This is a genomic window from Nocardia sp. NPDC004340, from assembly GCF_053602575.1.
In genome coordinates this window covers 110,160-337,675 of the sequence record NZ_JBSGDW010000003.1, presented here as the reverse complement: position 1 = coordinate 337,675, position 227,516 = coordinate 110,160, and the positions used below count along the sequence as shown (strand labels likewise).

Genomic DNA, 227,516 nt, shown 5'->3' with positions numbered 1-227,516 from the left:
CCGAGGCCACCCGCGTGCTCGGCCGCTATCTGCGCGACGCCCTGGTCGAGAACCCCCGCAATCTGCTGTTCTTCTCCCCGGACGAACACACCTCCAACCGTCTGGACGCCATCCTCGAGGTCACCGGCCGTCGCTGGCGCGAGCGACGCATCGTGGGCGACGATCGGCTGTCTCCGGACGGCCGCGTCTTCGAGGTGCTCTCGGAACATCTGTGCCAGGGCTGGCTCGAGGGTTACCTGCTCACCGGACGCCACGGCGTGTTCTCCACCTACGAGGCGTTCGCGCACGTCATCGACTCGATGGTGGTGCAGCACGCGAAATGGCTGCACATGGCGGCCGACTTCGACTGGCGTGAGCCCATTCCCAGCCTCAACTACCTGATCACCTCGCATGTGTGGCGGCAGGATCACAACGGTGCCTCCCATCAGGATCCCGGCTTCATCGACCACGTGCTGAGCAAGCGGCCCGAGGTGAGCCGGGTGTATCTGCCGCCGGACGCCAACTGCCTGCTGCACGTCTTCGACCACTGCCTGCGCAGCCGGGGCCGGGTCAATGTCGTCGTCGCGGGCAAGCAGCCCGCGCTGCAATACCTCGACGACGACGCGGCGCGCGTGCACTGTGAACGCGGGCTCGGTGTCTGGCAGTGGGCGAGCAGCGATTCCGGTCGTCCCGCCGAGGTCGTGCTGGCCTGTGCGGGCGATGTCCCCACCCAGGAGACCCTGGCCGCGGCCGCGCTGCTGCGGGACATGGTGCCGGACTTGGCGGTTCGTGTGGTCAATGTCGTGGACCTGGCGCGGCTGTTCCCGCCGGATCGTCACCCGCACGGCATCGCCGACGAGGACTATCGCGCCGTCTTCACCGACGCCCCGGTGATCTTCGCCTTCCACGGCTATCCGTGGCTCGTCCACCGCATCGCCTACCGTCGTCCGGGCCACGATCGCATGCACGTCCACGGCTTCACCGACAACGGCACCACCACCACGCCGTTCAGCATGTGCGCGATGAACGGCATCGACCGCTTCACCCTCGCGGCCGCCGCCCTCGCCGAGGTGCCCCGCCTCGCCGACCGGCTCGCGCCCCTGACCGAGCGGTTGACCACACAGCGTGAAGCCGCCGACGCCTATGCCCGCCACCACGGCATCGACCCGCCCGAGATCGCCGACTGGCGGTGGCCCGCCGGGAAGTGACCCGGGAGGACCTTGGACCCTGTTCCGGGCCGATCGCCGGATGATGGCATGGGCGTTGTCATTCGGCGGAATCGGCAAGAAACGAGGGGCATTCTTCGATGAATACGAAGCGAGTGGCGACGATGACGCCCGGGGTCGCGGTGCAGTCGTCCGGTCCGATCACCGCTGCCGAGAAGAGCCGGGCCGACCGCGTGATCCGGCGGGTGCTGCGCCGCCACCACCTCGAGTCGCCCGCGACTGTCCGGCTCACCCGGAACGGGAGTTTCGGAAACACGACCGTGGCGGAGGTGAATGCGCGGTTCGCCGGCAACGCGATTCGGGTGCAGGCCGACGGACCGGGTGGCTTCGCGCTCACCTTCGCCGCCGAGCGCCTCGACCGCCAACTCGACCGGCTCACCGGCAAGGCCGAACCGCGGTGGTCTCCCGATCCCGGCCGCGCGCCGCTGGCGGCCGTGAGCGACGCGCGTCCCATCGTCCGGCGCAAGCAGTGCTGTCTTCAGGTCCTCGATCCGGTCGCCGCGGCCGCGGCCATGGATGCCATGGACTATGACGTCCATCTGTTCACCGACGTCGAGACCGGCGAGGACGCGATCGTGTACTGGGCGGGGCCACTGGGCGTCCGGATGGCCCGGCAACGGCGAACGCGTCCGCCGGCCTCTGCCACCTGGCGGCCGGTCACCATGAACCCCCGTCCGACAAGGGAATTCACCGAAGCCGAGGCGGCGGCCCGGCTGTGCGCCTACGGCCTGCCGTTCCTGTTCTTCACCGACCCGTCCGACCACCGCGGCCGCCTGCTGTACCGCCGCTACGACGGTGATCTGGGACTCGTCGCGGGACCGGATGTCTCGAGAGGGAGATAGCCATGACCACCGCCCGTGCCTTCCTCACCGCCGCCGATTTCCTGTGGCTCGGCATGGTGCTGGCCATCTCGTTCATCGAGGCGCCGCTGAAGTTCCGCGCCCCGAACGTCACCTTGGCCATCGGGCTGGGCATCGGCCGCCTGGTCTTCCGTGCCCTCAACGGCGTCGAATCCCTGTTCGCCATACTGATTCTCGCGGCGGTCTGGGCGGATCCGCCCGGACTCGCCACAACGATCACCCTCGCGGTGGCGATCGGCGCGTTGGCGATCCAGCTGCTGTTCGTCCGTCCCCGGCTGACCCGGCGCAGTGACGCGGTACTCGCCGGCGCGGAGGGCCCGCGGTCGCGCGGCCACTATGCCTACGTCGCGCTGGAAGTGGTGAAAGCGGTCGCCCTGCTCACCGCGGGCGTGCTGGTCCTGACCGGTGTGATGCCGTGAGCGCGCTCGTCTCGAACCCCGTGGTGGGGTGATCGCGCGCGGTACCGTGCAGTGATGGGCGAGGCCGCGGAACGGTGGCTGCCCGGAACACGACAGTTCCGGGGCTATCGGCGGGCCTGGTTACGGTCGGACGCGGTGGCTGGAGTCACCGTGGCGGCCTATCTGATTCCCCAGGTCATGGCCTACGCGACCGTGGCGGGTCTGGCTCCGATCGCGGGCTTGTGGGCGACGCTCGGGCCGCTGGCGGTGTACGTCCTGCTGGGGACGTCCAGGCAGCTGTCGGTCGGGCCCGAGTCGACGACCGCGCTCATGACGGCGGTGGCGCTGGCCCCGCTGGCCGCGGGGGATTCCGGCCGGTACGCCGCGCTCGCGGCCATGCTGGCCCTGGTGGTCGGAGTCTGCTGCGTGGCCGGTGCGGCGGCCCGGCTCGGGGTGCTCGCCGATCTGTTGTCGAAACCGGTGCTCGTGGGTTACCTGGCAGGGACCGCGGGCATCATGATCGTGGGCCAGCTCGGGCGGGTCAGCCGGGTGCGTGTGGAGGGGGAGTCCCTGTCGGCCCAATTGCGGTCCTTCGCCTCGAACCTCGATGAATTGCATTGGCCGACAGTCGCTCTGTCCGCCTCCACGCTCGTGGTGCTACTGCTGACGTCGACGTGGGCCGCGCGGGTTCCCGGCCCGCTGATCGCCGTACTGGGAGCGACGGCGGTGGTGGCTGTCTTCTCGTTGCGGGAGCACGGAATTCGGGTGGTCGGCGCGATCCCGTCGGGGCTACCGGCGCCGAGCCTGCCGGACATCGCCGCCGGCGACGTGGGCAGGCTGCTGCTGCCCGCCGTCGGCATCGCCCTGGTCGGGTTCTCCGACATGGTGTTGGTCGCGCGGGCGTTCGCGGCCCGCCACGGCGTGCCGTCGACGCGAACCGGGAACTGTTCGCGATGGGCGCGGTCAAACTGACCGCCCGTGTCTCGCAGGGATTTCCGGTCAGCTGTAGTGGCAGTCGCACACGACATCGACGACTATCCGGAGGCGACGACCGTTCCCGGGCTGGTGATCTACCGGTACGACGCACCCCTGTGCTTCGCCAACGCCGAGGACTTCCGCCGCCGTGCGCTGGCGGCCGTGGACGACGCGGCGGACCCGATCCGCTGGTTCGTCCTCAATGCCGAGGCCAATGTCGAGGTCGACCTGACCGCTCTCGACGCCGTCGAGCAGCTCAGAACCGAATTGCATACCCGGGGCATCGTTTTCGCGATGGCGCGGGTCAAGAAGGATCTGCGCGCGGCCCTCGATGCCGCCGGACTCACCGACCGCATCGGCGCCGAGCGATTGTTCCCGACACTGCCGACCGCCCTGGCCGCCTATCGGCGCGAGACCGACGACCTCGGACCGGCGGATCGGTGACTTTAGGCCCGTCTCCGGTGGGCTCGGTCACGCGATGCTGGATGGACGGATCGGTTCTCCGGAGGCGAGGTGAAAGACCATGTCGCGCAATTGCTCACTGGCGTGGCGGGTGTGGCGGCTGCGACCGTGGAACTCGAACCCGCTCATGCGCGCCTCGGATCGCTGGGAGGCGCTGGGCCACCTACTGGCCGTGGCCCTGTTCCTGCTGGCGATCCCGGTGGCGGCCGCTGTCGGGACCGCGGCTTACAGCGGGTCCGCCGAGCGGATCAGCGCCGAGAACGCCGCGAAGACCGAGGTGCTCGCGACGGTGCTGACCGAGCCGAAGCAGACCGTGGCGGCCGCCGGGCCCGCGCAGGCGGCGCACTACGAGGTCCAGATCCAGTGGAAACACGACGGGAGCCTCGGGAAGGGAACCGTCGAGGCGCGCCGTGACACCAAGGTCGGCTCCACCGTGCAGACCTGGCTCGGAGCCGACGGCCTGCCCGGCGCCTCGCCCCGGCAACCCGGATCGGCGGTGCTCGACGGCATCGGCACCGGCCTCGCGTTGCTGGTCGGCGTGGGCTTCGCGCTGCTGGCGATGCTCTGGTGTCTGACCCGGTTGCTGGAACGCCTGCACGGCCTGCACTGGGAAGCCGAGCTACGCGGGCTCGACCGTCCCATCGGCAGGTAAGCCCCCCGGATCAATCGAAAGGACACCCACCATGACCGCTGCTCTCGAACCCCGGGCCGCACGGATCATCGCCGCCGTCGACGGGTCGGCCACCTCCTATCAGGCCGCCGTGTGGGCCGCGGTGGAAGCCGGACTGCACGGCTGCGAGCTGCACATCGTCAATTCGATCTCACTGCCTGTCGGCGAGGTCCCGGTCGACGTGCTCGGGCCCGACGATCGGGAGTTCCTGGCCAGGGACGGGCAGCGAATCGTGGACGAGGCCAGCCGCGTCGCGCGCGCCGGAGCGCCGGAGGCGGCGGTCACCATCACGACCGAAGTGATCTGGGAACCCATCGTGGGACACCTGATCGAGCAGTCCCGGACCGCGCGAACGGTGGTCGTGGGCAGCCGCGGTCTCGGCGCGATCCGCGCCGGGCTGCTCGGTTCGGTGGCCGATGCGGTCGTCCGGCACGCGGAATGCCCGGTGGCGGTGATCCACGCGACCGCGGCGACCGATCCGCTCTCCGCCGAGAAGCCGGTGCTGGTCGGCGTCGACGGCACACCGCACAGCGTGCCCGCGCTCGAACTCGCCTTCGCCGAGGCCGCCGCGCGCAAGGTCGGGGTGACCGCACTGCACGCCTGGACCGACATTCTCGGCTCGTACGTGCCGCTGATCGGCTGGGAGCCGCTGCGCGCGCAGGAGAACGAACTGCTGTCCGAGCGGCTCGCCGGATTCGGTGAACGCTATCCTGGCGTTGCGGTCCGTCGCCTGTTGGTGATGGAACGCCCGCACCAGGCGCTGCTGCGGGAGTCGGAGTACGCGCAATTGGTCGTGGTCGGCAGCCGCGGCCGGGGTGGCTTCACGGGCATGCTGCTCGGATCCACCAGTTCCACCGTTCTGCACAACGTCGAAACCCCGACGATCGTCGTCCGCGCATAACCGGGATCAGGTGTCGGTCATGACCGAATTACAGCCGCTGGACGCGGGATTCATCGAACTCGAGGATGCCGACCGCCGCGTCAGCCTCGGCATCGCGGCGGTGGCGATCCTGGCCGGGCAGCCACCCGCACGAGCCGAGTTCGCGGCGATGCTGGCCGAGCGTGTCGCGGCGAACCAGCGCCTGCGACAGCGAATCCGGCGCGCGCCGCTGGATCTGACCGCCCCGGTCCGGGAGGAGGACCCGAACTTCGATCTGGCCCACCACATTCGATGGGCCGCCCTGCCCGAACCCGCCGACGAGACGGTATTGCGCGAGTTCGTCGCCGGCGAGCTCGTCGAACGCCTGGATCGCGATCATCCGATGTGGGAATGCGTCGTCGTCGAGCGCTTGGCGGATGCGCGCTGGGCGCTGATCGTGAAAGCGCACCACAGCCTCGTCGACGGCGTCTCCGGCGTGAGTCTGTTCGAAAGGCTGTGTGATGCACAGGAATCCGATCCGCGGCTGCGGGCGGCGCCCCCGGCCGACACGGCCGCGGGACCGGACTGGTTCGACCGCGTCGTCGCCGGGCTGCGACTGCCGCTGGACGTGCCGCGCTACGCGGTCGGGATGATGCGCAGCCTGATCCCGGTGGTGGCCGCGTTCGTCTCGGTACCCGAGGCCTCCTCGCTCAACGGCCCGATCGGGCGCCAGCGGCGCTACACGATCGCCCGCGCCTCCCTCACGGAGATCCGCGAGATCGGCCGCGGTCTCGACGCGACGGTCAACGATGTCGTCCTCGCCGCGGTGACCTCGGCGTATCGGGGCGTCCTGCTGGGCCGCGGGGAGCAACCCACGGGAAAGACGGTGCGCATTCTGGTGCCGGTGTCGATGCGGGCCGCCGATGCGAAATCCCTGCTGGACAATCGTGTTTCCGCGGTCCTGTCCCTGCTGCCGTTGCATCTGGACGACCCGGTGGAACGCCTGATCACCATCCATCAGCGTATGGCCCGGCACAAGTCGAGCGGCGCCGCGCAGGCCGAGAAGTCACTGCTCGACCTGGCCGGGCGGCTACCGTTCGCGCCGGTCGCCTGGGGCATGCGGTTGTGGTCGCGCCTGCCGCAGCGCGGGGTGACCGCGGTCGCGACGAACATCCCCGGCCCCCGCCGTACCCTGTCGGTGCTGGGACGCGAAGTGCTGGAACTGATTCCGGCCATCCCCATCGCCATGCGCCTGCGCACCGGCATCGCCATCCTCAGCTACGGCGACCAACTGACCTTCGGCATCACCGGCGACTACGACTCGACCCCGGATCTGGAGAAGATCGCCGACGGAATCCACACCGCCATCGCCGACCTGCTCGCCGCGGCGCGGGCCAGGCCACAACACGGTCGGCTGAGCGGTTCCCACCGGGCCGAAGCCACCGCCGAAGGAGAACTGCCGTGACAATCAAATTCCCGCGCACACAAGAACACTGGGCCCTCATCGCCTTCGCGACAGCGCTCGTGGTGGTGTTGGCCGGCGCGATCCTGCTCGCGATCCTCGCCACCTGACCGGATCCGGGAGTGCGGGCGATCATCGCGGCGGCGGCCAATCGGCTGTCGGCCAGGCCGATCGCGACGATATCGCCGGGGCTGTAGAGCTGCGCGGTGAGGATCGTGACCGGGTCAGTGCTGGTCGATGGTCAGGGTGTCGGCGAGGGGTCGACGCGGTGTCGGCGGGTGCTCGGGTTCGTCGGCGGGGGTGGCGCCGATGCGCACGACCAGCTGCGGGTGGCCGGGCCGGGGCAGGAATCCGGTGAGAATGTTTCGGCCCGTGGGCAATTCGGTGATGTGGGTGAGGGCGCAGGTGGCCAGACCGGCCACGGTGCATTCGAGCAGAATCGCCGAGAGCGCCTCGCCGGTGGCCAGCCAGTCGGAGGCCGAATCGGCGGGGGTGCTGAGGACGACGAGGCGCGACCGGTCCTCGATGTCGGGACGGCGCGCGGAGTGCGGCGCGGAGGGGAACGTCCGTCCCACCCGGACCCGGGCGCGCTCGGCGTCGGAGATCAGCGCGTCGGTGGGGACCCCCTCGGGGAAACCGGAATGACCGGCCCACCAGCCGATTTCGGCCTGGTACATCTGGTCGTGCCGGCGCAGCGCGGCCGCCTGCTCGGACACCGCCGCCAGCCTGGGCCGCACGGATTCGTCGAGGACTTCCATGTCCACGTAATGCGGGGACACCAGCATGCGCAGCCGGCGGGCCACGTCATCCCAGTGCTCGGGCGGGTCCAGCGGCAGGCGGTCGGTGCGGCGATGGTCGATCGCCCGCGCCCGCGCCACCAGCCCGGCCGGGGGGTCGGGCCAGGGCCGGAAGCCGATCTCGGCGAGGCGGCCCGGATCGGACGGGTCGGGCAAGCGTGTGGTGTCGGTGTGCCAGCCGTGCGCGCCGAACGCGGTGCGCACGTGGTGCAGCATGGCCCCGCAGCTGATCACCTGCTGCCGGCCCTGCGGGTCGGCGGTGACGAGCACCCGGTCGGGGTCGGTGTGCAGGTGCAGGTGCGCGCCGTCGAAGCGCCAGTGCCAGGGCTGAGTGTTGTGCACCGAGGGCGCGCGCGACGCCAGGCGCATCGCGGACATCAGGGTGCGATGGTCGGGGACGAGCGGGGTGGCGTTCATGGTGGTCATCCTCCGAGTGTTCTCGCCGGCCAGTGCGGAACATACGGGCTTTCCGCCTGCTGGTCAGGGACGTTGGTCACCGCGGTGAGTGGCGCGACGGTGCGTTCGGCGCGCTCCTTGATCCCGCGCAGCATCTTCGCCTCCATGACCAGGCTGCCGGGCTCCATGATCAGCATGTAGAACAGGCGTCGCGGCAGACCGGCGTCCGGGAGCGCGATGCGATTGCGGCTGATCAGCCGGGTGCCATCGGCGGTCGGATACAGCCCGAACGCCCACACCCAGTGATGGTCGGTCGAGGCGAGGACGAAGGCGTGCGGGCCGTCCAGCACGGCCACCCGCATGCCGGGACCGGACGCGCCCATCGGCAGCACGTCGTCGACCGCGAGCCGCTGGTACTCCGGCAGGATTTCGTCGGCGCTGTGCATGTCCAGGCCGAGCAGGTTCTCGATCCTGTCATAGGTGTACGCCCCGCCGCGGCCGGGACCCATCTGCACCAGCCAGGGCCAGATCTGTTCGGGCGTGGCCGCGACCGTGATCGCGCGGGTGGTGACGGTGCCCGCATCGGGGAGCAGCTCGTCACCGGGCATGACGCGAGCGACCTCCTCGGCGGTCGAGCCCCAGGTCACGCACGTCTTCCGGGCGAAGAGCCGATAGCCGATCGCCAGTCCGGCCAGGGCCGAGGCCATGCCGATGCCGGTCGCGGTCGCTGTTCTCATGGGGTGGATTCCTCTCGATGGGCGTCGATGTCGATCCTGGGCCGCCCGATGCGATTACCGCAGGGACCGAAGGCCCGGCAATCGCCCTCACAACCGGTGACTTTCGGCCGTCTCGGGCCGGTGGGCGAACGCGGGATGCTGTGACCGAACAACGGATTTCGCACGGATCGGAGGACCAGCCATGACCGAGTTCGCGGACCGGAGCGCCATCGTCACGGGCGGGGCGCGGGGAATCGGGGCGGCGGTGGTCGCGGAACTGGTGAAGGCGGGCTTCGGCGTGGTCATCGCCGACCTGCTGACCGAGGAGGGATTGAAACTCGCGGAGACCTTCGCGCCGCAGGTGCGGTTCCATCACCTCGACGTCACCGACGAGGCCCGCTGGCAGCGAGTGATCGAGGAGACCGAACGCGAGTTCGGCCCACTCGCCGCGCTGGTGAACAACGCCGGAATCGTCGACTTCGGGACCGTGGAAACGGAATCGCCCGACCTGTTCCGGCATGTCCTGGAGGTCAACGTCGTCGGGTCCTGGCTGGGGATGCGGCTGGCCGCGCCCCGCCTGCGCGCCGCCGGCGGCGGGACCATCGTCAATGTGTCCTCGACCGCCGGGCTCATGGGCTACGCGGGGATCAGCGGGTACGTCGCGAGCAAGTGGGCGCTGCGCGGGTTGACCAAAGCCGCTGCGCTGGAACTGGGTTCGTCCGGCATCCGGGTGTGCTCGGTGCACCCCGGCCCGATCCACACCGCGATGACCACCGGGATGGACGAGTCCGTCGCCGCCACCCAGCCGCTGCCGCGGTTCGGCGAGCCGGCGGAGGTCGCCGCGATGGTGCGATTCCTGGTCACCGAGGCGACCTTCTCCACCGGTTCGGAATTCGTGGTCGACGGCGGCGCGACCACCGGCCAGGCCGGGGTCCTCGAAGCATCCGGTGCCGACCACCGGTGATGGCGGAACGACAGAAGGAGGCGTCGCCATGATGTATTGGAACGACCACGATTTGAGTGGTTGGGGTTACGCCGGGATGGGCGTCGGAATGCTGATCTTCTGGGCTCTCGTCATCGGCGGGATCGTCCTGGCGATCCGGTTCGCGGTCCCCGACCGGGACGGCGCGCCGCGCTACGAATCCCCGTCGCCGCAAGAACTTCTCGCGCAGCGCTTCGCGCGCGGCGAGATCGACGAGGCCGAGTACACGTCGCGGCTCACCGCGCTGCGGGCATCGGGCGCGCGGCAATGAGCAGCGGACCGACCCGGCGAGCGCTGCCGCCGATTCCCCAGGCGGACAGCTGAATCCGTCGGTCATCGTCGCGACCGACGGATCAGTGGTCTCTTACCTGGCCGTCGCTTGGGCGGCCGTCGACGCGGGCCTGCACGAACGCTGCACCAGCAGGGCATCCTGCCCCCGATGACGATGTGATTCCACCCGGCCCGGCCGCGGCCTCACCCGACGGTGAGGATGTCCGTGACCGGGCGACGGGGGGTCAGCGGGGGCGTGGGGGTCTCATCGAGTGGGGCGGAGCCGATCCGGATGACCGCTTGCGGAATGCCGGGACCGCCGATCATGCGCGCGAGAAGATCTCGGCCGGGCGGTAATTCGGTGATGTTGGTCAGGGTGCAGGTGGCGAGGCCGGCGGCGGTGCACTCGAGCAGTACCGCGGAGAGGGCCTCGCCGATGCGCAACCATTGCGGGACCGAGTCCGGCAACGCGCTGAGGACCACGAGCCGGGCGTGGTCGGTGCGCGGACCGCGGCGGGTGGAACGCAAACCCGCCGGGAAGACCCGGCCGACGCCGACCCGGGCGAACTCCGAGTCAGAGGCCAGGGCCGTCGCGGGAACGCCGTCGCGCGTGTCGGAATTCCCTGCCCACGCATGGAGTTCGAGGTCGTAGAACTGGTCGTGACCGCGCAGGGTCGCGTACTCGCGGGACAGGGCGGCGAGCCGTGGGCGAGCGGATTCGGCGAGCACGTCGAGCCGGACGTCCTGTGCCGCGGCCAATTGGCGCAGCCGGGGAACGAGGTCCTCCCAGCCGGTGGGCTCCAGCAGCGCCAGCCGATCGGTCCGGCGCCGGGCGATCGCGTGCGCGTGCGCGCGGATCTCGGGCGGCGGATCCACCCACGGCCGGAATCCGATGGCCGCCAGGTGGTCCGGGCGCTTCGCCTGCGGCACCCGGACGATGTCGGTGTGCCAGCCGCGCTCGGCGAAGGCCGCCCGGACATGATGCAGCATCGCGCCGCAGCTGATCACCAGCTGGCGTCCGAGCGGGTCCGCGGCCGAGAGCAGGCGCTCGGCGTCCGCGAACAGATTCAGGTGGATGCCGTCGAACCGCCACCGCCAGGGCTGGGAGTTGTGCACCGACGGCGCCCGCGCCGCCAGCTCGATCACCGCGGAGACTGTGCCCGGATCGGGCGCCGGGCGGCCGCCTACATCATCGTTGACGCTCATATCATCAGTGTCGGGGTGGTCCGAATCCGGCGGATACGGTCGTTCTTCCTGTGTGGCAGGGTATTTCGGCACCCGGCTGCCCGGCGGTGGTCGACGACCGGAACAGGTGACACCGCCCGGAGGCCGCCGACCCAACGGCCGCGACCACCGCGCGTCCCTCACGGATGGGTGCTCGCGGTGTGAATCACCGCTGGTCGCTGTCGGGCTTGTCCGACAGTTCCAGCCCGGCGTCGACCAGCGTCGTGCGCGGCGGCATTCCGTGCCGTAGGGCCGATGGTCCCCATCCGGTCGTCGCTCCGGCCCTCCCCGAGCCGGGGCCGCGGTGGCCGAAGGCTCGCTGTCGGGGTGACCTTCGCCCCTGCCGATCACCCGGTCGGCCCGTCACAGTGAAGACAGTGAAATCGCCCGGCGAGTACAGGATTCGCGCATTCCGGGATGGTAGGGACAATGACCGCACACGACTCGCACATGACCCAGTCGGACCTGTTCGCATGGAGCATGGAACAGGACCCGAATCTGCGTTCGACGATCGTGACGGTGATGCTCCTCGACACCGAACCGGACTGGGATCGGTTGCTGCGCATGCTCGATCGAGGGACACGAGTGGTGCCGCGATTCCGACACCGGTTGGTCGCGGCGCCGTGGGGGCTCACACCGCCGCGGTGGACCCCCGATCCCGATTTCGACCTGCGCTGGCATGTTCGCCACTTCGCCCTTCCGGAGCCCGCGGACCTGGCGTCGGTGATCGAGTTCGCCCGCACCGAGGTCATGTCCGCGTTCGATCCGGCCCGGCCGCTGTGGCGGCTCACCGTGCTCGGCGGTCTGGACGGGGGGAGGGGCGCGCTCGTGCTGAAGGTGCACCACAGCCTCACCGACGGTGTCGGCGGCATCCAGATAGCCGGTGAGATCCTGGACTTCAGCCGTGCGGGCACCGCGCACGCATCGGTCCCCGCCCCGGCGCGATCGGAAGGCGGGGTGCTCGGCGACATCGTCGCGTGGAACTGGTCGGCGGGCGCGGACCTGGTGCGCGCGGGCGTGGCGGCGTTACCGCCGATCGCCCGGCGGGCCGTCACCAACCCTGTCGGTGCGGTCCGCGACGGTGTCGCGATGGCCGAATCGCTGCTCTGGTTCGCCCGGCCGATCACCAGAACGCTGTCACCCCAGATGACCGGGCGGAGTCTGGGGCGGCGGCTGACGGTGCTGGAGGTGCCGCTGGAGCCGTTGCACGGCGCGGCGCGCCGGGCGGGCTGCACGGTCAACGACGCCTTTCTGGCTTCGATTCTGATCGGCTTGCGCGTCTACCACAGCCGGCACGGGCATCAGGTCGAGCAGCTACGGGTGGCGATGCCGATCAGCCTGCGGCGCACCGGCGATCCGGTCGGCGGCAACCGCATCACCATCGCCCGGTTCGTTGTCCCCGTCGCTGTGGACGGTGTGGTCGATCTCATGCGCGCCCTCGGCAGCACGGTCGAGCGGTGGCGACGCGAACCCGCGATCCCGCTGTCGAACGCCGTCGCGGCCGCCTTCAACAGGTTGCCGGTCGGCCTGCTCACGAGCATGTTCAAACACGTCGATTTCATCGCCTCCAACGTCCCGGGGTCCCCGGTCGCGCTCTATGTCGCCGGCGCGAAGGTCGAGCGCGTCTTCGCTTTCGGGCCCACCACCGGCACCGCGTTCAACATCACTCTGATCTCGCACACCGGAACCTGCTGTATCGGAATCAATTCCGACACCGCTGCGGTGCCCGATCCGGCGGTGCTGGCCGAGTGTCTGGCCGACGGATTCCGTGTGGTCGCCGAGCTCGACGGCGGTGGACACGAAAGCCCGGCGCCGGTGGATCAATCCTGAGCCGCCAGGAACAGCGTCGCGGCGCCGGTGCTGTTCGGCACGAGTGGTTGGAGCGCGGTGGTCCGATCGATGTGGATGACGGCGTCGAATCGATCAGCAATGAGGGTGTGTGAGGACGAATACCCGCGCCAGAAGGACATTCGCCCCTGCTGGCTGAGAGACCCCGGTCTCACGGATGGAGAAGTGGTCAGTGAGGCACTCACTTTCACGTCCAGCAACGGTGCCGCCTGACCTCCGCGCCGGGACCTCCGGCCCTTCCCCCGAATCGGGAGCCGGACGAGGATGACATCGAGTGCCGAGGAGACAGGAAGGTTCGAATCATGTTTGCTACACAGGGCGACTGGCTGATCGCCGAGCATCGCACCACCGGCGGCACGCCTCGCCGCGGTCTCATCGAGGAAGTCCACGGCAAGGACGGGGAACCGCCCTACCTGGTGCACTGGACCGATACCGGGCACCGAACCCTGATCTATCCGGGGCCCGACTCCTACGTGCTGAGCGCCGAGGACCTGCGAACCCGGGAAGATCTCGAGTCCGCGCGCCTGTCCTCGATGCAGCACCGCCCGAATCCGCACCTCCGCCCGGCGTGAGCTGACTGGCACGGCATCGCGGAGTCCAACCACTCGCGAGCTTGGGTGGTGGTCAGGAGGAGGTCTGCGTGGGGTGGGCGGGCAGGCCGAGGGCCGAGCGGTCGCAGGCGAGGGCGAGGTCGGTGGCGGTGACCACGCCCGCGAGCCGGCCAGAGGGGTGCACCACGGCGATGGCGTCCAGATCGGGGCGCAGGACTATTCGGGCGATCACATCTCTGAGGGGAGCGTCGAGCCCGGCTATCGCGGCGGGCTGGAGGGGGCGGGCCAATTCGGACACGCGCAGGCCGGGGTGGACGGCGGTGCGGGGGCGCAGCAGATCGGCCCAGGCCAGGACGGCGCGGGGTCGGCCGTCGGCGTCGACGACGGGGAAGACGCGGTGATGGGTGTAGACGACGTCCGAGCCGAGCAGTTGTTCGACGGTGCGATCGGCGGGGATCGAGATCGGATGGGGTGTCATGATCTCGCCGATCGTGGTGTCGCCCAGGCGGTGTCGCAGACCCGCGAGCATCAGTTCGCTGTTGGCGGCGGTGTAGAGGAACCAGCCCAGCAGCATCAGCCACAGGCCGCCGAAGTCGCCGACGGCGAGGATCTCGGCGACGCCGAGACCGGCCAGGATCATGCCGACGAATCGGCCGATGCGGGCGGCGGTGGTCTCGGCGCGCAGACGGTCACCGCTGCGGCGCCACAACAGCGCGCGCACCACCCGGCCGCCGTCGAGGGGCGCTCCGGGCAGCATATTGAACACGGCGAGAACGACATTGACCGTGGCCAGCCAGAGCAGGGTGGCGGTCACCGGCCCGCCGGGAGAGAAGACGGCGGCGAGCGCCGCCGCGCCGTATGCCACGATGCCCAGCAGCAGGCTGGTGGCCGGCCCGGCCAGCGCGACCCGGAGATCGGTGCGGGCGTCGCGGGGTTCGTCGGCGAGCTCGGACGCCCCACCCAGCAGCCACAGCACGATGCGTTCGACCCGGACTCCGTGCCGTGTGGCCACGATCGAATGCGCCAGCTCGTGGGCGAGCAGGCACGCGATCAGCGTCAGCGCCCCGAGAACCGCTGCCGCCCAGATGATTCCGGTGCTGGCGGTGCCGTGCAGGTAGGAGGCCAGCACCCAGGTGAACAGTCCCACGGTCACCCCGGCCGACCAGTGCGCGCCGAGGCGGATGCCGGCGACGTGGCCGAGCGGGAGGGTGGATCGGATCGGCATGATGTCCTCGTCCGGGTCAGTGGCCGGGGCCGGCGAGGCCCTCGGCGAGCAGAATCCGGTGGGCGCGTTGCGCCGCCGACAACCCCGCGCCGGTGTCGAATTCGCCCTCGGCGGGGAACTCGAGTCCGTGCACCAGCGCCGTCACCGCCTCGGTGAGCGCGTTCACGCGGCGTTCGAGCGCCTCGATCTGTGGCACATCCGGTTCCGGGAAGGCCGCCCCACCCGCGTAGAGGGCCGACAGATCGGTCCCGAGCAGGATGAAGCGCAGCTTCACGGGCAACTGAGCCAGCACGTGATCGAGCTGGCCGGGAGAGAACAGGTCGGCGAGGGCGTCGGTGACGATGCCCGCGAGCGGGACCGCTTCCTCGGTGCCGACACCCGCGGTACGGGCGAACTGGGTCAGGAAGGACGGCACGTCGTGCGGGACCGGCACCTGGCTGGGCATCCAGCCCTCGTAGAAGATTCCGCGCAGCAGTTCCGGCAGCTGGGCGCTCAGGTGCGCGGCGGCGTTGACGTTCAAGCGGTCGCGCACGGTGTGCAGCCACGCCCGCAGGGCACGGTGGGCGACGAAGCGGTCCTCGGCATCGATGCCCTCGGCGACGGCCGCCAGCCATTCGTGGGCGGTGTGCACGCTGGGTGCGAACGGATCGGTGTGATGGCTCATCGGACACGGCCTTTCGAACGGTGATCGGGCAGTCGAGTACTGGCTCGAGCCTGCGCCGCGCACCGACGCACCGGGCAGAGGACTCGTGCCACAGCACCGGCGACGGAGGTCCTCGCGGCGATGGTCTTTACGCCCTGCCACCCGCCGGGGTCGCGGTCGTTGACTGGTTACGGGAGGCACCGATGAAGACCGCGAACCACCAGGGCAGGCCGGTGCGAGAGACGATGCGCTGGGAACCGATCGACAAGACCGCGCGCGAGCGAGCCGAAGCCGATCTCATGGCGTACGAGATGGCGTGCCGGGAATTCACCTGGGAGTCCGCGCGCCGCTGTCTGGACGGGGTATTTCTGGTTCGTCGGCCGGGCGGACGATGGGATCGATCTGCGCGGCACCCGATCGGCCCGTTCGAGGTCGAGAGGCCGCAACCGAATTCGAGTCCCAGGGATCCGCCAGCGCTTCATCGTGGTGACGTGATACGTCCTAGGGGGCATGGCGGCTGTAGCCTCTGCGATGCAACCACTCCCGCCAACCGTGGATACGCGGGAAGGGAATCCGACGTGCCGGTGGGTCTAACACAGATCACTGTCACGCGGTTCTCTGTCGTATACCGCGAGCGGCTCCACGTCCACCACGGGTAGCCCGAGTTGCCGGTGGCGCATCGCTTCGAGTTCGGCGCGCTCGGCGGCGACTTCCAGCGCCCACTCCTCGGCATCCTCGATTGGAACCGGTGTGCCGTTGTCGTCGATGGCGAGCCATTCGCCGTCGGAAGTTTGGATGAATCCGAAGAACGTCGAGTCCTGATCGCGGCCCAAAGCGGTCATACGACACCGAACCTTTCAGGGCTCCGGAAGAGCCACGACAACCGTTCGACAACGGTATCGGTCAGCTCGAGGTCAGCTACGCGGTTCGGGGAATTTCGCGCACGGTGCCGGTCACGTTCCACACGAGCAACGCCCGTGCGATGGTGGCGTCGATCGGTGCGGTGGTGTCCAGCGGTGTGGCCGTCGGCCAGGGTGCGGCGCCGGCGGCCATGGCGTTCGCGATGTGCGGGGTGGCGTCCGAATCGCCGCGGGGGCGGCTTTCGATGCGGGCGGCGGCGATCGGCGGCGGGCATGCGCAGCGCAGTTCGATCGGATCGGCATGGGTCCGCGTGGCGAGGGCCAGGGCGCGGGCGCGTTCCTTCCCGTCGATCCACGCGGCGTCGAGGATGACCGAGACACCGTGGGTGAGTCGGTGGTGCGCGAGTTCGAGCATGCGTGAGTAGACGAGCGCCTTCGCCTCGGGGACGTATGCCCCTTCGTCCAGGACGCCGGCGGTTCCGGTGATCGCTCCCCGAGCGCGAAGGTCCGCGCGCACGGTATCGCTGGAGATGACCTCCGCGCCGGTCTCGTGCGCCAAAGCCGCTGCGATGGTGGACTTTCCGGTGCCCGGCAGTCCGCCGACGAGCGCCAGCCGCACCGCGCCCGCTGCCAGATGCCGCAGCGCCAGATCCACGTGCCGGCGGGCGTGGGCCGCGTATTCCGGTTCGCCCTGTGCGGACCGGATGCGATCGGTCTTCGCGCGCACGGTGGCCCGGTAGGCGAGGTAGTGGTGGCGCAGCGAGGCGGGCGGGGTATCGCCCGCGGCACGCAGGTACTCGTCGAGGAAGGCCTCCGACAGCGCTGTCCGCCCGCGGAATTCGAGATCCATGGCCAGGAACGCGGCGTCGTCGAGACCGTCGACGTAGCGCAGGGAGTCGTCGAAGTCGAGACAGTCCAGGATCCGGAATCCGTCGCTCAGCGCGAAGATGTCCTCGGTCAGCAGATCGCCGTGACCGTCGAGGATCCGGCCCGCGGCGATGCGTCCCGCCAGCAGCGGCGCGCGGCCGTCGAGGAATCGCAGTGCCAGCCGCTCGATCCGGGTGACGACTGCGGTCTCGAGCTCGTCCGGCGGCTGGGATCGCAAGCCGTCCAGCAGAATTTCCCATCGCCGGCGCAGCGCGTCGGGTGTTCCGGCGCGATCGATCGCGGGGCCGCGGGCCGCGGTGCGGTGGAATCGGGCCAGCATCACGGCTAGTTCGGCGAGGTGATCGCGTCCGATCTCCCCGGTGGCCACCAGTGTGCTCAGGCGACGTGATTCGGGCATGCGCCGCATGATCAGCACCGGTTCGGCCGGTCCGCCCAGCGGATCGGTGAGATGGGCCAGTCCCAGGTAGACGTCCGCGGCCCAGCGCCGGTTCAGTTCGAGTTCCCGCCGCAGCGCGCGGTCGCGGGCCACGACGGTGGAGAAATCCAGGAAGTCGGTGGAGACCGGCTTCTTCACCTTGTACGCGCGGTCGCCGAACAGCACCACGAGCCCGGTGTGGGTTTCTCGCATCTCCGGCGAGAGCTGGGTCCGGTCGGCCTTGTCGAGTGGCGGCTCGGTCGTGGCGGTCATCGCTGGACCGCTTCGGAGTTCACGTCCGGGGCGGGTCCGTCGGGGAGCACCAGCACCGGGCAGGACGCATGGCAGACCAGATCCTGGGTCGTCCGGCCGAGCCGCGTGGGCGCGATGGCCTCGCCATCGTGGGTGACCACCACGAGCTGGGCGGTGGCGCTGAACCGCTCGACCGCGCTCGGCACATCACCGACCACGGTCACCGGCCGGAATCCGACGTCGGGAAAGTCGCGCTGGCAGTCGGTATCCATGCCTTCAGCGTCGCGCTCGGGTCGCCGGGGAAACAGAGGACTTCGGTCCCTCCCGAGACGACGACGGTCCCGGCCGGGGACTACCCCGTGCCCTACCGTTCGACCCCGACCGGGCGTGAAATCGGCTGCGTCAGAACATTTCCCGCCGGAACCCGAGTAGGTGGCCGATGTCGGTCCTGACATCCGCCGGCCACCACCCGCGACTACCTCGCCGATCAGCAGCCGCCGCGGCGCCTCTGGACGGCCGGGCTGCCCCCGGAATCGGAGCCCGAGGACCCGGACGGGCCGTGACCTTGGTCTCTGGGACCCGATCCGCGCCGGCGAGATGCTCGATACATCCATCGTGACCAGGAGGAATCATGCCGGACACCGCGGCCCCCCGATCGGATTCGAACCCGTGGCCCATCGTCGTCGGGGTGGACGGCTCCCAGACCTCCTACCGGCGCGAATTCCCGAAGGACCATCCCCACGGTTCGGCGCCGAGTGGCGTGCCGCTACCGCCCACCGCGCGGCGGCCCGGGCAGACTCCGGTGATGATCGTGATGCGGGACCTGACCAAGTCCTACGGCCGCTCGCCCGCGCTGGCGGAGGTGAGCCTCGAGGTTCCCGCCGGTGTGGTTTTCGGCTACCTGGGACCCAACGGCGCGGGCAAGACGACGACGATTCGCATGCTGGTCGGTCTGATGCGCCCCACGCGCGGCTCGATCACCGTGGCCGGGGCCGACGTCGTGCGCGAGCGGTCGAGAGCGCAGCGCCATATCGGTTATCTCCCAGGCCAGTTCGTCGCCTATCCGGACCTGACCGCCTGGCAGTACCTGAGCTACCTCGCCCGGTTGCGCGGCGGCGTCGAAGCCGCGGTGCTCGAGCGCCTCGTCGAGCGCTTGGATCTCGACACCTCGGTGCGGATCGGCGCCATGTCGCACGGCAATCGGCAGAAGGTCGGCATCGTGCAGGCCTTCATGACCGAGCCGGACCTGCTGGTGCTCGACGAGCCGACGCAGGGCCTGGACCCGCTCGTCCAGCGGGAATTCCTGACGATGCTGCGCGAAGTCCGGGATTCCGGGCGCACGGTGTTCTTGTCCTCGCACGTGCTCTCGGAGGTGCAGGCGGTCGCGGACACGGTCGCGATCCTGCGTCACGGCCGGTTGGTGGAGGTGCGGTCGGTCGCCGAGCTGACCGCGCAGTCGCTGCGCCGGATCGACCTGACTTTCGATGCGGCGCTACCGGATCCGACGCTGCTGCGGGCGGTGGACGGGGTGCGATCGGTGGAGCGCGGCGCCGGCCAAGTCCTGCACCTCGAGGTCGACGGATCGACGACGGAGCTGCTGAAGGTCGTCGCCCCGTACGGCGTGTCCGACATCGTCAGCCACGAACCCGACCTCGAGGACGTCTTCCTCACCTACTACGGACAGGATCGCTGATGTTCGCCACGGTGTATCTGAAGTGTCTGCGTGATCAACGTCGCGGGCTGATCGGCTGGGGCATCGGCATCGTCGCGCTGGTGCTGCTGGAATCGGCGCTGTGGCCGTCGATCTCACGCATCCCGGGCCTGAAGGAGATGCTGGACAGCTATCCGGAATCCCTGCGCAAGCTCTTCGCGATCGACGAATTCACCAGCGGCACCGGATTTCTCAATACCGAGCTGTACAGCGTGATGCTGCCCATCCTGTTCCTGGTGTTCGCGATCTCGCGCGGCGCTCGCGCCATCGCGGGCGAGGAGGAGTCGGGCACGCTGGAGGTGCTGCTGATCACCCGGGTGACGCCGACGCGCCTGCTGCTGGAGCAGAGCGCGGTGCTGCTGACCGGGCTCACCGTGCTCGGAGCCGTCCTGTTCGCCGCCGTGATCGGCTGTTCCGCGGTGTTCGGGATGCAGGTCGGCATCGGCGCGGCCGCGACCGGCTCGGTCGCGATGATCGCACTGGCCGCGCCGTTCGGAGGATTGGCCCTGGCGATCGGCGCGGCCACCGGCCGACGGCGGGTGGCCCTCACAGGCGCGAGTGTCGCCGCCGTCGGCGCCTACGTACTGTTCGCGGCCTCGAGGATCGTGGAGGCGGTGCGGCCGTGGGGACCGTGGTCGCCGTTTCACCAGGCGCTCGCCGACGGCCCGATGGGCGGTGGCGTGCGCCTGGGTCATCTCGCCCTGATCGCGGCCGCCGTCGTGTTCCTGGCGGCGGCTGTGCCGGTGTTCACCCGCCGGGACATCTCGGGGGTGTGAGGGAGCCTGGACGGCCGGTTCGGTCGGGAGGTCACCTCGCCCCGTCGGTGGCCCGGGTGCTGTCACGGATCGAATCGAGTTGCGGCTGGGTACCGAGCGCGATGAGAACGGTTCCGAGCCGAAGCCGGCTGTCGCCGACGGGGTTCGCGACGAATCGGCCGTCGTCGGCGCGGAGGGCGAGGACGAGCGCGCCGCCACCGTGCCGGGGCACGGCATCGGCGACGGTGCGGTCCAGCAGCGGTGAGTCGGGGCCGATCTCGATCTCCTCGATGCGGAATTCGAGATTCTCGTCGTGCATGACCACATCGAGGAATTCGGCGACATTCGGTTGCAGGGCGAAGGCGGCCATGCGGCGGCCGCCGATGAGCTGCGGATTGACCGCGCGATTGGCGCCCGCGCGCAGCAGTTTGGATTTGGAGCTCTCGGTGCGGGCGCGGGCGATGATGATGAGATCGCCGCGCAGCGCCCGGCTCGACAGGGTGACGTAGACATTGTCGGCATCGCTGTCCAGGGCGGCGATGAGGGCCTGGGCGTGCCGGATGCCCGCGGCCTCCAGAACGGCGTCATCAGTGACATCGCCCAGGATGTACGGGAATTCGAGGTTCTCCAGGCGTTGCGGGTCACGATCCACCACCACGATCTCCTTGCCGAGACCGCTGAGGTATTGCGCTGTCGAATGCCCGACGCGGCCCCAGCCGCACACGATGACGTGTCCGCGCAGTCGTTCGATCCGGTTGTTCATGCGCCGCCGTTCCAGGTGTTGGTGTACATGACCTTCGATGAGTGCCTCGAGCAGGACACCGAACATATAGAACACGGTGCCCGCGCCGAACAGGATGAGCGCCATGGTGAATACCTGGCCGAGGGGACCGAGCGGATGGACCTCGCGGAAACCGACCGTCGTGATCGTGGTGACGGTTTGGTACAGCGCGTCGAGGTATCCGAAACCCAGCAACCGGTAGCCGACCGTACCGACGGCGGTCACCAGCAGGAAGGCCGACAGAACGCGAATGACGCGGCGCAACAGGGTCACCCGTGCAGTGTGGCAGTACCGGCGCCGGTTCAGGGAACCAGGACGGCCGCGCCCGCGAATCGCCCGTGCGCCAGATCCCGCAGTGCGCGATCGGCTTCCGCCAGCGGGTACGGGTGCGCGATGACCTCCAGGTGATGCGCGCCGGCGAAGGCCAGGAACTCGCGCGAATCGGCGCGGGTGTTCGCGGTCACCGAGCGGATCTCGCATTCCTGGAACAGATGTCGCTGATAGTTCAGCGACGGGATGTCGGAGAGGTGGATACCCGCGATGGAGAGGACGCCGCCGCGATCGAGGGCCTCGAGCGCGGGCAACACCAGCTCGCCGACCGGTGCGAAGAGTATCGCCGAATCCAGTTGTTCCGGAGGCGGTTCCACCGCTCCCTGCGCGGAGGTCGCACCGAGCTCCAGCGCGAGCCGCTGGGCCGCGAAGTCGCGGGTCATGACATGCACCTGCGCGCCTTGGGCCAGGGCCACCTGCGCCGCGAGGTGCGCGCTGCCGCCGAACCCGTAGATCCCCAGCCGCCCGCCTTGCGGGAGCGCGGCGCGCCGCAGCGCCCGATAGCCGATGATCCCGGCGCACAGCAGGGGAGCGAGTTCGATATCGGCGTAGCCCGTCGGCAGTGGCAACGCGAAGTCGGCGGGAACCACCGCGTACTCGGCGTAGCCGCCGTCGGCATCCCAGCCGGTGTATCGCGAACGCGGGCACAGGTTCTCGTCACCACGGCGGCAGAACCGGCACCGCCCGCAGGTGTGCCGCAGCCAGGCGATGCCCACCCGGTCACCGACGTGGAACTCGGTCCCGGGGTCGGGCCCGAGCGCGGTCACCACACCGACCACCTCGTGGCCCGGCACCACATCGGGTCGGTGCACGGCCAGGTCGCCTTCGGTCACGTGCAGATCGGTCCGGCACACCCCGCACGCGAGCACCCGCGCCTGCAATTCGCCCGGACCGGGCTCCGGCACCGGGATGGGCTCCGCCTTCAACGGCTCGCCGTCGATCCGGCCCGGTTTCCGCACCCGCCACGCTCGCATCGAGTTCATCGGATACCCCCTTCGGCGTCGACGGAGTCGCGGGTCATAGCGGGGCGCCGAAATCTTGTGTCCACAAGGGTCCGTCGGCGCCGAAGTGGACTCCGATGCCGATATCGGTGTACGCGCAGTTGAGGATATTGCCGCGGTGGCCGGGGCGCGACAGCCACTCGGCCATCACCTCGGCGGCGTCGGCCTGGCCGTGGGCGATGTTCTCGCCGATGGTGCGCCACAGATAGCCGGCGGCCACGACTCGCTGGTGCGGCATCCACCCGTCAGGGTCGCGATGATCGAAGTAGCTGCGAGCGGCCATATCATCGGAATGGCGTTGTGCCGCGTTCTGCAGGCGCGCGTCGGGCCGTAGTGCGCCGCATCCGTGCTGCGCGCGTTCGCCGTTCACGAGTTCGAGCACACCGGCTCGCGCCGCGTCGGTCTGTGGATCGGACGGAGCGGGCGGCTGCGCCGAACCGACGTCGGGTCCCTGGGACGAGCCGGTTCCGATCCACACGGGCGGGTCCGACAGGGCAGTGGCATGGGAAAGCACTGCCCCGGCCATCACGCAGGTGATGACGGTGGCGGATCGCTTGAAATACACCACTGATGCTCCCATTGTCGTGTTGCTCCCGGATGTTTCGATAGCGGTCGGCGGTACCGACACGGCTATGTGTCGATGTCTAGGCGATGGTTGGTGGCGGCCAGCTGTCGGAGGGTGCTGTCGGTCAGGTTCGCGGTTTGGGTGCTGTCCAGCAGCGCCGTCAGACGATCCCAGTGGAGGGCAACGTGATCGCCGGGTCGTGGGTCCGTCGTCAGGCGGCCGTCGGCGGTGAGGGTCGCGGTGCGGGTGCCGGGTGGGCCCAGGTCGAGGTGGTGGCCGTCCCAGGTCAGGTGGCTGGCTTCCAGTCGGACGTGGGAGCCGTCGCGGGCCGCGACGCGCGCCGGGGTGATGCGGCATTTGTCGAGGACCTCCAGGGCGGTGGGGGTTGCCGCCGTGCCGAGCAGGCGGCTCCACGGGTAGACGCCGAAGACGTGGAAGCAGTGGTTGGGGGCGGCTTCGGGGGCGAGCCGGGGGGTCAGGTGGGTCCAGTACAGGCCTGCGGCCGGGCCCAGGATGGCGAGCAGTTCGGCGCAGAAGGCTGCCGGATCGAGGGTCGATCCGATTCCGCCGCCGTGCCAATAGGATTCGACCAGGCGCAGGTCGAGGGGGTCGGCGATGCCGGTCATGGCGGACATGACCTGGAGGTAGGGCCAGGCGCCGGTGAAGCGGCGGGCGGCGGCGCGGATCAGCGCGGGCGATCCGTCGGACAGAGCCGTCGTGTCGGGTGGTCCGCAGTAGCCCAGCGCGTTCGGCGGGTAGGCGTAACGCGCGAACATCGTCTCCCCGGCCCCCGGGGCGGGTGGCTGGGACCGGGTGGAATCGGGGTGGGGGACGGTGATGGCGGGCCTCCATGAGTAGGGGGTCAGCAGATGCGGGGAAGCTGTTCTCCTGCGGGTAGATCGACGACGCGGGTGCCGCCGAGCGCGGTGTGCGCGGTCACCATGCCGGGATGCTCGGCCACACAGCGGCCGATGATCGCGGCGTGCACCCCGAGCGGGTGCGCGCGCAGGGCGGCGAGCACTCGATCCGCGTCCGCGGCGGGCACGAAGGCCACCAGCTTGCCCTCGTTGGCCACGTACAGCGGATCCAGTCCGAGCAGCCCGCACGCGTCGCGGACCCCGGGCGGGATCGGAATCGTGTTCTCGTCCAGCGCGATTCCCACGCCCGCGGCGCGCGCGATCTCGTTCAGGCTGGCGGCCAGTCCACCGCGTGTCGGGTCGCGCATGGTGTGCACGGTCGCGCCGGTCGCCAGCATCGCCGCGACCAGACCGTGCAGTGGAGCGGTGTCGCTGCACACGGTGGTCCCGAACTCGAGTCCCTCGCGGCAGGACAGTACCGCGACACCGTGCAATCCGATCTCCCCGCTGACCATCACCACGTCCCCCGGCGCGGCGAGTTCGGGCCGGATGTCGACGCCGGGATCGAGCACGCCGATGCCCGCGGTATTGACGTAGATGCCGTCCCCGTGCCCGGCGTCGACGACCTTGGTGTCGCCGGTGACGAGCGCGACGCCGGCGCCCAGCGCCGCGGTGCCCATGGCGGACGCCACTTCCGCGATCCGCACCAGCGGCGTGCCTTCCTCGAGGATGAACGCCGTCGACAGGACCAGCGGCCGCGCGCCCGACATCGCCAGATCGTTGACCGTGCCGTTGACGGCCAGATCGCCGATGGATCCGCCGGGAAACGTCAACGGCTTCACCACGAACGAGTCGGTGCTGAACGCCAGCCGGGTCTCGCCGACCGTCACGACCGCCGAGTCGCCGAGCCCGGCCTGCGCCGCCGCCCCGAACGCGGGCAGGAACAGATGCTCGATCAGCTCGCCGGACATCGCGCCGCCACCACCGTGCCCCATCACGATGGTGGGTGAGTCCCGTAACGGCATCGGGCACACCCAGTTCTCGAAATCGACGGCGCCATTGCCGGTTCCGACCACGTCAGGCATGAGCCACCTCCGCGGGCAGGTCCAGCCGCCGGTACAGGTAGTAGGCCGCGCAGGCGCCCTCGGAGGACACCATGGTGGCGCCGAGCGGATTACGCGGTGTGCACTCCTTGCCGAAGGCCGCGCACTCGTGCGGTTTGATCAGGCCCTGCAGCACCTCGCCCGACCGGCAGATCGGCGATTCCTCGGTGTGCAGATCGCTGACCGCGAACCGGTGTTCGGCGTCGAACTCGCGGTAGCGCGGCGAGAGCCGCCAGCCGCTCTGCGGGATCACCCCGATGCCGCGCCAGCCGCGATCGGTGATCTCGAAGACGTCCTCGAGCATGGCCTTGGCGGCCGGATTGCCCTCGGCGGTGACCGCGCGGCGGTAGGCGTTCTCCACCTCGTGGCGGCCGTGTTCGAGCTGGTCCACGGTGCGCCGGATGCCCTCGAGAATGTCGAGCGGCTCGAATCCGGTGACCACCACCGGAACCCGGTACTTCTCGGCCAGCGGCGGATATTCGGCGGTGCCCATCACCGTGCACACGTGCCCGGCGGCCAGGAAGGCCTGGACCCGGCAGCTCGGCGATTCCATGATGGCGGCGATCGCCGGGGGCACCAGCACGTGCGAGACGAGCAGCGAGAAGTTGTGCACGCCGAGCTTCTGCGCCTGGTAGACGGTCATGGCGTTGGCCGGCGCGGTGGTCTCGAACCCGATGCCGAAGAACACGACCTGACGGTCGGGGTTGGCGCGGGCGAGTTCGAGCGCGTCGAGCGGTGAGTAGACGACGCGGACGTCGCCGCCCTCGCTCTTGATCCGGAACAGATCCTTGGAACTGCCCGGCACGCGCAGCATGTCGCCGAACGAGCAGAAGATGACATTCGGCTGGGCGGCGATGGCCAGCGCCTTGTCGATCAACTCCAGCGGGGTCACGCAGACCGGGCAGCCGGGGCCGTGGATCATCTCGATCTGCTCCGGCAGCAGTTGGTCGATGCCGTGGCGGATGATCGAATGCGTCTGCCCGCCACAGACTTCCATGATCGACCAGCGCCGCGTGGTGGTGGAGCGGATCCGATCCAGCAGCAGCTTCGCCAGTTCCGGATTACTGAATTCGTCGAGGTATTTCATGGTGTCACCTCCGGATCGGCGGTCGGGGTGGTGTCCGGGTTGGCCACTCCGGCCTGGGCTGCGGCGATCGCGAATCCGTCGCCGAATTCCTCCTTCAGCACGCCGAGGTGTTCGAACTCGGCGAGCGTCTGCATGGCCGACTCCTCGTCGAGCCGCTGGATGGCGAAGCCGACGTGCACGATCACGTAGTCGCCGACGGCGATGTCCGGGATGTACTGCAGGCAGACATCCTTCTGGACGCCGCCGAAGTCGACCACCGACATCCGCGTGCCGTCCCGCTCGTGGACGCTGAGAACTTTGCCGGGAACTGCCAGGCACATCGCTGTTCTCCTTCCGCTCAGCTCGCCGCGACGGCGAGTAACTGACCGAACGCGATCCCACCGTCGTTGGGTGGCACGCGATGGTGGGTGAGGACGTGGAAACCGTGCTCGCGCAGCAGCCGCAGCACGGTCGTGAGTAGCAGCGCGTTCTGGAACACGCCGCCGGACAACGCGACCGGTTGCTCCGGATCGCCGTAGCGTAACGCCAGATCCAGGACCAGATGCGCGACGCCCGCGTGGAACCGCGCGCCGACGACATCGGCGGGCACCCCGCCGCGCACATCGGCGATCACCGCGGCGAGCACGGGCGCCGGATCGATGGCGGCCGTCTCGTCGTCGGGGTTGCCAGGCAGGGCGAACCGGTAGGCGACCTCGCCCGGGTCGGCGTCACGGGACAGGCCCTCCCATTCGATGGCGGCCTGCGCCTCGTAGTCGACCTCGTGCCGCACCCCGCACAGCGAGGCGACGGCGTCGAACAATCGGCCCATGCTGGAGGTGGGCACACAGCCCAGCCCGGTGTCGAGCTGATGCGCCAGCACCTGCCGCTCGCGCGGCGGGCAGGCTTGGACGCACGGCAGATCCGGCGACCAGTCCAGGTTCGCGGACCGCAAGTGCGCCAGCGCCATTCGATACGGCCGCTGCACGCTCAGGTCGCCGCCCGCCAGCGGCACGTAGCGCAGGTGCGCCAGGCGGCGGAAACCCTTGTAGCTCGCGGCGAGCACCTCCCCGCCCCAGATGGCGCGGTCGGGCCCGTAACCGGTGCCATCGAAGGCGAATCCGAGGACGGTCGCGCTCGCGTCGAGGCCGTGCTCGCCCATGACGGCCGCCACGTGCGCGTGATGGTGCTGCACCAGCCGGATCGGCCGGGTGCCCGCGTGTTCGGCGGCCCAGGCGGTGGACCGGTAGCGGGGGTGGGCGTCGGCGGCGAGCTGCTGCGGGGCGACGCCGGTGAGTTTCTCCAGATGCCTTTCGGCGGCGGTGAACGCGCGCAGGGTCGCGACGTCGTCCATGTCGCCGATGTGCTGGCTCAGCCAGGCGTAGCGGCCGTCGGCGACAGCGCAGGTGTTCTTCAGGTCCGCGCCCACGGCGAGGGTCGGCGCGGCGGGCATCGGCAGGGCGAGCGGCAGCGGCGCGTAGCCGCGCGAGCGCCGGAACGGCACCTCGACGCCGTCGACCACCTTGACCACCGAGTCGTCGCACGGCACCAGGATCGGGCGGTTGTGGGACAGGACGGCGTCGGCGAGCCCGGACAGTCGTTCCCGGGCGTCGGAGTCGGTGTGGCAGATCGGTTCTCCGCCGAGGTTGCCCGACGTCATCACCAGTACGCGCGGGCCGGGGGCGTCGCCGGGCAGACCGAACAGCAGCAGATGCAGCGGCGTGTAGGCGATCATCACCCCGAGATCGCGGTTGTGCGGCGCGACCGCGTCCACGGGCAGCGGCGGCGCGTCGGGGTCCTCGGACGCGGAGGTCCGGCGCGGCAGCAGCACGATGGGCCGGGCCGGGCCCGTGAGCAGGGCGGCGGCCGTCGCATCCACCTCGGCGATGGCCGCGGCGGTCGCCAGATCGGGCACCATGACCGCGAAAGGCTTGTCGCCGCGACGTTTCCGGCGGCGCAGCTCCGTCACCGCGGCGCTGTCGGCGGCATCGCAGGCCAGGTGATAGCCGCCGATGCCCTTCACAGCCAGAATTCCGCCGTCGCGCAGCATGTTCCGTGCCGCACGCAACGGCTCCCCGGCCTCGGGGTCGGAGAAGGTCAGGGTCGGCCCACACTCGTTGCAGGCGATCGGCTGCGCGTGGAAGCGGCGGTCGCCGGGATCGGCGTACTCGCGCGCGCAGGTCTCGCACATGGCGAATCCGGCCATCGAGGTCTGCGGGCGGTCATAGGGCAGCGCGGCGATGATGGTGAACCGCGGGCCGCAGTTGGTGCAGGTGATGAACGGATGCCGGTAGCGCCGGTTGGCCGGATCCTGGAGTTCGGCGGCGCATTCCGCGCAGATCGCGACATCGGGCGACGCGAGGGTGCGCCCCTCGCCCCGGGTGGTGCCGGCGATGTGGAATCCGGTCCCGCCGCGGACCGGGATCGCGGTCTGCTCGACGGTCTCGACGACCGCCAGCGGCGGCGGGCGGTCCCGCAGGCGCGCGACGAAGGCGTCCACGCCGTCCGCCGCGCCCTCGATCTCGATGACCACCCCGGAACTGTCGTTGCACACCGATCCGGTCAGCGCCAGCTCGGCCGCCGTGGTGTACACGAAGGGCCGGAACCCGACGCCCTGCACCACGCCGCCGACGATGATCCGCCGCCGGACCCGGGCCCCGGTCACGGCTCCTCACCCGACCCCATCAGCCGCAGCCCCGCCAGCGCGGCGGCGGCCCCGGCCGCGTCGGTCTTCTCGACCGCGAACCCCATGTGGATGATCACCCAGTCGCCGGGACCGGCCGGATCGTCCTCCAGCAGGCCGACATTCACGGTCCGCTGCTCGCCGGAGACGTCGACCAGCGCGATCTGACCGTGATAGCCCTCGACCGGTCCGACGACGCGGCCGGGGATGCCCAGGCACATCGCTCACACCTCCTGCGGGTGCCGCAGCGCGGTCACCACGGATTCGACGGCGGCCATCGCGGGGTCCACCGCGGCGGCCACGGGTTCGGTCAGGCCGATGCGGTCGGCGACCGAGCTGATCTGGCAGCCCACGATCACCGTCGGCGGGATGGTTCCGCCCATCGCCCGCACTACGGCGAAGACCGCGTCCGGGTGCATGGCGTGCGCGTCGAGACCGACGGCGCCGCCGCCCGGATCGGCGTGGAACACGTCCACCTGACCGGGCGCGCCGCGGTCGGGCAGCGCGTCGACGAGCACCAGCGCGTCCCAGCCGTCGAGCAGGTCGTAGGCCAGGTGCAGGCCGCGGATGCCGTAATCGGTCACGCGCACCTCGGGTTCGCTGCTCGCGGGCATGCGCCGCACCACCTCGGAGCCGAACCCGTCGTCTCCGAGGAAGATGTTGCCGATGCCGGCGACCAGCACTCTCGTCGTGGGAATCACCCCGCTACATGTGCCGGATTCGCAAGTATCGGCGCACATCCGGTATCGACCGGATGCCGACCGCTGCCACCAACAGCGCTGCCAGGGCCACGAGCACGACGGCGATCACACCTACGATTTCCATGGCGGGATTCCTTTCTCGATCGGTTCGACTTCGTCGGGCGCGAAATACAGGTAGCGGCCGTACCATTCGTGCATCTCGGCGGCGGGATCGTCCTCGACGACCACCGCCAGGTGGAGCTGCCCGTCGACGTCCTCGTGCACCGAGGCGACGCGCGCGGTGCGGCCCGCGTAGAACAGGTCCTGCGCGTCGGCGCGGCGGGAGGGATGCAACCGCACCCGGCTGCCCCGGGCGACGGGCGTGCCGCCGATCACGACCGTGTCGGAGTCGGGGTCGACGGCGTTGTCGGACAACGGATCCCACCACGGGGTGTCCGGGTCGAGGGCGGGCAGGACGCGTGGCGATCCCGGTACGGCGTCCACGAGCTGGTTGTCGTCGCGCAGCAGGCTGTCGTCGCGGAGCAGTCCGTGCAGCCCCTGCATGCCTTCGGGTGTCATGGCCTCGCAGCGGTCGATCAGCTCGCCGGCGCGCGGATCGGTGGCCCGGGCCTGATCCTTCTCCTCGTCGGTGAGGGTGAGCACGCGCAAGGTCAGGATCTCGTCGATCTCGGTGGAATCGAACAGCGGACCGGCGCTCTGCTCGGCGATGCGGGGATGGTCGTAGAGAATGATCGGTGAGATCAGCAGCAGGTCCTCGGTGCCCTCGGGACCCGCGAGCACGGGGAAGCAGCGGCGCTGGGTGCAGGCCTCGGCCGCGTCGACGGCGTCCTCCGGCGGGTCGATGAGCGACAGGAAGACCCCGCCGCGCAGCTCGCAGAGCACGTGCGCGCCGAGGAAGGATCGGGTGACGGCGTCGTCCTTGTCGATCGCGGGGACACCGAGATTGCGGACGGTGACGCTGATCCGCTGATAGCGGCCGACCGGCTCGACGACGGTCTCGGCCAGGCCGGTCAGGGTGCGGCGGGTGCGCACGAGGCTGCCGAAGGGGGTGCCGTCGTCGTCGGCGAAGTCCTCGATGTCCACCCCGCCGTCCACGTCGATGCGGAACGTGTTGTCCGACAACGGTCTCGGCCCCGAGTCGATCTCCTGCTCGACGGCCTCGTCCCAGCCGGTCCAGACTCGTGCGCCCGCGCGTAGTTCCGGCACCGTTTGCCCGGTGACGTCCTCGACGGTGCGGCGTTGCAGTTGCAGGAACCGGACGGTCAGGCGCAGGGTCGCGGCGGGGCCCGCGTCGACCAGGAACTGCGCGGCGAGCGCGGACTCCTCACCGAAGCCCGCCGCGTCCGCGCCCTCGGGACCCAGGACCCCGAATTGCCAGCGGGACTGGTTCTTTCGCGCGTTCGCGTGATACGGGTACAGCAGGTAGCCCTCGTACAGCACGGCATCAGCGACCGCCCGCGCCTGGTCGCGGACGCTGCCGGGCTCGTGCCCGCTCACGACGGCTCCCGCGACGGGGCCGACAGCAGTTCGGTGACCGCCTGGTCGTAGTCGAGGAATCCGTGCCCGGACTTGTAGGCGGTGAGGGCGTCGACGGTCTCGCGCCGCATCCGCACCCAGCCGGTGTCGGGGTAGTGGGTGTCCATCAGTTGCCGCCACACCGACACGGGCATGTTGAAGCGGTCGTCGCGATCCCACGGGATCTGCTGCACCGAGAAACCCGACGCGCCTTTGAAGAACACGGTCCCGCTGAACAGGAACAGCAGCGGCACCGTCCCGTCCCGCAGAGCGTGCAGGTACTTCGATCCGGTCACCTCGAGGTCGTAGGTGCACGGCAGCGGCAGATCGACCTCGGCGCCGCCGGTGAAGCCGGGCACCGTCGTCGTGGTGTGCATCCACAGGAACGTTCGCTGGGTGTCGTGCCAGCGGTCGCGGGTGCCGAACAGGTCGAGCAGCCCGCTGCCCTCGGCCTCGGTGTAGGCGCGCCGATTGGGTTCGATGCGAACCTGGGCCCGTAAGGCGATGGCGTGCACCGGTTCCTCGCCGAGCGCCGCGATCCCGACGCGCGCCGACAGCGTCGGCCCGATGGCGTAGGGCTCGGGTTTGATGTCGAGCACCGCGAAGGTGATCGAGTAGGCGGGGCTCACGGCCGCCCACCGCCCCGGGCGAGAGCGCGGGCGTTCATGGTGGCGAAGAACTCGTCGATGTAGTGCCGGGCCTCGGAGCCGCCGTCGAATCCCTTCCACAGCAACCGCATTCGACCGACGAACTCGTAGCAGGTGTCGATGGGCAGCAGCAGGCAATCGCCGGGGCTCTCGCGGCCGGCGCTGCCGGGCATCCGGATCAGCAACGCTTCGACATCGTCGGCCAGCACGTCGAGCTCGGGATGGTTGCGCAACAGGTCCCGCCAGTGCTCGGGCGGCAATTCCGACTCGGTCGCGCCCGCCGGGCCCGGATAGAACGCGACCGTCCGGCCCTGCGCGGAATTCGCGAACAGGAACGCCAGACCCACCGGAATCTCGAGCGCGTCCCACTCGGCGGCCGTGATCGCGGTCTGCCCGAACGCCAGATACCGGTCCGGGACCGCGCGGTAGCGCAGCGCCGCCGCCGGCTCGGTGAACAGCAGATAGCAACCGGTGCAGACGCATTGCAGGTGGCGGCTCTCCACATCGACCACATGCCGATGCGGCGCGCCGATGAGCTCGGCGCACATCTCGCAGCGCTCACCGGCCGGTCCGGGATCGGGCCGGTTCGCGAGTCGGCGCAGCACCGAGAACGAGGCGCTCATGCGGTGGGCTCCAGCGCGGGCACCGCCACCGTGGGCACGCCGTCGCGCAGCAGCACCGGCAGGGGCCGCAGGTGGCCCTCGCCGTCCAGCCGGTCCCCGGCGTGCACGGCGTCGTAGTGCGCCCGGCAGGACGGGCAGCGCAGCACGGCGTCGCCGACCGGGTACCCGGGCCGCCGATGCAGCTGGGCGCCGGTGAGCGAGCCGCCGCACGCCGGGCAGGTGTCGCGGTACACCAGCAGGTTGTCGCCGACGCGGCAGGCCAGCAGGGCCTGCCCGGCGACCTCGTATCCGGCGACCTCGCCCGGACGCAGTTCCGCCAGCTCGGGCACCGCGACCCAGTCGGCAGCGGGCGCGGCGTGCACCCGGGTGAACAGGGACTCGGCCGGAATCACGGCCGCGGTCGAATCGGTCTGCGCGGCAACGACTTCGATGCGCTCGATCTCCGGCGCCGCGGCACGGACGGCTTCCTCGACCGCCAGTTCCAGGGTCACCGAGGACGACGGGCAGCCGCGGCAACTGCCCGAGAGCTCCAGCCACACCACACCGTCCTCGACCCGGACCAGGCTGACATCGCCGCCGTGGGAGCCGAGATAGGGGCGGACGCTGTCGAGCGCGGCGCGCACCCGGGTGGGGACGTCGTCGGGATGCAGCCCGTGCACGATCAGCAGACTGGCCACCAGTTCATCCGCGGCCAGCCGCTGCACCGCGTCGTCGGCGAGCAATTCGACGATCCGGTGCAGCCCGGCGCCGTACAACTCGACGAGTTCACCGACGAGTTGTTCGGCGCGCTCGCGGGCGATCGGCCCGCCCGCGGAGCTCGCGTCGAGGAGGTCTTCGATCCGGTCGCCGGCGTGCCGCCAATGGTCGTCGCGCGCCGCCGGACGATCGTCTCCCATCGATGTCCCTCCTCACGGTCGGTGTCCTCGTCACTGGGTGACGGGCGTCTGGGTGGGGGAGTGCAGCAGGTCCAGCGACTTGCCACCGCCCAGGTACATGTGCACGCCACACGGCAGACACGGATCGAAACTGCGCACGGTGCGCATGATGTCGATCCCCTTGAAGTGCTCCCGGTCGTTCTCCTCGAAGATCGGCTGACCCTGCACCGCGTCCTCGTAGGGACCCGGCGTGCCGAAGCTGTCGCGCGGGCTCGCGTTCCAGGGCGTCGGCGGGTACGGGTGATAGTTGGCGATCTTGCCGTCGCGGATCACCATGTGATGCGACAGCACCCCGCGGACCGCTTCGGTGAATCCGCATCCGATGCCCTCGTCGGGGACCTCGAACGCCTCCCAGGTCTTGGTCCGGCCCGCCCGGATCTCGACGAGCGCCTGCTCCGCGAAATGCAGGGCGCAGGCAGCAGCGTAGGCCTGGAAATAAGTGCGAGCCCGGTTCCGCTCGATGGTGTTCGAGCCGAAAGCCGGTATCTTCCACTCGAATTCGACCGGCCCGCGCAGGGCGGTCTTGGGCAGGTTGATCTGCACGCTGTGGCCGGTGGACTTCACATAGCCGATGTCGACCAGCCCGGCCAGCGCGGTGGCCCACAGCCGGGCCAGCGGTCCGCCGCCGGTATCGAGGGCCAGATGGTCGGTGCCGTCGAACCAGCGCGGCGACATCACCCAGCTGTACTTGTCCTCCAGATCGCGTTTCTGCGGTTGAGGGTTGGTGTGCTGGTTCCACGGGTGCCGCCGGTCCACCGGATTGCCCAGCGGATCCTGGGTCACGAACATCTCCTGATCGGTCCAGTCCTCGTAATACGAACTGCCCAGCAGGATTCGGAGGCCGAGGTTGATGTCGACCAGCGAGGTGGTGAGGAGCTTGCCGTCCACGACCACGCCCGGTGAGACGAACATGTGCCGACCCCAGTCCTCCATGTCACGGTAGGAGAAGTTGCAGAACTCGGGGTCCTGGAAGGAGCCCCAGCAGCCGAGCAGCGTGCGCCGCAGACCGACCTTGTCGTAGCCGGGCAGGGCCTCGTAGAAGAAGTCGAACAGGTCGTCGTGCATGGGCACGACCTTCTTCATGAACTCCACGTACCGCATCAGCCGCGTCATGTAGTCGGTCATCAGCTGGATCGTCGCCACGGTTCCCACACCGCCGGGATACAGCGTCGACGGGTGGACATGACGTCCCTCCATGAGACAGAACATTTCTCGCGTGTACCGGCTGACCTGCAGCGCCTCCCGATAGAACTCGCCGGTGAAGGGATTGAGCGCGCGCATGATGTCGGCGACGGTGCGATAGCCATGCGCGTCGGAGTGCGGCGCGGCGGTCTTCTCCGCCAGCGCGAGCACGCCGGGATTGGTCTCGGAGACCATCTTCTCGCAGAAGTCCACGCCGACCAGATTCTCCTGGAAGATATTGTGGTCGAACATGTATTCGGCGGCCTCGCCCAGATTCACGATCCATTCGCCGAGGTTCGGTGGCTTCACGCCGTAGGCCATGTTCTGGCAGTAGCACGAGCAGGTGGCGTGATTGTCCCCGCAGATGCCGCAGATGCGGCTGGTGATGAAGTGCGCGTCACGCGGATCCTTGCCGCGCATGAAGATGGAGTAGCCGCGGAAGATCGACGACGTGCTGTGGCATTCGACCACTTCGCGATTCGCGAAATCGATTTTGGTGTAAATGCCCAGACTGCCGACGATGCGGGTGATCGGATCCCACGCCATTTCCACGAGCGAATCGGGCTCGATGAGGCGATGTGAGGGTTCCGGAATGATCTGAGTCATCGGAATTCTCCTACCAGGTGCGTCGCGCACCCGTCTCGAGCTCGGTGCCCCGATGCCGCCAATGCGGCTCCTTGTCCACGGTGCGCGCCGTGATGTGGCGCAGACTGCGGATCACCGACCCGTACAGTCCGGAAGCGGCGGAGGACAGTTTTCCGCCCGGTGGTTCGTCCATGAACGGCATGAACTTGTCCGGGAATCCGGGCATGGTGCAGCCGATGCAGATACCGCCGACATTCGGGCACCCGCCCACGCCGTTGAGCCAACCGCGCTTGGGAACATTGCATTTCACGACCGGACCCCAGCAGCCGAGTTTGACGATGCACTTCGGCGAACCGTATTCGTGCGCGAAATCGCCCTGCTCGTAATAGCCGGCCCGGTCGCAACCCTCGTGCACGGTCGCGCCGAAGAGCCATTTCGGGCGCAGCGCTTCGTCGAGCGGAATCATCGGCGCCTGGCCCGTCGCCATGTACAGCAGGTAGGTCAGGGTCTCGGAGAGATTGTCCGGCTGGATCGGGCAGCCCGGCACGCACACGATCGGGATCCCGGCCTTGCTCTTCCAGTCCCAGCCCAGATAGTCCGGGACGCCCATGGCTCCGGTCGGATTGCCCGCCATGGCGTGGATGCCGCCGTAGGTGGCGCAGGTGCCCACCGCCACGACCGCGGTTGCCTTGGGCGCCAAGCGATCCAGCCATTCGCTGGTGGTCATCGGCTGACCGGTCTCGGGATTGTTGCCGAACCCGCACCAGTAGCCCTCGGTGTGCAGCTGCTCGTTGGGAATGGAGCCCTCCACGACCAGCACGAACGGCTCGATTTCACCGCGGTCGGCCTTGAAGAACCATTCCAGGAAGTCATCGGCGCCCCCAGCGGGGCCACATTCGAAATCGATCAACGGCCAGTGGACGGCGACCTTCGGCAGTCCCGGAAGGGATCCGAGAGCGATCTCCTCGACACTGGGTTGGGTGGCGGCAGTCAACGCCACCGAGTCACCGTCACAACTGAGGCCTGCGTTGATCCACAGGACGTGGATCAGCGTCTCTTCGGCTTTGACTGCTTCGCCAGTTGGCATGAATGCCGCCCTTCAGAAGCTGGTGGCCACCTGCGTGGTTCCCATACAGCCCGGAATCGCGTCGAAATGTGACCCTGATCACGCCAGTCTATTCTCGGCGCAGACCTTCCTCAAGATCGCTGAGCAGCGCGGATGTCTGTTCGAACAGCCATTCGTACCACCTGTCCAGGCCCATTCCGGTCGTCGCGGACACCGTCAGCACATCGATGCCGGGATGGATGGAATTCGCGTACTCGCGGCACCGCTCCACATCGAAATCCACGTAGGGCAGCAGGTCCATTTTGTTGACCAGCACCAGCGAGGCGGCCGCGAACATGTGCGGATATTTCAACGGTTTGTCGGTGCCCTCGGTCACCGAGATGACGACGACTTTCGCGTGCTCGCCCAGGTCGAAAAGGGCGGGGCAGACCAGATTCCCGACGTTCTCGATGAACAGCAGCGTGCCGGGGGCCGGGGCGAGCGCCGTGAGGGCGGTGTCCATCATGGCGGCGTCCAGATGGCATCCGGCGCCGGTATTGACCTGGACCACCGGCCGCCCGGTCGCGCGGATGCGTTCGCCGTCGAGCATGGTCTCCTGATCGCCCTCGATCACCGCGATCGAGGTGTCGGCGAGGTCGCGCAGCGTGCGCTCGAGCAGGGTCGTCTTGCCCGAGCCGGGGGAGCTGGTCAGATTGATCGCCAGGATGGCCTGCTCGGCCAGCCGGCGCCGGACCGCTTGGGCCAGTGCGTCGTTCTTCGCCAGCACCTTCTGTTCGAGGGTGATCGTCTCGGTCGGCGCGAGGTGCACGTGCTCTCCGGGGCCGTGCCCGTGCACGTGGTCGCCCGCGTCGCCGTCGTGCCGGTGCGGATGACCGTGCTCGTGATCGTGCTCGTGTGAATGATGGTGGGGGACAACGGTGATCACGGCTGATCCGTCATCACCGCAGCCGCAGGTGGCGCACATTCCCGGCTCACCTCCAGGGACCGGATACGCAGCTCGCGCCCCGCGATGACTTCCACGTCGGCGCTGCCGCAGGGACACAACAGGATCGGATCGGCGACCTCGAAACGGTTGCCACAGGATCGACACGACGCACTGCCCGCGATCACCGCGATCTCGAGCCGCGCGCCCTCGGCCACGGTTCCCTCCGTGGCGATCTCGAAACAGAACTCCATCGCGGCGGGGATCACCGCGCACAGCACCCCGACCTCGACGGTCACACTGTGCACCCGCCGACCGGCCGCGTGTTCACACACCGCCTCGACCAGGCTGCTGGTTATCGCCATCTCGTGCACACGGGCCTCGATTCGACGATCGGAGAAGACCCACGCTACTCCCCGGCCTCGGGTGTGCGGGCGGTTCTCTCCACCCGGGCCGCACCGGCCCACCGCTGCTCGATGCGGCCGAAGCGCCACCCGGCCAGCGCGATCACCCAGACGCCGACGAAAACCCCGACGACCAGGCAGCCGAGCAGCGTCGAATCGATCCCGCCGGGGTTGGACCGCGCGCCGCGCAGGCTCAGCAGCTCGACCGTGCCCACGATCAGGGCGACCGCCACCGACAGCGCCGTCACGGTGAGGTTGTAGTAGACCTTGCGCAGCGGCTGCGCGAACGCCCAGCCGTAGGCGAAGTTCATGAAGGTGCCGTCGATGGTGTCGAGCAGGCTCATGCCCGCCGCGAACAGCACCGGCAGGCACAGGATGGCGTACCAGGGCAGCCCGGCCGCCGCGCTGGTCCCGGCCAGCACCAGCAGCGCGACCTCGGTGGCGGTGTCGAAGCCCAGGCCGAACAGCAGGCCGATCGGGAACAGCTGCCACGGCCGGGAGATCGACTTCATCACCGGGCCCAGCAGCCGGGTCACGAACCCGCGCCCGGCGAGCCGGTCCTCCAGTTCGGCCTCGTCGAACCGGCCCGACCGCAACCCGCGCACCGACCGCAGAATCCCGGTCAGCACAACGAGATTGATGATCGCGATGAGGTAGAGGAAGCCGCCCACCACCGCGGCGCCGATCACGCCGGAGTAGTGGTGCAGCGCGGAGGAATCGTCGGCCACCGGACCGGCCACCGCTTTCACGCCCACCGACAGCAGCAGCGCCAGCCCGAACACCACGGCGGAATGCCCGAGCGAGAAGTACAGCCCGACCGACAACGGCCGCTGCCCGTCGTGCATGAGTTTTCGGGTGGTGTTGTCGATGGCGGCGATATGGTCGGCATCGAAGGCGTGCCGCAGGCCCAGCACATAGGCGGTGAGCCCGACCCCGAACCCGAGCGTCCGGTCACCGACGCTGAAATGTTGTGGGGCCACGAGTCCGATCAGCGTGCCCCAGCCGATCACATGCAACCCGACGACTACCGCGATGATCCCGGCCAGGCGGAGCCATTCCTGCCTGGTGATGGTGAACCGATCGGTCAGGAAGCCGATCGGGCCACGTCGCTGCACTGTCGACGCCACGGCTGACTCCCTGCGGCCCGGGTTCCTCGACCGTAGACTCCGCCGACCCCGCGCGGCAAGGCCACTGGACGTGGTCGGCACGGCGGAGTGAACTGTTTATGCATCGATAGCCTCGATGGTTTCACCGGGCGGGTAGGCCCGCCGCGGCAGCGCAGTACTGCCACACCTGCTCCCGGGCGGCGGCCGACGTGCGGGTCCGCGCCCGGTAGTGCTCCGGCCGGGCCCGGCGATCGTGCCAGAAACGCCCGGACGGCACGTCCATGGCCGCCAGCCAGACCGCGGTGTCCGCGCCTTGCTCGGGCGTGCGCAGCAGCGGTCCGGCCAGCCGTCGGAAGCGGGGCAGTGCCGACGAGATGCCGGGGGTGTCCACCCAGCCCGGGTGCATGCAATGCACGGAAATGCCTTGCGGTGCATACCGATCGGCGAGTATCGGGGTGAGGTCCACCTGGATGCGCTTCGAGCGCGCGTAGGCCGTCGCGCCGCGATAGGGGGTTGCCCGGTACTCGATGTCGCCGGGGTGCAGGGCCTGGGTGTACATGCCGCCGGAGGACACCAGGATCACCCGCGCCGCCGCCGAGCGGGCCAGCAGTGGTGCGAGCGCCTCGGTCATCAGCAGGGGGCCGAGCACGTGGGTCGCCAGGCAGAGCTCGTGGCCCTGGGGGTTCTCGGTGCGTTGCGGCGGCAGCACTCCGGCGTTGTGGACCAGCACATCGACGCGATCGAGCTGCCGGGTCGGGTCGGCGGCGAAATCGCGGACGGCGGCCAGGTCGGAGACATCGCAGTGCGCGACCGTGACCGTCGCGCCGGGCGCGGCCGCGGCGATCTCGGCCGCCGCGGCGGCGCCGCGCGCGCGGTCGCGCACGACCAGGGTGACCGTCGCGCCGATCTCCGCCAGCCCGGTCGCGATGGCCTTGCCGATCCCGGAGTTCGCGCCGGTGACCAGGGCGGTGCGGCCGCGGAGCGCATCAGCAGGGATGGGCGGCCACGACGCGCGCCGGAGCCGGTGACCGAGGCGGCCGTAACCGAGTAGGACCGAGCGGTCCAGGAGGTCGTCGAGAACGTGCTGCGCGCTCATGCCGTCAACTCGCCTTTCGCTCGTCTCGCTCGATGTCGGGCGTCGATTCGAATAGATGCATCGTTTTTGCATCGATTGAATGCTAGCATCGACAGCCTGGAGCCGGGAACAACCGACCGGCCCACGCCCAACCGGCGGAGGAACCATGCACACCAATCCATTGCGCGGCCGCCGATGGTTGCGCGCCGCGGCCGCGGCCGCGGTCCTGCCCGCCTGCTGGCCGTTCGCCGCCCGAGCCGCCGCCGCGCCGCCGGCGCCGGTGCCGACGCTCGAGGTGACCCGGTACACCGGAACCTGGCTGCAGCTCGCGGCGATCCCGCAGCCGTTCAATCTGGCCTGCGCGCGCGACACCCAGGCCGACTACACCCCCACACCGGACGGGCTGACCGTGCGGAACTCCTGCACCACCTGGCTCGGCACCCGCGACGAGATCACCGGAACCGCGCGCATCACCGATCCGGCCACCAATGCGCAACTGGGGGTGAGCTTCCGCGGCGAATCCGATCCGGCGACCAACTACATCGTCACCGCGCTGGATCCCGATTACCGCTGGTCGGTCGTCGTGAACCCCAGCCGCACAGCCGGTTTCGTACTCTCCCGCACGCCGGTGCCCGACGCCGGGCAGTGGAGCGCCATCCGGACGGGCATCGACGCGGCCGGCATGGATCCCTGCCTGTTCCTGACCTCGCCGGTGACCGGAGGCTTCGACGGAATCGAGCCGCTGTGCGCGCGCTGACCGGGGCGGCCCGCCGCCGCGTCGCGGTGATCGGCAGCGGAGTGTCCGGCCTCACCGCCGCCTGGGTGCTGGCCCGCGACTGCGAAGTGGTGCTGTACGAGGCGGATTCGCGGCTCGGCGGCCATGCCCACACCCATCGGGTGCCCGTGCGCGCGGACGGCTCCGGCGATCATCTCGGCGTGGACTCCGGGTTCATCGTGCACAACGACCGCACCTACCCGACGCTGCTGCGGTTGTTCGGCGAACTGGGCGTGCGCACACAGGAATCCGACATGTCGATGTCGGTGCGCTGCGACGGCTGCGGCCTGGAATACGCCGGCGCGAAGGGGCCGCGCGGACTGATTCCGGAACCCGCCGCCCTGCTGCGGCGGCCCTATCTGCGCATGCTCGGCGAGATCACGCGTTTCCACCGGCTGGCGCGGGCCGAATTGGCCACCGGCGCGGGCGAACCACGCACCCTGGGCGAGTTCCTCGCGGACTGTGCTTTCACGCCCTACTTCACTGCCCATTTCATGGTGCCGCTGGTGGCGGCGGTCTGGTCCTGTCCGCCACGGCTGGCCTTGCGCTATCCGGCGCGCTATCTGTTCACGTTCCTCGACCATCACGGCATGCTCACCGTGTTCGGATCGCCCACCTGGCGCACCGTCGCCGGCGGCTCGGCGAGCTATGTGCGGGCCGTGGCCGCTCGGCTGCACGAGGTGCGCGCCGGGGTTCCGGTCCGCTCGGTGCACCGTGGCGCGCACACGGTCGGGGTGCGCGACGACGCCGACGAGGTGGAGTTCTTCGACGCCGCGGTCATCGCCACGCACCCGGAACAGGCGCTGCGCCTACTGGATTCGCCGACGATCGCCGAGTCGCACATCCTCGGCGGGCTGCCCTATACGGCCAATCGGGTGCTGCTGCACACCGATGATTCGGTGCTGCCCCGGCGGTCCGGAGCGCGCGCCTCGTGGAACTATCGCCTGCCCCACTGCGCCGCGACCCCGGAGCGAGTCCAGGTCAGCTACGACCTGACTCGGCTCCAACGCCTGCCCGACGGTCCGGGCGATCGGCGGTTCCTGGCCACCCTCGGCGACGACGGCCGGGTGGCACCCGAGACCGTGCTCGCGACCATGGACTACGAACATCCCCAGTACACACCCGAATCCATGACCGCGCGCCGTCGACTCGCCGAAATCGGGGACCACACAGTGGCTTTCGCCGGGGCATACCACGGCTGGGGATTCCACGAGGACGGCGCGCTCTCAGGGCTGCGCGCCGCCGAACGTATCGGCGGCCGGTGGCACGTGAGCCCATCGACTCCAGCCGCCGCCATTCGGGAACCGTCATGACCCGGGCGAGGCTGGCGCGCACCGTCATTCACCACACGCGACTGGAACCGGTGCGGCACGCCTTCACCTATCGCAGTTACAGCTGGCTGGTCGACCTGGACGAACTGCCCGAACTAGCGTGGCCGTGGCGCTGGTTCGCGAGCTTCCGTGCTCGCGACCACCTCGGCGCCCCCGATGCCACCCTGCGCGCGAACGTGATCGACTACCTGGCCGCCGCGGGGATCGAACTGGGCGACGGACGCATTCTCATGCTCGCCAACGCACGAATCCTCGGATACGTCTTCAATCCCCTCACCGTCTACTGGTGCCACGACGCGAACGGCACACTGCGCTGGGTGATCGCCGAGGTCCACAACACCTACGGCCAGCGGCACCGCTACCTGGTGCCCGCGCAGCCGGAAGCGATGGTGCCCAAGGAGTTCTACGTCTCCCCGTTCACTCCGGCCGCCGGTCGATACCGGCTGCGGGCTCCGGAACCCACGGATCGGGTCCGGGTGGCGATCACCCTGGAAGGAGCCGACGGCCGCGCCGTATTCGCCGGGACCGTCAGCGGGCGGGTGGTTCCCGCGAACGGGCGCACCCTGGCCCGGGTGCTGGCAGCGCACCCGCTCGAAACGCTGCGGGTGAGCGCCCTCATCCGCTGGCAAGGCCTGCGGCTGTGGCGCCGGGGCCTGCCCATCACTCCCCGCCCGTCCGCTGTCTCCCGGGAGGTCCTGACATGAGACGATCCTCGTTCGCGCCGCCGCCCATCCTCCCCGGCGCGCACCGAATCGCACCGCCGCCGGTGCCGATCGGGGTGCGGTCCACGCTCGGCCGCCCAATCGTCCTGGCCCTGTTCGAGCGTGCGGCGCAACGCCTTCCGCTGCGGATCGAGCTGCCCGGCGGCGAATGGTGGGGCGGCGCGCTCGACGATCCCGCCGCGGCGCGGCTGACGCTCCACGATCCCGACGCCTTCGCCCGGCGGATCGCGGTCTCCGGTCTCATCGGGTTCGGCGAGGCGTACATGGCCGGTGAGTGGAGCGCCCCGGATCTGCCCGCGGTGCTGACCGTGCTGGCCGCCGACATCCGCGCCCTGGTGCCCCGGCCGCTGCACGTGTTCCGGCCACTGCTGCTCCCGCGACACCCGCGGGCCACCAGGGCGACCGCTGAGGGTGCCCGCAGCAATGCGGCCCACCATTACGACCTGTCCAACGACTTCTTCGCGGCCTTCCTGGACGAGACCCTGACCTATTCGGCGGCGCTGTTCGAACGCCTCGACCCGGCGCCGACCTGGGACGATCTCGCCTCGGCGCAGCATCGCAAGATCGATCGGCTGCTGGACGACGCCGGGGTCGGGCGGGGCAGCACCGTGCTCGAAATCGGCACTGGCTGGGGCGAATTGGCGCTGCGGGCGGCACGCAGGGGCGCGACGGTCCGGTCGCTCACCCTGTCCTCGGAGCAACAGCGTCACGCCCGGCAGCGGATCGCGGCTGCCGGGCTGACCGACCGGGTATCGATCGAGCTGCTCGACTACCGTCGCGTCGACGGCCGCTACGACGCCGTGGTGTCGGTGGAGATGATCGAGGCGGTCGGATACGACTACCTGCCCGGCTACCTGGCCACCCTCGAACGGGTGCTCGCACCCGGCGGGCGCATCGCCCTACAGGTCATCACCATGCCCCACGACCGCCTGCGGGCCGCGCGGCGAACGCACACCTGGATCCAGGAGTACATCTTCCCGGGCGGATTCCTGCCCTCGGAAACCCTCCTGGACCAGCTCCTTTCGGCACACACCGGCCTGCGGATCACGCATCGCCGCAGTCTGGGCCACCACTACGAGCACACGCTGCGACTGTGGCTGGATCGATTCACCGCCGCCGCCGACCACGTCGCCTCGCTGGGATTCGACGAGGTCTTCCAGCGGATGTGGCGGTTGTACCTGGCCTACTCCGAGGCCGGATTCCGTTCGGACTACCTCGATGTCGTACACCTCGTGCTATGCGAGCGGGACGGCGGCGCACGATGAATCCGACCACGCCCACCCGGATCCTCGGCGCGGCGACGGCCGCCTACGGACTCGCCGTCGCGCTGCGGCCCGAGATCCTGTTGCGGCCCACGGGTTTGGGCACCGGTCTCGAATCGGAGCCGAGAGCCGCGGCACGGCTGATCGCCCTGCGCGACCTGGCCTCGGGCGTGTCGATGGTGGTGACCTCCGATCCGCGGGCGCGGCGCACCGCGATGGCCGTGCGTGTCGCTTCGGACGCTGCCGACACCCTGGTGTTCGCCTACGCCCTGCGCGGACGGCCCGAACGGGTGAAAACACTGGCGGTGACCGGCGGTTGGGGAGTGCTGTGCGCGGCCGGCGCGCTCCACGAGTGGCGTCGAGGCCGTGGGCAGCGTCACCGGATCGCGGCGCATGGTGCGGTGCGGACGTGACGTCCGGGCCGGGCGGGGCGCAGCCGGGCGCGGTGGCCGAGTTCACCGTGGGCGCGGTCGCGCGGCGGGTGGGCGTTCCCGTCGCGACCCTGCGCAGCTGGAATCGGCGTTACGGCATCGGCCCGCAGCGGCATCGGCCCGGAGAGCACCGGTCCTACACCTCGACGGACCTGGCGATGGTCACCCGCATGGTCGAGTTGGTCCGGGCCGGCGCGAGTCCCGGCAGTGCCGCGCGGGCCGCTCGGGCCGTCGCCGAACCCGCCCCACGCCGCGGCGATGTCGGGCCGGTGCTGGCCGCGGCGGAGAGCATGGATGTGGCCCGGTTGCTGACGCTGCTGTCGGCCCACGTGGCCCATCACGGGGTGGGCGACACCTGGAATCTGTTGTGCCGCCCCGCCTTCGCGGAGATCGTCGATCGCCAGCGCCGCGGCGAGGGCTATATCGAGGTCGAGCACCTGCTGTCCTGGGCGTCCACGACGAGCCTGCATCGTGCGGTTCCGGCGGTGGCGGACGCGGCGGGGGAGCCGCGAATCGTGTTGGCCTGCACCGCCGGAGAACAGCATGTGCTGCCGCTCGAAGTCCTGCGCGCGGCCTTGGCCGAGGGTGGAACCGCGGCGTTGCTGCTCGGTGCGTCGGTTCCGCCGGAGGCCCTCGAGCGCGCTCTGTCCCGGCGGGACCGCCCGGCCGCTGTGGTGCTGTGGTCGCAATCGCCGGGCACCGCGTCGCCCGCGTCGCTCCGGGTGGCGGCCGCCGGGTCCGGGTCGGTGTTCGTCGCCGGGCCGGGCTGGGAACACATCGGCAGCGAGACCGGAGTGTCGCGATTACGCTCGTTGGAGGAGGCGCTCGATGCGCTTACCGCGCCGCGGACGCGCTGAGCAGTTCGACCGCTTCGGTGAGGTCGGCGAGCCGCCGGGCGGATTCGGGCAGGATGAGGGTGTCCCAGCCGGGACCGCCCACATAGACCATCGCCTGGGCGTCGGCACAGGCGCGGATCGCGGAGGTGAGGGCCGTCGCCTCTTGTTGCGACCACAGCACCACCGTGGCGGGCTCCGAGACGCGGGCCAGCGTGTCGGCCAGGGCCGCGGTCGGGACATCCGGCCCGAGCATGCGCGCCCCCACCTCTCGTTCCGCGAGCGCCGCGCGCAGCACTTCCAATGGCAGGGAATGGGTTTCACCGCCGGTGCAGGCGAGGATCAGCGGCGCGGACAGCCGGGCGGTGGCCGGCGGCACGGTCCGGTGCAGGGCCGCGACGATGCCCCACGACAGCAGATGTTCCACATCCACGCAGCCCTCGCCCGCGAGCTGGCGGCCGACGATGTTCGCGAAAGCCGGACGGCACAATCCATCCCAGGTGTCGATCACCCCGTACATGCGCAGGTGCTTCTCGACCAGATCGCAGACCACATCGGTGTCGAGATCGAAGGCCGCCGACACCAGCGCGGCCGCATCACCGTGGGACAGGGCCGAACCGCGGGCTGCCGCCGCCGCGCCGGCGGGCGTGGATCCGGCGCGGATCAGCTCTACCATCCGCGTCAGCAGTGCGATATCGCCTTCGGTATAGAGCCGGTGGCGGCCTGGGCGATCCTGTGCGGGGCCGATGCCGTAGCGGCGGTTCCAGCTGCGCAGGGTCGCGGTCGGGATGCCGAGCCGTTCGGCCGCCGCGCGGACCGAGAAACCGGTCTGTTCGGGGGCGGATATCGGGCGGTGCGACATGCCTTGATTGTGCCTGTTCATGATCGGAAGGGGTGATCACGGTGCGGTGTGTGGTGTTCGGAGCCACCGGATATATCGGTGGCCGCCTGGTGCCGGAACTGCTGGCGGCCGGGCACAGTGTGCGCGTCCTCGCCCGCGACGTAGGAAAACTCGACGACGTGCCCTGGCGCGATCGAGTGGACGTGGTGTGCGGCGACGTGACCCGCCCCGACGACGTACGCGGCGCCCTGGCCGGGCAGGACGTCCTCTACTACCTGGTGCATTCCTTGGCGCGCACCGATTTCGAGCATGTCGATCGCGAAGCGGCCCGCACGGTCGCCGCGGCGGCGGACCACGCGGGACTGCGCCGGATCGTCTACCTGGGCGGCATCACGCCCGTCGATCAGGAGCTGTCACGCCATCTCGCGTCGCGCGCCGAGGTCGGCGAGATCCTGGCGCGGGCGGCGACGCCCACGGTGGTGCTGCGGGCCGCCGTCATCATCGGTTCCGGCTCCGCGAGTTTCGAGATGCTGCGCTACCTCACCGAACGCCTGCCGGTCATGGTGACCCCGCGCTGGGTGCGCAATCACATCCAGCCCATCGCGGTGCGCGACGTGCTCTACTACCTGGTCGCCGCCGCGGGTCTACCGGACGACGTGAACGACGCGTTCGACATCGGCGGCCCCGACGTGCTCACCTATCTCGGCATGATGCGCGGCTACGCCGCTGTCGCCGAGCTGCCCCGCCGGTTGATCGTGCCGGTCCCGGTCCTCACGCCCTGGCTGTCGGCCCAGTGGGTGAACCTGGTGACCCCGGTGCCGCGCCCGATCGCCATACCGCTGATGGAATCACTGGTCAACGACGTGATCTGCGCCGACCACCAGATCGCCACGGTCATCGCCGACCCACCGGGCGGGTCGACACCGTACCGCCGCGCGGTGGCCCTCGCCTTGCAGCGGGTCCGAACCCTGGACGTGCCCACCCGCTGGTCGGACGCGAATCCGCCCCACGCCCCGGCCAATCCACTGCCCACCGACCCCGAATGGTCCGGCGGCTCGATGTATTGCGATGTGCGAGAACAGGATACGTCCGCCACCCCGGAAGCGGTGTGGTCGGTGCTGGAGGCGATCGGCGGCGCCAACGGCTGGTATTCCTTCCCGCCCGCCTGGGCGCTGCGCGGCTGGATCGACCGCCTGATGGGCGGCGCCGGGCTGCGCCGAGGCCGCCGCCACCCCCACCGGCTCCGCGAAGGCGACGCCCTGGATTGGTGGCGCGTCGAACGCCTCGAACGCGGCCACCGAATCCTGCTCCGCGCGGAAATGCGAGTCCCCGGCCGCGCCTGGCTCGAACTATCCGTCTCCCCGGCCCCCGAAGGCGGCGCGCACTACCACCAGCGCGCCCTCTTCGAACCCCACGGCCTCGCCGGCCACCTCTACTGGCACGCCATCGCCCCGTTCCACGCCCTGATCTTCGGCGGCATGGTCCGCAATATCACCGGCGCGGCACAGTGATGGTCGACGGTTTCCCTGCACGAGCGGCTCACGAGGTGCGGTGATCGAGCCGCCATGCTGACAACGCGCTGGTATCCGCAAATAGGTATGCCTTGGGCCGTTCTACCGTCGCAGTTTTGCGGTACGAGGGTGAGTCTGGATTCGGCCGGATAAAACACAGCGCCCCGAGGTAGTAGTCATGAGCGATCTCCAACAGTTCGTCAGTCGAAATGCCGCAGGCGCTGAGAGCCTGATGCTGCGCCGTTGTGTGGGGTGCCGGGCATTGCACTCACCGTTCATCGCAACCTGTTCGTCCTGCCGGTCGGAGGAGTTCGAGTGGGCCGACTCGTCCGGGTTCGGTTCCATCGTCTCGTGGCGATCGGTGCATCGGGCACCGGAGCAGGGATCCAGCGATGTCGTTCCGGCCCTGATCGCCATCGTTGAATTGGACGAAGGTCCGTGGATTCACACGACGATCGAAGGCGATGTTCCGCCGACCTCGGACGACCCTGTTCGCGTGCGATTCGAGCCACGCCCTCGTACGGATTGCTTTCCGGCGTACACGGTGTGCGCCGAGCCGCTACACGACCGTCTTCGAGGACAGGTCGCAACTACAGCAAACGCCCAGGTTCGGCGTTAGGTGATGCGAACCATAACTGGAGAAGCGCCCCTGTCATTAGGGGGACCTAAGTTGAATTGGGTGGTACGACGGTGAACCTGTACTCGCTGGATATGAACACTTGTCCGAGCATCGGGCTCGACGCTGCCGAGGATTGAGATGGCACGGTGTGGTGGACGGTGACTGCGACCGATGACCCGGATCGGCGTGATGTCGTCCGCCAGATTCTCAGGTCCATCGCCGATGCCATCGTCGACGTGGTGTATCCAGTAGCAGACCTTGCGACTGGCGGAGCCTGCCAGGCTTCAGTTCCTCCATTGTGTGTAATCCGGCCGCATTTTCCCAGACCGCGGTCATGGCCAGTGAAAACCGTTGTCCACCAGTCGCTCACCGATGGACGGGAGGGCGCGTTGACCAAACTTCGGATGTCGCTGCGCACGCTTGCCTTCCCGGCGACGCCGCATATCGAGAGCAAGCGCGCCCCGCCTGCGATGACCGCCGACTCGATCGCCTTTACCGCATCTCAGGGGCGGCCGAGTACCGGGAAGTTGGCACGAATGACGTTGTGCGGGTCACGGGTTCGCTTGATCTGCTGCAGCCGCGTCAGGGTGTCGGGATCGAAGGCCGCGGCGGCGGACTCACCCGGAGCGAGGAAAGTGTAGGGCTTGGTACCGGTGATGCTCGCGCCGAGCGCGTCGATGATCTCCTCGAATCGGTCACCGATGGCGCCGAGCAGGTGTGGCAACCCGAGCCCGAGCAGGTACAACGCGTACGGTTCGGTGACCGGGACGCGTGCGCCGCCGTTGGGCCGCTGCCGTGCGAGTGCGCCGCCCAGGCCACGGATCTGCACGTTGAGCAGTGGTGCGACGGGTGCGTCGATGAGGGTCTTCACCACCGCGTCGCCTAGGTCGGTGAGCAGTTCGCCGCGCGAGAGCGAGGGGCTGGGGTCGGTGGGTTCGGCGGTGATCTTGCCGATCTCGGCCGGGCTGAGCTCGCCGCGGGTATCGGCGATGTGGCCCCCGATCGTGTCGAGCCGGCGGGTCAGTTGTCGTCCCTCTGCGGGATCACCGAGGTAGGCGAAGTCGATGGCGACCGTCGGCGCGGCGCCGGGAATCTGGTAGCGCTGCAACCACACCGACAGTTCGGCGGGTGCGTCGGTGGTGAGTTCGGTGAACAGCTCGAAGACCGCTCGGGCGCATCGGCCGCCTCGACCACGGCCGCCACGGACTGCGCGACAGCGGAATTCCACGGCTGCGCCGCCTGCTCGAAATCGGCATCGCCCGGCAGGATCACACCACCGCGCACGACGGTGCGCAGGTTCTCGATGGACATTCTCAATCCTCGTTCTTCTTGTCGTGCCTGGGGTGTCTAGTCGATCGACGATGCAGCGGTCGCAGGTGTGACATGTGCTGTGATCGCGGGGCGGACGTGGTTCAGCAAGAGGTCGAGGAACCGATCGGGCCGGCGGAAGGCCGCGAAGTGGCTGGCGTCCTCGATGAGAGCGAATGTCTTCATCGGGGCGGTGACGTCGTCGAAGAACCGCTCGGCCGTTTGGGCCGGGGTGATGACGTCGTGTTCACCTTGGAAGAGGAAGAACGGGATCGCGAAGTCGGTGCCCTCGGCCCATTCGTCGATCGTGACCGATTGCGGGGCAAGGCATTCGGAGAAACTCATGGCCTGCGTGTAGGTACGGACCTCGCCGAGGGAGTGCAGTGGCGAGGTCAGTAGCGACCCCATCACGACCTTCTTGACGGTGTCGAAGGTGAGCGGATCGGAACCGACGGTGTGCTTGTTGAACTGCGACCAGTCCGACGTGGTCCATGCCGACCTGTCCGCGGTCATGGCGGTGACAGCTGCGAGATCCTTGTGCTTGCCCGACTTTTCGAGCCGCTCGAGCAGTCCGGTGTAGGCGGTGCGGTCACGGCCGCCGGCGTTGATGTTCTGGTCGGTGCCGACGTAGGCGGAGAACAATTCGGGGTGGCGGCGGGCCAGACGCAGCGCGATGAAGGAGCCGAAGGAGCAGCCCATCAGAACGACCTTGTCGACACCGAGCCGAGCCCGCACCTGCTCGACAACTTCCACACCATCGCGCTCGAGCTGGGCCAGGCTCATCTCTCCCTGACCGGTCGGGCCGGTGTGGCCGAAGGTCTTGCCGGCGCCGCGAATATCCCAGCGCACCACGGTGAAGTGGCGTTCCCATTCCCGGGTGCGGGCGGCGTAGATGAGGTTGGAAGCGCCGGGGCCGCCGTGGATTTCGAGCAGGACCGGGTTGTCGCGATGCTCGCCGCGGATCGAGATCCATTGAGCGATCCCGCCGATCTCGACGAAGCCGGCTTCGTCGATGCCGTCCGGGGTGGTGATGCGCAGCCGCTGCGCGTGCTTCGTGCCCGGGATCCGCATGATGACTCCTCAACTGTTTATGTCATAAACAACGAGGTTTAAGGTATAAACAGTTGACGAGTCTGTCAACTACGACCCCGCAGGAGAACCGGTCATGGCCCGCAGCGCCGAGGACAAACTCCGTGATCTGCGCACCGCTGCCGCGCTGCTCTGGGGTGAGTCCGTCCGCGGACCCAAACCTGGCCTGACCGTGGACGGCATCACCGCGGCGGCGGTCTCGCGCGCCGACCTCGACGGCCTGGAGGCCGTGTCGATGAACAGGGTGGCCGCCGCATTCGGTGTTTCGGGGATGGCCCTCTACCGCCACATCCCCGGCAAGTCGGCACTCGTCGAATTGATGGTCGAGGCCGTGCTGGCCGTCGAACCCGAGCTACCCGAGGCCGGCACGGGCTGGCGCACCCGACTCCTCGCGTGGGCCCGTCAGTTGCTGGAGATCTATCGAGCGCATCCGTGGCTGCTCACCGCGATCGCCATGCGCCGACAACTCCTCGGCCCGCACCAACTCCGCTGGATGGACGCGGCATTGGCGGTGTTGGAATCCACCGGCCTCCAGGCGGCCGAACGTCATCAAACATTCCTGCTCATCGCCGGACACGTCCGCAATATCGCCCAGCAGCACGTCGACTTCGACGCCGACCATGCCCGCGAATGGCAGCAGCTCACCAGCGAACTAATCGACCGCCACGCCGAACGCTTCCCCGCCCTGGCGAGGACACTCGCCGAGACCACCGCGAAAATCGATCCCCTCGCATTCGGCCTGGATCGCATTTTCGACGGAGTCCAAACCCTCGTCGACCACACCGCCGCAGCGAAGCGCTACTCGAAGTAGACGATTACGCCGTCGATCGGGCGTCGGTTTGCTCGGTAAGGCCGAGCCGGCTGGTTCGATCAGTGCAGGGCGCGAGGCCAAGGGGGGCGCAGCCTTTGATGGACGTTTCAGACCAGCTGCGGTGATGCGAGATGGGCGTCGATGCAGTCGAGCAAGTCACGGCTTCTCAGCGGTTTGGGCAGGTAGTCGCACGCGCCGGCCGCGTAGGCCTCATCGATGGCGTCGGGATTGCCATCCAGGGAGATGGCGATGACCGGTATTGATGAAGAATTCCGCAGCTGTCGGCAAAGATGCGCGCCCGGCAGATCGGGCAAGTCCAGCTCGAGCAGCACCAAGTCTGGATGCCATCGCCGAACGGCGGTCAAAGCGCGCTGCGCATTGCGGGCGGAAACCACCTCATGGCCGGCACTTGCCAGCACAAGTCCCTCGATCTCTGCCATCGCTGGGTTGCTCTCGACGACGAGGACCTTGCTGGGCTTGGTCGCAAGGGTCGACGGCAGTGTGAATTCTTTTGCAGAGCACGGGAATCGGCTCAAAATGGATCCTTCGCAGACAGGTCCTCGATCGTCGAATCCGCAGCGTTGTGAAGCTGAATCGAGGCAATCCTGTTATCGCAATGGTGGCACCGCGATCGACGTGCTTCGACCTTATGACAATCAGCAATCCGGCAGCAATAATTCTGCGAGCTGTTTTCGCGGTGTTTACAAGGCGGGCTCAATCCCCTGGAATCCCACTACTGGTGGCGCTGTCCGCTGGGCCTAGCCAATTTGCGCGGGTCGTCCCATAAAGCGCATTCGCGCAGTGCCTCTCTTGTCAGGGCGAGCTTGCGGTATCCCGCGACGAGTCCCGCCCCGATGCCCTGGGCATACAAATCGACCGGCGGAGGCACCCAGGAATCCGCAGTCAGCCCCACGAGGGCGGGGGCGTCCAGGCGGCGTCGGGCGGTAGCCACGGCTGTGCCAACCGAGGTGAAGGTACGCGCCACTGCCGATCGCTCGCGATCTTCTCGGCGATGTCGAGGAACTCGGCGACGGGCGAAGCGGGCGGTTCGTCACGCCAGGCGATCGACCACGGGTAATACGGCTGGAATTCCAGCGGTTGGTGGATCGGGGCGCCGAACTCCGCGTAACGCCGCGCATAGCTCTCGAACTCGAGGATCCGGGCGGGCTGCGACCTTCGATGCCAGGCGGCCAGACAGTGTCCGAAAGCGCCCGGGTTGCCCAGCCAGCGCAATCCGAGATCGGCGTGGCGTTCGAGCGTCGTCATGTAGTCGCCGTGTGCGTTGTACAGCCCCGAGTCCGGACCGTCGGCGAAGACCTCCACCGGACGGTCATACAGCGAGACTTCCGTCTGCGGCGGATCGCTGGACCGCCCGACCAGCAGCATGGGTTCCAGGCGCAGGCGGCGGAAATGCCAACCCGTCGGGTGTTGGGCGGTCATGGCGTCGGTGACCCGCAGGATGGCGATGTCGAGGCGGTGGTCGAGCAGTGCGTCCAGCTGCCGAACGCTGTCCAGTGACCGCTCGACGATCCGGACGGCGGGGTGGGCGGCGGCGAACTCGTCGGCCACGGTCCGGCTGGTCTGCAATTCGAAAATGTGTGCGATCCGCACCTCGTCGGAATCGGTGGGGCCGTGGCCGATACGCGCTGCCAGCGTGATGATCTCCCGCGCGTCCACCAAGACGCGGCGCCCCCGGGCAGTGAGCGCGACATGGCGGCTGTCGCGCTCGAACAGCGGACTGCCGAGGTGGTCCTCGAGTCGGCGGATCTGCTTCGACAGCGCGGGCTGGGTAATGAACAGCCTCGCGGCCGCCCGGCCGAAATGGAGCTCCTCGGCAAGCACAGCGAAGTAACGCAACTGCCGCAGATCGAGATCCATGGTCGCCCCTGTTCCCGCCAACGGCGGTCCGAAAGCACGTCACCAGCAAGTATGCGGGCTGGGTTATCGATCGGGGCGCGATACGACTTGGACGCTCCGCGGATCGCGGTGGTGAAGTGGATCAGGGTCCGAAAGGGGAGCGACATGCCGCAGACACCGACACCGGTGGTTTTCATTCACGGGCTGTGGTTGCACGCCACCAGTTGGGCGCCGTGGCTCGACCATTTCCGCGCCGCGGGTTATGCCCCGATCGCGCCCGGCTGGCCCCACGAGCCCGACACCGTCGCCGAGGCTCGCGCGCATCCCGAGGCGGTGGCGAACATCGGAATCGACGACGCCGCAGCGCATTACGCCGACATCATCGACACGTTGCCCGCTGCCCCGATCATCATCGGCCACTCCTTCGGCGGGCTGCTCACCGAGAAACTGATGGGCCGCGGCCTCGGAATCGCGGGCGTGGCGATCGATCCGGCTCAGATCAAAGGGGTGCTGCCGCTGCCGCTCGCGCAGTTGCGCGCCGGACTCCCCGCGCTGGGCAATCCCGCCAACCTGCACAAATCCGTGTCACTGACCGAGAAGGAATTCCGGTTCGGCTTCGGCAACGCGGTCAGCGAGCGGGAGTCCGACGAGCTGTTCGAGAAGTGGACGGTGCCCTCACCCGCGCGCCCGCTCTTCCAGGCCGCCGCCGCGAACTTCGTCCTGCACTCGCAGGCCGCGGTCGACACCGGCAACGCCGATCGTGGCCCGTTGCTGCTCATTTCGGGTCTGGAGGACCACACCGTCCCCGACGTGGTGACCCGCTCGACGCTGAAGCAGTACCGCGATTCCACCGCCGTGACCGAACTGCGGCAGTTCGAGGGTCGCGGCCATTCGCTCACCGTCGACAGCGGCTGGAAGGACGTGGCCGACGCGGTCCTGGCCTGGCTGGCGGACAAGGGATTCTGACACCGAGGAGGGCGCGGCCATGGACTTGGGACTCACCGACACGCTCGCGGTCGTGACCGGCGCGAGCCGGGGTATCGGGCTGGCCATCACCCGTTCGCTCGTCGAGGAGGGCGCGGTCGTGGTGGCCGCGGCTCGCCGCAGCGGCGACGACCTCCTGGCGCTCGCCGACACCGGCCGCGTTCACCCGGTGGAGGTGGATCTGTCCACCGAGCAGGGGGCGACCGAATTGGGCGCGGTCGCAGCCAAGTTCGGGACGACAGCCCTGCTGTTCAACAATGTCGGCGGCGTGACACCGCGGTTGAACGGCTTCCTCGACATCGGGGACGACGACTGGCTGGCCACCCTCACCCTCGATCTGTTCTCCGCGATCCGCGTCACCCGTGCGGTACTGCCGGCCATGCTCGACGCGGGACGAGGCAGCATCGTCACCATCAGTTCGGTCAACGCGAAGCTGCCGGACCCGACGGTCATCGACTACAGCGCCGCCAAGGCCGCCCTCACCAACTTCAGCAAGTCGCTATCGAAACAGGTTGGCGCGCAGGGTGTCCGGGTCAACACCATCAGTCCCGGCCCGGTCGCCACGGACCTGTGGCTCGGTGCGCACGGCGTAGCCCGCACGATCGCCGACAACGCGGGCGGTGACCCGGACGCTGTCGCGCGCACCGCGGTGGCGCAGACCGCCACCGGACGGTTCACCCGACCCGAGGAGATCGCCGATCTCGCTGTCTTCCTTGCCAGCACACGGGCGGCCAATATCACCGGATCGGACTTCGTCGTCGACGGCGGAATGATCACCACGATCTGAGTGCGCGAAGCTGCGGGAATCGGCGGCAGAGGTTATCGATCTGCTGCCCTACCTGCCGTAATTCGGTTTCGATGGTCTGGCCGGGGGAGTCCGCCGGCCACTGACCTCGTCGACGCGCCAACTGTTGCGCGTAGAGGTCGAGTTCGCCCAGGAATACCCGTGCCTGGGCGAGTTCGTGATCCTCGGTAGTCACCCGAGCCTCGAATCAGTCCGAGGTGGAAGCCGGTCTGCGCGCGGCCATCCGCTCGACGAGCAGCGGGATGGTGTCCCGGACGGGACGTTCCGTGATCTGTTGATCCTCATCATTCGCTGCCATACGTCATGGTCGCGTGCTGTCACCCGCACCGTCAACCGCCCCTCGATACGATTCGCGAAGTATGCCACGATTCGCCAAAAGGCATGCGGTTTAAAGGAATTCTTGATTCGGGCTGCTACCCGGCCGGTGCCGGCGCTGGATCCTGAAGTGCGGGAAAGCGCCGATACAACAGGTTGATCTGGTCGTGCACGGCGGCCAGTTCGGCCTCGACCGTGCGGGAATGCGGGACCGCCGCGGCCGCGGGCACCGACTGCAGCCGACGCGTCAGCGTCCGCGCGTGCCGGCGCAAGTCGTCCAGAAAGTTTCGCGCCTGGACGAGCTCAGGGTCATCAAGCATGGCTTCTCGCATCGACAAAGGTGTCCGGCCACGGCACCGGACACTCGGGTGCGGGAAGTATGTCATGGATCGTCCATCCGGGATTTCCCTGCCGTTCAGCAAGGCCCTCAGCTCTCGACCCGCGGCGTGGGCTGCAGGCGAATTCGCCGAGATCTCGACCGAGTAGCCCGAACGTCATTCGCCGGGAACAGACTCACCTTCCGTCGGATGGGTCGTCGTTCGCGCCCGTGATCACCCCTGGCCGTTGCCCGGTCGCACGGCCAGGGCAGCTCCCGGCACGTGTGTCCTCGCGGCCGACGCGGTCCAGCCGCACGCCCTGGAGCGGTCGCGAGTTCGCGGCCCGAACCAACGCCGTACCGGTCCGACTTCCGCGATCAGGTGGACCGCTCGATGTCGCGAGCCGGTAGGGCGTCACGCAATTCGCGTCGAGAGCTGATCCCCAGCTTGCCGAAGACCTTGCGCAGGTGCCATTCGACTGTGCGGGCGCTGATGTAGAGCTCGTTGCCGATTTCCTGGTTGGTTCGGCCGTCGCGCGCCATCTGGGCTATCTGTTGTTCCTGCGGGGTCAAGTCGTTGAGTGTGTCGGCGGTCCGTTTGCGGACCTTCTCGCCGGTGGCGAGCAATTCGTGCCGAGTGCGTTCGGCGAATCCATCGGCTCCCATGGCGACGAACTCTTCGAACGCCGCTTTCAGCTGGTGGCGGGCATCGCCGCGTCGGTGTTCGCGCCGCAGCCACTCGCCGAACAGCAGTCGTGACCGAGCCAGCTCGAACCGCAGGCGCGTGTGACCGAGCCGCTCGACCGCCTCGGTATAACACCGCTCGGCCGTCTCGCCGACGCTGACCAGGGCTTGCGAGCGCGCCAACAGACCTGCCGCCCAATCCGATTCGGGAACCGCCGCATAGGCGATCAGCCTGTCCACGGTCGCCGTCGCCGTGTCGATATCGCCGCTGCGCACGGCGGCCTCGACCAGGTCCGGCAGTGCCTGGGCGGTGAAGGGGCCGAGGTCACCCGTGGCCGCGTGGACCGCGGCCTCGAATGCCAGGTCGTAGTGGCCGAGGCCGAGGTGGAGCAACGCGGTGGCCCGCTGGGTGATCTGCACTCCCAGCCCTTCACCGCGAGCCGTGGACTCGGCGCGCACAGCGGCGATGAGCGGTGCGGCTTCGGCGGCGTGTCCCTGGTAGGCCAGGAGGAAGAGATCGCCGTATGAGGCTCTGAGCGTTCCGGTGACCTCCTTGACCCTTTGCTCCTCGAGGCCGAGGTCGCGCGCGTCGTCCACGTCGCCGCGCCACAACGCGACAACTCGATGTGCGTTGAGCGCGTTGGCAAGCGGCGCGAGTGCGCCGGCCTCGCGCGCCAACGCCACGTGCCGGCTGGTCGCCGAATCCCACGCCTCGAAATCCCAGAGCGAGAGAGCCGCGTTCGCGACCAACACTCCGCGGCGCAAGAAGACCTCGGTCGGAGTGGTGTCATCGAGGAAACTCGTCACGGCCTCCCTCAGCACGGGTGCCGCGGTGGCCGTTCCGGCAGTGATCAGCGTCGCCAGCCCGAGGGCCAGCGCGTCGCCCGCGCCGGGGATTGTCGGCGTCGGCGCGGAGCGAGCGGATTGCGAGACCGATGCCAGGTCGCCGCTCGAATACGCCAGGCTCCCCGCGACCAAAGCCGCGCCCCACGCATCCAGATAGGTGTCGCAGGCCAGCCTGGGATCGAGGGACTCGAGCCGCCGAGCCGCGTGCACGAGCGCCACCGGAGCATCGGCGCCGGACCTTGCGGCGCGTCCGGTCAGACCTCGCATCAGATCCGCGCGGGCGCGCTGCAGATCGTCGACCGCATCCGCCTCGGCTTCGGCGACCAGACCCAGCGCCGCGTCGTAACGGCCGGCGTCGAGATTGGCCTGCGCAGCCTCGAGGGTTCGCTCGGTGCGTTGTCGCGCGTCAGCGGTGAGCGCCGCGGCCCGCTCCAGGAACGATGCGGCCGCGGCGACTCCTCCTCGTGCCCGGGCCCGCGCGGCCGCCTCGTACAGCGCGGTCGCGACCTGTTCATCGGGACCGATGGTGGCGGCGCCGAGGTGCCACACCCGGCGTTCGGGCTCGGTCTCGGCATCGAGCGAAGCCGCCAGCGCCGCGTTCACCGCGCGACGCTCGTCAGGCGTCCCAGCGGCGTAGGCGGCACCGCGCACCAGCGGGTGGCTGAACCGCACCTGTCCTCCGACCTCGAACAGCCGTTCCTCGATGGCGGGCTCCGCGGAGGTGCGCTCGAGGCCCATCGACTGTGCAGCCCGCCAGAGTAGGGCGGCGTCTCCGGTGGGTTCCGCGGCGGCGAGCAGCAGTAGCAGGCGGGTCGGGTCGGGCAGCGCCCGGATGCGACGCACGTAGTGGTCGTGGAGACTGCCGGCTGTCATCGCGGGAAACGCGAATCCGCCCATCAGCTCGGCCTTTCCGCGCTGGGCCAATTCCAGCAGTGCCAGGGGGTTCCCGTCGGTCTCGGTGACGATCCGGTCGCGGACCCGGCGGTCGAGCTTGCCCGGCAGGGTCGCGCTCAGGAGCGCGACCGCGTCATCGTGGCCGAGGCCGGAGACGGCCAGTGCCGGGATGCCCGCGAGCAGGTGCTCACCGGCGGGCTCGCGGACCGCGAAGACCATCACCACCGACTCGGCTGCCAATCGCCGTGCGACGAAACCGAGAACCTGGATCGATGCTTCATCGAGCCACTGTGCGTCGTCGATCGAGCACACGACCGGTCGGTCGGCCGCCGCTTCCGCCAGCAGGCCGAGGACCGCCAGTCCGACGACGAACTTGTCGGGCCTATCGCCGGCGACGTGCCCGAAGGCCACCTGGAGAGCCCGCTGCTGTGGTTCGGGGAGGCCGGGAATCAGGTCGAACATAGGTGAGCACAGCTGATGGAGCGCCGCGAACGGCAGCTCCAGCTCGGACTCCACTCCGGTCACCGCCGCGATTCGACACCCCGTCGCCCGATCGGCGAGGTACTCCAGCAGCGTCGTCTTGCCGATTCCGGCTTCCCCCCGCAGGACGAGCGCACCGCTCTCCCCGTGTCGAACGCGGTGCAGCAGGTTGTCGAGGCGTTCGCGTTCCTCGGTGCGTCCGCGAAGGGCGGTGGTCTGCGCGGCCATTACCCCACACTAGGCCACCGTCGTCGCGTTACACGGCTGCTATTCGACTGGGCCGGTGAGGAACTCGTCGAGCGTCGCGAACGGGCTCGGGTTGGTCATCTCCGTACCTCGGTTCGGGCCTCGATCGCGGACACGGAGTTCTTGAACGCCTTGGTCAGCACGCTCCTGCCGACGGTGGCGAGCACGGCTCCGAGGAACCAGCCGCGGGAGTTCTTGCCCTCGCGCACCACGACGTAGTCGATGTCGGTGGTGCCGTCGGGAAGCGGGGTCAGGTTGTAGGTGTGTCCGGAGTGGTGGCCCCACACGTTGGAGTCGGTGGTGGTCAGCACGATGTGGTTCGGGTCGGTCCAGTCGTACTGGAGCCTCTCCCAGACTCCGCCGGATCCTTCGGTGACGTCCGCGTGCTGGTCGTCTCGAGCGAGCACCTGCAGGTACGCGCCTTCGCTGTTGCCGAACAGTTCCGAGCGGTTCGGGCCGAAGTCGGTGAGGGCCGCGACGAACTGCTCGGGCGTCACCTGGGCGTTCGCGTGCATATGGATGGTGGTCATCGGTTTCTTCTCTCTGGTGGATGGTGTGAATGACGTTGCGGAAGTGCGCTACTCGGGCAACTGATCGCCGTGGGCTTCGGCGGCCATGTAGGCCGCGTACCACTTCGGCCACTCGGCGTCGTACTGGCCGCCGTGGCGGGCCTCGTGCTCGCCGTGAGCGGCCGCCGCGCGCACGAGCGCGTCGACCAGGTCGCTGGTGGTGGCGTAGGACGTCTCGGTGGCCTCGACACGGCCCGGGATCCTGGTGGCTACCTCTTGCAGCAGGAAGGTGTTGCCGTCCGGGTCGCGGAAGGTCGCGAACGATCCGTAGCTCGCGTGCTCGTCGGCGGCGCCCGCCACGCGTTCGTCGCCGGACAGGGCCTGGAACTGCGCACCGGGTGCGCCGGGGTGGAAGATCTCGCTGATGTCGGCGCCCTGGGCCGCGAGCGCGTCGCGTGCCTGCTGGATATCGGAGACGACCAGGTAGATGCCTTCCGTCGTGCCCGGCTTCGCGGTGGTGATGCTGGTGCCGAACTGGATCGAGGTCGGCGAGCCCGGGGGCGTGAACTGCACGACCCGGAAGCCGTTGTCGAATTCGAAGTCGGCGTCGAGGCGCCAGCCCAGACCGTCGTAGAACTTCTTCGACCGGTCCACGTCGGCGACCGGGATGACGACCGCCTCGAGCTTCAGCGCGGGAATCCCTGTGGATGTCATGGCCTGCTCCTCGTTTCCTCTAGCAGCGGTTTTGCTTTCCTATCCGAGAGTGCGCTTCGTAAGACGTCGTCGAACCAGTGCTGAACCCTGGTCGACACCCAGGGCGAGTCCCTGGTTCCGCACCGAGTCGGCGCGCCAGGAGGCATCTCTCCCCGACCAGCTCCGTCTACCTCGCGGTATCGAAATGGAATCCCCGGGCTTCGAAGCGACCAGGGTGTTTCACGGGCGCGAACACTCCGGGTGCGGAGGGATGGTGGTGATGGAGGCGGCCAAGCCCCGCGGACACCAACCGACAGGCGTGCCGCGGGAGATAAGCAGCCGACTGCCTGGTCACCGAACCACACCATCGACTCGAAGGAATGGAATCGCTGATGGACACTTATCGCGCTTTCGAGGTGACATCCTCACGGAATTTCGCACTGGTCGAACGGGAGGTCCGCGATCCGCTGCCCGGTCAGGTACGGATCCGGGTCGAAGCCTGCGGGGTCTGCCATTCGGATGTGGTCGCCGTCGAGGGCATGCGCGCCGACCCACTCGTTCCGGTTGTGCCGGGCCATGAGATCGTCGGCGTGATCGACGCCGTGGGCGTCGGGGTGACGGCCTGGACGCCGGGAACCCGGGTCGGCGTCGGCTTCCTCAACGGGCACTGCGGTGAGTGTGAACAGTGCCGCCGCGGTGATTTCGTCAACTGCGCGAACCAACCGGCCACCGGCACCACCGTCGACGGCGGCTACGCCGAGGTCGCGTATGCGCGGGCCAGCGGTCTGGTTCGGATTCCCGAGGCCGCGGACCCGCTCGAGGTGGCCCCGCTGCTGTGCGCGGGGATCACGATGTACAGCGCGCTGCTGTCCAGCGGTGCCCGCCCCGGGAGCCTGGTGGCGGTGCAGGGCATCGGCGGTCTCGGCCATCTCGGCGTGCAGTACGCGAAGGCGCTGGGCTACCGAGTGGCCGCCATCGCGCGAGGCCCCGAAAAGGCCGCGCTGGCAGCCGAACTCGGCGCGGACGAGTACATCGACAGCACCGCCGGCGATCCCGCCGCCGCCCTGCAGCGGGTCGGCGGCGCGACCGCGATCCTGGCCACCGCGCCCAGCGGCGCATCGATGTCCCCGCTCATCGGCGGGCTGGCTCCCCGCGGGGAGCTGCTTGTCGTCGGTGCGGCCGCCGATCCGCTCGAAATCGGTACCAGCAGCCTGATTTTCGGTACCCGCGCCGTCCGTGGCACCCTCACCGGCAGTGCCATCGACAACGAGGACAGCCTGCGGTTCGCCCACCAGCGTGGGATCCGTAGCTACAACGAGATCGTGCCGTTGTCCGAAGCGCCCAAGGCGTATGAGCGCATGCTCTCGGGCCGGGCCCGCTTCCGCATCGTTCTCGACACCCGGAACTGACCTGCCTGTTCACTGACACGCCCGCACCACCTCGTGGACGGTGCACGCACATGGCGGAGGGGCGGGCCATCCGTTCGGCCGGGATGGGCATGACCTGCATAGGCTCGCGCTACACGTACAACGTGTCCTGACGAGCGTGGCCACTATTTGATCTGGGTCCCGGCCCATTCGGCCCAATCTCGGCGCATCGCGGTCAATCTGCGGTCATACTCGAGAACCATCGATCGGTAGTCTGGGCAGACTTCCTCGTAATCTTCGCTGGGTTCTTCTGGTTCCCGCTGACCTTCATTGGACATCTGGATCACGTCGGCAAAATAGGCCCGTGCCTGGTCGGAGTCCACGACGTCCAGAAAGAACGCCCGCAACAGAATGTTGTTGCGAACCTCATCTCGTGGACAAGCGTGAGCGTCGGGAGCGCGCGAACTTCGAGCCAGAAGGAGGAAGGCTTCCCATGACGGAAATGAAACCGATCATCTCCACCGTGTCCGACACCGCACGGTGGGTCGCGGTATATCGAGCGATCGAGTCGGAGCGCCCGGACGCACTGTTCCACGATCCACTGGCAGGCATGCTCGCAGGTAGGGTCGGGCCCGTGATCGCGGCGGAGACGACCCGCGTGATGGGCGATCACGGCTGGCCGATCGTCGCCCGTACCAAGTTGATCGACGACATGATCGGATCGGCGATCGACGGCGGTTGCGACCGGGTGATCAACCTGGCGGCAGGCTTGGACACCAGACCCTACCGACTCGATCTGCCGGCAGACCTGACCTGGATCGAGGCTGATCTGCCTGCGCTGTTGGAGGAGAAGAAGCGGGCGCTCGACTGGTACCGGCCGAGATGTCGACTCATCAGGCGCGCCGTCGACCTCTCTGATTCGGTATCGCGGCGGGCGTTCTTGAACGACGCCCTGGCCGGGGCCTCGCGCACATTCGTGATCACCGAAGGGTTGGTCATGTATCTGCAGCCCGACGAGGTCCGGCAGCTGGCAGTCGACCTCCGGCGCGAGGAGATCGCCTGGTGGGTGGTCGACATCGTGTCAGTCGTGATTGCCGAGCGGTTGGAGCGTAGTGGGAACGGCCTGTTGAAGAACGCGCCCTTCACCTTCACGCCGGCGAACGGCGTCGCGTTCTTCGAGGACGAAGGATGGGAAGTGCTCGAAATAGAGTCGATACTGCAGGCGGCGAGCCGATTTCGGCGGGTGTCTCCGATGTATCGATTCTTTTCCCGTCTGCCGCAACCGAATCCACGCAAGCCGGGCACCGTTATCCCGTGGAGCGGCGTACTCCGTTTGACCCACTGAGCCCGCCCGCTACTGCGGTCCCCTCCACTGTGCGATCTCGCACTGGTTCGGGGATCATGCCGTCCTTCTGAGCCGGTCCCGCAATCACCCTGCTGCGCGTGCGGCGCGCCGAGACAGAGCGGCGAAGGCGTCACGCAGTGAGTCCGGGCCGATGACCTCGATCTCGGTGTCGAAACGCGCCAGCGTCGCGGCGAGTGCGGCCCAGGACCAGGAACCGGTCAGCAGTCTGGTCCTGGCGGGACCGAGTTCCTCGACGATTCCGTCGCCGGCGAACGCGGCCACCTGTGCGGCGGGGAGATCGAGGACCACCTCACCGCGACAAGGCCAGACGTTCGTACTGCCGGAGCCTTTGAACCGAGCGGACAAGAACGCGGCGACATCGCCACCCGGCACTTGCCGGGGGCTGAAGCGCGGCCCGTTGGGGACGCGCAGCACCATCCGATCGGCACGATAGATCCGCCAATCCTCGCGCTCGGGATCCCATCCGATCAAATACCAGCGTCCACCCCGGGCCACGAGGTGATGAGGCTGCACCCGCCGCGCCGGCCGCAACCCGAGGCCATCCGGCTCGGCCGTCGACCGGTAGTCGAACCGCACCTCCTCCGCGGATCGGACAGCGCCGCTGAGCGCGAGCAGAATGGCGGTGTCGACCTGGGGATCGGCACCGCGACCGGCCGATTCGACCACGGTCACGTCGAGGGCGTCGACACGCTGCCGCAGGCGGGCCGGCAGCACCTGCCGCACAGTCGCCAAAGCGCGCGCGGCGGCCTCCTCGATACCCGCACCCGTCCCGACCGCGATCCGCAACGCCACCGCGAGTGCGACCGCCTGTTCATCGTCGAACAGCAGCGGGGGCAGCTCGCTACCCGCCTCGAGCCGATAACCGCCCTCGGGTCCCTTGACCGCCCGGACCGGGTAACCGAGCTCGCGCAGCCGATCGATGTCGCGGCGAACCGTGCGTTCGCTGACAGCCAGCCGCTCCGCGAGCAGTGGTCCCGGCCAGTCACGGCGGACCTGCAGCAACGACAGCAGCGAGAGCAGGCGGTGAGAGGTGACCTTCGAAGACGCGGTTGGCATGCTCACCAGGCTGCCAGAAATAGCGGACGTTCCCTGTCCGGTACTGCTGTCAGGGTGGCGTTGTCGCCGGAACCGTCCGGCGGCGAGACCACCTCCGAAGGGACGCGATCACGATGTCGGTACACGCTGTCGCCCATTTGAACTTCCACGGTCAGGCCCGTGCGGCCCTGGTGTTCTACCAGTCGGTGTTCGGCGGGCAGACCACCATCGCCACCTACGGCGACTTCGGGATGCCCGCCGAATCGCCCGACGCCGCCAAGGTGGTGTTCGGCCAGGTCATCGCCGACAACGGGTTCCGGGTCATGGCCTACGACGTGCCCGGGACGGACGCACCGGTCGCCCAGGGCGCGCCCACCACCCGCCGCGAGAACGGCACCACCCTCACCGCGGAACCGTTCTTCCTCTCCGTCCGCGGCGACACGGTCGAGGAGGTCGGCGCGCTGTGGGAACGTCTCGCGGACGGGGCAAGCGTCATCGAGGAATTCGGCCCGGCGCCGTGGGCACCCGGGTTCGGGATGCTGCGCGATCGCTTCGGCATCACCTGGATCCTCGACGTCGCAGCCGAGTACGGCGGAGCCTGACGCCATTTCCCGGGGAGCGACCGATCCGGTCGCGCCCCGGGGTGCCGCTCCTGTGAAAATCCGGATAGCCAGCGGCGCAGGCGGTTTCGGGTGCTCCATGATCGCGTGCACCGCGTGTTGTCAACGCCATCGACCGATGCCCGAAAGATTCTCGCATGCTTCGGAATCCGCAAGTAGCCTGTCGCGGTCCAACAGGCAATAGGCAATAGGCAATCAGAAACCGAAAATGCAGTACGACAAGTTCTTCTGGCGGCATGGGGAGGCATCGAGAATCGGGGCCGATGGACAGCGTACAAGAGCAGATCTCACTCACCGGGTGCTGGGACGGCGTGGGCCAACCTCCGGGACACGGTTGCTACCCACGTCGCAGGGAAGACGGGGGACAAGAGCTGGGCGAGTGCGCAATTGGGACATCCGAGTGGTGCGAGGTTTAGATCCGGGCACTTCAATGACCAGGCTTGATCGGTTCCTGCGTCGGTGGACAAAGGTGCATGACAGCGGAATCCGTGTCCTGCCTGAGCCATCCAAACTGAAACATCAGTACGTCAACGGTAGGGTTACGAGCTGGAATCCGAGGGTTATCGGATTCGGATGTAGCTCTATTAGGAGATCGATGAAGTACACAAAGTTCGTGGCTACCGCATTCGTCGCCGCGGCCGCGACCGGCATTGCCGCGGGCACCGGATACGCCGTTCCGCTCGACCAGGCTCCGGTGGTGGAGCAGGCCGCGTCGCCGCTGCACGGCACCCAGCAGGGTGTCGGCTATGACGTCGTGGTGAGCGATGCCAACGACATCGTCACCAAGGTGACCGGCGGGCAGTTCAGCCTGGACGCCACCGGGCAGACGGTGTTCCTGAAGAACCAGGCCGGGGACGTCGTCACCCAGGTGCCGCTGACCGGCACGCTGGCGGGCAAGCAGTACGGGCTGACCGCGGCCATCGACACCACCGGTACCCAGCTGACGCTGACCTCGGTGTCGGCGCCGCTGGCCACCGCCAAGGACATCGACTCGCAAGGTGACTTCTTCGGGCAGCTGCAGCACGCGGCGCTGGGCGGGATCATCGGCGGGATCCTGGGTGCGTTCCTGTTCGGGATCGGCGCCATCCCGGGCGCGATCATCGGGTTGCTGGTCGTGGGCGGGCAGCCGCTGATCGACTCCGGGTCGGCCTACTTCAGCGGGCAGCCCTGAAAACGTTGATCCTCGGCGGCACCCGGGAAGCCCGGGAACTCGCCGACATCGCGTCCGGCGAGCGGGGATTCGAGATCGTGTCCTCGCTCGCCGGGCGGGTGCGCGCGCCCGTCCTGCCGGTCGGCGAGGTGCGGGTGGGCGGATTCGGGGGTGTCGAGGGGCTGCGGGAGTGGCTGTCCGGCAACGGCATCGAGGCCGTGGTGGACGCCACCCATCCGTTCGCGGGCGGGATCACCGCCAATGCGGCGGTCGCGGCGGCGGCGCTCGGACTGCCCGTGCTGCATGTGCGGCGGCCGGGCTGGATCGAGCGGTGCGGGGACCGGTGGGTGCGGGTGCCGGATCTGGAGTTGGCGGCGGAAGCCGCCGCGGCGCTGGGTAAACGGGTGTTTCTGACCATCGGCCGCCAGGGGGTGGCCGCCTTCGAGCACTCCGACGAGTGGTTCCTGATCCGGGCGATCGACCCGCCCGAGGGTGCGGTGCCCGCGCGGCACGAATTATTGCTCGCCCGTGGGCCTTTCAGCGTCGAGGACGAGATCGCACTGCTCGTCGAACGGCGCATCGACGTCCTGGTGACCAAGGACAGCGGGGGCGCGCTCACCGAGGCCAAGCTGACCGCTGCCCGGGAACTGGGCCTGGCGGTCGTGATGATCGACCGGCCGCCGCTGCCCGAAGGCGCGCGGCAGGTGGAAACCGTTGCGGCCGCGTGGGATTGGCTGCGCGCCCGGCGCGACGAAGCGTAGCGGTATCGGCCGGGCGCGGATCCGGTCAGGACAGGCGGCTGGTGCGGTCCAACAGCTCCGGCAGGCGGTCGAACCATTCCAGGACGGCCCGTTCGTAGCGGATGCCGAAATCCAGTGTGGCCCGCTCGTAGGGCGACATCCGCTGCTCGTCCTGGCCGGACAGGTAGCCCGAGAGCCGCTGTTCGTGGACGGTGCGGCCGGCGGCCACAATGCGTTCCAAGCGGGCGGCGTCCACGAACTCCCCGAACGACAGGGTCAGCAGCAGCGGCACCCGGATGGTCTCCGCGCCCGGATCGCGGGCGATCCATTCGGCGAAGGCCTCCCGGCCGGCCTCGGTGATCCGGTACGGCGTGCGGTCGCGGGCGCCCGACGCGCCCTTCTCGACCAGGCCGAGGCCGTGCATGGTGGCCAGCTCGCGGTACACCTGGCTCTGGGTGATGGTCCAGAAGTCGCCGATGCGGTCCTGGGCCAGCGCCACCAGATCCCACCCGGACATCTCGCCCTGGTGCAGGAATCCGAGTAGGGACGCGGCCGTCGAGTTGAGCGGGCGTCGAGCGTGATCTTCTGGCACCGGCACTCCTTCCACAGCCTACGTTCTACATAGGAATATTACGGGGCCGGGCGTTCAGGCCTCGTAGCGACGCGACGTGAACACGCGCGGACCGCCGGCCGCCTCGAACACCGTGGTCGTGGACGCGCCCACGATCAGCAGCGTGCGCATGTCCACGACGGCGGGATCCAGCTCGCCCAGTGTCACCACCCGCACCGACTCGGTCGGGCCGCCCACATCGCGGCCGATCACCACCGGCGTCTCGGGTTTGCGGTGCTCGAGCACCAGATCCCGCATGGCCGCCACCTGCCAGGTGCGCTGCGACGACGCCGGGTTGTAGACGGCGAACGCCATATCCGCGGAAGCCACCGCCGAAATCCGTTGCGCCACCGTCTCCCACGGCTTGAGGCGATCCGAGAGCGAGATCATGGCGAAATCGTGGCCCAGCGGCGCGCCCAGCCGGCTCGCCACCGCGCTCGCGGCGGTCACCCCGGGCAGCACCCGCACCGGCACCTCGCGCCACTGCGGATCCGCCGACTCCTCGATCACCGCGGCCGCCATGGCGAACACGCCGGGATCCCCGGACGACACCACCACGACCTTCGCGCCCTGCTTGGCCATGTCCAAAGCCATTCCGGCGCGCTCGGATTCGACGCGATTGTCACTGGCGTGGCGTCGCTGACCCGGTCGGACGGGCACGCGGTTCACGTAGGTCGTGTAGCCGACGATGTCGGTCGCCTCGGCCAGCGCGCGCGACACCTCCGGCGTGGTCCAGGCCTCGTCGCCCGGCCCCAGCCCGATGACGACCACTTCGCCGATCGACGCGGGAGCTGCTTCGGCGGGAACCGTGCTCGACGCGCCGGTGGAAGTCGCTTCCGCCACAACCGATTCCGAGCCGTCCCGCACGGCGGATTCGGTCAGGGTGATGCGCGTCTGCGGGGTGGGGCCCGGAACCACCGTGATCGCGAAGTACGGGACGCTCGACTCGTCGACGTCGGCGGCGCGCAGCACGCGCTGCCGGTCGGAGCTGGCGCGCTCGACGTAGTAGGCGTCGTCGAGGCGACCGGAGTCGGCGAGGGCGCGGCGCACACCGGGGTAGGTGCGGCCGAGCTTCATGATCGCGGCGGCGTCGGTCTCGCGCAGCCGGCGGGTCAGCTCCTCGGGCGGCAGCGTGCCCGGCAGCACGGTGAGGACCTGCTTCTCCTCCACCAGCGGGGTGCCCAGGGCCGCGGAGGCGGCGCTGACCGAGGTGACGCCGGGGATGATCTCGGTGTCGAACCGGTCGGCCAGGCGGCGGTGCATGTGCTGGAACGAGCTGTAGAACAGCGGGTCACCGGCGGCGAGCAGCGCGACGGTGCGGCCCGCCGCGAGGTGCTCGGCCAGACGGGCGGCGGCGGACTCGTAGAACTCGTCGATCGCGCCCTGATAGCCGCCGGGGTGGTCGGTGGTCTCGGTGGTCACCGGGTAGATCAGGTGCTCCTCGAGCTGGCCTTCGCGCATGTAGGGGGCGGCGATGGCGCGCGAGATGCTGCGCCCGTGCCGGGCGCTGTGGAAGGCGATGACGTCGGCCTCGCCGATCACCCGGGCGGCCTTGACCGTCACCAGTTCCGGATCGCCGGGTCCGAGCCCGACACCCCAGAGCTTGCTCATTCTTGTTCGCTCGCAATCGCATTGAGGGCGGCGGCGGTGATGGCGCTGCCGCCGCGCCGGCCCCGCACGGTCAGGAATTCGACGCCGCCGTATTCGGCCAGCGCCTCCTTGGATTCCGCGGCCCCGATGAACCCGACCGGGATGCCGAGCACCGCGGCGGGGCGGGGCGCGCCCGCGTCGATCATGTCGAGCAGGTGGAACAGCGCGGTCGGCGCATTGCCGATGGCCACCACCGCACCGTCGAGGCGGTCGCTCCAGAGTTCCAGGGCCGCAGCCGATCTGGTGTTGTCCATGCGCGCGGCCAGGTCCGGGACGCGCGGGTCGTCGAGCAGGCACAGCACGTCGTTGTCGGCGGGCAGCCGCTTGCGGGTGACACCGGAGGCGACCATCTTGGCGTCGCACAGGATCGGCGCGCCCGACCGCAGGGCGGCCCGGGCCTTGGCCACCACATCGGTGCTGAATTCCACGTCGCCCGCCAGATCCACCTGCCCGCAGGCGTGGATCATGCGCACCACCACCTGTGACACGTCCGCCGGGAACCGGGCCAGATCGGCCTCGGCCCGGATGGTCGCGAACGAGCGCCGATAGATCTCGGCCCCGTCTTTGAGGTAGCTGGCACGCACGTCGGACATGCGCTCCACCATAGATTTCGCCGCCGGAGCGGCGCTGAGCGGGTAGTGCGCCCGGCCACAGTGGACGGTCTCTCGTGCGCGCGGCCGGTGCTTTCCGGCTGGCCGGGTCAGGTGCGGGGGCGTTCGAGCAGGCGGGACATGACGATATTGCTGCGGGTGCGCCCGACGCGGGCGTTCTCGCGGATGCGTTCGACGGTGGCCTCGATCTCGGCCATGTCGGTGGCCATCACGTGGACCAGCGCGTCGGCCTCGCCCGCGATCGTCCACACACCGACGACCTGGGGAATCGGTTCGAGCCCGCGGCGCAGCTCGGCGGGGGAGATGTTGTCGCGGTAGAAGACCTCGACGTACGCCTCGGTGCGCCAGCCCAGGGCGGCCGGGTTCACGACGGCGGTGAAGCCGGTGATCTGGCCCGCGGCGACCAGCTTGTCGACGCGGCGTTTGACCGCGGGGGCGGACAGGCCGATGACCGCGCCGATGTCCTGGAACGAGGCGCGCGCGTTCTTCAGCAGGTGGGCCAGGATCCGGCGATCGAGATCGTCCACGGTCACTCCCTTCGCGGGATGCGGGCGCGTCCGGCGCAATGATGCACACGCATCGTTCAGGCGCAATGAATCGCTGCTCGAGGGGTGATCAACGCAACGATTCGCTATTCCTGACACAACGGTACGCCACTTACCTTCGTGTCAGACCCGTCCGCGCCGCTTCCGAGGGAGTCCCGTTGACGTCCGTAGCCACGCTGCCGGCCCGCGATCCCGCCGCCCGCCGGCCCGTGCCCCGCCGCTACCTCATGTGCCGCCCCGACCACTTCGACGTCACCTATGCCATCAACCCGTGGATGGACACCGCCGACCCGGTCAACCGGACCCGCGCCCTGGCCCAGTGGGAGGCGCTGCGCGTCGCCTACGAGGGGCGCGGACACCGAGTCGACGTCATCGAACCGGTCGCGGGGCTGCCGGACATGGTGTTCGCCGCCAACGGGGGACTGGCCATCGGGGAGCGGGCGCTCTCGGCTCGCTTCGCCAATCCCGAACGCGCGCAGGAAGGTCCGGCCTACCACGGCTGGATGGCCGCCCAATGCTTCACGAGCGTGGCCCGCGCCCGCGAAACCAACGAGGGCGAAGGCGATTTCGCCATCGCGCCGGACCGCATCCTCGCCGGGACCGGGTTCCGCAGCGCCCGCGGCGCGCACCAGGAGGTGGCGGAGTACTTCGGATTGCCGGTCGTCTCACTGGATCTGGTGGATCCGCGCTTCTACCACCTCGACACCGCGCTCATGGTCCTCGACGACACCATCGCCTACTACCCGGCCGCCTTCAGCGGACCCAGCGCGCGACTGCTCGCGAGCCTGTACCCCGACGCGATCATCGCCACCGAGGCCGACGCGAATGTGCTGGGCCTCAACGGCGTCTGCGACGGCTACCACGTGTTCCTCAGCGACAAGGCCGTCGACCTGGCCGCGCAATTGCGGGCGCGCGGCTACGAACCGGTCGGGATCGACCTGTCGGAGCTGCTCAAATCCGGCGGCAGCGTCAAGTGCTGCACCATGGAATGGCACTCGGTCAGAACGGCAGTCGCGTCCGGAACGGACTGACCTGCGGATCGTGCAGCGGATGGGCGAGGATCAGGAAGCGCAGCAGCATGATCGCGCCGCTGATCTGCAATGCCGCCAACGGGATCTCGCCGATGATCGCCGTGCCCAGTGACAGCCAGAAATCGCCGGCGTCCGCTGTGACGATGTCGAACCAGGCGTCCACCATCAGCAGGATTCCGGTGCCGAACGCCGGGAGCAGCAACACCACGCGCCGCTTCCAGCCCAGGTAGGCGGTGGTCGCCATCATCAACACCAGCACGATGTCGAACCCGATCCAGGCCAGTGGCCAGTTGCGGGCGTGATACTCCGCCGGCAGCGAGAACCCCAGGTACACGATCCACGGAATCAGCCCCAGACAGCCGCCCACCATGAGCGCCAGCCGCACCCGCCGATGCAGCCGCACCACCTCCGGACGCGGCAGCACCCGCTCCGGCGGCGGCTGCAACCGCCGGATCAGTTCGCGACGCTCCTCATCGGACATCGCCAGGATCTCCTGATCGCTGAGCTTCGCGATGGTCATGGCCGCCTCCAGCATCCGATGGTCGTCGCAGCGCGGATAACCCACTGTGCACCAGCAACCACGCCGCGTGCACCCCGCACCTGTCACCGGCCGGTCGGGCCGGTCGCGTGCCGGCCGGCGGGGGAATCGAGTAGTCCGGTACCCGTGCCCGGGCGTCCGGTATCGGTGACCATTCGACAATGTCCGACAACATGTACGGCGGCGCGTCGGTGCAGGTGTACCCGAAAGATGCCACGTTGACCTACCCGCACGCGTGCGTGAGCGGCTTCCTCGACTACGTCGCGAAGTTCAACGGCATCAACTTCCACGCCAAGGACGATGATGTCCGGGAATGGCGGTACGACCAGGAGTACGACAACTGGCAGGACAGCCTCGGCATGGACTCGGTGCGGGTGTTCTACCACTACGCCCACAGCACCACCACGAGCAATGGCGTGTATCTGACCTCGATGGGCCGCACCTGGGACAACACCATCTACGCCGAATCCGACCGGATGGGATTCGGCGATCAGCGCCTGCGCTACCTGTTCCTGCACGGCTGCGAATCGCTGCGCACCAACTTCGGACACAGCCCCTACCGCACCTGGCACACGCCGAACCGGGGCGCGCGGATGCTGTTCGGATTCGACAGCCTCACCTTCGACACCGATCAGCAGGGGACACGGTTCTTCAAGGAATGGAACGCCGGCAAATCGTTCAGCCAGGCGTGGCAGGACGCGGCGCTGTCGATCTTCCACAACAACCACCGGGTGTCGTCGGCGGCCTGCGGCGCCACCGACCGTGAGGCGCAGGACCGGCTCTGGAACGAGCGGTTGTTCTACGGCGGCGCGGTGTCCGACGAGTGGTACTGGTGGCGCTGGGCGGGTCAGTTCCCCCTCGAAGTCGACCTGAGCATTCCCCTTCCGCGCCAACCGATGTCACTGCGCCTGGCCCGCCGAAACGCTGACGCCGACACGGTGTCCGCGCTGGGTGAACGGCACGGGTTGCGGGGCGTACTCGCCGAGCCCGCATCCCCGGTCACCGAGGAGTCTTGTGCGCGAGCCGAATTCGAACCCCGGCTGGTCATGCATCCCGACGGCAGCTACCAGGCGTTCTACGCCGAGCCGGACCGCAGCGTCAACGGCCGCACGCCAGAGGAGATTCGCGACCTCGCCGACCGGGCGCTGCGAGACCTGGACCTCGGCCATGACCTCGCCTTGGCCGGAATGTCGGCCACCTTCCACGCGGGCGCGAGCCGCGACGGCGATAGCGTCGCGGCCGCGGTGGCCGACTACACCCTGCATTACCGCCAGCTCTACGACGGCGTCCCGGCCGTCGCGGGCGGCGACGGTCAGCTCACCCTGACCCTCGACCCGACCGGCCGGCTCTGCTCGATCTCCGACACCACCGTCCCGATCCTGGGAGCCGAGCAGGCCCACCCGCCCACCACGGACGACCCCGATGCCTGCACGGCGCTGACCGAGGCGACCGCCGCCCGCGCCGAATGTCTCGGCGGCCGTGCCCGTCTCGCGGTCGTCCCCGACTCCCGCGAGATCGGCTACCGCTACGACCGTGACGGCGCGGCTCTGGTCGCCCGCCAGACGATCGAGATCACCGGTGGTCGCTTCCGGATCCGCGACATCGTCGAGGTCACTGTCTGAAGGGCGCGCAGAGCGCCGATCGCACCGGTTCGGCGGGATCGGCTAGCCGGCGGGGATGACGCGGTAGCCGTCGGTGGTGGCGATGACGTCGGTGACCGCGCCCTTCGGGCGGCCACAGCGGCGGTCGCAGCCGGACCAGTGCTGGCGGCCGGCGACCACGACGTCGGCGGCGTCGAGACCCTCGCGGGCGAATTCCGGTGCGTCCGTGGGGAGGACGCGGCCGGAGTCGACGGCCTCGGCGACGTCGGCGCGGACGTCGGTGAGGGACTTGGCGCAGCCAGGCATGCCGGCGCAGGCGCTGACCTGGAGCCACGGGGAGGCGGTGTCGAAGATCAGGCCCATGGGGGCCAGGACTCGGACCACCTGTTCGGCGGGCCATTCGTCGAGGTCGGCGAGGATCAGGCTGCGCCACGGGGTGACGATGATCGGGCATTCGACGGCGGCGAGGAATTCGGCGGTGCGGGCGGGGAGGGAGCCGAGGCGCACGCCCGCGCCGAGGGCCACCCGGCCGTCGGACTGGGTCATCCAGCCGATCGGAATGTCTTGGGGGCCGGGCGTTTCCAGGAGGTCGCCGGAGACGTCGAGGTCCGGGTGAGCGGTGCGGAGGCGGTCGGTCAGGCGGGCCGCGCCGTCGGGGATCTCGTGCAGACGCCAGTGGCCATCGCGCAGGTCGAGGAAGCCGTCGGCGGCGGCGAGCATGAGGTCGACCGCCGCGTCGGCGCGGAGACGGAGGCCGGAGTCCTTGCCCGCCAACAGGAGTGCGTAGGTGTGCTCGTCGAGCGCGTGCACGCCGATGTCGCCGCCCAGGCCGCTGACATCGCCGCGGCCGTCGTCGAGGGTGAACAGGACCCGGCCGGGCAGGTCCGCGTAGCGCGGCTGTGCGCGCAGCCCTTCGTCGAGAGCGGGGACCAGGGGATGCACATCGGTCCAGCCGCCGACGCGTCCCGACAGCGGCGAGGCGATGATGTTGCGCACCCGCTCATGGGTGGCGCTGGGCAGCAGTCCCGCCTCGGTGAGCCGTTCGGTGAGCGCGGCCGCGTCGCGGACCTGCCGGAACTGGATGTTCCCGCGCGAGGTGAGCTCGATGTTCCCGTCCCCGAGGTCGGTGGCCGCGGTCGCGAGGGCCTGGAGCTGGGTGGGGGAGAGGAGTCCGCCGGGCACCCGGATACGGGCGAGGGGACCGTCGGCTGCTTCGTGCAGGCGCAGCACGCCCGGGCAGGAGTCGGGATCGGTTCGCGTCATGACGCCACCCAGCGTACGGAGGATGCCGAGACCGGGCACGGCCGCCCGGGGTCGGGTTCGCCTCCACGTCTATCTACATTTGGAGATATTGCAATCTAACTATGTGTCCCCGGCATGGCAGGACCGAAAGCAAAGAAAAGAAAAGACTCCGGGACGGGGGAGTCCCGGAGTCCGGTTGCCGGATCGGTCGATTCGCCGGGCGGTTCAGCCCGCGCGGTGCGGTTCGATGGCCGCCGGCGCCCCGCGGCGGCGGGCGAAGGCGGGTGTGGTTTCCCAGGTGTCGTTGAGCAGGCTGGGAACGTTGTGGTGGTCGGCGTGGTCGCGGTGCACGGTGGTGCTCATGACCGTGAGACCGAACAGGATGGTCGACGCGCAGATGATCCCGGCGACGAGCGCCCACTGCGAATGACCGGAGCCGGCGGCCGTGAGAGCCATGGCCAGCGTTGCGAAGGCAACCAGTACGCAAAAGTATCCCGACCAGGCAGCAAAGCGGTTCCGCCTGACCCATCCTGGAGTGAGTGGCATACCGGCAGCGTACGCGCCGACCAGTCGGTTCCCCAGGGATGTGAGCCAGCCTTGGCCGCACTGTGATCGGCGCCCGCACGCGGCGACGCGGGCGCGATATCGGGCTCGCGTCGGCGGCGCGATAGCATCGGCGAGCTCGTCGAACGGAAGAAAGCCGGTGCAATTCCGGTGCGGTCGCGCCACTGTGACAGTCAGACCTTCCCGGCGAGCGCCGAACCGTGCTGGGCGCGTCACCCTAGGAAGGCCGAGACCCTTGATCCTGTTGCTGTCCACCTCCGATACCGATCTGTTGAGCGCGCGCGCCAGCGGCGCCGCCTACCGGCTGGCCAATCCGGCCCGGCTGCTGCCGGAGGATCTGCCGGTCCTGCTGAACGGTGTGTCGCTGGTGATCGTGCGCGTGCTGGGCGGTAAGCGGGCCTGGGAGGAGGGCCTCGAGACGGTGCGCGCCAGCGGAATTCCGGTGGTCGCCCTCGGTGGTGAGATCGCGCCCGACGCCGAGCTGATGGAGTGCTCGACCGTGCCCGGCGGTGTCGCCGCCGACGCCCACAACTACCTGGCCGCGGGCGGCCCGCGAAACCTGCTGCAGCTGCACAACTTCCTGTCCGACACGGTGCTGCTCACCGGCGAGGGGTTCGAGCCGCCGGTGGAGATGCCGAGCTGGGGCGAGCTGGAACGCCACGCCTGCCCCGTCCCGGACGACGCGCCGACCGTGGCCGTGGTCTACTACCGCGCCCAGCACCTGGCCGGGAACACCGCCTATATCGACGCGCTGTGCACCGCCATCGAGGCCAAGGGCGCTCGCGCGCTGCCCATCTACTGCGCCTCGCTGCGCACCGCGGAGCCGGAGCTGCTCGCCACGCTCGGCACCGCCGACGCGCTGGTGGTGACCGTGCTCGCGGCGGGCGGCACCAAGCCCGCCACCGCCTCGGCCGGCGGCGACGACGAGGCGTGGGACGTGGGCGCGCTCGCGGACCTGGATGTGCCGATCCTGCAGGGCCTGTGCCTGACCAGCGGCCGCGAGCAGTGGGAGGCCAATGACGACGGCCTGTCGCCGCTGGACGTGGCCACCCAGGTGGCGGTGCCGGAGTTCGACGGCCGCATCATCACGGTCCCGTTCTCGTTCAAGGAGTTCGACGCGGACGGGCTGTCGTCGTACGTGCCCGACGCCGAGCGTTCGGCTCGGGTGGCGGGTATCGCGGTGCGCTACGCGCGGCTGCGTCACATTCCGGCCGAGCGCAAGAAAGTCGCGATCGTGCTGTCGGCGTACCCGACCAAGCACGCCCGCATCGGCAATGCCGTCGGCCTGGACACCCCGGCCAGCGCCATCCGGCTGCTCAGCGAGATGCGCGAGGCCGGTTACGACCTCGGCGCGCCCGGCGAGATCCCCGGCCTGGAGGCCGCCGACGGTGACGCCCTGATCCACGCGCTCATCGCGGCGGGCGGGCAGGACCCGGACTGGCTGAGCCAGGAACAGCTGGAGGGCAACCCGATTCGCATCGGCGCCGACCTCTACACCAGCTGGTTCGAGACCCTGCCCGAGGACCTGCGCGAGGCGGTCGTCGAGGCGTGGGGCCCGCCGCCGGGCGAACTGTACGTGGACCGCTCCGCCGACCCGAAGGGCGAGATCGTCATCGCCGCCTTGCGTTTCGGCAATGTGGTGTTGATCGTGCAGCCGCCGCGCGGTTTCGGCGAGAACCCGGTCGCCATCTACCACGACCCGGATCTGCCGCCGAGCCACCACTATCTGGCCGCCTACCGCTGGCTGGCCGCCGCGGAGGGCTTCGCCGCCGACGCCGTGGTGCACCTGGGCAAGCACGGCAACCTCGAGTGGCTGCCCGGCAAGACCCTCGGCATGTCCGCCTCCTGCGGCACCGATGCCGCGCTCGGCGACCTGCCGCTGATCTACCCGTTCCTGGTCAACGACCCGGGCGAGGGCACGCAGGCCAAGCGCCGCGCCCACGCCACCCTGGTCGACCACCTGATTCCGCCCATGGCGCGCGCCGAGACCTACGGCGACATCTCGCGGCTCGAGCAGCTGCTCGACGAGCACGCCAATATCTCCGCGCTCGACCCGGCCAAGCTGCCGGCCATCCGCCAGCAGATCTGGACGCTCATGCGCGCGGCCAAGATGGACCACGACCTCGGGCTCACCGAACGCCCGGACGAAGAGGTCTTCGACGACATGCTGCTGCACGTCGACGGCTGGCTGTGCGAGATCAAGGACGTGCAGATCCGCGACGGCCTGCACGTGCTCGGCCAGGCCCCGGCGGGGGAGGCCGAGGTGGACCTGGTGCTGGCCATGCTGCGCGCCCGCCAGCTGTGGGGCGGCGAGGTCAATGTGCCGGGTCTGCGAGAGGCGCTGGGGCTCAGCGAATCCGGTGACGAGAAGCGCGACCGGGTGGACGCCTTCGAGCAGCTGGCGCGCGAACTGGTCTCGGGCATGCAGGAAGTCGACTGGGACGTCGACTCCATCGACGCGGTGACCGAGGGCGTGTTCGGCGGGGAGCTCGCCGCGGCCGCGGGCCTCACCGACGTCGCCGCGCGCCTGGACGAGACGCGCCGGGTGCTGGGCTTCGCCGCCGCCGAGGTGGTGCCGCGACTGCGGCAGACCGGTGTCGAGGTCGCCCGTATCCTGCACGCGCTGAATGGTGGTTTCATTCCGGCCGGACCGAGCGGTTCGCCGCTGCGTGGTCTGATCAACGTGCTGCCCACGGGCCGCAACTTCTACTCCGTCGACCCGAAGGCGGTGCCGTCGCGGCTGGCCTGGGAAACCGGTCAGGCCATGGCGGATTCGCTGCTGGCCCGCTACCTGGCCGACCACGGCGAGTACCCGCGGTCGGTGGGCCTGTCGGTGTGGGGCACCTCGGCCATGCGCACTTCCGGCGACGACATCGCCGAGGTGTTCGCGCTGCTGGGTGTGCGGCCGGTGTGGGACGAGGCCAGCCGCCGCGTCACCCGCCTGGAGGCCATCGAGCTCGAGGAGCTGGGCCGTCCGCGCATCGACGTGACCGTGCGGATCAGCGGCTTCTTCCGTGACGCGTTCCCGCACGTACTGGCGCTGCTCGACGACGCGGTGCGCCTGGCCGCCGGGCTCGACGAGCCCGCCGACCGGAACTACGTGCGCGCCCACGCTCAGGCCGACCTGGCCGAGCACGGCGACGAACGTCGCGCCACCACACGCATTTTCGGCTCCAAGCCCGGCACCTACGGGGCGGGCCTGCTGCAGCTCATCGACTCCAAGAGCTGGCGCACCGACGACGACCTGGCCCGCGTGTACACCGCGTGGGGCGGCTTCGCCTACGGCCGCGACCTCGACGGCGCGCCCGCCGCCGACGACATGCGGACCGCCTACAAGCGAATCGCGGTGGCGGCCAAGAACACCGACACCCGCGAACACGACATCGCCGACTCCGACGACTACTTCCAGTACCACGGCGGCATGGTGGCCGCGGTGCGCGCGTTCACCGGCTCGAACCCCGAGGCCTACATCGGCGACAGCACCCGCCCGGACGCGGTGCGCACCCGCACCCTGTCGGAGGAGACCACCCGGGTGTTCCGGGCGCGCGTGGTGAACCCGCGCTGGATCGAGGCCATGCGCCGGCACGGCTACAAGGGCGCGTTCGAGATGGCCGCCACCGTCGACTACCTGTTCGGCTACGACGCCACCACCAATGTGGTCGCCGACTGGATGTACGAAAAGCTGGCCGAGTCCTACGTTTTCGACGAGACCAACCGCAAGTTCATGGAGCAGTCGAATCCGTGGGCGCTGCACGGTATCGCGGAACGTTTGCTGGAGGCGGCGGAGCGGAAGCTGTGGGAGCAGCCCGACACCGCCACCCTGGACCGGCTGCGGCAGGTCTACCTGGAGACCGAAGGCGAACTGGAGTAGGCGATTTCGCGTACCCGGACCGGGGTGGCCCGCAGGACAGCAGCGGACAACCCCGGTACAGGGGGGGTTCCCACCGCCGGTTCGTAAGAGGAGTATGAGAACCGGACCCGGCGTCGGGCTCGGGGAAGCGGCGGGGCCTCCGGTGATATGCGAGTCATACTGCCGGACCGAATAATTCGAAGTGGGGAATCCCCGATTCACTGCGGTCCGCGTGCGTGCGTCCGAGTCGTAGATCACGACGTCCCATGATGGTACGGACGTTCACTCGGTGATGCGGTGAATCGGTCCCTCGACGTAGGGAACCATCATGAGAATCGCCAAGATCGCCGCTACCGCTCTGCTGTCCGTCGCCGCGCTGTGTGTGGCCACGGTGACCGCCCACGGCGAACCCGCTGTCGCGGCAACGGGAATCAGCGGGGCGGACCGGGGTGTCGACTACTCCGTCTCCCTGGCCCAGGACCGCAGCGCGGTCACCACCAAGCTGGCCTCGGGTCATTTCGAGCTCGCCGGCGGCGCGGTGAACATCATCGCGCCCTCGGGGGAGACCCTCGCGGCGCTGCCGCTGGTCTACCAGGCCGCCGACCGCACTGTCACCGTCGTCCCCGAGGTGAACGCCGACGCCACCGAATTGACGGTGCGCCCGGCGAATCCGGCCGATGTCGCCGCACCCAACGGTGATGTCGTGGCGTTGCAGAACGTGGCCAATGCCGGATCGGTCGTCGCCGGGGCGCTCATCGGCTGTGTGGTCGGGGCCGTGATCGGCGTCTTCTTCTTCGTGGTCGGCGCCGTGATCGGTTGCGGTGTCGGCGGTTTGATCGGCGCGATCATCGCGAACGACCAGCCCTGATCGCCTGATCCCGAAGCAAGTAGCGCGAAACCACGTCGCCGGACCGGTCGGTTCGGCGACGTGGCGTGAATGCGCTTATGCCGGAAGGATCTCGATGCCGATGGTGCCCGCATTGCCGCGGCGCAGCTTGCTTCCGGTGATGGTCAGCCAGCCCAGGATCCCGTACTTGCGCTTGATGAGATCGCGCACGCGGTCGCTGCCCGCGTCGTCGAGCACGGTCGCGCGCCCCTTCACGATCTCGCCGTGCGTCTTGCCGCGCACATCGCAGGGTTGCAGCGTCACGTCGGGATTGCGCCGGATGCGCTTGACCTTCCAGCTGTCGGTGACCGTCCACACGTAGAGGCGGCCGCCGTCGAGCGCGGCCCACAGCGGTGTCGCCACCGCGGTGCCGTCCTTCTTGTAGGTGGTCAGGTTGACGTAGCTCGCGGTGCCCACAGGCCCGAACGGGTTGTCCACGCCCGCAGCCTATCCGGTCTGGCCGCCGGACGCTCCCAGGCGCACGAGGTCGCGGGACGCGGAGAAATCGGCGACCAGGTCGGCGAAGGCCGCACCGTGGGTGAGCGGGAGATAGTGCCCGGATCGCGGCACAACCAGCAGCCGGGCGTCGGGGGCGGTGTGCAGGAAGCGCTGTTCGCCGATCCGGAAGTGGTCGTGGCCGCCGTTGATCAGGCGCACCGGACCGGGATACTCGGCCAGCGCGGCGAGCGGATCGAAGGCGATGAGGGCGGCCATCACATCGGGAATGGCCTCGGTCGCGATGCCTCCGCGCGCGATGTCGGCGGCGACCCGGGGTGGCAGGACCTGGTCGAAGACCCGCTCGCTGAAGGCTTTTCCGCCGTCGGCGCGGGTGGTCAGGGCGCGGTGCATGAGCAGGAACGGTGTCGCGAGGGCCCGGTTGGGAGTCACGCTCGCGCCTGCGACGACCAGTCCTGCCACTCGCTCCGGGTGCGCCGCGGTGGCCGCGATCGAGACCTGGCCCCCCAGCGAATGGCCAACGACCACCGCCTCGCCGCCGAGGTGATCGATCCCCGCGCGCACAGCGTCGATCGCGCCCGGCAGGGTGAATCGTTCGCCGCGGCGGCTGCCGTGTCCGGGCAGGTCGATGGCCAGCACCGGGTGCCGCGGGGCGAGGTGTTCGCTGACCTGCCCCCAGCAGGCGGAACTCAATCGAATGCCGTGCACCAGCAGGATCGGTGTCGTCGTCATGGCGTCCTCCCGACTCGAATGCAACGCTACGTTGCGTTGCAATCGCACCACGGTTCGGTTCGCAACGCAACGTTGTGTTGTATTTTGGTGGGGTGACGACACCGGAACGGCGAAGCGCGGGCGCGCCGCGGCAGGCGGCCGCGATCTTCGCCGCGACCCTGGAACTGCTGGCGGACAAGGGATATGACGGCCTCACCATGGAGGCGGTGGCCGCGCGATCCGGGGTGAACAAGACCACGCTCTACCGGTGGTGGCCCGCCAAGGACGCGCTGCTGGCCGCGGCGCTCACCGACTCCGATCTGCTGAGCTTCCCGATGCCGGACACCGGCAGCCTGCGCGGCGACCTGCTGGACCTGGCGCGGGCCATCGCCGGACTGCTCACCGACCCCTCGACCGCGCCCGTGGCGACAGCGGTGCTGGCCGCCGCGCCCCGGCGGCCGCAGCTCGCGGCGGTCGGATCCGCGTTCTTCGCCGAACGCCTCGGCCGCGAGCAGCCGGTGTTCGAGCGGGCGGTGTCGCGCGGCGAACTCGACCCCGGCTGCGATCCCGCGGCCATCATGGATCTGCTGGCCGGGGCCATCTGGTTCCGGCTGCTGCTGCGCGGACAGCCGCTGACACCCGAATATCTCTCCGGCGCGGTCGATCTCGTGGTGGACGGGCTGCCCGGGGCGGGCTGACCGGGCGCGACGCCGGGCCATAGGCGCGTGCTCGCCCCGATCCGTACGTTGGGTTCCGACGACCCGAACAGCACGAGGAGGCGCACGATGGCGGCAGTTTCGGTTCCCATGCTCTGGGGTGGCGAGCTACCCGAGACGCTGGATTTCTACCGGACACTGGGATACACCGTCACCTACGAGATGACCCGGCCCTACACCTACGGAATCGTCGAACGCGATGGCTTCCAGCTGCATTTCGGGCCCACACCGAAGGATCTGTCCGCGGAAGGAGCCCATGTGGGCTGTCTGGTGCTCGTGGACGAGGTCGAGCCGTGGCACGCGGAATTCAAGGCCGCGCTGCGTGCCCGCTACGGCAAGGTGCCCGCGCGCGGCGCCCCGCGCATCACCCGATTCCGCACCGGACAGACCCGTTTCACGGTCGTGGACCCGGTCGGCAATACCGTCATCTACATCCAGCGCGACGAACCCGACCCCGAATACGGCGGCTCGACACAGCTCGACGGCCTGGCCCGGGTGCTCGACAACGCGCGCATCTTCCGGGATTCGAAGAACGACGACGCCACCGCGGTCCGCGTCCTCGAAACCGGCCTGCGCCGCCACGCCGACACCGCACCACTGGTCGACCGAACCCGGGCCCTGGCGATGCTCGCCGAAATCGCCGCTGTCGCAGGCGAAGCCGAGCGGGTGGCCGAATTGCTGGCTGAGATCGAGGGATTGGGACTGTCCGACGCCGATCGTGCGGCGGTGGCGGGAGACCTGGACGCGATAGCCGCCGCCGGGGAGTGATCAGGCGGGGCGGGTGCCGACTATCCGCAGGGCCACGGCCGCGTAATCGGCGCCGATCTCGTCGGGGGTGCGGCGGTAGTCGCCGTGGTACCAGCGGGAGGTGTCCACACACAGCGACATGAGCGCCAAGGTCGCGGCGTGGGTGTCGGCGACGTCGAACACGCCCTCGCCGACCCCGCGGGCCACCAGGTCGCGGACCAGGCGGTGGATGGCGAGCTGGAGGTCGGTGACCTCGGTGCGATGCTCGGGGGTGAGGTCGGTGAGGTGGTGCAGGACCACCCGGACCGAGGCGGCGTGCTCGGCATGCCAGACCGTCAGGTCGCGCACCACGGCGGCGAGCCGGTCGGCCACGGTGCCCGCACCGGCGGCCGCGGTGGTGGCGACCTGTTCGGTCAGCCGCATCGACGACAACGAGATGCGGTAGAGGACTTCCTCTTTGGAACCGAAGTGCACGTACAGCCCGGCCGGGCTCAGACCCGCGCGGGCGGCGATGTCACGGGTGGTGGTGGCGTGGAACCCGCGTTCGGCGAAGGCGTCGATGGCGGCCAGGAAGATGCGGCGCTGGCCCTCGGGGAAGCGGCGCTGGGTGAGCTCCTGATGCGCGACCGCGGCGGTGCCGCGCGCATCACCTGCCGCTCGGTCGTCGATACCCATCGAACGAGTATCGCCCAGAGCGTGTTTCGACCGCTCACCGGCCGGGGGACAACCGTGTGATCTCCCGGCGCCGGCGCTGCCGGCTCGATCGCGAGGGCGCGATGCCGATCATTCGGGAAGTCCGTCGCGCCAGTACAGCTCCACGGGGTTGAACCCGGCCGGGTCGGGCCGGCGGGGAGCGATGCGGTGGAACCCGGCTTGTTTCATGGTGCTTCGAACGATGTCGCCGTCGATGTACTTATCGTGGATCTCGAGCACGATGCGGTCGACGGCATCCATCCACGGCCTTGGGGCGGCGAAGATGTCGGCCTCGCTGCCCTCGACGTCGACCTTCAACAGGTCGACGTGGTCGAGACCGTGACGGTCCAGCAGCTCATCGACCGTGCGTGCGGGCAGGATGCGCGGCGGGCGGGCCAGGCTGTTCTCCAGTCGCCACGGCCGGGAGCGGCGCAGTTCGTACACCTCGGGAACGGCGGTGCAGGTGTCCCAGAACGCGCTGACGGCGAACTCCAGCTCACCCGCCGCACCGGACACCGCGCAATCCTCCACGATCCAGTCCAGGCCCGACAGGGACCGATTGCGGTGCAGTACCTGGCGGCTCTCGGTGATCGGCTCCACCGTGAGCAGCCGCCGCGGCCGGTAGCGGGCGGTGAAGTAGGCGGCGGCCTGCCCGGTGTTGCCGCCGAGGTCGACGACGGTGTCGAGGACGTCGATCTCCGAGTCGAGGGCGTAGACCTGGTCGAGCTCGTAGTAGCGGTGCAGGAAGATCTGCCAGAGGATGAGCAGGTCACTCTGATTGCGGCGCACCATGATCGGCGCGTCGCCGCGCGGGGTGGCGAACCGCAGGTCGATCAGCTCGTCGCCGGCGAGTGGTGTGCCCGCCATGCCGAGGAAACGGCGAGCCATCCAGAACGGGGCGCGAACCCGGCTGCCGCCGCGCGCCGAGCGGGCCGCGATACGCATATCGCGGATCGTGCCGAGGGCTTCGCGCGCCAGAACCCTGGGCGTGCCGACGCCGAAGGCGCGATCGGCGTCCGAGCGTAGGTCGGCGAGATTCATGACATCTCCTGTCCGAGTGTGTGATCCGGGTGTGACGCTCGATCAGCGGGGAGCTCGGGACGGCAGGACGGGCGGTTGGATCCACGCCCGTTGAGATAGCTGAATGATAGCTGTTGTCTCTGGCGGCCTTCGCCCGGCGGCTTCTGTTCGAGCCGACACACGCCACAGCGCTTGGCTCGTCGCGGGGGTCGGCGACCGTAACTTGGTGGTCGGACCCACTTTGTGGGGCGGACGGTCAGGGAAGGGACGCATGGCGATGAGCAGGCGGAGTTTCGTGGTGGGCAGTGCCGTGGCGGCCTCGGCGGCGGCTGCGGCGTGCGGGACCGGCGACTCGGGATCGGGTGCGTCGGCGGATGTCATCTTCTCCGGCGGGCCGATCGTCACCGTCGCGGGCGGAGCGGCCGAGGTCGAGGCGCTGGCCGTGACGGGCGGGCGGATCAGCGCGGTGGGCACCGAATCCGAGGTGATGGCACACCGCGGTCCCGCCACGAAGCTCGTGGATCTGCGGGGGCGGGCGTTGTTGCCGGCGTTCGTGGAACCGCACAGCCATCCCTCGCAGATCGCCGCAGCGCTCGCCCCGCCCGCGGTCGACGTGCGGCCGTTCACCGTGCCGACCGGGGACGGGGTGAACGCGAAGCTGGCCGAGGCGGTGCGGAACGCGCAGCCGGGGGAGTCGATCCTGTTGTACGGGATCGATGTGCTGTTGCAGACCGGCCTGGTGCTGCCGACCGTGCGGAGCCTCGACGCCGCCGCGCCCGCGAATCCGGTTGTGGTGGTGGCCAACAGCGGACACGCCGCTTACGGCAATACCGCGGCGCTGAAACAGGCCGGGATCACTCGCGACACCCCGAACCCGCCGGGGGCGGAGTACGTGCACGGACCCGACGGCGAACTGACCGGCGAGGTGCGGGAGGCGGCCGCGATCCTGACCCTGACCGAGCCGCTGCAGGCGTCGGTCAGCGGCGGCATGCCCGACCGATTGCGCTGGGCCTATAGGGAATTGGCGGCCGCCGGATACGCCACCGCCAGCGAGCACACCGGCAGCGCCGACTCCGGGCAGCTGTACACCGCGGTGGCCGCGGACCCGGCCTGCCCGATCCGGATTCGCTCCTACACCATGGGAATCCCGGAACTGGCCACCGATGCCGCCAATGTCCCGGGCCCGGCCGTCGGCGGGGACGCCCTGTTCGGAGTCATCGGCATGAAGCTGTGGGCGGACGGATCACCCTGGCAGGGCAATATTTTCACCACGTTCCCGTATCTCACCAACGAGGCCACCGCCCGCATGGGTCTCGAACCGCACCACCACGGCGGCATGAACTACACCCCCGAGCAGATCACCGACCTGTCCGCCGCGTTTGTCGGGCAGGGTTGGCAGCCCGCCTGCCACGTGCACGGCGACGCGGCCGTGGACGTGGTGCTCGACGCCTACGAGAAGGCCCTCGCCGGGAAGACCGGCGACCTGAGGCCGCGGCTCGAGCACTGCGGGGCGATGCGGCCCGACCAGTTCGCGCGCGCCGCCAAACTCGGAGTGACGGTGAGCTTCTTCATCGAGCACGTCTACTACTGGGGCGACGTGCTGATCGACGAGCTGTTCGGCCCCGAACACGGCGCGCACTGGATGTCGGCGAAATCGGCGCTGGACGCGGGGCTGCGGATCTCGTTCCACAATGACGGCACCGTCACCCCGCCCGACCCGATCGGCAATATCGCCACCGCCGTCACCCGCACCGCGCGCGGCAGCGGCCGCGTCCTGGCTGCCGAACAGTGCCTGAGCGTCGACGCCGCGATCAAGGCGCAGACCCTCGACGCCGCCTGGCAGCTGCACCTCGACGCCGAGATCGGCAGTCTGGAACCGGGCAAGTGCGCGGATCTGGTGGTGCTGTCGGGCAATCCGCGCGCCGTGCCGCCGGAGTCGTTGCGCGCCTTGCGGGTCGAGGCCACCTACCTCATGGGCCGCCAGACCTTCGGCCCACCGCTCGCCTGACCCGTCACCCGACGCGGGTCAGCACCTGCGGGCCCGACTCGGTGATGGCGATGGTGTGCTCGGAGTGCGCGGTGCGTGAACCGTCGGCCGAGCGCAGGGTCCAGCCGTCGGGGTCGGTGACGATGCGGTCGGTGCCGCGCGCGAACCACGGCTCGATCGCGAGGGTCAGGCCCGGGCGCAACCGGAAACCGCGTCCGGCGCGCCCGGCATTGGGGACATGCGGGTCCTCGTGCATGGTGCGGCCCAGGCCGTGCCCGCCGTATTCGGTGTTGATCGGGTAGCCGTGGTCGCGGGCCACGGCGGCGATGGCCGCGGACAGGTCGCCGATGCTGTTGCCCGGCTCGGCGACCGCGATGGCCGCGTCCAGGGCCTGTTCGGTGGCGCGGATCAGCCGTTCGTCCTCGGGACCGGGGCTGCCCACGATGACCGTGACCGCGGAGTCGGCGACCCAGCCGTCGATGCTCACCGCCAGATCCATGCTCAGCACGTCGCCGTCGCGCAGCGTGTAGTCGAACGGAAGTCCGTGCAGCACCGCGTCGTTCACCGACAGGCAGACGGTGTTGCGGAACGGGCCGCGCCCGAAACTGGGGGAGTAGTCCCAGTAGCAGGAGACCGCACCGCGCTCCCGGATGCGTTCGCGGACCACGGCTTCCAGCTCCAGCAGGTTGACCCCGATCCGGGCCCGCTCCCGCAGTTCGGCGAGCACACCAGCCACGAACTGCCCGGTCACGCGCATGCTGTCGATCTCGGCGGGGCTCTTGAGTTCCACCATGACTACCTCCATCAATCGGTATTTTAATACCGACCATAGGGCTTGCGGTATTTAAATACCGAACGTAGGGTGACCGGTATGGTCCGACTGCCGCTCACGCCCGCCCAGCTCGAAGCCGGACGCCGCCTGGGCGCGGCCCTGCGCACCGCCCGCGACGGCCGCGACCCGGTGGACGTGGCCGTGAGCGCCGGCATTTCGCCCGAGACCCTGCGCAAGATCGAATCGGGGCGGCTGCCCACCCCCGCGTTCGGGACCGTGGTGGCCTTGAGCCGCACCCTCGACATTCCCCTCGACGAGCTGGCCGAGATCTGGCATCCCGGCGACACGGAGCAGCGCTCGGCCTCGTAACCGATTGCCGGGGACCGTGACCGGCCGGTTCAGTCGCCGGTCAGCTCGACCGGCACCGCCAGCACATCCACCATCGCGCCATTGCGCAGCACCGTCACCGGCAGCGTGCGCCCGATGGCATCGGCGAACAACTGCCGCTGGATCCCCTGCGCGTCGCGGATCTCGGCGCGCGCGACGCTGAGCACCAGATCCCCGCGCCGCAGCCCAGCCCGTTCGGCGGGCCCGCCGCGCACCACCTCCACGATCCGCAGTCCCGCGTCCTGCCCGGTGCGGGCGGCGACCGCGGTCGGCAGGGGAGCGGGCACCCCGACCACACCCAGATAGGCGCGCCGGACCCGGCCCTCGGTGAGCAGCGTGCTGATGATGCGGCGGGTGGTGACATTGATCGGAATCGCCAGACCCAGCCCGATCCCGGCGACCGCGGTATTGATCCCCACCACCCGGCCCGCCGAATCCGCCAGTGCGCCACCGGAATTACCGGGATTGAGGGCGGCGTCGGTCTGGATCACGTCCTCGATGACCCGTGCGGTGCGCCGATTGCCGACCGGCACCGAGCGGCCCAGCGCGCTCACCACGCCCGCGGTCACCGACCCGGCCAGCCCCAGCGGAGAACCGACCGCCACCACCAGCTGCCCGACCACCAGGCTGTCGGCGTCCCCGAGCCGCACCGCGTCGGGCGCGCCGCCGCGGGCACGCAGCACCGCCAGATCCGAGAGCGGATCCACCCCCACCACGTCGAAGGCCGATTCGAGGCCGTCGGCAAACACCACGGTCCCCTGGCTCGCCTCGCCGACCACGTGAGCGTTGGTGAGCAGGAATCCGTCGGCGGTGAACACCACCGCCGATCCGCCGCCGCGCCGGGTCTGCACGCTGGCCACGTGCGGGGTCACCGAGGCGGCGACCGCGATCACGGTGCGCGAGTACGCGTCCATGGCCGCGGGGTCCGGATCGCCGAAGCCCGGCGGCGGCACAGGGTCGGGATTCTCGTCCCAAGGCGAGAGGGCAGCTTCGTCGTCCACGACGACCACCATCCGATTACGTGATTACAGTGCGTAATCCCAGGATGCGCGCGCACGGGGCACCGCGACAACCGGTTCGCCGACAGCGCAAACCGGGAACGCGGATCAGCGCAGGCGGTACTTCAGGTGGGTGACGCGGGAACCGGGCACGATCTCCGGATCCTCCAGCAGCACCGGCGCATTCGCCAGCTGACCCAGCAGCGGCACCCCGCTGCCCAGCAGCACCGGCACCAGATCGACCCAGACCTCGTCGAGCAGGCCCTCGTCGAGGCACTGCCGGGCCACATCGCCGCCGCTGACACCGACCATCCGGTCTCCGGCGATGCCGCGCGCCACGTCGACGGCCTCCTTCACCCCGCCGCTCACGAAGGTGAACGGGGCGTCGGGATGCTCGGCGATCCACTGCTCGGGCACGGTGTGGGTGACCACCACGATCGGCTTGTCCGCCGGATGCACCCCGCCCCAGCCGTCGGTGAGGCTGAACAGCCGCTTGCCGACCACGTACACCCCGACCCCGTCGAGCCAGGCCCGCAGGTATTCGGCATCGGAGGCGGTCAGCGTGAACGGGATCTCGGGGTGGGTACTGGCGATCGGCACATCGCCGGCCTGGTACCAGGCGAACAGGTGCTCGAAACCGGTTTCGCCGGGGCCCGCGATGAATCCGTCGAGGGACATGCTCGCGCCGGTGACTACCTTGCTCATGGCCGTACTCCTTCAGCAGGGGAACGAATCGGCGTGCTTCGCCGTCTCTGCCTGGAAGTCGGCGCCGCCTCCCGGAAATCATCGTTGTCGCGCGACGAATTCTTCCGGGAAACGGACCGGTGCGACCGGATCAGGTCGCCTGGCTCACCGAGGACATGTGGAAATCGGGAATCCGCAACGGCGGCATGGCCGTCCGGGTGAACCAGTCCTTCCACTCGCGCGGCAGCGTGATCTCGGTGCGGCCCGCCTCCGACACCCGCCGCAGCAGGTCCAGGGGGCTCTCGTTGAAGCGGAAGTTGTTGACCGCCCCGGTCACCTCACCGTTCTCGACCAGGTAGACGCCGTCGCGGGTGAGGCCGGTGAGCAGCAGCGTGGCCGGATCCACCTCGCGGATGTACCACAGGCAGGTCAGCAGCAGACCGCGCTCGGTGCGCGCGATCATGTCGGTCAGGGTGGCGTCGCCGCCGCCGGTCATGAGCAGGTTCTCGCCGGGCAGCGTGACGGGGGCGTCGAATTCGGCGGCGGTGGCGCGCGGGTACACCAGCGACTCGATCACGCCCTCGCGCACCCAGTCGGTGCGCTGCGCGGTCAGGCCGTTGTCGAACACCGACAGCGACTCCGACGACGACGGCGTCGCCACGAACGGCCGGTACTCCAGACCCGCCGCGCTCGGATCCGAGGACAGGGTCAGCGGAATCCCGGTGAGCCGCTCCCCGATTCGGGTGCCGCCCGCGCGGGAGAAGGCGGTGTGGCCCTCGTGCGCGCCGCGGCCCTCCATGGACCAGGCCATGTAGATCATCAGATCCGCGACCGCCGAGGGCGGCAGCAGCGTCTCGTAGCGGCCCGCGGGCAGCTCGACACGGCGCTTGGACCAGTCCAGTCGCCGCGACAGCTCCGCGAGCAGAGCGGGGGTGTCGACATCGGCGAAATCGGTGGTGCCGGTGCCGACCCACGCGCTGGCCAGCTCCGCGCCCGCACCGCGCTTGCCGTTGATCTCCACCGAACCCGTCGGCTGCACCCAGCGCCGCCGCAACCCCGTGGAGGTGCCCAGCCAGGTGGAGTGCATCTGGTGGTGGGCGAAACCGTAGAGGCGGTCGGAGCCGTCGAAACCGGCGGCGAGATCGCTTGCCAGCGTGGTGAACACGCCGATGTCGGTGGTCGCCGGGTCACCGTCCCAGTCCAGCAGCCGGTCCAGGGTGTCGGCGTCGACGGCGTCGGGATCCAGCAGCGGCATGGCGTCGCGCGCCGGCTCGGCGTCGCGGGCGGCCTGTTCGGCGGCCCGCACCACGGCCTCGATCTCGGCGGGATCCACGCTGGTGGAACTCACGCTGCCGACCCGCGCGACGGTCGGGCCCTCCCGGAACACCGAGACCACCGCCCACTCGCGCGCCACCGAGGAACCGTTGGTGGTCATGGAGTTTCCGGCCCAGCGCAGCGACGCCTCATGCGCGTCGGTGACGATCACCATGGTCTCGTCGGCGCGCGAGGCCCGCAGCGCGCGTTCGACGACCTCGGGGGCGGGGAGCACACTCACCGTGTCGGTCCTTTCCTACTGCCCGGCTTCGGCGCGGGTATTGAGAACAGTGATGCCGCGCACCAGCACCGACGGGCAGCCGTGCGAGACCGCCGCCACCTGACCGGGTTGCGCCTTGCCGCAGTTGAACGCCCCGCCCAACACCCAGGTCGAGGGCCCCCCGACGGCCTCCATCGAACCCCAGAAGTCGGTGGTGGTGGCCTGGTAGGCGACATCGCGCACCTGCCCGGCCAGCTCGCCGTTGCGGATCCGGAAGAAGCGCTGACCGGTGAACTGGAAGTTGTAGCGCTGCATATCGATCGACCACGACTTGTCGCCGACGATGTAGAGGCCGTTCTCCACCCGGGAGATGAGCTCGGCGGTGCTGGTGTCGCGCTCGGGATCGGGTTGCAGCGACACATTGGCCATGCGCTGGATCGGCACATGGTGCGCGGAATCGGCGTAGGAGCAGCCGTTGGAGCGTTCCAGGCCCAGCTTGGGCGCGAACATCCGGTCGAGCTGGTAGCCGACCAGCACGCCGTCGCGCACCAGATCCCAGCGCTGCCCGGCCACGCCCTCGTCGTCCCAGCCGACCGTGGCCAGGCCGTGCTCCTGGGTGCGGTCACCGGTGACGTGCATGATCGGGGTGCCGTAGCGCAGCGTGCCGAGCAGGTCGGGGGTGGCGAACGAGGTTCCCGCGTAGGCCGATTCGTAGCCGATGGCGCGGTCGTACTCGGTGGCGTGGCCGATGGACTCGTGGATGGTGAGCCACAGATTGCTGGGGTCGATCACCAGATCGGTGGGGCCCGCCTCGACGGTGGGGGCCTTCACCTTCTCCGCCAGCCACTCCGGCATCCGCGCGAGTTCGCCCGCCCAGTCCCAGTGCCCGTCCGCGCCGGTCACGTACTCCCAGCCGCGCCCGGCCGGGGCGGCCAGGGTGCGCATGGTCTCGAACACGCCCGCGGCCGGATCGACGGTGATGGCCTCGAACTGCGGGTGCAGCCGCACCCGCTGCTGAGTGATGCGCGAGCCGAAGGTGTCGGCGTAGAAGGTCTGCTCCTTGACCTGCAGCACCGCCGCCGTCACGTGATCCACGCCGTCGGCGGAACTCAGCCGCTCCGAATAGTCCAGCAGCAGCGCCACTTTCTCCGGCGTCGGCACCTCGAAGGGGTCGACGTCGTAGGCGGAGACGTATTCGGCGTCGTCGTAGCGCGGCTCCGGAGCCAGTTCCACGCGTTCGCGATTGAGCGCGCGCAGGGTCCGCGCCACCGTGACCGCGCGCTGCGCCACCTGGGCGGCGGTCTCGGCGGTGAGATCGGCGTGCGAGGCGAAACCCCAGGTGCCGTCGACGATCACGCGCACCGCGAACCCGAGATCGGTACTGTCGGACACCGATTCGACGCGGCCGTCGCGCAACCTGATGGACTGCTGCACGAGTCGATGCACCCGCAGGTCCGCGTACTCCGCCCCGGCCGCGCGGGCCGCGCTCAACGCGGCGTCGGCGAGCGCGGACAGCGGCAGCGCGCGGAACTGGCCGTCGATGACCTTGGTAGCGATGCTCACCCGCACCACGCTAGAGGGCGACACGCCGGGGGTTCAAGAAACCACGCAGCCCGAACGAAATTCATGACGCGCAAATCTGCATACGCTGCAACGATGCGTGAAGTGCGAAGGAGCACACCGGGAAACGGCACGCTCAACGGCCTGACATTCCGCGGATTGCCGATCGGATGCCGTACTGTCTGCCCGCGTGCCGCCATCCGCACTCCGCGATCGCAAACGGGAACGCACCCGCCGAGCCCTGCTCGAAGCCGCCGTAGAACAGTTCGAGAGCCGAGGATACGAGGCGGCCACCGTCGCCGACATCGCGGCCGCCGCCGAAGTCGGCACCCGGACGTTCTTCAACTACTTCGCCAGCAAAGAGGAACTCTTGTTCCCCGAGCCGGACGAACGCGTGCAGGCCGCCGTGCGTGCCATCGCCACCCGCCGCCCCGGTGAACGCCCCGTCGAGGTGCTGCTGCGCGCGCTGCGCGCCGCCGGTGACAATCCCGGCGACCACCTCGGCGACGACCTCGCCGCCCGCATCGCCGTCCTCCGCGCCCAGGTGTCGCGCACCGTGCCCGCCGTGTCGGGCCGGGCCGCCTACGCCCAGCTCGCGTCCCAGCAGGAGATCGCGCGTCAGCTGCGCGCCGCGTTCCCCGAGGAACTCGACGACGTCGGCGCGGCCGCCCTGGTCGGCGCGGTCGTCGGCGCGGTGTCGGGGGCGTTGACCGTGCTGTTCCAGCGGCCCGGCCTCGAGGACGGCGAAGCGCTGCAACGCAAGATCCAGGAGACCACCTCGAAGGTGCTGGCGCCGTGGCTGTCCCAGCCCGCCCCGGAGCTGCCCGCCGACCACCTACCGGTGATCGCCGACGTTCCACTACGCCCGGAGCCCGAAGCCTTTCGCCCCCTGAGCTCGGTGCACCGGCTCGCTCGCGTCTGAATCCGGTCAGCCGAACTGCTGCCAGCCCAGGCGGATCACCATGGCGGTGACCACCACCAGCAGGACGACCCGGACGAAACCGGCGCCCTTGGCCAGGGCCATGCGGGACCCGGCGATCGAACCGGCCACGTTCGCCACCGCCATGGACAGGCCCAGCGCCCACAGCACGTGACCCGTGCTCGCCAGGAACAGCAGCGAACCCAGGTTGGATCCGCAGTTGACGACCTTCGCCATGGCCGCGGCCCGCACGAACTCGGTGCCGAGCAGGGTGGCGAAGGTAATGATCAGGAACGTGCCGGTGCCCGGCCCGAGAATGCCGTCGTAGAGGCCGATCAGGCCCGCGGCGAGCGCCACCACCAGGATGGTCTTGCGGCGGGTCGGGGGATGGGTGGCCATGGTCACCCCGATCGAGGGTCGCAGCGTCACGAACACCGCCACCCCGATCAGCACCACCATGACGATCGGGATGAAGTACTCGCGGTCGATGAGGGCCACCGCGGCCGAACCGCACGCGGCCGCCACGGCGGCGATGAGCGCACCCGGGATCAGCACCTTCCAGCGCATCGGCACCTTGCGGGCGAAGGTGAACACCGCCGCACTGGTGCCCGAGAACGCCGCGATCTTGTTGGTGCCCAGCGCCGTCTGCGGGGCCAGCCCGGGCAGCACCACGAACAGCGTCGGCAGCACGATCAGCCCGCCGCCGCCGACCACGGCGTCGACCCAGCCGGCCGCTGTCGCCGCGGTCAACAGGATCGCCCAGTCCGCAATGCTCACTCCGCGACCCAACCAGACGCCGCCACCTCGGTTCAAACCGTCGGGTCTGTCAGCGAGTCGACAGCGAACCGGCCCGTAGGGTGGACGGGTGCGCCGATTCAGTCTCTGGCTGCGCGGAAAACCGCTGATCACCGATTCGGCGGTCGCGCTGCTGTTGTTCGTCATCGATGTGCTCGCCCTGAGCAACAGCCAGTACAAACCCACCTATCTCGTGCTCAGCGTGCTGCTGCCGCTGCCGATCGTGTTCCGCCGCACCCACACCCGCGCCGCCGCGGCCGCCATGGTCGTGCTGTCCATGACCGCGTCGCTGGTGCACTGGAGCGTCAGCGACCACGCCGTGCACCCGGCGCTGCTGGGCCTGGGCATCATGCTCTACACCCTCGTCGCGTACGTCGGCCGCCGCCAAGGACTCGTCTACCTGGTGATCCTGCTCATCGACGGGGTCGTCGCCGCGGCCGCCATCGGCAAACCCCAGGGCACCGACATCCTGTTCAACGCCCTCTACTACGCGTTGTGCTGGACCCTGGCCGAATTCGTCGGCGCCCGCCACGCCTACGACGCGGAGGTCGCCGCCCGCCTGGCCGTCGCCGACTACGACCGCGAACGCCGCGCCCACGACGCCGTCGCCGTCGAACGCACCCGCATCGCCCGCGAACTGCACGACGTGGTCGCGCACGCGGTCAGCGTCATCATCGTGCAGGCCGACGGCGCCCGCTACGCCCTGCGCCACGACCCCGACACCGCCGAGCAAGCGCTCACCACCATCGCCGGCACCGGCCGCGAAGCCCTGCGCGAACTGCGCCGCACCGTCGAGCTGCTGCGCACCGAGCATGCGCCCGAACAACTTCCGCAACACGGCACCGCGGGCATCGCCAAGGTCGCCGACATGATGCGCAGCGCCGGACTCGACGTCTCCCTCGAACTGCGCGGCGAACTCGACACCGTCACCCCCGAGGTCAGCCTCGGCATCCACCGCATCGTGCAGGAATCACTCACCAACACCCTGCGCCACGCCGGACCCGACCCGCGCGCCGAAGTCCGCGTCACCCGCCGCGACACCGACGTGCTGCTCGAGATCACCGACACCGGCGGCACCCCGCTCACCGCACCCCCCGACAGCGGCTGCGCCACCGGATCCACCACCGCCCCGCCCGTGCTCGCCAGCCGCATCCCCGGCAGCGGCCTGGGCCTGGTCGGCATGCGCGAACGCATCGCCGTGCTGGGCGGCACCCTCACCACGGGCCGGAATCCGCACGGCGGCTGGACCGTCCGCGCCACCATCCCCCTCGATCGCGACGACATCCAGGACTGAGCCGCCCACCCGCACCGACCGCCAGGGGCCGACGCCCGGCTATCCGCACGCATCCCGGCGCCGGATAGGTTGGGGGCGTGCCGATCACCGTGCTCGTCGTCGATGACCAGGAACTCATGCGCGCCGGATTGCGAATGGTGCTCGGCGCGCACCCCGACATCGACGTGGTGGGGGAGGCCGACAACGGCGCCACCGCCATCGCCCGCGCCACCGAACTCGTGCCCGACGTGGTGCTCATGGATGTCCGCATGCCCGTCACCGACGGCGTCACCGCCACCGCCCGCATCATCGAATCCGGCTGCGGCAGCCGTGTTCTCGTCATGACCACCTTCGACCTCGACGAACACGCCCTCGGCGCGCTGCGCGCGGGAGCCAGCGGCTTCCTGCTCAAGGACACCCCGCCCGAAGACCTCATCTCCGCCATCCGCAGCGTCGCCGCCGGCGACGCCGTCGTCTCCCCGAAGGTCACCAAACGCCTGCTCGACCGCCTCATCGCCGAGGACCCGGCCGCCGGGCGCGACCCCGGCGTCCTCGACGTCCTCACCGCCCGCGAACGCGAGGTCCTCGAACACATCGCCGCGGGCCGCTCCAACGCCGAGATCGCGGGCGCCCTCTACCTCTCCGAGGCCACCGTCAAGACCCACGTCGGCCGCGTCCTCACCAAACTCGGCCTCCGCGACCGGGTCCAGGCCGTCGTCCTGGCCTACGAGACCGGCCTGGTCCGGCCCGGCGGCGCCTGACCGCTGTGACCGGGACCGCACCCGGGAGAAAAATCGGGACCTCGCGCGTTGTCACGGGTAGACCGATCGAAAGGATCGCCTGATGCCCGCCCTGTTGTTCCTCGCCTGGTTCGCCGCCGAGATCGCCACCCTGATCGGGGTCGGCCACCTCATCGGCGTCTTCCCCACGATTCTGCTGCTGCTGGCCGGATCGGCCGTGGGTCTGGTGCTCGTGCGCTCGCAGGGCCGCCGCGTGTTCGAGGGATTCCGACGCGCCGCGCGCGGTGAGCTCGAACCCAGCACCGCCGTCGCCGACGGCGCGCTGGTCGGCGTGGGCGCGGTCCTGATGTTCGTGCCCGGCCTGCTCACCACCGTGCTCGGCCTGCTGGCACTGCTGCCGTTCACCCGATTCCTGCTCCGCCCGATCGTGGCCGCCTTCGCGGCGCGCCGGCTGAACCGGGTCGCCACCGCCGTCGGACCGTACGGGTACCGCAATGTGGTGATCGATCCCGACGGCGAGGTCATCGACGCGACCGTGGTCACCGAGTACTACGACGACGGTCAGGGCAACGGATACAAGATGATCGATCCCCGCTGAGCGGGAACCCACACGTCGATCCCCACCGCCCGCGGGGCCGATCACCTACCCGGTGATCGGCCCCGCGGCGTTATGGCAGGGGTCCTGGTCACAGTCGGCGAGTGCGATTGCCGGGACCGGCGGGCCGTGCGGCAGACTGGGCAGTCGTGAGTACCCAGTTGCTGGTCGGCGGCCGTATCTACAGTTCGAGCAATCCCGACGCGACGGCCATGGCCGTCACCGACGGGACCGTGGTGTGGGTCGGGCTGGACAAGCCGGGGCGGGCCCTGCATCCGGACGCGGAGATCATCGACCTCGACGGGGCGTTCGTCGCGCCGGGATTCGTCGACCCGCACGTGCACGTCACCGCGCTCGGACTCAAACTGACGGGACTCGATCTGGCGCAAGCCGGTTCGCTGCGGGACTGCCTGGAACTGGTGCGGGACTTCGCCTCCGGCCACCCCGACGGCGTGATCCTCGGTGAGGGCTGGGACGAGACCCGCTGGGCCGAGGGCCGGGCACCGACCCGCGAGGAACTCGATACGGCCGCGCCGGGACGACAGGTGTATCTGGCTCGCGTGGACGCGCATTCGGCCGTCGCCTCGACCGCGCTGCTCGACGCCGTCGCCGGAGTCACCGAGGCCGACGGGTTCACCCGCGGCGAGCCGCTGCGCGGCGACGCCCATCACCGGGTGCGCGGGGCCGCGCTCGGCGCGCTGAGCCGGGCGCAGCGCGACGCGGCCCGGCAGGCGGCACTGGACTCGGCCGCCGCCAACGGGGTTGTGGCCGTGCACGAATGCGCGGGACCCGAGATCTCCGGCGCCGACGACGTGCGCGAACTCCTCGACTTCACCCACGGCGTCGAGGTCCGCGCCTACTGGGGGCAGGCCGTCCGCACCGCCGACGAAGCCCGCAGCCTGGTCAAGGAACTCGGCGTGCACGCCCTCGGCGGCGACCTGTTCGTCGACGGGGCCATCGGCTCGCACACCGCCTGGCTGCGCGAACCCTACGCCGACCGCGACAGCACCGGCACCGCCTACCTCGACGCCGACGCCGTCGCGGCCCACGTGCTCGCCTGCACCGAAGCCGGCATCCAGACCGGTTTCCACGTCATCGGCGACGCCGCCATGGACGCCGTCGTCACCGGGTTCGAACGGGCCGTGGACGCCCTCGGCGGACCGGCTGTCGCCTCGCGCGGGCACCGGCTCGAACACGCCGAGATGATGACGGCCGACCAGATCGCCCAACTCGCCGCCTGGGGCGTGATCGCCAGCGTCCAACCGGGATTCGACGCCGCCTGGGGCGGACCCGACGGCATGTACGCCACCCGCCTCGGCGCGGACCGGGCCGCCACCCTGAACCCGTTCGCCGCCATGGCCGCCGCCGGCATCTCCCTCGCCATCGGCTCCGACGCCCCGGTCACCGCCCTGAACCCGTGGGAAGCGCTGCGCGCCGCGGTCAACCACCGCACCCGCGGCCACCAGATCTCCCCGCGCGCCGCCTTCGCCGCCGCCACCCGGGGCGCCTGGCGCGCCGGCGGCGTCCGCGACGGCGTCGCCGGAACCCTGGTCCCCGGCGCACCCGCCTCCTACGCGATCTGGGACTCCCGCGAACTGGTCGTCGCGGCCGCCGCCGACACCGTCCAGCGCTGGTCCACCGACCCGCGCTCCCGCGTCCCCGGCCTGCCGCCGCTCGGCCCGGACGCCACCCTGCCGCAGTGCCTGCGCACCGTGCACCGCGGGGTCACCATCCATGAAGCCTGACACCGATCCCGAGAACCACCTCCGCGCAGCGGATTCCGCCGCCGATCCGGGCGGTGCGCCCGAATCCGGCTCGCGCGCCGACGGTTCGGCCGACGGCACCGCGCCGCCGGAGTCGCGGATGGGCAGGTCGATCGCGGCGGTCACCGCGGTGGCGACGCGGTGGCCGAGGTCGGCGCGGCTCCTCGCGGCGGTCGTGGCCGGATTGCTGCTGTACGCGAGCTTCCCGCCGCGGACCTTGTGGTTCCTCGCGCCGGTCGGGATCGCGATCCTGACGCTCGTGGTGCGTGGAACCGGCCGGGCGCGTGCGGGATTCGGGTACGGCTACGTGGCGGGGCTTGCGTTCTTCGTGCCACTCCTGCCGTGGACCGGGATCTATGTCGGACCCGCGCCGTGGCTCGCCCTGTCGGCGGTATGTGCCGTCTATGTCGGGCTTTTCGGGCTGCTGACCCGGTGGGTGGCGACCCTGCCGGGGTGGCCGCTGTGGGTGGCGACGGTGTGGTCGCTCACCGAATGGGGACGCGCCAGTTTCCCGTTCGGCGGGTTTCCCTGGGGGAAGCTGGCTTTCGGTCAGGCCGACGGCTGGTACCTGCCGTACGCGATGGTGGGCGGTGCGCCGCTGGTGAGTTTCGCGGTGGCGCTCACGGGCACCGGACTCGCCGCGCTCGCCGCGGGATTGCCGGGTCGCCTCACCGCCCGCGCCGGCGATAGCGGAGGAGTGGCCGGGGCCACATCGGATTCTCCCAGATGGGGAGCATCGCATCTCACATCGTGGAACCGGATTGTTGCTGCGGCAATGCTTGTGGCTATAGTTCCCCTCGCCGGAGTGATCCTCCGGACCGCGCTGCCCGGCCCGGAGGACGGCAACCGGCCGATCACGGTCGCCGCCATCCAGGGCAGCGTGCCGCGCCTGGGCCTGGACTTCAATGCCCAGCGCCGCGCGGTTCTCGACAATCACGTCAAGCGCACCGAGGAACTCGCCCGCGACATCGCGGCCGGGAAGGCCCCGCAACCGGACGTGGTGATCTGGCCGGAGAACTCCTCCGATATCGATCCGCTGCGCAACGCCGATGCGGCGCAGGAGATCTCGCAGGCGTCGGTCGCGGTGAAGGCCCCCATCCTGGTGGGCGCGGTGCTCGTGAACGCCGACCGCACCACCACCAACTCGGTCATCGTGTGGAACGGCGATGCCGGCCCGGCCGAGCGGCACGACAAGAAGATCATCCAGCCCTTCGGCGAATACCTGCCCTACCGGGAGTTCTTCCGCCACTTCTCCGAATACGCCGACCGCGCGGGCTATTTCGTGCCCGGCACCGGCGACGGCGTGGTCCACGTGCGGCCCGCGGGCGGCGGCGCCCCGGTCGCCATCGGCGTGGCCACCTGTTACGAGGTCACCTTCGACCGCGCCTTCGAGGAATCGGTGCGCGCGGGCGCGCAACTGCTCACCGTGCCGTCCAACAACGCCACCTTCGGCCGCAGCGAGATGACCTATCAGCAGCTGGCCATGTCGCGGGTGCGCGCGGTCGAGCACGGCCGCGCGGTGGTGGTGTCGGTGACCACCGGCGTCAGCGCCATGATCACCGCCGATGGCGTGATCCAGCAGCAGACGCCGCAGTTCGAACCGGCGGCGCTGGTCGCGACGTTGCCGCTGCGGGACAACACGACACTCGCGTCCCGTTTGGGCCCCACGCCCGAGACTGTTGTGTGTATTCTGGCCGCGGCTGCTACAGCGGCCGCGCTGTTCCGGAGGCGTTATAGCACCCCGCGCGGGTGATATCTGAATCGGTCATAACCAAACCGGACGGCCGGACAATTCATCCGGCGCGGTACCGCGGGCACGTGTGTGAGGGCCGTTCCCGTACTCGGCGACTGAGATTCGCCAGTTCTTTGCCAGGGCTTGTTGAATGTCCCGATAGGTCCGAATCAAAACCGTTCCATTATGCGAGCTGGACGCATAGTGTGAGGTTTGCTGTTCGGTAACTGAACTAATGCCGCGTTCCGCCAACGCTGTTCGTTGCGGCAACTCGAGATCACCACCGATCCACTCGGCGGGATGCTCCGAATCATAGGACGTGGATCACGTCCTACGGCTCGCGCATGCGCGCGCACGCCGGGCATCCAGGACCTTGTGATCACTCTTTCGGGGCTCGGGGAGTTGCGTCTACAGCGTCAGAACGGAGTGTTTGATGAGTTCATTGGCCACCGACCGTGTCGACCAATGTTCTTCGGGTGAATTCTCGGCCCAACCTTTCGTGCTCTCCCCAGCGCAGACAGCCCTCTGGTACGCCCAGCGAATCAGGCCGGATATTCCCCTCACCATCGCGCAGTTCGTCGAGATCCACGGCGACCTCGACGTCGGCCGCCTGCTCTACGCCATCGAACGCTTCGGCGCCGAGAGCGAGGTCGGCCACGTCCGCCTGCTCGAGATCGACGGCGTCCCGCACCAGGTGGTCGACCTCGAGCGCCGCCCCGGCTGGGGCCGGGTCGACCTGCGCGGCGAGCCGGACCCGCGCGCCGCGGCCCGGGCCTGGATGCACGAGCACGCCAGCTCGCCCATCGACATCGAGCACGACCCGCTCACCACCAACGTGGTGATCCAGATCGGCGACGCCGACTGGATCTGGTACACCCGCGGCCACCACATCGTGATCGACGGCTACGGCGCCATGAACGCCACCACCCGCGCCGCCGAGATCTACACCGCGCTCGAGGACCACACCGAACCGACGGTCTCCCGCGCCACGCCGCTGGCCACCATCTACGGCGACGAGAACCGCTACCGCGACACCACCCGCTTCGTCTCCGACGGCGACTACTGGCGCGCCCAGCTCGCCGGCGTCGGCGAACCACTCACGTTGTCCGCCAACGGCACCGTGGCCCCGATCTCCGACGCCGGACGGCGCAGCGCCACCGCCGTGCTCACCCCCGAGGTCGAGGCCGGTATCGAGGCGGCCGCCACCGCGTTCGGCTCCAACTCCTCCGCGCTGTTCGTCGCCGCCCTGGCGGGTTACGTGCGCGCGGTCACCGGCACCCAGGACGTGGTGCTCAGCCTGCCCGTCTCCGCGCGCACCACGGTGGCGCTGCGGCGTTCGGCCGGTGTGGTGTCGAACGTGGTGCCCATCCGCATGCAGTTCACCGGCACCGAGACCGTCGCCGACACCGTGCGCGCGGTCGAACTGCAGATCACCGGCGCGCTGCGTCACCAGCGCTACCGCAGCGACGACATCCGCCGCGACTGTGGCTATTCGCGCGATTCGCGCGGCTTCTTCGGGCCCATGGTCAACCTCATGCTCTTCCACAGCGAGCTGAAGTTCGGCAGCCTGATGGGCTCGATCAACGTGCTGTCCACCGGCCCGGTCGAGGACCTCTCCATCAACCTCTACAACGGCCTGGGCGACCGCACCCACATCGACTTCGAGGCCAACCCGCGCCTCTACGGCGACACCGAACTGTCCATGCACCACGGCCGGTTCCTGGACTATCTGGGCCGATTCGTCTCCGCCGCACCCGAATCCGTGGTCGTGGACATGCCGGTGCTCACCGACGGGGAACGCGAACAGGTCCTGCACGAATGGAATTCGACCGAGGTCGCCCGCCAGGAGGGCACCCTGGCCGGGCTGTTCGCCGACCGGGCGGCCATGTCCGCCGACCGGATCGCGCTGGACTTCGAGGGCGAGACCCTCACCTACGGCGCCCTCGACGAGCGCGCCAACCGCCTCGCCCGCGAACTCGTCGCGCGCGGCGCGGGTCCCGACACCCTCGTCGGCCTGGCCATGCGCCGCAGCCTCGACCTGCTGGTCGGCATGTACGCCGTCATCAAGGCGGGCGCGGCCTACCTGCCCATCGATTCCGACCACCCGGCCGACCGCATCGCCGCCGTCCTCGAACAGGGACGGCCGCTGTGCGTGCTCACCACCGCCGCCGACGGCATCGAACTGCCCGATCTCGCACCGCGATTCGACATCGACACCGCCGATCTGTCCGCGCACTCCGGCCGCCTGGTCACCGATGCCGATCGCACCGGGCCGCTGCGTGCCGACCACCTGGCGTACGTCATCTTCACCTCCGGCTCCACCGGCAAGCCCAAGGGCGTCGGCGTCAGCCACGCCGCCATCGTGAACCGGCTGCGCTGGATGCAGCACGCCTACCCGCTCGACCCCTCCGACGTCGTGCTGCAGAAGACGCCCGCCACCTTCGACGTGTCGGTGTGGGAGTTCTTCTGGCCCTTGCAGATCGGCGCCCGTCTGGTCATCGCCGCCCCCGACGGGCACCGCGATCCGGCCTACCTGGCCCACGTCATCGCCGAGAAGGGCGTCACCACGGCGCACTTCGTGCCGTCCATGCTGTCGGTGTTCCTCACCGACACCGAGGTGAGCGGCTGCACCGGCCTGGAGCGGGTGTTCTGCAGTGGTGAGGCGCTGCCCGCCGCCACCGTCGCCGAATTCCACGCCGCCCTGGGCACCGGACCCGAAGCGCCGCAACTGCACAACCTCTACGGGCCCACCGAGGCCGCCGTCGACGTCACCGCCTGGCACTGCGCGCCCGGCGCCACCGACGTCCCGATCGGCGCGCCCGTCTGGAACACCCGCACCTATGTCCTCGATGCCCGCCTGCAGCCCGTCGCCCCCGGCGTGGTCGGCGAGCTCTACCTGGCGGGCGTACAGCTGGCCCGCGGGTACCTGGGCCGCGCCGCCCTCACCGGCGACCGGTTCGTGGCCAACCCCTTCACCCCCGGCGCCCGCATGTACCGCACCGGTGACCTGGTGCGCTGGCGGGGCAACGGCAGCTCCGGCGTACTGGAGTACCTGGGCCGCAGCGACTTCCAGGTCAAGGTGCGCGGCCTGCGCATCGAACTCGGCGAGATCGAGGCCGCCCTGCTCGCCGACCCCCGCGTCGCGCGCGCGGTGTGCGTGGCCCGCCGCGGCCGCGGCGGCGACGAGCTGGTCGGCTACGCGGTCGCCGGTCCCGGCGTCGAGGTGCTGGACCCCATCGAGCTCACCGCCGGGCTGCGCCGCACCCTGCCCGGCTATATGGTGCCCTCGGTCGTGATGGTCCTCGACGAACTACCGTTGAGCGCCAACGGCAAAGTGGATCGCAAGGCCCTGCCCGAGCCGGACGCGGGGGCCCGACGCCCCGACCGGCCCGCGGCCGAGCCCAGCACCGATATGGAACGCCAGCTGCTCGGCATCTTCGCCGAGGTGCTCGGCACCGACGAACTCGACGTCCAGGACAGCTTCTTCGACCTGGGCGGCAACTCGCTGACCGCGGCCCGCGCCATGGCGCGCGTCAATGCGGCGCTCGGCGTCTCGCTCACCATTCGCGACCTGTTCGAAACCTCCACCGTGGCCGCGCTCGCCGCCCGGCTCTCCGCCGCGCAGCTCGACGGGACCGCGCGCCCCGAACCGCTGCTGACGGCCGGGCCGCGGCCGCAGCAGATTCCGCTGTCCCTGGCCCAGCAGCGGCTGTGGATCCTCAACCGGTTCGCCGAGCACGCGGCCGCCTACAACATGCCGTTCGCGGTGAAACTGACCGGGCCGCTGGACATTCCGGCTCTGCGCGCCGGACTGCTGGACGTGCTGGAACGGCACGAGAGCCTGCGCACCACCTTCCCCGACACCCCCGACGGGCCCTGCCAGCTCATCCACCCGGCCGCCGAGATCCCGCTCACCCTCGATCCGATCGACGCCACCGTGGACGCCGACGCCGTCGCGCTGGCCACCGAATTCGCCGGGTACGGTTTCGATCTGCGCAGTCAGGCCCCCGTGCGGGTGGCGTTGTACCGCACCGGCCCCGACACCCACCTGTTGCTGGTGGTGCTGCACCACATCAGCGGTGACGGCTGGTCGATCGACCCGCTGACCAAGGACCTGATGACCGCGGTCGCCGCCCGCGCCCAGGGCGAGGCCCCGGTGTGGACGCCGCTGCCGGTGCAGTACGCCGATTTCGCGCTGTGGCAACGGGAACTGCTCGGTGACGAGACCGACCCGGCCAGCGCCCTGGCCCGGCAGCTGGCCTATTGGCGTGCCGCCCTCGCCGACCTGCCCGACCAGCTGGACCTGCCCCTGGACCGCCCGCGTCCGCGGCAGCGCTCGACCGACGGCGGGACCGTCGAATTCACCATCCCCGCCGAGGTCCGCCGCGCCCTGGCCACCGTGGCCCACGACCGCGGAGTCAGCACGTTCATGGTGCTGCATGCCGCGCTGGCCGTGGTGCTCTCGCGCCTGTGCAACACCGCCGACATCGCCATCGGCACCCCGATCGCCGGGCGCAGCGACCCCGCGCTCGACGACCTGGTCGGCATGTTCGTCAACACCCTGGTGCTGCGCACCCGGGTCGATCCGGCCGCCGGATTCGACCGCATGCTCACCGAGGTCCGCGACACCGACCTCAACGCCTTCGCCAACGCCGACGTGCCGTTCGAGCGGCTCGTGGAGGTGGTCAACCCGGAGCGATCCGCGTCGCGGCACCCGCTGTTCCAGGTCATGCTGTCCTACGACAACGGCCCCGAGACGCGGGTCGACCTGCCCGGCGTGGACAGCGAAGTGGTGCCGATGGCCACCGACGTCGCCAAGTTCGACCTGCAGCTGACCGTGCACGAGCCGTCCGGGACCCCGGCCGAGGACGCCGGGCTGTCGGCCGAGTTCGGTTACGCCGCAGATGTTTTCGACCACGCCACGGTCGCGGCCATCGCCCGCCGCTTCGGCGCGTTGCTGGCCGCCGCGGTCACCGAGCCCGCACTGCCGGTCGGCGATCTGCCGCTGCTGGACGTGCGCGAGACCGCGAAACTGGTGCCCATCATGGGTGCGCCCGGCGAACCCGCCACCACCCTGGCCCGGCTGCTCACCGACACCGCCGAACGCGTCCCCGACGCGGTGGCCGTGCGCTACCTGGGCGAGGACACCAGCTACCGCGAACTCGACGAACGCTCGAACCGCTTGGCGCGGGTGCTGATCGAACACGGCGCCGGGCCCGAGGTGGTCGTCGCCGTCGCGCTGCCGCGCAGCCTCGACAGCATCCTCGCGGTGTGGTCGGTCGCCAAGACCGGCGCCGCCTACGTGCCCATCGACCCCGACTACCCGTCGGACCGCATCGCCCACATGCTCGCCGACTCCGGGGCCATGCTCGGCATCACCAATGCCGAACGGCGACCGGACATGCCGACCACCTGGCCCGGCAACCGGGGACGGCACCGCAAGAGCTACGTGGACTGGCTGCTGCTCGGCTCCGAACAGCTCGGCGCGGAATGCGCGCAGTTCCCCGACACCGCGGTCACCGACGTCGAACGCCACCACGCGCTGCGCACCGCCGGCCCGGCCTACCTCATCTACACCTCCGGCTCCACCGGCAAGCCCAAGGCCGTGGTGGTCACCAACGCGGGCATCGCCTCGCTGGCGCACGAGCAGATGCATCTGTTCAAGGTCACCGATTCGGCTCGCACCCTGCACTTCTCGTCACCCAGCTTCGACGCCTCGGTGCTGGAGCTGCTGCTCGGGTTCGCGGCCGGGGCCACCATCGTGGTCGTGCCCGCGGGCGTCTTCGGCGGTGAGGAGCTCGCGCGCATCCTGCGCGAAGAGCACGTGACGCACGCGTTCGTCACCCCCGCCGCCCTGGGCACCGTGCCCGCCGGCGACCTGCCCGAGCTGGAAGCCGTCATCGTCGGTGGCGAGGCCTGCCCCGAGGACCTGGTGACGGTGTGGACCGCACCGGAATCGCGGCCCGGGCAGCCCGCCCGGCGCATGCACAATATGTACGGCCCGTCCGAGGCCACCGTCGCCGCCACCGCCACCGGACCCATGGTGGCCGGGCAGCCGGTGCCGATCGGCCTGCCCGTGCGCGGGATGCGGCTGTTCGTGCTCGACGGCCGCCTGCACCCGGTGCCGCCGGGCGTGGCGGGCGAGCTGTACCTGTCCGGGCCCGGCCTGGCGCGCGGCTATCTGGGCCGGCACGCCCTGACCTCGCAACGCTTCCCGGCCAACCCGCACGGCCGCCGCGGCGAACGCATGTACCGCACCGGCGATCTGGTGGTCGCCGACGGCGCCGGGCAGCTGCGCTTCCTGGGCCGCGCCGACGACCAGATCAAGATCCGCGGCTTCCGCATCGAACTCGCCGAGATCGACCACGTGCTGGCCGCGCACCCGGGGGTCACGTTCGCGCTCACCCTGGTCCACCACGACGAGCGCGGAATCCCGCGCCTGGTCTCCTATCTCACCGCCGACATCGCCGTCGACGCGGCCCGGGTGCTCGACACCGCGCGCGGACGACTGCCCGGCTACATGGTGCCTTCGGCGCTGACCGTGCTCGACGCCATGCCCGTCACCCCGTCGGGCAAGCTGGACCGCAAGGCGCTGCCCGCGCCCGAGTTCATGGCCGCCGCGGCCTCCCGCGCCCCCGAAACCGAACTGGAACAGCAGGTCGCGCTCGTGTTCGGCTCGATCCTGGGCGGGATCGCGCCCGGCGCGGACGACAACTTCTTCGAGATCGGCGGTAACTCGCTGCTGGCGACCCGCCTCACCGCGGCGCTGCACGCCGAATTCGGGGTGGAGCTGCCGGTGCGCGACATCTTCGAGTCGCCCACCGTGGCCGGGGTGGCCGTGCGTCTGGCGGAAGCGCCCCGGGCGCAGCGTGTCGCGCTGGCTGTGCACTCGCCGCGCCCGGAACGCGTACCACTGTCGCTGCCGCAACAGCGACTGTGGTTCCTCAACAGATATTCCCCGGAATCCAGTGCTTACAACATCGCATTCGTGCTGCGGATCGATGGCGATCCGGACATCGACGCGCTGCGGGCCGCCCTGGCCGACGTGGTGGAACGCCACGAGGTGCTGCGCACCGTCTTCCCCGAGGACGAGCAGGGCGCCTACCAGGTCGTCCTCGGCACCGCGGGCTGCCTGCCGGTGCCCGAGGTCGTCGAGACCGACGATGTCGGCGCCCGCAAGGCGCTGCGCTCGCTGGCCCGGCGCGGCTTCGACCTGGCGCACGAGATCCCGCTGCGGATGGCGTTGCTGCGCACCGGAACCCGCCGGCACCTGCTCGGCATCGCGCTGCACCACATCGCCGCCGACGGGTGGTCGCTGGGTCCGCTGACCCAGGACCTGGCCATCGCCTACGCCGCCCGCCACGGCGGCGTGGCCCCCGCGTGGACGCCGCTGCCGGTGCAGTACGCCGACTTCAGCCTGTGGCAGCGCGACATCCTCGGCGCCGACACCGACGCCGAGAGCGCCGCCGCCGCGCAGCTCGCCTACTGGCGCGCCGCACTCGCGGACCTGCCCGAGGAACTGCCGTTGCCCTACGACCGTCCACGTCCGGCCGAACCCACCGGGCGGGCCGGGACGGTGCGGTTCGAGGTGCCGGAAGCCTTGCAGCGCAGGCTCACCGAGGTCGCGCGAGCCAACGGCGTCAGCCTGTTCATGGTGCTGCGCTCCACCCTGGCCGTCATGCTGCGGGTGGTCACCGGCGGCCGCGACATCGTCATCGGCACCCCGGTCGCCGGGCGCTCCGACACCCGCCTCGACGACCTGGTCGGCATGTTCGTCAACACGCTGATCCTGCGTTCGGACGTGGACCCCGACCGCACCTTCGCCGAACTGCTGCAGACCGACCGCGACACCGAACTGGCCGCCATGGCCAACGCCGAGGTGCCCTACGAGCGGGTCGTGGAGGAACTGCAGTCCGGCGAGGACCGGCACCGCCGGTTCGGCGCCAGCCCGCTGCTGCAGGTGGCGCTGAGCGTGCAGGACACCCCGGCGCCTGTGCTGCGGCTGCCCGGCCTGTCGCTGCACGCCGAGGAACTCGACATCGCGCTGGCCAAGTTCGACCTCGAACTGCGGGTGCTGCCCGGCCTCGCCGCCGACGCACGTGTCTTCGAATTCGTCTACGCCGCCGAGCTGTTCGAGCAGCAGACGGTGACCGTCCTGGCCGAACGCCTGGTCCGGGTGTTCGAGACCGTCACCGGCGACGCGCGGGTGCGGGTCCGCGACATCGACGCGCGCACCGAACTCGAGCGCGAGATGTTCACCCCGGCCTGGGGTCCGGTGCCCGAACCGCAGTGCAGTCTGGCCGCCTACTTCGCGGCCACCGCGCACCTCCACGCGGACCGGGTGTTCCTGCGCCTCGACGAGACCGAACTGACCTACCGCGAAGCCGACATCTACTCGAACCGCCTGGCGCGGGCCCTGATCGACCGCGGCCTGGGCCCCGGCGACCGGGTGGCGCTCGGCCTGACCCGCTCGGTGGAATCGGTGCTGGCGGCCCTGTCCGTCGCGAAGTGCGGCGCCGCGTTCGTGCCGGTGGACCCGAACTATCCGGCGGATCGGGTGCGGCACATGCTGACCGACTCCGGTTGCCGGGTCGGGATCAGCATGACCGAGCACGCGGACGCGCTGCACGCCGCCGCCGGGGAGCACCCGGTGGACTGGCTGCTGCTCGACGACCACGAGCTGCTCGAAGTTCTGGAGGTGCTCGACGAGACCGCGATCACCGACGCCGAGCGCACCGCCACCCTGTGGACGGTGGACCTCGCCTACATCATCTACACCTCCGGTTCGACCGGAAAACCCAAGGGCGTGGCCGTCACCCACGGCGGCCTGTCCAACTTCGCCGACGAGATCCGCGAGCGCATGCGGGTCGAACGGGACTCGCGGGCCATGCATTTCGCGTCCCCGAGCTTCGACGCCGCCATCTTCGACCTGCTGCTGGCGGTCGGCTCCGGCGCGACCATGATCATCGTCCCGCCCGACGTGTACGGCGGCGACGAACTGGCCTCGCTCATGGACCGCGAACAGGTCAGCCACACCTTCATGACCCCGGCCGCGCTGGCCACCATCGACCGCGAGCGCTGGCCGCTGCCGCACCTGCGGTCGGTCATGGTCGGCGGCGAGGCCTGCGGTCCGGAACTGGTGGCGCGCTGGGCTCCCGGCCGCATGATGTTCAACGGCTACGGGCCCACCGAGACCACTGTCGTCATCACCATCGCCGGGCCGCTCGCGGTCGGGGAGCCGGTCACCATCGGTAAGCTGGTGCGCGGCGCGCGGGCGCTGGTTCTCGACGAACGCCTGCGGCCGGTCCCGGTCGGCGTCCCCGGCGAGCTGTACCTCGGCGGACAGGGTGGCGCGCGCGGCTATTTCGAACGGTTCGAGCTGACCGCGGCCCGCTTCGTGGCCGACCCGTACGGCCCGCCCGGGTCGCGGGTCTACCGCACCGGTGACGTGGTGCGCTGGAGCGCCGACGGCGACATCGTCTACCTGGGCCGCACCGACCACCAGGTGAAGGTGCGCGGTTTCCGCATCGAACTCGGCGAGATCGACGGCGTGCTCACCGCGCATCCCGCGATCCGCTTCGCGCACACCGAGGTCCGCGAGATCGCGGGCGTGCGGCGCATCGTGTCGTTCGTGCTGCCCGCCGACGGCGGCACGCCCGACCTCGAGCAGCTGCGCGGCCACTGCGCCGGACATCTGCCCGCGCACATGGTTCCGAGTTCGCTCACCGTGCTCGACCACATTCCGCTCACCCCGGTCGGCAAGCTGGACCGTGACGCGCTGCCGCCGCCCGCGGCGCTGCTCGCCTCGGTCTCGCGCGCACCGGAGACCGACACCGAGCGCCTGGTCGCGGAGGTGATCGGGGAACTGGTCGGCGCGCCGGGGGTCGGCGCGGACGACAGCTTCTTCGAGGTCGGCGGAAACTCGCTGCTGGCCACCCAATTGGTGGCCCGGCTGGCCACCGCCACCGGGGTGCGGCTCGAGGTGCGGGCCGTGTTCGCCACCCCGACCGTGGCCGGGCTCGCGGCCGCGCTGGACGCCGGTTCCGCCTCGGACGACCTGCGCCCGGAACCGCGCCGGCGCACCCGGCCCGAGCGGATCCCGCTCTCCGCGGCGCAGCGACGGCTGTGGTTCCTGGAGAAGTTCAACGCCTCCGGGGAGAACGGGGAAGCACTGGGCGCCTACAACGTTCCGGTCGCCCTGCGCCTGCACGGCGAACTGAACGTCGCGGCACTGCGCGCGGCCCTGCACGAGGTGCAGGAACGGCACGAGACCCTGCGCACCGTGTTCCCCGAGATCGACGGCGAACCCTGCCAGCAGATCCTGGAACCGGGTGACGCCTCCGTCGGGCTGCCGATCCGGTCCGTGACCGAGGCCGAGGTGCCGGGCGAGATCCGCCGCGTCACCGCCGGCGGGTTCGACCTGGCCACCAGCGTGCCGCTGCGCGCGGCCCTGCTGCGGCTGCCGGGCGACCGGACCGAGCACGTGCTGGTGCTGGTCGTGCACCACATCGCCATGGACGGCTGGTCGCTGCAACCGCTCGCCGCCGACGTGGCCGCCGCCTACCGGGCGCACGTCGCCAAGCAGGCCCCCGAATGGCCCGAACTGCCCATCCAGTACGCCGATTACACGCTGTGGCAGCAGGATGTGCTGGGCGGCGAGGACGATCCGGAATCGGTGATCAGCGGCCAGCTCGACTACTGGCGGCGCGCCCTGGACGGTCTGCCCGAGCTGCTCGCGGTGCCGTCGGACCGCCCGCGCCCGCCCGCCCCGACCTATCGCGGCGGCACGGTGGAATGCGCGCTGGACTCGTTCACCCACCGCGAATTGCAGGAGCTGGCAGCCGAGCACGGCGTCACCATGTTCATGGTGCTGCACGCGGCGCTCGCGGCACTGTTGCATCGACTGACCGCCGCCGACGACATCGCCGTGGGCACGCCCATCGCCGGGCGCGGCCACCCCGCGCTGGACCGGCTGGTCGGCATGTTCGTCGGAACCCTGGTGTTGCGCACCGGCATCGACGGCGGCGTCAGCTTCGCCGATCTGCTGCGCAGGGTCCGCGACACCGACCTGGAAGCCTTCGCGCACGCCGACGTGCCGTTCGAGCGGCTGGTCGAGGTGCTCAACCCGGTCCGCTCGCAGGCCCATCACCCGATGTTCCAGGTGATGCTGTCGGTGCAGAACCAGCCCGTCCGGGTGCTCGAACTGCCGGGCCTGCGGATCGAGGCCGACGACGCCGACCCCGGCATCGCCAAGTTCGACCTGCAGTTCACCCTCACCGAATCCTGGACCGCGGCACGCGAACCCGACGGCATCACCGTCTCGGTCAACTACGCCGCCGACCTGTTCGACGAGGACACCGCCCAGGGACTGGCCCAGCGGTTCGTGCGGCTGCTCGGCGCGGCCGCCGGGCACCCGGCCACCGCGATCGGCGATCTCGACCTGCTCGACACCACCGAATGGACGGACCTCGCGCCGGTGCGCGGCGCGGAACCCGGTCTGCCGATCACCTTCCCGGAGGTGTTCGAGGCCGCCGCCAACCTGAACCGGGCCGCCATCGCGGTCCGCTCGGCGGGCACCCAGATCTCCTACGACGCCCTCGACCGCTGGACCAACCGGCTCGCCCGGGTCCTGATCGGTTACGGCGTCGGGCCGGAAACGCTGGTCGCCATGGGCATTCCGCGGTCGGCCGAATCGGTGGCGGTGACCCTCGCCATCGCCAAGGCCGGCGCCGCCTTCGTGCCCGTCGACCCCGGGTACCCGGAGCAGCGGATCAGCCACATGCTGCTGGATTCCGGTGCGGCCGTGGGCATCACCCTGTCCACCCACCGCGAGCGCATGCCCGACGGCGCCAACTGGACCGTGCTGGACGCGCCGTCGTTCCGGCGTCGCGTGCTGGCCACCTCCGACGCGCCCATCCGCGACAGCGAGCGGATCTCGCCGCTGCGCATGGACAACCCGGCGTACGTCATCTACACCTCCGGGTCCACGGGTATCCCGAAGGGCGTGGTCGTCACCCACGGCGGCCTGTCCAACTTCGCCGCCGAGACCGCGCAGCGGTTCGACGTCGGACCCGGCTGCCGCGTGCTGCACTTCGCCACACCGAGTTTCGACGCCGCCATGCTCGACCTGCTGTTCGCGCTCGGCGGCGCCGCGACCCTCGTCATCACCCCGCCCGGCGTGGTCGGCGGCGAGGAGCTGGGGAAGGTGTTCGTCGACGAGGGCATCACCCACGCCTTCATCACCACCTCGGCGCTGGGCACCGTCGACCCGTCGGCCGTGACCGCGATGCGCCACGTGCTGGTCGGCGGCGAGGCGCTGCCGCCGGACCTGGTCACCCGGTGGGCTTCCGGCCGCAAGCTCTACAACGTGTACGGGCCGACGGAAACCACCATCGTGACGGTGATCTCGCAGCCCTTGACGCCCGGCGGGCAGATCACCATCGGCGGGCCCATCCGCGGTGTCGGCGCGACCGTCCTGGACACGCGCCTGCACCCGGCCCCGGCCGGGGTCACCGGTGAACTGCACCTGGCGGGCGCGGCCCTGGCCCGCGGCTACCTGCGCCGCCCGGGCCTGACCGCGCAGCGGTTCGTGGCCAACCCGTTCGGCAAGCCGGGCGCCCGCATGTACCGCACCGGCGACCTGGTCCGCTGGCTCGAACGCGACGGCAGCGCACGGGATCTGGACTATGTGGGCCGCACCGACCACCAGGTCAAGATCCGCGGCTTCCGCATCGAGCTCGGCGAGATCGACGCGGCGCTGGCCAAGCATCCGGCGGTGGAGTTCGCGACCACCATCGGCCACCGCACCCCGGCCGGGTCCACCGCTTTGGTGGCGTACGTGAAGCCGCGCACCGGCACCGCGCCCACCCCGGCCGAACTCACCGCGTACATGGCCACCGTGGTGCCCAACTACATGGTGCCGCAGTCGATCATGTTGCTGGACCGGGTGCCGCTGTCGCCGGTCGGCAAGCTCGACCGGAAGGCGTTGCCGACACCGGTGTTCGCGGCCCGCGAGGGCTACCGGGCGCCGACCGGTCCGATCGAGGCCGCCCTGTGCGCGGCGTTCGCGGACGTGCTCGGCCTCGGCGAGGAACGCCAGGTCGGCGTGGACGACGGGTTCTTCGAACTGGGCGGCAACTCGCTGCTGGCCACCAAGGTGGTCGCGCAGTTGCGGGCCGCCGGGATCGACCTGCCCGTGCAGGCCATGTTCGGCGAATCCACGCCCGCCGCCATCGCCGCCCGCCTGTCCTCGGCCGACGGCGATGTCGGGGCGGCGCTGACCGCGGCGCTCGGCGCGGTGCTGCCGCTGCGCCCGAGCACGGATTCGACGGTGCCGCCGCTGTTCTGCGTGCATCCGGCGATCGGCCTGTCCTGGTGCTTCGCCGGACTGCTGTCGCACCTGCCACCCGAACGGCCGGTGTACGGCCTGCAGGCGCCGCACGTGGCGGGCGAGGAAAGCCACCGGACCATCGCCGAAGCCGCGAAATACTATGTGGCGCACATGAAATCGGTGCAGCCGGAAGGTCCGTACCACGTGCTGGGCTGGTCGCTGGGCGGACTCATCGCCCACGAGGTGGCGGTGCAGCTGCAGGAGGGCGGCGACGAGGTGGCGCTGCTCGGCATGATGGACAGCTACCAGCTCTCGGACCGGTGGCTCGAGCAGGCCATGCCGTCGGTGGCGTCGATCATCGCCGAATTCGGATCCGACCTGCTCGGCGGTGACGCCGACATCGATCCGCGCCTGACCCTGCAGGAGGCCGCCGAACTGCTGCGCGGTCGCTCCGGGCCGTTCGCGGCACTCACGATCGAACACCTGGAACGGCTCTACACCGGTTACGAGAATGGCACGGCCCAGGCGCACGGCTTCCGGCCGCGGGTCTTCGACGGCGACCTGGTGTTCTTCACCGCCGCCGACGACGAGATCAACCGGGCGGACCCGGCGCGCTGCGCCGCGGCCTGGCAACCCCACGTCACCGGCATGGTGCACGACCAGCTGGTGCGCTGCACGCACGCCGGCATGACCACGCCGGAATCCCTCGCCGTCATCGGGCCGGTGCTGCGGGATCAGCTGGCGGAGATCGAAGCCCGGCGGGAGGGTACGCGATGAGTCTGGCCGTGGAAGTCCAAGGGCTGGTGAAGTATTACGGCAAGGTCCGGGTGCTGGACGGGATCGATCTGGCGATCCCGAGCGGCACCGTGATGGGACTGCTCGGGCCCAACGGTGCGGGCAAGACAACCACCGTGCGGATCGTCACCACCCTGCTGCGCCCGAGCTCCGGCACGGTGCAGGTGGCGGGCGTCGACGTGCTGAAGCATCCGGCGCGCGCCCGCACCCGGATCGGTCTGTCGGGCCAGTACGCGGCCATCGACGCCAATCTGTCCGGCTTCGAGAACCTGCGCATGGTGGCCCGGCTGTACGGTATGAACCACAAGAAGGCCACCGACCGCGCCACCGAGCTCTTATCGGCGCTGGGGCTCGACCACGCGGCCGGGCGGCGGGCCGGCACCTACTCCGGCGGTATGGCGCGGCGCCTCGACCTCGCCGGGGCGCTGGTGTGCAGACCTCCGGTGGTGGTGCTCGACGAGCCCACCACCGGGCTGGATCCCCGTGGGCGACTGGACATGTGGCGCGTCATCGGCGAACTCGTCGACGACGGCACCACCGTGCTGCTCACCACCCAGTACCTGGAAGAGGCCGACCTGCTGGCCGACCGCATCACCGTCATCGACCGCGGGCGGGTCATCGCCCGCGGCTCGGCCGACGAACTCAAGACCTCCATCGGCGGCGACAAACTCACCGTCACCCTGGCCGCCGGGCAGGATCCCGCCCCCGCCCGCCGTGTGCTGGCCGGGGTCGGCATCGGCGAACCCGAGTACGACGAGTCCACCGACGGGCTGACCGTGGTGGTGAGCGACGGCACCCGCACCATGGTCGAGGCGCTGCGCCGGCTCGACGACGTCGGGGTGCACGTGCTCGACGCGACCGTGCACCGCCCCAGCCTCGACGACGTATTCCTGTCTCTCACCGGCAAATCCGCCGACCGCAAGATCGATGTGCCCGCCACCGAGTCAGTTCAAGAGGAGATCCTGTCGTGACGACCCTGCCCGCCGACCCGGAAGCGCCTCCGGGCGAGGAAGCCGCGGCCACCGCCGAGGAGCAGAACGTCCGCCCGGCCGGTGAGGGGCCCGCCATCCTGTTACCGCGGGTGGTGCGGGACAGCGCGATCGTCGCCTATCGCAATCTGATCACCATCCTGCGCGTGCCCACCCTGCTGGTGACCGCCACCATCCAGCCGCTGATGTTCGTGTTCCTGTTCGCCTACATCTTCGGCGCGTCGCTGGGCGGCAGCCAGTACCGGGAGTTCCTGCTCGCCGGAATCTTCACGCAGACAGTCGCTTTCAACGCGGCGTTCACCACCGTCGGCCTGGCGAACGATCTGCACAAGGGCATCATCGACCGGATGCGGACGCTGCCCATGTCGCGGCTGGCGGTGCTGATGGGCCGCACCCTGTCCGACCTGGTGGTCAATATCCTGGCGCTGGCGGTCATGGTGGTGTGCGGGTACGTGGTCGGCTGGCGGATCAACGGGGCGATCATGGACGCGGTGCTGGCCTTCGCCGTCATCCTGCTGTTCGCCTTCGCCATGTCGTGGGTGGGCGCGATCACCGGGCTCATGTCGCCGAGTGTGGAGGTGGCCCAGAGTGCCGGGCTCATCTGGCTTTTCCCGCTGACCTTCATCTCCTCGGCGTTCATCTCCGGGGAGACGCTGCCCGGTCCGCTGCGCACGGTGGCCGCCTGGAATCCGATCACCGCGGTGTCGGCGGCCGGGCGCAAACTGTTCGGCAACGGGTCACCGCCCTCGTTCACCCCGGCCACCGGCTGGGTCGCCGACCACTGTGTCGAGTACTCGATCCTGTGCTCGGTGGGCATCCTGGCGATCGCGGTGCCGCTGGCCCTGGTGCAGTACCGCAAGGTCGCCAGTCACTGAGCGGGCTGGGCCTGCGGCACGGCTCCGAGCTGGCCCAGCAGGCCGAACGTGTCGAAAGAGCCACGGAATTCGGTGATCCGGCCGTCGCGGACCCGGTAGAACACGACGCCGGGCACCGCCACCGTGCGGCCGGTCGCCGGGATTCCCTGGAACTCGCCGAGCTGGGTGCCGCGGCCGGTCCAGCGTTCGGCCACCCGATCACCTTCCGCCACCACCTCTTCCAGCGTCGAATGCCAGTCGGGGAAGGCGGTGCGCATGGCGGTGTTGAACGCCTTGAGGCCCTCGATCCCGCCGACCTCGGGGGCGTGGATGACGACATCGGGGGCCATCAGCTCATCGGCCGCCGGCAGCCGGCCCGCGTTCCAGAATTCGTTCACGAAGCGCTCGATCAGCGCCTTGTTCGACTCGGACATGATCACTCCTCGATCGGTGGTCGGGGCTCGCGGTGAGCCCTCGTACCGACTGTGCGCGCTCGCGGCCGCCGGGAACATTCCAGAAACCTGGTATCCCGTCGGCGCGGGTGCGGCCGTAGCCTGAGATGGTGGGGCAGCACCGATCGACGGATCGGGCACGGCGTGAGATCGTCCGCCTGTGCCACTCCGGGCTGGACGCGGGCACGGTTCTCACCGAATCGCTGAGCGCGTTGCGCGCGGCCGTCCCGATCGCCGCCTACTGGGCGGCCACCACCGACCCGGCCACCGTCCTGTTCACCGGCTCGGTCATCGACGAGATCCCGGCTGCGGCCACCCCGCTGTTCCTGGCCAACGAGTTCCTCGACGACGACGTGAACCACTTCCGGGCGCTCGCCGCCGCCCCCGACCCGGTCCGCACCCTGTTCGACGCCACCCGGGGCCTCCCCGAGACCAGCGCCCGCTATCGCGACATCCTCGCCCCACTCGGTATGGGCGACGAACTGCGCGCGGCTTTGCGGACCGGGGAGAGCTGCTGGGGTGTGTTGTGCCTGCATCGGGAGCCCTCGCCGGAGGGGTTCCGCGCGGATGAGGTGGGTTTCGTGCACGCCATGACCGCGCATCTGGCCGAGGGCCTGCGCGCGGCGGTGCTGCTGTCGGAGGTGGAGACCGCGGACGGGCAGCCCACGCCAGGCCTGCTGCTGCTCGACGACGCCGGGACCGTGCTGGCCCGTACCCCCGAGGCGAGCGTCCTGCTGGCCGAGCTCGCCGACCAACCCGCGCGCGAGACCCTGCCGCAGGCGATCGTGGCGGTCGCCATGCGCCTGCGCAGTCTGGAACTGGACCCGAATTCGCCTGCGGTGCCCCGTGTTCGATTGCGCACCCGTGCGGGTCGCTGGCTGGTGGCCCACGCCTCCCGGCTGCACACCGACCCGGGTGCGGACCCCGAGGGCCCGATCGCGGTCATCCTCGAACCGGCCCGCGCCCCGGAGATCGCGCCCCTGAAACTGGCCGCCTACCCGCTGACCCCGCGCGAACACCAGATCGCGGCCTTGGTGCTGGCGGGCAACTCGACCCGCCGGATCGCCGACACCCTCGTGGTCTCCCCGTTGACGGTTCAGCAGCACCTGAAGTCGATCTTCGAGAAGTCCGGGGTGCGCAGCCGCCGCGATCTGGTGGCCAATCTGCTTGCCGCCCATTACGGCTCACCCCACTGACCCCCGACACAGAACAAGGTCCCCCGCACCGATGGTGCGGGGGACCCGTGTCGTCGTGTCGCTGGGCGGCTAGCCGCGGCGGCGGGACTTGATCAAGTCCATGCGCTCCTGCAGCAGCTCCTCGAGCTCTTCCTTGCTGCGACGCTCGAGCAGCATGTCCCAGTGGGTGCGGGGCGGCTTGACCTTCTTGGGCTCCTGGGTGGTGCCCTCCATGAGGGTGCCCTCCTGGCCGTTGCGGCACAGCCAGGTCGGGGGGATTTCGGCGTCGTCGGCGAACGGGACGTCGAATTCCTCGCCGTTGTCGGTGCGGTACCGCGCCATCCGACGCGGCGCCAGGTCGTGGTCGCGGTCGGTCTCGTAGCTCACCGCTCCGAGCCGAGACCCCCGGAGTACGCGATCTGCCATGAGTGCGGTCCCTTCTCGCCTGTCGGCAATGTTCTACTTCAGTGTTTCTGCAGCTGCGGTACGTAGTGTCAACGCCGCCGCGCACGTTTCGGTTCCCGTGGGGAGAACCCTGCCATCCTACCCGTGCGGGTCGCCCGGTTTGCTGCGGCGTGCCACTGCACCCGGTCGGGGCCGGAAACCGCTATTGTCTCGGACCATGTCTCGACGCGTGCTGTCCTGCTGCCAGTGGTGCGGGCGGGAGATCGCCGAATCGGAGATCGGACGCCGCCGCCGGTACTGCCGGCAATCGTGTCGCCAGCGGGCGTACGAGCATCGGAACAGTGTGAAGGGCACCGGTATTCCCGAGGATTCGGTGGTCCTGAGCGCCCAGGAGGTGTCGGATCTGTCCGACCGCTGGTTCGCCGCCCGCTGTGCCGCCGAGGATGTGGCCACCGCCGTCTCCGAAGGCGCGGAGATGATCGAACTCGCCGATCTCACCGCGACATTGGTGGCGTTGACCCGTGAGGCCGAACGGCTGCGCTGAGCTCGCTGGTGCGTCCGCTCAGCGCGTACACGATCGCGATCCCCGCGGCCGTGACGGTGGCGACAAGACCGAGCGCGGTGAGGGTTTCGGCATCGGGTGAGGTCACGGGCTGTCCGCGCAGCGCCTGCCACAGCAGCGTCGCCACCAGGCCGGTGTAGCCGAGCGCGAGCACCCCGATCAGCCGGGCGCGGGTGCGTTCGGCGCGCAGCCACCCCACGGTGGGGGCGAGGCGGGCCAGCACGATGGCGGCGATGATCAGCAGCTGGATGCCGTGCAGGCCCGCGAAGTGCGCGATCCGCACGTCACCGCCGGTGGTGCTCCAGTGTGTGACCGGCATGCCCGCGACCCCGTCGCGGACGGTCGGCTGCCCGTGTTCGACGGTGTGGCCGGCGGCCAGGGTGACCGGGTGCCCGTAGGCGTCGGTGGTGTGCTGTTTGCCGCTGTAGCCCATCGTGTAGCCCAGCGCCATCCCGAAGACCGCGATGCCCAGGCCGGTGCGGATGGCCATGGAGGTGGGGCGGTCGGTGACGCGCTGCCACGAAAGGGTCACCGCGATCACCAGATTCGCGAGGAACAGTCCCGGTACTCCGGTCATGAACACCTTCTGGCCGATCGTGTTGAACGCGTCGGTCTCGGTGTTGAAGTGGCTGAAGGTGCCGCGCGCGGCCTGCACGACGACGAACCCGACGTCGGCGACGGCGGTGGCGGCGAAGACCGTTCCCATCCACCAGGTCAGGCGCTGCCCGCGGTGCGGGAAGGACACCAGCCAGGCCAGGGTGCCGCAGTACAGGACCATGGCGATGGCGAACTTGAGGGGTTTGAGCCACACCGTCTCGCCGAGCAGCGCGCGGTCGTCGAAGACCATGGCGCACAGGCAGAACAGGGCCAGGGCGGCCATGGCGGCGGTGGTGGCGAGCAGGGGCCGGTGCAGTCGGCGGCCGGGGGCGGAGTCGGTGAGCGGCGCGAGCGTCGGACGATCGAGCGTGGTCATGAGGCTGACGGTAGGTTCGCGATCCGCCGGCGCACGTCCCCCGGCGGTGGTGTGGGCACCCCGTACCCGGGTATGAGAAACGGCCCCGGCGGTAGCGCCGGGGCCGTTCTCCATCGTGCGGACGACGTTGTCGCACAAACCGATCCGTGCACCCCTCATCGGTGCTCGGAGTGGCCTTGGGGTTCGGGTGGGTCTAGTCCGCGGGGGCGAAACCGAAGTCGACGCCGCGGTCGGCCAGCCAGCCGATCGGGTCGATGGGCGCGCCGGGGGCGGTGTGCACTTCGTAGTGCAGGTGCGGGCCGGTGGAGTAGCCGCGGCTGCCGACGGTGGCGAGCACGTCGCCGGCGCGCAGCTGCTGGCCGACGCCGACCAGGATGTCCTGCATGTGGCCGTAGACGCCGATGGTGCCGTCGTCCTGCTGCACGCGCACCCACAGGCCGAAGCCCGACGCGGGGCCGGCCTCGATCACGGTACCGTCGGTGATGGCGCGGATCGGGGTGCCGAAGCCGTCGCCGAAGTCGATGCCGGCGTGCATGGCGCCCCAGCGGATGCCGAAGCCGGAGGTCAGCGGGCCGTCGACGGGCCGCACGGTGGCGGGCCGGGCCGGTGCGGGCGGAATGCCGGGCAGCGGCGGCAGCGGGATGTTGAGGCCGTTGAGGTAGTCGATGACTTCCTGCGGCACGATCTGGGGCTGCTGGGCCTCGGGCGGGGTGAACGCGGTGAACTGGCCTTCCACGACGGCGGCGTTGGCGACGGAGTCGTGCGCGACGTCGGGGTCGGTGGCGACGAGGGCGGCCATGGACGCGCCGACGAGGGCGGTCACGGCAACGGCACGGGTCGCGGCTGCTCGGTATCGGCTGGTTCCCCGGAGACGGGATAACGAATCGGTTACGGGCATGTCTCGAAGCTACGAGATCTCAGCTTCCGTTCAGAAACCCTGTTGCGACCGTCACATTGGTACAAAAGCCCAGTTCGACTGTTACGGATTGATAACGACACGCAGGTAATTTTGCGATGACGTTGGCTTGTGTTGATAACGCGTGTATTGACCGTCGATCGACTTGGCGGCACTCTATGTAAGTGCCCACTAATGGAGTGAAGGTGCTCAGTGCGCTCGCCGACGACACCCGGCGCGCGGTCTTCGAGTCCCTGCCGCAAGGCCCCAAGGCCGTCGGGGAGATCGCCGAGGCCCTGGGCGTGACCAGCTCGGCGGTCTCGCAGCATCTGAAGGTGCTGCGCGAGGCCCGTCTGGTGATGATGCGCCCGCAGGGCAACCGCCGCCTGTACTCCCTGGACCCGCGCGGCCTGGCCGACGCCCGCGACTATCTCGAGCAGTTCTGGCCCAGCGCCATCGCCGCCTACTCGGCCGCGCTGTCGGAGGCGAAGGCCGCACCGGAAGGGGAGTAGACCGCCGGGCCCGTGCGCCGCCGCGGTGGCGTCCCGCAGTCCGGGAACGTGCGGCCGTGCCGCGGTCCGCCTGCTCGAGCGGGCGATACGGTGTCGAGGTGGGTACGTCGGTCGGAGTGCAGCGGCAACGCCATGTGGGTCTGCCCGGCTGGTCGGTCCCCTTCGTCTTCATCGTCAGCGGGGTGTCGCTGTACGCGGGCGCCGCGATCGGCGTGCGGTTGTTCGATACGGTCGAGCCGGCGACGGTCGCCTGGCTGCGGGCCGCGGCGGCCGGGGTGGCGTTGCTGATCTGGCGGCGGCCGTGGCGCGCCCGCTGGACGCGTCGCGCGGTGCTGGTGGCCTCCGGGTTCGGGGTGGTCACCCTCGGTATGAACATCGCCTTCTATGAGGCGATCGCGCGGATTCCGCTCGGGACCGCGGTGGCCATCGAATTCCTGGGCCCGATCGCGGTGGCGGCGCTGGGTTCACGCCGGGCCCGCGATCTGCTGGCCGTCGCGCTCGTGGGGGCCGGTGTCTTCCTGCTGGCGGGGGTGTCGTCGGAGGCCGGGCCGGGCGGTGTCGGGTTCGCGGTGCTGGCGGGTGTGTTGTGGGCGGGCTACATCCTGCTCGGCAAGCGGGTGGCCGATACGGGTTCGGGGATGGACGCGCTGGCGATCGGGACGACGGTGTCGGCGATCGTGCTGGCCCCGATCCTGGTGACCCGCCAATGTGCGCTCGCCCCGGCCGTTTTCGCCGATCCGCGGACCTGGCTGCTGGGCGTGGGTGTCGGGGTGTTGTCGAGCGCGGTGCCCTATGCCCTGGATCAGGTGGTGTTGCGCCGGGTGGGTCGTGCCCGGTTCGCGCTGTTGCTGGCCTTGCTGCCCGCGACGGCGGCGGTGATCGGGGCGGTCGCGCTGGCCCAGCGGCCCGGCGCGGCGGAGCTGGCCGGGATCGGATTGGTGATGGCGGCGTTGAGTATCAGTGCCGGGCAACGGGATCCGCGGGTGCCCGCCGCCGATACGGGGGTCTAGCCGACGCGCCGGTAGGCCTGCTGGGCGCGGCGGTCGAGGCCGGTGCCGGGCCATGGGCGTTTGCGCAGTTGCTTGTCGGCGGCGTTGATCACCTCGGGGACACCGATCTTCAGCAGTCCGGGGTCGATGGCGTCGGCGTCCGGGTCGCCGGACTGTCCGGCCCACAACACGGCGTGGCGGCCGAGCAGATGCGGGGGCGGGCCGCTGCGGCTGGGCGGGTTGGGTCCGAACAGCTGCACGGTGCGGGTGCCGAAAGCGGCGGCCAGGTGCGCGACGCCGGTGTCGCCGCAGACCACGAGCGCGGCTTCGGCGACGGTGGCGGCCAGTTCGATGAGGTTCTGCTGCCCCGCGAGGACTCGTGCCGGTGAGAGTCCCGCGCGGGAGGCGACGCCGAAAGCGGTCTCGCGTTCGGATTCGTCACCGGTCAGCACGACTTCGCGGTCCTGCACCAGCAGATGCCGGACCACCGCGGCGAACCGGTCGGGTGGCCAGCGGCGGGCGGGTGCGCCCGCGCCGATGTGGACGACCACGGCGTCGCGGTGGCTGGTGGTGGCGACCGGGGGCACCAGGCCGAGGTTGCGGCGGTCGGCGGCGATGCCGTCGTATTCGAGCAGATGGCACCAGCGGTCCACGTCGTGCATATCGGGCTCCCAGGCGGGCCCGGCGAGGTCGGGGAAGGCCGGATTGCGGTAGGACAGAATGCGTTCGGGGCGGGTGCGCGAGAGTTCCACGATGCCCTCGGCGCCGGGGCCGTTGAGGTTGACCGCCAGCGCGGGCGCGGGGCCGTCCCAGCGGAGCCCGAAGTCGCCGACCGGGATCATCTCGTCGACGCAGGCGATGAGGTCGACGATCGGTTTGAGGCGATGGGGGGCGGCGAGCGCGATGTGGTCACCGGGCCGGGCCCGGCGCAACGCGCGCAACGCGGGAACAGCGGTGAGCAGATCACCGAGTCCACGTGCTCGCAGCACTAGTACAACCGCCACTGAACCTCTCCTAGCCGGCCACGCTGCCCACAACGCCTTGATCCACCACGTGCGGGGACCATCGGGTGAGGACTACCCGGCCTGTCCGGGGGCGAAACCCTCGGACCGGTCCGCACGGACAGTCGGTGCCTCCGTGTCCGATTCGCGAAAAATCGCGGGTACTACCGGCTGTCGTTGTGGGGTTCCGATCGACTACCGTGACACCCATGACCTTCGTCTACAACCTCATGGTGACGGCTCATCTGCTGGGTATGGCGGCCGTGGTCGGCGGATACGCCGCCGCGCAGCCGCGCGTGTCGGAACTGATGGTGTGGGGTGCGCGCGTGCAGGTCCTCACCGGCGTGATCCTGGTGGGCATGGCCGAGTCGATCGACTCGCTGCACAAGGACCCGAACATGGCGAAGATCATCACCAAGCTGGTGGTGGCCGTGGCGGTGGCCGCGTTCGCCGAGATGGGTCGCGCCGACGCCAAGCGCGGCAAGGAGGTCGCGTGGATGACCCACGCCGCGGGTGGCCTGGCGATCCTGAACGTGCTGATCGCCGCCCTCTGGAAGTGATCCTCCGCGAGAGGGCCTGCGAGACGACATAGGGAAATGACGGCGATGCCGCATCGGGTGCGTACGTGCACCTGATGCGGCATCGGTCGTTTCGGGGGTCAGGGCCGTCCGATGAGTTCGGGCGGCACCTCGCGGGCGTGGTGAGGGGCCAGGCTCTTGGCGAGTTCGGCAGCGACCACGGCGTGCCCGGCCATGGTGAGGTGGATGTGGTCCGCCGAGAGCCAGTCCTCGCGCAGCCGCGCGGGGTGGTCCCAGAATTCGGTGAGGACGGCGTCGCGGCGGTGGGCGATGCGGCGGATCGACTGCGCGAACTCGGCGAACCGAGGCCGCAGCGGGGCCAGTCGCCCGATATAGGCGTCGGCGAGGGTGAACAGCGCGAGCCGCGCGCCGGTGGCGGCGACGCTCGCGCACAGATCGTCGAGATCGGCTTCCACGGTCAGCGGGCCGGCGTCGCGCAGGAACAGATCGTTGCCGCCGCAGGAGACGACCACCAGATCCGGCCCGAACTCCTCGAGCGCGGGCAGTTGCCCGGCGCGCACGTCGGCGATGACCGCACCGACCACGCCGGTGTTGAGGTAGGCGGCGTCGGGGTGCGCGGCATGCAGCCAGCGGCCCAATCGGTCCGCCCACGACACGGTTTCGTAGCCGGGCCACGGGTCGCCGGTGCCCGCGGCGGTGGAGTCGCCGATGACGGCGAGGCGGCGGAACGGCACCGCGCGCATCATGGCGGCGGCCGCCGCATCGGAGAGCGTGTAGGGATCGGTGTTCTCGGTGCGGTCGGTCATGAGGGGGTCTCCTCGGTGCGGATGGGCAGCGCCGCGAGCACGGCCGTGACGACGGCGATGGCGGCACAGCACGCGAACAGGGTGTGGAAGGCGGTCAGCGGCTGCCCGGGATGGGCGGCGAACACCGCGGCCAGCAGCGCGACCCCGAGCGCGCCGCCGGACTGGCGGGCGGTGATGTTCATGCCGACCCCGGCCGCGAACCGCTGCGGCGGCAGCGCCCGCGCGGCGGCGGTGCCCAGCACGGTGACGAGGATGCCGATGCCGCCGCCGCCCAGGATTCCGGCGGGCACCCACCCGGACCAGAGCGCGGGCTCGGTGTCGAAGACCCCGGTGCTCATGTAGAAGGTGGACGCGGCGAACATCGACGCGCCCAGCACGCCGAGCCAGCGCTGCCACGGCACGGGGGCGCGGCCGGCGACGACCGCGGTGATCATGGATGCGACCGCGCCGATGCTCATGGCCGCCGCGGACTCCAGTACGGAGTACTGCCAGATGGCGTCGAGCCACAGCGGTCCGGCCAGCAGCCACGCGAACATGGTGGCGCCGAAGACGAACGAGACGGCGTTGACGAGAGCGTAGGCGCGGCTGTGCCACAGTCCGATGGCGATGGCCGGGCGCGGATGCCGCCGCGACCGCCACAACGCCAGGCTCAGCAGGACGACTCCGATCAGCGCGCTGCCCAGGGTGCGGGCGTCGGTCCACCCCCATTGCTGTCCTTGGGTGACCGCGGCGACGACGGTGCCGATGCCGAGTCCGGTGGCGACGGCCCCGAGGAGATCGGGCAGTCCGTGCGGCTGCCGGTGTTCGCCGCGGGCCAGTCGCCATCCGGCGGCGATGAGCGCGGCCGCGACGGGCACGTTGATGACGAACACCGACCGCCACCCGAACCAGTCCACGAGTGCCCCGCCCACGGCCGGGCCGACGGTCGCGGCGAATCCGCCCGCGGCGGTCCAGGCGGCCATGGCCATGCCGACGCGTTCGGGTGGGCTGCTGCTCAGGACGAGCGCGAGACCGGCTGGAATGAGGAAGGCCGCGGTGCCGCCTTGCAGGAACCGTCCGGCGATGAGCCATTCGGCGCCGGGTGCGAGGGCGCACAGCAGGGAGGTGAGGGCGAATCCGGCCAGGGCGGTGAGGAATACGCGGCCGCGGCCGAGGGTGTCGGCGAGTTGCCCGGCGGGGGTGAGCAGGGCGGCGAAGGCGACGGCGTAGCCGCTGACCACCCAGGTGAGGGTGCCGGCGGCGGTGTCGGGGTAGTCGCGGGTGATCTCGGGGAAGGCGATATTGACCACGGACAGGTCGAGGAAGGACATGAAGGCCGCGCCGGAGGCGACGAGCAGGGCGAGTTTGGCCGTGCGGCCGGAGTCGGCGGGGGCGGTCGCGGGGGTGCCGGTGGTGGCGGGTGCGGGTGGGGAGGTGTCGGCGCTCGGACGGTGGGTGGTGTCGGTCATGACGGGCTCTCTGCGTGAGGGTCGGGAGCGGGGATCAAAACAGTACGCACGATCGTTCGTATTGTTGAAAAGTACGACCGATCGTGCGTTTACGCAACAGGTGATGCGAGGATGGATTCATGGACGAACCGGTGCACGCTTCCGACCAGGAGATTTCCGATCAGCGTCGGCTCAAGGGCGCGCGGGCCCGCGCGAGCATCGCCCGCCACGCCGCCGACGTCGCCTCCGTCGAGGGGCTGACGGGGTTGAGTCTGGGCCGGCTGGCCGAGGACCTCGGGGTCAGCAAGTCCGGGGTGGCGACCCTGTTCGGCAGCAAGGAGAACCTGCAACTGGCCGCGGTGGCCGCCGCGCGCGAGGTGTTCATCGACAATGTCGTGCGCCCGGCCCTCACCGCGGACCCGGGCCTGCCGCGGCTGCGCGCGCTGATGGACCGCTGGTTCGACTACATCGGTGAGCCGGTGCTGCCCGGCGGCTGCTTCCGGGGCGCCTGCCAGCCGGAGTTCGACAGCCGTCCCGGCCCGGTGCGTGACGCGCTGGCCGCCGATCGCGTGGACTGGTTCACGGTGCTGGCCAAGGAGATCGGCCGCGCCCAGGAGCAGGGCGCGATGACCGGACTGGATCCGCGGGCAGTCGCGTTCCAGTTCGACGCGGTGGTGTCGGCGGCGAACACCGCGACCCGTCTGGGTGATGAGGCGGCACTGCCGACGGCGCGCGCGATCATCGACGGCCTGCTCGGTTCCGCGCCTCAGCGGTGATCATGGCTGTGACCTGCGGGAATTCGTGATCGGTTCGCGCATGGCTTTATTGCACTCGATGCACTGATCGCCAACCCTCGACCTGAATGCGCGGAGTGCGTGAATGCAGTTCGGGCGCAGCCGGTTTCACGTGGAGCAATGCGCCGGTGTATTTCATGCCGGGCGTGGCGCGTACATGATGAGCGCGACCCCCAGCCCGCACACCAGCGCCCCGATCACATCCCAGCGGTCGGGCCGGAATCCGTCGAATACCATGCCCCACAGCAGTGATCCCGCCACGAACACGCCACCGTAGGCGGCGAGGATCCGGCCGAAGTGGGCGTCGGGTTGCAGGGTGGCGACGAACCCGTAGCAGCCGAGCGCGATCACGCCCGCGCCCATCCACGCCCAGCCGCGGTGCTCCCGGACCCCCTGCCAGATCAGCCAGGCGCCACCGATTTCGGCGACGGCGGCCAGCCCGAACAACACGATCGATCGCAACACGGTCATGGGAGCACACCCTAGAGTCCGGGCGCGATCCCCGGCCGGACCGCCTCGCGTGCGGTCCGGCCGGGGCCGATCACGGTCGCGCCGGGGCGTTCTCGAACAGTCGCTGCCCGAGGTAGCCGCCCGGCCCGGGCACCCCGGGCGGGATGACGAACACCGCCGAACCGACCGGGATGGTCCACTGGTTGAGCGCGTCGAACTCGGCCAGCCGCTGCTGCACCGGCAGGTATTGGGCCTCGACGTCGCGCTGGAACGACGCGAACAGCAGCCCTGACTTCGACACCTGCCCGGGTGCGGGCGCGTCGTCGTAGTTGTAGCCGCGGCGCAGGAACCGTTCCCCGTCGTGCGCGTGGTGGGCGCGCGCGATGTGCGACGACGGCGGGATCTTCGGGATGCCGTAGCGGTCGGTCGCCGCGAAATCGGGTTCGTCGAATTCGCGGGTCCCCGACAGCGGCGCGCCGGTGTCGACGGTGCGCCCGACGGTGAGGGCGCGCCCGTCGGCGTCGAGCTCGTCCCAGGTGTCGAGGTTCATGGCGATGCGCCGCAACACCATCGACGTGCCGCCCGCGAGCCACGGCTGCCGTGCCCCGTCGTCCCACACCAGGCGATCGAAATCCGGTGTGGCCGGGGCGATGTTGACGGTCCCGTCGACCGACCCCATCAGATTCCGCATGGTCTGCCCGCGCGGCGCGTCCCGGAACCCGCGTTGCACCCACCGGATCGACACCAGCGATTTCACGTGCTTGGACAGCACCCGCACCGCGTGCGCGACCGTGGTGGCCTCCTCCCCGCACACCTGCACCAGCAGATCGCCGCCGCAGAAGGCGGGATCGAGCCGGTCGATGGTGAACGGCGGCAAGGGTTTCAGCCAGGACGGGCGGTGCGCGTCGAGCCCGGCGGCGGTGAACAGTCCCGGCCCGAACCCGACCGTCACGGTGAGCCGGGCGGGCCGGGCGGCCAGTTCCGGTTCGGTGTCGGCGAGCGCGGGTTTGCCCTGGGTGAGACGCGCGGCGTCATCGGTCCAGATCTTCAGTAGCCCGATGATGTCCTCGCGGCCCGCGCCCGGCGCGAGATCGAAGGCGGCGAAGGTGGCGTGCCGGGGCGGTTCGGTGGCGATGCCCGCCTGGTGGGGGCCGTGGAAGGCGACGGTGTCCAGTCCGGGGTCGCGGTCGTGCTCACGGTGGGTGAGTGTGGCCGCGCCCCAGCCGATCCCGGCGACGCCGGCCGCGCTCGCCGCTACGGCCCCGCCGCCGAGTAGTCGCCGTCGCGACACTCGCGCGGGGGATTGTGCCGGGTCAGCCACCGTGGGCGGCCTTGTCTCCGGAACCCGCGCCGTCGCCGGAGGGCTGGTAGCTCTCCTTGCCGCCCGCGAAGTCGCGCACCTGCGCGGTGACGGTCGTGGTCGAGCCGTCGGAGAAGGTCAGCGTGATGGGTGTTTCCGAGCCGGTGCGCAGCGGGGCCTTGAGGCCCATGAACATCAGGTGGTCGCCGCCGGGTGCGAGGGTGGCGTCGCCGTGGGCGGGGATGACCAGGCCACCGGCCTTGGGGCGCATCATCTTCTCGCCCGCCCCGTTGGGCGCGGTCTCGTGGATCTCGACGGTCTCCGAGGCGGGGCTGGTGGCCGCGACCAGGTTGACCGGCTTGTCGGACTTGTTGTGGAAGACGCCGAACGCGCCGGACATGGGGTGCTCGGCGGGGTTCACGGTCGGGACGGCCTTGATCCACTGATCGGTCAGGGTGATCTGCTCGGCAGCGGTGCCCGCGGTGTCGGAGGCGGACGGGGAGTTCGAGCAGGCGACGGGCAGCAGGGCCAGTGTCGAGATCGCGGCGGCCGCGCCCACGCGGCGCGCGAACCCGCCGGTGCGCAACCGGAATCCGTGGGCGAAGGGCATCTGGGACATGGGGGTACTCCGTAGGTCAGGGGTGAAGGGAAGGACCACCCCGGATCGGTCCCGGGCGAACCCCGTTCGGCGCAGCGCTGATTCGTCGAGCGAGCCCGTGGAGCTCATCGACGGCGTGGGAAACGGGTGTCGCGGACCTAGATCGGCGCGAGGTGGATGGACGAGGCGGCGGCCACCGGCGGGCCGCGACGTCCGATCCCCGGACTGACCAGCAGACGCCGAGCCTCGGCCCGATCATCGGCCATCCGCGCGTGCACGGGCCGTGTCGGCGGGGTGAGGACCGCGCCGAGAGCGAGCAGGAACCGCCGCACACCGGTGACAGCGCGGCGCAGGCCGGTCTCGGCGGCGCGAATCACCAGCGCGCCCACCGGGATCGCCACCAGGTGGGCGATCAGCATGCCCGCGGGCGTCGAATGATGATGGTGCCCGGGCGGCATCGACAGTGCCGCGTGCCCGAGGGCCTGCCCGGCCGCCAGCAGACCCATGGTCCCGGCGAGCCCGTAGCGTGGCCGCAGCGTCGCCACCACGACCCCGATCACCGTGCACGCGCCCACCAGCAGGGGTAGCGCGGAGCCTTGGGTCAGGGTCGCGCCACCGCCGAGTCCGTGCGCGAGAATGGCGACCGCCCCCGAGGACGCGCCGACGGCAGCGCCGCGCAGGCGCGCGGTGTGATCCGTCGGTGAGCGCACCGCGTCATGCTACGACGTCGTGTCGTCGTCGATGTTTCCAGGTGGTATGACCTGGGTCTCCACAACATCTCCACACGCGGCGCGTTCGATCTCCACGCCGGTTGCCTAATGTCGGCTGCATGGAAACCAGTGCGCGCCGGATCCTGGTGGTCGAGGACGAGCCGACCATCGCCGAATCGATCGCCGCGCGCCTGCGCGCCGAGGGCTACGTCGTCGACATCGCCCACGACGGTCCCGCCGGGGTGGCGGCCGAGGCGGCCGGGGATCCGGACCTGGTGGTGCTGGATGTGATGCTGCCCGGTTTCGACGGACTCGAGGTGTGCCGCCGCATCCAGGCGCGCCGCCCGGTCCCGGTGCTCATGCTCACCGCCCGCACCGACGAGACCGACATGCTCGTCGGGCTCGGCGTCGGCGCCGACGACTATCTGACCAAACCGTTCTCCATGCGGGTGCTCGCCGCCCGCGTCCACGCCCTGCTGCGCCGGGTGGAACGCACCGCCGCGACCGTGGCCACCATCCTCGTCGGTGACCTGCGCATCGACACCGATCAGCGGCGGGTGTGGCGCGCGGACAGCGAAACACAGCTCACACCACTGGAATTCGAACTGCTCGTGCACCTGGCGCGGCGGCCGCGCACGGTGCTCGCGCGCGAACGACTACTCAGCGAGGTGTGGGGGTGGGCCGACGCCTCGGGCACGCGGGCGGTGGACAGCCACATCAAGGCGTTGCGCCGCAAGCTGGGCGCCGACCTCATTCGCACCGTACACGGCGTCGGCTACGCCCTGGAGACCCGATGATCGGCGAGACCGCGGCTCCGGCGAGCGGGGTGCGGGCGTTCGCGAACGGGGTGGCGGCGCGCCTGCCGCGGCCCCTGGACCGGGTGCCGTCGATCAAGGCGAAACTGGCGATCCTCATGGTCGGCTCCGGCACGGCGGCGTTCGGCTACTTCGCGATCCGCATCGGTGTGCTGCCGCCGCGCGCCACCGTCGTCGCCATGGTGTTCGCGCTGCTGATCTCCCAGGTGCTGGCCCACGGGATGACGATGCCATTGCGGGAGATGACCGCCGCGGCCAAACACATGGCGCAGGGCGATTATTCGCGCCGGGTGCGCGCCACCTCCCGCGACGAGGTCGGTCAGCTGGCGGTGGCGTTCAATCAGATGGCCGCCGACCTGGCCGCCGCCGATCAGCAGCGGCGCGAGTTCATCGCCAATGTGTCCCACGAACTGCGCACCCCGATCACCGCCCTGGGCGCGGTGCTGGAGAACCTGGTCGACGGTGTCGCCCAACCGGATCCGGCGACCCTGCGCACCGCCCTCGCCCAGACCCAGCGGCTGAGCCTGCTGGTCTCGGAATTGCTCGCCCTGTCGAGCATCGAGGCGGGCGCGGTGCGCCTGGACCGCGAACCGGTGGAGCTCGAGCCGCTGCTGAGCGAGGTGGTCGCCGAAGCGGAGGTGATGGCCGCCGCCGTGGACCGGCCGGTCCGCTTCACCGTCGCCGTCGCCCCCGGCCTGACCGTGCACGCCGACCCCGCCCGCCTGCACCAGGTGCTGCTCAACCTGCTCGACAACGCGACCCGTCACGGCCCCGCCCACGGTGAGGTCCGCGTCCACGCCCATACCTTCCACGGCCGCGTCGTCATCGAGGTCTCCGACGACGGCCCCGGCATTCCCGCCGCCGAACGCGCCCGCGTCTTCGAACGCTTCACCCGCGGCGGCCGCGCCAGCGGCGGCGGCACCGGCCTGGGTCTGGCCATCGCCCGCTGGATCGTCGACCTGCACGGCGGCACCATCGCCGTCGCCGACCCGGGCTCCCGCATCCGCATCACCCTGCCCTCATCCTGACCGACAGTCTTTTCACCCATTCCCGACCGTGTCCCGGCGGCGCACCGCGCTCCCCGGGCCGGTCCCGCACACCCCGATGGAGGAACCTATGCCCGACAAACCCACACCAACACCACCTCCCGATCCCACGGCACCGGCATCGGTGAGCTCCTCCGCCACCGAGACTCCGGCTGTCGAATCGGCCGCCCTTGATCCGGCGGCGTCGGTCGAGCGTGCCGCCGCGCCGGTTCCCGAACCGGCCATGGCCACCGAGAACGCGGCTGTGCCCGTGGTGGGAGGGGCGATCGCCGATCCCGCACTCGCCGATCCGACCCGGCCTCTGGTCTCGGCGGCCGCGGTACCGCAGCAGGCGCCTGCGATGGCGGGTGCCGCGCCGACGGGTGCCGGTGGTCCCGCGCAGTGGCCGGCCGCGTGGCCGGGCGCGTGGCAGCCCCGTACCGCCGCAGTTCCACCATCCGCTCAGCCGTGGCCGTTTCGTGCTGCGCCGCAACGGATTCCGTCGCGGTCGGAGCGTGTTCCGGCGCCGAACGGGTTGCTTGCCGCCACGGCCGCTACGGGGTGTGCGGCCGCGGTACTGGTACCCCTGGATCGTCCCGGCATCGGATGGTTGCTCGCCGGACTCGCGATCACCGGCACGGTGTACGCGGTCGATCGCGCGGCGCGGAACGCCGAGGACGACTCGGACCGGAGTGACGTCGACCGCGTGGACGAGGGACCGCAGACGCGCCTGAGCGGAGCGGGCGAACCCGGTGACGCCCGCGACGATGTCGCGAGTGACAACGCGGCCCGCGCCGATCAGGCAGCGGCCGAAACACCGTCGTCGGCGAACACCGGGCCTGTCACGGGTATCGGTGGCCTGCTGCCCGCCGGTCTCGGGGACGTGCCCTGGGGTCGTGTCTGGTGGACGGGTGTGGCGTTGGCCCTGCTGTCGGTGGGTGCTTTCCGGGCCGCGCCCTGGCTTTTCGTGCTGTGCCTGGCCGGTGCGGCGGTGGCCGGGTCGCTGGCGGTGGTGCCGCGGTCGGCGTACGGGGCCTGGTTCGACGTGCTCGCGGTGCCGTTCGCGGGCCTGAATTCGTGGCCGTGGCTGTATCGGGCCATGACCCGCACTCGGGAGCGGGTGGGAACGGGCACCGCGCGGGTGTGGTGGTCGATCGGTGCGGCTGCCGCGCTGCTGCTGATCATGGTGCCGCTGCTGGCGGGGGCCGACGCGGTGTTCGCGGGTCTGGTGGACGGGCTGATCCCGGCCGTCGACGTTCCGGCCGTGATGCGGTGGGGTGCGGTGTTCCTGGTCGCCGGGTCCGGGGTGGCCGGGGCGCTGTACCTGCTGGCCGGTCCGCCTCCGGCGGCGGTGGACGACGACTCGCACTCCGGCCAGGGCCGGGGCGTGCGCCGGTTCTCGCCGCTGGAGTGGGGAATCCCGGTGGGCGCGTTGACGATCGTGTTCGCGGCGTTCGTGGCCACCCAGGTGGCGGTGCTGTTCGGTGGCGACGGCTACGTGCAGCGCACCGCGAGCCTCACCTACGCCGAGTACGCGCGCAGCGGCTTCTGGCAGCTGTTGGTCGTGAGCCTGCTGACTCTCGCCGTGATCGGTGTCGTGCTGCGTTTCGCCGCGCAGGACGATGTCACCGAGCGCCGCTGGCTGCGGATCGCGATCGCCGTGGTGATCGGCCTGGCGCTGGTGATCGTGGCGTCGGCGATGCACCGCATGTGGACCTATCAGCAGGCGTACGGGTTCACCCTGCTGCGGCTGCTGGTGCAGGTGTTCGAAGGCTGGATCGCCCTGGTGTACCTGATGCTGCTCGCCAGCCTGGCGCGCCTGCGCCGGTACTGGGTGCCGCGCGTGGCCGTCGGCGCCGCCCTGACGACCCTGCTCGCCCTGTCGGTCCTGAACCCGGAGGGTTTCGTCGCCGACCGCAATATCGCGCGCTGGCAGTCGGGCAAGCCCCTCGACACCTACTACCTGTCGGACCTGTCCCCGGACGTGCTGCCCGCCACCGACCGGCTGCCCGAGCCCCAGCGCTCCGCCATCGCGAATGCCGTCCGCGAACGCCTGAAGGACGATTCCTGGCAGGGCTGGAACTTCTCGCGCGCGACCGCGACCCGCTGATCAGCCGAAGCCGACCGGTGTCCAGCTCTGACCCGCGTCGCGGGTGACGAGCATCATGGTGGGCACCGGTCCGTTTCCGGGGCGGCTCAGCACCACGAAACCGGTTGTCTCGGTGACGAACTCACCCGAGACCGGCTGCCAGCCGCGGTCGGGTGCGGTGTAGGCGGTGGTCCAGGTCTCGCCGCCGTCGGTGGATGTCAGCAGGTGTTCGTCGACGGCGGCGACCAGATGGGTGGCATCGGCGGGCAGCAACACGGCCTTGGCGGACCGGGACGGGGACAGCTGCCCGGTCTCGGTGAACGTGACGCCCCCGTCGACCGAGGTCACCACCCGGGTGGCGCTGCCGTCAGCGGATGCCGGGAGACCACACAGCGCCACGAGCCGCTTCTCCGATACCGCGTGCCAGTCGGCGGGCCCGCTGCTCCCGCACGGCAACTGCCACGGCGTCCAGGTGCCGTCGACCATGCGGGCGCCGTTCCTGCCGCGGCCGGTGACCACCATCCAGGCACGGCTTCCGGCAGCCGACACCACGGGGACCGGGTAGGGGCCGCCGGCGCCGGGCACCGCGACCTCGATCGGTCCGGTCCACGCGTCGCGAGTGATGGGGCTGGTGAACACCGCGGTCTGCTCATCGGCTCGCGCGGCCGCCACCCAGACGGCGCCCTCGGACACGGTGAGCGACCAGGCCGGTTCCGCCGTCTTGATGTCGATATCGGTCTCACGCCAGCTGGTTCCGCCGTCGTGGGTGGCGAACAGCTTGTCGCGGGTCCCGATCCAGCCGTTGCGGGCGTCGGCGAACTTCACCCATCCACCATGGTGACCGGCGTCGCGCAGCGGTGCCGGGAGCGGCATCTCCCGCCAGGTGCGCCCCCCATCGGTGGTGTGCCGCAACGCCTGGCACAGCAGGGCCGGGCACGGATAGCTGCGGCCCAGCACCCAGCCCTCGTCCGCGGAGACGAAGTTGATCGAATCGGGTTGGAAGCCCACCGGATCCGGGTCCGCGGCGAGCGTGGCCACCGGAGTCGCGGTCGGCGCCGCAGATGTGGGTTGGGGAGTCGCCGCCTCCGGTGTGGTCGTGGTTCTGCTCGCCGAGTCCGGCCCACTGTCACCGTCGTCGATGGTGAGCCCCGCGATCACCCCCGCGGCGAGCACCGGCATTCCGACCCCGATGACTCCGGCCAGTACGACCGGATTCGCCCGCAACCGCACCGGTCGGGACTCCCTTCGACACGAACCCGGGCCGTGTTCCCGGACGGTCGCCCGGCGGCCCTGTGGCACAACGGGATCGAGTATGCCCGTTGCCGGCCGGTTACGCCCATCCCGAGGTCAGCGGCCTCCGCGCTGCGCGGCCAGCCGGACCGCGACGTCCCCGATGAGGTCGTAGGGGATGGGGTCGCGCAGCGGGAACTTCAACGTGCCCTTGCCCTTCAGGTAGGGCGCGATCGCCCGCTGGAACCCGTCGTCACCGGCGGGCACCGGGTACACCGACAGGAAGGTCTTCCAGCCCGCGAAATACATGACGGCCTTGCCGTTCACCTGCACCGCGGGGATCTGGTAGCTGATGGTCTCCGACGCGTCGGGCAGGGCGGCGTGGATGGTGGCGCGAATCTTCTCGAGGGCGGCGCGGGCCGGGGCGGGCTGGGCGGCCAGATAGTCGTCGACGGTCTCGGGCTCTGTCATGTACGGCCACCCTTCCGTGGCTCGGGGAGAGAGCTTCGTCCGACTCGACGGTACCGGGCCGTCCGCCCGCACCGGACCGATGCCAGGCGTTTCAGCCGTTCAGCCGCTCCAGCAGCCGCAACGCCGCGTCCCGCATGCCGTCGACGGAGTCGGTGACGTAGAGCAGGTCGATGAAGAAGTCGTCGAATCCGGTATCGGCCGCGACCGTTTCGACGGTCTGCGCCACCTGCTCGAGATCGGTGCCCGCCGCCACGTTCACCCGCAGCACCGTCCCGATGGCAGCCGGATCACGACCCGCCGCCACCGCCGCGTCGTCGATCATCCCCCGCAGAGCCAGCAGCTGCTTGCCCCATCCGGGCGGACCCGGCACCGGAACCACCGGCAGCCACCCGTCCCCGCGCCGCCCGATGCGGGCCAACGCGGCCGGATTGAACGCGCCCAGGTGAATCGGGGGCCGCCGCACCGGCTTCAACTCGCTGCGATGCTCGGGCACCGACACGAACCGGCCCTCGTACCCGGCCGGGTCGCTGGACCAGATGGCCTCGAGCGCGTCCAGGGTCTCGTCCAGCCGCGCCCCGCGCTGCGCGAACGGCACACCCGCGGCCTCGTACTCCTCCGGCGACCACCCGATCCCGAATCCGGGAATCAGCCGCCCCTGACTCACCACATCGATCGTGGTCAGCGACCGCGCCAGCAGCGCGGGCCGATACATCGGCGCGATCAGCACATTCGCGCCCAACCGCACCCGCTCGGTCACCGCCGCCGCGATCCCCAGCACCAGGAACGGATCCAGCACCGCGTTGAACTCGTCGGGAATCCGGTCGGTCCCGCCGTACCCGACCGACGGGTTGGTCGCGGCGATGAGCCGGTCACCCACCCACAAACTGTCGGCGCCCGCCTCCTCCAACGCCGTCGCGTACTGCGCGATCCGTGCGCCCTCCCGGGCCAGGGCACCGAACTGTGGAAGCGAGAAACCAATTTTCACTCCTCCGGTGATACCAGACAGGATGGGAGCGTGGGTGAACACAAGGACCGCATGCTCGCCGGCGAGCTCTACCGCGACAACGACCCCGAACTCGTCGCCGAACGCCGCCGCTGCCAAGAACTGCTCGACACCTTCAACGCCACCCGCGCCGGGGAGGACACCCAACGGCGCGCCGTACTCGAACAACTGCTCGGCGCCATCGGCGAGGGCTCCTGGATCATGCCGCGCTTCCAATGCGACTACGGCCACCTGATCCGGCTGGGCCGCAACAGCTTCCTCAACTACGACGCCATCATCCTCGACTGCGCCCCGGTCACCATCGGCGACGACGTCTCCATCGGCCCGCGCGCCCAACTGCTCACCGCCCTGCACCCCATGGACGACCACGAACTGCGCCGCGCCCGCTGGGAAACCGCCGCACCCATCAGCATCGGCGACAACGCGTGGCTCGGCGGCGGAGTCATCGTCTGCCCGGGCGTGACCATCGGCGCCAACACCGTCGTCGGCGCGGGCAGCGTCGTCACCCGCGACCTGCCCGCCCGGGTGTTCGCCGCGGGCAACCCGGCCCGCGTCATCCGCGAACTGTGAGCATTACCCGCGGGGTAATGGCTTGGCGTGGTTGATCGTTCGTAGGATCGGAGGATGGCGACACCCACCGCTGGCGACCTGCTGCGACACTGGCGCACCGCACGCCGGCTCAGCCAGCTCGAACTCGCCGGCCGCGCGGACACCTCCACCCGGCACCTGAGCTTCATCGAAACCGGCCGCGCCACCCCCAGCCGCCACATGCTGCTGCACCTGTCCGACGAACTCGACATCCCGCTGCGCGAACGCAACCGGATGCTGCTCGCCGCCGGATACGCCCCCGTGTACGCCGAACCCGAACTCGACACCCCCGCCATGCGCCCCATCCGCGACGCCGTCCGGCAGATCCTCACCGGCCTCGAACCCCACCCCGCCCTCGCCATCGACGCCGCCTGGACCATGATCGACGCCAATGCCGGGATCGCCCTGTTCCTCGACGGACTCGACCCGGCGCTGCTGCGCCCACCGGTGAACGCCCTGCGACTGACCCTGCACCCCGACGGCCTCGCGGGCAGCATCATCAACCTCGCCGAATGGCGCGGCCACCTGTTCGAACGGCTGCAACGCCAGATCGACGTCACCGGATCACCCGAACTCACCGACCTGCTCGACGAAATGCGCACCTACCCCGGCGGCGAGGACGGCCCCGGCCTGCCCGAACCCGACCAGACCGTGGTGCCGCTGCGGATGCGGCTCGACGGACACGAACTCGCCTTCCTCAGCGCCACCACGGTTTTCGGCACACCCATGAACGTGACCGTCGCCGAACTCGCCATCGAAGCGTTCCTGCCCGCCGACGCCGCCACCGCGACCCTGCTCCGGGAACGACTCACTCCATCCGACTAGTCGGTCCGCGCGGGTGGTCCGATACCGCACAATGAGGATCCATGGACGTGCCCGCGCACCTCGCCCACCTCACCGGCACCCCCGTCGCGCACCTGCACCCACTCGGCCACAGCCACGCCTGGACCCTCCACCGCGCCGACATGACCGACGGACGAGAACTGTTCGTCAAAGCCGTCGACGACAACGACCCGGGCATCGACAGAATCCTGACCGCCGAAGCCGCCGGGCTGCGCTGGCTCGCCACCGGGCACGCCGGCCTCGTCCCCACCGTCGTCGCCGCCGACGAACGCATGCTCGTCCTGCCCTGGCAGCCACCACAACCCGCCGACCCCGCAGCCGCCGAACACCTCGGACACGACCTCGCCACCCTGCACACGACCCACCCCGAGACATTCGGAGCGCCCTGGCCCGGATACATCGCGACCCTGCCCCTGGACAACACACCCGGCACAGGGGAGTGGGGAACCTGGTACGCCGAACACCGCCTGGCCCCCTACCTCCCCGCCGCCGCCCCCGAACTCGGCCGCGACGGCCAACGCCTGATCGAACGCGTCATGGACCGCATCACCGACCTCGCCGGACCACCCGAACCACCCGCCCGCCTGCACGGAGACCTCTGGTCCGGAAACATCCTGTGGTCGGCCGGCCGCGCACTGCTCATCGACCCGGCCGCACACGGCGGACACCGGGAGACGGACCTGGCCATGCTCGCCCTGTTCGGCGCGCCCTACCTCGACCGCATCCTCGGCGCGTACCAGGACGCCGCACCCCTGAGTTCGGGCTGGCGGCAACGGGTCCCACTGCACCAGCTGCATCCCCTGCTGGTGCACGTGGTGCTCTTCGGCGGGTCCTATCGCGGGATGCTGCTCGCCGCCGCGGCCTCAGCCCTCGCGGGCTGACGTCTCAGCTCTCGCGGATCGGTCAGGCACCGACCACGGGAGCCAGGACCTGCTCACACCACGCACGGAACGTCATCGGGCTCGCGGCCGCCTCCGCGCGCGGCACACCATCATCGAGACCCTCGTTCTTGGCACGCATCATGTCCACGAACGCGGTCGCCATCGCCTCACTCACCCCACGCGCGATCTGCACGGCGTGAGCCTGCTCCAGAGACTGACGCTCGTACCGCACCGACCGGCCGAGCACCTCGGACACGATGTGCGCCATATCGTTCGGCGACAGATCCTCCGGCCCCAGCAACGCCACCTCCCCGGCGCCCGACCAGGAACGGTCCAGCAGCAGACCCGCGGCCGCCGCCGCGATATCACGCGTCGCCACCGTCGGGGCTTTACGATCGGCCGGCACCGTGCCGGTGAACACCCCGTCCTCGCGGATCGAGTTCGCCTGCCACACCAGGTTGTCCATGAACGACGGGTTGGCCAGCGCCCGATACGCCACACCCGAACCCGCGATCAGGTCGTCCATCGCCAGCGACGCCGTCACATGCCCGGCACGACCCGCCACCGCCGTCCCGCGTCCGAGCGCGGACACACCCACCACATGCCCGACCCCGTGCGCGGTGAACGCCTTCGCCGCGGCCTGGGTGAACCCGGAGAACGCGGCATCCAGACTCGCCCCGGCGGGATCCGGCGGAACCAGCCAGAAGACCGCGTCCGCACCGGCGAACGCCCGATCCACCACATCGGGATCACCGTGCGACCCGGTGACGACATCGACCCGGGACCGGACCGACTCCGGCAACTTCGCCGGATCACGCACGATCACACGTAATTCATCGGTGCGAGAAGAGGTTTCGAGGAGTATCTGCAACAACTGGCCACCGATGTGCCCGGTGGGAGCGGTAAGAACGATCATGCTTCGAGTCTCGTGACCGGCCGTCGCGACGTCCAAGACCCTTTCCAACAATTGATACCGTGAGGGTATGGATCTGGACCTGCGCAAGCTCCGCTACTTCGCCGCCGTAGCCGAGCACCGCAACTTCGGCCGCGCCGCGCAACAGCTCTACATCGCCCAACCCGTCCTCAGCCGCCAGATCAAGGCCTTCGAACGCGAACTCGACTGCACCCTGCTCATCCGCACCACCCGCACCGTCGAACTCACCGCCGCCGGCAACCAGCTCTACGAGGAAGCCCAAGGCATCCTCGCCGCCGTCGACGCCGCCCTCCGCCGCGTCCACAACGCCGACCGCGGCGTCCGCCGCCTCGTCGTCGCCTTCTCCGTCGGACTCCACGTCTCCGAGATCCTCCGCGACTTCTCTACCCGCCACCCCGACGTCGAAACCGACGTCGTCCCCGCCCGCTGGTGGGAACGCGACGCACCCCTGCGCGACGGTCGCGCCCAGATCGCCTACCTCCGGCGGCCTTTCGACGAAACCGGCCTCCGCGTCATCCCCATCGGCCACGACCCCGGCGTCGCCTGCCTCCCCGCCGCCCACCGCCTCGCCGCGCGCCCCGAACTCACCCTCGCCGACCTCGACGGCGAACGCATGCTCGACGTCGCCGCCCGCCGAACCCCCACCCTCGAGGAGAAATTCGAACTCATCGCCTCCGGCCACGGCCTCCTCATCGTTCCGCGCAGCGTCGCCCGCGCCTACGTCCGCCCCGACCTCGTCCACCGCCCCGTCGCCGACGCTCCCGGCTCCGAAACCTGTCTGGCCGTCGCCGCCGACCCGGCCAAACTCGTCCGCGAATTCCTCGACCTCGCCATTCCCGCCTTGCGAAATGGTGTGCGCTAGCGTTGCGGAGGTGCAGCTGCTGCGAATTCACCACGTCGCGATCATCGCGTCGGATTACGAGAAGTCGAAGTCCTTTTACACCGAAATTCTCGGCCTGCGGATTCTCGCGGAGAATTATCGGGCTGAAAGGCGCTCGTACAAGCTGGATCTCGCCCTGCCGGATGGCGGGCAGCTGGAACTGTTCTCGTTTCCGGAGCCGCCGCCACGCCCCTCGCGCCCCGAGGCGGCCGGCCTGCGGCACCTGGCGTTCGTGGTGCCGAATGTGGGGGAGGCCCTGGCCGAGCTGCGGGGGAGGGGAGTGGCCGTGGAGGAGGAGCGGGTCGACGAGTACACGGGGAAGCGGTTCGCGTTCTTCGCCGATCCCGACGGGCTGCCGCTCGAACTGTACGAAGCATGAGGTTGGATCCCGGCCCCGCCGGGACCTTCTAACTCGACCATTAGGAAATGGAACTATGCGTATCTACGCATGTGGCTCCATTTCGAACCACCTCCGGTACGCACTACCGCGCGCACCTTCCTGACCACACCCATCACCAGCGAACCTCGAAGAGGGGAGCGGGTATTCGATGCCGCTCGGTCGCTGGATTGGGCGCTCCCATACGATGGGCAACATGACCAAAGTGCTCCTGAAGACCTCCGCCGGGGACATCACCCTGGAACTGGACGACGCCAAGGCACCGAAGACCGTTGCCAACTTCGTCGACTACGTGAAGTCGGGCCACTACGCGGACACCGTGTTCCACCGCGTGATCCCGAACTTCATGATTCAGGGTGGCGGCCTGACTGCGAACATGCAGCAGAAGCCGGCCCCGCAGACGGTCGAGAACGAGGCCGCCAACGGCCTGAAGAATGACAAGTACACCGTCGCCATGGCGCGCACCTCGGCCCCGCATTCGGCCAGCGCGCAGTTCTTCATCAACACCAGCAACAACGGTTTCCTGAACTACCCGGGCCAGGACGGCTTCGGGTACGCGGTGTTCGGCAAGGTCGTCGACGGCGAGGCCGTCGTGGACGCCATCGAGGGTGTGCAGACCGGCAACAAGTCCGGCCACCAGGATGTCCCGGTCGAGGCCATCACCATCCTGTCCGCCGAGCTGGTCTGACCTACTCGCGACAATTCAACGAACGGCCCGGAACCTGATGGTTCCGGGCCGTTGTCTTTGCCGCGTACGAGGTTTGGCTCAGGCGTCCAGGACGCGGTGTTTGCGTTCCACCACGGGCGGCTGTACCGACCAGGGGAAGTTGATCCATTTGTCGGTGCGTTTCCACACGTATTCGCAGTCCACTTCGGAATGCGGCTTCTGGTAGATGACCGCGCAGCGGACCTCGGCGACGTGGTCGGAGCAGAAGTCGCGCACCAGTTTCAGCGTCTTACCGGTGTCGGCCACGTCGTCGGCGACCAGCACGGTGGCGCCGGTCAGGTCGACGGCGCTGGGCACGGGCGGCAGCATGACCGGCAGGTCCAGGCGCTGGTCGACGCCGGTGTAGAACTCGACGTTCATGACGTGGAGGTTCTTGACGTCGAGGGCGTAGCCGAGAGAGCCGGCGACGAAGAGCCCGCCGCGGGCGATGGAGAGGATGAGGTCGGGTTCGAAGCCGTCGTCGGCGATGAGCTGGGCCAGTTCCCGGCCGGCGTTTCCGAACAGTTCCCAGCTCAGTTCTTCGCGATCGCTCATGCTCGACTCCGTTCTGGCCGCTGCGGTGGTCTTCGTGATCATACGAGCCGGGGTCAGGGCTGGTGGGTGATCGTGTACCAGAGCAGGGCGAGGGTGGCGAGGGCGAACAGCGGTACCAGCACCATGGTTTCGACCTTGTTGCCGGTGCGGTCGATGATCGGGACGCGGGTGCGGAGTTTGAGCGGCCACAGTAGCCGGCAGCCGCGGTCGGTGAGGCAGTCGCCGATCAGGTGGGCGAGAGCCCCGAGGCCGACGGAGAACGGCAGCCAGAGCGGTTTGTCGCTGATCCAGTGGTCGATGGCGAAGGTGCCGCAGACGGCGAGGATGACGACGGTGCCCCAGGATTTGAGGCCGTCGCCGCTGGGGGCCAGGCCCAGCGCCTTGACCGCGAGAGCGAGCAGGAAGAACACGAGGGCGAGGGTGAAGTTGCGGCCGAGCAGGTGTTCCCCGGCCCAGGTGCCGTAGGTGACGGCGGCGACGAAGGCGAAGGAGTGGGTGCCGTGGCGGTGCCCGCCGGAGATCCACGAGATGAACTTGCACGCGTAGTGCGAGACCGGCCCGAGCACATGGGAAATGGTTCCCGAGGGGTGGTCGGCGTCGGGGAGCAGCGCCGCGCCCGCGGTGAGGAAGGTGCCCATCACCAGATCGACGGAGCCGATGGCCCCGGATTGCACTGCGGGATAGGTCAAGACGGTGAGCGGCAGCGCCGCGGCAGCCGCCGACCAGGCGAGCGCGCCGCTGGTCGCATGTGAATGTCCTAGCACCACTTGAAGGTTAACGTACGGGTTCGAATCCCTTTTCAGGGCAGCCGGTTTGGTTTTCGGGGTGTGTTCCGGATCGCTTTCGGGTGACCCGGGTGCAGGGGGTGGCGGGCCTCCAATAGTCTCGGATCGATTGCGCTTTCCGTTCAGAGAGGATCGGACATGTCGGTAGCGTCCGCGGTGAAGGATCAGATTCAGCAGATCGGCGGGGGATTCATGTTCTCCCGGGAGGCCCGATCCTTCGCCGAGAGCACCGGTGTCCCCGGCTTCCTGCCGGGCTATACGCGTGGCCGCGGCGGTGTGCTGGGTGATGTGGACGCGGACGTGGTGACCGCGGCGTTCGGGTTCTTCCGTCCCGATGCCATCCGGCAGGCGTGGGAGTCGACCGCGGGGATGACGGCGGAGGCGGGCGCGGCGGGCTATCTGAAGGCCTGCCAGGACTTCGGCCGCCGCAAGCTGGCCGACTTCGATGATTCGGGCCGGCTGGCGGAGCTACTGCTACCGGTGGTGGCCGCGGCGAATCCGGCGGGTGTGCCGTTGTTCGCCGGGTGGCGGGCGCTGCCGCTGGCGGAGGACGCGCCGGGCCTGGTGCTGCAGCTGATCCACATTCTGCGGGAGCTGCGCGGCGGCTTGCATCTGATCGGCGTGCTGGGCAGCGGTCTGACCCCGCTGCAGGCGGTGCTGATCGCGGGCTCGCCGTTGAAGCCGGGTCCGGATCAGGCGCGCAATTTCGGCTGGCCGGAGCCGTTCGACGAGATCACCGCGGAGTTGAAGGGCCGCTGGATGCAGGCCGAGCAGATCACCGAGGATCTGATCGCGCCCGCGTTCGCGGTGCTGGACGACAAGCAGGGGGACGAGCTGGCGGCGCTGCTCACCTCGTGTCACGCCACGGTGTTCGGCAGCCGCTGATCGAGATCCGGGTGGGCTGGTCGCGGCCCACCCGGTGGTCCTGCTCAGCGGTGCAGGAATTCGAGGGTGACGCGTTCGAAGGCTTCCTTGGCCTCGTACATCACCCAGTGCCCGCACTTGGGGAAGACGTGCAGTTCGGCGTTGGGGATCTGTCGTAGGGGGATGAGGGCCATGTCGGTGGGGCATTGGCGGTCGTCGCCGCCCCAGGTCATGAGGACCGGGCTCTTGATCTTGTGCAGCATGGACCAGTAGGGCGGGGTGGGGGAGTTCTCCAGGAACTGCTGTTGCAGCGCAAGCGCTTCCGACCCGTACATGGCCTTCAGGCTGGCTTGAGCGGCCGGATCGGTGGCGGCGGCCCAGCGTTCCTCGACGAGGTCGTCGGTGATCATCTTGGGGTCGTAGATCATGCAGCGCAGCCACCGCATGAGTCCTTCGCGCGAGGGGGCGTCGGCGAATTCGGACAGCAGCCGGGTGCCTTCGCTGGGGGTCATGGCGAGCAGGCTCTGTCCGACGCCGCCGATGGCGATGATCTTCTCGACCCGTTGCGGGTGTGCCATGGCGACATTGAAGGCGACGACGCCGCCCATGGAGTTGCCGATCATAGCCGCGGAGTCGAGGTCCAGGGCGTCCATGAAGCGGATGACGGCGTCGACGGCGGTGAGCACGGGGTGTCCGGGGACCGGGTCGCTGACGCCGAATCCGGGGAATTCCAGGACGTAGCAATGGAAGTGGTCGGCGTAGAAGCCCAGGTTGTTGCGGAAGTTCCGCCACCCGTTGACACCGATCCCGGATCCATGGAGCAGCAGTAGGGGAGGGCCGTCTCCGGCTTCGTGGTAGCGCAGAACGCCTTTGTCCGTGGCGATTTCGCGTCGGGTGTTCTCGTATGTGACATCCACTCCACCACGATAGAACAGGTTTCACTGTTATGTCACCGATATGTCGGCAAAAGATTTATAGTCGCATGCAGACATGCGTATGCGTCACTGTCCACTCGAAAGATCGTGGCCGACAACCCCGGCCACGACAGGGCAGGCCCGCTGGCATGATCGAGGTTCCACGGCGAAAGGGGAGGGCATGCCCACGGGAACGATCGGCCGAATCCAGCGGCTGCGCAGTCTGATCGAGCATCCGCGCACCGGTGCGGCCGAACGCGCGGCCGCGCAACGCATGCTGGATCGGATACTGGCCAAGACCAGTCGGTCCGCCGCGCGCCCGGGGGAGCGCAGTTACGGTGCGCGCCACGCGCGTCCGGGTCGACACGCGAGCCTGTCGCGCATCGCGGAGATGATCACCGAGGACATCGCGGTGCTGAACGCTGTGCACGATGCTCCGGACCAGCTCACCTACGCGGTGGAAGCTCCTGCCGAGACAGGCATTCTGATCACGGTCGGCGCTGTGCCCCGCGAGTGGGCCACCGACGCTGACGGTTTCGACTCCGCGGCCTTGCGCGCCCTGGTCGATGAACTCACCGATCTGATGAACGCCTACAACCACGAGGGCACCGATGTGGCGCGCCGTTTCGTCGGCCGCGTCCGCACCCAAGTAGTCGACTGACCGATCCCCGAGACGCGCGATGCCCCCGAACCGGACGGTTCGGGGGCATCGTCTCAACCGGTCACACCGGCCGGATCAACCTCAGGCGAGGTCGAAGCGGTCCAGTTCCATTACCTTCGTCCAGGCCGCGACGAAGTCCTTGGCGAACTTCTCCTTGGAGTCGTCCTCGGCGTACACCTCGGCCAGGGCCCGCAGCTGCGAGTTGGAGCCGAAGGCGAGGTCGACACGGGAGGCGGTCCACACGGTCTTGCCGGTGGCGCGGTCGGTGCCGACGTAGCTGCTGTCCTCGGAGTCGGCCGGAGCCCACTTGGTGGACATGTCGAGCAGGTTCACGAAGAAGTCGGTCGAGAGCACGCCCGGCTTGTCGGTGAACACACCCAGCTGCGAACCGGAGTGGTTGGCGCCCAGGACGCGCAGACCACCCACGAGCACGGTCATCTCCGGCGCGGACAGGGTCAGCAGGTTGGCCTTGTCGAGCAGCAGGTACTCCGCGGGGACGCGGGTGCCCTTGCCGACCCAGTTGCGGAAGCCGTCGGCGGCCGGCTCGAGCGCGGCGAAGGACTCCACGTCGGTCAGCTCCTGGGTGGCGTCGGCGCGGCCAGCGCGGAACGGCACCTCGACGTCGAAACCGCCTGCCTGCGCGGCCTTCTCGACACCGGCGTTACCGGCCAGCACGACCAGGTCGGCGAAGGACACCGGCTTGCCGAAGTCGGCCTGGATGCCTTCGAGGACGCGGACCACCTGGGCCAGCTCGTCGGGCTGGTTGACCTCCCAGCCGGCCTGCGGCTGCAGGCGGATGCGGCCGCCGTTGACGCCGCCGCGCATGTCGGAGCCACGGTAGGACGAGGCCGCGGCCCACGCGGTGGAGACCAGCTGCGCCACGGTCAGGCCCGAGTCGAGGATCTTGGCCTTGAGGGCCTTGGCGTCGGCGTCGGAGATGAGCTCGTGGTCGACGGCCGGGATCGGGTCCTGCCACAGCAGGGTCTCCTCGGGCACCTCGGGACCGAGGTAGCGGACCTTGGGGCCCATGTCGCGGTGGATGAGCTTGTACCAGGCCTTGGCGAAGGCGTCGGCGAGCTCTTCGGGGTGCTCGAGCCAGCGGCGGGTGATCTGCTCGTAGACCGGGTCGATGCGCAGCGACAGGTCGGTGGTGAGCATCGTCGGCAGCTTGGCCGGGCCGTCGAAGGCGTCGGGGATGATCGCTTCGGCGTTCTTGGCGACCCACTGGTTGGCGCCGGCGGGGGAGGCCGACAGTTCCCACTCGTAACCGTAGAGCGTCTCGAGGAAGGTGTTGTCCCACTTGGTCGGGGTGGGGGTCCAGGTGACCTCGATGCCGGAGGTGATGGCGTCCTTGCCGACGCCGGTGCCGTAGCTGGACACCCAGCCCAGGCCCTGCTCCTCGAGCGGTGCGGCTTCGGGCTCGGCGCCGACGTGGTCGGCAGGGCCGGCGCCGTGGGTCTTGCCGAAGGTGTGGCCGCCGACGATCAGTGCGGCGGTCTCCTCGTCGTTCATCGCCATCCGGGCGAAGGTCTCGCGGATGTCGACCGCGGCGGCCATCGGGTCCGGGTTGGCGTTGGGGCCTTCAGGGTTGACGTAGATCAGACCCATCTGGACCGCGGCGAGCGGGTTCTCCAAGTCGCGCTTGCCGGTGTAGCGGGCGTCGCCGAGCCATTCGGTCTCCGGCCCCCAGTACACGTCCTCTTCGGGCTCCCACTGGTCGACGCGGCCGCCGCCGAAGCCGAAGGTCGGGAGGCCCATGTCCTCGATGGCGACGTTGCCGGCGTAGACGATGAGGTCGGCCCACGACAGCTTCTTGCCGTACTTCTTCTTGACCGGCCACAGCAGGCGGCGGGCTTTGTCGAGGGAGGCGTTGTCGGGCCAGGAGTTCAGGGGCGCGAAGCGCTGCATGCCAGCTCCGGCGCCGCCGCGGCCGTCGTGGATGCGGTAGGTCCCGGCGGCGTGCCAGGACATGCGGATGAAGAAGGGGCCGTAGTGACCGAAGTCGGCGGGCCACCAGTCCTGCGAGGTGTGCATGACCTCGACGATGTCGGCCTTGACGGCGGCCAGGTCGAGGGTCTTGAACTCGGCGGCGTAGTCGAAGCCCTCGTCCATGGGGTTGGCGACGGCCGGGTTCTTCTGCAGGATCTTCAGGTTCAGCTGGTTGGGCCACCACTGACGGTTGGCGTTACCGCCCTCGGCCGGGTCGGAATTCCGGTCGTGCAAGACGGGGCAGCCACCGGCGGCGGGTTCGGTATTGGCTTCACCGATGGGCGGGGTTTCAGGCACGGTGTGTCGTCCTTCCATGGATGTGATCTTGTTGTCGACCACGAGTGTGGCCGCTACTTGTTTTGTGTGGCAGCGGTTTTGGAGCATTCGGGGCACAAACCCCAGTAGATGACCTCGGCTTCGTCGAGCGCGAAGCCGTTGGTGTCGGAGGCGGTGAGGCAGGGGGCCTCGCCGACGGCGCAGTCCACGTCCGCGATGACGCCGCAGGTGCGGCACACGACGTGGTGGTGGTTGTCACCGACGCGGGTTTCGTAGAGCGCGACCGATCCCATGGGTTGGATTCGGCGGATCAGCCCCGCGGTGGTCAGGGCTTTGAGTACGTCGTACACGGCCTGGTGGGACACCCCGCCCAGGGTTTCGCGGACGAAGCCGAGGATGGTGTCGGTGTCGGAGTGGGGGTGGTCGTGCACAGCGGTCAGTACCGCGAGCCGCGGTGCGGTCACACGCAGAGCGGCCCCGCGCAACATGCGCTCGAAATCGGTGGACGTGGGCACAGCACGAAGTCTGCCCCTTTTTCTGGAATCAATCAAGTATTGGTTTCGGCGTGTGGGGGAATTCCCGGGGAAGCGGCCGATCTGAGGGCCTGTTCCAGACAGTAGGTGATTTTGTGGCCGGGGAGGGTGAACGATGTCCACGCGCGTCGTGCGGCGGTGGCGGGGGAGAAGCACCCCGTTCGGCCCCATCTTTTGGGGGCACAAAAAGATCAGGTGCCTGTTAACGGTTTCGCGAAGCGCACCCGGATCAGGGGTTTTCGCGGCAGTCTACGACGAACCACGTTGACCCACAGGCGATTCCACGGATTCCCTGCCCGAAGCCCCGTAACGGCCGCTCCGACCCCACTGATGTGGACCATGCATGTCTTTGGTCGGGTTTCGCATCTGGAGGTTTCTCATGGGAATCAAGTCACTGGTTGTCGCCGCACTCGCCGCGGGGGTCGCTCTCGGCACCACCGCCTGCGACCCGTCCGACACACCCAAGCCACTGCCCACCACGGCCCCCGCCGGCCAGACCACCCAACCCACCGCCCAACCGGGCCAGCCGGGCCAACCCACCCAACCGGGCCAGCCCACCCAGCCCGGCGGCAACACCCCCGGAACCACCGACGCCCCGGCCCCGACGACCGCAGCCCCGGCAGGGGACCCCACCACGACGGCCCCCACCGGCACCGCGAAATGCACAACGTCCCAACTGATCCTGGACAAGGGCCACGGCGGCCAGATCGGTGGAACCTGGTTCCTGAAGTTCATCAACAAGAGCTCCACCCCCTGCACCCTCGAAGGCTTCCCCGGCGTCTCCCAGACCAACGGCCCCCAGGGCGACCCGGTCGGCGAGCCCGCCGAACGAGACAAGGGCCCCCAGGCCCCGACGCCCACCTTGGTCACCCTGACCGCCAACGGCGGCGCCGCCCAGTTCGAATTCATCAGCTACCCCAAGCAGGTCAACGACTGCGCCGCCCTCCGCTCCAACACCCTGCGCGTCTACCCGCCCGACAACACCGAATCCCTCTCCCTGCCCTGGGACAACCTGATCTGCCCGAGCCCCCAGCGCATGCTCGTCGTCCGCGCGATCACGCCGATGTAGTAGGGGAGAGGCATCACTTCGGGCTCGCGGCCGTCCTTTCGCCGGCGGCCGCCGACCGTTCGTCTCGGCGGGCGGTCAGCCGGAGGCCGTCGCGGATATTGAGCGACATCAGCGCGATGTTGGTCGCGCCGGCGAGTAGTTCGAGCGCCTGGATGCAGTAGAAGGCGAGCGTGAACTGGCTGCGGCCGGCGAGGATGGCAAGGGTTATCGCGCAGGGAACCAGGATCAGGAGCCCGTTGGCCGCGATGATCGGCATTCGGCGTCTCTTCGCCAGGATTCTCGGGTTGGCGGAATCTCCGGCCAGTCGAAGACCGCTGGCTCCGGTGGCTGCCAGTGTGAGCACCAGGATGGGCAGTGCCCAGGGGATGGATTGTTTGACCGTTGTGACGGCGTGTTCGGATCCGCTGAGCTCGGTCACGACGGTCGCGAGCCAGAAGGTGAGGATGGTGGCCAATCCGAGGGCGCCGGCCAGCGGGTGGATGCGAGAGAGCATGGTGTACCTCTCTTCGGCGGGTCAGGTGGTGCGGGCGTGTTCGAGGTTGCCGATCGCCTGCGCGACCAAGCGCAATAGTTGCTCGCCCTGCTGCTGAGTGAACCCGGCGGTGGCGATCGCGTTGACCTCGGCGGCGGCAGTGGTCAAGGGGGCGTGCAGGTTTCGGGCTCGGTCGGTGAGGTGGATCTGCGCTCGCCGACCGTCGGCGGGGTCGGTGGTGCGCTGGATCAGGCCGTCGCGTTCCATGCGTTTGAGGGTGTGTGCCATGGTCGACTGATCGATGTGGACCTTCTCGCACAGTTCGTTCTGGGTGACACCCTCTTTCTCGTAGAGCGCGAGTAGCTGCGCGAATTGCCCGGGCACTACGCCGTGTTCGGCGATGTGATCGCGCAATGCCTGCTCCAGGAGTCGCGCGAGGTGGTTGACCAGGTATCCCAGTGAGGTTGTGCGATTGATCGGCTGCTTCTCGATCGGGTTCATGCCTGCCCTTCGTCGGCGCGTTCGGAGACCCACATTACATGGCTTGCCATGTAATGTGGCCTGGAACTCGGGATTGATCACTGGCCGGCCCGGATTGGACGCACTGGGGGCTGAAGTGGATTCCAGAGCACAGTCCGCGATGAGTAGGAGGGTGGATTCCCCAAGGAACCGTCGGGCGATACGGGTAAAGGCCGGCACGCGGCGAACCTGAGCGGTGGTTGAACCCAGCAAACTTCGCTCGACCACGCCAGCGCAGGAGAGACGATGGGTGAGCGCCAGACCCGGGGGTCGACACTTTGACTTAACATAATGTTGATTATCGGCGCGCTTACGGCGACGGTGTTGATCTTGAAAGATGTTGTGCGCGTTGTGTTGTCCGATCCGGAAAGAGTTGCGCGTAGTCCGCGGCGGGTGCGTGTGCTCCGAATCTGATGGATAAGTCCGGGGAAACCTGCGTGTTTGGCTGAGTATTCGCGTCAGGTTGCATAGTTATGCGCTGACTGGTTGTGTCACTGTGACGAATGTGACTGTTGGTGCGTGTGTGACTTCTTCCGCGACGTGCAGGTTTTTCTGGATTTCGGTCCCCGCTCGTCGTTGTCGTCGGATTGTCGGGTTTGGGGGCCTCTCCCCTGGGTTATGTTGTGTTGCAACAGTTTTCGCCGAAAATAGGTAACTATGTCGAGTTGAAGTGTCGGGATCCGTGCTCTGAGTGTCTAGCCGGACTCCCCCACAATGGATCTGCGGATTTGGTCGTCGACGTCAGCTTGTGTTGCCCGTGCTGGAGATCTACGCGCTGCGGCCGGTTGGGCGTCGCCGGTTCGTTTTCCGATGTCGGTGGGACGTTGGACTTCGGTCTGGGTTCCGTGCGGCTGCGGGTTGGATTCGGGCGAGTTGCCCACTGCTGGGTGGTGAGCAGGGACCACCCAGGGCGCATTACGTCACTGTGACGGCAGGGGTGTTGCTCGGGCGTCGCTGGGTGGCAACCCGGTTGCCACCCAGCGTGAAGCGACCTGCTTAGGCAGCGTCGGGGTTGTAGGCGGCCAGTGCGGCGAGGATGCGGGGTTCGAGGTCCTTCTTTGTCCAGGGGTGTGGTGACATCAGCCGACTGCGCAGCAGCCCCATTTCGACGGTGTGGGTGGCAATTTGGTGATTGTCGCAAAGGCCCCGATCGAGCGGGTAGCGGCGTTCGCGCAGGATAGGGGGTGGCGAAACATCCGACTGCTGTCTGCGGCGAACTGCAGTTTTCGCCGTGACTACGGGGGCGACGGTGCTGACGGCCACCCCGTGCCGATGCTGACCGTTTTCAAGCTCTGGCCCGACGGCACAATACGGCTGCACTGGGCAAGCGAACTCATGTTCGCACCAACGGATGATCCCGGGCAGGGCGCAAGTGGCATCGACACAGTGGAGCCGCTCTGGACACTGTTCGATCTGGCCACAACGCCCCGGTTCCGGCGCCGGCGAATTCGACACCTGCCCGCGAACTGGTGACGAAGCGGCGCGCCTGACTTCATCAACGGTTCAGCCACGGGCGGTCAATCCATTATCGCGGCGGCCGCTACCCGGGCCGGCGCGACCGCTGTGAAGTGCTACGTTGTCCATGCACTCTCGTCGATCGAGAACCGCCGTGCGTCAACGACGCTAGGCGCTCCGCACAGCGTCGGAAATCTCTGGTCAGGAGGCATCGCGTGAGTACCTACACGGTCGGCTACATCATCGGCAGTCTGTCCAAGGAATCCATCAACCGGACCCTGTCCAAAGCGCTGATCCGGCTGTCACCACCACAGTTGACGTTCACCGAGATTCCGATCAAAGATCTGCCGCTCTACAACCACGACTACGACGCCGACTACCCGCCGGAGGGCCGCGCACTAAAAGCTGCCATCACCGCCGTCGACGCCCTGCTGTTCGTCACGCCGGAATACAACCGCTCGATCCCGGGCGCGCTGAAGAACGCCATCGACTGGGCCAGCCGCCCATGGGGCGACAACTCGTTCACACTCAAGCCGTCCGCCGTCATCGGCGCCTCACCGGGCAAGATCGGCACCGCGATTGCTCAACTCAGCCTGCGCAGCGTCCTGGGCTACTGCAATTCCCCACAGATGACGTCCCCGGAGGCCTACATCCAGTTCCGCCCGGACGTTTTCACCGCGGACGGCGAAGTCCTCGACGACTCGACGAGGCAGTTCCTCACCCGGTTCATGGCGGATTTCAGCGCTTTCATCGACAGCATCCACGGCGTGGTACCCAGCTAGGCGGACCGGTCCGCCCGGACGGTGTTGCTCGGGCGCTGCAGTGGCCCGCATATGGACAGATGGACTTGTGATCGTGCCCATCGGCCAGACCATCGACTTCTCTACCGGTTCGGCGTTCGGGATCGGTGGCGGTTCGCCGGCTCGGCTACTCGCTCCGAATGGACGCCGCGGCGTCGCGGATGACGTCGAGAACGAACTCGGGATGCGACAGCATCGGGACGTGACTGCTGTCAATGTCGTAGGTCTTGGCGCCCATGCGTTTGGCCGCGGCACGTTCCAGTTCGGGATTCACGGTGCGGTCGTTGTTGGCGACGATGTACCAGCTCGGCTTGGTCTTCCAGGCAGTGCCCGGCACCTGCTGGTTGAACAGGTCGGCGTCCGGCACGGCGCCGGTGGCAAGGACGAGCCGCTGCTCGGCCTCGGGTAGGTCGCCGCAGAAGTCCGGGACGCCCGAGGGCTTCAGCCAGATGCGCCCGCCGCCGACTTCGATGTGATCGAACAGCGGGGTGCGGGCGAACTGGTTCTGCTGGTCCTGGGACGTCTCGTTCTCGTCGGGAGCGAGCGCCGCGATGAATACCAGCGCGCGGACGCGGTCGTGCATGCCCGCCTTGGTGACCAGGGTTCCGCCGTACGAATGGCCGACGAGCACGACCGGGCCGGGTACGTGGTCGATCGTGAAGTTGACGCACGCGACGTCGCTCTCGAGCGAATTGAGGCCGTGCTGCGAGGCGAACACCTCGTGCCCCTCCGCCTGCAGCGAGGGGATGAGCTTGCTGAAGCATGATCCGTCGGCCCACAGCCCGTGGGCGAATACGATGCTCGGCTTGGTCTGCGATGACATGCGCTGCTCCTTTGACGAAGGCCAGCCTTGGTCAGCCGTGAGCGACCTACCCGGCCGGCACAGATTCGCTTACATTCCGCAACACCATCTTTGAACAGAAGGACCGGCCAATCCTTCACATGTTCGGGTGATGCGCAGCCTCAGCAGCTCGGTAAAACGCCGTAACAGAGCCGGTCCTTCGCGCCCAAGAGAATACTCCCCGAATCGCCGCTGCCGTCACCTCAGTTCGGTGCGAGCACCACGAACCCTGCTTCGGACCTGCCGCTAGTGAAGGACCAGGCCTCCGTCCGCGATGACGGTTTGACCGGTCATGGCGGCTGCTTCGTCGCGGGCGAGCATTGCGACGACGGCCGCGGTGTCGTCAGGGATCAATGGCCTGGGCAGGGCCTGGTGTGTCGCGACGTCCTCGAACTCTGCTTCTGGGACGACAGTGGTGGCGGGTGTTCGGGTGAGGCCGGGGGCTACGGCCATCGCCGCGATGCCGTCGGGGCCGAGTCCGACGGCCATCGTTCGCATCATTCCGATCAGTGCGCCTTTGGAGGCGACGTAGGCGATCTGGTGGCCGCCGGCCGGGCGCCAGAAGGTGTTGGAGACGATGAAGATCAGGCGGCCGAAGCCGCGCTCGCGCATTCCGGGCACGAACGCCTGGGTGAGCAGCAGAGCGGACTCGACATTGACCGCCTGTACCTGACGCCAGACGTCGAGATCGAGTTCGTCGATCGGGGTGAAGGCGACCATGGCGGCGGCGTGGACCAGCACGTCGACTCTGCCGTACTGCGTCAGAACTGAACCGGCCGCCCGGCGCACTGCGTCGGGATCCGCGAGGTCGACGTGGACGTCTCCCTCGCGGTCGAGGACGACAACGGTGTGGTCGGCGGCGAGCGCTTTCGCGATTGCGCCGCCGATCGCCCCTGCTCCGCCCGTGACCACCGCGACTCGATTTCGGTTGGCGGACATCGCCTTACTCCTTCGATCCGTCGGGCTAGCCGAATGCGACACCGTCGAGCGCCTGGCCGAAGGCCAGCGGATTCCAGTATTCGCGGTAGTTGGTGATTTGCCCATCGCGCACGGTGACGAACGTCGCGTAAGCCATCTCGTACTTGTTGCCGTTGGGAACGACCTGGCCCCGCACGCTCCACTCGGCGATGACAGTGTCCGGCCGATCGGTCGAATAGACGGTGACCGAGTCGATCTCGTGGATGTCGATGATCTCGGGGTAATACCGCAGGTATTCGAAGATCGCCTCACGGCCGTCGAGTCGCGAGGGGAGGTCGCCGGGCGAGAAGGGGAACTCGACCACGACGTCCTCGGCGCACAGATCCGCCCAGGCTTGCATGTCCTTGGCGAGGAATGCGTCCAGGCTGCGCTGGAAGACGGCGGCGGGAGTTTTGTCGCTCATGGGTTTTCCGTTTCCGATCGGGGATTGTTCAGAAGCCGTAGGCGGGCAGGATCGCCCCGGAGACCGGAGCTCCAGGCTCGGTGACGAGGTGCACCAACTGATCGGCGATCTGCTCGGGGGTGGTCGCGTGGTCGAGCACCTCCGCCGGCAGGAACGAACGGTTGCGCGGATTGTCGATGAGTTGCGGCGCGACCGCGTTCACGCGAATCCCCGAGGCCCGCAGCTCGTGGTTCAACACCACGACGAGATGATTCAGCGCCGCCTTGCTGAGGCTGTAGGCCGCGATACCCGCCTCGGCATCGGTGCCGAAGCGCGAGGACACGAAGGCAATCGACCCGCCGCCCGCCGACTGCATGTGCGGTGCGACCGATTGCGTCAACCACAGTGCCGGCCCCAGATTCACGTCCATCATCTGGCGAAGCTGGTCGGGCTTGGTGGACAGGGCATCCCCCATGCCGTACATGCCGATCGTATTCACCAGCACCCAGGTCCATGAAGCCCTGGACATCCATGACACTGCCCTCGGCCGCGTGGTACGCCGCCCGCACCACGACCTCTGCGTTGCTGGTCATCACAACTCCTCAAGAAGTAAAACATATGCTTGATTAAGTTTGTGATCGGGCGAGCGGGGATGTCAAGCATTCGTTTGATTTGCTTGATGACCTGCTTGTAGCCGGCTCAAGCGGTGAGACTGCGCCCCTGGAAGGCTCCGGTCACCACTGGCACGACGAGCCGCTCGATCTCGGCGGGTGACTGGGTGGCCAACTCGTTCCCGATCGGAGCCAAAGCCAGCCAATTCAGCAAACCCGCCGCGGCTCTGGTGCGGAAGGTCAGCTCTCCCCTATCGACCTCGGGTAGGCGTGCGGTCATGACTCGCAGGGCATGGGCGCGGCTCTGCTCGAACTTGCCGGCCAAGCGGTCCCAGCCGGACGGCGGGTCGATTCCTGCGCGTGCCACTGTTCGCATGACCGCCAGCTCCTCGCCGCCGGCCGCCAATGCTCGCATCATCGGGTGGGCGAAGGCCGCAGCCAGCTCGGAGAGGGTCGCGGTCGAGACGAGCGCGGCGAGTTCCTTGTTCTGCGCGTCCAGGTACTGTTCCAGCGCCTCTTCGATCGCCGCGTCGCACAGCGCCTGCAGGGATCCGAAGTGATAGCTGACCGAGGCGACGTTGGCTCCCGCGTTCTGGGTGATCTCCCGTAGGGTCGCACCCTCGCGGCCGCGCCGGGCGATCACATCCAGCGCGGCGGTCAGCAAACTGCCGCGGGTGCGCTGACCGGCTTCCCGGCGTAGATCGGCCTTCTCGGACTGCATCGCTAAAGTCAATCAGCTGCTTGAATAGACTGTCAAATGGCCTCCACCTGCGGGGCGGCGCCATTCGGAGCTGATCTTGCATCCACAAGAGTTGTTGGGCTGCAACGACCTAGCCGGGCTCAGTGGCGTTCGCCTCGCGCCAGCGCCCTGGCGGTAGACCGTGGTGTCGCCGAAACGTCGCCGCGAAGGCGTTGGGTGAGGTGTAACCGGTCCTGCGGGCAATCTGGTCGAGGGTGAGTTCTCCGGCCAGGAGGTAATCGCGGGCGAGGGTCAGGCGCCAGTCCGTCAGGTACTGCATCGGGGTCTGACCCAGCGCGCGCTCGAACTTGCGGACGAACGTCGGGCGCGACATCGCGGTGAGTTGAGCGAGCTGCGGGACCGTCCAGCCGCGGTCGGGTTCCTCATGCATCGCACGCAATGCCTGGCCGAGCCGAGGATCCTCGGCAGCGTGGTACCAGCGCGGCGCGCTGGAACTCTGCTCGTAGGACGCGCGTAGGACGAGGACGAGTAGAACGTCGAGGAGCCGGTCGAGAACGGTCTGGCCGCCGGGTGCCGAGCGTTCGAGTTCCCGCGAGATCAGGGATACGACGTCGTGTGCCTGGTCATTTGCTGACGGCCGGATGACGAGTACGGGCGGGAGCGCCTGGATCAGGCTGCGGCCGACATCACCGGAGAGACGGTATGCGCCGCACAGGAAGACCGATGCCCCGGGATCGCCTTCGTCGACTGCCGACGTCCGTGCCCAGAACCGTTCGTGGGAGACGCATCTGGCCGGATTCGGCTCGTCGGCGATGTGGTGGTCGCGCCCGCCGACAGCGATCGCGAGGTCGCCCGGCAGTAGGCGATGGGCTTCGGTGGCGTCGTCGAGCCAGATCCATGCATGACCGCGCAAAACCGTGTGAAGCGAGAGTTGGATGGAGCCGGGCAAGGTCAGGCCCCACGGCGGCACGGCAGCCGAGCGCGCGAAGACCGCGCCTGACGCTCGAGCCCGCATGAGGTAGTCCTGCAAGACGTCCACCGTTTGATCGTATCGCGTTGCTATTCGAGCGCATTGCGCATTGATATGAGCATGGCGGCAGCACAGGCTGGATCCATGCATGAAACCCTGCCTGCGGTCCTCGTCCTCGGAGCAACCGGCAAGACCGGCTCCCGCGTGGTTTCCGATCTCGCGAGCCGTGCGATCCCTGTCCGCTCGGCCGCGAGGTCCGGCACCGACATCTCCTTCGACTGGGGCGACCACGAAACCTACGCCCCGGCAGTGGAATCCATCGACCGTGTCTACTTGGTGGCGCCCGTCCTGCGCACCGACTTCGCGCCGGACGTCTCGGCGTTCCTCGACGCCGCCGAGGCCGCCGGGGTCGAGCATGTGACATTCCTCAGCGCGTACGGGATGGAACACGCACCCGAACAGGTGGCCACGCGGGCAGTCGAACTCGACCTGATCGGTCGCAGCCGGGTCAACCACACGATTCTGCGGCCGGCGTGGTTCATGCAGAACTTCAGCGAGACGTTCCTGCGGCCGATCGACGGCGCCATCGTGGTGCCCACCGGCACCGGCTCCGAGGCGTTCGTCGACGTCGAGGACATCGCGGCCGTCGCCGCGAACGTGCTGGCCGATCCACGGGCGCACGCTGGAGCGGCCTACAGTCTGACTGGCCCGCAAGCCCTCACCGTTGCCGAGGCCGCCACCATCATCGGCCGGGCCACCGGCCGATCGCTCGTCCACCAGGACTTGGACCGCGAGACATGGATCGCCGGTGTCCTGGCAACCGGCGTCCCCGCCGAATACGCAGCAGTCCTGCGCCAATTGACGGAAACGGTCGCGGCGGGCAATGGTTCGCGGCCCGATCCCACTGTCGAGCGAATCACCGGCCGCCCCGCACGAACCTTCGACGAGTTCGCCCAGGCCAACGCCTCCGCATGGAAGGAGGAGGCACAGTGATCGACCACGTCTACATCTCCGTCACCGATATCGAGCAGGCACTGGCCTTCTACCTCGCAGCCCTCGCCCCGGCGGGCTGGCGCGCGTTCGGTAACTACAACGCATCCTCCGGGCCGGAGAACCTGCCTGACCTGTTCGGTATCGGCGACGCCGACTACATTTCCGGAGCAAAGGTCGGCTCGAGCCTTTGGCTGCGGAAGCGCGAGTCCGGAGAGGCGGGCCTCTACCTCGGAATCGTGTGCGACAGTAACGAAATGGTCGACGCCGCCTATGGCGCGGCCCTCGAGGCAGGCGGAATCGACGAAGGTAAACCCGCGGACCGAACCTACTTCGCACCCGGCTACTACGCTGCCAATGTGCGCGACAGCGACGGAAACCGCATCGAGTTCGTCCATAAAGCCTGGAACACAGCACGGTAGACGTTCAGGACGGCGAGCCAGACTCGGTGTCCCAATCGGCAGAGATGTGCGACCAGCCAGGGAAGCCGCTGGTGGAGGTGGTGGATCTGCTGGCGGACTCGAGCCTGGCCAGAATCAGCGGAAGGAGCTCGTGACATGGCAATTCATGCTCAAATCACTGGGAGCGAAGCGGCTGATCGGCTCGCGATCCGCGAGCTCGTCGACGCCTATGCATACTGCGCCGACCGACGTGACGCCAATGGACAGATGGCGTTGTTCACCGAGGACATGCATTTCGTCGTTTACATGGACGCACGTAATGCGGAACCGTCGCAGGAGCTCAATAGCCGCGAATCCCTCGCACCGGTGTTCGACGCCCTCAACGCTTACGCCGCCACCATGCACTTCAACGGACAGAGCACGATCGAGCTGTCCGGCGACCGCGCGACCAGCGTTACTTATTGCATGGCCCAGCACTTGACCGAGAACGCCGACGGGTCACGCTCACTCATGACCGCTTGGATCCGATATCTCGACACCATGGTCAAACAGGACGGAGGCTGGTTGTTCGCCGAGCGCAATCTCATCGTCGACTGGACCGACACCCGGTCCAGCACTCCCTGACTGTCGCGGCACCTCGTGATCGCGAAAATCTAACTTATACAAGTTAATTCGCTTCTTGCCGCAGCCGGGCGCTTGGGGTCGGCCTGGTAAGTGTGAGCCCGAATCAAACAGGCCGGCTGCGCGTCGAAGCGTTCGTTCCCGGTTTCCTCATCGCTGATGTCTGCGCGACGCAGGTGGCAACAGTCTGGAGGTCGCCCATAAGGCATGGAAGGCGGCATGGTCCTTGGCCGTGCCGACCCGGTGATGGATGATCGGCAGCGACGTTGACACCGGGATCGGAAGGGATTCGCCATGGCCAGTTCGCCCGCCGAGCTCATGCGGCGCAACCTGCTCGACGTCTTCAACGAACCCGACCCGGCGCGCCGGGCCGCCGTGATCGCCGAGATCTACACCCGCGATGTGGTGTGGCACGAACCGGATCGGATCAATCAGGGACGTACCGAATTCGAGCGGCGGGCCGCGGAGATGCTGGCCGAGAACCCCGACTGGGTCTTCTGGCCCGCGGGCCCGGCGTCGGGACTCGACGACATCGGTCACCTCGGCTTCCATTACGGGCCGCCCGACCGGCCCCCGATGGTCAGCGGGATGGACATCGCCCGGGTCGAGGACGGCCGTATCGCCGAGCTGTACACCCTCGTCACGGAGATCCAGCCGCCGTCCTGACGACACGGTGGTCGATACTCAGGACGGTCTGGGAACGGCCAGGTAGGTCGACGAACACTCGTATTGACCGATGAGCCAGGCGCTGCGGTGAAGCTGTTCGATGTCTGGCCGGGTAATGGTGCGGTCGAACGCAATCCGCTGCTCACGCATTGATGCCTGGGCGTAGCGTCCAGGCATCGCATGCGGCTGCCGTTCTCGCCGATACGCGGGTCGTGTCCACGGTCGGCCCGCCGGCTACTTGGCTTGGAATCCGCCGTCGATGTTGAGGATGGCGCCGGCTACGAACGAGGACTGGTCCGACAGCAGCCAGTGGATGCCGGCGGCGATCTCTGCCGGCTGTCCCATCCGGCCCATCGGGTGCATGTCCCGGATGGTGTCCTCGTCGTACTGGCCCAGAGTGATTGCGCGGGCGATGATGTCGGTCTTGATCGCGCCCGGCGCCACCGCGTTGACCCGCACACCCTGACCGGAATACTCGATCCCTGCGGTCTTGGTCAGGCCCACCACCGCGTGCTTGGTCGCGGCGTAGGGGCCGCTGAACGGAATCCCGTTGAGCCCGGCGATCGAGGCCAGGTTCACGATCGCGCCGCCGCGCCCGCTGTCGAGCATCTCCTTGATCTCCCGCTGCATGCACAGGAACAGTCCCATGACGTTCGTGGACAGCATCTCCTGGAATTTCGCCGGGTCCGCCTCGACGATCGTCTTGGTCTCGTGGGCAAGGCCGGCGTTGTTCACCGCGTAGTCCAGCCGCCCGAACTCGCGCATGACCGAGTCGAACAGGTCGGTGATGCTGTCCGGCGAGTCCACGTCCACGACCACGAACGAGGCGCTTCCGCCACCGGCGGTCAGTTCTCGCACGGTCGCTTCCCCGACGTCCTTACGCCGGCCGGTGATCACGACGTGTACGCCGTCGGCCACCAGCAACCGCGCGGTCTCCTTCCCGATACCGGTCGCGCCGCCGGTGATCACAGCAACCTTCGCATCGCTGACCTTGGTGTCGTTGTCCGTGCTCATGGTTCCCATCTCCTGGTTCTCGGTGTTTCCGCACTGTTCGTGCGTTGTCACCAATTTAAGAGACCGCTGGTCTCTTAACAAGAGACCAGCGGTCTTTTATTTATGTGACGCGCATCACAACATTAAGAGACCGGTGGTCTGCTGTGCCGTATTCTGGGGCTATGTCCGAGACATTCCAGCGCGCACGCAGCGACGAGCAGCGCGAGCTCCGCCGCGCCTCGATCCTGAGCACGGCCTCCGCGATGCTGCGCGAAGCACCGGTCTCCGACCTGACGTTGAACGAGTTGGCCCGCCGGGCAGGCATGGCGAAGTCGAACGTGTTCCGCTACTTCGAGTCACGCGAGGCCGTCCTGCTCGACCTGCTGGCCTCCGAACTGGACCAGTGGCTCACCGCCGTGCGGGCGGCTTCGGAACGTCACGGCACCGCCGGAGTGGACCAACGCCGCACGCACCTCGTCGCAGCCCTCGTCGACACCCTCACACAGCGCCCGGTGGTCTGCGACCTGCTCAGCGCCCAAGCAAGCGTCCTGGAACGGAACGTCTCACCGGCCGTCGCGGCCACCTACAAGCGCACGATGATCAGCGATCTCCATGAGCTCGCCGACATCGCGCGGGGCCGGCTCCCCGAGCTCGACACCGACGCCGCACGCGAATTCGCCGCGACCGTACTCATGATGTCGGGGGCCGTCTGGACCCACTCCCAGCCGTCCGCGGCAATGAAGACCGCCTACGAGCACGATCCGGAGTTGGCTTCGATGGCAATGGAATTCAGCCCGACGCTGAGCCGCATGCTGGATGTGTCTCTCATGGGCTTGCTCTCGGAACGGCTGGCCTGAAGTCCGGGCTGATCCCCTCGTCCTCGAACCGGTCCACCAGGTCTTGTCCGGAGAGGCCGGTGTATCAGCTTGTGAGGCCCAGGTATTGGTGGATGGAACGCACGCAACTCGCACCGTCGCCGACAGCGGCGGCGACACGCTTCATGGATCCGGCCCGGACGTCTCCGACCGCGAAGATCCCCGGCTCACTGGTCTCGAACGGCAGTGGGACACGGCTGAGCGGGTTCCATCCGGCACTGCTCTCGATCGCATGCAGTGCGGAGTCGGTCAGGATGAATCCATCGGCATCGAGTTGGATGCCATCAAGCCAGGAGCTTGCCGGGTCCGCACCGATGAAACAGAACAGAGCCGAACAGTCCAGCGCGTCAACGTGGTTGGTGCCGCGGTCCTTCACGGTGATCCCTGCGAGGTCGCGGTCCCCGGCCAGCGCGGTGACTTCGGACTCGAGCCGGACCTGGATGCGGGAGTCCGCGTCGATGCGGTGTGCGAGGTAGGCCGACATCCCGGCATAGAGATCGTTCGATCGCACGACCAGGGTGACCTGGCAGCCGCGATCGGCGAGGAACAGCGCTGCCTGCCCAGCGGAGTTGGCGCCGCCCACGACGGCGACGGGCCCGGCCTCACACAGCCGCGCTTCGGCTTCGGTGGCCGCGTAGAAGATCCCACGGCCTTCGAACTCGTGCCAGCGAGGCAGGTTCAGGGTTCTGAAGCGGGCCCCGGTCGCGACGACGACAGTGCGGGTCTGGACCGTGGTCCGATCGGAAAGCGAGACCTCGAAGGTTCCGTCGACGGGGTGCACCGATTCCACGATGCACGGGCTGGCGATGCGCGCACCGAACTTCTGGGCTTGAATCATCGCGCGCCCGGTCAATTCGGTTCCGCTGATGCCGGACTCGAATCCCAGGTAGTTCTCGATGCGTGAACTCGCACTGGCCTGCCCGCCGACGGCGACCGCCTCGAACACCATCGTCCGCAAGCCCTCGGAGGCGCCGTAGACCGCGGCTGCCAGACCAGCGGGGCCGGCCCCGACCACGACCAAGTCGACGATGTCCGCCGCGCTCGCCGTAGTCGTCGGCGTATAGGTCAAGTTCATGGCCTGCGCGAGCAGCGCCGACGTCGCGTTGGGAATGAGACCGGTGTGCGTCGTGACGATCGGCAGCTGGCCCGGTGAGATATCGAGCGACTGTGCGAGGGCTCGCCCGGAATCGGAGTCGATGTCGATCCACGTGTGCGCGATCCTGGAGCGCACGGCCCAGGTCCGCAGCGCCAGCGATTCTCGCGACTGCCCGCTGCCCAGTATGCGCACGCTGAGCGCGCCTTCCCCGGTCTGCAATTCGTAGCGGCGCTGGAGAAATGAGCGCAGGATGAGGTCGGAGAGCGCGGTGTCCTCTGCCATCAGGCGGCGAAAGTTCGCGGGATCGATGCGGATGATCTCGCCGTCGGCGGTGGCGCGCGTGGTGAGATACACCGCCTGCCCGGTGATCAGGTTGAGCTCGCCGAGGAAGCGCCGCGGTGGCGCCTCGGCCACGACCGCTTCGGCTTGGTCATCGTCGGCCTCGCGCACGATTTCCGCCGATGCCGTATCGAGGACGATGAAGTCGTAGACCAACTGGCCTGTGGAGACCAGAACCTCGCCGCCGCGGACCTTCTCGCTGATGCCGTAGCCGCGCAGCCGATCCACCTGCTCGGCACTCAGCTCGGGGAACGCCGCCACCTGGGTATCCGACATCGCATCCGGCCTTCGTCGTGGGATCTGCTTCGGCCCATCCTCTGTGATGGCGCGCTGGCGCCGACATCACATGAATAGGTTATGCCGGTGTTTCGCCGGCGCGCGCGATGCTGAATTCCCTCGTGGTCGAGGCGGCGGCGAGTACACGCGGTGAGGAGGCCGGCATGACGATGAGGTTGCGCGACTCGATGGAAAGCATCAGAGCGCTGATCGAATCTGCAATATTGGGATAGCAGGTGTTGACGTCGCACGTGACCGGCCGACACCGGTCGGGCGCGGTTCAGCGACGGTCGAACCGGAGGAGGCGCGATGCGATCGGGATCGTTGTGGGGACGGACCGAACTGATGGCCCGCGCACTCGCTGTCGTACGCAGTGCCCGTCGGCACGAGCTGGGTGCAGTGGTGACGATCGGCGGGCCGGCCGGGATCGGCAAGACCGCGCTGGCAGCCGAGATCTGCCGCCAAGCCGCACGCACCGGTCTGCGAGTCATCGACGGGCGATGCGATGAAATACAGCAGGTCTCGCCGGGAGCTCCCCTGATCGCGATGCTGCGGACCGGACGGGATCCGCTGATCAGCCGCTCGGACTACGCGCAGCTGATACGCGCGGCGAGAGAGCCGCTGCTCGCGGTGGACCACATTGCCGATCATCTGGAGGTCGCTACCGAGAGCGGACCGCTGCTGATATCGGTGGACGATCTTCACAATGCCGACGCCACGAGTCGATTCCTGTTACGCGCGCTGATCCCACGTACCGCTTCGATACCGATCGTCTGGGTGCTCGCGGGTCGCGACGACGCGGTCCTGGACGATCTTGTCGGGCCCGATTGCATCCGGGTCGAGCAGCTGCGTCTGTCGGTGCTCCCCACACCCGACCTGATCGCTCTGGCTGCCGACCGCCTCGGACGTGATCCTGAGGGAAACCTGATTCGATACCTCGATGCGACCGGTGGCAACCCTGGACTGGCATGTCGGCTCATCGACCGTGTAGCGCGCGGTGAATCCGATTCCGTCCCCGCTGAATTCGCCGCCGCCGTCTCCGGTCGACTCGCCCGAACCGATGAGGCGACCGGAGACGTGGTGCGCCTGCTGGCCATCGCCGACAGGCCGCTGCGGATGGGCGAGATCGCGGCGCTGCTGCCCGGCAGTGCCGACCATGCAAGGTTGATCAGCGAAGCCCTCGAATCCGGATTGGTCAGCGCGGCCGGTGAGTCCCTGACCTGTCGCCACGCACTGGTCCGGAATGCGATAGCCGACTCCGTCCCTGATCGTGCGGCGCGGCGAGTCCATCGGGCCTTGGCGTCGTACTACCTCACCGATGCCGACCAGCCGCTGCTGGCGGCAATCCATGCCCGCGCGGCCGCGGAACCCGGCGACCTGCACACTGCGACGATATTGCTCGCGGCCGCAGAAGCGTTGGTCGCTGTCGACGCGGGCAACGCCGGAGAACTCGCGGTACTCGCCATGCGTACGTTTCCGTGCTGGGACCGCGCGTGGCCAGAGCTGAGTCAACGCTGCCTGTCGGTGCTTCGCCGCACACAGCGGACGACCGACGTCATCTCCGCGGCCGAGTTGATCCTGGCGCGCGTCGACGATGGGAATGTGATCGGGGCCGTAGAGACCGACGCCGCGCACGCACTGTGGTTGAGCGGTCGGATCACCGAACTCGTCGAACGGACGGACAAGGTGCTGGCACACGCGAAACTGGCTCCGCCGATCGAGGCGCGATTGCTTTCAGCGCGTGCACTGGCCAACACCCGTATCCGAAGCGGCGAGCAAGCCGCGGCCGAGGCGCGCGCGGCGCTCGAGAATTCCACGATCGTCGACGATCGCGAAGCCATGATGCTCGCACTGCAGGCCGCCGGTGAGGCAGCCAAGAACGAAGGGCGACACGAGAACGCACTGCGGCACTTCAGGGAGCTGCGCTCGCTGCTCGGATCTTCGTGCGTCGCGGAGGAGATCACCGAACTGCAGATCCTGGACCGTTTCGATCACGCCCAGACAATGCTGGACCAAGTGACGCGCACCGATGGGATCAATCCTGGATTAACGGTGCCCGCGTTGCATTGTGCCCAGATGTGGCAGCACTTCTACCTGGGGCGTTTCGAGGAGGCCGACCGCGCCGGGCGGGCGCTGGCCGAATCAGGACGTCAGCTCGGCAATGCCGAACATGCTCTCGATGCCGCCCTGGCTCGTACCGCGGTCGCACTGTTGCGCGGCGACGTCACCTCCGCCACCGCCCGCATGAGCCTGGCCGACGAACTCGTCGACGCGACAGACGGAGTCCGCCGGCCCGCCTTGAACATGATGCGCGGGTGGCTCGCGGCCGGGCAGGGCGACCTCGACGCCGCCCTGCGCATTCTGCAACCTGTCGTCGCGGGAGCGGGCGAGGAATACAACTACTGGCCGCTGTGGCCATGTTGGAGCGGCTTGTTCTTCGATTTCGGCGCCATGGCCCGCGACGACCAATTCGCCGCCGACGTGGTGGCGACTGCGGAGCTCGCCGCGGCGCGAAACCCGGAGGTGGCCAGTTTCGTAGGCACTGCGATGAACCTGCGCGGTTGCTACAAGGACGATCTCGAGACTCTCGCGGAGTCTGTTCAGGTGCTCGACCGCAGTCCGCGGCCGATGTTGCGGGCCCGAGGAGCCGAATCGTACGGGCGGGCGCTGCTGGCGATCGGCGAAACTCCGGCTGGACTCGCCGAGCTCGACCGGGCCTGGGACACATACCATCTGGTAGGCGCCGCATTCTGCGCAACCGGGGTCGAACAGACGATGCGTGAGTTCGGCGCGCGGCGCGCGAAGTGGTCCACCGGTGAACCCGCGGCCGCGGCAGTGTCCGGGTGGGAATCGCTGACCCCTGCCGAACGCAGGGTCGCGGCGCTGATCGCGGCGGGCCATACGAACAAGTCCGCAGCGATCGACCTGGGCGTCTCCGTCAATACCGTTGGTACCCATATGCGTTCGGTGTTCACCAAGCTCGGCGTCCGTTCCCGGGTACAGCTGGCCAACGTGGTGAACAAGGAAGCAGCACACTGACTTCGATTCAGCGGACGGGAGGTTTGTTGAAGACGACGATCCGGGCCTTGGTTCGTTGCCGTACCTTTCCGGCCTGATTGAGTGTCGAGTGTTCGGTGGTGACGAATCCCGGTGACGTGAGCGACGGCGCCGGTCGCACGTCGGTGACCGTGAGTTCGACATGCAACTCATCGCCCGGACGGGTGGGCGTGGGCCAATTCAGTTCCATACTGGCGCCGATGATTCCGTGCGCGATCGGCAATCCGCTGGTGACCAGCAAGCGCATGGTGATCGCGGCGGTGTGCCAGCCGCTGGCGGCGAGCCCACCGAAGAACGTCTCGACCGCGCCGGCTTCACTCAGATGAAACGGCTGAGGGTCGTATCGCGTTGCGAAACAGATGATTTCCTCTGCTGTCACGGTGTATGTCCCGGTACGGACAGTGCTTCCGATCTCGATGTCCTCGAGCCACAGGTTCATGGTGGATCACACCTCCCCGAATCGGTATCACGGCTGGTCGCGGATCCACGCCTCGGCGAAGGCGGTCCACGTCCCGGCGCTGCCCGCGCCGTGAGCCAACCCGAGACTGTGCGGGCCGTGCGCGAAGACATGCGCCTCGTGCGGAACCCCGTGTGCCGCTAGCGCGGTCACCAAACGGTAGGTGTGCTCGACGGGCACGTACGGGTCCTCGGCGGTGTGCCAGACAAAGAACGGTGGCGCCTGGGGCGACACCAAGCGGTCCAGGGACGTTGCCCTGCGCGACTCGGGGTTCGCGTTCTCCCCGAGCAGGATCAGCCGAGCAGGACGGTAGGTTTCGGTCTCCATCGACGTGATCGGATACCCGAGAACCACCAACTGCGCTGATTCGGCCGCGGTCATCGGGTGCGTGAGGGCGGCCAGCCCGGCGAGATGACCTCCCGCCGAGAAGCCGATCAGCCCGATCCGCTGCACACCCTCGGCTCGTTGTCGACGGATCTCCGCGCGAAGCGCATCCAACGGGCCAGGATGGGCGGTGTTCAGGGGATAGCGGAACACGGTGGCGGACAGGCCGATATCGGTCAGCCATTGCGCAATCGGCTCCGCCTCGTGCGATGCGTGTTGGGCGTATCCTCCGCCGGGCAGAACGATCATGTGGGTGTCGGCCACCGTGTCCTCCATCCTCTCTATTCGAAGCGGCGCCTCACACGTCGCCGAGGAATTCGATGACATCGGAGGCGAACTGCTCGTGGTGCTGGAACAGGAAGCCGTGGGCCGAGTCGGGGTAGATGGTGACCTTCGCGTCGGGCAGCAGACCGGCGACGAGGTAGGAGAACTTCGGCAGGATCATGGGATCGCTGTCACCGTTCGCCACGAAGACCGGCGCGGTGAGCGCGGTGAGCTCGGACAGCAGCGCGATATTCGGGATACCCCATGTGGTCACGGCGTCGTATTGGGCCATCCGGGTGGCCCAATCGGTTGGTGCGTCGCGGTCTTCGGTGCGACCGTAGATTCGCGACAAGGTGCCCATGCCTGCGGTGCGGCTGGATTCCGAAGCGGTGAAGAACACGTCCAGGTATTGCTGGGGCGAGGTTTGGGGTTCGCCGATCGCGTCGATGACGTCGGTGGCCCAGCCGTGCATGCCGAGCGCGCCACGAGGCGCTGTGGACGCCAGCACTACCTTGCCCACAGCGTCAGGGCGGGTGAGTGCGACCCGCTGGGCGACGAAGCTGCCGATGCTGAACCCGAGCAGATCGAACTTGTCCAACTGCAGGGCAGTGGTGAAGGCCAGCACTTCGCGGGCCATCTGATCGATGCTGTCGGCTGGGACGCCGCCGCTGCCGCCGACTCCCTGATAGTCGACGGTGATCACCCGACGATGCTGCGCCAGCGCGTCGATCAGCAGCGGATCCCAGTTGTCGAGGTTGCCGCGGAAATGCACCAACAGCACCAAGGGCCGGCCGGTGCGAGGGCCGACGTCGCGGTAGGCGTAGTCCACGCCATCGTCGGCTCGAATGCTGAGGTTCGGCGCGGACGCGTAGCCGGCGGCCGTGTGGAGTTCGGTGGCGGTCATCGCATTCTCCTTACCGGTTGATCAGTTCTGAAACTGGGAGTAGGCGGCGACGAACAACGTGTAGGGGTTGCCGAAGCCGGGGAACAAGCCGCTGATTTCGTCGAAGACCTCTTGCGCCGAGGGCAGTTTGGCGACCGCGCGGTCGAATGCCTCGATATACGAACGGGATTGCGCGATCTGCCGTTCGGCGGCGTCGTCGGGTGCGCCCGGATCCTTGTGCCCGGCGATGATCGTCGCGGGACGCAGTGCGGCGATCTTGTCGATGGTGTCCAGCCAGGTCCGGCGGCTGTCTGGCGTCGAGTTCCACAACCACATATGGATGTTGTTGTACACGGCGTCGCCGGAGCAGACGGTGTCCAGCTCGGGGATGTGGACGACGGTATCGAGGACGCCGTCGGCACCGCCGACCTCGACCAATCGCACCGGGTGGTCGTCGACGGTCAGCGTGTCGGATTCCATCGGCTGCGGTAGCGCGGGGTTGCGGTCGAAGCGATCGCCGAACCAGCCGATCCAGTTCTGCTGTACCTCCGGCCCGAGGTTGTAGCGCGCTTCCTCGATGACCGTGGTGTTGAGTGCCAGTAACCGCGCCTGCGGGAACGCTTCCAGGATCGGCCGCGCCCCGAAGAAGTGATCACCATGGCCATGGGTGATGACAACGTTGGTGAGGTTCTTGCCGGTTTCGCCGACCCACTCGGCGAGGCGCCGACCCTCCTCGATCGTCATGAGCGCGTCGACGAGGATCGCCTCCCGCTCACCGGAGATCAGGGTGGCGGTGGAGGCGGGCCAGGTAGCGGGTTTCGGGTCCCAACCCGGTCCTCCGTTGATCGGCAGGTATCCGGCGTTGAAGACATCGATGGTGAGAGACATGAGGATCGGCTTTCGCTCGCGAGGGAAGCAATCCGGTGGCCTGGACCACCTGACCTTCGAGTCCAACCGAGTATGCGAAAAACGATCCGAGGTGCTCTATCACCTAAACATGTGACCCTGCCTCGATATGCGGCCAGGCCTCGAGCGTCCTGCTCAGCAGCGAGACGCAGATTGATGCGGTCGAGCAGTTCTCTACTTCGGCCGCCACCCCGCCCGGCCCGGGCGCGCTCGGCATGTGCGGAGCCAACGCGGCCGCGCGGGCCCTGGACTATCTCTCGCGCACCGTCAGGTCGTGAGCACGATCTTGCCGTGGGTGTGGCGGCGTTCGAGCTCGGTGTAGGCCTCGCGGACCTGGTCCAGGGGGTAGACGTTCGCGATGGGGACCTCGAGCGAGCCCTCGGCGATCAAACCGGCCAGCTCGCCGAGGATCTCGGCGCCCGGCCCGGCCTCCGCGCCGCCGTCGGTCTTGACCCCGTACTTCGCGGCGGCCTGATAGTCGGCGATGGTGTCGATCCGATCGGGCGCGACGCCGAGGGCCAGCGCCAGGTCCACGTAGCCGTTGCCATGGGTGTCGAGGAAGGCGTCCACACCGTGGGGCGCGACCGCCTTGATCCGGTCCGCGACGCCGTCGCCGTAGGCGACCGGGACCACGCCGTGGCCGCGCAGCCACTCGTGATTGCTCTCGCTCGCCAAACCGATGACCGTGGCCCCGGACCGGCGCGCGAGTTGCACCACCAGCGAGCCGACGCCCCCGGCAGCGCCGGAGACGACAACAGTCTCATCCTTCTGGATCTGCACGGATTGCACTACACCCCAAGCGGTTACACCGGCCACGTACAGGCCACCGGCAGTCTCCCAGGGGACGTTCTCCGGCTTGGGCGTGAGGTGATCGGCCTCCACCACGACCAGCTCGGCTTGGGAGGACCGCTGGTCCGAGAAGCCGATGACCTCGTCGCCGGGCGCGAATCCGGTGACGCCCGAACCCACTTCCTCGATCACCCCGGCGAAGTCGCTGCCCTGCCCGGACGGGAAGGTCGAGGGGAAGATGTCCGCCACCGCCCCCGCCCGGATGACCGCCTCACTGATATTGATCCCGGCCGCCTTCACCCGCACGAGGACCTGCCGGTCACCGGGAATCGGGCGTTCGACCTCCTCGACGCGCAGAACATCGATCCCACCGAACTCGTTGTATCGGACTGCCTTTGCCATGATCGGTCGCCTCTCCTGTGGATCGGATGTCGCCGGTTCAGTGCTCGGCGCGGAGTTGTTCGGCCAAGCGCGCGACCGCCGCCTCGGCCGTCGGCGGCGCCCCGAAGACTTCGGCCTGCCGGGTGGTGTCGGCGACGTAATTGCCGCTGTCGAACCAGCGGACCATCGCTGCCATGTCCTTCAGGGACGGCGCGAACGGCCCCACGAGTGCACCGGCCACTCGGATGAGCAGCGGCGGGATGGCGCGCACGGTGATCGCGCGGTCGGTGGCTCGACCGAGTAGCTCTGCGATGTCGGCGATGCTGGTGGGCCTGTTCCAACCGAGATCGATACGTTCGCCGGGACGCACGTCGGCATCGACAGCGGCGGCGAGATATCCGGCGAGGTCGGCGGTCAGCACGAACGTCAACGGCGTGCGGGCCTTGCCCATCCATAGAATGCGGCCCGTCTCGACCGGATTGCCTCCGGTGGCGGCGATCTGATCGAGGAAAGCACCCGGCCGCAACGCCACGAACGGAACGCCGAGTCGTTCGAGGGCGTCCTCGGCGAGCTTCTTGTGCCAGAAGTGCGGCACATCCGGAGTCCGGTCGCTGGTCAGGATGCTGGTCAGGACGAACCGCCGCACATCCGCCTTGGCGGCCGCCGCCGCGAGATTCGCGTTGCCGACCGTGTCGATCTCGACGGCGTTCTTGTTCGCACCGGTGTACCCAGCGGCGGTGGTGATCACCGCGTCCATGCCGTCCATGGCGGCGAGCAGTGAGTCCGGGGCGAGCATGTCGCCGCGGACGATCGATACGCCCCGGGCTTCCAGCGCGGTCGCGTCCGACGCGGGCCGGACCAGCGCGCGGATCTGCTTGCCGCGCGCGAGCAGTTCGCCGACGACCCGGGATCCGAGGTGCCCGGTGGCGCCGACCACGAGGACCGGTGCGGCCGGATCCGGCGAGGCGCTGGACATGGCCTACACCCGGCTGAGTTCGAGCACGGGAATGGTTCGGATGCCGGCGGTTTGGCGTTCGTATTCGGCGAACCCGGGGAAGCGCCGTGCCTGTTCGGCATAGATGCGATCGCGTTCCGCGCCGGGCACCTCGCGGACGGTGACCGGGTACGCCTCGGTGCCGCGCTCGACACTCGCCGCGCCCGCGGCGGTCAGATTGAAGTACCAGTCCGGGCTGGTGGGTGCGCCACCGCTGGTCGCGAAGACGTAGATGCTGTCCGGGTCGGTCTCGTTCGCGAGGTACATCACCGGGCTGACGAACTCCCGCCCGCTCTTGCGGCCGAGGTGATGCAGCAGCACCAGCGACGCGCCCTCGAAGACACCGCCGACCTTGCCCTCGTTCGCTCGAAACTCCGTGATGGTCTGTGCGTTCCAGTCGCTCATGTCCGACTCCCCTCGATTTGTTGCTATGTAAACAAATCTTCCTCCACGGAGAGTTACATGTCAACAAAATCGCCGATCCGAGGTAGGGTCGAGTTCATGGATCAGGAGCTGATGGACGAGCGTGAGACCCGCGCCTGGGTTTCGTTCCAGCACCTGCGCATCGAAGTCAATCTGGTGCTCGCGCGTATGCTGGCCCGCGAATTCGGGCTCACCGAAGCCGATTTCGTGATCCTGCTCCGGCTGGCCAACAGCCCAGGACACCGGCTGCGCGCCCGCGACATGGCCACGGCGCTGCAGTGGGAGCGCAGCCGCCTGTCCCGCCAGATCTCCCGGATGGAGACCCGGGGCACCGTCGGCCGCGCACCGAGTGAGGGCGACGCCCGTGGCTTCGACGTCGTGCTGACCGACGCCGGTCGCGCCGCGTTCGACGCCGCGTGGCCGTCCTACGTGGCGAGCATCCGCCATTGCTTCGCCGACGTGCTGTCCGTCGATCAACTCGACGCCCTCACCGATATCGCCCAGACCATCGACCGCCATTTCACCGCCGAGCACTGCCCCGGCGGCCTACCCGACCCCGCGAAGGCGGCCGGTACCCGCACGACGGCGGCCGGCATCGTGAGCGACCCGGCCGCGGATTCGCTCGAATCAGCGGGCTGACGAGACCGATCGACGGCAGGACAGTTCGGCGAGTACGCCGGTGATGACGGCGGTGACCTCGTCGGGATGGGTCTGCATGACCAGGTGGAGTGCGTCGAGTTCGACGAACTTACGCAGCCCGTTCCCGTCCTGCCCCGCTATGTCCTCGGGTCTGGCAGTCGTTCGAGCGCGTCCCGCAGCGCGGCACGCGAGCTGATGCCAAGTTTCGGGAACACGCGGTAGAGGTGAGCTCCAATGGTTCGCGGGGAGAGATAGAGCCGTTCGCCGATTTGCTTGTTCGTCAGGCCCGCGGCAGCCAGGTCGGCGATCTCGCGCTCTTGCGGAGTCAGCGGGCCGGGCGGCTCGGTGCCTCGGTCGGCGACGGTCAATCCACTGGCACGAAGCTCAGCGTGGCAGCGCGTTGCCCATGGGATGGCACCGAGCCGTTCGAACGTGTCCTGTGCGTCCGCCAGCTGGTGACGAGCCTCGGAAGTGGACTTGACCCTGCGGAGCCGTTCGCCGTACGCGAGCCGAATCCGCGCGTGCGCGAACGGCCATCGGCTCGCCCCCGGGATCGCGAGCGCGGTATCGAACGCATCGGTGAAGGAGGTGGACGGGGCGGTCATTGCAATGGCGCCGGCCGTGATCAGGGCCAGCCGGGGCGAGAGATCGGCGACCGCCGCCTGCTGGATGTCGGCGACGTGCACCCTCGCCTCGGTCATCCGCTCAGCCCGGACGGCCGCTTCGACCAAGTCGAGCAGGACCCACAGGGCGACGGGCTTGTAGACGGGAACTGTTTCCGGTGAACAGATCTCGACCGCGTGACGGTACGCGCTCTCGAATTCCCCGTGGCCGAGCGCGTCGACGGCCCTCGCGTGCGCAGCGAGCTGCAACACGAAACCGATGCGATTAGGCCCACCCCAATTCACCAGATCGTCGGTCAGACCGCGAACGATCAGCCGATCACCACGAGCAGCGGCGACCATTGCCTGGTCATACTTCAGGAAACCGCCGAGCAGCCGATAGTGGTGCCGGGTCGTGAGCGCGAGACCCTCGTCGGCCAGTCTCAGCACGCGGTCCCAGTCGCCGCTCAGAACGCCGTCGAATCCCAGCACCGCAAGAGCTTTGATCGCCGATGCGACGGCGCCCCCGGCCCGGCCGTGCTCGACCACCCGCCACAGTGCGTTGCGGCATCCGGCCATCCGGTCCACGTACATCCCAGCGATGGCGAGCCGCACCGCGTGGGCGTGATCGGATTGGTCGCCGATAGCGGCGATCGCCTCGTCGAGCCGCGGCAGCGATGGCCCCGCCAAGCCCGCGGGCTGGAGGAATGTGCTGCCGAGCAGAGACAGGATTTCCGGGGGCTCGAGCCCCAGCCCGTCGAGAGCAGCCTGGTAATCGTCGAGCAGCTCGGCACGAGAACCGAACGAGCAGTTCGCCTGCAGCACATAGACGATCTCGCTCAGCGGCGCGTCCCAGCCCCTGACCGGCTGTCCGACATTGTGCAGAGCTCCGAGCAGCAACCGGTGGATGGTGTCGATGTCTCCGCCGCTGTTCACCATGTACGCCGCCGCGGCGACGGCGGACGCCACGGTCCGGCCCTGCACGCCGCGATCGGTGGCGAGCGCCCGCGGGTCCGTGAGATTTCCGGTGACGTCGGCGCCGAGATAGGTCGCGAACATGGCACGGCGGTCGTGGTCTTCGGGATCGGGGCTCAGCGCGGCGGCCCCCAGTAGCAGGTCGATCGCGCCGACCGGGTCACCGCGTCCCTTGGTCTTCAGCGCGGCCTCCTCGAGCAACTGCGCGATCTGTTCGTCCGGCGACGAAGCCGCCTCCGCGAGATGCCAAGCACGCCTTTCGGATTCGGCTGGGTGCCGCATTGCCAACCGGCGATGCGTCTCGCGTCTCTCCTGGTCGGTCGACAGATCGACGACCGCGGATCGCGTGAGCGGATGGCGGAACTGGACCCCGCGGGTCACCGGATGAACCCGGATCAGCCGGGCACGCTCGGCAGGTTCGAGCGCTCCGAACGAGATCGCGGGGAACAACTCGCCGGTACCGTCGAGTGCCGCGAGCAGCAACTGGGCGCGGGTCTCGGCGGGGAGCCCTTCGATACGCCGGGCGAAGGTCTGCCGGAGCCGTCGGCCGACGGGCGTGCGACCGAGGTCGGCAGCGGCCGGGCCGTCGGGCGTCGGAAGTTCGATCAGCGCCAATGGGTTTCCCTGCGCCTCGGCCAGTACCTGCCGCATCGCCCGTGGCGGCAGCTCGGGGAAAGCCTCGGTGAGCAGCTCCGTCGCGGCGTCGTCGTCGAGCGGTCCGACGGCGATCTCCGGAAGCCCGGCACCCTCGAATACGCTGTCCTCCCCCGCGCGCACCACACCGAGCAAGCCGACGCCGGTGCCGTCCAGCCGTCGCGCGAGGATGCCGAACAGCGTGGCACTGGCTCGGTCGAGCCACTGCAGGTCGTCGACCACCACCAGTACCGAGGACTCGGCCGCGGCCGCGGACAGCAGGGCAAGCAGTGCGTTCGTCAGCGCGAGCTGATCGGGCGCAGGGCCCTCCTCGACGCCGACGGCAACGCCGACCGCGCGGCGAGAGCCGGGCGGGAGCGCCCCGAGCTCGGCCGACAGTGGAGCTATCAGTTGATGCAGGCCGGCGAAGCTCACCTGCGCCTCGAATTCCACACCGGAGGCCCGCAAGACACGCGCGCCGAGTTCGGCCGCGTGGGTGGCCGCCGCGCCGAGCAGCGCGGTCTTGCCGACGCCCGCCTCGCCCACCATCAGCCGCGCCCCGCCCTCGGCGACGGCGGTTTCGACGAAGCCGTGTAGCAGGCCCAGCTCGCGCGCACGTCCTACCAGCCGACCCGACGACACCCAACCCTGCACACCCAGACCCTACTGGCGGAACCGCGTTCGGACGGTCGAAGACAGTCATTTGACCGATTCGTGGTGGGGGCCGGAGTTCGTAGATTCACTGCTGTCCACCAGGTTTCGAAGGAGACAAGATGAGTGCCACCATCGTTCTCGTACACGGCGGGTTCGTCGACGGCGCCGGCTGGCGCGGGGTATACGACGTGCTGACCGCCGACGGCTTCGACGTCCACATCGTGCAGAACCCGACGAAGTCGCTGGCCGACGATGCCGCCACGACGCGCGACGTACTCGACGGCATCGACGGCCCTGCCGTCCTCGTCGGCCACTCGTACGGCGGTGCCGTGATCACAGAGGCCGGCAACCACGACAAAGTCGGCGCGCTGGTCTACGTGACGGCCTTCGCCCCCGACCAAGGCGAATCGGTCAATACGCTGCTCGGCACGTTCCCGACCGACGGGCCCCAGCCCCCCATCCTGCCGCCGGTCAACGGCTACCTGTTCCTGGACCGCGGCAAGTTCGCCGAATCGTTCGCAGCCGACGTCTCCGAACAGGAGGCGGCGTTCATGGCCGACTCCCAAGTGCCGTGGGGGCTGGACGCACTCGGAGGCGTTGTGACCAAGGCCGCCTGGCAATCCAAGCCCAGCTGGTACCTCCACGTCACCGAAGACCGCATGATCCCGCCGACCGCCCAGGCCTCGATGGCGCAACGCATCGGTGCCACCGTCGCCGAGACACCCGGAAGCCACGCGATTTACGTATCGCAGCCCGGCGTGGTGGCCGACCTGATCAAGAAGGCCGCGGCGACGCTCCAGTGAGACCCTGTGTGCCGCTCGCATGCTCGGGCGGCACACACGGCTTTCCGAAGCCGGCGAGCAAGGTGGCCACTATCCGCGATGGCCTCGCCCACCATCGGCGCGGCCCTATCGGCGCTGGATCAGGCCGACGGCCGCTACGGCCTGCAAACCATGTGCGAGGCAGGCAGATTGGCCAAGGCCGTGACCATCAAACTGCTGAACTGAGCGTTGCTTCGCCCGCCGATGAATCCAACAAAGGTCGGATAGGCAGTAGTGGTGTAACTGAACGGGATCCGGCGCTAAGCCTTCGGGATCCGGCGCTACGGATTGGTCGGTGAGCGAACCGATTGTTTTGATTCGGAAATCGCGAGCATGGTTGTGGCGCTGGTGGTTTCATTTGCGGCTGTGCAGGATGAGGGCGTTCGGCGGCATATGGCCGGTACGGTGCGTTGTCCCGGGTCGAGTTGGAACGGTTTTTCGATCTGGACGATGAGGACCGCAAACTGCTCGCGGCCCGACGCCGGGATTCGAACCGGCTCGGGTTTGCCCTACAACTGGTTACTGTCCGTCATATAGGGATGTTCCTGCCCGATCCGCTCGAGGTGCCTGCGGAGTTGGTGGAGTACCTGGCCGCCCAGCTCGATATCGCGGATCCGGCGTGTGTGAAGTCCTACACCGATCGGGACAAGACCAAACTCGAGCACGCCTGGGAGATCCAGCGCGAGTACGACCTTGTGCCCTTCGCCGAGGTCGAGGCCGGGTTGGTGGCGTGGATCGCCGATCAGGCGTGGATGACCGGCGACGGCCCGAAAGCGATCTTCGACGGCGCGGTCACGTGGCTACGGAATCGTAATTCCCTGCTGCCGCAAGGGCTGATCCAGGGCGGCTGTCTCGGGGGGCGCGGCCGCGCCGGTGATCACGACGAGTCCGCAGCACCGATGACCTCGCGGAACGGTGGCGGCTGGGTGCTGGACGGACTAGACTTCCGTCGCCGGGCACACAGTTGGCCCGGCTGCCGAAGGCGGCAGCAGGATGGCCAAGGTCGGGGTCAGCCCCGGACGGAGGTACCGCGACATTCCGGCGACCATTGATGCCGAGTGGATCGAGAGCCTCTCGCACTGTGCCCTGCCGCAGATCGAGTCTGCGCAGCTCGTCGAGGCAGTTCGTACGGCGGTCGGCCGGCTCACTGCCGCCCTTGCGGGCGAGTATCCCGATATCGAGGTCGTGCAGCAGGTCGCGGCCGATCTCGTGGCGGCCGGCGCCGCGGACCCGGCGGTCGTCGCCCGCTCGGTACCGAGCCTGTGCGGCCTGGCCGAGCGGGCCGGTCACGGCGCCGCCGATCGGGTCGCCGCGATCGTGGGCGCATTCGGCGAAGGGTTCGCCCGGGCGGCGGCCGAGGCCGCCGAGGCCCGGTTCGAGGCGATGGAGGCCGCTTACCGCAACACGCCCGTGGCTATCGTGATCGGCAGCACCGACGGCATGATCTACGAGGTCAACCCCACATTCGAGCGGCTGATGGGGGTTCGCGCCAGCGATCTGCGCGGCACACCGGGATATCGGCTGTTGCCGCCGGACCAGCGTGAGCGGGTCCTGAGCACGCTCCGATCGGGGCGCCGTTTCACATCCCAAGGACCGCTGCCACAGGCCGATGGGACCGAGATCTGGATGGCCTGGACCGGGCTTCCGGCGACGTCGAGGTCCGGCCGGCACTACATGCTCGGATTCGGCCAGAACATCACCGAGCAGCGAAAAGCTACCGAACAACTGAAGTGGCAGGCCCTGCACGACCCCCTCACTCTGCTGCCGAACCGCCGGCATCTGCTCGAGCATCTGGGACGGACGGCAGATTCGTGCGGGCCGCTGGACACGGTCGGGGTGTGCGCACTGGACTTGGACGCGTTCAAACCGGTGAACGACCGGCACGGTCACCTCATCGGTGACCAGTTGCTGATCGAGGTCGCGCATCGGATGCAGGCGGCGGTCGTGGGCGCTGACTGGTTCCTGGCCCGGGTCGGTGGCGACGAGTTCGTGGCGGTGATACCGCCGGGGACGGACACCGACAGGATCTATGCGATTCTTTCGGGCCTGCAGGCCGCGCTGCGCGAGCCGTACCATATCGCTGGCCACGACCTCAGCATCACCGTCAGCGTCGGCGCGGTGCTGGGCCCGATGACCGGACACGATCCGACCCAGGTTCTCGATGCCGCCGACCGGGTGCTCTACGAAGCCAAGACAAACGGGGCGGATCGGCTGGTGCTTCGCCGGTTCACCGCGGACGGCGATCTGCCGTCGAGTCCATGAACCAGCGCACGGCCAAGCGGTTCCGCCGATGCCGGAACCGTTGTGGTCCACCGGGCCCACATCGGTGATCGAGGTATCGACGCCGTGTCCGTGCAGCGCGGTCTGGCAGTACGCGCTGTTGTTCCCAGCGCATAGACCCGAACGGCCCACTGGCCGAGGCGAATTGGGACAAGCAGCGGCTCGGCGCGTATCACCCAGGCCGATCGGGTCGTGTTGAACTCTGCTCGCCGACCTGGCCCACCGATCACGTCATCGATGAGCTTCGGTGCGAGCTGCGCACCGAATCAGTTGGGCGGCACTGGGTTCAGGAGTGGAAACCGGCGGTGGATGGTGCGGATCTGTCGTCGAATCTGCTCGAGTTCGGCCTCGATCGCCTGATTCGGTTCTCCGCGCCATAGACCCTGCCAATTTCGATCGGTGTCCGGCGGGGTCGGGGTGCGCGAATCGTCCGCTCGGCCTACCCCGTCATGGCAGCTTGCTCCCTACCGCTTGAGGGATGCCACGGAAGCAGGGTGATGTGTAAACGCTATGAAAACACGCCACAAAAGCATTGCCGAGAGATTGCCAACTGACATAGCGTCGAGGAACATCGATCGCGGTGCCGCCGATGCGAGAGCGATACCGACTCCATTCAGCTTCGTGACGCTGCGGATTCGACGGTCGGGGACCCGTCAGCTGAGGATCCGCCATGAGTCAAATCCCCTATTCTTCAAGAGAATTCACACTTCCTTCGATAAGCAAAGCTACGCGCGGCAGAGTTCTTGTTGTCGAGAGCAATCCGGCAGCGGCGGAGATTGCCGTACTTGTGCTGGCCGCCGCCGGTTATGAGGTGATTTCCGCCGGCAACGCCAAGCATGCCTTGAACGCCGCGTACCGATGGAATCCGGACCTGGTGTTGCTCGAGCTCGCACTGCCGGATCGGCCGGGCGCGGATCTGTGCCGGCAACTGATGAGTCGTGCACCGATTCCAATCATCGCGACCTCCCTCGATGGCGATCCCGATGTCATCGCCGATGCTTACGCGGCCGGTGCGTGCGACTACCTGCCCAAACCACTGAGAAGCGGTGCACTGCTCGACCGCATCAGCGCCAATCTGGCGGTGCCGCAGGCGGCCTGAGGCTCCTGCCGATTCGGCAACGATGGCGTGCCTCGACGAGGGGTGTGGCGCGGTGTCCAGTTCAGTCGGGCGATCGACGTAATCCGTCCAACGCCAGGTCCAGCAGCCGTTCGGCCTGCTCGCGTTGCTCGGATTTGCCCGATCGCAGATAGAAAGGTGCGGTGTCAGTAGTCCCACACGGGGCGAGCCTGCACCACGAACTGGAACTGCTCGTGCGCGCCGGACTCTCCCCCGCGGCGGCCCTGCACGCCGCCACCGCCGCCCCGGCGCGGCACTTCGGCCTGAGCGACCGGGGTGCCATCGCCCCGGGCTTGCGCGCGGATCTGGTGCTGCTCGACGCCGACCCCCTCGCCGACATCGCCGCCACCCGCGCCATCTGGTGCGGCGGCACCGAACACGCTCCCGCGCAAGAACTTCCGGCCTGAGACGACCGCTGCGCGGGCCGCGGCGGGCAGTCGCCGCCGTCCTGGGGTTTCCGGGAAGTAGCCTCACGCAGCCAGATCACAACCTGGAACTTGAACCGTCACACTGGCAAGGCTCGCAGAGCCCACGGGCACGGTGCCCTGACCACCGGAATGCCTACCTGGCTGAAACCTGTCAGGAAACCCTGCTGACGAGGCATGCCGAAGAACACCGCCGACATGCACCGAATCTCAAAGTCTCTTGTCACTCGGGCGAAAACTACCGGGACCCCTGGACGCCGCCGCGTCAGCGGATTACTCGCATCGATCGTTTTCCGAACAGCCCGGCCTGAGCGGGAATCGGCAGGAACTTGGTTCGAGTGTTCGGCCCGCGGTCACCACTGCTGCGCGGGTCCACCGTTGCACGGGATGACCTGAACGACGCTCGTGAGGGTTCTGCCCTCGAGGGTTTGGCCGTCCAGACACATGGCTCCGTCGAGGCCATTGTGGAGAGTATTACCGGGGCCGGTGAACCACTCCTGCGCGAGGCCGCCGTTGCACGGGATGACTTGAGCGACTCCGGTCAGGGAGACGCCGTCCATTGTCTGCGCGTCGAGGCACATACCTGGGTTGAGGCCGTTTCGCAGACTGTTGGCGGATCCGTTGATCCACTGCTGCGCGGGCCCGCTGTTGCAGGTGATGACTTGAGCAACCCCCGTCAATGTGACACCGTCCATCGTCTGCGCATCCAGACACATGCCCTGAACGAGCCCATTGACCAGCGTCACACTCGCCGCCGAGGCCGACGGCGCGCAGATCACCATTGCCGCGGCGGCCAGCGCGGCTCCTGTCCCGAGCAGCCGCACCGGCTGCCGACTCCCTCGCTGCGCCGACGAACCGTCCGCCGACTGACCCACTCGAGTAACACGCGACTTCTTCATGTAGTCCCCTCCGCATCGCATCCCACATCCCGGAGCGACTTCCGTTGTAGCCGAACATCTTCCGTCCGACGCGAAGCGAAAGTATCCAGGCCAGCTTTCAAGATCCTTAACAACCTCATGCGCCCGGCCCGCCCGAGTTCGGCGTCGAGGCGGTCGAGCCGCTGCCAGACCGCCAGTGCAGCACTGGTTCTACTCAGCCGACGATGACGAGCCCCACCACGACCTCACAGTGACTGCCGACGCGGGCCCGCACCAGCACGCCCAGGTCGAGGAACTGCGGGATCCCGCAAAGCTCGGCGAGTGGATCAAGCTATTCCCCTGGCTCGACGACGGCGAGGGACGACTCCCCTGAACGGGCCCGATCGCCCTGCTCGACCGGATCGCCGCGGAGGAAGGCCGACCCGAAGCAGCCGGGCAGGCAGCCGAAACGCGGGCCCGGGCCGGGGTTCAGGTAGTAATGGCGCAGAAACCAACGAAGTTCGGGTAACCGCAGGTCAGTTCACCGGCGGCGATCGGCGCCCGGGCCGATCAGGCTGGTGAGATCGCGCATCGCCGGCGGCGGCTTGTAGTAACGGCGTAGGTTCTCGGCTTTGCGGTGCCGGGACTTGGCCATCAGCTCCAGCAGGCTCGCGCCGGCCTCGCCGAGATGGGTGAGCACGGAATGCCGGAGCTCGTGCAGATCCCACCCGGTCCCCGGCCCGTCGACGGCGGTCCCGGCGTCGAGCAGGTCACGGGCCTGGTCGTAGGACAGCCGGGCCAGCGCTAGTCCAGGCGCGTGGCGGTCACGGCCCACACGGGCAGGTGCACTTTCGAACATGAACAGTCGCGCCCCCGGCCTGGTGGCCCGGTGCAGGGCCTGCAGGTACCGGGTCTGGATTTCTTCGTCGTCGAGGAACACGTGGTAGAACGCGCTGTCGACGACGGTGTCGAACCGGGTCGAGCACCTCGCCCCGCATGGCGCCGTAGGCCACCAACTGCTGCACGACCGGTCCAGCGCGGAGAGGGAAGCTCCGCACTAGCGCCGATCGCCTTCTAGCTGGACTTTTGCGCCGCTGCTCGCCGGTAGAAGCTGAGCACGAGCGCCAAGCTGACCAGCGACAGTGCCAGTGGGTGGTGGATATACTTTCGGAGGGAAGGTGGACGCGCCTGGTTTGACGCGTCCACCGGGTGTTGCTTTCTCCTAGCTCGGTCGGCAGCCGCTCACACAGCGGCCCCACCTTCGATGGAGAGGAATCAATATGCGCGCCATCCAGATTGAACAGTTCGGCGATCCCGCGCAGGTGCTCCACGTCGTCGACATCGAGGAGCCGCCGCCACCAGGTCCGCACGAGGTTCTGTTGAGCGTTGAGATCTCGCCGTTGAACAAACACGACCTATTGGTCGTCACCGGCATGCTGGCGCGACCACCCCTGCCCCACATACCAGGCGCAGAGGGGGTCGCCCGCGTGCTTGCCGCCGGCGCCGAGGTCGATGGGCTTCAAGTCGGCGATCTGGTCGTACTACCCCTGTATGCCGGTGCGTGGCGTGAGCGGCTCGTCGTGCCCGCCGACAGCCTGTTCGCACTCCCCGCCGGCGGCAGCATCGAGCAGTACTCGATGCTGGGCAGCAACCCCCCGACGGCAGGGTTGATGCTCAGTGAGGTCACCCCAATGCAGCCCGGCGACTGGGTGGTTCAGAACGCCGCGAACTCCGGTGTGGGACGGTCATTGATCGCGCTAGCCAAACATCGTGGACTGAAGACGATCAACCTGGCCCGTGACGACGCAACGTTCGCCGAGCTCACAGCAGCCGGGGCCGACGTGGTCCACGTCGACGACCCCGATGCGGTCGGCGATGTTCGAGCGGTGATCGGCGACGCGCGAGTGGCGCTGGCAGTCGAAGCCGTCGGTGGTCCAGGGGTGGCGCGGCTGCTCGAATTGCTCTCCGACGGTGGATGGTTGGTCAGCTACTCCTGGGCCAGGAACGAACCCATGTGGGTCGACACCTCGACACTGGTCGGCAAGCACCTCACCGTCCGCGGATTCTTTATCGGCGACTTCCACTACCACGACAAGGTAGTGCCTGTCATTCGTGAGGCGGCACCGCTGGTGGCCGACGGCGCCCTCGCAGTCCCCGTGGCGGCCGTGTACCCCCTCGAGAACATCCAGGACGCGGTGCAACATCTCCTCCGTGGCGGCAAGATCCTGCTGCAAGTCGCGGGGCGATGAACGCGATCGGCAGCCAAGCCGAGCTCCAACAACCCCGCACCACATCCCGAACCGGCGAATTACCCTTTACCAGGGCACATCCCGAACCTCGTTGGATTTTCGGCGATTACTACCGGAACCCCTGGTACGACGCCGCGAAGCCCGACCCGCCGAGGCCTCGGCGACGCAGGACGACGCCGAGCTCGCGGCCATCCGGCGCCAGATCGCTCAGCTTCATACGCGTTTCCCGCCTTGCGTGTGGCGATGACGGCTCCGACCGCCTGACTGGCGCCCGGACCGCTGCCCTCGGCGCGGTCGGCGCCACACGACAGGCACCGAATCGGATGCGGATTTAGCATTGTGGCGGGGCGGTTCAGGGGTACCCGCCCGCAGCTGCCCTCGGCCACGCCGATCTCACGTCGTTGCCGCCCCGATGCCGCCGGCCCCTTCCCGGCGGCATCACCAATCACGTTGGCGCAGAACGTTATTGTCGTGCCGGTTGGGACCGACCGTGACATACTGCCCGAATTCGGAAATATGGGTAGTTGACGACGCAGGGGGTCGCGGACAACCATGAATCATGGCAGCAAATGACGAAGATCAGCAGATCACGGCACTCGTCCGACGCCTTGCCGAACAGTTCCCCACGATCAGCGCCGACACCGTCGAGAGCATCGTCGCCGACATTCACCACAACTTCGAAGGGCGGCCGGTCCGCGATTTTGTTCCGCTGCTCGTCGAACGCAGAGCAGTGCGGAGGCTCGCGTCAACCGGCTGATACGAGTCGCCGGTGAGCGAGGATCCCGAATACGCGCAGGCGCGCGTATTCCTTGCCGAACTCGAATTCTGCGCTGAACGCCTCGTTCGCCAGCGCAGTCAGTGGCCAGACGCCAAACCCAACCAGGCCATCGAGGCCGAACTCGCGCACGTCAACCGCCAGATCCACAACCTCCACCAGCGATTCCCCCGACTGCGGCAGAGATCCCGTTGATCTCGAGCGATCGAACAATCGGTGGTCGGCTCGCGGCCTTCTACCGGGTAGGGGGCGTAGACGAGGTTGGCTGGCGACCGGCCGAATCGGAGAGGTTTCAGGCCGCCCACGGTGCCGTGAGATGGGCACGGATGTGGTCGAGCAGCTCACTGTTTCTGAGCGGTTTGGGCAGGTAGTCACACGCACCGGCCGCGTAGGCGTCATCGATGACATCGGGATCGCCACCAAGGGAGACCGCGATGATCGGAATCGGTGAATGATCCCGCAGCTGTCGACACAGATTCGCGCCCGGCAGATCCGGCAGGTCCAGCTCGAGCAGCACCAAGTCCGGATTCCATCGCCGAGCCAACGCCAAAGCCTGCTGCGCGTCAGGGGCAGAAATCACCTCATGGCCTGCGCTGGCCAACACGAGCACCTCGATCTCTGTCATCGCCGGGTTGCTCTCGACGACAAGGACCTTGCTGGGCTCAGTCGCAAGGGTCGGTGGCAACGTGAATTCTTTTGCCGAGCGCGGGATTTGGCTCATGGTGGATCCTTCGCAGACGGGTCACCGACTGTCGAATCCGCAGTGTTATGGGGCTGACTGGAGACGATCCTGTGCTCGCAATGCCTGTACCGCGATCGACTGAATACTACGACACCATGTCAGCCCGCAATCTCTCAGCAATGAATCTGTTGACTGTTTTCATGGCGTTCACATGGCCAGGTCCTTCGTGCATACCGGCGTGATCGACACCCTCGGCGCCCTGGCCGTGTCCACCTTCGAGGGCAACCACCCCGCCGCGATGACCACCATCATCTTCGGATCCGCCATCATCGGCGCCTTCGTCGACAACATCCCCTACACCGCCACCATGGCCCCCGCCGTCGAAGAACTCGTCAACCAGACGCCCAACCCCACCCATGCCCAAGGTCTGTGGTGGGCATTCGCCTTCGGCGCGGACTTCGGCGGCAACGGCACCGCCGTAGCCGCCAGCGCCAATGTCGTCGCCCTCGGCATCGCCAAGCGATCCGGCCACCCGATCTCGTTCTGGCAGTTCACCAAACCGGGCATCATCGTCACAATCCTCAGCACATCCCTGGCCTGGGCATACGTGTGGCTCCGGTACTTCATGTGATCACCAGCGAGCTCACGTCCGCTAGTACAAGCGACCCTCTCGGGCAACCCTGGTGACGGCGTTCGATTGTTCTTGCGCTCCGACTCGGGTCGAGTACAGGCATGGCGCGAGCTCGGCGGCCTGCATTCGCGGTCCTTCACGAACGGCCGGCTGTTCGCTGGTCAGCGCGTCGCGATGCGCACCCTGTGCCGGCGGTGCACCCGCGGTAGTCACGCTGTCGGGCGGCTGCCCGAGTCGGGAATGATCTGCATCAAGCACCGAATCTGGCTGGGTGCCACACAACGCGACATCGGCGACTACCCGCCGGCGCTGCGAGCCGAACGCCGGTTCCGGACCCGGCTGACACGGCGTCATGTGCTCTACAACAGTTTCGTGATGGATTTCGCGCGGCGCAGCGTTAACGCCGACGTCCTCGGATGCTCGGAAACGATCGCCCGACGTACCGCGACCGGTGTCACAGATCTCGGCGCCCTGCTGTACCCCGAGCATGTCGCAATCGCACAGCTGCTCACCAGCCATTGGTTCCTGGCTGCGACCACCGATCCTGCCTGCAGCAAACACAACAGGGAGGTACGGGTGCGGGCGGCGTTGACCTCGATCCTGCCCACGGTGCGCGACGGCGCGCTCAGCCTGGCCGCTAGGCGGATAACTGCGCTGACCGCGCATCTGGCCAAATGCCGAAGCGATGCAGCGGCTCTGGGTATCCCACCAGTCGATCCCGGCTTCCATATGCTGCACAATCTCGCACTTGACCCCATCAGCACGGTGAGCGCCGAACAGCGGCCATCGCCGATCCACGCACCTCGCTGAGATCACAATCGGCATCACACAGGATCAGTCGCAGCGCCGCCAACTGGGCGCCCTTCATCGGTGGAGCCCGCACCGATCTGCCAAACCAGCACACAGCGGCATGAAGACGTCCATACCCCGCGTCGATCGGGGCCTGAGCGGACCGCCGCACCGACTGATCGGTGCGCCCGCCGGGCGCTACACTGCACAGCACATCGCAGGAGCTCAGGAGATACCTTGGCGGACAACAATACCGGCGATTCCGAGACAACGCTGGCCAAGCTGCTGACGGAGTTGTACATCGCTGCGGGTTCACCGTCGACAGAAAGGATTGTGGCAGACGCGGTTTCGGGGGTCAGCTACCCCCGCCGGCTGTCGCGGATATCAGTCGCGCAGCTCCTACACGATCCTGTGGGCTGGATGCCCCGCCACCGCGACGACTTTCTGGCGGTTATCGAAGTTCTCTACCGTTATGCGCGGACCGGTGAGTGGAACAGCGACGAACGCACTCGATGGGCCAAGCTGCATAGCCGAGCGCTGCGCCAACAATATCGAGGGCAGGCACTGGATTCAGTCAAGTCCCCAGAGCCAGGGCGTGGAACTGAAATAGTTCCACGCTATGTGAACCTGGCTATTACCCGAATCGTCCAGGGGACGCCGGTGCCTCGACAGCTGGCGTTAGCGACATCACGGCAGTACCTGCTGCGCATGGACATCGGTGACATTGATGCGGCGAGTCTCGTCGAGCGTGCCGCGGCGTTCCCCACACAGCAGCTGCCGGCCAGTGAACACGGCTACTGGCTTTCAGTGGGATCGTCAAGCAGCCAGTTGCTGGTCGGTGCCGAATCGGTGCACCTGTTCCTGCCCGTGACGGGTCCGGCGTGGGTATGTGGCTGCACGCCCGGAGACATGCCGCACACCTGCGATCCCGACACACGTAGCAAATACGCCTACATTCCGTTCACCACGCCACCACTGAAAACCCACGCTCGGCTGCGGATCGGACTCTACTTCGCAGCCACGATCGTGCAAACCTTCGCTCTCTCACTCTGTGTCGAAACCGACGAAACACCCGCCGAACCTGCATCGGCCGTGTGCGATTACAGCCTGACGCCGGATCTGGCCAACCTCGCCAGATTGCCGCGCCGTGAGGTCTCTGCGGTCGCTGATTCCGACGGCGCCACCCACCATCTGGTGATCACCCGCGCCGCCGGAGACACCCCAGCCACGACGACAGTCGTCGCGAGCCTGAGCGACGGTGCCCGAACACAACTCACCCGATCGGTGCGCGAGATGCTTCTCGACATTCATGTCGACGAGGTCGAGGTCGGACTGCTCCACAAGCGCCGACGGCTGCGCAACCGCTACCGTGACAACAACTCTGCGGTCTCACTCGACCAGTTCCGCAGCGACCTACATCGATTGGCTGTGCTCGGGCGAGCATTGTGGACCGGGTTGTTCGGCACAGTCGTCCGCGGTGACGAGCTGATGTACCAACTCGCGACCGTGTCGGGGCTGCGTATTCAGATCGCTACTCCTCCGACATCACGGTTCGTGTTTCCATGGGCTGTCGTTTACGACATCCCACTCGGATCCGCACCCGACGCATTGCACGATTGCCCGGTTCTGAACTCTTGGGACCTGACCGCCACCCGAACGCCTCTTTTGCCCGATGGCAGCTGCCCGTATGCGCACCAGCACGGTCTGAATACGGTGTGTCCGTCGGGATTCTGGGGCTATCGTCACCTCATCGACCAGCCGCTACCGGCGCAAGGAGCCCCGATAGTGACGCGGCTGGCGAAAGGGCCTACCAACACGCCAGTCGTGGTCGGAGTCGGCACGGCAGGGTTGGGTGCCGAAGCGGTCAGGATGCACTTGCACACCGTCGAACTCACGCTGGGCCGGCCCTTGACGCAATGTGTCCACACCGACGATCTACGGACAGCGTTGGCCGGTGACACCGTCGCTGTCGTGTACTTCTTCTGCCACGGCCGGTGGCGGGCCGGCCCAACCGGATACATCGAAACGCGCCTCGAACTCGCCGAGGACCAGATCGTGGCCGCAGGGGATCTGCTGGCATGGAAACAGATATGGGGACAACAGCATTGGTCCGACGGAGGACCGTTGGTATTCGTGAACGGATGCCACACGTTGGACGTGAAACCTGACTCGGTCACCGACCTGGTCACTGGCTTCTCCCGTATTGGTGCTTCTGGTGTGATCGGCACGGAAACGACCCTGCATCAGAATCTCGCGGCTGAGGCCGCTGAGATCTTCTGGCGCGCCATCGCCGTTGACCGCACCACCGCGGGTGAAGCGCTGCAGCGGCTGCGGCATACGCTGCTAGCGAAGGGAAACCTCCTCGGCCTGGCCTACACCGCCTACTGTGCAACCGAACTGAGGCTGGTCTAACTGCCTGTTTGCGATCCTCGGGGAGTTCTGCGACCGAGGTGCAGCCGTTCGGTTCTGCCGTCACGCGTGACGCGCAGCTAAAACGGCTTCTGAACTGCAAAGACGATGGCTGCGCCCAGTATCGATGCTCGCGTACTGGATCCGTACGGGTACGACACACGGCATGGAGTCGCGGCGCGGCGCGCTAGCGTACCTGACCCGGCAGGGTGACCTTTTCGGATCTTTCCCTGGTGTCGGCGGCTAGCGGCGTCAGCTACACCGGCACAGGCCAGTCGGTCCGTTAGGCACCATATCGCAAGCAGGACAACGTGGTCCGTAATCCCGCGACGGCGTTCCCAGCCTGTCGGCGTTCAATGGCGGCCTTAACGGTTTGACGCGGTTAGTAGGCTTCTGGCTGTTCTGTCGCTTCTGGCTGCTGCTGTTGGCCTGCTCGCGCTCTCTCGCCTTCTTGCGCGCGATGGCTTCGGCGGCCTTCTGAATATCGAGACGTGCCGCCGCCCGTTTGCGCCTGATGTTGGCAGCACTCGCGCGCTTGTTGGCTTCAGCGGCCCGAGCGGATTCGGCGAGTCTGCGTTGGCGTTCCCGATGCTGGTAGGCGTCCTCAGCCATGGCCCGGCGGATGCGTGAAACACTCTTGGTGCTGACCTTTTCGAATCCTGCTTCGCGTGCTGCAGCCCAGCAGGCCGAGTTGCTCCCGCGAGGATTTTGGGTCAGCCACCGCCGGACGAACGCTTCCCACCGCGGCATCGCCGGAGCAGTCTGGACCCGGCGGCGATTGCCAGGCCCCCCGGCAGGAAGCGTCTTTCTCTTGGCTGGCTGTGCGCTCGGCTGGCGTTGATCTCGGCTCCGATCCGGAGGCGTAAGCCAGTCGGGCTGCGGTAGTTCGCCGAACTGAAGTCGGTCGTGCACGTCATCGTTCTCGAAGTCGCGGCGAGGATCGAGGTCGCCCCGATGACTGCGATTCTGATACCAGTCGTCGATCGTCCCCACCCCAGGCACTCCCTGAATTTCCGAACATTGTTCACTAACACTGCGTTTCAACCCAACCTAGCTCACATTCAGCTACTTGATGCCTGTTTGCGATAAGGCCCCGAACGCAGGTAGCGGCGCGACATAACAACTACCGCGGCAGTTGTGAACTGCCACCGGTGAGAACGAATCCCGCCCATGCCGGATGGTCCGGGCGCTCCGCACGGACGGTTAGTACCGCGTGCCGGAACGCTTCTGCGACACTCTCTCCGCGGGCCAAATGCTGGTACAGCAACGTCATCAACCGGTGCGTCGGTGTCGCTGGAACCTGCCACAACGAGGTCAATGTCGCCCGGGCCCCTGCCGCCAGCAACGCCTGGGTAAGCCCGACCAGCTCGTTGACCCCGGTGTCGACCGCCACCGCGGTCTCACACGCGCTCACCGTGACCAGCTCGGCATCGCAAGCAACGTCGAGGAGCTCCCGCGCGGTGAGGATGCCATCGGCCAGCTCGAGACCCGATGCCAGCGGGTCGTCCGCCTCGAACCAGCCGTGACAGGACAAATGAACAACGCGCGCATCGCCGAGCCCGGACACGACTCGGGCGACGGTTACATGCGCCCCGAGGACCGCTGGTACGCCGAGCAGCGCAGCGACAGCAGCAGCTTCGCCTTCAAAGAGCTCGCGCTCAGTCTCGTCGCCGGTGTATCCGGCAACGACGACGTTGTGTGCCCGCGACCTCGGTCGTGTGGCTGCGCCTGCGGCGGCGATCGCGCTGGGGATGGTCATCACCGGCGCGTACGCGAGCAGCGGGTGCCCGTCGATCGTGGCAGCAATCAGTGGGAGCTGAAAGAGCGCGCCGTGCGGCGCCAAATAGCAGTAGGTGAACGGCGTCAATGCCCGCACGACCGGGGCGAGCACTTCTCCGAGGACTGCCGCAGTATGTTCGCTGGCCGGATCTTCGAGCAGCACCGCAATTTCCGCACGCGAGAGCGGAACATGGTGGGCCACCATCAGCGGTGCCTCGCCGCCACGTCCCTTCGCGCCCGCCACGATGACCTCACCGCCGCCGTGATAGAGCGACACCAGCATGGTGCCCTCGGGGGTGAGCGCAGTGATGGCGGCTGTGGGGTCGGGAACAGTGCGCGCCAACCGCTCGTGCTCAGGGGTGGTTGCCGCGATGCGATCGGTCAGGGACAGGAGGTGCTGGGCGGCTACGCCGGCCGCGATGTCGAGTTGCTGACGTTGTTGGATCGTTTTTGCGGCGTCGATCTGTGCGTCGAGCATATTCAGCTGGGCAAGCAGTGCAGCTTCTGCCTCGGCGAGCTCCTCAGGTACGTCCGATGCGGAAAGGAAAGGGACCCGGCCCAGACGCCGCACCAGGCTGTTGACCTTCGTGCGTTCGATGGCTTCCAACAACTTCGCCGGATCGTCGGAGCGCGCCGCCGCCCACACGAGCACGTCGTACGCCACGGTCGCGGTGTGCCGCGCACGGGCACGCTGATGGTGGGTCAGGACCAGGGCGTCGCGGTCGCGCTCATGCAGCTGCACCGCTGCGACAGCGTCGGCGTACGCGCCGCCAGCATCGCCGAGTTGCTGATACGCGCGCGCCCGGTTCGACAACGCCGCCAATTCGGCGCCGCGAGAATAGTTGCTGCTCTTGCGGTCGAGGACGCGTGAGAGGATGGCCACCGCGCTGGCGGGATCAGTGTCGACGCGCACGGTGGCGAGGCTGGCCTCGGCGGCTGCGGCGGTATCGTGCAACCGCAGGGCTGATGCGCTCTCGAATGCTTGTTGTAGCAGCCCCTCTGCGCTGGCGAGGTCTCCGTCTTGTAGTGCGATGTTGCCCAAACTCAGCAGGTCGGTCGGGACCCGTCGATGTGCCCCCATCTCGCGGTGAAGGTTCAACGCTGTCGTTGCGTTCTCCCTCGCCCGCTCGGTCCAGCCCTGATGCAGGTACACCAGAGCCAGGTTGCCGAGCGCACCGGCCACCGCGTACTGATCTCCATTGGCGTCGGCGATATCTCCGGCGCGCTGGTACAAGAGCTCAGCCTCGTCGTAGCGTCCGAGCCAGATCATGACCCCAGCACGATTGTGGAGTACCGACTTCTCGGCGGAGTAGCTGTTGGCCGCGATCGCCAACTCGATTCCCTCGGCCGAAACATCAAGAGCCCTTTGCAGTTCACCGCGAGCGTGCAGAATCAACGTGTAGGCGCTGAGCACCTCCGCGATGACCGACTGATTCCCGGATTCGCGCGCAGCCGATTCGGCGATCGCGATGTAGCGGTCGGCATCGGCAGGCTCACCGACGGCGTTGTTCACAATGGCGGCGGTCAGAGCCGCCCCGACCAGCAGTTGCCGGTCACCGACTGCTTCCGCCGCCTGCGCTGCCGCTGTCGCATCAGCATGCGCCTGGTCGGTGCGACCCATCTGCAAAGCCACATCGGCTCGGGCCACACGCGATGAGATCTGGCAGCGCGTGAGGTCGGTTCTGTCAGCGAGAGTGACTGCGCCATCAAGCAGCTCGAAGGCACGTTCGAGGTCGCCGGTTGAGGTGAACAGATAGTCTGCCGCGGTGACCGCGATACCCACCTGGGTCTCGATATCAGCGGCACCTTGTGACGACAGCGCGACCTCGATCGCGGGCGCCACCTCGTCTCGCAATGTGACGCGATTGCGCAACATTTCCAGGTGAATGACCGCGCGGTGGCGCAGGCGACTCAAGCGATCGGACCTTCCGATACCGAACCAGATCGATTTGGTCACTGGCGGATCCGACAGCGCAGGATCAACACTCAGCCGCGCGGCACGGGCCAGCCACTGTGCCGCGCTCGCGTCGCGGTCTCGAGCGCGCAGTTCGATACCGAGTTGTCCCGCGGCCAGCAGTTCGATGTGCTTCTCGCCTGCAGCGTGGGCCAGTTCGGCAGCCTCGGCGAAGGCATCCAACGCGTCCTCGGTCTCGCCGCTGTCGCGCAGATACCCTGCGGCACGGTAGATCGCCGCCGCCTGCAGCGCCGGTTCGGTGAAGGAGCGTGCTGCGGCGACGAAACTCTGTGACGCCTCCGCGTGTGCCCCGGCTTCACCGTGAATGTCGCCGCAGGCCATCAGCGCTGCGGCGGCTGTGTCGAGATGGTCAGCCGCGGTGGCGCTTTCGGCTAAGGCTGTGAACACCGCGACGGCGTCTTCGGTAGGCATCCCCGCAGTGCGTGCCTGCGCTGCCATCACCTGGGCGGCGCCTGTACCGAGAGTGTCACCGGCGGCGTGGAGCTCACCGGCAGCGAGTTCGGCCCAGTTCTCGGCATCAGCGAAATCGTGGTCCTGGAGCGACCATAGGGCACGTCGAAGCAGCGGAATGGTCGCCTCGCTTGGGCGCCGTGCAGTGTGAAAGTGGGCTCTGGCCGCCGTCAGCAACGGTATGGCCTGGTCGTGCTCACCCTCAGCTTTGAGTCGATCCGCCAGTGATACCAATCGCACGGCAATTTCGGTCTCGTCGTTGGCATCTAGATCCGGGGTGTGGGACACAGCCTGTGCGAGGGCGTGCAGCTGCGCTATCCATCGAGCTGCCGTGGGCAGATCGCCGGCGCGAAGTGCCAGTTCGGCGAGGATGTCGGCGCCGTGTGCTGCATCGGCCCAGGCTTCCCGTCTTTGCGCGAGGTCGGTCTCCGTGCCCAGCATTTCGATGTATTTCTGTGGGGCGCCGGCCGTTGCCAACTCCGCACCGGCGAAACTCAGCGCCCACCAGGCACGTTCCGGTGCGTCTGCGCGGTGGCACGCCGCGATCGCATCGCCCAACGCCTCGGCGGCCTCATCGACGCGACCCAGCCGGGACAAGGCGGCGCTTCGCCACCCCTGTATCTGTGACAGGATCTCGTCGTCAGCGCAGGCTTCGGCCATCTGCCGAGCCGAGTCCAACGCGAGCATCGCTGTACCAGGATCGCCGCGCTCAACGTCGATCTGACCGATCGAGCTGTGCTGCAACGCGGCACCTCGCAGTTTGCCGACCTGCACGAATAATCCGGCACTGTGAGTGAACGTCATCACGGCCTCGTCGAGCAGTCCGAGATCCTCCTGGTGCAGCCCGACCCGTGACAGCAGAAACGCCTGCTGACCGATTAGGTTCTCAGCGGCCGCGAGATCGGCGGCTTCGCTATGCAAGGCGACGGCTTTCGGGAAATCTCGCTGATCGGCGTAGTGGAACCCGGCAGACTGGAGTGCCGGCAACATCAGGAGCCGATCCCCGGTGCGCCGGGCAGCGGCGACAGCGAGGTCGAACGCTGCCGTTGCCCGTTCTGGTTCATCGGCTTGTTCAGCTACTATCTGCGCGATTGCAGCCAGCCAGCGGTCGGGGGCACGGGCTTCGGCGATGATGGTGGCCCGCCGCGGTTCGGGCGCGCTGATCGCCTGTCCAACGAGTTCACTCAACGTGCGGACGAGGGTCGCCTCCTGGCGTGTAGCGAGGCTGGCCAAGGCCGCGGTGTCGGCGACGATCTGCACGAGGCCAGCGGGTTGCTCGCTGTCGCTGAGCTTTCGCGTGATTGCCAATTGCTGTAGGAGCGCTTGCGCCAGTTCGTAGTGGGTGCCTTCGGGCGCGTCCGCGAGATGCCCCAGCACCACGGCCGTGATCTTCAGGTCAGGCTGGAAATACAAGTAGGCGGCCTGGAGTTGTCCTTTGTATCCACAAGCGGGGCAGGATATGACGTCAAGCTCGCCTGCCATCAACCGCTCGCGTGCATCCCGGTCAACCGTGGTGTCGACGACCACTACCGGCTGTGCGGAAAACCCTGCCCCGCACGACGGACACTGCACCTCCACGCCCGAACAGTAACCCCCACGCTTGAAGACCACAGCGAGAATCGATTTGAGCTTCTCGACCGACACGCCGGAGACCCGGCGATAGACTCTGGGTCCACCCTCAGAGGACACGAAGGGCACGAAATGACCTCCAGTCCAACAGTTGTCAGCATCGGCGCGGTCTGTTTCGGCATCGTCGTCGGGTGGATCACCTACCGCACCCTGCGGCGGCAAGCTGCGGGCGCGGCGATCTCCGACATCGCCGCCGTTATCGGCGCGGTCGGCGGCGGAGTCGTTACCACGCTCTACGCCGACGGCACGTCCGACGCCTTCGGCTGGTATTCCATCGGACTGCTCATCGGATTCACGATGTATCTGATCATCGCGCGTCTGGCGGGCGGGCCAGACTCGGTTGACGGATGGCTCGGAGACCACGACCCGGATCGAACCGGGAACTGACACTCGCCGGCATCAACACGCACTACATTGCCGAATGCCGAGCTGGCGCAACCGGCCACCGCGGTGCGGTCGTCGGTCGCATACCGAGCTGGCACAGGGCATCGGCTGTCTGCACGTCTGGTCCTCACGTGGCAGGAAGGTCAAACATGGTTCTCGTGACCGAACTGCCCTGACCGAGCTGCAATGACTTCCTCGTCACATCGACGAACTGCTCCCGGGCATGGTGTTGCTTGTCTCTGGCTGCGGCCCAATTCTCATTATCGATCGGTGGTTGCTCTCGTTCGAATGTGGCACGCAGAACGCCGGTGTCCAAGTACTCCACATAGGCATCAATCAGAGCCTCCCGCAGCCACTTTCGGTTCTCGCGGCGCCCCGATATGTAGAGAGTCGCAGCCGAAAGGGCAGCTGCCAGCGATGCTGCCACCGCGCGACCTCGAATCGATCATCTCCACAGCTCGAATGACGGCAACATCCCCACGCACCAAACTGCTCGAACGCCGAGACACCGCACTGCTGATGATCGGCATGCTCGCAGCCGCGCGGGTCATCGACCTCTGCGATCTGCGTGTCGAGTCGGTCTTCCTTCGAGCTCATGAACTTTCCGTTCATTTCCCCTCGAATCCCGAACACTCCTCCGCACCCCAACCCGACCCGTTCATCCCCGTCCCTGTCGATCACCAGATCTGCACCGCATGTGCGTGCATGCGCTGGCTGCAGGTTCTGTCCGCATGGGAAGCACACACCGAGCGTTCCGACCGGCACTTGGCTGTGTCGACGCTGATTGAGCAGAGCCCGCCCTTTGACGACCATGTCTGCCATGGATCGCTCAGCCCAATCCCTGCTCACGCACCACTCTTTCGCGCAATCTCCGCCCACGACTACCTAAGCCGCAACTCGCTGACACCCCAATCAGTGACCGCGACCCTTCGCCGTCGAGCCGAACTCGCTGGACTCGACGGTACCGGGATCAGTGGTTCATCCCTCCGACTCGGCTTCACTGTGCAGTCAGTGCTCCGCGATCAGGATCCGTCAGCGATCATGCTTCAAACAGGCCACCATGATCCGAAATACGTCATGTGGCGCAAGGCAGCGGAGATCTCTCACTTCACGACACAGCTCAGGCCGGACGTCAACCCCAGCTGAGCGTTTTGGCCTGGCAGTCTGGCGTTAAGTCGGTGAACGACTGGATCACGCCGGACAGATCGCGCACTGCCCGTCACCATGGAGGCTGTGGACGCAGAACGACACCTCACGATCCTCCACTCCTGCACCGCGAACTGCCTTCTCTGCGAGACGGATCCGGGGCCCGCTGCGCTGAACATCGGTTCGGAGCTCGAGCCGCGCATGGTGCCGCGGAGTCAGGCGTGGCGTGACTTCTACGCCCACCACCTGATCACCCAGATCTCCGCCGACATCTCTCGGCTCACCGCGAGCTCGCCAGCAACACGATCGCGACGACCTCGCGGCCGTTATGACCGCGTCCGAGCGAGAAGAGGCGACGCAGTTCTGGCAGTGCGCCATCGAGATCGCGGACATGGCCATCAAGATCGTCGTAGGCGCCGGCGCAGCCACCGATGAACCCCTGGTAGCGGGCCGCGAAGATGAGCAACGCCTTCGGCGCGCTGCCTGACATCGTGGTCCAGTCCGCAGGGGGTCTGGTCGACAAGCTGGACGAGATCGACCGGCGCGACCTTGGCGAGGTGTAGCCGACACCTGCCGAGTGCCCAGGGGCGCCGGACAGTACCGCGGTGTCAACTCCGGGAGCTCGCCAGCGGGTCAGGGCCGACGCGCCCCCAACCTTGCGGCACCTTCATGCATCTCTATCTGGTAGTTGCCCAGGGTCGCAAGGGATCCGGCAGCGCGCAGCTCCTCAGGAAGGGGCACGCTGTGGAGACTTTCGCCTGGGCCCGCTTCGACACGTACCGGCAGGAAAAGTGCCGCTTCCGGCGCCCTACCGAAAGTGGCTGCCGCGGCGGCGAAGTTGTCCGGCGGGCGCAAGCTGGACGCGGCCCGGATGTTGCCTTCGCCGTCGACGACAACGAGCAGATCCGACATTTCTTCCATCCCTTCTACCGCTTCCGCGCATAGATATGGAAGCTTTCATCCCGATCGGTCATCTCATTCTGAACTCTGACCCACTGCGAGTAGATGGACTCCGGGCCGTTAGCGCCGAGCTTATTAACCAGCGAGACACCCTGCCATTGCGTCCACAGGGCGTGCTTCCCAGCCCAAATAGTGACCGGCATTGCCAGGGCGAACAGCGGGATCCTGTCGGGCGGGATTTCGAGGAGTTCGAAATGGCGGACTTCGCCAGCTCCGAGATAGGTGAAACCCGACACATAGAACGGGTCGTCATTGTCGAGGGGCATCCTGAACCTCCTGAAGAACAGTCGAAACCAGGACGACTTCCAACGGCAATTCTCACATGCTCCCCGGTCCGAGAGGCCACGCACACGCGGACATGCAGCGCCCGATCGGCGCCGCCCTGGTCAACACTTGGTCGACATCGACCACCGCGCTCCCGGGTGGGCGCCCGCTTCGCGCAGATGAGTCTCAGGTTGGCCGCTCGCCACTGCCGCGCACGGAGCGCAGGGCGAAGGGCAGGAAGCGGTCCGCCACCTCCAGCGCGGTTGCCGCGTCGACTTGCTCGGGCAACCCGGGGGAAAGGAAGAACCTGCTCATCACAGGGCCGACGTTCGTCGGCTCATGCGCTGCAGGCGCGGTTGCTGAGGTAGACCAAAGTGTGACCGAAGATCTAGATAGCGTTGTGCGGCAACCAGACTGCGCGTTTTGTTCCCGATTCTCGTACTGCTGCATACCGCGGATGGTTTAGATGGATCATCTCGCTACGCGCATTGGTTCGGTGGTGTACCGCCAACACGGCGTGATGGAGGATGCGGTCGTTCGGTGGCTTCTGCTGTGAGGTGGTGCACGTTGTCCCGTGCTCGGTTCGAATCGACATGGCCCGCCGTGGTGTCGCTGGTGCACGCTCCCGCCCGTACGCTCTCCCTGAGCGATTCGGGCTGGACGGACACGTGCGCCGTCGACGATGCGGGCCTGATACGCCAGAAGCAGGTCCCCCACGTCACCGGGGTGAGATGCTGATGAATGGCAGTGTCCACGAAAACAAGTGGGTCGACCGCGCAGCACGGTGGGAAGAAGACTTCATCCGGGGCCGTGCAGCGGCAGTGATGTCGGACATCCGGGCAGGCTTGCGTTTGGCGGAGGGTATCGACCGTGCCTATCTGTTGGCCAACCTGGCCAACTACCTGGTGTCCCACCACGGCGCGGCTGCGCCGATCGACAGGATGCTGTCCGAAGCTACCGCGCTACTGGACGACGCCCATGCTCCTGATATACGCGGCACGATCCTTGCCGCCAAGGGACTTCACGCGATAAACGCCGGCGCAAACGATCAAGCGTTGCTCTACCTTGCAGACGCAGAAAAGCAATTTCGCGATTCGGGCAACTCGATCCGAACGGCGAGAGTGCAGATCAATCGTGCGATTGCCCTAATGGAACTTCATCGAGGCGACGAATCGCTTGCCCTGCTGGATGAAGCTGAGACCGCACTTTCTACGCTAGTACAACGCGAGTTCGGCGGGCAGTTCTACCAAGGCGTCATCTCGGTCAATCGGGCCTCGGTATTTACGTCGGTAGGCAGGAATGATCTCGCGCTAACCCACCTGTTGCGCGCCAAGGACTATCTGGTCCCGTTAGGGAGTACGAAATCCGTCGGGTTGGTGTGGCTCAACCTCGCGATTCTCTACAAGACGGAATGTAGTCATGTGTCCACACTTGAGGCCGCGCGGAACGCCGCGCAAGTGTTTGAGGAGTTCGGCGATACCGACTCTGCGAGGAGATCTCAGGTCCTGGAGGCGGGCGCGCTTCGCGAGCTGGGCCAGTTGAACCGCGCGACCGAGATAATCACCGAGATGCTGGCGGTTTGGGACAAAAGCGCGAACGATGCACCTCCTATCTGGGTGCTGGAAGGCTTGGACGAATACACAAAGATCCTTCGCTGGAGCGGCAAGCTGCTTGAGCAGGAACGCATTGAAAAGATCCTCGCTGATCTGAGCTCCAGATCGCCATTTCGGAGTCCTGAATTCACTGCGCTGGATGCGTGGATGCCGGCGTTTACTGCCTGGATGGGCGCACTCGACGACAAGACGAAAAGTCGGGCGTGGGATGAGATGCGGCGCTTGATCGGCCAGATCCGAGAAGTGAGAGTTGACGGTGAAGCTGCCGAGGTCTCCCGCGCGCGAATTCTTATAGCCGACGTTTTCGAGGGCGTTTCCCTAGCGGTAAAAAATGGAGCTGTCGACGAAGCTCTCGAGCGGCGGATTACTGATTTGGCGGGTGAATTCTCCGGATACAAGGCGGACCTGCTGCGCTCGGCGAGTGCGATGTTGGCTGGAGCCGCAGGATTTAGTGTCGGGAACAAGAATCAAATGCTCCGGTGGGCACTGGCAGAATTATACCTTCGTCAGCGCACATCAAGATCACTCGAGGACGAGCAGTATCGCGCCAGGTTCATCACCGCGAGCTCCGATCTCATCAACGTGCTCGATCTCGTGATGCAATTACAGGACTGGGAGTGCCTCGGAGAAGTCATTGAATTTGTCCGGACGGATCAGGCGCGCATCAACTTCGATGTGTCCGGCGACCTGGAGATCGCAATGCCATCGTTCCGGTCTCTTCTCGACCCGTCAGTGCCCGCACCTGTCGAAAACCTGTCATTGCCGGTTCTGTTGTCGGTGAAAGGCACCTCCAAAATTGGGAAGTCAGTTGGAAAATCACCCGAAGCCGATCTGGGTCATATCCGCGAAGCCTGGGCAGGAGAGGACTCGTCGTGGCTCGCTCACTTGGTGGTGGGTGACCGGCTCTACTGGTCGTATGCCACGCGCGGCAGCCACCTCGGTGGTGCAGTGGACTTGGACGTCCCTGTCCGCGAGGCACTCACGACCTACGCAGACTCGCTTCCCCTCAGCACCGCTCGTGACCGGAATCTTCTAGCTCGCGATAACGCGCCAGAGTGGTGTGTGCAGGTCACCGCCGTTGCCCGTTCCGCCCGCAGTGCCATGGTCGCAGACGAAATCATCGTCGAACACTGCCTCGACAGTCTGCCGCGCGCACTCAAGAAGAAGGTGATGAGATATCTCGACACCTTCGACGACTCGGATCTCGACTCAGCCCTCGCATGTATCTCCTCGCTGCTCATTCCGCCGGTCGTGCGCGATGCACTCCTCAAGCACCCAGACCACCGGCTTGTCCTGTCGCCGGACGCACAGTTCTCTTCGATTCCTTATCCGTTGTTGCCTCTAGCGCGGGACGTAGCATTGGTCGATGTATCGGCGCTGCAATTGATTCCGCCCGCTGGTGCCGTAGATCGTGCATTGCGCGTGCCTCATCGGCCCGCCTCCCGGCACCTGTTGTCCGTGCGCAATCCAGTAGGCGACTTGCACTACGTCCCGACACCGATTGCCGAGGATATCGGTGTGATCCTGGCAGGCCGCAACAATATTGCCGCCGAATCGGAACTGGCGACACCCGCGCACACCCTGGCAGCGCTCGACGGCCTCGCCGCGGAAGGGCTGTTCAGCTACATCGGCCACATCCGGGCCGGCAACGCTGCACGCCCTGGATCTGCAGCGTTGCTGCTGGCATCCACGGATCCCTTGGATCAGCCCACGCCGTTATCCGCGAAGCAGATCCTGGCCTCGAAGGTGCGCATGCCATCGCGGGTGTACCTGGGCGGATGCGAAGGGACCGGATTCGGCACGGGCCTGGAATGGGCCAGCGTTGCCTCGGTCGCTCTGATCCGCGGCGCGTCTTGTGTGCTCGCGCATGCCTGGCCGATCATCGATCACCCCAGCGCGGGCAAAGTCGACCAGACATGCATCGAAACCCTCCTCGCAGAAGATGATCCGGCAGTAGTGTTACGTGCGGCGCAACGCCGCTGGCTACAGCAATGGCGCAGCGACGGCTCCGGTGTGGCACCGCATTGGTGGGCAGGGCTGCAGTATATCGGCCGTTCCGGCGAGCACCTGTCTTAACGAAACTCCCCCTCGCCCCTGACGCGAATGCAACCCCCACATACGCGACAACCCAACCATTGAAGGCCAGAACGTGGACCAGTACATCATTCTGCGCGACCTGCAAGGCGCACCCGGCGTGGACCACAACCCTCCCCAAGTACGTGGCACGGACGCTACTGAAGCGGCGATGGCAATTCGCGAGCCCGACATTCAGATCGCCGAACTCGGTCGACGCGGGGGTGATGATCTGTTGTCGGACAATCAGGTCGTCGCCCGGGCGGTCACGATGCCACTGCAGCTGATCAAACCCGTGGACATGTCGCCGCTTGGCGACGCTGCCGAAGTTGCGGACCAGGACACCGTCGCTTGGGGCGTTTCAGCCGTAGGCGCGGAGCGTTCGTCCTTCACCGGTGCTGGCACGGTCGTGGCGGTGCTGGACACCGGTATCGACCGTGAACACCCAGCCTTCGCCGGTATCGATATCCTCGAACGGGACTTCACGGGTACCGGAAACGGTGATCCCAACGGACATGGAACCCATTGTGCGGCAACGATAGCCGGACGCGATGTCGAAGGACGTCGCATTGGGGTCGCGTCCGGCATCGAGAAACTGCTGATCGGAAAGGTCCTCGATAACGAGGGCCTAGGGAGTTCGCACATGCTCGTGGACGGGATCAACTGGGCTACGCGCCACGGTGCCGACGTTATCTCGATGTCGGTTGGATTCGACTTCCCGGGCCAGGTCACCGCCCGAATCAATTCCGGATGGCCGCCTGAGGTCGCGGTCTCCCGGGCACTCGAGGACTACCGCGAGAACATCCGCTTGTTCGATTCCCTGATAACAATGATCCGGCGCACAGTGCACCAGCCTTCCGGCGTGGTAGTGGTCGCCGCGGCGGGCAACGAGAGCGATCGACTCCGCCACAGCGACTTCGTCATCGCGACGTCCCTTCCCGCCGCAGCGAAGGACGTGATCTCGGTAGGGGCTCTGACGCGCAACGCAGGCAAGTTCACTGTCGCCTACTTCTCCAACACATTCCCACAAGCGTGCGCTCCCGGTGTCGAAATCATCTCGGCACGCACCGGCGGTGGATTGAGCATCAAGACCGGCACCAGCATGGCGTGTCCCCACATGGCCGGAGTAGCAGCGCTGTGGTGGGAAGCGCTGCGAGCCAAAGGGCACACCGCACATTCGAGTCTCGTCAGCCATAAGCTACTGGCCAATACCGAAACGGAGCGGCTGATCGGCACCATCGGGGAAGCAGACTACGGGTACGGGCTTGCCATGGCACCGTGACCGAGTCATTGCGATGCGTCACGCATGGTGACGGATGGTCTCATTCAACCGGTGGTCCCATCCTCGACCGGACGGATCGACCGGACGGAAGAGTATCGGTGAAGACAGCCTGACCACGCTACGCAGTGTCACGGAGGAGTCACCCCTGGCGTCCGCCGGCGGGAGCTGTCGCGAGTAGGTCTCGACACTGCCATGTCTTACCGGATTTTCTCTGACACTGCCATCTTTTCCCGGATGAAACATCCGCTTGTCAGTCCGGACAGAGTTGGCAGTTACCAGGTCAGAGCCTTGTGCTACTGCCATGTTTTTCCGGATCAGCCAGGCGACCTCTTTTGGGCCGCTCCCCCGGACTCCGCGAGATCCCATTAATACGTCACTGTGACGTATTGTGGTGGGCTGGCTGGGTGGTGGAAGTTGTTGGTGTTCGGGCGAATTGGAGCCACCGGTAGGCCGGTCACCACCACCCCAGGATCGGCTGGAGTTCCCGGCCGAGCGCGGGGGCCAGAGATCTGGAATAGCTGGCGGTGAAGTGATGCTCGTCGTGGTAGATGAGGATGTTGCCCTCGACCACCGGGCAGATATCAGGTTCGCAGACGGCATCGGTGAGGTCGATCGGGAACACGTTGGGGTAGGCCGCCGCGGGCTCGAGAGCCGGGTCGACCGGATTGAGGGCGTAGTCGCGTTTCATGCCGCAGCTGAGCCGGTCGCCGCCTTTGCTCAAACAGTCGATCCCGCTGTAGCGAATCCCATTGCGCCGCAACCACGGGGTGTCGCGGACGGCGATGACATTGAGATTGCGGGCGGACAGTTGGGACCACACATCCAGGTAGTCCTGGGGCGTTTCGTCACCACCGTCGTCCACGGGCCGGGTGCCAGTGGTGAACACCCAGTCCGGGCGGTCGGCGCCGAGACGGTCGATCACCTCACGGGACCAGTCTCGGCAGTCCGGATTGGGCTGGCCTTTGTACATGGCGTCCGCGGCGACGGTGAGCGGGCAGCCCATCTTCAAGTAGACGACGATCCGGAAATCGTTCTCGGCGGCGAGAATCTGCAGGGCGGGCAGCCAGTGCTCGGCGTGTGAACTGCCCACCACCGCCAGCGTGCGCTCCGCGGTGGCGTCTCCGTAGGTACAAGTCACAACGTCGCGGGTGTTCCAGTCCGCGATGCAGCCATCGAGGGTGGGCGGCGGCAATTCCGAGGGCGCTTCCAACACGGTGGGCCGCATCTTCGCGAGTGGTGCGGCTGCACCGCTGACCAATGCCTCAGCGCCGGGGTAGATCGCAGGATCCAAGGCAAATGCACTGACGGCCGATGTGGATTGGGTGCGTATGACGAAATGCCACGCCGAGGTCACGCCGATCACCGCTACGCCGAGCACCGCGATCATCGACCATGCGGCCCGCCGAATTCCGGTGGGCAGGGTCTGGGTCCGTGTCCCCGAACGCAGCGGCTGCTCGATCCACCGATGGGTGATCCAGGCGAGTACGAGCGAAGCGCCGATGATCAACACACCGTCGGTGAATCCCGCCCGCGGGCGGCCGGTTTCGACGAGCAGGAAGATCAGGAGCGGCCAATGCCACAGATACAGCGCGTAGGCCAGCTCTCCCAGGCGAACCGCCGGCGGAGTGCCGAGCAGCCTGTTGGGCAGGGGCCGCGACGCGGGATCGGTGTTGGCGCCGCTGGCGATCAACGCGATGGCCGCACCGACCGGAAGCAACGCGGCTGGGCCCGGGAACAGATCGGCGCCGTCGAGGACCACTCCACAAACCAGTACCCCGGCCACACCGGCTATCGCCAGCAGCCACCGCATCGGCCGGGGCGGCGAGATCATCGGGGCCACGATCACGCACGCCGCACCGGCCAGCAGCTCCCACAACCGCGCGAAACTGTCGTAGTAGTTCCAGCCCTGATGCGTGGCGGCACCGTGCGTGGCATACGCGAAAGATGCCACACCAGCAGAGGTGATGACGGTCAGCAGCACAGGGCGCAGCAAACGGGCGGTGCCCGCGCGACGGGACAGCGCCCAGGTCACGCCGGCCACGACCGTGATGGCGAGCAGGTAGTACTGGCCTTGCACCGACATCGACCACAAATGTTGCAGTGGACTCACGCTCGGGTCTGCGGCCAGGTAGTTCGACCACGACAGCGCCAACTGCCAATTCTGGTAGTAGAACATCGAAGCCATCGTCTGGGTGGCGATGTCGGACCACCGTGTGTACGGGCTGATGTAGAACGCGGCGACAACCACCGCGGCCAGTACCGCGACCATTGCCGGGACCAGCCGCGCGAGCGTACGTCGCACCATGGCGACCACGTCGACCGACCCGGTCGACTCGGCTCGACGTATCAGCATCCCGGTGAAGAAGAAGCCCGACAGCACCAGGAACACATCGACGCCGCCGGACACGCGGCCCATCCAGATGTGGAACATCACGACCAGCGCCACCGCCAGTCCACGCAATCCGTCCAGGTCCAGCCGGTACTCCGCGCCCGCCGTTCGACGCGGCGCATGCTGGTTCTCCTCGCGGACGCGAGTCGACAACCTCATCGGCTACCCCTGACAGCAAAGGTCCTGCGATGCAGCGAACGTGTCGGCTGATGCAGGGCGGACGGAAAGTGGACAGCGGACTGTTTACCACGATCGGTAGCAGTGCAAACGAACGCACCCGTCACTCACACCACACTCACAGCTCCCGCCCCGGGCGTATTCCAGCGAACGGGTGGTCCGTGTCGCCCCGTCGCGGCGAGGTGTGGGTCGAGCTCGCTCCTCCCCCGCGGGCCGAGCTCGACCCACCCGCACGGAAACACGCCAGCGGTGATCGCCGGTGCGAGCCCGTTGTCAGGCCGTGGGTACCCGTAGCCGATCGACGCTACGCAGAATCGGTTCTAGCCCGCGGGCGGCGACCGGACCGAGAATGGCCATCAACAGCACATAGGTCGTCGCCAGTGCCGCGAACTCGGGTGGTGCGGCGCCCGCGGCCACGGCGAGACCGGCGATGACGATGGAGAATTCACCGTGGGCCACGAGCGCGGATCCAGCGCGAGCACGTCCGTAGCGGGAAGCCCCGGCCCGCCCGGCGGCCCACCAGCCGGTGGCGATCTTGGTGGCCGCCGTGACCACCGCCAGCAGCACTGCCCAGCCCAGCACCGGCGGAATGCTCGCCGGATCGGTCCTCAGCCCGAACAGCACGAAGAACAACGCCGCGAACAGGTCCCGGATCGGTTCCAGGAGCTTGGTGGCGTTGTGGGCGGTGGAATCGGAGATGGCGATGCCGAGCAGGAACGCGCCGACCGCCGCCGAAACCTGCAACGCGGAGGCGAATCCCGCGACCAGCAGCGCCGAGCCCAGCAACTTGAGCAGGAAGATCTCGCGATCACTGCTGTCGACGATCAACGACACGTAGCGGCCGAAGCGCAAGGCCACCACGAGCACCAGGGTGACCGCGGCCAGCGCGATGCCGACCGTCTGCAATCCGGCTACGAAACCCACCCCCGCCAGCACCGCGGTCAGCACCGGTAGGTAGCCGGCCATGACGAGGTCCTCGAACACGAGAATCGAAAGGATGGTGGGGGTTTCGCGGTTCCCGACTCGACCCAGGTCGTTGAGCACCTTCGCCACGATGCCCGAGGAGGAAATGTAGGTGACACCGGCCATGGCGATGGCACCGGTGACGCCCCAGCCCAGCAGCAACGCCACCGCGACGCCGGGGGTGACGTTGAGCACGACGTCGACCAGTCCCGCCGCCCACGAATTGCGCAGTCCGGTCACCAGTTCGGAGGCGGTGTACTCGAGACCGAGCAGCAGCAACAGCAGGATGACACCGATCTCGCTGGCGAGTTCGATGAATTCGTCGACATGATGAAGTTCGATGAGACCGCCGGTGCCGAACACCAGACCGCCCACCAGGTAGAGCGGGATCGGCGACATACCGATCCGGCCGGCCAGGCGGCCCAGCAGGCCGAGTCCGAAGAAGACCGCACCGAGTTGAATCAGGGACAGGGCTGTTTCGTGTGCCATCAGTCCTCAGCCGTCCGTCAGGATCCGGCCGGCCGCGGTGAGTCCGTCGACTGTGCCGACCACGACGAGCATGTCACCGGCGGTCAGCACGAAATCGGGACCGGGCGAGGGCAGCACGTGACCAGCGCGCATGACAGCGACGATGGAGGTGGTCGTGCGAGTCCGCATCTGGGTATCACCGAGTGGACGTCCGTCATACGGGGATCCGGCACGTAACGGCAGCTGCCGGGTCGCCAGACCTGTCAATTCCCGGTGTTCGTCGTCGAGCTGGGCCATCAGCTGCGGTGCCCCCAGGAGGTTGGCGAGCACCGCGGCCTCGGGACCGCTCATCGGAATCTGTTCCGAAGCATCGGGATTGCCGACGCGGCCGATGAGCAGATCGATGGATCCATCCTTGTGGTCGATCACGCCGACGCGGCGACGCGATCCGGACAGCTCGAACTCCTTCCGTATGCCGATGCCGGGCAAGGGAGTCACATCAATATTCACAAATCGAACATAACGGACATTCGCTCACGGGGTTCGGGGACCTCAGCACCCTTCCGCCGTCCCGATCGACAGCGGTCAGGACTCGTCGATGCTCAGGAAGATCCATTGCAGAGCAAAGGGTTCCGAGTATGCGCGGCCAACGCCAGACCCGGACAGCTCGTCACTCCGTCACCAGATTGGTGGCCGAAAGGCGAAGACCTCGTAGAGCTCCGTTCCGCGTAGGAAGGCGTCCTGACGCACCTCCGTAACCAAACCCTGGGAGCGCAACAGCGCGCAGAACTGTGCCAGGCGATCGCCGCAGTCGTGGACTTCGGCGACGACGGTTCGCATCCGAGCCCAGTCCGATTCGGCGATGCCGCGGACGACATCCAGTTCCGCTCGCTCGACATCGATTTTGACCAAACCGATTTCGCCTGCCGGTGCCTGGTCCGCCAGCAATGCCGACACCGTGGTGACCTCCACGTCGATCTGTTCCCCGTCCTGCAGGTCGTTCGTGACGAGAGCGATCGCCTTCTGATCGAGGCCACAATTCTGCAGGAAGATCGTCGTCGACTGGTTGTCACACTGACGGTCCGTGTACAGGCTGTAGTTCGCTGACGCCCGTGGGTACCAGGTGAACTGTGCGGTGCCCTTCGCCGCGCCGACCCCGATTTCGAGCGCGATACCGTCGGGGACGTGCGCAACCATGTTGCGGCGCAAGCACTCGAATGTCAGTGGAGCGGGCTCGACGGCGATGACGCGCACCCCGGGACAGGTATCCGCGAACGCTATTGCGCTGAGACCGATGTTCGCACCGATATCGAGCACGATGTCGTCGGGGTGCAGTTGAGCGGCCGCCCGTCGGTAGTACCCCTGGCTCGACATCTCATCCCAGAGCATCCGGGCCTCGGCGGGGCTCGTGCAGGTCACCGACCTGCCGTCCTTGAGAGTCAGTCGTTTGAGAGAAGTCAACATTCGCCAAGCACCTTTCCGGAACAGGGCCGATCTCGGCCGGCATTGTGGGGTGAATCGATTCGGGTGACGCGTATCGACGACGGTGTGGCAGATATAGCCACTGATGAAGCGCCGCCACGCGTTCACGACTGCTGCGTCGAAAACCCCTCAACGTGACGAACCGGACCAACAGGGCTGTATCCGCCATGCGAAAACTATTGAGCCCATGGAAGAGTCGGTCGCCGCCCACCGCAGCGAGTTACCCGGCGGTCGCCACCCCGACCCCGGACCTTCGTCGTATCGAAGCTCGATGAGCCCCCTCGAACGGTGCCGCGCCGGGACCGCTTTCGGTCCCGTGCGCGATGGCACGTATCGGATCCACCGCGCCGATACACCGAACCACGACCAGATTTCGAATCGCCGGAACCCCGCAGCCCGGCGTCGACGGTCGTCGTACACCTAGCGGGTCACTGTAGCCCTCGCGACGACTCGCGTCCTGTATTTACCGGAAAGGGTCGCATTAAATCTGATCAAGTATGTCCGTTTGGTCTGGTCTTCGGTCGCTCTGAACGGCACCGCCAGGCGGCCTGCGCCGCCGCAACGTCCTTGTTAGCGAACGCTTTGCCACCGAATCGACCTTGCTTCACTGTCGAGAGGATGTCGCGCTGACGCTCCGCGGATTCGCATCTGATGCGCTACAAGCAGCGTGTGTGTGTCCCGTGAGATTTAGAGGATCCAGATCATGTCAAATTGCGAGACAGTTGCCACATGCTGTGCCTATCATCTAGCGGCGGCTGTTGGCCCGCCGCGTTGTGCCGCTGTGCCGATCGAGTGTCTCGAGACTCTGCGGGCGCCGGTGAAGCCGGCGGCAGTCGCGCGAGGAGCCTCATGAGAATTCCAAGAAACATGTGAGCAGATTTGGGACGGATTGATGACTTCACCGGAAGTAGCCGAGCACCTCGCAACCCTGGTATCCCCCAAAGGGATGGACGTGGAGTTGAGCGGAGTTGTCCGCGTTCTCTCGTCGGCCCCTGCCGGTCGGACGACGACGCTGTCCGGCGACGAGCGCGAACAGCTTCTGATGGAGTGCCTCGAGAGGCTGACTCGGAGCACTCCCGCCGCTGTCGTGTTGCGCGGCACCACAACAGCGTTCGTCGCGATTCCATCGAAGCGACCGTTCCGCCTGATCGCCCGTCGGGCGACGAACGACGTCGGCGGGGCCTTGCCGGTGTTCGCCACGCACGCCCGCCAGTTGGTCAAGGTCAAAGTCGGCGGGCTGGGCGAGGTCACCGCCCGCCTGGTCGCCCGCACAAGCCGAACAGGCCGACACTCGTGGCACTGACGTAGCACTCGGTCAGCGCCTGCCTGCGCCTCGGGCGCAGGTCCAATTCCATCGCCGCGCAAGCGATCTCAACCCGTCGTCTCGGGCACGAACTGCACCGAGACGACGGGCGGCTTCGTCGTTACCATTGCTTCGTGAGTGATCGCTGAGGACCGTCAGGGTTCCCTGCCGAAGCCAACCAGGTCCGCCGCCCTCCAGCTCGGCTTGATCGAGGACTGTTGCAGGCAGTCATTCTCCGGACCTTGTCCATGCGGAGTGCTTTCGGCGGCCTACTGCGGGAAATGAAGACCTTCTCGAGTTCGGCGAAGGGCCGGTCGCCTCTTGCTCAGAGCTTCCTTTGGTGATCTCACGCAGTGCGTCATTCTCAGAATTGTCGATACCACTGCCCGGGCCGATCGGTCTCACTCGCTGGGCACCGCTACCACGAATGCGGCTATTTCATGGCAACGATACTGAAGCGCTGACCCTGTGTCGTATGCGACGCCGGCCCTCGCGTTCAACTGCGGAAATATAGCCCCATAGCATCCATTTTGCCCGTTATGGGCCGGTCATTAAATGGACAAATCGGAATTTCTTGCGGTTAATGTTTAAAAATGAGCTCTCTAGCGGTAATCTGGCGAATGATCCGCAATCCCTCAATGCGGATCCCCGATTGGGGAACGTGCCCACCCACGCCCCCAATGTTGTGCGGTGGTGCCGCCGAGTCCAGCGGCACCACCGTCCGGGCTTCCGAACCGTACGATACGAAGCGAACAGGAAGAGGAAATGGTCGTTACGCCATCGACGGCGCCGTCCTACGCGGGCACCGCCCGACAAGCCCTGCGTCGCCATCTGAGAGTTTTATTTCGGCATGTCCCCTTCCGCCGCTCTTCCGAAACATCGAATCGCGAGTCGAGGAAGACAACACGATGACGTCGGGGAGCGTAACGTTCGGCAACGTTCAGGTCGTATGGAGCAGCGAGAGGTCTCTCTTCATAGCCTTCAGTGCGGATTTCCCGGGGCTGTATGCCAAAGACCGATGGTCCGCCGTGCGTGCTCGCCGGCTCATGGAAGAGCGCGTACGAAGTCTTTTGATCGCCAACGACCTGTGAGGTTCGAATGGCGGCACGCAAAGTAATTGTCCCCTTGACGGAGGTCAGTGGTTGGCAACTGCAGAACTTATCGTCCTTTTTATTGTCATTTGGACGATCCTGTCATTCATTATCGGGTGGGCCTTGATGGGGCGACGGCGCTGACTTCGACGGAATCAGCACTGTTGACTGGACTGGAAATCGGGCGCGGAGGCACTGGGCGGGGTTTGTACCCCTCGGGCCACACCGTCTTGTCGTCGTAGGTCAGATGGTCGGTGCTCCGGAGTTGGTGGAGATCGGCATCCGCGAGGTTCGCTCCTTCCAGATGGGCGTCACTGAGATCCGCCATGAAGAAATTGGCGCGCGAGAGATTCGCGCCCCGCAACGACGTCGCGTGCAGATCCGCGTGCGCCAAGTCAGCACCTCTGCCGTCCGGCGCCGATAAGTTCACACGGTCCAACCTCGAGTAGGACAGATTCGCAAACTCGAGGTTGGCGCCGGAAAGATCTGCACCCTCCAGGTTTGCGAAGTCCATTCGCACGCCCTGGAAGTTGGCGCCATCCAGTGTGGTCGCGCAGAGTTTGGACCATGTCAACCAGGCATGCATGAAGACCGTATGGCTGAAACGCTTGCCGGACAGATCGATCATGACCAGGCAGGTCTTCCGGAGATCGAGCTGGTGATCCGGGAACGGCGTGTACGTGTGACTGATGGCCGCCGCGGCGGCCCACAGGTCGGCCGGTGCCGGTTCCGCAACCGGCAAGGTGTCTACCGGCAGCTCGACATCCGGGCAATTGGTCAATGCACGCGACCGCAGAAACGCGCTGAGTACCTCGACCACCGTTTGCGAGTCGGCCGCGGAATCTCGCGCGATGCGCTCCAGCGCGTAGACCCCGCCTACTCGCACAGTCTGCTGGTCGGAACCCAGATGCTCGACGGACTTACCGAAACGATCGGTGACTTCCACTTGCTGAGACAGACCGTACTGGTGCCGTGTCTCGCGCAGATTCAGACCCGTGAAGACCAGCGCCCCGACCGCCGCCGTCGCGGTGGTGATGGCCGCCAATGCGGTCCACAAGTCCTTGTTGGCCCAGCCGCGCACAGCACCCGCCACGGTCCGTGGCGGCCGCTGTGCTCCCGTGCTTTCGGCGCTTCCGACGACGTCGGCTCACTCGAGGTCACCCCGGCATCATGACGCTGGACCTGAGACAGCGAAGGACACCACGCCGTAGATGACCAGCATCGACGCATTGTGCTGCTGCCGGGGGCGAAGTGAGAGATTTCGCCCCGGCAGCAGCGGTTTTCGTCAGGTTCAGCGGATGGTGCCGAAGCCGGGGATCAGTGGGAGGTCCAGGGGGGTGACCCAGCCCGGCGGGAGGGCGTTGACGGCCGCGACGGCGTTGAGGGCTCGCATGCCCGTGGAGAGGCAGCCCGCTACCGCGGGGGTGCGGCCGGAGCCGTCGGTGAAGCGGAACGAGGTTTCCTGGGCGATCGAGGGGCTGCCGAGGATGTCGACGCGGTAGACGTCGTCCTTGGTGCCGGCGGGCCAGTCGGGGGCGGCGTCGAGGCCGATGCGGTTGACGTGTTCGAGGGTGATGACCTCGCGGCCGTTGTAGACGCCGTTGATGGTGAATCGGATGGCGGCGACGGTGCCGGCTTTGACGCCGCCCTTGGCGGAGGGACGGTCGGTCGGGGTGACCCATTTGTCCCAGGTGGTGGTGATGGCGTCGAGTTCGATGCCCGCGGCCGCCGCGATCATGGGAACGGTTGCGCCCCACGCCATGATGAGCATGTCGGGGTGTTCGAGCAGGGCTTTGAACTCGGGCGGGTGGCCGATGCCCATCTCGAATTCGTAGTCGCCCTCGTAGTCGGTGTAATCGAGCAGTTCGGAGGCGCGCACGGACTGCACCTCACCGCACAGGCCCATGAGGGTCAGCGGGAACAGGTCGTTGGCGAAGCCGGGGTCGATGCCGGTGGTGAAGCACGACGCTCCCCCGGCCTGACAGGCTTCGGTGATCGGGTCGCGCCACACCGCGGGCAGCTGCTTCATCTGCGGCCACACCCACGGGGTCATGGCGGTCGAGCACACGTCGATGCCGGCGCGCAGGAACGCGCCGATGACGCGCATGTTCTCCTCGGCGAAGGCGGCGGTGGGCCCGTAGTGGACGACGGCGTCGGGGCGCAGCGCGATGAGCTCGTCGACCGAATCGGTGGCCAGGACACCGGTTTTCGCGGCCCCGCACAGGTCTCCGGCGTCCTTGCCGACCTTGTCGGGGTTGCTGACGCCGACGCCGACGAGCTCGAAGGCGGGGTGGCGCAGGATCTCGGCCAGCACCATGGAGCCGACGACGCCGGTCCCCCACAGCACGATGCGTTTGGTGGTCATGGTGACTCCTGGATTCATCGGTGGAATTCGCCGCAGTCGACGGTGAGCATCTGGCCGGTGACCGCGGTGGCCAGGTCGCTGGCCAGGAACAGGGCCGCGCGGGCGACCTCTTCGGGTCCGGCGAGGCGGCCCAGGTCGGTGGGCGCGGCCTTCTGCCGGTAGATGTCGTCGTGGGTGACCCCGGATTGGCTTGCCAGCCAGTCGAAGTAGGCCTTGTTGATGTCCTCGTACACATACGACGGGGCGACGGAGTTGACGCGGATGCCGCGCGGGCCGAGTTCGGTGGCCAGCGATGAGGCCAGATGGGCGAGGGCGCCCTTGGACAGCTTGTACCCGGAGTATTCGGGCTGTGAGCTGTAGGACACGCACGAGTTGAGCATGATGATCGACCCGCGGGACGCGGCGAGCGCGTCGGCGAACAGGGCCGAGAGCCGCAGCGGCGCGAACACATTGGTTTCGTTGGCGTCGCGCAGCGCTTCGACGTCGATCTGGGTGATCGGGTACATGGGCGGGATGGCGAAGGCGTTGTTGATCAGGCAGTCGATGTGGCCGGCTGCGGCGACCGCGCGTTCGGCGAGTGCGCGGCGCTGATCTTCCTCGGTGATGTCGGCGCGGACGACGTGGGCGGTGGCGCCGAGGGCGCGGGCTTCGTCGGCGTATTCGTGCAGGCGTTTCTCGGTGCGTCCGGCCAGCACGAGGGTGGCGCCCATGTGGGCGGCTTCGATGGCCAGGGAGTGGCCCAGTCCGGGGCCGACGCCGGAGATGACGATGACTTTTCCGGCCAGCAGCGGTACCGGGCGATAGGTGTCGGGGATGTGCGGGGCGGCTGACACGACTCCTCCTCGAGTCCTCAGCCGTTACAGAGCGTAACGGCTTAGTTGTGACAGACTGTAACGACTCGTGCCCGCAGCGACAAGGACGAAATCCGTGACCACACGCCACCGGCTCGGCCCGCACCGCGATCCGGCGGTGGACACCGCGGTCCTCGACGCCGCCCGCGCCCTGGTCGTCGAACAGGGTTATGCCGCAACCTCGATCGACGCCATCGCCGCGCGCGCCGGAGTGTCGCGCCCGGCCATCTACCGGCGCTGGCCGTCCAAGGCGCATCTGATCGCGCAGGCGGTGTTCCCCGATGTCGGCTCGGCGGTGGTGGCGCCGGATCTGCTCGGGGAGATCCGCAAGGTCATCCGCGGCACCATCCAATTGTTCGGGTCCGCGGAAACCCGCGCCGCCATGCCCGGTCTCATGGCCGAGATGCGGGAGGATTCCGGGCTCTACGAGAAGCTGTCCGCCCGCCTGGACTCCCCCACCCGCGACGAACTCGGCGACTATCTGCCCGGCCAGGACACCCGCCCGGGCCTGGACCCGAACACGGTGCTCGACACCATCGCCGGGGCGGCCTTGTTCGCCATGTGCATCCGCGATATCGACGATCTCGACGGCTTCGCCGCCTCCCTCGAGGACCTGCTCCTCTACGGCATTCTCGGCCGCCCCGCCGCCGACTAGCCCAGACACCGGGAGGGTCTGTTCCGCAGACTCCTCATCACCGGACCCGCCGCGACTCGCGCACCCCGTCACTCCCCGATGCCCGGGCGACGTTCGCGGACGAGTCGCTGCGCGAATATCGATGGGCCGAACGGTCTTTCGCCGGTAGCCTGCCCGCCATGGCGGCGAAGAACAACAGCTATCTCGATCAGGTCGTGGCACAACAGGCCGAACTGGAGGAGGACCTGCGGCCCGCGTTCGCGCGGTCCGCACCCGCACCCGCGGCGATGCCGATCCCGCCGGGCGCCCCGGGACCGCGGGGCGCACTGGCCAAACGGGCCGGGCGCGTGGGGTCGGTGCGGGAGAACACCCCGCAGGGTCCGGTGGAGGTGCGGGTCAGCGGCTGGTGGCGGTGGCGCACGGTGCTGGTGCCGCCCAACGCGTTCGTCGTGCACACCCGCCGCGGCGCGGCCGAACCCCTGCACATCGGACTCGGTGTGTCGTTCCGGTTCGACCCCACCAAGGACTCTTACCTGGTGGTGCCCGGCGCGATCCAGACCATCCTGATCAACGCCTACTGCATCTGCAGTGAACTGCAGGGCGTGCTGGTGCAGGGGTATGTGCAGTGGATCATCGACGATTTCGCCACCGCCTACCGCAAACTCGACTTCTCCGACCCGGAGGATCCGATGCGGCTGGTCAATGTGCAGCTGCGCGAACAGGCCGAGGCCGCGATCAAGGACAAGGTGTCCACGATGGCGGTGCGCGACGTGCTGTCGGACAAGCAGCCCATCATCGAGGAGCTCACCGCGCGGCTGCGCACCGTCGCCGAGGGCGCCGGCGACGGTGCGCGGGGGCTGGGGTTGTCGATCGTGACCGTGCAGATCAAGGAGGCCGTCGTCTCCTCGAACACGTTGTGGGAGAACCTGCAGAAGCCCTACCGCAGCGAACAGAACCGGGTCGCGCGCCTGGCCGAACTCGACGCCCAGGAAGCGGTGTCGGTGCGTGAGGCCGCCGCCGGGCGGGCCGCCGAGCAGCGGCGCATCGAGAACGAGCGGGAGCTGGCCGAACTGCGCGCCCGCAACGACGCCGCGTCCTTCGACCGCGAATCCGCCGAACGTTTGCGCCGCACCGAACGCGAGCACGAGGTGAACCGGGAGGTAGCCGACCTGGCCCAGCAGTCGGCGTTGCACACGCTGCGCCTGGAACGCGAACAGCACGCCGAGAAGCTCGACAACGCCCGCCGCGAAGCCGAGCGGGCCGCGCAGCGTCAGGAAGCCGATCTTGCGTTGGCGCAGGCCAAAACCCGAGTCGCGCACGAGGCCGCGTTGCTGGAACTGGATCGGGAACGGGTCGGCATCGACAACGCCAACAACCGCAATGCCGCCACCATGCAGGCCCAGCTGATCGAGGCGCTGCCCGAGATCGTGGACAACCTGCCCACCCCGACGGAGTTGCGGACCGTGCAGATCGGCGGGGACACCACGGGATTGGCGAGTGTGGTGGCGCAGTTGTCAGACATCATCACCGCCATCCGCAAAACCGGACAATCCTGACGCGTCGGGTGTCGTCATTCGGCCCCGCCACGCCCACGCGCCGTCATACCGTCTGAGAAGGCCTCGACGGTGGGAGTGGATCGAGAATGGTGATGAGCGAACCGAATACGACACCCGCGGTGTTCCAGGCGACCGCCGCGATCGACCCTGCCGCGATCGCGGTCCGCTCGATCGGCGGCACGCTGACCCTCACCTGGCGCGACTACGCCGCCCAGGTCCGCGAGATCGCCGCGGGCCTGGCCGCGCTGGGCGTGGGCCGCGGGGACACGGTGGCGTTCATGATGGCCAACCGCGTCGAGTTCTACCCCCTCGAGGTCGGCGCCCAGCACACCGGCGCCACCTCGTTCTCGGTGTACAACACGCTGTCCGCCGAACAACTGCATTACGTGTTCAGCAACGCCGGCAACCGGGTCGTGGTATGCGAGGCGCAATACGTGGACCGCATCCGCGCGTGCGGGGTGCCCATGCAGACCATCGTGTGCGTGGACACCCCCACGCCGGGCACGCTGAGCGTCGCGCAGTTGAAACAGCTCGGGCGCAGAGACTTCGATTTCGACGCCACCTGGCAGGCGATCACCGGCGAGGACATCGTCACCCTCTGCTACACCTCCGGCACCACCGGCAATCCGAAAGGCGTGGAGATCTCCCACGCGGGTCTCGCGTTCGAATGCCGCGCCTATGCCTCGGTCATGCCGGTCGAGTTCGGGGACCGCATCACCTCGTTCCTGCCGACCGCGCACATGGCCGACCGTGTCACCGGCCTGTACCTGCACGAGTACTTCGGCACCCAGATCACCGTCGTGCCCGACCGCACCCAGCTCGGCGCCGCGCTCGCCGACGTGCACCCCACCATCTGGGGTGCGGTGCCGCGGGTGTGGGAGAAACTCAAAGCGGCCGTGGAGTATTCGGTCGCCGCCGAATCCGACCCCACCCGCAAGGCGGCACTGGTGTGGGCGCTGGACGTGGCCGCCCGCAAGGCCGCGGCGCAACTGGCCGGGCAGCCGCTCGACGGGCTGGCCGAGGAATGGGCGCGCGCCGACGCCGCCGTGCTGGGGGCGTTGCGCACGAAACTGGGCCTGGACCAACTCAAGTGGGCGCTGTCGGGGGCCGCGCCGATCCCGGCGGAAACCCTCGGGTTCTTCTTCGGCCTCGGCATCCCGATCTCGGAAGTGTGGGGCATGTCGGAATTGACCTGCATCGTCAGCGTCGCCCCGCCCGGGCAGGCGCGGCTGGGCACCGTGGGGCGGCTGCTGCCGGGACTGGAATCCAAGATCGCCGAGGACGGTGAGTTCCTGGTGCGCGGGCCGCTGGTCATGCGCGAGTACCGCAAGGAACCGCAGAAGACCGCCGACACCCTCGACGCGGACGGGTGGCTGGCGACCGGTGACATCATCACCTGCGACGCCGACGGGTATCTGCGGGTGGTGGACCGCAAGAAGGAACTCATCATCAACTCCGCGGGCAAGAACATGTCCCCGGCCAATATCGAGAACACCATCAAAGCCGCCGCCCCGCTCATCGGGGCGCTGGCCACCATCGGCGACAATCGCGCCTACAACACCGCCCTCATCGTCCTCGACGCCGAATCCGCGCCCCCCTACGCCGCCCAGCACGAGCTCCCCGACGCCTCGGCGGCGACGCTGGCCGGGGACAAGTCGGTGATCGCGGAGATCGCGCGCGGGATCGCCGCCGGGAACGCGAAACTCTCACGCGTGGAACAGATCAAACGATTCACGATCCTGCCCACCTTCTGGGAGCCCGGCGGCGACGAGATCACACTCACCATGAAGCTGCGGCGCAAACCGATCGCCGAGAAGTACTCCGCCGACATCGACCGCATGTACCAGCCGGAACTGGTCGAAGGCGTCCACGAACCCGGACCGGCCTGACCCCTTGCTGTGACACCGGCACCCGGCGGTAGCGCTGGGGTGCCGGATTCACCCCTTCATAACAGAGCAAGTGCTCTGTTATGGTCGGTGCATGCCCCGCCCCCGCACCCACGACCCCGACCGGGTGCTCGACGCCGCCGAAGCGCTCGCCGTGCGCTCCGGACCCGCCGCGGTCACCATCCGCGCCGTGGCCACCGCCACCGGCGTCTCCAACGGCGCGCTCTACCACACCTTCGGTTCCCGCGCGGAACTGCTGGGCCGCACCTGGATTCGCGCCGCCCACCGCTTCCTCGCCCTGCAAGCCGAGATGGTCGCCGCCGCCGGCGACGGCGTCGACGCGGTCATCGCCGCCGCCGAAGCCCCCGCCGAATTCGCCGCCCGCCACCCGCTCTCCACCCGACTGTTCTTCACCGTCCGCCGCGACGACCTGCTCGGCGACGACCTGCCCGACACCGTCCGCACCGAACTCGCAGCCACCCAGAAAACCCTGGTCGAGCTGATGAAAACCCTCGCCCACCGGCTGTGGCAACGTCGCGACGCCCACGCCGTGGACACCCTCACCATCTGCCTGGTCGACCTGCCGACAGCGATCCTGCTCGACCGCGACCGGCTCGCCGATCCCACAGCCCGCCGGCAGTTGCGGGCCGCGGTCCGCGCGGTCCTCGACATCGGGCCCGCACCCGCCTGACCCACTTTCGCGAAGGAACCCCCATGCCCACTCTGAGCTACCGCGACAAGATCGCCGTCCTCGACCTCGGCGGCGACGAGAACCGCTTCTCACCCGACTTCCTGACCTCCGTCGGCGACCTTCTCGACACCGTCATCGCCGACGGTGCTCACGCACTGGTCACCACCGCGTCGGGCAAGTTCTACTCCAACGGCCTCGACCTGGACTGGTTGTCCAACAATGGTGAGCGCGCCGAATGGTATGTCGCGCAAGTGCAGTCACTGCTGGCGCGCATGCTCACCTTCCCGCTGCCCACCGCCGCCGCCCTGCCCGGCCACGCCTTCGGCGCCGGCGCGATGCTCGCGCTGGCCCACGACTACCGGGTGATGCGCGAAGACCGCGGCTACTTCTGCTTCCCTGAAGCCGACATCCGTATCCCGTTCACCCGCGGCATGTCCGCGCTCATCCAAGCCAAACTCACCCCCCGATCGGCCGTCGCGTCCATGACGACCGGGCGCCGCTTCGGCGGATCCGACGCCTTGGCCTACGACCTCGTCGACGCGATCGGCGACCTCGACACCCTCACCGACACCGCGCTGGGCATGCTCGGCCCGATCGGCGCGAAAGACCAGGACACCCTCGGCGCGATCAAGGCCACCATGTTCGCCGACGCCGTCTCCGCCCTCAACAACGCCTGACCCCGGGTCGCCGGGTGCGGCGCACCGCGAACACCGCCAGCCGCACCCGGTTGTCACAGCCGGTCTTGTCCATCAGCTGCACCAGGTGCTTCTTCACCGTCGTCACCCCCAGATGCAGACGCTGCGCGATCTCGGCATTACTGAAACCCTCCCCGACCAAACTCAGCACATCCAGCTCCCGCGGCGTCAGATCCACTGGGGCAGAGGTGGTTTCGGTGGGCGTGTCGAGGGCGCGCTGGACCAGGCGATGCAACAGGGAAGGGGAGAACAGCAGCCCCCCGTCCATCACCCGCCGGATCGCCGACAGCAACGCATCGGGCTCGGTGTCTTTCACCAGATAGCCGCTCGCACCCGCCGCCAACGCCGGATACAGGTGCTCGTCGTCGTCGAAGGTGGTCAGCACCAACACCTTCGGCCCATCCGTGCCCGCGGTGATCTGCCGCGTCGCCTCCACCCCGTCCATGCCGGGCATCCGCAGATCCATCAACACCAGATCCGGTGACAGTTCCGCCACCGCGCGCACCGCCGCCACCCCGTCGGCGGCCTCTCCGACCACCGCCAGGTCCGCGGTCTCTTCGACCAGCATCCGCAACCCCGCCCGCACCAGACGCTGATCATCGACCAGCAACACCCGGATCACCGCGACACCACCGCCTCCGCCACCGGCAGCACCGCGTGCACCACCCACATCCCGTCGCGCGCACCCGCCTCGAGGCTGCCTCCGGCCATCTGGGTGCGCTCACGCATTCCGGCCACCCCATGCCCCGGCACCGCCGCCACCGACCCGCCGCCACTGCGCACCGACACCGTCACCCCGGAATCGGTGCGCGACACCGCGACCCGCACCGGGTGGGCGCGGTCGGCGTGCTTCATGACATTGGTCAGCGACTCCTGCACCAAGCGCAGCAACGCCAGCCGGGTGATCGCGTCCACCCCGTCCAGACGCGCGTCGATATCGCCATGCACCGTGAACCCGCCCTGACGCACCCGGGCCACCGCCGCCTCGATCTCGGCCCGAGCCACCGTCGCATCCAGCAACGGCACCGCCCCCACCATCGGATCCCGCAGCGCGGCCAGCAGCCGCCGGATATCGGTCAACGCCCCCGACGCCGTCTCACCCACGTCATCGAGAACCTCCGCCACCCGCGGATCCGTGCCGCCGAGCACCCGGCGGGCGACCTTGACCCGCAACACGATCGAGGCCATGTGATGGGCGACCAGATCGTGCAGTTCCCGCGCCAGCGCCGTGCGCTCCTCCGCGCGCGCCCGTACCTCCGCTTCCGCGGCCCGCGCGGCCAGACTGGCCGTCAGCTCGCGCTGCCCCCGCAGATACAAGCCCAGCAGCACCGGCAACCCCACATAGGCGAGGGCTTCCACGAACGTCGCGCCCCGCCAGAACGACGGCGTATGCCCACCCCAATGCCCGGCCGGCCACGCCACCGCCCACACCGAACCGACCAGCACCGCGGCCCGGGTCCCGCGCCGCGTCACCGCCTCCACCACGGCCAAGGCCGCCAGATACGGCACCAACTCCGACGGCCCCCACGCCGGGATCACGAACATCGCCACCGCCAGCCCCGACAACACCAGCGACATCGCCACCGGCCACCGGCCACCCACCGCGAACAACACTCCCGCCGACACAGCAATCAGCCAGTAAACTAACGGGACGTGGTACTCACCGGGGAACGTGCTCGCCGCCAGTAACAACGGAATCAGCAGCAGCGGCACAAAACGTGCCATCTTCCAGCGGATCGGATGAGAGTGGGGAGCAGGCACCAAACCACCGTAGAGACCGCACCCCGACCCGGCACACACGGGTCGCGTTAGCACAGAGATAGCTTGCCCGCAAGACTCGCCAGGCCGCATCCATGGCCGTGAACGCGGCTCACGGGAGGGGGAAACGACACCACCGCGATCAGCAGGCTGGGACCGGCGCATCAACCCCGCGCCGCATCGACCCGAGGAGGGACCCTGTGATCTCGCGACGACGCCTGCTCCTCACCGCCGCCGCCATACCCCTGGGCCTCACCGCCTGCACCAGCGGCGAACCCGGACCCAGCACGAATGGACCCGGCACAGGAACCGGTACCCGGGCCCTGCTCATCCCGCCCCTGGCCCCATCGCGCGTCGACGCCGACGGAGTCCGCCGGTTCACCCTGACCGCACAGGCGGGCAGCCACGAGATCCGGCCCGGCACCCACACACCCACCTGGGGATACAACGGTTCCATCCTCGGCCCCACCCTGCGGGCTCGGCGTGGGGAGACCGTCGAGATCGCCATCACCAACACCCTGCCCGAAGCCACCAGCGTGCACTGGCACGGCATGCACGTGCCCGCCGCCGACGACGGCGGCCCGCACCAGATGATCGCCCCCGCCGCCACCTGGACCCCGCGCTGGCACATCGACCAGCCCGCAGCCACCCTCTGGTACCACCCGCACCCGCACGGCTCCACCGAGAAACACGTCTACCGCGGACTGGCCGGACTGTTCTACCTCGACGACGACAACGGCGACCACCTGAACCTGCCCTCGCGCTACGGCATCGACGACCTCCCCCTCGTCATCCAGGACCGCCGCTTCACCCCTGACGGCCGCCTCGACGAAACCTCTTCCAGCAGTTACGGATTGCTCGGCGACACCCTCATCGTCAACGGCGCCGTCCCCGGCCACCACGACCTGCCCGCCCGCCGCGCCCGCCTGCGCCTGCTCAACGGATCCTCGGGCCGCCTGCTCGACATCGGCCTGAGCGAGGACCGCGAATTCACGCTCATCGCCACCGACGGCGGCCTGCTTCCCGCCCCCGTCACCCGTACCCGCCTGCTGCTCAGCCCCGGCGAACGCGCCGAGATCCTCGTCGACCTCGACCCCGGCCACATCGCCACCCTGCGCGCCTACCCCGTCACCACCCGCACCGGCATCGACCGCCCCGAACGCTTCGGCTTCGACGACACCTTCGACATCCTCACCCTGCGCGCCACCACCATCGCGCCGGTCGCGCCAATTGCACCCGCCCTACCGGGTGTCCTCGCCGCCCTCACCCCACTGGCCCCCGACCTCCCGGTCACCCGCACCTTCGACCTGAAATGGTTCATGATCAACGGCGCGAAGATGGACATGACCCGCATCGACCTGACCGTCCCCACCGGCGCCACCGAAGTCTGGGCCGTCACCAACCGCGAGGACTGGCCCCACAACTTCCACGTCCACGACACCCAATTCCAGATCCGCGCCATCGACGGCACACCCCCGCCCCCACACCTGGCCGGCTGGAAGGACACCGTCTACACCGAACCCGCCCGCACCTACGAACTGGCGATGCGTTTCCTCGGCCCCGCCGACCCCGCCCACCCGTTCATGTACCACTGCCACCTGCTCCACCACGAAGACCAGGGCATGATGGGCCAATTCCTGATCCTCGACCCCGGCCAGGCCCCCGCCTTCACCCCGCCTCCGATGGGCGACATGCCCATGGGTGCGGGCGGATCCGGCACCCATGGCGGTCACTGACCGCCGCGCGCCGCACCGCCCGTACCGGGGCTCGGGGTCAGCGGCCCTGCCAGACCGGGGGACGCTTCTCCACGAACGCCCGCATCCCCTCGCCGGCGTCCATCGACGACAGCGCCGCCGCGGCGACCTGGCCCTGCTTGCCGAAAGCCTCGGCGACCGACCAATCCGGGGCCTGCTCGATGATCTGCTTGCTCGCGTCGATACTCAACGGCGCGTTCACCGCCACCCGCGCCGCCAACTCCAGCGCGGCATCGAGTGCCTTGCCCGGTTCGGCGACCTGATTGATCAACCCGATCTGCGCGGCCCGCGCCGCGCTGATCGGGTCGCCGGTCAACGACAACTCCATGGCGATCGCGCGCGGTAGGCGCTGCGACAGGCGCAGCACGCCACCACCGACCGCGACCAGGCCACGTTTCACCTCGGGGATACCGAAGGTCGAATCGCTCGCGGCGACAATCAAATCCGCGACCAGCGCCAGTTCGCAGCCGCCGGCCAGCGCCGGGCCCTCCACCGCGGCGATGAGCGGTTTGCGGGGCGGCTGGGACACGATGCCCAGGATGCCGCGCTTCTCGGTCACCGGCACCTCACCGCGCGCGGCCGCCTTGAGATCCATTCCGGCACTGAAATAGCCGCCCGCGCCGGTCAGGATCGCGATCCGGGCGTTCGGGTCGGCCTCGTAGGCGTCGATCGCGCGCTCCAAACCCAGCGCCGCCGCCAGATTGATCGCGTTGCGGGCGTGGGGACGATTGATCGTGATGATCATGATGTGGCCGCGGCGCTCGATCAGCACCGGCGCGGGCGGCGGAGGCGGCAACGGCACCCGCGCCACACCCGCCGTACTCAACACCGGCTCCGCTGCCGATTCTCCCGCTGCCGATTCCTCGGCGTCCGAACCCGACTCGGGACGCTGCGCCCCGGCCGGGGTGATCGCGTCACCGACCACGGTCACCGGCAGCCCCAGCCAGTCGTCCTCGGTCAACGCGGCCAGCAGCGCGGAATTGGTGGACCGCAACAGCACTCGATCACCGGCCGGGGTCAGCAGGCTCACGATCGCGGCCTCCGGGCGACCGTCACGACCGTAGGGCAGCGTGTAGGCCTCCACCACGGCCTCGCCGTCGTAGCCGGTGCGCGCCGGGCGGGCCGGGGGATGCTCGATCACCGGAGTCAGGTGCCGGTAGGGCTGTGCGGGCGGGGTCGCCGAATACACGCCCATCGCGTGCTTGGTCAGATACCAGCCCAGAGATGTGGCCAGACCGAAGGATTCGGGTTCGGCGCGCAACCGGCCCACCAGCGACGCCACCGCGTGCCCGCCGTAATTGTTGCCCGGACCGCCGCCGAAGGTCAGCCCACCGGTCACCGACAGCGGCCGCTTCGGGTCGTCGACCGGCAAACCCAGCTCACGCGCCGCGATCTGCACCGCCACCGGGAAACACGCGTACAGGTCCACCGGACCCAGATCCTCGGCCGTGATCCCGGCATGCTCGAACACCGCGGCCCCCAACGCCCCGATCGCCGGCGACGCCGCCAACTCGGCACGCTCACTGACGAACCACTCATCGGTGCCCGACGCGCCCGCATGCAGGAACACCCACTTGTCCTGCGGGATCCCCGCCGCCTCCGCCGCCGCGGCCGAGGCCACGATGATGCCCGAGGCCATATCCACCGTCAGATTCGCGCACTCGAGCTTCGTGTACGGCGCCGAGATCATCCGATTGGCCTCGGTCACCGCCGCGATATCGGTGGCGGTGAACTCCTGCGGCTGCCACGCCTGCGGATTGGCCGCCGCCACCGCCGAGAACCGCGACCACAATTCCGCCACCGCGGTCGCGTGCTCGGCCGGCGTGCGACCCATCCGGTGCCGGTTCGCCGACTCGAGCAGCGCGTACATATTGATCGGGGCCTGCAACCCGGCCGCGGACTCCGCGGCATTGTTGGCCGCCTTGTCGATCCCGACCGTCCGTGTCGGCGACACCGAGCCGTCCTGCACCGGCCACGCCACCTCGACCCCGGCCCGCTGCGCCGCCGCCTGTGTCGCCCCGGCCTCCGCGCCGGTCACCAACACCAGGTCGTAGTCGCCCGCCGCGATCGCCGCGGCCGCCTCGTTGATCACCAACTGGCCGCCGTCACCACCGAACGGACTCGACTGCACCGTGTCCACCCCGTCCGCGCCGACCGCGGCCGCCACCAGCGCACCCAGATCCCGGTACTGCCACGACGTCGGCGACACCGCGAACACCGCGTCCGCCCGCCCCAGCAACCCGTCCCCGACCCCGGTGTCGGCGGCCGCGGCCCGCAACGCCCGCACCGCCAGCTGCGACGGATCGGCATACGACGCGTCGGGGGTGCGCTGCACGATCTGCCCGACACCCACCAGCACCGGTGTCGTCGGCGCCAACACCACCCCGGAAGCCCGGTGCCGCACCGCCTTCCGCTCCGCGCGCCCCGCCGGCGGCGCGGTCCCCGCCAGCACCGCCGGCAACCTGTCGAGGGACTCGGTCAACGCGTCACCGAGCGCGCGGGCCACCGTGCCACCGAGCGGGCCCTCGATCGGCTGCCCCGACAACCCCGCGTCGATGTACACGCTCGACCCGGAACCGTTGGGCGCCACCGTGATCCACAACCCCAGGCCCAAACCCTGCGGGCCGCGTCCGCGCAACCCCAGCCGCGAGTCGCTGACCTCGGTCACCAGCCACGCCACATCGGCCGGAATACCCATGAACTTGGCGACCTGCGTGTACTCCACGCCGACCGCCGCCGACCCCGGCGCCTCCCCACGCCAGCCCGCGTGGAAACTCACCCACTCCGGAAGCCGCTGCAACTGCGCCAGATACACCAGCGTCGCCGCCGCACCGGTCTCGAGATCGCGATGCGCGTGCGCGGTGCGCAGATAGTCCGACAGGCCCTCGGGCAGGGTGTGCTCGACCGGCGCGGCCTCCACCGGCACCCCCTGGCCGGTCACGCCCGCGATCAACTCCCGCACGATCCGCGGATCGCGGCGCACGGTGTCCAGTAACCGGCCCCCGGCGCGGACCTGTTTGCGCAGCGACGCGCCCTTGCCCAGTCCCTGCTCCACCACCGCACGCACACGATCGAAACCTGGCACCGCACTCACGGCCCACCTCCTCGCTGAGGGTCCACACCATCCGGCCCTCACGGTATCGGCCGTTCACCCACCACGGGAAGAGTCAACGCAACTTCGCACCCCCAGCAATATTCGGGCGCGAATCGCCGTTCACAACTCGCGGGCGAACCAGACCTGATCCAGCATCCGGATCCCGTCGACCATCACCACGTCCTCATACCCGGCCGCCGCGGTGAACACATCCGGCACGATCCGCGTCATCCGGAAGCCGCACCGCTGGTAGAAGCGCAGATTCCCGGCATCCGCGGTCGCGGTGGCCACCTCCAGCCGCCGCACCCCAGCCGCCGTCGCGGCCGCCACCACCGTGTCGATCATCCGCCGTCCCACCCCGGACCCGCGCAACGGGCGCACCACCGCGGTATTGACGATCTCCCACGTCGACTCGTCCGTCTCCGGGGCCGCCTGGATATGGCCGACCACATCCCCGGACGCGTTGCGCGCCACCCACACCCGCCCGTGCCCGATGTACCCGGCCAGCAGCGGCTCGGAATCCTCGGCCATCCGGAACGACCACGCGATCTCCTCGCGATCACCGGTGAACTCCTCGATCCGCACCGCGTCGGCATCGGAGTCGGGCGGCACCACGATCAGCATCCAGCCCTCGGGATCCAGCACCGCGAACGCGCCCGCCGCCACCCAATACGGATTGTCCGGAATCACCTCGGCCACACCATGATCGGCCAGCCGTTCGCGCAACGCCTCGAACCCGCCGCGCAGATACAGCACCACCGCGTCCTCGGGGTCCACCGGCGGCGGGGCGGGCGCGTCGTCGCGGCGCACCAGCTCGAGCTGGGCGCGCGGCCCCGGCAACCCGAACACGAACCCGCTGTAACCCGCGTGATCGGAGAACGCGAAAAGCTGTGTCAGACCGACGATCTCCCGATAGAACGCCGCGCACTCGTCGAGCCGGGCCGTCGCGCGCGCGAACCGCGCCGCACCCACCGCCAACCCGTCCACACCGGACTCCGCCGCACCCACCGAACAGCCCTCCTCGATCGACGACACACCGCTCCCAGGATGCGCCGTCCACCACCGCCGGGTCGACTCATTAACGCCCGCGCCGCACACAAGAACGCGCGAGCCCGGACATCCGGGCTCGCGCGTCGACAGGTCGCGGCAGCGGCGCTACAGAGCGATACCCAGCAGCGCGTCGACGGTGTCGGTGATCAACGCCGGAGCCGTCGCGTCGGGGCCGCCGTAAGCCAGCGCCTGCTGCGCCCACGCGTCCAGCGCCGCCAGCGCCTTGGGGGTGTCGAGGTCATCGGCCAGGTGCCGACGCACCCGCGCCACCGTGTCGGTCGCATCAGGGGCCGAGTCCAGCGCCACCGCCGAACGCCACAGCGCCAGCCGCGAAACCGCTTCGGCCAGTACCGCATCCGACCACTCCCGGTCGCTGCGGTAGTGCCCGGAGAACACGCCCAACCGGATCGCGCCCGGATCGGTGCCCGCCGTGCGCAGCTTGGACACGAACACCAGATTGCCGCGCGACTTCGACATCTTCTCGCCATCGAGCCCGATCAGGCCCGCGTGCACGTAATGCCGGGCGAAGCGACGCCCCTTCACCAGCGCCTCGGCGTGCGCGGCGGAGTACTCGTGGTGCGGGTAGATCAGGTCGCTGCCGCCGCCCTGGATATCGAACTCGGTGCCGATCCGGTTGACCGCGATCGCCGCACACTCGATGTGCCAGCCCGGACGGCCCGCCCCGAACGGCGCCGGCCACGACGGCTCACCCGGCCGCTCGGCCCGCCACAACAGCGCGTCGATCGGATCACGCTTGCCCGGCCGCTGCGGATCCCCGCCGCGCTCGGCGAACAACCGGTCCATCGTCTCGCGGTCATAGCCCGACTCGTAGCCGAACTGCTCGGTCGCGTCGTGACGGAAGTAGATGTCGGGATACTGCGGGTCGTCGACCACGTACGCCGCGCCCGAGGCCAGCAGCTTGTCGACCAGTTCCACGACCTCCTGCACCGACTCGATCGCGCCGATGTAGTCGCGCGGCGGGATCACCCGCAGCGCCGCCATGTCCTCGCGGAACAGGTTGATCTCGCGGGTGCCCAGCTCACGCCAGTCGATGCCGTCGCGTTCGGCCCGCTCGAACAGCGGATCGTCCACGTCGGTGGTGTTCTGCACGTAGTGCACCTCGTGGCCGGCGTCGCGCCACAACCGGTTGACCAGGTCGAAGGTCAGGTAGGTGGCGGCGTGGCCGAGGTGGGTGGCGTCATAGGGGGTGATGCCGCAGACGTACATCGTCGCGGTCGCGCCGGGGGTCACCGGGCGCACCTGCTTGTCGGCGGTGTCGAACAAACGCAACGCTGGTCCGGATCCGGGGACGGTCGGGACAGCGGTATCGGACCAGGACTGCATGATCCGAGGTTATCCCTGGGATCGGGCCGCGACGTCGCCGCCCCCGCACCGGTGTGCCCCACGACACGCGCCCGACCGGGCCGACCTGCACCCTAGTCGCCGACCCGGCGGTGTCAATGCTTGCAATCAGCGCGACGAGAACGCCGCGGCGACCCGAACGCCGGGGGTCAGAACGCGGGCCACGGAATCGGCCGCTGACTGGCGGGCAACGGCATCACCGGCTCGTCCAGCAACGCCCGCCCCCGCGCCTCGAGCGCGTCGATCTCGGCGTCGGTGATCAACCCCGCCAGCCGCTCACCCAGCTCCCCGGGCAGCGCCTTCACCAAAACCGTGATGTCGGTGAGCAATTCGTCGGCGACCGGCTCGCCGGCCCACCCCCACAACACCGTGCGCAACTTCGGCTCGGTGTGCAGGCAGATCCCGTGATCCACCCCGTACACGCGCCCATCCAGACCCAGCAGGGCGTGCCCGCCCTTGCGGTCGGCATTGTTGATCAGCACATCGAGCACCGCCATCCGCTGCAGCCGCTCGTCGTCGGCGTGCACCAGCGACACCGGATGCCCGCCCGGATCCAGCGCCCGCAGCACCTCCCGATACCCGTCGGGGATCGCGCTCACCGGGCACAGATCCACCAGACCCGGGCTCGGCTCGTCCTCGGCGGTGTCGATCCAGCGCTGCACCATGCCGGGCCCGAAAGGTCCCTCCCGCAACACCGTTTCCGGGATCACGCCCCACCCCAGCGCCTGCGACACCAGATACGAGGCCACCTCCCGCCCGGCCAGGGTGCCGTCGGGGAAGTCCCACAACGGCCGCTCCCCGCGCTCGGGTTTGTACACCACCCGCTGCCCGCCCGCGCCCGCCTCGCACACCAGGGTGACGTTGCTGGCGGTGGTGACCTGACCGATCACCGTCAACTCGGCGGTCTGCCACGACCGGTCTGCCGTGGGGCTGCTGGAGGCCGACACCGGATCAGTCCTCGGAATCGTCGTCGGAGTCGTCGGCTTCGGTGGCCCCGAAGATGTCGCCGCGCTTGTAGCCGTTGGTCCGCACACACATGTGCCCGGCCG

Annotated in this window: 213 protein-coding genes, 4 pseudogenes and 1 riboswitch (2 of these 218 cut by a window edge); of the genes and pseudogenes, 96 read left to right on the top strand and 121 right to left on the bottom strand. The window is 68.5% G+C overall.

The features are described 5' to 3' along the window. The 7 genes and pseudogenes from ACWEOI_RS13640 to ACWEOI_RS13610 form a co-directional block, all read left to right on the top strand. Positions 1-1,187: the 3' portion of a phosphoketolase gene (locus tag ACWEOI_RS13640; protein ID WP_433666019.1), read on the top strand. The gene continues 1,183 nt to the left of window position 1, outside the view; the window shows 1,187 of its 2,370 coding nt (coding positions 1,184-2,370); its start codon lies beyond the left edge, outside the window; the stop codon is at positions 1,185-1,187. Between the two features lie 98 nt (positions 1,188-1,285). Further along, positions 1,286-2,047 carry a sigma 54 modulation/S30EA ribosomal C-terminal domain-containing protein gene (locus tag ACWEOI_RS13635; protein WP_452359794.1) on the top strand — a complete coding sequence of 254 codons (762 nt, stop codon included), beginning with the start codon at positions 1,286-1,288 and terminating at the stop codon, positions 2,045-2,047. Between the two features lie 2 nt (positions 2,048-2,049). Beyond that, positions 2,050-2,484, top strand: coding sequence for a hypothetical protein (locus ACWEOI_RS13630; protein WP_452359793.1), 435 nt, complete (start codon positions 2,050-2,052; stop codon positions 2,482-2,484). A gap of 54 nt (positions 2,485-2,538) precedes the next feature. After that, positions 2,539-3,882, top strand: a pseudogene (locus ACWEOI_RS13625) (SulP family inorganic anion transporter). Positions 3,883-3,961: 79 nt separating this feature from the next. Then, positions 3,962-4,552, top strand: coding sequence for an Rv1733c family protein (locus tag ACWEOI_RS13620; RefSeq protein WP_433666016.1), 591 nt, complete (start codon positions 3,962-3,964; stop codon positions 4,550-4,552). A gap of 31 nt (positions 4,553-4,583) precedes the next feature. Next, positions 4,584-5,471 (top strand): universal stress protein, encoded by an 888-nt coding sequence (locus ACWEOI_RS13615; RefSeq protein ID WP_452359792.1) that lies wholly within the window; start codon positions 4,584-4,586, stop codon positions 5,469-5,471. A gap of 19 nt (positions 5,472-5,490) precedes the next feature. Then, complete coding sequence (locus ACWEOI_RS13610; RefSeq protein ID WP_452359791.1) at positions 5,491-6,894, top strand: wax ester/triacylglycerol synthase family O-acyltransferase; 1,404 nt, start codon at positions 5,491-5,493, stop codon at positions 6,892-6,894. A gap of 221 nt (positions 6,895-7,115) precedes the next feature. Here the strand turns inward: ACWEOI_RS13610 and ACWEOI_RS13605 are convergent, their stop codons facing one another. Continuing rightward, positions 7,116-8,114, bottom strand: coding sequence for an Acg family FMN-binding oxidoreductase (locus ACWEOI_RS13605; RefSeq protein ID WP_452359790.1), 999 nt, complete (start codon positions 8,112-8,114; stop codon positions 7,116-7,118). Then, positions 8,111-8,821 (bottom strand): SRPBCC family protein, encoded by a 711-nt coding sequence (locus ACWEOI_RS13600; protein ID WP_452359789.1) that lies wholly within the window; start codon positions 8,819-8,821, stop codon positions 8,111-8,113. The genes ACWEOI_RS13605 and ACWEOI_RS13600 overlap by 4 nt, the downstream gene beginning before the upstream one ends. 181 nt (positions 8,822-9,002) lie before the next feature. On the opposite strand from ACWEOI_RS13600, the gene ACWEOI_RS13595 reads away from it, so the two are divergent. Further along, on the top strand, positions 9,003-9,764 hold the full coding sequence (locus ACWEOI_RS13595) for an SDR family NAD(P)-dependent oxidoreductase (protein WP_452359788.1): 762 nt from the start codon (positions 9,003-9,005) through the stop codon (positions 9,762-9,764). Positions 9,765-9,792: 28 nt separating this feature from the next. Then, on the top strand, positions 9,793-10,053 hold the full coding sequence (locus ACWEOI_RS13590; protein WP_379279490.1) for an SHOCT domain-containing protein: 261 nt from the start codon (positions 9,793-9,795) through the stop codon (positions 10,051-10,053). A gap of 203 nt (positions 10,054-10,256) precedes the next feature. Here ACWEOI_RS13590 and ACWEOI_RS13585 read toward each other — a convergent pair whose 3' ends face one another. After that, complete coding sequence (locus ACWEOI_RS13585) at positions 10,257-11,258, bottom strand: Acg family FMN-binding oxidoreductase (protein WP_452359787.1); 1,002 nt, start codon at positions 11,256-11,258, stop codon at positions 10,257-10,259. Between the two features lie 447 nt (positions 11,259-11,705). On the opposite strand from ACWEOI_RS13585, the gene ACWEOI_RS13580 reads away from it, so the two are divergent. Continuing rightward, positions 11,706-13,106, top strand: coding sequence for a wax ester/triacylglycerol synthase domain-containing protein (locus tag ACWEOI_RS13580; protein ID WP_452359786.1), 1,401 nt, complete (start codon positions 11,706-11,708; stop codon positions 13,104-13,106). 320 nt (positions 13,107-13,426) lie between these two features. After that, positions 13,427-13,696: a DUF1918 domain-containing protein gene (locus tag ACWEOI_RS13575; RefSeq protein ID WP_452359785.1), complete on the top strand. Its 270-nt coding sequence runs from the start codon at positions 13,427-13,429 to the stop codon at positions 13,694-13,696. Positions 13,697-13,748: 52 nt separating this feature from the next. Here the strand turns inward: ACWEOI_RS13575 and ACWEOI_RS13570 are convergent, their stop codons facing one another. The 5 genes from ACWEOI_RS13570 to ACWEOI_RS13550 all read right to left on the bottom strand — a co-directional run bounded on the left by ACWEOI_RS13570 (position 13,749) and on the right by ACWEOI_RS13550 (position 18,230). Beyond that, the gene (locus ACWEOI_RS13570) at positions 13,749-14,900 is read right to left on the bottom strand and encodes a site-2 protease family protein (protein ID WP_452359784.1); all 1,152 of its coding nucleotides are present in this window, start codon (positions 14,898-14,900) and stop codon (positions 13,749-13,751) included. A 16-nt stretch (positions 14,901-14,916) separates the two neighbouring features. After that, a complete protein-coding gene (locus tag ACWEOI_RS13565) occupies positions 14,917-15,564 on the bottom strand; it encodes a DUF2267 domain-containing protein (RefSeq protein WP_452359783.1) in 648 nt (215 codons plus the stop codon). A 569-nt stretch (positions 15,565-16,133) separates the two neighbouring features. Beyond that, positions 16,134-16,385 carry a hypothetical protein gene (locus ACWEOI_RS13560; protein ID WP_433666004.1) on the bottom strand — a complete coding sequence of 84 codons (252 nt, stop codon included), beginning with the start codon at positions 16,383-16,385 and terminating at the stop codon, positions 16,134-16,136. A gap of 76 nt (positions 16,386-16,461) precedes the next feature. After that, positions 16,462-17,979, bottom strand: a complete 1,518-nt coding sequence (locus ACWEOI_RS13555) for a bifunctional aminoglycoside phosphotransferase/ATP-binding protein (protein WP_452359782.1) — start codon at positions 17,977-17,979, stop codon at positions 16,462-16,464. Next, positions 17,976-18,230: a universal stress protein gene (locus ACWEOI_RS13550; RefSeq protein WP_452359781.1), complete on the bottom strand. Its 255-nt coding sequence runs from the start codon at positions 18,228-18,230 to the stop codon at positions 17,976-17,978. The genes ACWEOI_RS13555 and ACWEOI_RS13550 overlap by 4 nt, the downstream gene beginning before the upstream one ends. A 359-nt stretch (positions 18,231-18,589) precedes the next feature. Between ACWEOI_RS13550 and ACWEOI_RS13545 the strand changes: the two genes are divergently transcribed. Together ACWEOI_RS13545 and ACWEOI_RS13540 are read left to right on the top strand one after the other, a co-directional pair. Further along, the gene (locus ACWEOI_RS13545; RefSeq protein WP_452359780.1) at positions 18,590-19,651 is read left to right on the top strand and encodes an ABC transporter ATP-binding protein; all 1,062 of its coding nucleotides are present in this window, start codon (positions 18,590-18,592) and stop codon (positions 19,649-19,651) included. Further along, positions 19,651-20,445 (top strand): ABC transporter permease, encoded by a 795-nt coding sequence (locus ACWEOI_RS13540; RefSeq protein WP_452359779.1) that lies wholly within the window; start codon positions 19,651-19,653, stop codon positions 20,443-20,445. Before ACWEOI_RS13545 ends, ACWEOI_RS13540 begins: the two co-directional genes overlap by 1 nt. Positions 20,446-20,476: 31 nt before the next feature. Here ACWEOI_RS13540 and ACWEOI_RS13535 read toward each other — a convergent pair whose 3' ends face one another. The 21 genes from ACWEOI_RS13535 to ACWEOI_RS13435 form a co-directional block, all read right to left on the bottom strand. Further along, positions 20,477-21,478, bottom strand: coding sequence for a potassium channel family protein (locus ACWEOI_RS13535; RefSeq protein ID WP_452359778.1), 1,002 nt, complete (start codon positions 21,476-21,478; stop codon positions 20,477-20,479). 29 nt (positions 21,479-21,507) lie between these two features. Beyond that, positions 21,508-22,509, bottom strand: coding sequence for a zinc-binding alcohol dehydrogenase family protein (locus tag ACWEOI_RS13530; RefSeq protein ID WP_452360138.1), 1,002 nt, complete (start codon positions 22,507-22,509; stop codon positions 21,508-21,510). A 43-nt stretch (positions 22,510-22,552) separates the two neighbouring features. Further along, positions 22,553-23,104 (bottom strand): CAP domain-containing protein, encoded by a 552-nt coding sequence (locus ACWEOI_RS13525; RefSeq protein WP_452359777.1) that lies wholly within the window; start codon positions 23,102-23,104, stop codon positions 22,553-22,555. Between the two features lie 62 nt (positions 23,105-23,166). Further along, a complete protein-coding gene (locus ACWEOI_RS13520; protein ID WP_452359776.1) occupies positions 23,167-23,877 on the bottom strand; it encodes a DUF6390 family protein in 711 nt (236 codons plus the stop codon). 86 nt (positions 23,878-23,963) lie between these two features. Beyond that, positions 23,964-25,043: a hydrogenase expression/formation protein HypE gene (gene hypE / locus ACWEOI_RS13515; RefSeq protein WP_357085510.1), complete on the bottom strand. Its 1,080-nt coding sequence runs from the start codon at positions 25,041-25,043 to the stop codon at positions 23,964-23,966. After that, complete coding sequence (gene hypD, locus ACWEOI_RS13510) at positions 25,036-26,148, bottom strand: hydrogenase formation protein HypD (RefSeq protein ID WP_433665990.1); 1,113 nt, start codon at positions 26,146-26,148, stop codon at positions 25,036-25,038. Before hypD ends, hypE begins: the two co-directional genes overlap by 8 nt. Further along, positions 26,145-26,468, bottom strand: a complete 324-nt coding sequence (locus ACWEOI_RS13505; RefSeq protein WP_379277316.1) for a HypC/HybG/HupF family hydrogenase formation chaperone — start codon at positions 26,466-26,468, stop codon at positions 26,145-26,147. Before ACWEOI_RS13505 ends, hypD begins: the two co-directional genes overlap by 4 nt. A 17-nt stretch (positions 26,469-26,485) precedes the next feature. Continuing rightward, entirely contained in the window at positions 26,486-28,789 is a 2,304-nt protein-coding gene (gene hypF, locus ACWEOI_RS13500; RefSeq protein WP_452359775.1) for a carbamoyltransferase HypF, read from the bottom strand. Then, positions 28,786-29,028, bottom strand: a complete 243-nt coding sequence (locus ACWEOI_RS13495; protein ID WP_357085517.1) for a HypC/HybG/HupF family hydrogenase formation chaperone — start codon at positions 29,026-29,028, stop codon at positions 28,786-28,788. Before ACWEOI_RS13495 ends, hypF begins: the two co-directional genes overlap by 4 nt. A gap of 3 nt (positions 29,029-29,031) precedes the next feature. Beyond that, positions 29,032-29,508, bottom strand: coding sequence for a hydrogenase maturation protease (locus tag ACWEOI_RS13490; protein WP_433665987.1), 477 nt, complete (start codon positions 29,506-29,508; stop codon positions 29,032-29,034). A gap of 4 nt (positions 29,509-29,512) precedes the next feature. After that, a complete protein-coding gene (locus ACWEOI_RS13485; RefSeq protein ID WP_379277310.1) occupies positions 29,513-29,632 on the bottom strand; it encodes a DUF6893 family small protein in 120 nt (39 codons plus the stop codon). Next, a complete protein-coding gene (locus tag ACWEOI_RS13480) occupies positions 29,620-31,005 on the bottom strand; it encodes a hypothetical protein (RefSeq protein ID WP_452359774.1) in 1,386 nt (461 codons plus the stop codon). Before ACWEOI_RS13480 ends, ACWEOI_RS13485 begins: the two co-directional genes overlap by 13 nt. Then, a complete protein-coding gene (locus ACWEOI_RS13475) occupies positions 31,002-31,652 on the bottom strand; it encodes a DUF6084 family protein (protein WP_433665985.1) in 651 nt (216 codons plus the stop codon). Before ACWEOI_RS13475 ends, ACWEOI_RS13480 begins: the two co-directional genes overlap by 4 nt. Next, positions 31,649-32,293 carry a DUF5947 family protein gene (locus ACWEOI_RS13470; RefSeq protein ID WP_452359773.1) on the bottom strand — a complete coding sequence of 215 codons (645 nt, stop codon included), beginning with the start codon at positions 32,291-32,293 and terminating at the stop codon, positions 31,649-31,651. Before ACWEOI_RS13470 ends, ACWEOI_RS13475 begins: the two co-directional genes overlap by 4 nt. Next, the gene (locus ACWEOI_RS13465) at positions 32,290-33,189 is read right to left on the bottom strand and encodes a NifU family protein (protein WP_452359772.1); all 900 of its coding nucleotides are present in this window, start codon (positions 33,187-33,189) and stop codon (positions 32,290-32,292) included. The genes ACWEOI_RS13470 and ACWEOI_RS13465 overlap by 4 nt, the downstream gene beginning before the upstream one ends. Positions 33,190-33,219: 30 nt before the next feature. After that, positions 33,220-35,016 carry a nickel-dependent hydrogenase large subunit gene (locus ACWEOI_RS13460; RefSeq protein WP_452359771.1) on the bottom strand — a complete coding sequence of 599 codons (1,797 nt, stop codon included), beginning with the start codon at positions 35,014-35,016 and terminating at the stop codon, positions 33,220-33,222. Positions 35,017-35,026: 10 nt separating this feature from the next. Then, positions 35,027-36,082: an NADH-quinone oxidoreductase subunit B family protein gene (locus ACWEOI_RS13455; protein ID WP_433665981.1), complete on the bottom strand. Its 1,056-nt coding sequence runs from the start codon at positions 36,080-36,082 to the stop codon at positions 35,027-35,029. 88 nt (positions 36,083-36,170) lie between these two features. Further along, a complete protein-coding gene (hypB, locus tag ACWEOI_RS13450) occupies positions 36,171-37,025 on the bottom strand; it encodes a hydrogenase nickel incorporation protein HypB (protein WP_433665980.1) in 855 nt (284 codons plus the stop codon). Then, a complete protein-coding gene (locus ACWEOI_RS13445) occupies positions 36,983-37,357 on the bottom strand; it encodes a hydrogenase/urease maturation nickel metallochaperone HypA (RefSeq protein WP_433665979.1) in 375 nt (124 codons plus the stop codon). The genes hypB and ACWEOI_RS13445 overlap by 43 nt, the downstream gene beginning before the upstream one ends. A 35-nt stretch (positions 37,358-37,392) precedes the next feature. After that, positions 37,393-38,502 carry a HoxN/HupN/NixA family nickel/cobalt transporter gene (locus ACWEOI_RS13440; RefSeq protein ID WP_452360137.1) on the bottom strand — a complete coding sequence of 370 codons (1,110 nt, stop codon included), beginning with the start codon at positions 38,500-38,502 and terminating at the stop codon, positions 37,393-37,395. Between the two features lie 133 nt (positions 38,503-38,635). Further along, on the bottom strand, positions 38,636-39,589 hold the full coding sequence (locus ACWEOI_RS13435; protein ID WP_452359770.1) for an SDR family NAD(P)-dependent oxidoreductase: 954 nt from the start codon (positions 39,587-39,589) through the stop codon (positions 38,636-38,638). Between the two features lie 145 nt (positions 39,590-39,734). Between ACWEOI_RS13435 and ACWEOI_RS13430 the strand changes: the two genes are divergently transcribed. Genes ACWEOI_RS13430 through ACWEOI_RS13405 form a run of 6 tightly spaced genes read left to right on the top strand, consistent with a single transcriptional unit; the run spans position 39,735 to position 44,946 of the window. After that, entirely contained in the window at positions 39,735-40,325 is a 591-nt protein-coding gene (locus ACWEOI_RS13430) for a lipocalin family protein (protein WP_452359769.1), read from the top strand. Next, positions 40,313-41,656: an NAD(P)/FAD-dependent oxidoreductase gene (locus tag ACWEOI_RS13425; RefSeq protein ID WP_452359768.1), complete on the top strand. Its 1,344-nt coding sequence runs from the start codon at positions 40,313-40,315 to the stop codon at positions 41,654-41,656. The genes ACWEOI_RS13430 and ACWEOI_RS13425 overlap by 13 nt, the downstream gene beginning before the upstream one ends. Then, the gene (locus tag ACWEOI_RS13420) at positions 41,653-42,378 is read left to right on the top strand and encodes a DUF1365 domain-containing protein (RefSeq protein ID WP_452359767.1); all 726 of its coding nucleotides are present in this window, start codon (positions 41,653-41,655) and stop codon (positions 42,376-42,378) included. Before ACWEOI_RS13425 ends, ACWEOI_RS13420 begins: the two co-directional genes overlap by 4 nt. Continuing rightward, positions 42,375-43,661, top strand: a complete 1,287-nt coding sequence (locus tag ACWEOI_RS13415; protein ID WP_452359766.1) for a class I SAM-dependent methyltransferase — start codon at positions 42,375-42,377, stop codon at positions 43,659-43,661. The genes ACWEOI_RS13420 and ACWEOI_RS13415 overlap by 4 nt, the downstream gene beginning before the upstream one ends. Continuing rightward, entirely contained in the window at positions 43,658-44,071 is a 414-nt protein-coding gene (locus tag ACWEOI_RS13410) for a hypothetical protein (RefSeq protein WP_433665973.1), read from the top strand. The genes ACWEOI_RS13415 and ACWEOI_RS13410 overlap by 4 nt, the downstream gene beginning before the upstream one ends. Next, entirely contained in the window at positions 44,068-44,946 is an 879-nt protein-coding gene (locus ACWEOI_RS13405; RefSeq protein WP_452359765.1) for a MerR family transcriptional regulator, read from the top strand. Before ACWEOI_RS13410 ends, ACWEOI_RS13405 begins: the two co-directional genes overlap by 4 nt. On the opposite strand, the gene ACWEOI_RS13400 is transcribed toward ACWEOI_RS13405, so the two are convergent. After that, the gene (locus ACWEOI_RS13400) at positions 44,924-45,784 is read right to left on the bottom strand and encodes a MerR family transcriptional regulator (RefSeq protein ID WP_452359764.1); all 861 of its coding nucleotides are present in this window, start codon (positions 45,782-45,784) and stop codon (positions 44,924-44,926) included. The two genes, ACWEOI_RS13405 and ACWEOI_RS13400, sit on opposite strands and share 23 nt — an antisense overlap. Positions 45,785-45,834: 50 nt before the next feature. On the opposite strand from ACWEOI_RS13400, the gene ACWEOI_RS13395 reads away from it, so the two are divergent. Then, positions 45,835-47,274 carry an SDR family oxidoreductase gene (locus tag ACWEOI_RS13395; protein ID WP_452359763.1) on the top strand — a complete coding sequence of 480 codons (1,440 nt, stop codon included), beginning with the start codon at positions 45,835-45,837 and terminating at the stop codon, positions 47,272-47,274. Positions 47,275-47,452: 178 nt separating this feature from the next. Then, positions 47,453-47,893: a Zn-ribbon domain-containing OB-fold protein gene (locus tag ACWEOI_RS13390; protein WP_452359762.1), complete on the top strand. Its 441-nt coding sequence runs from the start codon at positions 47,453-47,455 to the stop codon at positions 47,891-47,893. A gap of 502 nt (positions 47,894-48,395) precedes the next feature. On the opposite strand, the gene ACWEOI_RS13385 is transcribed toward ACWEOI_RS13390, so the two are convergent. Together ACWEOI_RS13385 and ACWEOI_RS13380 are read right to left on the bottom strand one after the other, a co-directional pair. Continuing rightward, a complete protein-coding gene (locus ACWEOI_RS13385; protein ID WP_452359761.1) occupies positions 48,396-49,121 on the bottom strand; it encodes a hypothetical protein in 726 nt (241 codons plus the stop codon). 119 nt (positions 49,122-49,240) lie between these two features. Next, positions 49,241-50,272, bottom strand: a complete 1,032-nt coding sequence (locus tag ACWEOI_RS13380; protein ID WP_452359760.1) for an alpha/beta fold hydrolase — start codon at positions 50,270-50,272, stop codon at positions 49,241-49,243. A gap of 94 nt (positions 50,273-50,366) precedes the next feature. Here ACWEOI_RS13380 and ACWEOI_RS13375 point away from each other — a divergent pair, with 94 nt between their 5' ends. Then, positions 50,367-51,101, top strand: a complete 735-nt coding sequence (locus tag ACWEOI_RS13375) for a TetR/AcrR family transcriptional regulator (RefSeq protein ID WP_452359759.1) — start codon at positions 50,367-50,369, stop codon at positions 51,099-51,101. A gap of 107 nt (positions 51,102-51,208) precedes the next feature. On the opposite strand, the gene ACWEOI_RS13370 is transcribed toward ACWEOI_RS13375, so the two are convergent. Both ACWEOI_RS13370 and ACWEOI_RS13365 read right to left on the bottom strand, forming a co-directional pair. Then, the gene (locus ACWEOI_RS13370; protein WP_452359758.1) at positions 51,209-51,637 is read right to left on the bottom strand and encodes a response regulator; all 429 of its coding nucleotides are present in this window, start codon (positions 51,635-51,637) and stop codon (positions 51,209-51,211) included. 367 nt (positions 51,638-52,004) lie between these two features. After that, positions 52,005-52,979 (bottom strand): LysR family transcriptional regulator, encoded by a 975-nt coding sequence (locus tag ACWEOI_RS13365; protein WP_433665963.1) that lies wholly within the window; start codon positions 52,977-52,979, stop codon positions 52,005-52,007. A gap of 144 nt (positions 52,980-53,123) precedes the next feature. Here ACWEOI_RS13365 and ACWEOI_RS13360 point away from each other — a divergent pair, with 144 nt between their 5' ends. Further along, positions 53,124-53,924, top strand: a complete 801-nt coding sequence (locus ACWEOI_RS13360) for an alpha/beta hydrolase (protein ID WP_452359757.1) — start codon at positions 53,124-53,126, stop codon at positions 53,922-53,924. 19 nt (positions 53,925-53,943) lie between these two features. Further along, complete coding sequence (locus tag ACWEOI_RS13355; protein WP_433665961.1) at positions 53,944-54,729, top strand: oxidoreductase; 786 nt, start codon at positions 53,944-53,946, stop codon at positions 54,727-54,729. A 431-nt stretch (positions 54,730-55,160) separates the two neighbouring features. Here ACWEOI_RS13355 and ACWEOI_RS13350 read toward each other — a convergent pair whose 3' ends face one another. The 4 genes from ACWEOI_RS13350 to ACWEOI_RS13335 all read right to left on the bottom strand — a co-directional run bounded on the left by ACWEOI_RS13350 (position 55,161) and on the right by ACWEOI_RS13335 (position 59,751). Next, complete coding sequence (locus tag ACWEOI_RS13350; protein WP_433665960.1) at positions 55,161-55,394, bottom strand: hypothetical protein; 234 nt, start codon at positions 55,392-55,394, stop codon at positions 55,161-55,163. Between the two features lie 362 nt (positions 55,395-55,756). After that, the gene (locus ACWEOI_RS13345; protein ID WP_452359756.1) at positions 55,757-58,510 is read right to left on the bottom strand and encodes an ATP-binding protein; all 2,754 of its coding nucleotides are present in this window, start codon (positions 58,508-58,510) and stop codon (positions 55,757-55,759) included. A gap of 95 nt (positions 58,511-58,605) precedes the next feature. Beyond that, on the bottom strand, positions 58,606-59,058 hold the full coding sequence (locus ACWEOI_RS13340) for a hypothetical protein (RefSeq protein WP_433665958.1): 453 nt from the start codon (positions 59,056-59,058) through the stop codon (positions 58,606-58,608). Positions 59,059-59,106: 48 nt separating this feature from the next. Further along, positions 59,107-59,751 carry a VOC family protein gene (locus ACWEOI_RS13335; protein WP_452359755.1) on the bottom strand — a complete coding sequence of 215 codons (645 nt, stop codon included), beginning with the start codon at positions 59,749-59,751 and terminating at the stop codon, positions 59,107-59,109. A gap of 371 nt (positions 59,752-60,122) precedes the next feature. On the opposite strand from ACWEOI_RS13335, the gene ACWEOI_RS13330 reads away from it, so the two are divergent. After that, the gene (locus ACWEOI_RS13330; protein ID WP_452359754.1) at positions 60,123-61,139 is read left to right on the top strand and encodes an alcohol dehydrogenase; all 1,017 of its coding nucleotides are present in this window, start codon (positions 60,123-60,125) and stop codon (positions 61,137-61,139) included. Positions 61,140-61,282: 143 nt separating this feature from the next. Here ACWEOI_RS13330 and ACWEOI_RS13325 read toward each other — a convergent pair whose 3' ends face one another. Continuing rightward, complete coding sequence (locus ACWEOI_RS13325; protein ID WP_452360136.1) at positions 61,283-61,510, bottom strand: hypothetical protein; 228 nt, start codon at positions 61,508-61,510, stop codon at positions 61,283-61,285. A gap of 80 nt (positions 61,511-61,590) precedes the next feature. Between ACWEOI_RS13325 and ACWEOI_RS13320 the strand changes: the two genes are divergently transcribed. After that, a complete protein-coding gene (locus ACWEOI_RS13320) occupies positions 61,591-62,442 on the top strand; it encodes a class I SAM-dependent methyltransferase (protein WP_452359753.1) in 852 nt (283 codons plus the stop codon). A gap of 84 nt (positions 62,443-62,526) precedes the next feature. Here the strand turns inward: ACWEOI_RS13320 and ACWEOI_RS13315 are convergent, their stop codons facing one another. Then, the gene (locus ACWEOI_RS13315; RefSeq protein ID WP_452359752.1) at positions 62,527-63,519 is read right to left on the bottom strand and encodes a helix-turn-helix transcriptional regulator; all 993 of its coding nucleotides are present in this window, start codon (positions 63,517-63,519) and stop codon (positions 62,527-62,529) included. A gap of 113 nt (positions 63,520-63,632) precedes the next feature. On the opposite strand from ACWEOI_RS13315, the gene ACWEOI_RS13310 reads away from it, so the two are divergent. From ACWEOI_RS13310 to ACWEOI_RS13300, 3 genes are all read left to right on the top strand, one after another. Then, positions 63,633-64,100, top strand: a complete 468-nt coding sequence (locus tag ACWEOI_RS13310) for a VOC family protein (RefSeq protein WP_452359751.1) — start codon at positions 63,633-63,635, stop codon at positions 64,098-64,100. 631 nt (positions 64,101-64,731) lie between these two features. Next, a complete protein-coding gene (locus tag ACWEOI_RS13305) occupies positions 64,732-65,289 on the top strand; it encodes a hypothetical protein (RefSeq protein ID WP_452359750.1) in 558 nt (185 codons plus the stop codon). Then, positions 65,286-66,029, top strand: a complete 744-nt coding sequence (locus ACWEOI_RS13300) for a cobalt-precorrin-6A reductase (protein WP_433673368.1) — start codon at positions 65,286-65,288, stop codon at positions 66,027-66,029. Before ACWEOI_RS13305 ends, ACWEOI_RS13300 begins: the two co-directional genes overlap by 4 nt. Before the next feature lie 25 nt (positions 66,030-66,054). Here the strand turns inward: ACWEOI_RS13300 and ACWEOI_RS13295 are convergent, their stop codons facing one another. From ACWEOI_RS13295 to ACWEOI_RS13280, 4 genes are all read right to left on the bottom strand, one after another. After that, a complete protein-coding gene (locus ACWEOI_RS13295) occupies positions 66,055-66,600 on the bottom strand; it encodes a PadR family transcriptional regulator (protein ID WP_357085706.1) in 546 nt (181 codons plus the stop codon). A 54-nt stretch (positions 66,601-66,654) separates the two neighbouring features. Then, entirely contained in the window at positions 66,655-68,229 is a 1,575-nt protein-coding gene (gene cobJ, locus ACWEOI_RS13290; RefSeq protein WP_452359749.1) for a precorrin-3B C(17)-methyltransferase, read from the bottom strand. Continuing rightward, positions 68,226-68,861: a precorrin-8X methylmutase gene (locus ACWEOI_RS13285; RefSeq protein WP_452359748.1), complete on the bottom strand. Its 636-nt coding sequence runs from the start codon at positions 68,859-68,861 to the stop codon at positions 68,226-68,228. Before ACWEOI_RS13285 ends, cobJ begins: the two co-directional genes overlap by 4 nt. A 107-nt stretch (positions 68,862-68,968) precedes the next feature. After that, on the bottom strand, positions 68,969-69,406 hold the full coding sequence (locus tag ACWEOI_RS13280; RefSeq protein ID WP_379274236.1) for an Lrp/AsnC family transcriptional regulator: 438 nt from the start codon (positions 69,404-69,406) through the stop codon (positions 68,969-68,971). A 176-nt stretch (positions 69,407-69,582) separates the two neighbouring features. Between ACWEOI_RS13280 and ddaH the strand changes: the two genes are divergently transcribed. Beyond that, complete coding sequence (ddaH, locus tag ACWEOI_RS13275) at positions 69,583-70,455, top strand: dimethylargininase (protein WP_452359747.1); 873 nt, start codon at positions 69,583-69,585, stop codon at positions 70,453-70,455. On the opposite strand, the gene ACWEOI_RS13270 is transcribed toward ddaH, so the two are convergent. Then, positions 70,424-70,975 (bottom strand): hypothetical protein, encoded by a 552-nt coding sequence (locus ACWEOI_RS13270; protein ID WP_452359746.1) that lies wholly within the window; start codon positions 70,973-70,975, stop codon positions 70,424-70,426. The two genes, ddaH and ACWEOI_RS13270, sit on opposite strands and share 32 nt — an antisense overlap. Positions 70,976-71,154: 179 nt before the next feature. Here ACWEOI_RS13270 and ACWEOI_RS13265 point away from each other — a divergent pair, with 179 nt between their 5' ends. Then, positions 71,155-72,615, top strand: a complete 1,461-nt coding sequence (locus ACWEOI_RS13265; RefSeq protein WP_452359745.1) for a DUF6345 domain-containing protein — start codon at positions 71,155-71,157, stop codon at positions 72,613-72,615. Between the two features lie 42 nt (positions 72,616-72,657). Here ACWEOI_RS13265 and cobG read toward each other — a convergent pair whose 3' ends face one another. Continuing rightward, positions 72,658-73,857 (bottom strand): precorrin-3B synthase, encoded by a 1,200-nt coding sequence (gene cobG, locus ACWEOI_RS13260; protein WP_452359744.1) that lies wholly within the window; start codon positions 73,855-73,857, stop codon positions 72,658-72,660. Positions 73,858-74,061: 204 nt separating this feature from the next. Continuing rightward, a complete protein-coding gene (locus ACWEOI_RS13255; RefSeq protein WP_433665909.1) occupies positions 74,062-74,292 on the bottom strand; it encodes a hypothetical protein in 231 nt (76 codons plus the stop codon). A gap of 226 nt (positions 74,293-74,518) precedes the next feature. After that, positions 74,519-74,590: riboswitch (adenosylcobalamin-variant (AdoCbl-variant) riboswitch) on the top strand. A 45-nt stretch (positions 74,591-74,635) separates the two neighbouring features. Between ACWEOI_RS13255 and cobN the strand changes: the two genes are divergently transcribed. Both cobN and ACWEOI_RS13245 read left to right on the top strand, forming a co-directional pair. Then, a complete protein-coding gene (cobN, locus tag ACWEOI_RS13250; RefSeq protein ID WP_452359743.1) occupies positions 74,636-78,271 on the top strand; it encodes a cobaltochelatase subunit CobN in 3,636 nt (1,211 codons plus the stop codon). Positions 78,272-78,578: 307 nt separating this feature from the next. Continuing rightward, positions 78,579-79,118 (top strand): hypothetical protein, encoded by a 540-nt coding sequence (locus ACWEOI_RS13245; RefSeq protein ID WP_452359742.1) that lies wholly within the window; start codon positions 78,579-78,581, stop codon positions 79,116-79,118. 75 nt (positions 79,119-79,193) lie between these two features. Here the strand turns inward: ACWEOI_RS13245 and ACWEOI_RS13240 are convergent, their stop codons facing one another. Beyond that, positions 79,194-79,574 (bottom strand): PPOX class F420-dependent oxidoreductase, encoded by a 381-nt coding sequence (locus ACWEOI_RS13240; protein WP_357085732.1) that lies wholly within the window; start codon positions 79,572-79,574, stop codon positions 79,194-79,196. Between the two features lie 9 nt (positions 79,575-79,583). Further along, positions 79,584-80,324, bottom strand: coding sequence for an alpha/beta fold hydrolase (locus ACWEOI_RS13235; RefSeq protein WP_452359741.1), 741 nt, complete (start codon positions 80,322-80,324; stop codon positions 79,584-79,586). Between the two features lie 92 nt (positions 80,325-80,416). Between ACWEOI_RS13235 and ACWEOI_RS13230 the strand changes: the two genes are divergently transcribed. Beyond that, complete coding sequence (locus tag ACWEOI_RS13230) at positions 80,417-81,001, top strand: TetR/AcrR family transcriptional regulator (protein ID WP_452359740.1); 585 nt, start codon at positions 80,417-80,419, stop codon at positions 80,999-81,001. Positions 81,002-81,088: 87 nt separating this feature from the next. Further along, entirely contained in the window at positions 81,089-81,787 is a 699-nt protein-coding gene (locus tag ACWEOI_RS13225; protein WP_452359739.1) for a glyoxalase, read from the top strand. Here ACWEOI_RS13225 and ACWEOI_RS13220 read toward each other — a convergent pair whose 3' ends face one another. Together ACWEOI_RS13220 and ACWEOI_RS13215 are read right to left on the bottom strand one after the other, a co-directional pair. Beyond that, a complete protein-coding gene (locus ACWEOI_RS13220; RefSeq protein ID WP_452359738.1) occupies positions 81,788-82,441 on the bottom strand; it encodes a TetR family transcriptional regulator in 654 nt (217 codons plus the stop codon). It lies immediately after the preceding gene. A 108-nt stretch (positions 82,442-82,549) separates the two neighbouring features. Then, complete coding sequence (locus tag ACWEOI_RS13215; RefSeq protein ID WP_452359737.1) at positions 82,550-83,500, bottom strand: FkbM family methyltransferase; 951 nt, start codon at positions 83,498-83,500, stop codon at positions 82,550-82,552. Positions 83,501-83,750: 250 nt separating this feature from the next. Here ACWEOI_RS13215 and ACWEOI_RS13210 point away from each other — a divergent pair, with 250 nt between their 5' ends. After that, positions 83,751-85,487 (top strand): amidohydrolase, encoded by a 1,737-nt coding sequence (locus ACWEOI_RS13210; RefSeq protein WP_452359736.1) that lies wholly within the window; start codon positions 83,751-83,753, stop codon positions 85,485-85,487. Positions 85,488-85,491: 4 nt separating this feature from the next. Here the strand turns inward: ACWEOI_RS13210 and map are convergent, their stop codons facing one another. Further along, positions 85,492-86,259, bottom strand: a complete 768-nt coding sequence (map, locus tag ACWEOI_RS13205; protein WP_452359735.1) for a type I methionyl aminopeptidase — start codon at positions 86,257-86,259, stop codon at positions 85,492-85,494. A gap of 78 nt (positions 86,260-86,337) precedes the next feature. Between map and ACWEOI_RS13200 the strand changes: the two genes are divergently transcribed. Continuing rightward, a complete protein-coding gene (locus ACWEOI_RS13200) occupies positions 86,338-86,607 on the top strand; it encodes a helix-turn-helix domain-containing protein (protein WP_452359734.1) in 270 nt (89 codons plus the stop codon). Positions 86,608-86,636: 29 nt separating this feature from the next. Here the strand turns inward: ACWEOI_RS13200 and ACWEOI_RS13195 are convergent, their stop codons facing one another. The 4 genes from ACWEOI_RS13195 to ACWEOI_RS13180 all read right to left on the bottom strand — a co-directional run bounded on the left by ACWEOI_RS13195 (position 86,637) and on the right by ACWEOI_RS13180 (position 91,404). Further along, positions 86,637-87,539 (bottom strand): trypsin-like peptidase domain-containing protein, encoded by a 903-nt coding sequence (locus ACWEOI_RS13195; protein ID WP_433673366.1) that lies wholly within the window; start codon positions 87,537-87,539, stop codon positions 86,637-86,639. Positions 87,540-87,731: 192 nt separating this feature from the next. Beyond that, on the bottom strand, positions 87,732-88,328 hold the full coding sequence (locus ACWEOI_RS13190; protein WP_452359733.1) for a dihydrofolate reductase family protein: 597 nt from the start codon (positions 88,326-88,328) through the stop codon (positions 87,732-87,734). A gap of 130 nt (positions 88,329-88,458) precedes the next feature. Beyond that, positions 88,459-89,856: a metallopeptidase TldD-related protein gene (locus ACWEOI_RS13185; protein WP_452360135.1), complete on the bottom strand. Its 1,398-nt coding sequence runs from the start codon at positions 89,854-89,856 to the stop codon at positions 88,459-88,461. A gap of 21 nt (positions 89,857-89,877) precedes the next feature. Next, positions 89,878-91,404, bottom strand: coding sequence for a TldD/PmbA family protein (locus ACWEOI_RS13180; protein ID WP_452359732.1), 1,527 nt, complete (start codon positions 91,402-91,404; stop codon positions 89,878-89,880). Between the two features lie 187 nt (positions 91,405-91,591). Between ACWEOI_RS13180 and ACWEOI_RS13175 the strand changes: the two genes are divergently transcribed. Next, positions 91,592-92,323, top strand: coding sequence for a TetR/AcrR family transcriptional regulator (locus ACWEOI_RS13175; protein WP_357085752.1), 732 nt, complete (start codon positions 91,592-91,594; stop codon positions 92,321-92,323). Between the two features lie 6 nt (positions 92,324-92,329). Here ACWEOI_RS13175 and ACWEOI_RS13170 read toward each other — a convergent pair whose 3' ends face one another. Further along, positions 92,330-93,097 carry a TSUP family transporter gene (locus ACWEOI_RS13170; RefSeq protein ID WP_379274273.1) on the bottom strand — a complete coding sequence of 256 codons (768 nt, stop codon included), beginning with the start codon at positions 93,095-93,097 and terminating at the stop codon, positions 92,330-92,332. 88 nt (positions 93,098-93,185) lie between these two features. Here ACWEOI_RS13170 and ACWEOI_RS13165 point away from each other — a divergent pair, with 88 nt between their 5' ends. The 8 genes from ACWEOI_RS13165 to ACWEOI_RS13130 all read left to right on the top strand — a co-directional run bounded on the left by ACWEOI_RS13165 (position 93,186) and on the right by ACWEOI_RS13130 (position 115,207). Next, the gene (locus ACWEOI_RS13165) at positions 93,186-94,409 is read left to right on the top strand and encodes a histidine kinase (RefSeq protein ID WP_433665896.1); all 1,224 of its coding nucleotides are present in this window, start codon (positions 93,186-93,188) and stop codon (positions 94,407-94,409) included. Between the two features lie 77 nt (positions 94,410-94,486). Continuing rightward, complete coding sequence (locus ACWEOI_RS13160) at positions 94,487-95,149, top strand: response regulator transcription factor (protein ID WP_357085755.1); 663 nt, start codon at positions 94,487-94,489, stop codon at positions 95,147-95,149. Between the two features lie 82 nt (positions 95,150-95,231). Further along, the gene (locus ACWEOI_RS13155; protein WP_433665895.1) at positions 95,232-95,726 is read left to right on the top strand and encodes an FxsA family protein; all 495 of its coding nucleotides are present in this window, start codon (positions 95,232-95,234) and stop codon (positions 95,724-95,726) included. A gap of 146 nt (positions 95,727-95,872) precedes the next feature. Further along, on the top strand, positions 95,873-97,468 hold the full coding sequence (locus ACWEOI_RS13150) for an amidohydrolase (RefSeq protein WP_452359731.1): 1,596 nt from the start codon (positions 95,873-95,875) through the stop codon (positions 97,466-97,468). Positions 97,469-97,586: 118 nt separating this feature from the next. Continuing rightward, positions 97,587-99,239: an apolipoprotein N-acyltransferase gene (gene lnt / locus ACWEOI_RS13145; protein WP_452360134.1), complete on the top strand. Its 1,653-nt coding sequence runs from the start codon at positions 97,587-97,589 to the stop codon at positions 99,237-99,239. A 412-nt stretch (positions 99,240-99,651) separates the two neighbouring features. Beyond that, a complete protein-coding gene (locus tag ACWEOI_RS13140) occupies positions 99,652-113,325 on the top strand; it encodes an amino acid adenylation domain-containing protein (protein WP_452359730.1) in 13,674 nt (4,557 codons plus the stop codon). Further along, positions 113,322-114,314 carry an ATP-binding cassette domain-containing protein gene (locus ACWEOI_RS13135; protein WP_357085763.1) on the top strand — a complete coding sequence of 331 codons (993 nt, stop codon included), beginning with the start codon at positions 113,322-113,324 and terminating at the stop codon, positions 114,312-114,314. Before ACWEOI_RS13140 ends, ACWEOI_RS13135 begins: the two co-directional genes overlap by 4 nt. 110 nt (positions 114,315-114,424) lie before the next feature. Continuing rightward, a complete protein-coding gene (locus ACWEOI_RS13130; protein ID WP_452360133.1) occupies positions 114,425-115,207 on the top strand; it encodes an ABC transporter permease in 783 nt (260 codons plus the stop codon). Here ACWEOI_RS13130 and ACWEOI_RS13125 read toward each other — a convergent pair. After that, complete coding sequence (locus ACWEOI_RS13125; RefSeq protein WP_452359729.1) at positions 115,201-115,620, bottom strand: ester cyclase; 420 nt, start codon at positions 115,618-115,620, stop codon at positions 115,201-115,203. The two genes, ACWEOI_RS13130 and ACWEOI_RS13125, sit on opposite strands and share 7 nt — an antisense overlap. A 128-nt stretch (positions 115,621-115,748) precedes the next feature. On the opposite strand from ACWEOI_RS13125, the gene ACWEOI_RS13120 reads away from it, so the two are divergent. Further along, on the top strand, positions 115,749-116,834 hold the full coding sequence (locus ACWEOI_RS13120; protein WP_452359728.1) for a response regulator transcription factor: 1,086 nt from the start codon (positions 115,749-115,751) through the stop codon (positions 116,832-116,834). Positions 116,835-116,903: 69 nt separating this feature from the next. Here ACWEOI_RS13120 and ACWEOI_RS13115 read toward each other — a convergent pair whose 3' ends face one another. After that, positions 116,904-117,239, bottom strand: a complete 336-nt coding sequence (locus ACWEOI_RS13115) for an RNA polymerase-binding protein RbpA (protein ID WP_213555785.1) — start codon at positions 117,237-117,239, stop codon at positions 116,904-116,906. A gap of 196 nt (positions 117,240-117,435) precedes the next feature. Here ACWEOI_RS13115 and ACWEOI_RS13110 point away from each other — a divergent pair, with 196 nt between their 5' ends. Continuing rightward, complete coding sequence (locus ACWEOI_RS13110; protein ID WP_033086730.1) at positions 117,436-117,762, top strand: hypothetical protein; 327 nt, start codon at positions 117,436-117,438, stop codon at positions 117,760-117,762. Here ACWEOI_RS13110 and ACWEOI_RS13105 read toward each other — a convergent pair. Together ACWEOI_RS13105 and ACWEOI_RS13100 are read right to left on the bottom strand one after the other, a co-directional pair. Then, positions 117,713-118,753 (bottom strand): hypothetical protein, encoded by a 1,041-nt coding sequence (locus ACWEOI_RS13105; RefSeq protein ID WP_452359727.1) that lies wholly within the window; start codon positions 118,751-118,753, stop codon positions 117,713-117,715. The genes ACWEOI_RS13110 and ACWEOI_RS13105 overlap by 50 nt on opposite strands. Before the next feature lie 193 nt (positions 118,754-118,946). Further along, a complete protein-coding gene (locus tag ACWEOI_RS13100; protein WP_433665888.1) occupies positions 118,947-119,576 on the bottom strand; it encodes a peptidoglycan DD-metalloendopeptidase family protein in 630 nt (209 codons plus the stop codon). 257 nt (positions 119,577-119,833) lie between these two features. Between ACWEOI_RS13100 and ACWEOI_RS13095 the strand changes: the two genes are divergently transcribed. Beyond that, complete coding sequence (locus tag ACWEOI_RS13095) at positions 119,834-120,160, top strand: ArsR/SmtB family transcription factor (protein WP_379099958.1); 327 nt, start codon at positions 119,834-119,836, stop codon at positions 120,158-120,160. Between the two features lie 98 nt (positions 120,161-120,258). Continuing rightward, on the top strand, positions 120,259-121,170 hold the full coding sequence (locus ACWEOI_RS13090; RefSeq protein WP_433665887.1) for an EamA family transporter: 912 nt from the start codon (positions 120,259-120,261) through the stop codon (positions 121,168-121,170). Here ACWEOI_RS13090 and ACWEOI_RS13085 read toward each other — a convergent pair. Next, entirely contained in the window at positions 121,167-122,153 is a 987-nt protein-coding gene (locus ACWEOI_RS13085; protein WP_433665886.1) for a glycosyltransferase family 9 protein, read from the bottom strand. The two genes, ACWEOI_RS13090 and ACWEOI_RS13085, sit on opposite strands and share 4 nt — an antisense overlap. Positions 122,154-122,359: 206 nt before the next feature. On the opposite strand from ACWEOI_RS13085, the gene ACWEOI_RS13080 reads away from it, so the two are divergent. Beyond that, positions 122,360-122,710 (top strand): hypothetical protein, encoded by a 351-nt coding sequence (locus tag ACWEOI_RS13080; protein ID WP_213555781.1) that lies wholly within the window; start codon positions 122,360-122,362, stop codon positions 122,708-122,710. Between the two features lie 98 nt (positions 122,711-122,808). Here ACWEOI_RS13080 and ACWEOI_RS13075 read toward each other — a convergent pair whose 3' ends face one another. Both ACWEOI_RS13075 and ACWEOI_RS13070 read right to left on the bottom strand, forming a co-directional pair. Beyond that, positions 122,809-123,495: an SGNH/GDSL hydrolase family protein gene (locus ACWEOI_RS13075; RefSeq protein WP_452359726.1), complete on the bottom strand. Its 687-nt coding sequence runs from the start codon at positions 123,493-123,495 to the stop codon at positions 122,809-122,811. Further along, the gene (locus tag ACWEOI_RS13070; protein WP_452359725.1) at positions 123,492-124,943 is read right to left on the bottom strand and encodes an MFS transporter; all 1,452 of its coding nucleotides are present in this window, start codon (positions 124,941-124,943) and stop codon (positions 123,492-123,494) included. The genes ACWEOI_RS13075 and ACWEOI_RS13070 overlap by 4 nt, the downstream gene beginning before the upstream one ends. A gap of 119 nt (positions 124,944-125,062) precedes the next feature. Between ACWEOI_RS13070 and ACWEOI_RS13065 the strand changes: the two genes are divergently transcribed. Then, on the top strand, positions 125,063-125,698 hold the full coding sequence (locus ACWEOI_RS13065) for a TetR/AcrR family transcriptional regulator (protein ID WP_452359724.1): 636 nt from the start codon (positions 125,063-125,065) through the stop codon (positions 125,696-125,698). Between the two features lie 153 nt (positions 125,699-125,851). On the opposite strand, the gene ACWEOI_RS13060 is transcribed toward ACWEOI_RS13065, so the two are convergent. The 4 genes from ACWEOI_RS13060 to ACWEOI_RS13045 all read right to left on the bottom strand — a co-directional run bounded on the left by ACWEOI_RS13060 (position 125,852) and on the right by ACWEOI_RS13045 (position 128,774). Next, positions 125,852-126,187 carry a YnfA family protein gene (locus ACWEOI_RS13060; RefSeq protein WP_379277844.1) on the bottom strand — a complete coding sequence of 112 codons (336 nt, stop codon included), beginning with the start codon at positions 126,185-126,187 and terminating at the stop codon, positions 125,852-125,854. A gap of 70 nt (positions 126,188-126,257) precedes the next feature. After that, positions 126,258-127,487 (bottom strand): Dyp-type peroxidase, encoded by a 1,230-nt coding sequence (locus tag ACWEOI_RS13055; protein ID WP_452359723.1) that lies wholly within the window; start codon positions 127,485-127,487, stop codon positions 126,258-126,260. Further along, positions 127,480-128,076, bottom strand: coding sequence for a copper chaperone PCu(A)C (locus ACWEOI_RS13050; RefSeq protein ID WP_452360132.1), 597 nt, complete (start codon positions 128,074-128,076; stop codon positions 127,480-127,482). Before ACWEOI_RS13050 ends, ACWEOI_RS13055 begins: the two co-directional genes overlap by 8 nt. Before the next feature lie 146 nt (positions 128,077-128,222). Further along, positions 128,223-128,774, bottom strand: a complete 552-nt coding sequence (locus ACWEOI_RS13045; RefSeq protein WP_452359722.1) for a hypothetical protein — start codon at positions 128,772-128,774, stop codon at positions 128,223-128,225. 119 nt (positions 128,775-128,893) lie between these two features. Here ACWEOI_RS13045 and ACWEOI_RS13040 point away from each other — a divergent pair, with 119 nt between their 5' ends. From ACWEOI_RS13040 to ACWEOI_RS13030, 3 genes are all read left to right on the top strand, one after another. Beyond that, positions 128,894-129,571, top strand: coding sequence for a response regulator (locus tag ACWEOI_RS13040; protein WP_379277847.1), 678 nt, complete (start codon positions 128,894-128,896; stop codon positions 129,569-129,571). 116 nt (positions 129,572-129,687) lie between these two features. Next, positions 129,688-130,617 (top strand): ATP-binding protein, encoded by a 930-nt coding sequence (locus ACWEOI_RS13035; RefSeq protein ID WP_433673362.1) that lies wholly within the window; start codon positions 129,688-129,690, stop codon positions 130,615-130,617. Positions 130,618-130,705: 88 nt separating this feature from the next. After that, positions 130,706-132,724 carry a DUF4153 domain-containing protein gene (locus tag ACWEOI_RS13030; protein ID WP_452359721.1) on the top strand — a complete coding sequence of 673 codons (2,019 nt, stop codon included), beginning with the start codon at positions 130,706-130,708 and terminating at the stop codon, positions 132,722-132,724. Here the strand turns inward: ACWEOI_RS13030 and ACWEOI_RS13025 are convergent, their stop codons facing one another. The 3 genes from ACWEOI_RS13025 to ACWEOI_RS13015 form a co-directional block, all read right to left on the bottom strand. Next, entirely contained in the window at positions 132,725-133,933 is a 1,209-nt protein-coding gene (locus ACWEOI_RS13025; RefSeq protein WP_452359720.1) for a hypothetical protein, read from the bottom strand. 117 nt (positions 133,934-134,050) lie between these two features. Continuing rightward, on the bottom strand, positions 134,051-134,404 hold the full coding sequence (locus ACWEOI_RS13020; RefSeq protein ID WP_433665877.1) for a DUF1801 domain-containing protein: 354 nt from the start codon (positions 134,402-134,404) through the stop codon (positions 134,051-134,053). Positions 134,405-134,495: 91 nt separating this feature from the next. Further along, entirely contained in the window at positions 134,496-135,389 is an 894-nt protein-coding gene (locus ACWEOI_RS13015; protein WP_452359719.1) for a TIGR03619 family F420-dependent LLM class oxidoreductase, read from the bottom strand. A 30-nt stretch (positions 135,390-135,419) separates the two neighbouring features. Between ACWEOI_RS13015 and ACWEOI_RS13010 the strand changes: the two genes are divergently transcribed. Genes ACWEOI_RS13010 through ACWEOI_RS13000 form a run of 3 tightly spaced genes read left to right on the top strand, consistent with a single transcriptional unit; the run spans position 135,420 to position 137,719 of the window. After that, positions 135,420-135,977, top strand: a complete 558-nt coding sequence (locus tag ACWEOI_RS13010) for a sugar O-acetyltransferase (RefSeq protein ID WP_452359718.1) — start codon at positions 135,420-135,422, stop codon at positions 135,975-135,977. Between the two features lie 54 nt (positions 135,978-136,031). Then, positions 136,032-136,820: a helix-turn-helix domain-containing protein gene (locus tag ACWEOI_RS13005; RefSeq protein WP_452359717.1), complete on the top strand. Its 789-nt coding sequence runs from the start codon at positions 136,032-136,034 to the stop codon at positions 136,818-136,820. Positions 136,821-136,861: 41 nt separating this feature from the next. Continuing rightward, a complete protein-coding gene (locus ACWEOI_RS13000) occupies positions 136,862-137,719 on the top strand; it encodes a fructosamine kinase family protein (RefSeq protein ID WP_452359716.1) in 858 nt (285 codons plus the stop codon). Positions 137,720-137,741: 22 nt separating this feature from the next. Here the strand turns inward: ACWEOI_RS13000 and ACWEOI_RS12995 are convergent, their stop codons facing one another. Further along, the gene (locus ACWEOI_RS12995; RefSeq protein ID WP_452359715.1) at positions 137,742-138,635 is read right to left on the bottom strand and encodes an NAD(P)H-binding protein; all 894 of its coding nucleotides are present in this window, start codon (positions 138,633-138,635) and stop codon (positions 137,742-137,744) included. Between the two features lie 67 nt (positions 138,636-138,702). Here ACWEOI_RS12995 and ACWEOI_RS12990 point away from each other — a divergent pair, with 67 nt between their 5' ends. The 3 genes from ACWEOI_RS12990 (at position 138,703) to ACWEOI_RS12980 (ending at position 140,618) form a co-directional block, all read left to right on the top strand. Further along, a complete protein-coding gene (locus ACWEOI_RS12990; protein WP_452359714.1) occupies positions 138,703-139,515 on the top strand; it encodes a LysR family transcriptional regulator in 813 nt (270 codons plus the stop codon). A 10-nt stretch (positions 139,516-139,525) separates the two neighbouring features. Next, the gene (gene gloA2 / locus ACWEOI_RS12985) at positions 139,526-139,912 is read left to right on the top strand and encodes an SMU1112c/YaeR family gloxylase I-like metalloprotein (RefSeq protein ID WP_433665870.1); all 387 of its coding nucleotides are present in this window, start codon (positions 139,526-139,528) and stop codon (positions 139,910-139,912) included. 214 nt (positions 139,913-140,126) lie between these two features. Then, the gene (locus ACWEOI_RS12980; RefSeq protein ID WP_357085817.1) at positions 140,127-140,618 is read left to right on the top strand and encodes a peptidylprolyl isomerase; all 492 of its coding nucleotides are present in this window, start codon (positions 140,127-140,129) and stop codon (positions 140,616-140,618) included. A gap of 78 nt (positions 140,619-140,696) precedes the next feature. Here ACWEOI_RS12980 and ACWEOI_RS12975 read toward each other — a convergent pair whose 3' ends face one another. Together ACWEOI_RS12975 and ACWEOI_RS12970 are read right to left on the bottom strand one after the other, a co-directional pair. Next, positions 140,697-141,191 carry a phosphoribosyltransferase family protein gene (locus ACWEOI_RS12975; protein ID WP_433590296.1) on the bottom strand — a complete coding sequence of 165 codons (495 nt, stop codon included), beginning with the start codon at positions 141,189-141,191 and terminating at the stop codon, positions 140,697-140,699. Positions 141,192-141,244: 53 nt separating this feature from the next. Next, positions 141,245-141,955 (bottom strand): metal-dependent hydrolase, encoded by a 711-nt coding sequence (locus ACWEOI_RS12970; protein WP_379099898.1) that lies wholly within the window; start codon positions 141,953-141,955, stop codon positions 141,245-141,247. Positions 141,956-142,114: 159 nt separating this feature from the next. Between ACWEOI_RS12970 and ACWEOI_RS12965 the strand changes: the two genes are divergently transcribed. Beyond that, entirely contained in the window at positions 142,115-142,861 is a 747-nt protein-coding gene (locus ACWEOI_RS12965) for an SCO6745 family protein (protein WP_433665869.1), read from the top strand. A gap of 44 nt (positions 142,862-142,905) precedes the next feature. Here ACWEOI_RS12965 and ACWEOI_RS12960 read toward each other — a convergent pair whose 3' ends face one another. Then, complete coding sequence (locus ACWEOI_RS12960; protein ID WP_433665868.1) at positions 142,906-143,757, bottom strand: alpha/beta fold hydrolase; 852 nt, start codon at positions 143,755-143,757, stop codon at positions 142,906-142,908. 178 nt (positions 143,758-143,935) lie between these two features. Between ACWEOI_RS12960 and ACWEOI_RS12955 the strand changes: the two genes are divergently transcribed. After that, positions 143,936-144,415 carry a DUF7504 family protein gene (locus ACWEOI_RS12955; RefSeq protein WP_433665867.1) on the top strand — a complete coding sequence of 160 codons (480 nt, stop codon included), beginning with the start codon at positions 143,936-143,938 and terminating at the stop codon, positions 144,413-144,415. 81 nt (positions 144,416-144,496) lie between these two features. Here the strand turns inward: ACWEOI_RS12955 and katG are convergent, their stop codons facing one another. After that, positions 144,497-146,719, bottom strand: coding sequence for a catalase/peroxidase HPI (katG, locus tag ACWEOI_RS12950; RefSeq protein ID WP_433665866.1), 2,223 nt, complete (start codon positions 146,717-146,719; stop codon positions 144,497-144,499). A gap of 35 nt (positions 146,720-146,754) precedes the next feature. Next, positions 146,755-147,168 carry a Fur family transcriptional regulator gene (locus ACWEOI_RS12945; protein ID WP_379100286.1) on the bottom strand — a complete coding sequence of 138 codons (414 nt, stop codon included), beginning with the start codon at positions 147,166-147,168 and terminating at the stop codon, positions 146,755-146,757. A 424-nt stretch (positions 147,169-147,592) separates the two neighbouring features. On the opposite strand from ACWEOI_RS12945, the gene ACWEOI_RS12940 reads away from it, so the two are divergent. Further along, on the top strand, positions 147,593-148,282 hold the full coding sequence (locus ACWEOI_RS12940) for a DUF4232 domain-containing protein (RefSeq protein WP_452359713.1): 690 nt from the start codon (positions 147,593-147,595) through the stop codon (positions 148,280-148,282). A 13-nt stretch (positions 148,283-148,295) separates the two neighbouring features. Here the strand turns inward: ACWEOI_RS12940 and ACWEOI_RS12935 are convergent, their stop codons facing one another. The 3 genes from ACWEOI_RS12935 to ACWEOI_RS12925 form a co-directional block, all read right to left on the bottom strand. Then, a complete protein-coding gene (locus tag ACWEOI_RS12935) occupies positions 148,296-148,775 on the bottom strand; it encodes a hypothetical protein (protein ID WP_452359712.1) in 480 nt (159 codons plus the stop codon). A gap of 21 nt (positions 148,776-148,796) precedes the next feature. Beyond that, positions 148,797-149,255 carry a MarR family winged helix-turn-helix transcriptional regulator gene (locus tag ACWEOI_RS12930; RefSeq protein ID WP_452359711.1) on the bottom strand — a complete coding sequence of 153 codons (459 nt, stop codon included), beginning with the start codon at positions 149,253-149,255 and terminating at the stop codon, positions 148,797-148,799. 1,014 nt (positions 149,256-150,269) lie between these two features. Then, complete coding sequence (locus ACWEOI_RS12925; RefSeq protein ID WP_452360165.1) at positions 150,270-150,536, bottom strand: hypothetical protein; 267 nt, start codon at positions 150,534-150,536, stop codon at positions 150,270-150,272. Between ACWEOI_RS12925 and ACWEOI_RS12920 the strand changes: the two genes are divergently transcribed. Next, a complete protein-coding gene (locus tag ACWEOI_RS12920) occupies positions 150,423-150,746 on the top strand; it encodes a hypothetical protein (RefSeq protein WP_452360131.1) in 324 nt (107 codons plus the stop codon). The two genes, ACWEOI_RS12925 and ACWEOI_RS12920, sit on opposite strands and share 114 nt — an antisense overlap. A gap of 197 nt (positions 150,747-150,943) precedes the next feature. Then, entirely contained in the window at positions 150,944-151,510 is a 567-nt protein-coding gene (locus ACWEOI_RS12915; protein WP_452359710.1) for an NADPH-dependent FMN reductase, read from the top strand. A gap of 145 nt (positions 151,511-151,655) precedes the next feature. Here ACWEOI_RS12915 and ACWEOI_RS12910 read toward each other — a convergent pair whose 3' ends face one another. From ACWEOI_RS12910 to ACWEOI_RS12885, 6 genes are all read right to left on the bottom strand, one after another. Further along, positions 151,656-152,351, bottom strand: coding sequence for an alpha/beta fold hydrolase (locus ACWEOI_RS12910; RefSeq protein ID WP_452359709.1), 696 nt, complete (start codon positions 152,349-152,351; stop codon positions 151,656-151,658). Between the two features lie 264 nt (positions 152,352-152,615). Further along, on the bottom strand, positions 152,616-153,308 hold the full coding sequence (locus tag ACWEOI_RS12905; protein ID WP_452359708.1) for an SDR family NAD(P)-dependent oxidoreductase: 693 nt from the start codon (positions 153,306-153,308) through the stop codon (positions 152,616-152,618). A 25-nt stretch (positions 153,309-153,333) separates the two neighbouring features. After that, a complete protein-coding gene (locus tag ACWEOI_RS12900; RefSeq protein WP_452359707.1) occupies positions 153,334-153,750 on the bottom strand; it encodes a nuclear transport factor 2 family protein in 417 nt (138 codons plus the stop codon). 28 nt (positions 153,751-153,778) lie between these two features. Next, on the bottom strand, positions 153,779-154,258 hold the full coding sequence (locus ACWEOI_RS12895) for an SDR family NAD(P)-dependent oxidoreductase (RefSeq protein WP_452359706.1): 480 nt from the start codon (positions 154,256-154,258) through the stop codon (positions 153,779-153,781). Positions 154,259-154,428: 170 nt separating this feature from the next. Continuing rightward, positions 154,429-155,061, bottom strand: a complete 633-nt coding sequence (locus ACWEOI_RS12890; protein WP_452359705.1) for a TetR/AcrR family transcriptional regulator — start codon at positions 155,059-155,061, stop codon at positions 154,429-154,431. 109 nt (positions 155,062-155,170) lie between these two features. Further along, a complete protein-coding gene (locus ACWEOI_RS12885; RefSeq protein WP_452359704.1) occupies positions 155,171-156,079 on the bottom strand; it encodes a cupin domain-containing protein in 909 nt (302 codons plus the stop codon). A 75-nt stretch (positions 156,080-156,154) separates the two neighbouring features. Between ACWEOI_RS12885 and ACWEOI_RS12880 the strand changes: the two genes are divergently transcribed. From ACWEOI_RS12880 to ACWEOI_RS12865, 4 genes are all read left to right on the top strand, one after another. Beyond that, positions 156,155-157,003, top strand: coding sequence for an NAD(P)H-binding protein (locus ACWEOI_RS12880; protein ID WP_452359703.1), 849 nt, complete (start codon positions 156,155-156,157; stop codon positions 157,001-157,003). Continuing rightward, complete coding sequence (locus tag ACWEOI_RS12875) at positions 157,000-157,422, top strand: VOC family protein (protein ID WP_452359702.1); 423 nt, start codon at positions 157,000-157,002, stop codon at positions 157,420-157,422. Before ACWEOI_RS12880 ends, ACWEOI_RS12875 begins: the two co-directional genes overlap by 4 nt. 135 nt (positions 157,423-157,557) lie before the next feature. Next, complete coding sequence (locus ACWEOI_RS12870) at positions 157,558-158,025, top strand: nuclear transport factor 2 family protein (protein ID WP_452359701.1); 468 nt, start codon at positions 157,558-157,560, stop codon at positions 158,023-158,025. Positions 158,026-158,316: 291 nt separating this feature from the next. After that, on the top strand, positions 158,317-158,688 hold the full coding sequence (locus ACWEOI_RS12865) for a nuclear transport factor 2 family protein (protein ID WP_452359700.1): 372 nt from the start codon (positions 158,317-158,319) through the stop codon (positions 158,686-158,688). A gap of 234 nt (positions 158,689-158,922) precedes the next feature. Here the strand turns inward: ACWEOI_RS12865 and ACWEOI_RS12860 are convergent, their stop codons facing one another. Next, positions 158,923-159,702 (bottom strand): SDR family NAD(P)-dependent oxidoreductase, encoded by a 780-nt coding sequence (locus ACWEOI_RS12860; RefSeq protein ID WP_452359699.1) that lies wholly within the window; start codon positions 159,700-159,702, stop codon positions 158,923-158,925. Between the two features lie 161 nt (positions 159,703-159,863). On the opposite strand from ACWEOI_RS12860, the gene ACWEOI_RS12855 reads away from it, so the two are divergent. Then, complete coding sequence (locus ACWEOI_RS12855; RefSeq protein ID WP_452359698.1) at positions 159,864-160,538, top strand: TetR family transcriptional regulator; 675 nt, start codon at positions 159,864-159,866, stop codon at positions 160,536-160,538. 64 nt (positions 160,539-160,602) lie between these two features. Here the strand turns inward: ACWEOI_RS12855 and ACWEOI_RS12850 are convergent, their stop codons facing one another. Further along, positions 160,603-162,219, bottom strand: a complete 1,617-nt coding sequence (locus ACWEOI_RS12850; RefSeq protein WP_452359697.1) for an FAD-dependent oxidoreductase — start codon at positions 162,217-162,219, stop codon at positions 160,603-160,605. A gap of 357 nt (positions 162,220-162,576) precedes the next feature. Here ACWEOI_RS12850 and ACWEOI_RS12845 point away from each other — a divergent pair, with 357 nt between their 5' ends. Then, entirely contained in the window at positions 162,577-165,306 is a 2,730-nt protein-coding gene (locus tag ACWEOI_RS12845; protein WP_452359696.1) for an AAA family ATPase, read from the top strand. A gap of 7 nt (positions 165,307-165,313) precedes the next feature. Here ACWEOI_RS12845 and ACWEOI_RS12840 read toward each other — a convergent pair whose 3' ends face one another. The 7 genes from ACWEOI_RS12840 to ACWEOI_RS12810 all read right to left on the bottom strand — a co-directional run bounded on the left by ACWEOI_RS12840 (position 165,314) and on the right by ACWEOI_RS12810 (position 170,787). Then, on the bottom strand, positions 165,314-165,763 hold the full coding sequence (locus ACWEOI_RS12840; protein WP_452359695.1) for a MaoC family dehydratase: 450 nt from the start codon (positions 165,761-165,763) through the stop codon (positions 165,314-165,316). A 27-nt stretch (positions 165,764-165,790) separates the two neighbouring features. Continuing rightward, the gene (locus ACWEOI_RS12835) at positions 165,791-166,429 is read right to left on the bottom strand and encodes an alpha/beta hydrolase (protein ID WP_452359694.1); all 639 of its coding nucleotides are present in this window, start codon (positions 166,427-166,429) and stop codon (positions 165,791-165,793) included. Between the two features lie 34 nt (positions 166,430-166,463). After that, positions 166,464-167,333 (bottom strand): alpha/beta fold hydrolase, encoded by an 870-nt coding sequence (locus ACWEOI_RS12830; protein ID WP_452359693.1) that lies wholly within the window; start codon positions 167,331-167,333, stop codon positions 166,464-166,466. Positions 167,334-167,354: 21 nt separating this feature from the next. Further along, positions 167,355-168,200, bottom strand: coding sequence for an MBL fold metallo-hydrolase (locus tag ACWEOI_RS12825; RefSeq protein WP_452359692.1), 846 nt, complete (start codon positions 168,198-168,200; stop codon positions 167,355-167,357). 285 nt (positions 168,201-168,485) lie between these two features. Continuing rightward, positions 168,486-169,409, bottom strand: a complete 924-nt coding sequence (locus ACWEOI_RS12820; RefSeq protein WP_452359691.1) for an NADP-dependent oxidoreductase — start codon at positions 169,407-169,409, stop codon at positions 168,486-168,488. A gap of 37 nt (positions 169,410-169,446) precedes the next feature. Next, a complete protein-coding gene (locus ACWEOI_RS12815) occupies positions 169,447-170,364 on the bottom strand; it encodes an SDR family oxidoreductase (RefSeq protein ID WP_452359690.1) in 918 nt (305 codons plus the stop codon). Between the two features lie 3 nt (positions 170,365-170,367). Beyond that, on the bottom strand, positions 170,368-170,787 hold the full coding sequence (locus ACWEOI_RS12810) for a nitroreductase family deazaflavin-dependent oxidoreductase (protein WP_452359689.1): 420 nt from the start codon (positions 170,785-170,787) through the stop codon (positions 170,368-170,370). A gap of 96 nt (positions 170,788-170,883) precedes the next feature. On the opposite strand from ACWEOI_RS12810, the gene ACWEOI_RS12805 reads away from it, so the two are divergent. Continuing rightward, a complete protein-coding gene (locus tag ACWEOI_RS12805; protein WP_452359688.1) occupies positions 170,884-171,444 on the top strand; it encodes a MarR family winged helix-turn-helix transcriptional regulator in 561 nt (186 codons plus the stop codon). 137 nt (positions 171,445-171,581) lie between these two features. Here the strand turns inward: ACWEOI_RS12805 and ACWEOI_RS12800 are convergent, their stop codons facing one another. After that, positions 171,582-174,308 (bottom strand): helix-turn-helix transcriptional regulator, encoded by a 2,727-nt coding sequence (locus ACWEOI_RS12800; protein WP_452359687.1) that lies wholly within the window; start codon positions 174,306-174,308, stop codon positions 171,582-171,584. Between the two features lie 119 nt (positions 174,309-174,427). Here ACWEOI_RS12800 and ACWEOI_RS12795 point away from each other — a divergent pair, with 119 nt between their 5' ends. From ACWEOI_RS12795 to ACWEOI_RS12770, 6 genes and pseudogenes are all read left to right on the top strand, one after another. Further along, positions 174,428-175,111, top strand: coding sequence for an alpha/beta fold hydrolase (locus ACWEOI_RS12795; RefSeq protein WP_452359686.1), 684 nt, complete (start codon positions 174,428-174,430; stop codon positions 175,109-175,111). Between the two features lie 78 nt (positions 175,112-175,189). After that, positions 175,190-175,315: a hypothetical protein gene (locus ACWEOI_RS12790; protein ID WP_452359685.1), complete on the top strand. Its 126-nt coding sequence runs from the start codon at positions 175,190-175,192 to the stop codon at positions 175,313-175,315. Between the two features lie 212 nt (positions 175,316-175,527). Beyond that, positions 175,528-176,181: pseudogene (locus ACWEOI_RS12785) on the top strand (DUF4158 domain-containing protein); the annotation flags it as partial. Further along, positions 176,123-177,391, top strand: coding sequence for a diguanylate cyclase domain-containing protein (locus ACWEOI_RS12780; RefSeq protein ID WP_452359684.1), 1,269 nt, complete (start codon positions 176,123-176,125; stop codon positions 177,389-177,391). The pseudogene ACWEOI_RS12785 and the gene ACWEOI_RS12780, both read left to right, overlap by 59 nt. A 688-nt stretch (positions 177,392-178,079) precedes the next feature. Then, positions 178,080-178,508 carry a response regulator transcription factor gene (locus ACWEOI_RS12775; protein ID WP_452359683.1) on the top strand — a complete coding sequence of 143 codons (429 nt, stop codon included), beginning with the start codon at positions 178,080-178,082 and terminating at the stop codon, positions 178,506-178,508. Between the two features lie 176 nt (positions 178,509-178,684). Then, positions 178,685-178,933, top strand: a pseudogene (locus ACWEOI_RS12770) (amidohydrolase family protein); the annotation flags it as partial. A gap of 371 nt (positions 178,934-179,304) precedes the next feature. Here ACWEOI_RS12770 and ACWEOI_RS12765 read toward each other — a convergent pair. After that, positions 179,305-179,850, bottom strand: a complete 546-nt coding sequence (locus ACWEOI_RS12765; protein WP_452359682.1) for an RICIN domain-containing protein — start codon at positions 179,848-179,850, stop codon at positions 179,305-179,307. 229 nt (positions 179,851-180,079) lie between these two features. Between ACWEOI_RS12765 and ACWEOI_RS12760 the strand changes: the two genes are divergently transcribed. Further along, positions 180,080-180,202, top strand: a complete 123-nt coding sequence (locus ACWEOI_RS12760) for a hypothetical protein (RefSeq protein ID WP_452359681.1) — start codon at positions 180,080-180,082, stop codon at positions 180,200-180,202. Positions 180,203-180,349: 147 nt separating this feature from the next. Here the strand turns inward: ACWEOI_RS12760 and ACWEOI_RS12755 are convergent, their stop codons facing one another. Then, positions 180,350-180,748 carry a hypothetical protein gene (locus ACWEOI_RS12755; protein WP_452359680.1) on the bottom strand — a complete coding sequence of 133 codons (399 nt, stop codon included), beginning with the start codon at positions 180,746-180,748 and terminating at the stop codon, positions 180,350-180,352. Between the two features lie 340 nt (positions 180,749-181,088). Between ACWEOI_RS12755 and ACWEOI_RS12750 the strand changes: the two genes are divergently transcribed. Further along, positions 181,089-182,057, top strand: coding sequence for a zinc-dependent alcohol dehydrogenase family protein (locus tag ACWEOI_RS12750; protein ID WP_452359679.1), 969 nt, complete (start codon positions 181,089-181,091; stop codon positions 182,055-182,057). Positions 182,058-182,616: 559 nt separating this feature from the next. Further along, positions 182,617-182,814 (top strand): three-helix bundle dimerization domain-containing protein, encoded by a 198-nt coding sequence (locus ACWEOI_RS12745; protein WP_452359678.1) that lies wholly within the window; start codon positions 182,617-182,619, stop codon positions 182,812-182,814. Here ACWEOI_RS12745 and ACWEOI_RS12740 read toward each other — a convergent pair. Further along, positions 182,803-182,991 (bottom strand): hypothetical protein, encoded by a 189-nt coding sequence (locus ACWEOI_RS12740; protein ID WP_452359677.1) that lies wholly within the window; start codon positions 182,989-182,991, stop codon positions 182,803-182,805. The two genes, ACWEOI_RS12745 and ACWEOI_RS12740, sit on opposite strands and share 12 nt — an antisense overlap. 133 nt (positions 182,992-183,124) lie before the next feature. Then, positions 183,125-183,553, bottom strand: coding sequence for a response regulator transcription factor (locus ACWEOI_RS12735; RefSeq protein ID WP_452359676.1), 429 nt, complete (start codon positions 183,551-183,553; stop codon positions 183,125-183,127). A 172-nt stretch (positions 183,554-183,725) separates the two neighbouring features. Between ACWEOI_RS12735 and ACWEOI_RS12730 the strand changes: the two are divergent. From ACWEOI_RS12730 to ACWEOI_RS12720, 3 genes and pseudogenes are all read left to right on the top strand, one after another. Next, positions 183,726-184,145: pseudogene (locus ACWEOI_RS12730) on the top strand (SLC13 family permease); the annotation flags it as partial. 240 nt (positions 184,146-184,385) lie between these two features. Further along, positions 184,386-184,955 (top strand): hypothetical protein, encoded by a 570-nt coding sequence (locus ACWEOI_RS12725; protein WP_452359675.1) that lies wholly within the window; start codon positions 184,386-184,388, stop codon positions 184,953-184,955. A 216-nt stretch (positions 184,956-185,171) separates the two neighbouring features. After that, positions 185,172-187,346 carry a hypothetical protein gene (locus ACWEOI_RS12720; protein ID WP_452359674.1) on the top strand — a complete coding sequence of 725 codons (2,175 nt, stop codon included), beginning with the start codon at positions 185,172-185,174 and terminating at the stop codon, positions 187,344-187,346. A 249-nt stretch (positions 187,347-187,595) separates the two neighbouring features. Here the strand turns inward: ACWEOI_RS12720 and ACWEOI_RS12715 are convergent, their stop codons facing one another. Both ACWEOI_RS12715 and ACWEOI_RS12710 read right to left on the bottom strand, forming a co-directional pair. Continuing rightward, positions 187,596-188,336 (bottom strand): hypothetical protein, encoded by a 741-nt coding sequence (locus ACWEOI_RS12715; RefSeq protein ID WP_452359673.1) that lies wholly within the window; start codon positions 188,334-188,336, stop codon positions 187,596-187,598. A 130-nt stretch (positions 188,337-188,466) separates the two neighbouring features. Continuing rightward, entirely contained in the window at positions 188,467-193,191 is a 4,725-nt protein-coding gene (locus tag ACWEOI_RS12710) for a CHAT domain-containing protein (protein ID WP_452359672.1), read from the bottom strand. 57 nt (positions 193,192-193,248) lie between these two features. Between ACWEOI_RS12710 and ACWEOI_RS12705 the strand changes: the two genes are divergently transcribed. Beyond that, complete coding sequence (locus ACWEOI_RS12705) at positions 193,249-193,563, top strand: hypothetical protein (RefSeq protein ID WP_452359671.1); 315 nt, start codon at positions 193,249-193,251, stop codon at positions 193,561-193,563. A gap of 124 nt (positions 193,564-193,687) precedes the next feature. Here the strand turns inward: ACWEOI_RS12705 and ACWEOI_RS12700 are convergent, their stop codons facing one another. Then, positions 193,688-193,987: a hypothetical protein gene (locus ACWEOI_RS12700; protein ID WP_452359670.1), complete on the bottom strand. Its 300-nt coding sequence runs from the start codon at positions 193,985-193,987 to the stop codon at positions 193,688-193,690. On the opposite strand from ACWEOI_RS12700, the gene ACWEOI_RS12695 reads away from it, so the two are divergent. Next, positions 193,978-194,706 (top strand): hypothetical protein, encoded by a 729-nt coding sequence (locus ACWEOI_RS12695; protein WP_452359669.1) that lies wholly within the window; start codon positions 193,978-193,980, stop codon positions 194,704-194,706. The genes ACWEOI_RS12700 and ACWEOI_RS12695 overlap by 10 nt on opposite strands. Before the next feature lie 280 nt (positions 194,707-194,986). On the opposite strand, the gene ACWEOI_RS12690 is transcribed toward ACWEOI_RS12695, so the two are convergent. From ACWEOI_RS12690 to ACWEOI_RS12675, 4 genes are all read right to left on the bottom strand, one after another. Further along, positions 194,987-195,196: a hypothetical protein gene (locus tag ACWEOI_RS12690; RefSeq protein ID WP_452359668.1), complete on the bottom strand. Its 210-nt coding sequence runs from the start codon at positions 195,194-195,196 to the stop codon at positions 194,987-194,989. A 143-nt stretch (positions 195,197-195,339) separates the two neighbouring features. Further along, positions 195,340-195,618, bottom strand: coding sequence for a hypothetical protein (locus ACWEOI_RS12685; RefSeq protein WP_452359667.1), 279 nt, complete (start codon positions 195,616-195,618; stop codon positions 195,340-195,342). Between the two features lie 14 nt (positions 195,619-195,632). After that, entirely contained in the window at positions 195,633-195,932 is a 300-nt protein-coding gene (locus ACWEOI_RS12680) for a hypothetical protein (protein WP_452359666.1), read from the bottom strand. Between the two features lie 184 nt (positions 195,933-196,116). Beyond that, a complete protein-coding gene (locus ACWEOI_RS12675; RefSeq protein WP_452359665.1) occupies positions 196,117-196,380 on the bottom strand; it encodes a hypothetical protein in 264 nt (87 codons plus the stop codon). Positions 196,381-196,667: 287 nt separating this feature from the next. On the opposite strand from ACWEOI_RS12675, the gene ACWEOI_RS12670 reads away from it, so the two are divergent. Further along, the gene (locus ACWEOI_RS12670; RefSeq protein ID WP_452359664.1) at positions 196,668-199,619 is read left to right on the top strand and encodes a CHAT domain-containing protein; all 2,952 of its coding nucleotides are present in this window, start codon (positions 196,668-196,670) and stop codon (positions 199,617-199,619) included. Between the two features lie 73 nt (positions 199,620-199,692). Further along, on the top strand, positions 199,693-200,898 hold the full coding sequence (locus tag ACWEOI_RS12665; RefSeq protein ID WP_452359663.1) for a S8 family peptidase: 1,206 nt from the start codon (positions 199,693-199,695) through the stop codon (positions 200,896-200,898). Between the two features lie 454 nt (positions 200,899-201,352). Here ACWEOI_RS12665 and ACWEOI_RS12660 read toward each other — a convergent pair whose 3' ends face one another. From ACWEOI_RS12660 to ACWEOI_RS12645, 4 genes are all read right to left on the bottom strand, one after another. Beyond that, on the bottom strand, positions 201,353-203,446 hold the full coding sequence (locus ACWEOI_RS12660; RefSeq protein WP_452359662.1) for an acyltransferase family protein: 2,094 nt from the start codon (positions 203,444-203,446) through the stop codon (positions 201,353-201,355). A 291-nt stretch (positions 203,447-203,737) separates the two neighbouring features. Beyond that, positions 203,738-204,916 (bottom strand): cation:proton antiporter domain-containing protein, encoded by a 1,179-nt coding sequence (locus ACWEOI_RS12655; RefSeq protein WP_433665835.1) that lies wholly within the window; start codon positions 204,914-204,916, stop codon positions 203,738-203,740. A 6-nt stretch (positions 204,917-204,922) separates the two neighbouring features. Further along, the gene (locus tag ACWEOI_RS12650; protein ID WP_433665834.1) at positions 204,923-205,405 is read right to left on the bottom strand and encodes a cation:proton antiporter regulatory subunit; all 483 of its coding nucleotides are present in this window, start codon (positions 205,403-205,405) and stop codon (positions 204,923-204,925) included. A gap of 168 nt (positions 205,406-205,573) precedes the next feature. Next, the gene (locus ACWEOI_RS12645; protein ID WP_433665833.1) at positions 205,574-206,359 is read right to left on the bottom strand and encodes an FkbM family methyltransferase; all 786 of its coding nucleotides are present in this window, start codon (positions 206,357-206,359) and stop codon (positions 205,574-205,576) included. Between the two features lie 910 nt (positions 206,360-207,269). Between ACWEOI_RS12645 and ACWEOI_RS12640 the strand changes: the two genes are divergently transcribed. Beyond that, positions 207,270-207,680 carry a hypothetical protein gene (locus tag ACWEOI_RS12640; protein ID WP_452359661.1) on the top strand — a complete coding sequence of 137 codons (411 nt, stop codon included), beginning with the start codon at positions 207,270-207,272 and terminating at the stop codon, positions 207,678-207,680. Between the two features lie 1,200 nt (positions 207,681-208,880). Here the strand turns inward: ACWEOI_RS12640 and ACWEOI_RS12635 are convergent. From ACWEOI_RS12635 to ACWEOI_RS12625, 3 genes are all read right to left on the bottom strand, one after another. After that, positions 208,881-209,852, bottom strand: coding sequence for a pentapeptide repeat-containing protein (locus ACWEOI_RS12635; protein WP_452359660.1), 972 nt, complete (start codon positions 209,850-209,852; stop codon positions 208,881-208,883). 210 nt (positions 209,853-210,062) lie between these two features. Further along, positions 210,063-211,136 (bottom strand): NAD(P)H-dependent amine dehydrogenase family protein, encoded by a 1,074-nt coding sequence (locus ACWEOI_RS12630; RefSeq protein ID WP_433665830.1) that lies wholly within the window; start codon positions 211,134-211,136, stop codon positions 210,063-210,065. Positions 211,137-211,150: 14 nt separating this feature from the next. Further along, the gene (locus tag ACWEOI_RS12625) at positions 211,151-211,969 is read right to left on the bottom strand and encodes an SDR family oxidoreductase (RefSeq protein ID WP_452359659.1); all 819 of its coding nucleotides are present in this window, start codon (positions 211,967-211,969) and stop codon (positions 211,151-211,153) included. A 94-nt stretch (positions 211,970-212,063) separates the two neighbouring features. Between ACWEOI_RS12625 and ACWEOI_RS12620 the strand changes: the two genes are divergently transcribed. The 5 genes from ACWEOI_RS12620 to ACWEOI_RS12600 all read left to right on the top strand — a co-directional run bounded on the left by ACWEOI_RS12620 (position 212,064) and on the right by ACWEOI_RS12600 (position 217,431). Beyond that, positions 212,064-212,642 (top strand): TetR family transcriptional regulator, encoded by a 579-nt coding sequence (locus tag ACWEOI_RS12620; RefSeq protein WP_433590278.1) that lies wholly within the window; start codon positions 212,064-212,066, stop codon positions 212,640-212,642. Between the two features lie 158 nt (positions 212,643-212,800). Further along, positions 212,801-214,177, top strand: a complete 1,377-nt coding sequence (locus tag ACWEOI_RS12615; RefSeq protein WP_452359658.1) for an SPFH domain-containing protein — start codon at positions 212,801-212,803, stop codon at positions 214,175-214,177. Positions 214,178-214,263: 86 nt separating this feature from the next. Continuing rightward, positions 214,264-216,066 carry a fatty acid--CoA ligase FadD11 gene (gene fadD11, locus ACWEOI_RS12610; RefSeq protein WP_452359657.1) on the top strand — a complete coding sequence of 601 codons (1,803 nt, stop codon included), beginning with the start codon at positions 214,264-214,266 and terminating at the stop codon, positions 216,064-216,066. Positions 216,067-216,157: 91 nt separating this feature from the next. Then, a complete protein-coding gene (locus ACWEOI_RS12605) occupies positions 216,158-216,754 on the top strand; it encodes a TetR/AcrR family transcriptional regulator (protein WP_452359656.1) in 597 nt (198 codons plus the stop codon). 23 nt (positions 216,755-216,777) lie between these two features. Then, complete coding sequence (locus tag ACWEOI_RS12600) at positions 216,778-217,431, top strand: enoyl-CoA hydratase-related protein (protein ID WP_433665825.1); 654 nt, start codon at positions 216,778-216,780, stop codon at positions 217,429-217,431. Here ACWEOI_RS12600 and ACWEOI_RS12595 read toward each other — a convergent pair. Together ACWEOI_RS12595 and ACWEOI_RS12590 are read right to left on the bottom strand one after the other, a co-directional pair. Beyond that, positions 217,418-218,071 carry a response regulator gene (locus tag ACWEOI_RS12595; RefSeq protein ID WP_452359655.1) on the bottom strand — a complete coding sequence of 218 codons (654 nt, stop codon included), beginning with the start codon at positions 218,069-218,071 and terminating at the stop codon, positions 217,418-217,420. The two genes, ACWEOI_RS12600 and ACWEOI_RS12595, sit on opposite strands and share 14 nt — an antisense overlap. After that, positions 218,068-219,174 (bottom strand): sensor histidine kinase, encoded by a 1,107-nt coding sequence (locus ACWEOI_RS12590; protein ID WP_452359654.1) that lies wholly within the window; start codon positions 219,172-219,174, stop codon positions 218,068-218,070. The genes ACWEOI_RS12595 and ACWEOI_RS12590 overlap by 4 nt, the downstream gene beginning before the upstream one ends. A gap of 233 nt (positions 219,175-219,407) precedes the next feature. Between ACWEOI_RS12590 and ACWEOI_RS12585 the strand changes: the two genes are divergently transcribed. Then, entirely contained in the window at positions 219,408-220,943 is a 1,536-nt protein-coding gene (locus ACWEOI_RS12585) for a multicopper oxidase family protein (RefSeq protein WP_452359653.1), read from the top strand. 37 nt (positions 220,944-220,980) lie between these two features. Here the strand turns inward: ACWEOI_RS12585 and ACWEOI_RS12580 are convergent, their stop codons facing one another. The 5 genes from ACWEOI_RS12580 to ACWEOI_RS12560 all read right to left on the bottom strand — a co-directional run. Then, positions 220,981-224,055 (bottom strand): crotonase/enoyl-CoA hydratase family protein, encoded by a 3,075-nt coding sequence (locus ACWEOI_RS12580; protein WP_452359652.1) that lies wholly within the window; start codon positions 224,053-224,055, stop codon positions 220,981-220,983. A 120-nt stretch (positions 224,056-224,175) separates the two neighbouring features. Further along, positions 224,176-225,090, bottom strand: coding sequence for a GNAT family N-acetyltransferase (locus ACWEOI_RS12575; RefSeq protein WP_452359651.1), 915 nt, complete (start codon positions 225,088-225,090; stop codon positions 224,176-224,178). A gap of 120 nt (positions 225,091-225,210) precedes the next feature. Further along, positions 225,211-226,449: a cysteine--1-D-myo-inosityl 2-amino-2-deoxy-alpha-D-glucopyranoside ligase gene (gene mshC / locus ACWEOI_RS12570; protein ID WP_452359650.1), complete on the bottom strand. Its 1,239-nt coding sequence runs from the start codon at positions 226,447-226,449 to the stop codon at positions 225,211-225,213. 167 nt (positions 226,450-226,616) lie between these two features. After that, positions 226,617-227,414 carry an SCO1664 family protein gene (locus ACWEOI_RS12565; protein ID WP_433665818.1) on the bottom strand — a complete coding sequence of 266 codons (798 nt, stop codon included), beginning with the start codon at positions 227,412-227,414 and terminating at the stop codon, positions 226,617-226,619. Positions 227,415-227,418: 4 nt separating this feature from the next. Further along, positions 227,419-227,516: the 3' portion of a DUF3090 domain-containing protein gene (locus ACWEOI_RS12560; RefSeq protein ID WP_433665817.1), read on the bottom strand. The gene runs 508 nt beyond the window's last position; the window shows 98 of its 606 coding nt (coding positions 509-606); its start codon lies off the right edge, out of view — the gene reads right to left on this strand; it ends in the stop codon at positions 227,419-227,421.

Excerpts from the sequence above, each read along its gene's own strand:
- ACWEOI_RS13635 (WP_452359794.1), top strand. The coding sequence starts at position 1,286 with ATGAATACGAAGCGAGTGGCGACGATGACGCCCGGGGTCGCGGTGCAG.
- ACWEOI_RS13630 (WP_452359793.1), top strand. The coding sequence starts at position 2,050 with ATGACCACCGCCCGTGCCTTCCTCACCGCCGCCGATTTCCTGTGGCTC.
- ACWEOI_RS13620 (WP_433666016.1), top strand. The coding sequence starts at position 3,962 with ATGTCGCGCAATTGCTCACTGGCGTGGCGGGTGTGGCGGCTGCGACCG.
- ACWEOI_RS13615 (WP_452359792.1), top strand. The coding sequence starts at position 4,584 with ATGACCGCTGCTCTCGAACCCCGGGCCGCACGGATCATCGCCGCCGTC.
- ACWEOI_RS13610 (WP_452359791.1), top strand. The coding sequence starts at position 5,491 with ATGACCGAATTACAGCCGCTGGACGCGGGATTCATCGAACTCGAGGAT.
- ACWEOI_RS13605 (WP_452359790.1), bottom strand. The coding sequence starts at position 8,114 with ATGACCACCATGAACGCCACCCCGCTCGTCCCCGACCATCGCACCCTG.
- ACWEOI_RS13600 (WP_452359789.1), bottom strand. The coding sequence starts at position 8,821 with ATGAGAACAGCGACCGCGACCGGCATCGGCATGGCCTCGGCCCTGGCC.
- ACWEOI_RS13595 (WP_452359788.1), top strand. The coding sequence starts at position 9,003 with ATGACCGAGTTCGCGGACCGGAGCGCCATCGTCACGGGCGGGGCGCGG.
- ACWEOI_RS13590 (WP_379279490.1), top strand. The coding sequence starts at position 9,793 with ATGATGTATTGGAACGACCACGATTTGAGTGGTTGGGGTTACGCCGGG.
- ACWEOI_RS13585 (WP_452359787.1), bottom strand. The coding sequence starts at position 11,258 with ATGAGCGTCAACGATGATGTAGGCGGCCGCCCGGCGCCCGATCCGGGC.
- ACWEOI_RS13580 (WP_452359786.1), top strand. The coding sequence starts at position 11,706 with ATGACCGCACACGACTCGCACATGACCCAGTCGGACCTGTTCGCATGG.
- ACWEOI_RS13575 (WP_452359785.1), top strand. The coding sequence starts at position 13,427 with ATGTTTGCTACACAGGGCGACTGGCTGATCGCCGAGCATCGCACCACC.
- ACWEOI_RS13570 (WP_452359784.1), bottom strand. The coding sequence starts at position 14,900 with ATGCCGATCCGATCCACCCTCCCGCTCGGCCACGTCGCCGGCATCCGC.
- ACWEOI_RS13565 (WP_452359783.1), bottom strand. The coding sequence starts at position 15,564 with ATGAGCCATCACACCGATCCGTTCGCACCCAGCGTGCACACCGCCCAC.
- ACWEOI_RS13560 (WP_433666004.1), bottom strand. The coding sequence starts at position 16,385 with ATGACCGCTTTGGGCCGCGATCAGGACTCGACGTTCTTCGGATTCATC.
- ACWEOI_RS13555 (WP_452359782.1), bottom strand. The coding sequence starts at position 17,979 with ATGACCGCCACGACCGAGCCGCCACTCGACAAGGCCGACCGGACCCAG.
- ACWEOI_RS13550 (WP_452359781.1), bottom strand. The coding sequence starts at position 18,230 with ATGGATACCGACTGCCAGCGCGACTTTCCCGACGTCGGATTCCGGCCG.
- ACWEOI_RS13545 (WP_452359780.1), top strand. The coding sequence starts at position 18,590 with ATGCCGGACACCGCGGCCCCCCGATCGGATTCGAACCCGTGGCCCATC.
- ACWEOI_RS13540 (WP_452359779.1), top strand. The coding sequence starts at position 19,651 with ATGTTCGCCACGGTGTATCTGAAGTGTCTGCGTGATCAACGTCGCGGG.
- ACWEOI_RS13530 (WP_452360138.1), bottom strand. The coding sequence starts at position 22,509 with ATGCGAGCGTGGCGGGTGCGGAAACCGGGCCGGATCGACGGCGAGCCG.
- ACWEOI_RS13520 (WP_452359776.1), bottom strand. The coding sequence starts at position 23,877 with ATGTTCGCGCGTTACGCCTACCCGCCGAACGCGCTGGGCTACTGCGGA.
- hypE (WP_357085510.1), bottom strand. The coding sequence starts at position 25,043 with ATGCCTGACGTGGTCGGAACCGGCAATGGCGCCGTCGATTTCGAGAAC.
- hypD (WP_433665990.1), bottom strand. The coding sequence starts at position 26,148 with ATGAAATACCTCGACGAATTCAGTAATCCGGAACTGGCGAAGCTGCTG.
- ACWEOI_RS13505 (WP_379277316.1), bottom strand. The coding sequence starts at position 26,468 with ATGTGCCTGGCAGTTCCCGGCAAAGTTCTCAGCGTCCACGAGCGGGAC.
- ACWEOI_RS13495 (WP_357085517.1), bottom strand. The coding sequence starts at position 29,028 with ATGTGCCTGGGCATCCCCGGCCGCGTCGTCGGACCGGTCGAGGGCTAT.
- ACWEOI_RS13485 (WP_379277310.1), bottom strand. The coding sequence starts at position 29,632 with ATGGAAATCGTAGGTGTGATCGCCGTCGTGCTCGTGGCCCTGGCAGCG.
- ACWEOI_RS13470 (WP_452359773.1), bottom strand. The coding sequence starts at position 32,293 with ATGAGCGCCTCGTTCTCGGTGCTGCGCCGACTCGCGAACCGGCCCGAT.
- ACWEOI_RS13465 (WP_452359772.1), bottom strand. The coding sequence starts at position 33,189 with ATGGGAGACGATCGTCCGGCGGCGCGCGACGACCATTGGCGGCACGCC.
- ACWEOI_RS13460 (WP_452359771.1), bottom strand. The coding sequence starts at position 35,016 with ATGACTCAGATCATTCCGGAACCCTCACATCGCCTCATCGAGCCCGAT.
- ACWEOI_RS13455 (WP_433665981.1), bottom strand. The coding sequence starts at position 36,082 with ATGCCAACTGGCGAAGCAGTCAAAGCCGAAGAGACGCTGATCCACGTC.
- hypB (WP_433665980.1), bottom strand. The coding sequence starts at position 37,025 with ATGTGCGCCACCTGCGGCTGCGGTGATGACGGATCAGCCGTGATCACC.
- ACWEOI_RS13435 (WP_452359770.1), bottom strand. The coding sequence starts at position 39,589 with ATGAGCGCGCAGCACGTTCTCGACGACCTCCTGGACCGCTCGGTCCTA.
- ACWEOI_RS13430 (WP_452359769.1), top strand. The coding sequence starts at position 39,735 with ATGCACACCAATCCATTGCGCGGCCGCCGATGGTTGCGCGCCGCGGCC.
- ACWEOI_RS13420 (WP_452359767.1), top strand. The coding sequence starts at position 41,653 with ATGACCCGGGCGAGGCTGGCGCGCACCGTCATTCACCACACGCGACTG.
- ACWEOI_RS13415 (WP_452359766.1), top strand. The coding sequence starts at position 42,375 with ATGAGACGATCCTCGTTCGCGCCGCCGCCCATCCTCCCCGGCGCGCAC.
- ACWEOI_RS13410 (WP_433665973.1), top strand. The coding sequence starts at position 43,658 with ATGAATCCGACCACGCCCACCCGGATCCTCGGCGCGGCGACGGCCGCC.
- ACWEOI_RS13400 (WP_452359764.1), bottom strand. The coding sequence starts at position 45,784 with ATGTCGCACCGCCCGATATCCGCCCCCGAACAGACCGGTTTCTCGGTC.
- ACWEOI_RS13390 (WP_452359762.1), top strand. The coding sequence starts at position 47,453 with ATGAGCGATCTCCAACAGTTCGTCAGTCGAAATGCCGCAGGCGCTGAG.
- ACWEOI_RS13380 (WP_452359760.1), bottom strand. The coding sequence starts at position 50,272 with ATGCGGATCCCGGGCACGAAGCACGCGCAGCGGCTGCGCATCACCACC.
- ACWEOI_RS13375 (WP_452359759.1), top strand. The coding sequence starts at position 50,367 with ATGGCCCGCAGCGCCGAGGACAAACTCCGTGATCTGCGCACCGCTGCC.
- ACWEOI_RS13365 (WP_433665963.1), bottom strand. The coding sequence starts at position 52,979 with ATGGATCTCGATCTGCGGCAGTTGCGTTACTTCGCTGTGCTTGCCGAG.
- ACWEOI_RS13360 (WP_452359757.1), top strand. The coding sequence starts at position 53,124 with ATGCCGCAGACACCGACACCGGTGGTTTTCATTCACGGGCTGTGGTTG.
- ACWEOI_RS13355 (WP_433665961.1), top strand. The coding sequence starts at position 53,944 with ATGGACTTGGGACTCACCGACACGCTCGCGGTCGTGACCGGCGCGAGC.
- ACWEOI_RS13350 (WP_433665960.1), bottom strand. The coding sequence starts at position 55,394 with ATGCGAGAAGCCATGCTTGATGACCCTGAGCTCGTCCAGGCGCGAAAC.
- ACWEOI_RS13345 (WP_452359756.1), bottom strand. The coding sequence starts at position 58,510 with ATGGCCGCGCAGACCACCGCCCTTCGCGGACGCACCGAGGAACGCGAA.
- ACWEOI_RS13340 (WP_433665958.1), bottom strand. The coding sequence starts at position 59,058 with ATGACCACCATCCATATGCACGCGAACGCCCAGGTGACGCCCGAGCAG.
- ACWEOI_RS13335 (WP_452359755.1), bottom strand. The coding sequence starts at position 59,751 with ATGACATCCACAGGGATTCCCGCGCTGAAGCTCGAGGCGGTCGTCATC.
- ACWEOI_RS13330 (WP_452359754.1), top strand. The coding sequence starts at position 60,123 with ATGGACACTTATCGCGCTTTCGAGGTGACATCCTCACGGAATTTCGCA.
- ACWEOI_RS13320 (WP_452359753.1), top strand. The coding sequence starts at position 61,591 with ATGACGGAAATGAAACCGATCATCTCCACCGTGTCCGACACCGCACGG.
- ACWEOI_RS13315 (WP_452359752.1), bottom strand. The coding sequence starts at position 63,519 with ATGCCAACCGCGTCTTCGAAGGTCACCTCTCACCGCCTGCTCTCGCTG.
- ACWEOI_RS13310 (WP_452359751.1), top strand. The coding sequence starts at position 63,633 with ATGTCGGTACACGCTGTCGCCCATTTGAACTTCCACGGTCAGGCCCGT.
- cobJ (WP_452359749.1), bottom strand. The coding sequence starts at position 68,229 with ATGAGCAAGCTCTGGGGTGTCGGGCTCGGACCCGGCGATCCGGAACTG.
- ACWEOI_RS13285 (WP_452359748.1), bottom strand. The coding sequence starts at position 68,861 with ATGTCCGACGTGCGTGCCAGCTACCTCAAAGACGGGGCCGAGATCTAT.
- ACWEOI_RS13270 (WP_452359746.1), bottom strand. The coding sequence starts at position 70,975 with ATGACCATCGCGAAGCTCAGCGATCAGGAGATCCTGGCGATGTCCGAT.
- ACWEOI_RS13265 (WP_452359745.1), top strand. The coding sequence starts at position 71,155 with ATGTCCGACAACATGTACGGCGGCGCGTCGGTGCAGGTGTACCCGAAA.
- cobG (WP_452359744.1), bottom strand. The coding sequence starts at position 73,857 with ATGACGCGAACCGATCCCGACTCCTGCCCGGGCGTGCTGCGCCTGCAC.
- ACWEOI_RS13255 (WP_433665909.1), bottom strand. The coding sequence starts at position 74,292 with ATGGCTCTCACGGCCGCCGGCTCCGGTCATTCGCAGTGGGCGCTCGTC.
- ACWEOI_RS13245 (WP_452359742.1), top strand. The coding sequence starts at position 78,579 with ATGAGAATCGCCAAGATCGCCGCTACCGCTCTGCTGTCCGTCGCCGCG.
- ACWEOI_RS13235 (WP_452359741.1), bottom strand. The coding sequence starts at position 80,324 with ATGACGACGACACCGATCCTGCTGGTGCACGGCATTCGATTGAGTTCC.
- ACWEOI_RS13225 (WP_452359739.1), top strand. The coding sequence starts at position 81,089 with ATGGCGGCAGTTTCGGTTCCCATGCTCTGGGGTGGCGAGCTACCCGAG.
- ACWEOI_RS13220 (WP_452359738.1), bottom strand. The coding sequence starts at position 82,441 with ATGGGTATCGACGACCGAGCGGCAGGTGATGCGCGCGGCACCGCCGCG.
- ACWEOI_RS13215 (WP_452359737.1), bottom strand. The coding sequence starts at position 83,500 with ATGAATCTCGCCGACCTACGCTCGGACGCCGATCGCGCCTTCGGCGTC.
- ACWEOI_RS13210 (WP_452359736.1), top strand. The coding sequence starts at position 83,751 with ATGGCGATGAGCAGGCGGAGTTTCGTGGTGGGCAGTGCCGTGGCGGCC.
- map (WP_452359735.1), bottom strand. The coding sequence starts at position 86,259 with ATGGTGGAACTCAAGAGCCCCGCCGAGATCGACAGCATGCGCGTGACC.
- ACWEOI_RS13200 (WP_452359734.1), top strand. The coding sequence starts at position 86,338 with ATGGTCCGACTGCCGCTCACGCCCGCCCAGCTCGAAGCCGGACGCCGC.
- ACWEOI_RS13195 (WP_433673366.1), bottom strand. The coding sequence starts at position 87,539 with ATGGACGCGTACTCGCGCACCGTGATCGCGGTCGCCGCCTCGGTGACC.
- ACWEOI_RS13190 (WP_452359733.1), bottom strand. The coding sequence starts at position 88,328 with ATGAGCAAGGTAGTCACCGGCGCGAGCATGTCCCTCGACGGATTCATC.
- ACWEOI_RS13155 (WP_433665895.1), top strand. The coding sequence starts at position 95,232 with ATGCCCGCCCTGTTGTTCCTCGCCTGGTTCGCCGCCGAGATCGCCACC.
- lnt (WP_452360134.1), top strand. The coding sequence starts at position 97,587 with ATGGGCAGGTCGATCGCGGCGGTCACCGCGGTGGCGACGCGGTGGCCG.
- ACWEOI_RS13140 (WP_452359730.1), top strand. The coding sequence starts at position 99,652 with ATGAGTTCATTGGCCACCGACCGTGTCGACCAATGTTCTTCGGGTGAA.
- ACWEOI_RS13135 (WP_357085763.1), top strand. The coding sequence starts at position 113,322 with ATGAGTCTGGCCGTGGAAGTCCAAGGGCTGGTGAAGTATTACGGCAAG.
- ACWEOI_RS13125 (WP_452359729.1), bottom strand. The coding sequence starts at position 115,620 with ATGTCCGAGTCGAACAAGGCGCTGATCGAGCGCTTCGTGAACGAATTC.
- ACWEOI_RS13115 (WP_213555785.1), bottom strand. The coding sequence starts at position 117,239 with ATGGCAGATCGCGTACTCCGGGGGTCTCGGCTCGGAGCGGTGAGCTAC.
- ACWEOI_RS13110 (WP_033086730.1), top strand. The coding sequence starts at position 117,436 with ATGTCTCGACGCGTGCTGTCCTGCTGCCAGTGGTGCGGGCGGGAGATC.
- ACWEOI_RS13105 (WP_452359727.1), bottom strand. The coding sequence starts at position 118,753 with ATGACCACGCTCGATCGTCCGACGCTCGCGCCGCTCACCGACTCCGCC.
- ACWEOI_RS13080 (WP_213555781.1), top strand. The coding sequence starts at position 122,360 with ATGACCTTCGTCTACAACCTCATGGTGACGGCTCATCTGCTGGGTATG.
- ACWEOI_RS13075 (WP_452359726.1), bottom strand. The coding sequence starts at position 123,495 with ATGACCGACCGCACCGAGAACACCGATCCCTACACGCTCTCCGATGCG.
- ACWEOI_RS13070 (WP_452359725.1), bottom strand. The coding sequence starts at position 124,943 with ATGACCGACACCACCCACCGTCCGAGCGCCGACACCTCCCCACCCGCA.
- ACWEOI_RS13065 (WP_452359724.1), top strand. The coding sequence starts at position 125,063 with ATGGACGAACCGGTGCACGCTTCCGACCAGGAGATTTCCGATCAGCGT.
- ACWEOI_RS13060 (WP_379277844.1), bottom strand. The coding sequence starts at position 126,187 with ATGACCGTGTTGCGATCGATCGTGTTGTTCGGGCTGGCCGCCGTCGCC.
- ACWEOI_RS13050 (WP_452360132.1), bottom strand. The coding sequence starts at position 128,076 with ATGCCCTTCGCCCACGGATTCCGGTTGCGCACCGGCGGGTTCGCGCGC.
- ACWEOI_RS13040 (WP_379277847.1), top strand. The coding sequence starts at position 128,894 with ATGGAAACCAGTGCGCGCCGGATCCTGGTGGTCGAGGACGAGCCGACC.
- ACWEOI_RS13035 (WP_433673362.1), top strand. The coding sequence starts at position 129,688 with ATGGTCGGCTCCGGCACGGCGGCGTTCGGCTACTTCGCGATCCGCATC.
- ACWEOI_RS13030 (WP_452359721.1), top strand. The coding sequence starts at position 130,706 with ATGCCCGACAAACCCACACCAACACCACCTCCCGATCCCACGGCACCG.
- ACWEOI_RS13020 (WP_433665877.1), bottom strand. The coding sequence starts at position 134,404 with ATGACAGAGCCCGAGACCGTCGACGACTATCTGGCCGCCCAGCCCGCC.
- ACWEOI_RS13005 (WP_452359717.1), top strand. The coding sequence starts at position 136,032 with ATGGCGACACCCACCGCTGGCGACCTGCTGCGACACTGGCGCACCGCA.
- ACWEOI_RS13000 (WP_452359716.1), top strand. The coding sequence starts at position 136,862 with ATGGACGTGCCCGCGCACCTCGCCCACCTCACCGGCACCCCCGTCGCG.
- ACWEOI_RS12995 (WP_452359715.1), bottom strand. The coding sequence starts at position 138,635 with ATGATCGTTCTTACCGCTCCCACCGGGCACATCGGTGGCCAGTTGTTG.
- ACWEOI_RS12990 (WP_452359714.1), top strand. The coding sequence starts at position 138,703 with ATGGATCTGGACCTGCGCAAGCTCCGCTACTTCGCCGCCGTAGCCGAG.
- ACWEOI_RS12980 (WP_357085817.1), top strand. The coding sequence starts at position 140,127 with ATGACCAAAGTGCTCCTGAAGACCTCCGCCGGGGACATCACCCTGGAA.
- ACWEOI_RS12975 (WP_433590296.1), bottom strand. The coding sequence starts at position 141,191 with ATGAGCGATCGCGAAGAACTGAGCTGGGAACTGTTCGGAAACGCCGGC.
- ACWEOI_RS12965 (WP_433665869.1), top strand. The coding sequence starts at position 142,115 with ATGTCGGTAGCGTCCGCGGTGAAGGATCAGATTCAGCAGATCGGCGGG.
- ACWEOI_RS12955 (WP_433665867.1), top strand. The coding sequence starts at position 143,936 with ATGCCCACGGGAACGATCGGCCGAATCCAGCGGCTGCGCAGTCTGATC.
- katG (WP_433665866.1), bottom strand. The coding sequence starts at position 146,719 with ATGGAAGGACGACACACCGTGCCTGAAACCCCGCCCATCGGTGAAGCC.
- ACWEOI_RS12945 (WP_379100286.1), bottom strand. The coding sequence starts at position 147,168 with ATGTTGCGCGGGGCCGCTCTGCGTGTGACCGCACCGCGGCTCGCGGTA.
- ACWEOI_RS12940 (WP_452359713.1), top strand. The coding sequence starts at position 147,593 with ATGGGAATCAAGTCACTGGTTGTCGCCGCACTCGCCGCGGGGGTCGCT.
- ACWEOI_RS12935 (WP_452359712.1), bottom strand. The coding sequence starts at position 148,775 with ATGCTCTCTCGCATCCACCCGCTGGCCGGCGCCCTCGGATTGGCCACC.
- ACWEOI_RS12930 (WP_452359711.1), bottom strand. The coding sequence starts at position 149,255 with ATGAACCCGATCGAGAAGCAGCCGATCAATCGCACAACCTCACTGGGA.
- ACWEOI_RS12910 (WP_452359709.1), bottom strand. The coding sequence starts at position 152,351 with ATGTCATCGCAGACCAAGCCGAGCATCGTATTCGCCCACGGGCTGTGG.
- ACWEOI_RS12905 (WP_452359708.1), bottom strand. The coding sequence starts at position 153,308 with ATGTCCGCCAACCGAAATCGAGTCGCGGTGGTCACGGGCGGAGCAGGG.
- ACWEOI_RS12900 (WP_452359707.1), bottom strand. The coding sequence starts at position 153,750 with ATGAGCGACAAAACTCCCGCCGCCGTCTTCCAGCGCAGCCTGGACGCA.
- ACWEOI_RS12895 (WP_452359706.1), bottom strand. The coding sequence starts at position 154,258 with ATGTCCAGGGCTTCATGGACCTGGGTGCTGGTGAATACGATCGGCATG.
- ACWEOI_RS12890 (WP_452359705.1), bottom strand. The coding sequence starts at position 155,061 with ATGCAGTCCGAGAAGGCCGATCTACGCCGGGAAGCCGGTCAGCGCACC.
- ACWEOI_RS12880 (WP_452359703.1), top strand. The coding sequence starts at position 156,155 with ATGCATGAAACCCTGCCTGCGGTCCTCGTCCTCGGAGCAACCGGCAAG.
- ACWEOI_RS12870 (WP_452359701.1), top strand. The coding sequence starts at position 157,558 with ATGGCAATTCATGCTCAAATCACTGGGAGCGAAGCGGCTGATCGGCTC.
- ACWEOI_RS12865 (WP_452359700.1), top strand. The coding sequence starts at position 158,317 with ATGGCCAGTTCGCCCGCCGAGCTCATGCGGCGCAACCTGCTCGACGTC.
- ACWEOI_RS12860 (WP_452359699.1), bottom strand. The coding sequence starts at position 159,702 with ATGAGCACGGACAACGACACCAAGGTCAGCGATGCGAAGGTTGCTGTG.
- ACWEOI_RS12855 (WP_452359698.1), top strand. The coding sequence starts at position 159,864 with ATGTCCGAGACATTCCAGCGCGCACGCAGCGACGAGCAGCGCGAGCTC.
- ACWEOI_RS12845 (WP_452359696.1), top strand. The coding sequence starts at position 162,577 with ATGCGATCGGGATCGTTGTGGGGACGGACCGAACTGATGGCCCGCGCA.
- ACWEOI_RS12840 (WP_452359695.1), bottom strand. The coding sequence starts at position 165,763 with ATGAACCTGTGGCTCGAGGACATCGAGATCGGAAGCACTGTCCGTACC.
- ACWEOI_RS12830 (WP_452359693.1), bottom strand. The coding sequence starts at position 167,333 with ATGACCGCCACCGAACTCCACACGGCCGCCGGCTACGCGTCCGCGCCG.
- ACWEOI_RS12825 (WP_452359692.1), bottom strand. The coding sequence starts at position 168,200 with ATGTCTCTCACCATCGATGTCTTCAACGCCGGATACCTGCCGATCAAC.
- ACWEOI_RS12820 (WP_452359691.1), bottom strand. The coding sequence starts at position 169,409 with ATGGCAAAGGCAGTCCGATACAACGAGTTCGGTGGGATCGATGTTCTG.
- ACWEOI_RS12815 (WP_452359690.1), bottom strand. The coding sequence starts at position 170,364 with ATGTCCAGCGCCTCGCCGGATCCGGCCGCACCGGTCCTCGTGGTCGGC.
- ACWEOI_RS12810 (WP_452359689.1), bottom strand. The coding sequence starts at position 170,787 with ATGAGCGACTGGAACGCACAGACCATCACGGAGTTTCGAGCGAACGAG.
- ACWEOI_RS12805 (WP_452359688.1), top strand. The coding sequence starts at position 170,884 with ATGGATCAGGAGCTGATGGACGAGCGTGAGACCCGCGCCTGGGTTTCG.
- ACWEOI_RS12795 (WP_452359686.1), top strand. The coding sequence starts at position 174,428 with ATGAGTGCCACCATCGTTCTCGTACACGGCGGGTTCGTCGACGGCGCC.
- ACWEOI_RS12790 (WP_452359685.1), top strand. The coding sequence starts at position 175,190 with ATGGCCTCGCCCACCATCGGCGCGGCCCTATCGGCGCTGGATCAGGCC.
- ACWEOI_RS12780 (WP_452359684.1), top strand. The coding sequence starts at position 176,123 with ATGGCCAAGGTCGGGGTCAGCCCCGGACGGAGGTACCGCGACATTCCG.
- ACWEOI_RS12775 (WP_452359683.1), top strand. The coding sequence starts at position 178,080 with ATGAGTCAAATCCCCTATTCTTCAAGAGAATTCACACTTCCTTCGATA.
- ACWEOI_RS12765 (WP_452359682.1), bottom strand. The coding sequence starts at position 179,850 with ATGAAGAAGTCGCGTGTTACTCGAGTGGGTCAGTCGGCGGACGGTTCG.
- ACWEOI_RS12750 (WP_452359679.1), top strand. The coding sequence starts at position 181,089 with ATGCGCGCCATCCAGATTGAACAGTTCGGCGATCCCGCGCAGGTGCTC.
- ACWEOI_RS12745 (WP_452359678.1), top strand. The coding sequence starts at position 182,617 with ATGGCAGCAAATGACGAAGATCAGCAGATCACGGCACTCGTCCGACGC.
- ACWEOI_RS12735 (WP_452359676.1), bottom strand. The coding sequence starts at position 183,553 with ATGAGCCAAATCCCGCGCTCGGCAAAAGAATTCACGTTGCCACCGACC.
- ACWEOI_RS12725 (WP_452359675.1), top strand. The coding sequence starts at position 184,386 with ATGATCTGCATCAAGCACCGAATCTGGCTGGGTGCCACACAACGCGAC.
- ACWEOI_RS12705 (WP_452359671.1), top strand. The coding sequence starts at position 193,249 with ATGACCTCCAGTCCAACAGTTGTCAGCATCGGCGCGGTCTGTTTCGGC.
- ACWEOI_RS12695 (WP_452359669.1), top strand. The coding sequence starts at position 193,978 with ATGCTGCCACCGCGCGACCTCGAATCGATCATCTCCACAGCTCGAATG.
- ACWEOI_RS12690 (WP_452359668.1), bottom strand. The coding sequence starts at position 195,196 with ATGTCAGGCAGCGCGCCGAAGGCGTTGCTCATCTTCGCGGCCCGCTAC.
- ACWEOI_RS12685 (WP_452359667.1), bottom strand. The coding sequence starts at position 195,618 with ATGTCGGATCTGCTCGTTGTCGTCGACGGCGAAGGCAACATCCGGGCC.
- ACWEOI_RS12680 (WP_452359666.1), bottom strand. The coding sequence starts at position 195,932 with ATGCCCCTCGACAATGACGACCCGTTCTATGTGTCGGGTTTCACCTAT.
- ACWEOI_RS12675 (WP_452359665.1), bottom strand. The coding sequence starts at position 196,380 with ATGCAGCAGTACGAGAATCGGGAACAAAACGCGCAGTCTGGTTGCCGC.
- ACWEOI_RS12670 (WP_452359664.1), top strand. The coding sequence starts at position 196,668 with ATGAATGGCAGTGTCCACGAAAACAAGTGGGTCGACCGCGCAGCACGG.
- ACWEOI_RS12660 (WP_452359662.1), bottom strand. The coding sequence starts at position 203,446 with ATGAGGTTGTCGACTCGCGTCCGCGAGGAGAACCAGCATGCGCCGCGT.
- ACWEOI_RS12655 (WP_433665835.1), bottom strand. The coding sequence starts at position 204,916 with ATGGCACACGAAACAGCCCTGTCCCTGATTCAACTCGGTGCGGTCTTC.
- ACWEOI_RS12645 (WP_433665833.1), bottom strand. The coding sequence starts at position 206,359 with ATGTTGACTTCTCTCAAACGACTGACTCTCAAGGACGGCAGGTCGGTG.
- ACWEOI_RS12640 (WP_452359661.1), top strand. The coding sequence starts at position 207,270 with ATGACTTCACCGGAAGTAGCCGAGCACCTCGCAACCCTGGTATCCCCC.
- ACWEOI_RS12630 (WP_433665830.1), bottom strand. The coding sequence starts at position 211,136 with ATGACCACCAAACGCATCGTGCTGTGGGGGACCGGCGTCGTCGGCTCC.
- ACWEOI_RS12615 (WP_452359658.1), top strand. The coding sequence starts at position 212,801 with ATGGCGGCGAAGAACAACAGCTATCTCGATCAGGTCGTGGCACAACAG.
- fadD11 (WP_452359657.1), top strand. The coding sequence starts at position 214,264 with ATGGTGATGAGCGAACCGAATACGACACCCGCGGTGTTCCAGGCGACC.
- ACWEOI_RS12605 (WP_452359656.1), top strand. The coding sequence starts at position 216,158 with ATGCCCCGCCCCCGCACCCACGACCCCGACCGGGTGCTCGACGCCGCC.
- ACWEOI_RS12600 (WP_433665825.1), top strand. The coding sequence starts at position 216,778 with ATGCCCACTCTGAGCTACCGCGACAAGATCGCCGTCCTCGACCTCGGC.
- ACWEOI_RS12590 (WP_452359654.1), bottom strand. The coding sequence starts at position 219,174 with ATGGCACGTTTTGTGCCGCTGCTGCTGATTCCGTTGTTACTGGCGGCG.
- mshC (WP_452359650.1), bottom strand. The coding sequence starts at position 226,449 with ATGCAGTCCTGGTCCGATACCGCTGTCCCGACCGTCCCCGGATCCGGA.